The following is a 224,479-nucleotide window of genomic DNA, read 5'->3' on the forward strand; positions in this document are numbered from 1 at the left end:
TCCCAACCGTTACCCGAAGGGCAACTACCTCCTGACGTTCGACCCGCTCGACGGCTCGTCGAACATCGACGTCAACGTGTCGATCGGCACGATCTTCTCGGTGCTGCGCTGCCCGGACGGGGTTGAGCCGACCGAACAGGCGTTCCTGCAACCGGGTTCCGCGCAGGTCGCGGCAGGCTATGCGGTGTACGGTCCCCAAACCGTGCTCGTGCTGACGACCGGCAACGGCGTGAACTGCTTCACGCTCGATCGCGAACTGGGGTCATGGGTGCTCACGCAGAGCGACATGAAGATCCCGACCGAAACCCGCGAATACGCGATCAACGCTTCGAACTCGCGCCACTGGTACGAGCCGGTGCAGGAGTACGTGAACGAGCTGAATCAGGGCAAGGACGGGCCGCGCAAGGAAGACTTCAACATGCGCTGGATCGCGTCGATGGTCGCCGACGTGCACCGTATCCTGACTCGCGGCGGCATCTTCATGTACCCCGCCGACAAGCGCACACCGGACCGGCCGGGCAAGCTGCGCCTGATGTACGAAGCGAATCCGATGGCGTTCATCGTCGAACAGGCGGGCGGCGCTGCGACGAATGGCGAGCAACGCATTCTCGATGTCGTGCCGCAAAGCCTTCACGAACGCATTCCGGTGTTCCTCGGTTCGAAGGATGAAGTCGACCGCGTGACCCGCTACCATCTCGAAAAGAAAGTTTAATCTGGGGTATTGCCAAAGTCAGAAAAGAGTCTCTATAATCTCGTTTCTCTGATGCCGGAATAGCTCAGACGGTAGAGCAGCGCATTCGTAATGCGAAGGTCGGGGGTTCGATTCCTCTTTCCGGCACCATCAAGATTCAGGCAGTATTAAAACCCGCTTCATCTCAGTGATGACGCGGGTTTTTCGTTTTTGCGCGTGCGTTTCGGCCTACTCAAACGTTTAGATTTCGCCCGCATTCGGGGAGAGCACGATGCCTCACGACTGCAATCACTGCGATCACGAAGGCACGTTGCGTCGCGGGAAATATCGACAGCTCCTTTGGATCGCCGTCGCGCTGAACGTCGCAATGTTCGTAATCGAAGTCGGAGCGAGCCTGACGAGCAACTCCGTTTCCCTCCTCGCCGACTCGATCGACTTCCTCGGCGATTCCGCGAACTACGGCTTAAGCCTCTTCGTTCTGGGAATGAGCGTCACGGTGCGCGCCAAAGCGTCGCTTGTCAAAGCGCTTTCGATGCTGCTATTCGGCCTCGGCGTACTAAGCGCCGCGGTGTGGCATGCCGCCACGGACGCGCACCCGGAAGCGTCGACGATGGGTGTCGTCGGGACGCTCGCGCTCGTCGTCAACTGCGCGGTGGCGCTTATGCTGTTCGCGCATCGCGAGGGGGATAGCAACATGCGCAGCGTCTGGCTTTGCACGCGCAACGATGCGCTCGGGAACATCGCGGTCCTGCTGGCCGCGTTGGGCGTCTTCGGTACAGGCGCGGCTTGGCCCGATCTGGCAGTCGCTGGGATTATGGCTGCGCTGGCAGTTACGTCTGCGTTTCACGTGTTTCGCCAGGCACGCGGCGAGATTCGCGCAAACCACGACGTCCGCGAAACCGCTCCTTCCGAATAGTGTCGCTTTCGGGCCACACGCCTCGCACGCCGCAAACTTCACGCCCAGTGAAAGAAAAGAGCCTGCAGGCTGTCGGCCTCGCAGGCTTTGTCATCTGCGGGCCCGCGTCCCGCTTGGTGCGGCCGTACGAAAGCCCGATTAATCGTCCGAGCGAAACGCAATCGACGCAAATTCTGCTGATTACACCGACAATCGGGAATTACTGCCAAATGTGCGCTTCCACACAACTGACTAATTATTCCTCTTCAGGCGTTATTACGTCAACGCTGGTTTCCCGCTATCGTTATATGTATGGAGTGAACGTTAAAGTGATATTGCAATGCGTCATCGGAGGCCCACGGGCCGGGCCTCTGCGGGCGATTTCCGGGCATGACGAGCAGAAACAATTGCTGCAGAGCGGTCGAAATCGGGTAAATCGACACAAAAAATTTAAGTGACGATTTAACGAACGACCATGCCCGTTTTGGATTACGTGTTGAATTATTCGGAAGAGTCTCAAGTAAAAATGAAACGCTCCGATATAGCATCAAGAAGTTTCCGCAGCACACTCGGCGAAAGGCGGCGGGCCTGAGTCGAGTCTTATAGAGCACCGCAACTTGCATGGGACCACGTGTAGGCGCTGAAGCGCCAACTCTGGTCGACAAAGGAGAGAAATGATGGACGCCAAGCCGACGAAAATTCCGACGCCCGACATGGTTCGCAGCCCGGATCCGGAGCCGGTCGGGGTCGAGTTCCTGGCCGCCGAACTGCCCGAGCACGTTCGCGCGTTCTTCGACGAACAGCGCAACATGCGCGACTCGAAGTAAACGCCGGCCGACGGGATCGACCGGGATTGTCGTGTACTCGACGCATCGTGCGGATGACGCGCGCGCGGACGTCGCGACCAAGTCATGGCTCACGCCAGGCGTTCTCACGCTCGTGGCCCGCGAGCGCCCGCCTGGCGATCGAACACAGGCTCCGCTGAACCAGTGAGTTATGCTGGGGTTTTCGTCCGCCCAGCGCTCCGCATGCGTCCATCGTTTTTCACATTCCTCTCTCGCGGGCGTCGCGCCTGTGTTCTTGCTGCCCTCTCCGCATCGCTTTTAGCATCGACGCCCGTCGCGCATGCTGAAGGCGACGACGCACCGCTCACCAGTCTTGTCGCGTTGACGTCGCAGCGGCTCGCGCTTGCCGAGCCGGTCGCGCGCTGGAAGTGGGCGCATCACGAACCAATCACCGATGAACCGCGTGAAGCCGCGTTGCTCGCGAGCGTCGAGAAAAAGGCGGAGGCCGCGGGCGTCGATCCGGCGTTCGCGCGGCGCTTTTTCCGCGACCAGATCGAGGCAAGCAAAGAGGTGCAGAACGCGCTTTTCGCCAACTGGCACGCCGCGCGGCCGCCGGAGGGATCGCCGCCCGACCTCGCCGCCGATACGCGTCCGAAGCTCGATCGATTGACGCAGTCACTGATTGCAGCGCTCGCGCGCGTCGAACCGTCGCGTCACGCCGACGACTGCCCGCTGCGGCTCGCCGACAGCGTCGCGCGCTGGAAACATCTCACGCGCTACGACGCGGCGATGAACGCGCCGCTCTCGCGCGCGCTGTCGCATGTGTGCGCGGCGGGCGGCGTCGGCGCGGTCGGCTAAAGGGCCTGCTTCAAACGACGGCGGCCATTACATTTAGCGGCACGAACGCGAGTCCGCGCGCGAGCCGTTCGCCAAGAATCCGATACGTCGACAGTTCGAACGCCGCGCCCGTCGCCTGCGTGCGCAACGCCGCCGCTTCGGTCAGCGTCGCGGCCGTGCCGAAGTACTGCCACTCGTCGACGACATGCCACGCGTGCAAACCCGTCGCCGGATCGCGCTCGTCGATCGCGATCGCGCCCGTGTACGGCCACGCGGCACCGCGCGCATCGTCGCGGCGCGCGCGAATCACGCGATTGTGCGGCGGACGCAGCCGCGCGACCCGCTGCGCCTCGGCGAGCAACGCACCGATCTCGCCGCCTGTCGCCGTCCATTCGACGCGCCGCACGAGCGCCGCCAGCCGCAAATCCTTCGCGGAACGCTTGCCGCCCGTCAAATGCGAGCGCACCCGCTGGCGCAGCCGCACGCTTCGGCCGACGAACAGCGGCGCATCTTCCTCGCCGTAGAACACATAGATGCCGCAGCCGGCCGGAATCCGCTCGATCGTGTCCTCGTCGATGTCGCCTGCGAGGCGAAAACGCCGCGTGATCCGGTCGATGTGCGCACACAAATCGTCCGACGGATGCGCCTGATGCAAGTGCTGCCAAAACTGCCAGAGCAGATCGGCGTCAGCGAGCGCGCGGTGACGCGCGGACGGCACGAGCGCATGCCGCTCGACGAGCGCGTCTAGCCCGTGCCGCGTCTGCGCCGGATAAATCGCGCGCGACAGTTGCACGGTGCACAGCACGTCGGGCTGAAACTTGAGTCCGAGCCGCTTGAACTCGCCCCGCAGAAAGCCGTGGTCGAAATGCGCGTTATGCGCAATGAAAAGGCGCCCGTGCATGCGCTCGAAGAGGCTCGCCGCGAGCTCGTCGAACGTGGGGGCTTCGCGCACCATCGAATCGGTGATGCCAGTCAGGTTCTGGATGAACGACGGAATCGGTTTCTGCGGATTGACAAGCGAACTCCACTGCGTCACGCCGAAAGGACCCGCCTCGACGATACCGATTTCAGTGATGCGATCGATACCGAGCGAGCCCCCGGTCGTCTCGAGATCGACGAAGACGACCGGAACGGCGGGAAATGCGTTGATGGAAAGCGGTGGAGGCGTGTGCATCGTATAAGTAAAAGCGGTGAGGACACGCGAGTTCGCGCGCGTGCATTTCACGCCATTTTATCTCATGCGGATGAGGCAGGCGGACCGGTGCCTTCGCTGCGCATAAAGGGCAGATTCGGCCTAAAAAAGCGCCTCGCATTTACCCGAATAGTCGGTGAATTTTTTATAAGCGCGTGTGTTTAAAATCCGATCGGATGATCAGCGAAGCGCGAGCATTGCCATTCTCGCTTACCCTAAATAATAAAACCCCTTGCGACTGCAAGGGGTTTTATTGAAGCGGAGTGACAAGAATCAGAGCGCGCGAATGTTTGCTGCCTGCTTGCCCTTCGGACCGGCCTTCGTCTCGAAGGACACGCGCTGGTTTTCCTTCAGCGACTTGAAGCCGTCGGCACGGATCTCGGAGAAGTGCGCGAACAGGTCCTCACCGCCGGAGTCAGACGTGATGAAGCCAAAGCCTTTAGCATCGTTGAACCATTTGACGATACCCGTTTCCATATACCTGATTCCCTCGGAAGTTTTGATAAAAGCAGGGCGAACCCTATAAACACCGTGCGAGCTATTTAAAACACGGAATCGCTTTTATATAAGGAGGCGGAGAAAGCGTCAAGAAAATTTTTAAAGCGAAGCCTCCGATTTAAACAACAAGCGCCAAACGTATCGCACCAGCGCTATAACATAAGCGCATGAAACATAAGCGCACGACGTTACCGAAATAATCGAAAGAACTTCTTACTTCAAATGTAACAAAACTTATCTAATCGTAAGTGTTTACGCGTCTTGTTCGATCCCATCGTGTTCCCCAATATGGGAGTGGCAATTTGCAGACGATATGGAGGGCCTGTTTTGATGACCGAACTCAAGCGCGCAGTTCAATGGTTCAAGTCGTGGGTGTCGGAGCCGGAAGCCGCAGCCGATTCAGATACGACTTCCTCGCTCGACTTCGATCCTGCGTGGCACGGCGATCACTGGCAAAACCTGCTTTCCTCGCCGATGGATGCCCGCCACTACGTCATGGAAGACTGGCAACTCCCGATTCAGCACGCGTTCGCCACCGAGTCCGCCGACGAGACGGCCGAGAAGAAAGCAGCCTGAGCGTCGAATCAGCAGGCAAAAAAAAGCGCGACCGTAAAGTCGCGCTGACAAAGTTTGGAGATCTTTTCCGTCAACGAAAAAGTCTGCTTTTGAAGGCAGAAACATCAGTATAGCTGCGGAGCGGGAAAATATTACTCGTACATTTCGCAATCATTTATTGCACGATTCTCAATAATCCAACATTCGGATTTGTCCCGTTGCGCGCGCCTTTTTGATATGTAGTGAATGCGCAACGCCGCATGGTTGACACCGCCTCGCCAACCCGTTTGATTTGCCTCGAAGTCTTATCCAGTAAGGCTTTCAGCGATCATTTCCATCATTGCCGATCAAAGAATAGGTTATTGCTGAAAACGGAATGCCTGTGCTGTAACACCGTCTTTACACTTCCTGAGGTCCGGAAACAAATGTGTTCGAGGTTGAACATATTGCTCGCCTGACAGCGCCTCTCGCAGCGCGTCGGAGAGAAGGTTTCCTTCAAGCCTGGGTTTACAGACCCATTCTGCTCTCGGAGTTACAAAGATGAAAAAGACTCTCATGGTCGCCGCCCTCACGGGCGTATTTGCTACCGCCGCTCAAGCGCAAAGCAGCGTCACGCTGTATGGCCTGATCGACGCGGGCATCACGTATACCAATAATCAGCAGGGCCACAGCAACTTCAAGGCGACGAGCGGTTCGGTCAACGGCAGCCGTTGGGGCTTGCGCGGCGCGGAAGATCTCGGCGGCGGCCTGAAGGCAATCTTCACGTTGGAAAACGGCTTCAACATCATGAACGGTCAGAACGGCCAGGGTGGTCGTGAATTCGGCCGCCAGGCATTCGTCGGTCTGTCGAGCGAGCAGTACGGCGCCGTGACCCTCGGCCGTCAGTACGATTCCGTCGTCGACTATCTCGGCCCGCTGGCGCTGACCGGCACGCAATACGGCGGCACGCAGTTCGCCCACCCGTTCGACAACGACAACCTCGACAACTCGTTCCGCGTGAACAACTCGGTCAAGTACACGAGCGCGAACTATGCAGGCTTCAAGTTCGGCGGCATGTACGGCTTCTCGAACCAGGCCGACGGCTTCTCGAACAACCGCGCTTACAGCGTCGGCGCATCGTATAACTACGGTCCGTTGAACGTCGCTGCGGCGTACATGCAACTGAACAACGGCGACGCGACGGTTTCGGGCAACGCGCTCGGCGCAGTGAGCGGCGACAACCCGCTGGCAGCCGGCCGTCAACGCACGTTCGGCGGCGGTCTGAGCTACGCGTTCGGCCCGGCCGTGGTTGGCTTCGTGTTCACGCAAACGATGCTCGACGACGCGCTCGGCGTCACGGCAGCGGGCACGGGCGGCAGCGCGATTCCGTTCAGCGACGGTCACGCACGCTTCTCGAACTACGAAATCAATGGCCGTTACAACCTGACGCCGGCTCTGAGCCTGGCAGGCGCGTACACGTACACCGACAGCCGTATCGATGGCGTGAAGCCGAAGTTCCACCAAGTGAGCGTGCAAACAGCCTACGCGCTGTCGAAGCGCACGGACGTGTATCTGCAAGGCGAATACCAGCACGTTTCGGACACGGAAGGCACGGGCCTCGGCGCGACGATCACGGGTGTTGGCGTGTCGTCGACGGAAAACCAGGTTTCGGCAACGATCGGTGTACGTCACCGCTTCTAAGCTGGACTGGCAGTACAGATATGAAAAAAGGCGCCGCTCGGCGCCTTTTTTTGTGCCTCTCAGGGCTCACGCCGACTTTGGATACCGCACGTCGACGATATCGATTTGCTGAATTCCCACCGGCGTGTGCAGCGCGACGGTATCGCCGATCTTCGCCTTCAGGAGCGCCCGCGCGATCGGCGAGATCCAGCTCACATAGCCCTGATCGAGATCAACCTCGTCCACTCCGACGACCCGCACCGTATGCACTTCGCCGTCGTCGCCGGCGTAATCGACGGTCGCGCCGAAGAACACCTGATCGACATTCTCCTGCTTACTGCTATCGACGACTTCCGCCAGATCGAGCCGCTTCGTGAGAAAACGAATGCGCCGGTCAATTTCGCGCAGACGCCGCTTCCCGTAAATGTAGTCCCCATTCTCCGAGCGATCCCCGTTCGACGCCGCCCACGACAGCAGCCTCACGATCTCAGGCCGCTCGACATCGAGCAGATGCAGCAATTCGTCACGCAGCCGCAGATGCCCTGCCGGCGTGATGTAGTTCTTGGTGCCGGCAGGCATGTCCGGCTGCGCGATGTCGAGATCGTCGTCGCTCTCTTCGGATTCTTTGACAAATGCTTTATTCATGGTGCCAACCGCTCGAAAAAATCCGTGGAAACGCGAAAACGCCTATGTACAAGGTATCACGAAGGTGGACGAAAACGCTGAAAACCGCCTTCCAGCCCTTCCTTTTTCAGATAGCTTTGTCTATAATCTCGCTTCTGCGTGCGGCTGTAGCTCAGTTGGATAGAGTACTTGGCTACGAACCAAGGGGTCGTGGGTTCGAATCCTGCCAGCCGCACCATCTTTTCAGGCGTCTTTCCTTCGAGAAGGATGCTTAATCAGCAAAATGCGTTTAACCATAAGCGCAGTTCAGTAATAAGTCAGTACCGGTTTTGCGTGCGGCTGTAGCTCAGTTGGATAGAGTACTTGGCTACGAACCAAGGGGTCGTGGGTTCGAATCCTGCCAGCCGCACCATCTTTTCAGGCGTCTTTCCTTCGAGAAGGATGCTTAATCAGCAAAATGCGTTTAACCATAAGCGCAGTTCAGTAATAAGTCAGTACCGGTTTTGCGTGCGGCTGTAGCTCAGTTGGATAGAGTACTTGGCTACGAACCAAGGGGTCGTGGGTTCGAATCCTGCCAGCCGCGCCACCTTTTAAAGGGCCTTCCATTCGGAAGGCCCTTTTTGTTCGTGCGCAGCGTTCATTATTGCCGCGGCGCCGATCCGATATCGCCAATCCGACCATCCGGCGCCGGCACATCCTCCACCGATGCAACCGCGCTCGGCTCGCCGATTGCCTCGGCCCGGTCGCCGAGCAGCGTCTGCGGACGTCGCAGAAATTCGTCGTCGACAGTCTCGCCGAATGCATGGCGCACGAACGCGCGCAGCAACGCGATCCGCAGCGACGCGCCCCGCCCTTCCACCGACTCCCCATGCTTGCCGAACGTCGCGACGCAAACCACTTCGCCGCGCCCGTGATCGCTCATTTCGAGCCGGCAAGCGCGCTCCAGAACAACCGACGCCGCTTCCCACGAAGTCGATGGCAGGAAGCGCCCGTCCCACGGCTTGCCGCGATCGTTGCCGCGGATGGAGAGCGTCTCCCCGCTGTCGGTGAAATGAATTTCCCGGATAAATTCATGCAAGCCGCGCGCGACCCAGTAATCGAGTGCGGTGCCTTCGAGATCGGATGTTTGCATTGTCGTGCCTGGTTGTACGTCGAATTGAACGAGTACGGGCACGCAGGTTACGTTCCAGCGCCGGCGCGCCAAAAACATCGAAACGCGGCGCTAGTAGTCAGCGCGCTCGCGATCGATACGCATGCCGCCGTCCTGGTTGCGATGATGCGGCTCGTCGCTCGGACGTTCGCGCGAGATGCGCATCACGTCCGGATTGGTCCGCACGCGCCGCATCACGTTCGCGAGGTGCACGCGGTCGCTCACCTGAATCACGAAGCGCAACAGCGTGGCTTCCTGCGACGGATCTTCGTCCATCGCGATGTGGACGATGTTCGCATCCGCCGACGTGATGTCCGCGGCGACGCGCGCGAACACGCCCTTCCTGTTCTTCACGAGCACCTTGACGGCGACGTCGAAGAGACGTCCCGGCTGCGGCGCCCACGCGACGTCGATCCAGCGCCCCGGATCGCGCCGATGGATACGCTGCGCGACACGGCAGTCGGTGGTGTGAATCGCCATGCCGAGGCCAATGCCGATGTAGCCCATGATGTCGTCGCCGGGGATCGGGCGGCAGCACGCCGACAACTGCACCGACATGCCTTCCGTGCCCGTGATGACGACGGGCGGCGCCGTGTTCGTCGTAAAGCTTTCGCGCGGGGAATCGTCGTCGTCGCGGCCGTTCATCAACACTTCGATGCGTTTCGCCATCACCGCCGCGACACGCCGGCCGAGGCCGATGTCCGCGAAAATTTCCTGGCGAGACTTGTTGCCGGTCCACTGCACGAGCTTTTCCCACGCTTCCGGCGTGACTTCGGCGAGTGACAGGCCATAGGCCTTGAGACTCTGATCGACGAGCCGCTCGCCCAGTTGCACTGACTCGTTGAGGCGCATCGTCTTCAGATAGTGCCGAATGGCCGAGCGCGCCTTGCCTGTACGCACGAAGCCGAGCCACGCGGGATTCGGCTTCGAATACGGCGCGGTGATCACCTCGACGATGTCGCCGCTCTTCAGCTCGGTGCGCAGCGGCAGCAATTCGTTGTTGATCTTCACGGCGACGCACTGGTTGCCGAGGTCGCTGTGGATCGAATATGCGAAGTCGAGCGCCGTGGCCCCGCGCGGCAGCGGCATGATCTTCGACTTCGGCGTGAAGACGTAGACGGCGTCCGGGAACAGGTCGATCTTGACGTGTTCGAGGAATTCGCTGGAATCGCCCGCTTCGCTCTGGATGTCGAGCAGCGACTTGAGCCACTGATGCGCGCGCTTTTGCACGTCGTTGAGATCCGCACCGCCGTTCTTGTAGAGCCAGTGCGCCGCGACGCCCGCTTCGGCGATCTCGTGCATCTTGCGCGTGCGGATCTGGAACTCGATCGGTGCGCCGAACGGGCCGACGAGCGTGGTGTGCAACGACTGATAGCCGTTCACCTTCGGAATCGCGATGTAATCCTTGAACTTGCCCGGCACCGGCTTGTAGAGCGCATGCAGCGCGCCGATGCACGTATAGCACTCGAGCGCGCTCTCGACCACCACGCGGAACCCGTACACATCGAGCACCTGCGAGAACGACAACTGCTTGTCGCGCATCTTCTTGTAGATGCTGTAGATGGTCTTTTCGCGGCCGGTGACTTCGGCGCCGATCTTCGCATCACAGATCGTGCGCTGGACCGCTTCGAGAATCTTCCCAACCACTTCCCGCCGATTCCCGCGCGCCGCCTTCACCGCTTTTTCGAGCGTGGCGTAGCGATTTGGATTGAAGTTCGCGAAGCTCAGGTCCTGCAGTTCGCGATACGTGTTGTTCAGGCCAAGCCGGTGCGCGATAGGCGCGTAAATATCAATGGTTTCACGCGCCACACGCCGCCGCTTCTCCGACGGCACCGCGCCGAGCGTGCGCATGTTGTGCAGCCGGTCGGCGAGCTTGACGAGGATCACGCGCACATCACGCGCCATCGCGAGCAGCATTTTCCGGAAGTTTTCCGCCTGCGCTTCCTCGCGATTGCGGAACTCCATCTTGTCCAGCTTCGACAACCCGTCGACCAGTTCCGCGACCTTCGCGCCGAATCGCTCCGCGATTTCGGTCTTGGTTACGCCCTGGTCTTCAATCACGTCGTGCAGGAGCGCCGCCATGATCGACTGCGCGTCGAGCTTCCAGCCCGCGCAGATTTCCGCGACCGCGACCGGATGCGTGATGTACGGCTCGCCGCTCTGCCGATACTGGCCGAGATGCGCTTCGTCGCTGAAATGGAAAGCCGCCTTCACTTCCTTGATCTCTTCCGGCGTGAGATAGGAGGCAAGCTCGTTCGTCAGCTTCGAGATCGAAACGACGTCGTGGCGGCGCGGCTTTTCGGGAGTGGCGGTTGGCCCGAACAGATGGCGAAACGACTGTTCGAGGACTGCGTCGATGTACTTGCGGGCGGGAAGCGACTGATTCGAATCCTGATCCTGCTCGTTGGCTGAATCAGAATTCAAATCGGAATTCGAATCGTGGTCGGCGTCGGAATCCACGTCGATGGAGACGGGCACTGGTGTGTGACTCATGTTCGCCTCCGTGGTGGGTGACGTAGCCGACGTCGATGGTTGAGGTGCGACCGACGCTAAAAACGGTGCGCGTTAGACCGGCACCTTCTTCAGCATCTCCACGCCGACCTGGCCGGCCGCGATTTCGCGCAGCGCAACGACCGTCGGCTTGTCACGGCTTTCGATCTTCGGCGTGTGGCCTTGTGCGAGCTGACGCGCGCGATACGTTGCCGCGAGCGCGAGCTCGAAGCGATTCGGGATCATTTTCAGACAGTCTTCGACGGTGATGCGAGCCATGTTTGTTTCCTTGGAATATGTTCTTTATTCTACCTTATGTGACCGGAACGCCCTGATCACGAAGCATGCGGCGTGTGAATCCCCAACTCCACGAAAAGCTGCGTGTGGCGGGCGTATTGCGAACCGAAGCGCAGACGCGTCGCCTTGACGAGACACTGCAACTCGGCAAGCGCCCGCTCAAAGTTCTCGTTGATGACGACATACTCCGCTTCCGGCGCGTGCGACATCTCGCTGCCGGCCGCGAGCAGGCGCCGCACGATCACGTTTTGCGGGTCCTGGCCGCGCTTTTTCAGTCGGTCTTCGAGCGCATCGAGCGACGGCGGCAGAATGAAGATCTCCACCGCGTTCCTGAACTGCTTCTTGACCTGCTGCGCGCCCTGCCAGTCGATTTCGAGCAGCACGTCGTGGCCGCTCTTCATCTGCTCCTCGATCCACACGCGAGAAGTCGCGTAGTAGTTGCCGTGCACTTCCGCGCTTTCGAGGAATTCGCCCTTCGCGTGCCGCTCCATGAACTCGTCGACGGAGACGAAGTGGTACTGCACGCCGTTCTGGTCCTTCGGACGCGGCTCGCGCGTCGTGTACGACACCGACAGCCGGATCGCCTGGTCCTGCGCGAGCAGCGCGTTGACGAGCGTCGACTTGCCCGCGCCCGACGGCGCGACGACCATGAACAAATTGCCCGGATAGATGCCGGTGTAGGTGCTGAGATGCGAGGTGCGCGACGTGGTGGTCATTGAAGCGTTACTCCAGGTTCTGTACTTGCTCGCGCATCTGCTCGATGAGGAGCTTCAACGTCATCGATGAATCCGCGAGTTCCTTCGCCGCCGCCTTCGAGCCGAGCGTGTTCGCCTCGCGGTTCAGCTCCTGCATCATGAAGTCGAGCCGCTTGCCGACCTTGCCGCCCTTTTGCAGCACGTGGCGCGTCTCGTTCAGGTGCGCGGTGAGCCGCTGCAGTTCTTCCGCGATATCGATGCGAATGCCGTAGATCGTCACTTCCTGGCGGATGCGTTCCGCGATTTCCTCACGCGGAAGACTCGTCGACGTGCCTTCCGGCGCCGCGATGCCGAGCGCATCCTGCAAGCGTTCGACGATCTTCTGCTGATGCTTCGCGATCAGTTCCGGCACGAGCGGCGTCACGCGCGCGACGATCGCTTCCATCTCCGTCACGTTGTTGATCAGCACCGCCGCGAGCGCCGCGCCCTCGCGTGCGCGCACGTCGATGAGATCGGCGATCGCCTGCTTGCCGCACGCGAGCACCGCTTCGCGCAGCGCTTCCGGCGACACACCGCCCTCCGCCAGCACGCCCGGCCAGCGCAGGATTTCGCCAGTGCGCATGCGTTCGGCGTCGGGGAAAATTTCCAGCACCGAGCGCTCGAGCGCCGCGAGTTGCGAAAGCGTGTCGCGATTGAGCGCGCCCGCGCTCGCCGCCTGTTCCGCGCGATTCAGGTTGATACGGATATCGACCTTGCCGCGCGAGAGCTTCGTCATCAACATTTCGCGCAATTGCGGTTCGCACACGCGCACGTCTTCGGGCATGCGGAAGTTCAGGTCGAGAAAGCGAGAATTCACCGTGCGCAATTCCACCGATACTCCGACGCCCGAGCCGTTGGCGCCCGCGCCACCGGCGGCGACTTCGCGCGTCGCGCTCGCATAGCCTGTCATGCTGTAGATCATCGTACGTCTCGCGATATGGCCTTCAGAAAGAAGGCCGGTTTGCTACGAGCGCCCGGCTCGAGGTTGGTGCTGTCAGAGGCACGCGAGGATGGCCGGGCGGGGAAGCGAACATTATCCCATTTTTACCGTCATCGCCCGTCAAACGGCCTTGCGTACCGGTGCGCTCGCGGGCCTCGCCGGACGTGCATCTCGAATAAAGATAAAATCACGGGTTACGCGCTGCTTCCTTTTTCCCTCCTTTTTCTCCGCCATCCATGACCGACTCCGTCCTGCTCGACCCCGCCTCCTTCGTCCGCCCGAGCGGCCGTCGCGCGAACCAGTTGCGCGACGTGCGCATCACGCGCCATTACACGAAACACGCGGAAGGCTCGGTGCTCGTCGAATTCGGCGACACCAAGGTGATCTGCACCGCGAGCATCGCCGAGCGCGTGCCGGAATTCCTGCGCGGCCGCGACCAGGGCTGGCTCACGGCGGAATACGGCATGCTGCCGCGCGCGACGCACACGCGCAGCGACCGCGAGGCTGCGCGCGGCAAGCAGACCGGCCGCACGCAGGAAATCCAGCGGCTGATCGGCCGGGCGCTGCGCTCGGTGTTCGACCTGAACAAGCTGGGCGCGCGCACGTTGCACATCGATTGCGACGTGATCCAGGCCGACGGCGGCACGCGCACCGCGAGCATCACCGGCGCGTTCGTCGCGGCGCACGATGCCGTCTCGAAGCTGATCGCGGCGGGCAAGATCACCGAATCGCCGGTCAACGATTTCGTCGCGGCGATTTCGGTCGGCGTGTACGAAGGTGAGCCGGTGCTCGATCTCGACTACGACGAAGACTCGCAGTGCGACACCGACATGAACGTCGTGATGACGGGCGCGGGCGGTTTCGTCGAGGTGCAGGGAACGGCCGAGGGCGTGCCCTTCTCGCGCGCCGAAATGAATACGCTGCTGGATCTCGCGCAAAGCGGCATCGAAGCGCTGATCGCGAAGCAGAAAGCCGCGCTGGAGCTTAAAGGTGTCTGAAGCAAATGAATTGAAGCGCGTCGTGCTTGCGTCGAACAACGCGGGCAAGCTGCGCGAATTCGCGTCGCTGCTGAGCGCGGCGGGGATCGAACTGATCGCGCAGGGCACTTTGAATGTGCCGGAAGCGGAGGAGCCGCACGCGACGTTCGTCGAGAACGCGCTTGAAAAGGCGCGGCACGCATCGAAACTGACGGGCCTGCCCGCGCTCGCCGACGATTCTGGCCTTTGCGTGCATGCATTGCGCGGCGCGCCGGGCGTGTATTCGGCGCGCTTCGCGCAACTCGCTGGGGGCGAAAAGAGCGATGCGGCGAACAACGCGCGCCTTGTCGGCGAGCTGCGCGATACGCCGGACCGACGCGCGTACTACTTCTGCGTGCTCGTGCTCGTGCGTCACGCCGACGACCCCGAACCGCTGATCGCCGAAGGCCGCTGGCATGGCGAAGTCATCGACGAAGCGCGCGGTGCGAACGGCTTCGGCTACGATCCGCACTTCTTCCTGCCGTCGCTGAACGCGACCGCCGCCGAGCTCGATCCCGCGCGCAAGAACGCGAGCAGTCATCGCGCGATCGCGCTTCGCGAACTGCTCGCGCGCCTGAAGGAACTGGCGTGAGCACCGGTCCGCAAACTATCAATGTCGTGAAGGCGTTCACGTCGCCGGGGAGCATCCGGCTGACCTCGCTGCCGCCGCTCTCGCTCTACGTCCACTTTCCGTGGTGCGTGCGCAAGTGCCCGTATTGCGATTTCAACTCGCACGAGTGGAAAGGCGAGTCGTTCCCCGAAGACCGCTATCTCGACGCCCTGCGCGCCGATCTCGAAAGCGCGCTGCCGCTCGTCTGGGGACGGCAGGTGCATACGATTTTCATCGGCGGGGGCACGCCCAGTTTGCTGTCGGCGAAAGGGCTGGACCGGCTGCTGTCGGATGCCCGCGCCCTCCTCCCGCTCGACGCCGACGCCGAAATCACGCTCGAAGCCAATCCCGGCACGTTCGAAGCCGCGAAATTCGCGCAGTTTCGCGCGAGCGGCGTGAACCGGCTGTCGGTGGGCATTCAGAGCTTCAACGCGGAGCATCTGAAGGCGCTCGGCCGCATTCACGATTCGACGCAGGCGCATAAAGCCGTCGAAATCGCCGCGCGTCATTTCGACAACTTCAATCTCGACCTGATGTTCGCGCTGCCGCAGCAGTCGCTCGACGAATGCCGCCGCGATATCGAGACGGCGATCGGCTTCGCGCCGCCGCATCTGTCGCTGTATCACCTGACGCTGGAGCCGAACACGCTCTTCGCGAAATTCCCGCCGCAAGTCCCCGACGACGACGCCTCCGCCGACATGCAGGAGTGGATTCACGAGCGCACGCGCGAGGCGGGTTACGAGCGCTACGAAGTGTCGGCGTATGCGAAGCCGCATCGGCAGAGCCGGCACAACCTGAACTACTGGCGCTTCGGCGACTATCTCGGCATCGGCGCGGGTGCGCATACGAAGCTGTCGTTTCCGCAGAAAATCGTGCGGCAGGCGCGCTACAAGCATCCCGCGACGTACATGGACGAAGCGCTCGGCGGCAATCCGATCCAGGAAGAGCGCGAAGTCGGGCCGCGTGATTTGCCGTTCGAATTCATGCTGAACACGCTGCGGCTGGTCGAGGGCTTTCCGGTGCATGCGTTCATCGAGCGCACGGGACTCGCGATGTCGACGATCGAACCCGCGCTCGTCGAAGCCGAGCGGCGCGGCCTCATCACGCGCGATTTCGAGCGCATCGCGCCTACGGAGTTGGGTCAGCGCTTCCTGAACGACCTCCAGGAACTCTTCCTGAAGGACCCCGTCAATTGAGCGCCCCGAGCACGCTGCCTGGCTCGGTCATGCGTCATCGTCCGTTCGCGCTCTTCTGGAGCGCGCGGGTGATGTCGTCGGTTGCGTTCCAGATGATGTCGGTCGCCATCGGCTGGCAGATTTATTCGATCACGCACAGCGCGTTCGCGCTCGGTCTGGTCGGCCTCGCGCAGTTCCTGCCGATGTTCGTGCTGACGCTCGTCGTCGGCCACGTCGCCGATCGCTACGACCGGCGCACGATTGCGTTCGTCTGTCAGATGATCGAGGGCGTCGCGGCGCTCGTGCTGTGCGTCGGCGCGTGGCACGGGTGGCAGAGCGCGAGCCTCATCTACGCGATCGCGATGATCACGGGCGCGGCGCGCGCGTTCGAATCGCCGTCGATGGCGGCCCTCCTGCCAAACCTGATTCCGCGTACGCAGTTGCAGCACGCGACCGCGTGGTCGACGTCCGCGAACCAGACCGCGCAGATTCTCGGGCCGGCTTTCGGCGGCTTGTTGTACGGGATCGGCGCGTTGAGCGTGTATGGCGTGGTGGCGTGCGCGTTTCTCTCGGCGGGCGTGCTGGTGGCATCGATTCGCATCGATGAAGCCGTGCGGATGCGCGCGCCGCTGTCGTTCGAGGCGCTGTTTTCGGGTATCGCGTTCATTCGTCGCAAGCCCGTGATCCTCGGCGCGCTGTCGCTCGATCTCTTCGCGGTGCTGCTCGGCGGCGCGACCGCGCTCTTGCCGGTGTTCGCGCACGACATCCTGCACACCGGACCGTGGGGGCTCGGTGTGCTGCGCGCGGCGCCCGCGGCCGGGGCGCTCGCCGGATCGATCTGGCTCGCGCACTTTCCGCTGCGCCAGCGCGCGGGGACGGCGCTGTTCGCGGGGGTGATCGCTTTCGGGCTCGCGACGATCGTATTCGGGTTGTCGACGAATATCTATTTGTCGCTGGTGTCGCTCGCGGCGCTGGGGGCGTCGGATGTGATCAGCGTCGTCGTGCGGATGTCGCTCGTGCAGTTGCAGACGCCCGATGAGATGCGCGGACGCGTCGGCGCGATCAACTCGCTTTTCATTGGAACGTCGAACCAGTTGGGCGAGTTCGAATCGGGGATGACGGCGGGGTTGTTCGGCGCGGTGCCAGCGGTGCTGATCGGCGGATTGGGGACGATCGCGGTTGCGCTTCTGTGGATGCGGCTGTTTCCCGCGCTCCGCGCGACGCGCTCGCTGGAAGGCTGAGGCGACCGCTCGGCGCGTAAGTTGCGCTACAATACGCGCCTTCTGGAGGTGTGGCCGAGCGGTTTAAGGCACCGGTCTTGAAAACCGGCGAAGGAGTGATCCTTCCGTGAGTTCGAATCTCACCGCCTCCGCCAGAATTCCCTATCGGTGGAGTTCACCCGCCGCCGAATCTCCCTCCTTCCTTCTTTAGCTTCCGAAGTAGCGTCTCTGGAAGTGTTTCTCTCCCACGCTTGGAACGCTTCAAATCGGCGTCGGTGAGTTCACGCACTTCGTCGTCTTCGTTTGTCAGGGGCTGGCTCGTTGTATACGCTTTAAATTTCAAGCGACGATCCTTTCGTGTATACAAAACACGCGCCGCCGATAACGGCAACGACAAAAAACCACCCCCAAGCGAACGCCCGCGCCACATCCAACTCAAACGCGTTCGCCCACAAAAACACAAGGAGCCACGCCCATGAGAATCGCTGCCGCCATCGCTTTCGGGATATTCACGATGACCGCCCTCTCCGCCCACGCAGACGAGTCCTCGGGCAGCCAATGGCGCTTCACCGAGACCTCGCTCTTCGAACTGATCCAGAACGGCTATTCGATCGTCGCCGTCACACGCGACGCGCCGCGTGCCGGGTCATCGTCGGCGGAGGATACGTTTTTTCTGCAAAAGACCAACAGCGTCTATAAATGCTTCGAAAATCACGCTGTCGATGCCAGCGCGAAACGGCCTTCCGCCCCCGTCGAGTGCTACGAGTTGACCAAGCCCGGCGTGACGACGAAGTAAAAACATCCCGCGCGCATTGACCGCCGCACGGGATGTCGTCAAGCCCAAAGCAAAACATCAGTTATCGTCAGATCGCACCGGCGGCCGTTCATGCGGCGCGGGCTCGGCCTTGTCGGCATCCGGTTTCGACGGAGCGCCTTGCGGCGAAGCCGACGGCGGCGGCCTGTCAGCAGGCGTTGGCTTCACCGGCTCGGCGTTGGTAGAAGCAGTAGACATCGCAGTCTCCCGATGACGGGGCACATTCCCCATCGTCAACTTAGCACCAATCGCATCAACCTACATCCGGCTCCCCTTCGCCATCCTTCTTCCCCGGATTGTCATTCGGCCCTTGCTTGCGCGCATCGTCGTCGCGTTCAGGAAGCTTGCTCTTTTCGTTGTCGCTATGCTCGGCCGGTTGCGCATCGCTCGCCTGGTTCGTATCGCTCATCGCTGTCTCCTCCTGTGTTGGGATGACGAAAGCGCCAGCAATGCGCGGTCCCGCTCGCACGCATGGTGCCCCGCGACGCTTTTGACTACCATGAAGTCATAACAGCCAGCAGCACATCGGGGGCCGCCATGACCGCATCCTTGCAAAAGCACGCGAAGCGCCTGTGCGTCGCGCTGATCGCAATCGCCCTATCAGCCTGCACGATCACGCCGCCGCCGAAGTCCGTCGAGAGCCGCCCGCCCGCGGCCGTGAGCAGCGCGACGCTCGATCAGTACAAGACGCGAGTCGCGCAGCGCATCTTCGAGCGCAATCCGTCCCTCGTCCTGAAGGGCACGCCGCAGGCGATGCTCCGCTCGTTCGTGGTGGTGTCGTTCACCGTCGATCGCGGCGGGCGCGTGGTCGAATCGTCCGTGTACCGCACCAACGGCGACGACGAAGCCGAAGCCACCGCGCTTGCCTCGCTGCGCCGCGCGTCGCCGTTGCCGGAGCCGCCCGCCCGGCTTTTGAACGGCAGCGGCCGGCTCGAACTCTTCGAAGGCTGGATGTTCAACGACAACGGCCAGTTCCAGTTGCAGACATCGCACTCGCCGCAAGCGACGACCATCGATTAGCCGTCTGGCAGGTTGCTCCGCGCGACGCACGGTCGTTATAATTTTCGCCACCCCAGCCGGTCCTGCCCGGCACGGCGCAACGCTTGCCCGTCGACCCGCGCGAGGAAGCGTTCCGCACGCAGCGCCGCGCATCACAACACGCCGAGGCGCCCGCCGATCCTCTGAGAGACGCCCATACCAGCAACAAAGACAACGGAGACTCCATGTCCTCAGCATCGCTTTCCGCCGACGCGCCCAACGACGGAAAAAACAGCGCCTCGCGCGTGATTTTCGCGAGCTTCATCGGCACCGCCATCGAGTTCTACGATTTCTACGTGTACGCCACCGCGGCGGCGCTCGTCATCGGGCCGGTGTTCTTCCCGCACGGCTCGCCGGCAGCGCAGGCGCTCTCGGCGTTCGTCACGTTCGGCATCGCGTTCATCGCGCGGCCGATCGGCTCGTTCATCTTCGGGCACTTCGGCGATCGCATCGGCCGCAAATCGACGCTCGTCGCGTCGCTGCTCGTGATGGGCGTCTCGACGACGCTGATCGGCTTCGTCCCCGGCTACGATTCGATCGGCAGCCTGGCGCCCGTGCTGCTCTGCATACTGCGCTTCGGGCAAGGCATCGGTCTCGGCGGCGAATGGGGCGGCGCGGCACTCCTCGCGACGGAATACGCGCCGCCCGGCAAGCGCGGCTGGTTCGGCATGTTCCCGCAACTCGGGCCGTCGATCGGTTTCCTGGCGTCGAACGGCCTGTTCTTCGGCCTCGCGCTCTCGCTCTCCGACGAACAGTTCCGCAGCTGGGGCTGGCGCGTACCGTTTCTCGTAAGCGCGGTGCTCGTCGCGCTCGGGCTCTACGTGCGCCTGAAAATCGCGGAGACGCCGGCGTTTCGCGCGGCCATCGAGCGGCACGAGCGCGTGCGCGTGCCCATCGCGACGCTCCTCGGCCAATACCTCGCGCCGACCCTCCTCGGCGCGCTGGCGATGGTCGTCTGCTATACGCTCTTTTACATTTCGACGGTATTTTCGCTGTCTTACGGCGTGTCGACGCTGCATTTCTCGCGCGAGAAATTCCTTGGTCTCTTGTGTTTCGCGGTGATCTTCATGGCGATCGCGACACCGATCTCCGCGCGCGCCAGCGACCGCTTCGGGCGCCGGCCCGTGCTGATCGTCGGCTGCATCGCGGCGATCCTGTCCGGCTTTACGATGGCGCCGCTTCTCGGCAGCGGCAACACCTATGCCGTCGCGCTCTTCCTGACGCTCGAACTGTTCCTGATGGGCGTGACGTTCGCCCCGATGGGCGCGCTCCTGCCCGAACTCTTCCCGACGAGCGTGCGCTACACCGGCGCGGGCGTCGCGTACAACCTGGGCGGGATTCTGGGGGCGTCGGTGGCGCCGTACATCGCGCAACTGCTCGCGAATCGCGGCGGACTCGCGTGGGTGGGCGGCTATGTGTCGGTGGCGGCGGCGGTGAGTCTCGTCGGCGTGCTGTGCATGCGCGAGACGCGCGATATCAGGTTGAGCTGACGCGTTTTATCGCTCGCGGCGGTTCGTTGCGTGCGCGGGCACCGGCTGCCCCTTGACGGCCGGCACGCGCCGCACGTTTTTCCAATCACGCCAGAAGCGCGCGAGCAGGAGCAGGAAGCCGATCGCAAGCGCGTCGGCGGCGAGTCCCGCGAGCCACGCGAAGTGACCCGACGGAAGCACGCGCAACGTGGTATCGAGCACGATCGATACCGCCGTGCCCGCGATGAAGCACACGAGCCCTTGTGTGCCGATCGTCACGACGCCCGGCAAGCTGCGCGCGAGCGCGCCGATCCAGCCGGCATGTACGGCCCGCGCGAACACCCAGGCCACGGCGCCGAAACTCACGATGCGCAGCGTCGCCAGGTTCTGCTTCATGTATCCCGGCGGCGGCGCGATCTCGATGAAAAGCTTCGCGAACGCGAACCCCAGCACGACGCCGACCGCGATGCGCGTCAGCCAGCGCGCGGTGGCGCTCGCGTGGAACTCGGCGCTGATCGGCTGGGTGCGCGCAAGGACGCCGCTCATGAACATCAACTGCCAGGCGAACGGATTAAACGACCAGCCTTCGTCGTAAGCGGAGGGCAAAAGCGGCCCGAGTTGCGATGCGAAGAGCCAGATGAAAAGGCTGCAGAACAGCACGAGCACCGGCCTTTTCGCGGCAAGCGGTACGACGAGCGGCACGGAGAGCGCGAAAAAAGCGTACATCGGCAGCACCGCCGACAGATACGGCTGGTGGCGCAAGGTCGCAATGCCGGCGATGAGCGGCAGCGGGCCGTCGAGGAAGGCGGGCCATTCGGTGAAATTGACGAGCGGCGTATCCAGGCGCAGCAGCATCAGCGTCGCGCCCGCGAGGAGCATCAGCGCGGCGGTAAAGAGGTACGCGCGGTAGATTTCCAGACTGCGCTTGAAAAAGCGCCAGCGCGCCGCCGACTGACCACGCCGCGCTTCGACCGCGGTAAAAGCCGCCGCCGATGCATAACCACCGAGAAACACGAAGACTTCCGCAGAATCGCAGAACGCGTATTTATGCAGGGTGAAGTTTGAAAGGACGCTTCCCGATATGTGATCGACGGCAATAATGAGCAGGACAATACCTCGAAAGAAATCGACTTCGAGTGAGCGCCCGGTCAATGTCGTCATCGGTGAAAGCTCCGCGTCCGAAACTCAAACGCTCAAAAGGAGCGTCGAGCGTATTCGGGTTTGTACGAAGCTACGGGAAAAGATTCCCCAATTCAAGATTTATTTGATCCACCAGAATTCGTCCACCCTCAGTATGGCGTGAAAATGGCTTTTTTGTCCGGTTCGGGTCTGGCGGGGCGCTGCATATACTGAAGTTAATCAGAAGGTTAATGCAGTAGAATCCCCATGCCGATTCATTTTCAAAGCTCGCATCTGGTAGCGGTCATTGCCATCGGCCTTCTCACGGCGCTGCCGCTTACCGTACGCCTTCGACCGCAGAGTTGGCGGGGCGTTCTTTTCAAGGCGCTGGTCGCCAATATCGGCGCATTCGCGGCGGTTATCGCTTTCGAAATTCTGACAGAGTAAATTAATCCAGCCGACGCTCTGATTCGATTTGCTTTCACACGCGCAGAAAATTCCGGAAACGCGCGTCACATTAATTTTTTCAGGAATTTAATACCGCTCCATCTATCCCCGGTGGAAGCGTTCCAAAGAAAGCGTTGCGCCTGTTCTTTGATAGACCGATTATGCGGATCGGCCTCGATATAATCGACGCTTTGCCGGAAATCCGCATGCTTCGCGTCCTGCGCTCTCTCCCGATCATCACCGCGCGCCGCGCACGAAGCCTCTGGCGCCGTTACGGCATCTTCTGGCTGGGCGCGATCGTGGTCGGCCTCGTCGCTGTGTTTTACGCGCGGCTCATCGACTGGGGCTACGGCGTCTTCCAGACCGCGCAACATGAGCACGCGTGGCTGCCACTCCTAGTCACGCCGGCCGTCGCCGCGGTGTCCGTCTGGCTCACGCGGACGTTCTTTCGCGGCGCCGAGGGCAGCGGCATCCCGCAGGTGATCGCGGTGCTCGACGGCCCGACGTCCGCCTCCGGCGCGCGTCTCCTTACGCTGCGCATTCTCGCGGGCAAGATCGCCGTGTCGTTCCTCGCGATCCTCGGCGGCTTCACGATCGGACGCGAAGGCCCGACCGTGCAGATCGGCGCCGCACTCATGTTCAACCTGCGCCGCCTCTATCCGCGTTCGAACGCACTCATCGAACGGCAACTCGTGCTCGCGGGCGCGGCGGCGGGGTTGTCGGCGGCTTTCAATACGCCGCTCGCCGGCATCGTGTTCGCGATCGAGGAACTTACGCGCAGCTTCGAAGTGCGCACGAGCGGCGTGCTGATTACGGGGATCATCCTCGCGGGGATCGTCGCGCTCGGGCTGAACGGCAACTACACGTACTTCGGCACAATCGATATCGGCCAGCCCTTTCCCGACATGCTTGCGCTTGCCGTCGTGCTGACGGCGGTCGTGACCGGCATCGCCGGCGGCGTGTTCTGCTGGCTGCTGCTCAACACGTCGAAATGGATTCCCGCGCCGCTCAGGGCGCTCCACGCGTCGCGGCCGGTCGCGTTCGCCGCGCTGTGCGGACTGGTGATCGCGGTGGTTGGCATCGTGTCGGGCGGGACGACTTTCGGCAGCGGTTACGCCGAAGCGCGCGGCCTGCTGGAGGGTCGCGAGCAGCTTTCGCAGTTCTATCCGCTCCTGAAGATGATCTCGATGATCGGCTCGTATCTGCCGGGCATTCCGGGCGGGATTTTCGCGCCGTCGCTGTCGATCGGTGCGGGCTTCGGCAACGTGTTGCACATGGTCTTCGGCCACATGCAGCTATCGATGCTGATCGCGCTCGCGATGGTCGGCTATCTCGCGGCAGTCACGCAGTCGCCGATCACGGCCTTCGTCATCGTGATGGAGATGATCAACGGCCACGCGCTCGTGATCTCGCTGATGGCGACCGCGCTGATCGCGAGCCGCGTGTCGCGCTTTTTCGCGCCGCCGCTGTACGAGGCGCTGTCCGGGCGCTATAAGGGGCACAAGCCCGCGCCTCGGCCGGAAACGCCGGAAGCCGAAGAGAAAGACAAAGCGCCCCAGCATTAAATCGGACGATTCCACTTCGACTCACGCAAACGTTCCCGCAGAAAAACAAAAAGCCAGGACCACCCGATCCCGGCTTTTCCTTTCCCGGCACGCGCTATCCCGGCACGTGCGCGGCATTCACGTTTTTACGCCTGCGGAATTTCGATCTTCACTTCCAGCACTTCGAGGTCGTCCTGACGCTCGAGACTCACGCGGATGTCATCGTTGGAAATCTTCACGTACTTGGAAATCACGGCAACGAGTTCTCGTTGCAACGCCGGCAGATAATCGGCGGCAGCTTTGCCGCCCGCGCGTTCGTGCGCAATGATCAACTGCAAGCGTTCCTTCGCAACCGAAGCGGACTTCTTTTTCTCGCCCAGCAAAAACGAAAGAATCGACATTGCGTCCCCTTACTTGGTGCCGAAGATGCGTTGCAGCAGGCCTGGCTTCTGATAATCGGTGAAACGCAGCGCTTTTTCCTCGCCAAGGAATCGCGACACGATGTCCTTGTACGATTCGGCGACGTCAGTACCATCGAGGTGCACGGCGGGCAGACCCTGGTTCGACGCATGCAGCACAGCTTCCGATTCCGGAACCACGCCGATGAGTTCGATCCGAAGGATTTCCTGAATATCGCTGAGCGAGAGCATTTCGCCTTCGCTCACACGCTTCGGGTTGTAGCGCGTGATCAGCAGATGTTCCTTGATAGGCTCCTTGCCCTCGATCGCGCGCTTCGTCTTCGACGACAGAATGCCGAGAATGCGGTCCGAATCCCGCACCGACGACACTTCCGGATTCGTCACGATCAACGCTTCGTCGGCGAAGTGCATCGCGAGCAGCGCGCCCGACTCGATGCCGGCCGGCGAATCGCACACGATGTATTCGAAGTCCATCGCGATCAGATCGTTGATCACCTTTTCCACGCCTTCCATCGTCAGCGCGTCCTTGTCACGGGTTTGGGACGCCGGCAGGATGAAAAGGTTCTCGCATTTCTTGTCCTTGATGAGCGCCTGGTTCAGATTCGCTTCACCCTGGATCACGTTGATGAGGTCGTACACCACGCGGCGTTCGCAGCCCATGATGAGGTCGAGGTTGCGCAGACCGACGTCGAAGTCGATCACGGCCGTCTTGTGGCCGCGCAATGCGAGCGCCGTTGCGAAGCTCGCGCTGGTGGTCGTCTTGCCGACGCCGCCCTTCCCCGAAGTCACCACAATGATTTTTGCCATACAAGGTACCTTGTGTTCGTCAATAAGTCCGACTGCCGTTTGCCCATGCGCGCCGTTCGGTCAGGCGCCACGCACTAGGTGAGCCGCAGCGGTTCGATCATCAGTTTTTCTTCATCGAGCCAGATCTGCACCGACTTGCCCAGGACATCGGCGGGCAAGGGGTTTTCGGTCGTCCGGTAGATTCCCGCGATCGAAATCAGTTCCGGCTCGAGACAGGTGCAGAAAATTCGCGCGTCGTTATTGCCGTGCACGCCCGCGAGCGCGCGCCCGCGCAACGGCGCATAGATATGAATGTTGCCTTCCGCGATCAATTCCGCGCCGTAGGACACGAGCCCGAGCACGATCAGATCGCCCTTCGCGTACACCTGCTGGCCGGAACGCAACGGCCGGTCGATGATGGTCGCGGGCATGGGCAACGCTGGCGGCGGCGTCTTCGCCACCGCAGCCTCAATCACGGCCGCGGCTTCGGTGTTCGCGCTCGCGGCGCCTTCAGACGGCTTCGGTGCACCGCGCCGGTCGCGTGCTTCGAGCAGCGGCAATCCGCCCGACGACGCCCATTGCGTAGCCCACGTCTGCGCGGGCGACGCGACGACGCCGATCGGCCGCATGCGCACGCTCGCGAGCAACTGCGCGAGTTCGTCGAGCGGCACGCGGTCGGTGGCAGACGTCTCGGCGAGACGGCGCACGTCGATCGCGACGACGTCGTTGGCGAAAAACTCGGGAGTCGCTTCGAAGCGCCGCGTGAGTTCGGTGCGCAGCGCGTCAAGGTCGGTAGTCTTGACGACGAAAAGAAGCGTGTCGACGGAGCCGCTGCGCAGTTCGAAAAAGGGCGTTTTGTTGAGCGACATAGGAACAGCCAAAAATTTTGCGTATTTTACAGGCGTGCGCGCGCTCGGCCATCTTTTTTAAGACCGGTTTGCGTGCGACGTGTGCGTGATGAAGGACCGCGAGGACCACCGCGCGAAGAACGACATCGGCGCGGCGAAAAGCGAGGACAGGTAGGACGATTCACGCCGTGCCCGGCGTGTCTTGCTCTTCCGTGTGAACGTGGCGCACGAGCAGCGTTTCCCAGACTTCCGCGTGCAAGGGCATCGCGCGGCGATCGCCCGTCGGACCGAAACCGAGTCGCTCGTAGAAGCGCATCGCGGTACGGTTTTCATCGGCGATCCATGCATACACTTCCGACGATCCTTGCGCCGCGAGCCACTCCGTCGCCGCGTTCACGAGCAGTTCGCCGCCACGCAGATGCCGGACGGCCGGCGCGACCCACAGCGCATGCACGAACGCACGGCCGCGCGCCGCTTCATCGACGAACGCGCCGACGAGACCCGCCGGATGGCCTTCGGTGTAGAGCAGAAACGTGGCAGTGGTCGCGGAGTTCGCGTGGTGGTTGGCGGTATCGCCGAAACTGGATTCGGCGACGAGCAGCGCGTCCTCGAGCGTTTCGTCGAAGGCGTACGGCGCCTCGCGCAGGGACGCCGTGCGGAGCTCGCGGAGGACGGCCCCCTGATGCGCGGCGATGCGGCGAACGGTCAGTGAAGGACTCATGCGGGCGATTATCTCTCTGGCTCTTGCTGGCTATCTCTTTATAGCTTCAACCGAACGGGCGATTGAGTCAATTTTTTCTTGCAATCAACACTTGCGATGGTCGCGAGCGCTTTGTTACGGCGCGGCATGGACGCCGGTGCCGTCGGGCCAGGGCGTGAGCAACTCGAAGCCGTCTTCGGTGACGGCGACCATGTGCTCCCATTGCGCCGAGAGCGAGCGGTCCTTCGTGGTGACGGTCCAGCCGTCGCGCGATTGCTGGGTGGCCGCGCGCCCCGCGTTCACCATCGGCTCGATCGTAAAGACGAGGCCCGGTTTCAGGCGCAGCCCCGCGCCACGCTGACCGTAGTGCAGCACTTGCGGGTCTTCGTGATACACGCGGCCGATGCCGTGGCCGCAATACTCGCGCACGATCGAAAACCCCTCGCGATGCGCGACCGTCTGAATCGCCTGGCCGACGTCGCCGAGTGTCGCGCCCGGCCGCACTTCGCGGATGCCCGCGACCATCGCTTCATAAGTGGTGTCGCAGAGGCGCTGCGCTTCCAGGCTCGGCTTCCCGGCGTAATACATGCGGCTCGTGTCGCCGAAATAGCCGTCCTTGATGATCGCGACGTCGATGTTGATGATGTCGCCGTCCTTCAGTTCCTTCGGCCCCGGGATGCCGTGGCACACGACGTGATTCACCGACGTGCAGACCGTCTTCGGGAACCCCATGTAGCCGACGTTCGCCGGGATGGCTTTCAGTTCATCGACGATGAAGCGGTTGCAGATCGAATCGAGTTCGTCGGTGGTCACGCCCGGACGAACATGCTCGCCGATCATCGCGAGGACCTCGGCGGCCATGCGGCCTGAGATGCGCAGTTTTTCGATGTCGGCGGGCGTCTTGAGAGTAATGGCCATTGAGTGGAGCGGATGAAGTCGGGACGCGGTCGCGCTCTTGGGAGCGGCGGCGTGGTGAGCGGATTTGTCGGCGATGATAGCATCGCCGGGCTGAGAGCCTGGACGGGTCGGTCTTGTGTTGTGCCGGCGTTTACGGTTTATTGGGGCTCTTTTCCTTGACCGAAGGCCTATGTCTCTACGTCGTTTTGCTGTTGTTTCTCTCGTCGTGCTTGCCGCCTGCAGTTCAACGAGCGGCCCGGAATTGCGCGCCTCGAAACCCGTGATTCACGTTTCGTCGGCGCGGACCGCGTCGGATATTTCCAGTTGCCTCGAACGCATGCTGCTCTCTGTGCAGACGATCCGCGATAGCGGTTCCACGGAACTCGTCGTGGGGCCGAATGCGTGGCTCGTCACGCTGACGCCGTCGGGTTATGGGTCGATCGTGAAGGTGCAGAAGTCGCCCGGCGAGTACGGCGGATTGCCGGAGCCGGAACTGCGTTTCGATATCGCGCGATGCACGACTTGAGGTGATTGCGCCGCGCATAAGCAAAAACCCCGCAGATCTTTCGATCTGCGGGGTTTTAAATTCTGGCGGAAAGGGTGAGATTCGAACTCACGGTACCCCTAAAGGTACACTGGATTTCGAGTCCAGCGCATTCGACCACTCTGCCACCTTTCCGTTTAAACCAAACCGTTTCCGGCCTTCGCCAGCGGGTCGTTGCTCAGCGAAGTTCAAGATTATAACGAAGCTGTTTTGGCTTTCCAAGTCCCTTTTCGCATCTTTCCCGAAAAAATTTACGCGGCCTTCGAGGTTTCGAGACGCTCCACGCCGCCCATGTACGGACGCAGCACCGCCGGCACCGTGACCGATCCATCCGCGTTCTGGAAGTTCTCCAGCACGGCGACGAGCGTGCGCCCGACCGCCAGCCCCGAACCATTCAGCGTATGCACGAACTCGGGCTTGCCCTGCGCATTGCGAAAGCGCGCCTGCATCCGGCGCGCCTGAAACGCCTCGGTGTTCGAGCAACTCGAAATCTCGCGGTACGTGTTCTGCGCGGGCAGCCACACTTCGAGGTCGAACGTCTTCGATGCCGAAAAGCCCATGTCGCCCGTGCAGAGCGTGATCACGCGATAAGGCAGCTCCAGCTTCTGCAGGATCGCTTCCGCGTGGCCGACCATCTCGTCGAGCGTCTCGTACGACGTCTCGGGCGACACGATCTGCACCATCTCGACCTTGTCGAACTGATGCTGGCGGATCAGCCCGCGCGTGTCGCGGCCGTACGATCCCGCCTCCGAGCGGAAGCACGGCGAATGCGCCGTGAGCTTCAACGGCAGCGCGTTCGCATCGAGGATGCCGTCGCGCACAGTGTTCGTCAGCGAAATCTCGGACGTCGAAATCAGGTACTGCGTGACGGTGTTTTCCTCGCCGCCCTTCTCGACGCGGAACATGTCGTCGGCGAATTTGGGCAACTGGCCCGTGCCGTACAGAATCTCGGGATTCACGATGTACGGCGTGTACGTCTCGGTGTAGCCGTGCTGCTCGGTATGCGTGTCGATCATGAACTGCGCGAGCGCGCGATGCAGCCGCGCGATCTGTCCGCGCAGGAGCGTGAAGCGCGCGCCCGAGAGCTTCGCGCCTGTCTCGAAATCGAGCCCGAGCGGCGCGCCGACATCGACGTGATCCTTCACTTCGAAATCGAACGTGCGCGGCGCACCCCAGCGACGCACTTCGACGTTCTGCGTCTCGTCGTCGCCGACGGGCACGCTCTCGTGGGGCAAATTCGGCACGCCGAGCATCATGTCCTGGAGACGCTTCTGGATGTCATCGAGCTGGGCTGCGGACGCCTTCATGGTGTCGCCGATCCCGCCGACTTCCGCCATCAGCGCCGCCGTGTCCTCGCCGCGCCCCTTCATCGCGCCGATCTGCTTCGACAGGCTGTTGCGGCGCGCCTGAAGTTCTTCGGTGCGCGTCTGGATCTCGCGGCGCTCGGCTTCGAGCGACGCGAACCCGGCGACGTCGAGGGTGTAGCCGCGGGCGGCGAGACGCTTCGCGACGCCGTCCAGGTCTTTGCGCAGGAGTTGGATGTCGAGCATGGCGGGGGTTGCTTTTCGAGTAATCGGAACCGGCGATTTTAGCGCACGGGCGCGGCGGGCCGACGCAATTGGCCAGCCATTTCCGCGAAATTGGTCATCCGGATTGGCGAAACGGCACGTCGTTCCGGCGGCGTCGGGTTCGGTCGCGCTGGCAAAAAAAAGACTTCTCACGGTTCGATGCCACTTCGACGCTGCGGCGACCGCACAGCACGCCGAATCCTGACGAGGGTTGAAAAATCCCCTATTTCTTATTCTCCCGCCGCCATTGCGCGTCGAGGTCAGCCAACCGCGCCATCTTGTCCCCAATCTTGCCCTCAAGTCCGCGCGGCGTCGGCTCGTACCAGTGCGGATCGCGCATACCGTCCGGCAGATACGTCTCACCGGCCGCGTACGCGTCGGGCTCGTCGTGCGCGTAGCGATACTCGTGGCCGTAGCCGAGTTCCTTCATCAGCTTGGTCGGCGCGTTGCGCAGATGCACCGGCACCCCGCGCGACTGGTCCTTCCCGACGAACCGCCGCGCCTCGTTATACGCTTTGTAACCCGCATTCGATTTCGGCGCGACAGCCAGATAAATCAGCGCCTGCGCGAGCGCCAGTTCGCCCTCGGGCGTGCCGAGCCGCTCGTAGGTCTCGGCGGCATCGAGCGCGATGCGCCCGGCGCGCGGATCGGCGAGGCCGATGTCCTCCCACGCCATGCGCACGATACGCCGCGCGAGGTAGCGCGGGTCCGCGCCGCCGTCGAGCATGCGGCAGAACCAGTAAAGCGTCGCGTCGGGATTGCTGCCACGCACCGACTTGTGCAGCGCGCTGATCTGATCGTAGAACGCGTCGCCGCCCTTGTCGAAGCGGCGCAGGTTCTCGGCGAGCGCGCTGCCGAGGAGCGCGCCGTCGATCTCCGTCGTCTTCTTCTGCGCCGCCGCCCGCGCGACGATTTCCAGGTTATTCAGGAGCTTGCGGCCGTCGCCGTCGGCGGAACCGATCAGCGCGTCGCGGGCTTCGTCGCTGAACGTGAGGCCGCCGAGCTCCTGCTGCGCGCGATCGAGCAATTCCTTCAGCTCGTCGGCATCGAGGCTTTTCAGCACGTACACCGCCGCCCGCGACAGCAGCGCGCTGTTCACCTCGAACGACGGATTCTCGGTCGTCGCGCCGACGAACACGAACAGCCCCGACTCGACGTGCGGCAAGAACGCATCCTGCTGGCTCTTGTTGAAGCGGTGCACCTCGTCGACGAAAACGAGCGTCTGGTGCCCGTTCGCGCGATGGATCTGCGCGGTTTCGACGGCCTCGCGAATATCCTTCACGCCCGAGAGCACCGCCGAGAGCGAGATGAACTGGGCGTCGAAGGCATCGGCCATGAGACGCGCGAGCGTCGTCTTGCCGACGCCCGGCGGGCCCCAGAGGATCATCGAATGCGGCTCGCCCGACTCGAACGCGACGCGCAGCGGCTTGCTCGGCCCGAGCAGGTGCTTCTGGCCGATCACATCGTCGATGGTGCGGGGACGCAGGCGCTCGGCGAGCGGAACGGTGCCACGGTTTTCTTCGAACATGGGGTTTTGTGACGCAGGTTGGGCAAAGGCGGCGATAATCTTTCGCTTTTCTGAGACAGGCTCGGCTGACCGGTCAGGACGGGTCATTATGACAGCCGATGCGCACGCACGAAGCGCGCCGCGCCGGACACACAAAGATAGGGACGAAACCCCATGGGACAAGAGAAGGGACATTTCGACGAATCCGCCGCATCGGCCTACGCCCCGCTCACGCCCGTGCCGCTTGCGCGCCGCGCCTTCGTCACGACCGATGCCTTCGCCCTCTGGTTCTCGCTCGGCATCGGCTTGCTGGTCGCGCAGGCGGGCGCGCTGCTCGTGCCGGGACTCTCGCTGCCGCACGCGCTGACGGCGATCGCGATCGGCACGGCGGTCGGCGTCGTGCTGCTCGCGCTCGCGGGCGTGATCGGCACGGACACGGGGCTCGCGGCGATGTCGTCGCTGCGGCCGACGCTCGGCGTGCGCGGCGCGTCGGTGCCGGCGGTGCTGAACGCGGTGCAACTCGTCGGCTGGGGCTCGTTCGAGATCATCGTGATGCGCGATTCCGCCGATGCGCTCGCCAAACAGTCGTTCAATCTCTCGATGCCGCTCATCTGGACGCTCGTGTTCGGCGTCCTCGCGACGCTGCTCGCCGTGACCGGGCCGCTCTCCTTCGTGAGGCGGTTCTTGCGCACGTGGGGCATCTGGCTGCTGCTCGGCGGCGCCGGGTGGCTCACGTGGAACCTGCTCGCGAAGCACGATCTCGCCGCGCTGATGAACCGCCCCGGCACGGGCGAGATGGCGTTCGGCGCGGGCATCGACCTGGTCGTCGCGATGCCGCTTTCGTGGCTGCCGCTGATCGCCGATTACACGCGTTTCGGCCGCAGCGCGGGCGGCACGTTTCGCGGCACGCTCCTGGGCTACGGCATCGCGAATCTGTGGTTTTATGCGCTCGGCGCGATCTACGGGCTCGCGGCGGGCGGCGGCGATGCCTTGCTGACCGTCGCGTTCGCCCAGGCGGGCGGCGGCGTCGCGCTACTACTGATCCTCATCGACGAAATCGACAACGCCTTCGCCGATATCCACTCGGCGGCCGTATCGACGGGCACGTTCTGGGCGCGGGCAAGCGTGCCGGTGCTGTCGGCGGCGTTCGGCGCGTTGTGCACGCTGGTCGCACTGGTCGTCGAGATGGGGAAATATCAGAACTTTCTGCTTCTGATCGGCTCGGTGTTCGCGCCGCTCTTCGGCGTCGTGCTGGCGGATCATTTCATCGTGCGCAAACGGCGTATCGATGTTGCCGCCATCGGCGATGTTGGCGGCCGGTATGGCTTCTCGGGCGGCTGGCACGTGAGCGCGTTCGTCGCGTGGGCGGTTGGCATCGCGGCGTATCACGCGATCAATCAGTGGCTGCCGAACCTCGGCGCGACGCTGCCGGCGTTGGCGATCGGCGCGCTGGTCTATCTCGGATTGATTTCGGCGCGCGGGCGTGCCTATGCGTGAGCCATGAATGCAGAGGGCCGCTGCGCAGCGACCCTCCGCGTTTCGGCCAGAACTAACGGCCGCCCGAATTACTTGGCTGCGCGATATTCCACGCCCGGCAACACGCACAGCAGTTCGAACGCCAGATTGGCAGCGAGGAGCGCCGTCGTGCCGAACGGGTCGTAGGGCGGCGCGACCTCAACCAGATCCGCGCCGACGATATTGAGCCCGCGCGCCCCGCGGATGATCTCCAGCGCCTGCGGCACGGTCAGCCCGGCGATCTCCGGCGTGCCCGTTCCGGGCGCGAACGCCGGATCGATGCCGTCGATATCGAACGTGATGTACACCGGCCCGTCGCCCATCTGCTCGCGCACTTCCGCCATCAAGGGCGCGAGCGACTTGTTCCAGCATTCCTCCGTCTGCACGACGCGAAAACCCTGCTCACGGCACCAGTCGAAATCGCCCGCTTCGTAGCCCGTGCCGCGCAGGCCGATCTGCACGACGCGCTTGCAATCCAGCAGGCCCTCTTCCACCGCGCGTCGAAACGGCGTGCCGTGCGCGATCTTCTCGCCGAACATGGTGTCGTTGACGTCGGCGTGGGCGTCGATGTGAATCAGCCCGACCTTGCCGTGCTTTTTCGCGATGGCGCGCAGGATCGGCAGCGCGATCGTGTGGTCGCCGCCGAGCGTCAGCGGCTTGCAGCCGTGCGCGAGAATCTCGTCGTACGCGCGCTCGATGCGGTCGATTGAATCCAGCAGGTTGTACGGATTGATCGCGACATCGCCGATATCGGCGACGCGCAGCGAATCGAACGGCGCGGCGCGCGTCGCCATGTTGTACGGGCGCAGCAGCACCGATTCGCTGCGCACCTGACGCGGCCCGAAGCGCGCGCCGGTGCGGTTCGACGTGCCGAGGTCGAACGGCACGCCGACGAAGCACGCATCCAGCCCCGCCGCTGACTGAACGTGCGGCAGGCGCATCATCGTCGTGATGCCGCCGCAGCGCGGCATCTGGTTGCCGGAGAGCGGCTGCGGGCGTTCGCTGCGGTGATCGGGCGCGGTGAAATGCGAGTCGAAGTGCTCGGCAGGGGCAAAAAGCGACGATGTATTCATGGCGTTCGATGATTTCCGGTGAGAGGGTCTATCGGATGATCCTTAATTTATAGGCGCTCTGGCGGGACGTTAAAATGGCGCCAAAATTAACTTCACATCGATATTTATCGATGTAAGGACGCCGCCGATGTTCACGCACCTCTCCGATCTCGACTTGCGGTTGATCCGCGTCTTCCTCGCAATCGTCGATGCGGGCGGGATTTCGTCCGCGCAGGCGACGCTCAACGTCGGCCAGTCGACCATCAGCACGCAGCTCGCGACGCTCGAAACGCGTTTGGGCTATCGCCTGTGCGAACGTGGTCGCAGCGGTTTCGCGCTGACTTCGCGCGGCGAGCAGTTCGTGGAAGCGTGCCGGACGCTGCTCGCCGCCGTCGATACCTTCGACATGACCGCGCGCAACGTCGGCAAGAAACTGGTGGGCACGCTCGCGATGGGGATCATCGGCCACACGCCGGTGAGCGCGAGCGCGCGGATCAGCGAGGCGATCGCGCAATTTCGTGAACGCGATGAATCGGTGCGGTTTTCGGTGCTGGTGCGCTCGCCGGGGGAACTGGAGGAATTGCTGCTGGCGGGGCGGATTCAGGTCGCGATCGGCTACTTCTGGCATCGCGTGCCGTCGCTGGAATACACGCAGATCTACGCCGAGGACCAGTTCGCGTATTGCGCGCGGCGCCATCCGCTCTTCACTGAGGCCGGCGACATCGACCCCGAACGCGCCGCCGATTTCGCATGGGCGTGGCGCAGCTACCCGCTACCCGAAGCCGATGCGGTCGCGCCGCGCAACATCAACGCGGTTGCTGACAATATGGAAGCCGTCGCGATGCTCGTGCTGTCGGGGCACCACTTGGGCTACCTGCCGGAGCACTTTGCCGCGCCGTACGTGAGGGAGGGACTGCTTGCGCCGCTGAACGCGGAGAAGATGCGCTACCGCGTCGCGTTCGAGATGGTCACGCGCGCGCGGCAGTTGAGGACGGACATCGTGGAGGCGTTCATCGAGGATATGAACGCCGCGCACGCCGTTTAGATCAGCCGTTGATCACGTCCGCGCCCTTCGGCACGGTGAACTTGAAGGTATCGCTCTTGACCGGCGGATTTTTCTGGATGTTGGAGAACGTGAGCAGCGTCACGTTGCCGAAGACGTCGTGCAGTTCCATCGCCTGGAGATTGCCGTCCTTGAAGCCGATGCCAACGCTTTCGAACTGCGTGTCCTTCGCTTTCGGCGTGAGTTCGAGCCAGTCGATGCCGCCCTTCACGCCCGCATCACGCAACGTGAAGTTCTTGTCGAGATCGTTGCTGCCGAAGAGGATCGCCGCCGGACTCGCGCCGAGCGCGCCGCCGAGCGAGCGGATCGTGACCTGGTTCAGGTCCTTGTCGTAGACGTAGAGCTTGTCGCCGTCCGCCTGGAGGACCTGCGAATACGGCTTCTCGTAAGACCAGATGAACTTGCCGGGCCGCGCGAACATGAACGTGCCGCTCGACGTGCCGCCGCCGCGGGGAGCCGCCGTCTGGCTCGCAGCGCCCGCCTTGCCCGGCGCCTTCACTTCCTGCTGCACGAACGTGCCGCGCGCCGCGTGGACCTGCGAGACGAACGCCTTCAACTGCTCGGTGCCGCTCGCGAAAGCCTGCGACGCCAGCAACATCGACGCGCCGGCCACGACTGCTCCGAGCGTGCGTGTGAACCACTTTTGCTGCATATATCTGTTCTCCAAGGGTGAAGCCTATTCAGCGTCGCCGCGCGCGGGTGTGAGGATTTCGCGATTGCCGTTGGACGACATCGCCGATACGAGCCCCGAGTTCTCCATTTGCTCAAGGAGCCGCGCGGCACGGTTATAACCAATCCGCAGATGCCGCTGCACGAGCGAAATCGACGCGCGCCGGTTCTTGATCACGACTTCCACAGCCTGATCGTATAGAGGGTCGGACTCACCATCGGCCCCGCCGGTTCCCGCGGCGCCCGCCGAGCCTTCGTCGCCGTCGCCGGCGAGGCCGCCTTCGAGGATGCCCTCGATATAGTTCGGCTCGCCCTGCTCCTTCAATTTGTCGACCACGCGATGCACTTCCTCGTCCGACACGAACGCGCCGTGCACGCGCACCGGCAGGCCGGAGCCCGGCGGCAGATAGAGCATGTCGCCCATGCCGAGCAGCGATTCCGCGCCCTGCTGATCGAGAATCGTGCGCGAATCGATCTTTGACGACACCTGGAACGCCATGCGCGTCGGCACGTTCGCCTTGATAAGGCCGGTGATCACGTCGACCGACGGCCGCTGCGTCGCGAGAATCAGGTGGATGCCGGCCGCGCGCGCCTTTTGCGCGATCCGCGCGATCAGTTCTTCGACCTTCTTGCCGACGACCATCATCAGGTCGGCGAGTTCGTCGATCACCACGACGATGTTCGGCAGGCGCGTGAGCGGTTCCGGCTCGTCCGGCGTCAGGCTGAACGGATTCGGAATCTTCTCATCGCGCTTCGTGGCTTCGTCGATCTTGTTGTTGAAGCCGCCGAGATTGCGCACGCCCATCTTGCTCATCAGCTTGTAGCGGCGCTCCATCTCCGCGACGGCCCAGTTCAGCGCGTGGCCAGCCTGCCGCATGTCGGTGACGACCGGGCACAGCAGATGGGGAATGCCTTCGTAGACGCTCATTTCGAGCATCTTCGGATCGATCAGGATCATGCGGACCTGGTCGGCGCTCGCCTTGTAGAGCAGCGACAGGATCATCGCGTTGATGCCGACCGACTTGCCCGAACCGGTCGTGCCCGCGACGAGCAAGTGCGGCATCTTCGCGAGATCGGCGCAGACGGGCTTGCCGCCGATGTCCTTGCCGAGGCCCATCGTGAGCGGCGAGGCAGCATCGGCGTAGACCTCGGAGCCGAGGATTTCCGAGAGCTTGACCGTCTGGCGGCGCTGATTCGGCAATTCGAGCGCCATGAAATTCTTGCCCGGAATCGTCTCCACGACGCGAATCGACACGAGCGACAGCGAACGCGCGAGATCCTTCGCGAGCCCGACGATCTGGCTGCCCTTCACGCCTGTCGCCGGCTCGATTTCGTAACGCGTGACCACCGGCCCCGGATACGCCGCGACCACGCTCACCTCGACACCGAAATCCTTCAGCTTCTTTTCGATCAGGCGCGACGTGTATTCGAGCGTATCGGCAGAAATGGTTTCCTTCACTTCGGGCGCGGCGTCCAGCAGCGCGAGTGGCGGCAGCGTGGAATCGCCCGGCAGGTCCTTGAAGAGCGGCACCTGCTTTTCGCGCTCGACGCGCTCGGATTTCGGCGGGCTCGCGAGCGGCGGCACGATCACGACCGGCTCGTGGTCCTCGATCTTCACGCGGCCGCGCACGACCTTGCCTTCGCGCGTCGATGCCGCTTCCTCGCCGAGCTTGCGGTCGCGCCCCGCTTCGCGGCGCAGGCGCGCGCCGGTGATCGCGGACATGATGCCGTCGCCGACTTTCTCGCACACCGAGAGCCACGAGAAGCGGAAATAGAGCGACAAGCCGATCGCGAGCGCGATCAACATGAAGAGCGTGGCGCCGGTAAAGCCGAACGCATGCGACATGTGCCGCGCGATCGCCTCGCCGACGACCCCGCCCGGCGCGCGCGGCAACTGCACGTTGAGCGACCACATGCGCAGCGCCTCGATGCCGTCGCTCGCGGCGAGCACGAGCACGAACGCGAAGGCTTCCGCGAGCCAGGTGCGGTCTTTCGCGTCGGTTTCGACGGGTGCTTCGGTCAGCGTGATCCGCCGGTAGTTCGCGACGATGCGCCGCGCAAGCGGCACGATCAGCCAGTACGAGGACAGACCGAACAGCAGCAGAACGATGTCGGAAGTCCAGGCGCCGACGCGGCCGGCCCAGTTGCCGATGTGATCGACGGTGGCGGCGTGCGTCCAGCTCGGATCGCGCCGGCTGTAGCTCACGAGCGCCATCAGAAGGAAAAGACCGAGCGCGACCTGGAGAATCCAGCGAATTTCGGTGAAAAGGCGCGACATGCGGTGCGGCAACGCCTGCGCGCTCGCAGAATAGGGTGCTTTTGCCATTGATCCGTGAGGCTTCTTTCACGGCCGCGCATCAATAGGAGCGGGCCGAATGTATCGGTCGCTCATTGTAAACGCTGCACTGCGGTGAACGGACAAAAACGGCCGCTCGTTTCAACCTGTAACACCGTCAAGCCTCGCAGGCGACGCTATAGGCGCGATTGAAATTTTTACCCGGTGCGCTTTTCGCAGGGCCTTTATAATCCCAACATTGCATCCAACTAGGATTCGTCCGGGTCAGCGGCCTCGTCGACTGGTGCTCAAACAGCGCGCAAGTCGCCCGTCATCGCCCGGCGCCGAAGTTGCGATTCGCCTTCGATAACACCATTAACAATGGAATTGCTCTCATGTCATCGCCCAAACACGCCAAAGTGCTGATTCTCGGTTCCGGTCCCGCTGGCTACTCCGCCGCGGTCTACGCGGCGCGCGCCAACCTGTCGCCGCTGCTCATCACCGGCCTGGCGCAGGGCGGCCAGTTGATGACCACCACCGACGTCGAGAACTGGCCCGGCGATCCGATGGGCGTGCAAGGCCCCGAACTCATGCAGCGCCTGCAGGAGCACGCCGAACGCTTCAACACCGAGATCGTCTTCGACCATATCCATACGGCGAAGCTCAACGAGCGGCCGTTCCGCCTGATCGGCGATTCGGGTGAATACACCTGCGATTCGCTCATCATCGCGACGGGCGCGTCGGCGCAGTATCTCGGCGTGCCGTCGGAAGAACTCTTCATGGGCAAGGGCGTGTCCGCCTGCGCGACCTGCGACGGCTTCTTCTACAAGAACGGCGACGTCGCCGTGATCGGCGGCGGGAATACGGCTGTCGAGGAAGCGATCTATCTCGCGGGCATCGCGAAGAAGGTGACGGTCGTGCATCGCCGCGACAAATTCCGCGCCGAGCCGATCCTGATCGACCGTCTGCTCGCGAAGGAGAAGGAAGGCACCGTCGAGATCAAGTGGAACCATGTCCTCGACGAAGTCCAGGGCGACGCGACCGGCGTGACCTCGCTGCGCATCAAGAGCACGGAAACCGGCGCCACCACCGACGTGCCGCTGCAAGGCGTGTTCGTCGCGATCGGGCACAAGCCGAACACCGATCTCTTCGCCAACCAGCTCGAGATGAAAAACGGCTACATCATCACGAAGGGCGGCGCGAGCGGCGACGCCACCTCGACGAGCATCCCCGGCGTATTCGCTGCCGGCGACGTGCAGGATCACGTCTACCGTCAGGCAATCACGAGCGCGGGCACGGGCTGTATGGCCGCGCTGGATGCGCAGCGCTATCTCGAAACCATCGACGAAACGCCGACGCCGCATTCAATGAGCCACGAAAAGGATCGCTGATAACGTGGATGGCGCGGTGCATCTGTAAAATGATGTCGCCGCGTTGCCGGGAAGGCGGCGCGGGCAATGTCACACGCCAGCGCCATTTCCATTCCGGATGGTTAAGAAAGGGCCGCGTGGCCCTTTTTTCATCGCGACGCGTCTTGACTAGCTGAACTACCGCGTGCCGACGCCCACCACCTAGCGCGATGCCCAAGAACCAGCCCCATCCGAACGAACCGAGGCATCCACGCGACCCCGTCGCGCGGACCGCCCGTCCGGTCCAGGCCGAGCCGCCGAAACCGAAAGACTTGGCCGAAGCCGTCAAGCGAGACGGCCTCGCGGGCCTCGGCGGCCTGCGCAGCGCGCTGAAAGCCGGCGCTGCGAAACGCGAGATCGAGCGCGTGGCCGCGGAGCGGGCAGAACGCGAAGCCGTCGCCGATGCCGACGTGTTCCGCCGCTCCATCGGCGAAATCGAGCCGCTCAAAACGCCGCCGCGCACGACCGTCACGCGCGTCCCGCCGCCGCCTTTGCCGCTGCAAACCCGGCGCGACGAGGAAGCGGTCCTCCAGGAAGCGCTCTCCGACGAATACGATCCTGAAAGCCTGCTCGACATCGACGAAACGCTCTCCTATTGCCGCACGGGCGTGAGCCAGGAAGTCGTGCGGAAATTGCGGCGCGGCGCGTGGATCGTGCAGGCGCAGCTCGATTTGCATGGCATGCGCCGCGAAGAAGCGCGCGACGCGTTGGCGGAATTCATCCGCGAATCAGTGAAGCGCGGGCTGCGGTGTCTGCGCGTGATTCACGGCAAGGGGCTCGGATCGATCGGCAAGGAGCCGGTGCTGAAGGGCAAGGTTCGCGCGTGGCTCGTGCAGAAGGAAGAAGTGATCGCGTTCTGCCAGGCGCGGCCGCACGACGGCGGCGCAGGCGCCGTGCTCGTGCTTCTCCAGCCGGGCGGGACGCCGCGCCATCACGGCCATCCGCAGGATCAGGGCACGGCCAGCAAAACCAGCTCGAAGGACCCGCGCAGTGCACCCTAGACTGACGCTCGCGATCTCCATCATGGAGGCGCTCGCGCTTTTTTCGTACGCCATCTCGGGTCTGATCGAAGCAAGAAAGCGCCGGCTCGACGCCGTCGGCGCGTTCATGGTCGCGCTCGCCACGGCGTTCGGCGGTGGCACCGTGCGCGACGTGCTGCTCTCGCGCCGGCCGTTCTACTGGGTCGAGCATCAGGACTACGTGCTCGTCATTTTCGCGATGGCGATCTTCGCGCCGATGCTGCTCAAAATGACGAGCCGCCTCTTCGACGAGCGCCTGCTCCTGATCGCCGACGCGATCGGCCTGGGGCTTTTCAGCATTTCGGGGACGTCCATCGCCCTGGACGCGCAAATGCCCGCGTTCACCGCCGTCATGATGGGCGTGGTGACGGGCGTGTTCGGCGGCGTGATGCGCGACGTGCTGTGCAACGAGATTCCGCTGATTTTGCGCGACTCGCGGCCCTATGCGGTGTGCGCGTTCGCGGGCTGCTGGCTTTACTTGCTGCTCGACCGGATGGAAATCGACACAATCTACGCCGTGCTGCTGTCGACGGCGTTCATCCTCATCGCGCGACTCGTCACGTTCAAGTTCGACATCCGGCTGCCGCACTAGCGCCAGTGCCAACGCCGTAAAGGCTTGCGGGACAGTGATTTGCTACAATCAGCGAGTTCCCAAACAGACCAACCCCCGCGTTTTCACCGCAGACTGACCATGAATATCGAGCAAGCGCGTTTCAACATGATCGAGCAACAGATTCGTCCCTGGGATGTGCTGGACCAGGACGTCCTGAACCTGCTGACGATCGTCAAGCGTGAGAACTTCGTGCCCGCCGTGTATCGCAATATCGCGTTCGCCGACCTCGAAATTCCGCTGCCGGGCGGCGAGCGCATGCTGTCGCCGAGGGTCGAGGCGCGCGTGTTGCAGGAACTCGCGCTTACGAAACACGAAACCGTGCTCGAAATCGGCGCCGGCTCGGGTTACATGGCGGCGTTGCTCGCGGCGCGCGCCCGCAGCGTGACAACCGTCGAGATCGCGCCGGAACTCGCCGCGTTTGCGGAGCAGAATCTCGCGGCGAACGGTGTGTCGAACGCGCACGTCGTCACCGGCGACGGCTCGCTCGGCTGGCCGGGCGGCGCACCTTACGACGTGATCTGCGTGTCGGGCGGCCTGCCGATCATGCCGCAGGAATTCCTCGAGCAACTGAAGATCGGCGGCCGGATCGCGGCGTTTGTCGGCGACGCGCCGGTCATGAAGGCGCAAATCATCACGCGCGTCGACGAAAAGCAGTTCCGCGTCTCCGATATTTTCGAGACGGTCGTCGCTCCGCTGAAGAACGCCGTGCAGCCGCCGCGCTTCAAGTTCTGATCATGCAGAACCTGTCCGCATCCGACCTCGCTGCCTGGCTCGCCGACTCGTCGCGTCCCGCGCCCGTTCTGCTCGACGTGCGCGAGCCGTGGGAAATCGAGACAGCGAAAATGGCGAACATCGTCGCCATCCCGATGCGCGACATTCCCGCGCGCAGCGAGGAACTTGACGACGAAGCGCCGATCGTCTGCATCTGCCATCACGGCGCGCGCAGTGCGCAGGTGGCGATGTTTCTGGAATCGCGCGGATTCACGCAGATGTTCAATTTGTATGGCGGCATCGACGCGTGGTCGCGTCAGGTGGATTCGAGCGTTCCGACTTATTGAGTTTTCGAAGGGCACAAAAAAGCCGCATGGGTCGTCGACGACCCATGCGGCTTTTTGCTTCCGGCTGAAGATCAAACCACGTTCATCGCCAGCGCGCTCTCCCGATAATGCTTGCTCGCCTTCTCGGTATCGCCGAGTTGCTCGTGCAGACGCGCAAGCGCGCGATGCGTGCGAATCTTGAGCGGTTCGTTATCCGCGAGCTTGAGTGCAGACTCCAGAAACGCCTGCGCCTTACCCCACAGTTGTTGATGCAGGCACAGGCGCCCGAGCGTGAACAGCAGGTCGGCGTCCTCGGTGCGCTCCCTCTGCCAAGCCTCCGCCCGCTGGATGAGCGGCAGCGCGTCGCCGGAGACGCAATCAGGATAACGGCGCAACAGCCGCGCGTCCCAATTGTGCGCGAGCGCGTCCTCAACGATCTTGCGCGCCTGATCCCGCCGGTCCAGCGCGATCAGCAGTTCGGCTGCGAGATCGGCGAGACGCGGCGACTGGCGCTCCGCTGGCGACAGCGACTGCCACAACTCCAGCAGCGCGTCCGGATTGTGCCGGCGATCACGCAACAGATTCTCCGCCGCGACCTGCCGCAGACGCACCGCGACCGCCGGATGCAGCGCCTCGCGTTTTTCCAGCGTCTTGACGAGCTTCAGCACCTCGCCCCAGTTCTTCAACTGCTGCTGCGCGCGCAACGCGATCTGCTGCGCGTGCAGGCGCCGTCCGCCCTGCGCCTGCATTTCGGTCAGCGCGATCAACGCGCCGTCCGCGTCGCGGCCATCGGCGCGCATGTCGGCGGTCGCCATCAGGCGTGCGTCCTGCCACTCGGCGCCCGTAACCTGCCCGAGCCACTCGTCGCGGCGCGCGTACTCGTGCATCCGGTGCGCGGCATTCGCGCCGACGAGCCCGGCCGCGCCCTTGTTTTCATCGACGGAAAGCGCGTCGCGCGCCGCTTTCTCCGCCTTCGAGAAACGCCCGGCGTACAGATGGCCGATCGCGTCGCGCAACGACGCATTTGCCTTCTTCACCTTGCTGCGCGCGCGATACGCGGCGACGCGCTGCGGCATCTTCCAGACCGTGCGGATCGCGCGGATCAACGCGTACAGCACGATGAACAGCACGACGAGCGCGACGACGAAAAGGTTCAGCGACACGTCCACACGATACGGCGGCACGACGAGCAGCACCTGCCCGCCGTCGAACCCGCCGACCGTAGCGACCACGACCGCGACCGCGAACAGCAGCGCCAGCCAGATGAGTCCACGAATCGTCATCATCCGCCTCGCTTGAACTGGTGGACCGCCGCGAGGCTCGCGTTCAGGTTCGGCACGGCGACCGCTACCGACGCCTGATCGACCTGCTTCACGAGTTCACGCACCGTCTGCACCTTCTTCGACGATGTATCGAAATAGCGCCCGAGCGCGGCTTCGGCGGCGCGCAAGTCGGATTTCAGCGTCGGCTCGCTGCGCGAGAGCAGCGAAAGCCGCGCCGACAACAGCCGCAGCTTCACGTTCTCGCGCACGAAATAGCCTTGATCGGGCGAGGCGAGCATCGCGTCGGCGTTGTCGATGCGGCGTACCGACACGAGGCTCGACAACTGCTGCCCGATGCCGCTCGTGACCTGCTGCCACAACACCTTCCAGCGCGGCTGGCCCGTGGCCGCCGCAATCGACGCGCTGTCCGCGGGCGCGGCCGCACGGGCGGCGGCGCGCTCGATCGGCGCTTCGCCGGACAGCGGTAACTGGTCGATCTGGTCGATGGCGGTATCGAGCTTGATCGCGAGGCCGGTGAGATCGGTAGTCGGCGTGGACTTGAGCTTGTCGATGTCCTGCGCGACGGCCTTGCGGATCGCGACGACCTGCGGGCCGGTCGTGGCGGCGAGGCGCGTGTCGGCGCTTTGCAGCGCGTAGAGCGCGAGCTGGACGTTGCCCGTCAATTGCAATTGCTGGCTCGCGCTCGACAGGATCTGCTCGACTTCGGCGAGCATCCAGTCGTCGCGATTGCTCGCGAGATCCTGGTATTGCTGCTGCAACGCCTGACTATGCGTCTCGGCGTCAGTGAGCTTGCCCTGCAACTGGATGATCTGCGTGTTGAGCGCGCCGGTGGAACTTGCGGCCTGATCGGCTTTCGCGCGCAGGTCGGCGGCTTCCGCGTCGGCGGCCTGCAGGCGCTGCGTGACCTGCTGGTCCGCGCGATCGACCTTGCGGTTGAGCAGGAACGCGCCGCCGCCCGCCGCCACGGCGAGGATCACGATCACGAGCCATAACAGTACCGTGCTCGCGCCGCCGCGCTTCGGTTGCGCCTCGTAGGGCGTGAACGGCGTGTTCGGCGGCAAGGGCGGAGTCACGGTCGGCTGAGGTGAAGCTTTCTTGGAATCGTTCGAATCAGTCATGCGTGATTGAGCCGGTTGGTGGGCCGGCGCTGCGGCCGGTTTGGAATCCGTCGGCGCGGATTCCGCATGGGGTGTCGTCGTTGTGTCGATTGTGCGTTGCGTCGCCCCGAGCGTCGTTTTGATTGCGTCGGCGATGCGCTCGTCGCCGGCGCCGGACACCGTAATCCTATCAAAACCCGCTTGCCGCGCGGCTTCGGCGATGCGCGGATGCGGCGTGACGAGCGGCGCGCGCTTCAGTTGCGCGGTTTCGTCGCGGCTCAGGTGCTCGCGTGCGAGTTCGTCGAGGTTGCGCACGCCTTCGGAACTCGTCAACAGCCACGCGTGAGACTGGTCCGGCGCGCTGGCGAGGAGCGCGTGGATGCGCTCCCACTTCTGCATCGACGGTTCCGGGACGATGCGCCGGTAAGCCGCCACCTTCTCGACGATGGCGCCCGCTTCAGTCAGCCGCTCGGCGAGCCATTCGCGGCCGCCGTCGCCGCGCACGATCAACACGCGCTTACCCTCCAGGCCGTTCACGCCGAATTGCGCCTCGATCGCGGCGTAGAGCGCCTCGGAATCGAAGCGCGGCTCGGCGTGATCCGCCGCCGGGCTGATCACGCGATGCGCCGGCGCGGCGACGCCCTGCCGCGCGAGCGCCGCGACGCTGCCCGGCCCGACCACGCCGACGGGCACCTCCGCCGGCCACGCCGCGCCGAACTTGCCGAACGCGTAATCGACCGCATTCGGCGACACGAACACGACGAGCGCGTATTTGTTCGGGCCGTACAGCTCGTCGAGGGCGGCGCGCAGCGGGGCGTCGTCGTCGACGGGGGCGATGTCGATCAGGGGAAATTCGAGGGTGTCGAAACCGGCTGCGTCGAGAAGCGCCAGCAAGCCAGCGGACTGGCCGATCGGCCGGGTGACGACGATGGTTACGCGGCGCGCGCTCGACATCAGGCGGCGGGCGCGGCGGCGGGCGGCACGCGGGCGCCGCTTGCCGTGGACAGCGCGCGCACGATGTCCATCGCGCCTTGCGCTTCGAGATCGGCGGAGACGCGGCGGCCGAGATCCAGCGCGCCTTCGACGTCGGGCGCCGCCGCCGTGCCTTCGGCCGTCAGCACGCGCTGGCCGTCCGGCGTGGCAACGCAACCGCGCAGGCGCAGCGTGCCGTCTTGCCACGTGGCGTATGCGGCGAGCGGCACTTCGCAGCTTCCGCCGAGCGCGCGCGACACCATGCGCTCCGCTTCGACCGCCGCCGCCGTTTCAGCGTGATGCAGTGGCGTGAGCCACGCGGCGAGATCGGCGCGATCCGCGCGAATTTCGATGCCGAGCGCGCCCTGCCCCGCCGCGGGCAGGCTTTCCTCTGCCTCCAGCAGCGCCCGGATGCGCGCTTCCAGCCCGAGCCGCTTCAAACCGGCCGCAGCCAGAATGATCGCCGCGTAGTCGCCGCGATCGAGCTTGCCGAGACGTGTATCGAGATTGCCGCGCAACGGCCGCACGTCGAGATGCGGGAAATGCATGCGCAACATCGCTTCGCGCCGCAGGCTCGACGTCCCGACGACGCTGCCGTGAGGCAATTCCGCCAGCGACGCGAACTGCGACGACACGAACGCATCGCGCGGATCTTCACGTTCGAGGATCGTGCTGAGCGCGAAGCCTTCGGGCAATTCCATCGGCACGTCTTTCAGCGAATGCACGGCGAGATCCGCACGGCCGTCCGCAAGCGCGGCTTCCAGTTCCTTTACAAACAAGCCCTTGCCGCCGACTTTAGACAGCGTGCGATCGAGAATCTGATCGCCGCGCGTCGTCATTCCGAGGATTTTTACGTCGCAAGATGGATATAATTTGTGCAGCGCACACCGCACGTGCTCGGCTTGCCACATTGCTAGCCGGCTTTCCCTCGAAGCGATGACAAGGCTCGTGGGGGGTGTCGTGGAATGCGTCTCGGAATTCATTGATGCTCGATCGAATGACGGGATGGATAACAAACAATGGTAGCACGCACGCCAGGGTCCATTTACAGACGGACAACCCGCGAAAGCCTTGTGTGAGGCCTCGGAGCGGGCGTCGTGGAAGGAGACGAGGGGCCATGAGAGCCTCTGGGAAGTCATCTCCCTTGCACGCCGGACAGACGACGGCGAAAGCGCTTGCGTCACTCCCTCTGTAAATGGGCCTTGGCTTCCAAGAGGAACCCATCGTGACGTCTTCCGGATCGGCGCGCCGCGCGCGCCGCAATGCTGCTTTGCCCGCCACATCGCCCGACGCTTCAAGTCAGGCACCTTCGTCGTCCCCTGTCATTTCACGTGCCGCGACCATTTCCAAGGCGTCGAAAACGGCGTCCGCGGTCAAGGCCAAGCCGGTCAAGGCCACGGTGAACGGCATCGACACACCTTCCCCGGAAACAGCGAAGCGCGGCTCGAACCGCGCCCGCGAGGACAAGGACCGCCCGCTTTTCGAGGACATCCGCTTCCTCGGCCGCCTGCTCGGCGAAGTGCTGCGCGAACAGGAAGGCGACGCCGTGTACGACGTCGTCGAGGCGATTCGTCAGACGGCCGTCAAGTTCCGTCGCGAGGACGATCGCGAGGCATCGCAGACGCTCGAAAAACGCCTGCGCCAGTTGACGCCCGAACAAACCGTGAGCGTCGTACGAGCGTTCAGCTATTTTTCGCATCTCGCGAACATCGCCGAGGACCGGCATCACAACCGGCGCCGCCGCATCCACGCGCTCGCCGGTTCCGCCCCGCAAGCCGGCACGATCGCCTACGCCATCGAGCAGATGAAGTCGAAGGGGAAGGACGCGCAAACGAAGTCGCTCTTGCAGAAATTCTTCGACGACGCGCTGATCGTCCCCGTCCTCACCGCGCATCCGACCGAAGTCCAGCGCAAGAGCATTCTCGACGCGCAGCACGACATCGCGCGCCTGCTCGCCGAGCGCGACCAGGAACTGACCGCCCGCGAGCGCGCGCACAACGAATCGCTGCTGCGCGCACGTGTGACGTCGCTCTGGCAGACGCGCATGCTGCGCGACTCGCGCCTGACCGTTTCCGATGAAATCGAGAACGCGCTCTCCTACTACCGCGCGACCTTCCTCGCCGAAATCCCCGCGCTCTACGCCGACATCGAAAACGCGCTCGCCGAGCACGGCGTACCCGCTCGCCTGTCGCCGTTCCTGCAGATGGGAAGCTGGATCGGCGGCGATCGCGACGGCAATCCGAACGTCACCGGCCCGACGCTCGAAACCGCCATCACGCGCCAGGCGACGGTCATCTTCGAACACTATCTGGAGCAGGTGCACAAGCTCGGCGCGGAGTTGTCGGTGTCGAACCTGCTCGCCGGATCGAGCGATGCACTCAAGGCGCTCGCCGATGCATCGCCCGACCAGTCGCCGCATCGCACCGACGAGCCGTACCGGCGCGCGCTGATCGGCATGTATACGCGCCTCGCGGCAAGTGCCCGCGTGCGGCTCGGCGAAGGCGTCGTGTCGGTGCGCAGCGCCGGGCGCGGCGCGGCGCCGGTCCGCGCGACGCCGTATGCCGATGCCGCCGAATTCGCGCGCGATCTGCACGTGCTGATCGATTCGCTCGGACAGCATCACGGCGCGTCGCTCGCGACGCAGTGTCTCGCGCCGCTCGCGCGTGCGGCCGAAGTGTTCGGCTTTCATCTGGCGAGCATCGACCTGCGGCAAAGCTCGGACATCCACGAGGCGGTGATCGCGGAACTGTTCGCGCGCGCGGGCGTGGAGGCGGATTACGCCGCGCTTTCCGAGGAAGACAAGCGCGCGCTCCTGCTCAAGGAACTCGCGCAGCCGCGACCGCTGCGTCTGCCCTACGCGGATTACTCCGACCTCGCGAAAAGCGAACTCGGCGTACTGGAAATGGCGCGCGTGACGCGCGAGAAGTTCGGCGAGCGCGCCGTGCGCAACTACATCATCTCGCACACGGAAACCGTCAGCGACCTGCTGGAAGTGATGCTGCTGCAAAAGGAAACCGGCGTGCTTCAAGGCCGTCTCGGCAACGACGACGATCCCGCGCGCGACGGCCTGATGGTAATTCCGCTTTTCGAGACGATCGCCGACTTGCGCAACGCGCCCGTCATCATGGGCGAATTGTTCGCGCTGCCGGGCGTCGATGCGCTCGTCGAGAACCAGGGCGGCGAGCAGGAGGTGATGCTCGGCTATTCGGACAGCAACAAGGACGGCGGCTTTCTCACGTCGAACTGGGAGCTGTATCGCGCGGAACTGGCGCTCGTCTCGCTGTTCAAGGAACGCGGCACGACGTTGCGCCTGTTCCACGGACGAGGCGGCACGGTCGGACGCGGGGGCGGCCCGACTTATCAGGCGATTCTGTCGCAACCGCCCGGCACCGTCGACGGCCAGATTCGCCTGACCGAGCAGGGCGAAGTGATCGCGAGCAAGTTCGGCAATCCGGAAATCGGTCGGCGAAATCTGGAGACGGTCGTTGCGGCGACGCTCGAAGCATCGCTCTTGCCGCACGAAAACGCGCCGGCGCAACTGCCGCTCTTCGAATCGACGATGCAGACGCTGTCGGACGCCGCGATGGCGTCGTATCGCGCGCTCGTCTACGAGACGCCGGGCTTCACCGACTACTTTTTCTCATCGACGCCGATCGCGGAAATCGCCGAGCTGAACATCGGCAGCCGGCCGGCTTCGCGCAAGCTTCAGGACCCCAAGCAGCGCAAGATCGAGGATTTGCGCGCGATTCCCTGGGGCTTTTCATGGGGTCAATGCCGTTTGCTGCTGACCGGTTGGTACGGATTCGGAAGCGCAGTGTCGAATTATCTGGATAGTGCGGAAACCGACGCCGAGCGCGCAAAACGCCTCGCCACGCTGAAAAAGATGCACAAGACGTGGCCGTTCTTCGCGAACCTGCTGTCGAACATGGATATGGTGCTCGCGAAGACGGATCTTGCGGTGGCGTCGCGTTACGCGCAGCTCGTCGCGGATAAAAAGCTCCGCAAGCACGTGTTCGAGCGAATCGTCGGCGAATGGGAGCGCACGTCGAACGTGCTCGCGGAAATCACGGGCAAGAGCGAACGTCTCTGCGACAACCCGCTCCTCGCGCGGTCGATCAAGAACCGCTTCCCGTATCTCGATCCGCTGAATCACTTGCAGGTCGAGCTGCTGAAGCGCCACCGGGCGGGCGATCAGAACGTGCGCCTGCGCCGGGGGATTCACCTCACGATCAACGGCATTGCGGCGGGGTTGCGCAATACCGGCTGATCGATGACGGCGGCCGCTTGTTCGCTGAAGCGGCCGCCGCTTTCACTACTTCGCCTCGATCATCAACGCATCCAGCTCGAACGAGCCGTCTTCCTGCACGGCGAAATACTGCCGCACTTCGTCCGGCGCGTTTTTCCACATTGATTTGATCGCGATCACGCGCTCCGGCGGCGTGCGCATGCGCGCGACCCACGCGTCGAATTCGAGCGGCAAACGCCAGCGGCTGCGCACCTCTGCCCGAAAACCGGCGCCTTCGAAAAGCGCGATCCATTCGTCAGCGCGGTAGTCGCGGATATGCGAGGCATCGCGCAGCAACTCGATCGCCTGGATGTGCGTGTCGAGGAGCGGATGATCGGCGCCCGCGATATCGACGAACAGCACGCGCCCGCCTGGCTTCAGCACTCGTTTCACTTCCTTCAGCGCCGCCGGCACGCCGTGCCAGTGATGCGCGCTCATCCGCGACAGGACCCAGTCGAACGAGGCATCGTCGAACGGCAGTTTTTCCGCCGGGCCTTGCTGCGTATGGATGTTCGAGAGGCCGCGCTCGGCGGCGGCGCCCGCGACGGTCGCGAGCATCGGCTCGGCGATGTCGTAAGCCACCACCGACTGCGCGTGCGGCGCCACCGCGAAACTGACGTGACCGGCGCCGCAGCCCAGATCAAGGACGGAAGCGCCCGGCGTCGCGGCGACTTTGCGCGCGAGGGTCTGCAGGTCGGCGCCCGTCGCGTGGACGGCGCTCGTCAAGTACGCGGCGGCGGTCGTGCCGAACGCGTCGGCGACCTGGTCATGGTGTTTCATCGGTTGCTCCGTGCTGAGTTGTGGGGACCTGAGCCGCTACAATAGAGCCCGCCCTGTACCAGTACAAGTGAAGTGATTATTCTGGTATCTACACTACCTGTCCTGCTTTCCTTATGCGTTTGCCGTCCAAAGAAACATCCGGGAGCGCCCCGCCCCCGCTCGATGCGACACCCGCGCGCGCCCTCGGCGATTTCATCCGCGCGCATCGCGAGCGGCTTTCGCCGATGGCCGTCGGGCTGCCGCCAGGTCCGCGCCGCCGCACGCCGGGCTTGCGGCGTGAGGAAGTCGCGCAGTTGTGCGGTGTCAGCCCGACCTGGTACACGTGGATCGAGCAAGGGCGGCCGGTATCCGCTTCCGCCGATGCACTCGCGCGGATCGCCGTTGCCTTGCAGCTTTCTCGCGCCGAGCGGGCGTATCTGTTCGAACTTGCCGCACAGCGCGATCCCGCCGAGCCGGACCCCGCCGCGCAAGACGCGCCCGCCGCATTGCTGCAAACCGTCGCGCTGATTGACGCGCCGGCTTACGTACTCGACCGGCAGTGGAACGCGTTGCGCTGGAATGCGCAGGCGGCAAGCCTGTTCGTCGGCTGGCTGGATGGCGAGCACGACCGCAACCTGCTGACCTACATGTTTACGATGCCGCAGGCGGTGCAGTTGGTCGTCGACTGGGAGACGCGAGCGCGGCGGCTCGTCGCAGAGTTTCGCGCGGATTCGATCCGCCATCTGAACGACGCGCCGACGCGCGCTTTGATCGATGGTTTAACGTCGGCGAGCGATGCGTTTGCGAGGTTCTGGGCTTCGCAGGATGTGGGCGAACGCGAAGGCGGAGAACGCGCGTTCAATCATCCGGTACATGGACGGCTTGTCTTCGATCAAATCACTTTTAAGCCCGCGCATCGGGAAGATTTGAAGCTCGTGATTTTGGTGGGTCAGAGTTGAACCGCTTCTAATCCTCACTATCCAGTTCGGCGGAATAACGCTTTTATATCGCGCCAGCCTGAATCGAGAACGGTGAGAAGAGCGCTGGCCTGTTGAATATCATCGGTTTTCCCGAGCGCGGCGTTAGTTGGCTTTATTGTAATAAGTATGAGCTACCCGTTGGAAACGCGCATAAATTGCAATTTCCACATAAAAAAGCGGGCACAAAAAGAAAGCCCGGCCGTCCGGCCGGGCCAAAACCGTCCTCACTGAATGCGCCAGTGAGAACGGGGACACCCGATAGCGCGCCACTCCGCGCTCCAGTTCTATTTCCCCGCCCGGTCTCCCGCTCTTGTTCCCGCAGTGATACCTAGCCGCTAACCGCACTTACGCAGCACCGGACCGATCGGATGCACACACATCGATATCAAATCCGCTGCGATCGATCCCGATTACTTGGGTAAGATTGGTTTTCGCCACCTTTCAGAATCGTCTCAAGCAACCGGCCCATGTCGACAGCCCTTCCTCGCGATCCGAACGCCGAAATCCTCGCGCAACTCCTCGAGCGCGTCGCGAGCGAAGACGCCGCCGCGTTACGCTCGCTCTACGATCTGACTTCTTCGAAACTGTTCGGCCTCGCGCTTCGTATATTGGTGAAGCGCGAGTGGGCCGAGGAGGTCCTGCAGGACGCGTTCGTCAACATCTGGCGCTATGCCGGCGACTATCGGGCGGGACTTTCCGCGCCGATGACCTGGATGGCGTCAATCGTGCGAAACCGGGCACTCGACTACCTGCGGCGGCAAAAAGCCCACGGCGCGAGCGCGGAGACGCAATGGAGCGAAGCGTTGGACGACATCCTGCCCGGCAACGAGGCCGATCCGTCGGAACAGACGCTGATGAGCCAGGAAGCACGGCATCTCAGAATCTGCATGGAGCAACTCGAGGCGAGCCAGCGTCAGGCGGTCGCGCTCGCGTATCTGCGTGACCAGAGCCACAGCGAAGTGGCCGACGTCATGAAGGTTCCGCTCGGCACGGTGAAATCGTGGATCCGGCGCGGTCTCGAAAAGCTCAGAACCTGTCTGGGAGGTCTGTGATGGATCTCCACCGGCACGCAGGTCTCGTCGATCAGCTCGCCGCCGAGTACACGCTCGGCGTAATGCGCGGCCGTTCGCGGCGGCGCTTCGAAACCATCGCGCAGGGCGATCCGGCGATCCGCGTCGCGATCGAAACGTGGCGCGGGCGCGTCGAGGCGATCGGCGAGCTGGCGCCGCAGGAAGCGCCGCCGCCATCGGTCTGGCAAGCGATCGAGCGCCGGCTGAATCTCGGCGGCGCGCGGCGCGAAGCGGTCTCGGTGCGGCCCGCGTCCCGGTGGTTCGAGAACCTGTCGTTCTGGCGCGGCTGGTCGATCGCGGCGACGGCGGTAGCCGCGCTCGCGCTCGTCATCGCACTGCGGCAGCTCACACCGACGCCCGTGCCTGCGCCGCAAGTCGTGCAGGAACCGCACGTCGGCTACGTCGCCGCGCTCGCCGACAAGGACGCGCATCCGGCGATCCTCGTCACCTGGGACGACCGGACGTCGGAAGTGACCGTGCGCCGTCTGTCCGGCGCCTCGGACCCGACCGACAAATCGATGCAGCTCTGGGGCTTGCCGAAGGAAGGCCATCCGGTATCACTCGGCGTGCTGCCGGCCGGTGGGACGGCGCGCTTCAAGGCGGCGTCGGTCAACGCGTTCCCGGCGCTCGCGGTATCGGTGGAACCGCTCGGCGGGTCGCCGAATCCGGACGGGCCTACCGGACCGGTCGTCTATACCGGCAAGGTGATTCCGGGCGCCTGATCCCGTCGACGACGAAGCGCGCCTGGGCCGGCGCGCTTCGTCGTTTCAGAAAGCTCCGATGTTAAAATCGCGGACTCGCCGGCTTCGCGCCGCCCGCTGTCGCTCATTGCCCAAATCCACATCACCATGACGTCCCAACTGCACAAAAAAGGCGAAGCCTGGTCGGCTCGCTTCTCCGAGCCGATGTCGGAGCTCGTCAAACGCTATACGTCGTCGGTGTTTTTCGACAAACGGCTCGCGCTCGTCGACATTGAAGGGTCGCTCGCGCATGCGTCGATGCTGGCCGCGCAGAAGATCATCGGCGCCGACGATCTGGACGCTATCCAGCGCGGCATGACGCAGATTCGCGGCGAAATCGAGCGCGGCGAGTTCGAGTGGAAGCTCGACCTGGAAGACGTCCACCTGAACATCGAGGCGCGCCTGACGGCGCTGATCGGCGATGCCGGCAAGCGCCTGCACACCGGCCGCTCGCGCAACGATCAGGTCGCGACCGATATCCGCCTGTGGCTGCGCGGTGAAATCGACCGGATCGGCGTTTTGCTGAAGGATTTGCGCCTCGCGCTGATCGACCTTGCTGACCAGCACGCCGGCACGATCATGCCCGGCTTCACGCACTTGCAGGTCGCGCAGCCGGTGACGTTCGGGCATCACCTGCTGGCGTACGTCGAGATGTTTTCGCGCGACAGTGAGCGCATGGTCGACCTGCGCCGTCGCGTGAACCGCCTGCCGCTCGGCGCGGCGGCGCTCGCTGGCACGAGCTATCCGATCGATCGTCACGCGGTGGCGAAGACGCTCGGCTTCGAGGGCATCTGCGCGAATTCGCTCGATGCGGTGTCGGATCGCGATTTCGCGATCGAATTCACGGCGGCGGCGGCGCTCGTGATGACGCACGTGTCGCGCTTCTCGGAGGAACTCGTGCTGTGGATGAGCCCGCGCGTCGGTTTCATCGATCTCGCGGACCGGTTCTGCACCGGCTCGTCGATCATGCCGCAGAAGAAGAATCCGGACGTGCCGGAACTCGCGCGCGGCAAGACGGGGCGCGTGAACGGGCATCTGATGGCGCTCCTCACGCTGATGAAGGGTCAGCCGCTCGCGTACAACAAGGACAATCAGGAAGACAAGGAGCCGCTGTTCGACACCGTCGACACGGTCGCGGACACGCTGCGCATTTTTGCGGAAATGGCGGCGGGCATCTCGGTGAAGCCGGACGCGATGCGCGCAGCGGCGTTGCAGGGTTTTTCGACGGCTACCGATCTCGCGGATTATCTGGTGAAGCGCGGCCTGCCGTTCCGCGACGCGCACGAGGCGGTGGCGCACGCGGTGCGGATTTGCGTGGATCGCGAGTGCGATCTGGCCGATTTGTCGCTCGACGAGATGCGCGCGGAGTTGCCGAAGGTTGCGCATCTGCTCGGTGAGGACGTGTTCGAGTATCTGACGCTGGAAGGGTCGGTCGCGAGCCGCAATCATGCGGGCGGAACCGCGCCGGAGCAGGTCCGGGCGGCGGTGACGGCGGCGCGCGCGGCGCTTTGACACCCCGCGCGGCTGATCGATGGCACACGCGGATCAGCCAGTAAAAAGCTGTCCGGGATCGCATCCCGGACAGCTTTTTTTACATCATCGTTCGATCAACGGCATCAGATGCCCGCGAGGCCCTGCAGGCTCACGTGTGTCTCCGTATTGGCCGCCTGTTCTCCGACCTTCACGAGTGAGCCGTCCGGCTGGATGGCGTAGGAGACGATCTTGTCGGCGCCGAAATAATCCTGGTAGAGGAATTTGCCGTCCGCGCTGATCCACGCGTCTGCGGCAAGCGACGTCTTGGAAGCCCCGCTGACATGCGGCGGTTCCTCTGCTGCCGTCGCGTTCACAAGCGTGGCGCGGCCGTCCGCGTCGAGCGAAAATAGCGAAACCGCGCCGCTGCCGTCGCCGGTGTAGACGAAGCGGTTGTCCGGCGTGACGACGAGCCAGCAGGGCGCGCCCTGGCCGGTCGACGCGATCGGGCCGCTCACGCCTTCGAGCTTGCCGTCTCTGAGCATGTAGGTGCTGAGCGAACTGCTCACCGCTTCTGCTGTCACGTAGACAGCCCCAAGCTTGCCATTGCCGAAGCGACCGCCGAACGGTCCCATTCCGAGCGTGGTGGTCGACGTCGGCTTGCCGAGCGTACCGTCCGCGTGAATCGGGAACGTCATGATCGTGCTGCCCGGCTTGCGCGGGTTGACGGCGTCGAGGAAGCCGTTCACGACCACCGAACGGTGATCGGGGCTGACTTCAACTTGCGTGAGGAGCGCATCACCCGGCAGCGTGGCGTAATCGCCGAGCTTCGTGAGCGAGCCGTTCAAGCCGACCTTGTAGGCGCCCAGTTGCTTCTCGCCTTCCTGATGCGTGACGTACAGGATGTCGTCGTTCAGCGAGAGGCTCGTCGGACGGATGCCGTCCGTCGGGTTCGACTTGAGCAGGCGCAACTCGCCCGTTTTGCGATCGATATTGAAAATGGAGACGGTGTTGTCGCCCGCGTTCGCGACGAAAAGCCGTTTCTCGTCCGGACTGACGATAACGCTGCGATTGCTCGACAGCGCATCGGCGACGACGCCGTTGTGCTGGAAGTAGTTGACGCCGTTGGTGCCCTTGCCGCCCGTCGCGATCCGGCCGCGCGGTGCGAGCGTGCCGTCGGGGTTGCGGTCGAACTGGAGCACGGAGTTGTTGGTCTCGTTCGTTTGCGCATAGAGCTGTTTGACCGACGCGGCAGACGTCGAATCGCCGTCGCCGCCGCCGCACGCGGACAGCAAAGCGGCGCAGGCACTCGCGATCGCCAGGTTCTTCAGTTTCATCATTATTTTGACCTCTTGTAGTTGGACACGATTAAAAGCCGGTATGAACCGGCAGCCGCTAGCAACACGGCTGAGTGCTTAGTCATGTCTCAAAAAATTTTGTTGTGCATACAGACAAAAAGTGATGAATAATAAGACTGTATGAGATTTTTCTCGCTAAATTGGCGATTCCATAACGAATCAGGAGAAGATTCGCGAAGCAAGTCGTGCGGGAGGCTTTTCCGAGCGCTTTTCGACGAAAAAAAAAGCCTCGGGCATGACACCCGAGGCTTCTCGATGATCGGCACAGCCCGGGCCCTGCCCGGACTGTCTTGTAACGACGACTCAGATGCCGTCGAGCCCCTGCAGGCTCACATGCGAAGCTGTATTGGCCGCCTGCTCGCCAATTTTCACGAGCTTGCCGTCCGGCTGGATGGCGTAGGCCACGATCTTGTCGGCGCCGAGGTAATCCTGATACAGGAACTTGCCGTCCGGACTGATCCAGGCATCGGCGGCGAGGGCACTCGCCACGCCCGCTGGCGGCGCTTCGGTGGCCGCCACCGGCGTAACGAGCGTCGCGCGTCCTTCGGAGTCGAGCGCATAGAGCGACACCGTGCCCGCGCCGTTGCCCGTGTACACGAAGCGGTTGTCTGGCGTGATGACGAGCCAGCACGGTTCCGTCTGGCCGACCGCGATCACCGGGCCGCTTTTCGCCACGAGCGCGCCGTTGTCGAGCGTGTAGGTGCTGAGCGAACCGCTCACCGCTTCTGCCGTGACGTACGCGTTCGAGAGCTTGCCGTGCGCGAACCGGCCGCCGAGCGTGCCCGCGCCCGACGACTGCACCGTCGACGGAACGCCGAGCGTGCCGTCGCTCCTGATCGGGAAGGTGGTCAACGTCTTGCCGGGCGCGCGCGTCGCGAGTTCGCTCAGGAATTCGTTCACGACGAGCGACTTGCCGCCGGCACTCACTTCGACCTGCGTCAGGACCGCATCTGGATGCGACAGCGTGTAGAAGCCGATTTTGGTGAGCGCGCCGTCGACTCCGATTTTGTACGCGCCCACCGTGCCGCCTTGCTGGTGCGAAACGTACAGGACGTCGTTGTTGACGGCGACGCTCGTCGGCAGCGTGCCGCCCGTCGGGCTGGCTTTCAGCAGGCGCGGGGTGCCCGTCGCCGCATCGATCTGGAACACCGAAACCGTGTTGTCGCCCGCGTTCGCGACGAAAAGGCGCTTGCCGGAAACCACGACGCTGCGATTGCTCGACAGCGAATCCGGCCCAGTCACGCCCTTGTTTACGTGATCGACGCCGTTGGTGCCCTTGCCGCCCGTCGCGATGCGCGCGCGCGGCGCGAAGGTGCCGTCGGCGTTGCGTTCGAACTGCAGTACGGCGTTGTCCGTCTCGTTGCTCTGCGCGTAGAGCGGATGCGCGACTGCGGCGGGCGAATCGTCGCTTCCGCTACAGGCGGACAGCAGCGCCGCGCACGCGACCACGATCGCCAGATTTTTCGGTTTCATCATTTTCGTCACCTTTTTTTGTAGTTGAGAATGCTCAAGCCGACGGCTGTGCCGCGTGTGCCGTCATCGGCTTGGATGCGTCCCAAAAATGCTCGTTAGTGAGCGCTACAAAATGTGATGAAAGTGATAGGCGGAATCCCGGAATGTCTCGGGCCTGCGACGATGTTTCTTAACGAATCGCGTCTCGCCCGACGATCAACGGGCGCGCTACGCCATGCCCCGCTGCCGCGGCGCGGAATTTCGGGATAATCGACGGATTGCTTCGTCCGGCTGCCGCCATGATCATCCGCCCTCAGCTTCACTGGTTCCGCCTGCTGTTCGTCTGGCGCGGCTCCGTGCTGCCGCAGTTGTTGCCCCGGCTCGTGCTGATCCTCGCGCTGTCGATAGCGGCGATCTTCATGCACGACCACATGCGCAGCTATCCTCTCGGGCTGGGCACGCCGCCGTTCGCCTTGATCGGGATCGCGCTCGCGGTGTTTCTCGGCTTTCGCAACAACGCAAGCTACGAGCGCTGGTGGGAGGGCCGCCGGCTGTGGGGCACGCTTGCGATCACCGCGCGTTCCCTGGCGCGCCAGGCGCTGACACTACCCCGGGAACGCGACGCCGCCGGCACGCGCCAGTTCGTCGCCGCGCTCGGCGGCTTCGCTCACGCCTTGCGCCATCAGTTGCGCGGCACCGACGCCTGCGACGAACTCGCCCCACGTCTTCCGCCCGACCTTCACGCGCGCGCACGCGACGCGCAATTCCGCCCCGCGACAATCCTTCTTTGGCTCGGCGAATGGGTCGCGGAGCGCTCGCGCGAGGGTTCGATCGACGGTTACGCCGTGCTCGCCTTCGAGCACAATCTGAACGCGCTGTCCGAGGTGATCGGCGGCTGCGAGCGGCTCGCGACGACGCCGCTGCCGTTCTCCTATTCGGTGATGATTCACCGTACGGTTTATCTGTTTTGCGCGCTGCTGCCGTTTGGGCTGGTGGATGGCGCGGGGTTGCTGACACCGCTCTTTTCCTTGCTGCTCGCCTACGCGTTCATGGCGCTGGAAGCGATCGCGGCGCAGATCGAGGACCCGTTCGGCGTCGAAGAAAACGATCTCGCGCTGAATACGATGTGCGAGACGCTGGAAATCGCGCTGCACGATATGGTCGCGGATGCGGCGTTCGTGCGGCCGCCGGTCAAGCCTTCGCAGGCGCCGGGGCATGTGCTGGATTGAAAAAAACGGCCCCGCGGGGCCGTTGTCGTCTTGAACGAAGCGGGAAAAATCAATTCCGAACGCAATCCACAAAATACTCGATGCGCCCGTTGATCATCTCCCCGACGAGTCCGTGGATATCCGTATGGAATCCCGGGAAGCGCTCATTGAACTCCCGCGCGAACCGCAGATAATCCACGATCGTCCGATTGAAACGCTCTCCCGGAATCAGCAGCGGAATGCCCGGCGGATACGGCGTCAGCAAGATACTCGTGACGCGCCCTTCGAGTTCATCGATAGGCACCCGGTCGATCTCCCGGTGCGCCAGCTTCGCGAACGCCTCCGACGGCTTCATCGCCGGCTCCATGCTCGACAGATACATCTCCGTCGTCAGTCGGGCGATGTTATTCGCGCGATAGACGCTGTGAATCTGCTCGCACAAGTCACGCAGCCCGATCCGCTCATAAGACGGATGCTGCGCAATGAACTCCGGCAGCACGCGCCACAGCGGCTGATTGTTGTCGTAATCGTCCTTGAATTGCTGGAGTTCGGTGACCATCGAGTTCCAGCGGCCCTTCGTGATGCCGATCGTAAACATGATGAAGAACGAGTAAAGCCCCGTCTTCTCCACGATGATCCCGTGCTCCGCCAGATACTTCGTCACGATCGCGGCCGGGATGCCTGTCTCGCCGAACTCACCGTCCACGTCGAGCCCCGGCGTGATGATCGTCGCCTTGATCGGGTCGAGCATGTTGAAGCCTTCCGCGAGCGGCCCGAAGCCGTGCCAGCGGTCGTTCGGCTTCAGAATCCACTCCTCGCGGTCGCCGATGCCCTCTTCCGCCAGCGCCTCCGGTCCCCAGACCTTGAAGAACCAGTCGTCGCCGTATTCGGCATCGACCTTGCGCATCGCGCGCCGGAAATCGAGCGCTTCCGCGATCGATTCTTCCACCAGCGCCGTGCCGCCCGGCGGCTCCATCATCGCGGCAGCCACATCGCACGACGCGATGATCGCGTACTGCGGGCTCGTCGACGTATGCATCAGGTACGCCTCGTTGAAACGATGGCGGTCGAACGTGCTGTTCTCGCTGTCCTGCACGAGAATCTGCGACGCCTGCGAGATGCCCGCGAGCAGCTTGTGCGTCGAGTGCGTCGCGAACACGAGCGCGCCGGTGCGCGGCCGCCCCGCGCCGATCGCATGCATGTCCTGATAGAACGAGTGGAACTCGGCGTGCGGCAGCCACGCTTCGTCGAAATGCAACGTGTCGAGCAGGTCGCCGAGCAGGTCCTTGATCATCTCGACGTTGTAGACCACGCCGTCATAGGTGCTCTGCGTGATCGTCAGAATGCGCGGCTTGACCTTCGGATTCTTCGCAAGCGCCTCGCGCGCGAACGGATTCGCCTCGATCTTCTTGCGAATGTTCTCAGGCTTGAACTCGTCGCGCGGAATCGGGCCGATGAGGCCGAAGTGATTGCGCGTCGGCGTGAGGAACACGGGGATCGCGCCCGTCATCGTGATCGCGTGCAGGATCGACTTGTGGCAGTTGCGGTCGACCAGCACGATGTCGCCCGGCGCCACGGTCGCGTGCCAGACGATCTTGTTCGACGTCGACGTCCCGTTCGTCACGAAAAACAGGTGATCCGCGCTGAAAATGCGCGCCGCGTTGCGCTCCGATGCCGCGACCGGCCCGGTGTGATCGAGCAACTGGCCGAGTTCATCGACGGCGTTGCAGACGTCCGCGCGCAGCATGTTCTCGCCGAAAAACTGGTGAAACATCTGCCCGAGCGGATTCTTCAGGAACGCGACGCCGCCCGAATGCCCCGGGCAGTGCCACGAATACGAGCCTTCCTCGGCGTATTGCACGAGTTCCTTGAAGAACGGCGGCGCGAGCGAATCGAGATAAACCTTCGCCTCGCGGATGATGTGGCGCGCGACGAACTCCGGCGTGTCCTCGAACATGTGGATGAACCCGTGCAGTTCGCGCAGGATGTCGTTCGGCAAGTGACGCGAGGTGCGCGTCTCGCCGTAGAGGAAAATCGGGATGTCGGCATTGCGGCGCCGCACGGCTGTGACAAAAGCGCGCAGCGCGACGATCGCGGCCGCGAGTTCCGGCGTGTCACCCTCGGCAACCACGACGTTCTCGGCGTAAGGCAGCAGTTCGTCGTCGTCGATCGACAGGATGAAGCACGACGCGCGGCTCGACTGCTGCGCGAACGACGTCAGGTCGCCGTAGCTCGTCAGGCCGAGCACTTCGGCGCCCTCGCGCTCGATCGCCTCGGCGAGCGCGCGGATTCCGGAACCCGAGATGTTCTCGGAGCGAAAGTCTTCGTCGATGATGACGACGGGAAAACGAAACTTCATTGGGCGATTCTCCAAATGGAACGACCGCTGGCCGGGCTTTCTACGCCCGTTTCCAGCGGTCTTTCATCAACCGGTGCCGGTTGCATTGCTGTTTCAGCGCGTTCGATGCGTCAGGTCTTCGGCAGCGTCACGCCGTGCTGCCCCTGATACTTGCCGCCGCGATCCGCGTACGACGTCTCGCAGATCTCGTCGCTTTCGAAGAACAACACCTGCGCCACGCCTTCGTTCGCGTAGATCTTGGCAGGCAAAGGTGTCGTATTCGAGAATTCGAGCGTCACGTAGCCTTCCCATTCCGGCTCGAACGGCGTCACGTTCACGATGATGCCGCAGCGCGCATACGTCGATTTGCCGAGACACACGGTCAGACACGAGCGCGGGATGCGGAAATATTCGACCGTGCGGGCAAGCGCGAACGAATTCGGCGGAATGATGCAGACGTCGCCCTTGAAGTCGACGAACGATTTCTCGTCGAAATTCTTCGGGTCGACGATCGTCGAATTGATGTTCGTGAAAATCTTGAATTCGTCGGCGACGCGGATGTCGTAGCCGTAGCTCGACGTGCCGTACGACACGATCTTGCGGCCATCCTCGGTCACGCGCACCTGATCGCGCACGAACGGGTCGATCATCTTGTGCTCTTCGGCCATGCGCCGAATCCACTTATCGGACTTGATGCTCATAGGGACTCATTTGGGTCGACGCCCTTGGGTGAACGGCTCGGGCCGTGCTTGAATCGGGCATGGCCGGGAACCGGGAGGCGCCAGCCAAACGAAAGGGCGTATTTTACTTGAATGATGTGACGGCTCGCGTCTCGCCAATGAGCCGCCGAAGCAATGCCGAATGCTACTGCCGGATCACGCCGCACGCGAGCGCGGGGCCGGCGCTGTGCGGCGCCATCGCGTAGGGGTCGGAGGCGTCGCGATGAAGCAGGATCGCACGGGAGAGGACCGAGCGCACGCCGTCGAGCGACACGTCCGGCGCGACGATGAAACCGGTCGCCGTGCCGTTCGCGTCGGCGCGGATGTTGGCGAGATCGCCTTCGACGCGCGAACTCGACTTCTTGCGATCCCCGGCCGTCGCGAAGACCGGGCCGGCGTCCGGCTGATTGATCACGATGCAGTCGCCGCGCTCGTGCACCTGCAGCGCGTGTTCGCTGTTCGGCGGCATGCCCGAGATGCTGTAAGAAACCTGCACGCCATCCGAGCGTTCGATGAGCGTGACGCTGCCGCGCGTCGCGTTGCCGGGCGTGGGCAGGAGCGTGGCGTCGGCGCGCTTTTCGTGGTTCTGGAAGATGATGCCGCAGCCGCTCATGAGGAGCGTGGCGGCGGCCATCGCGATCAGGGTGGACAGCGTCCGCCCGTCGAATCTGTGTCTCATGCGATCCTCTTGGCGGCCGCGCACGCCCCATGCATGCGCGCTGCCGCACCAATCGAAGGCGACATGATACCGCGAGCCGCGCCACACAAGGCTCCCGCTGGAGGGACGCTTCAGGTGTTCTGCACGACGATGCTCGGGAACTTCGAAGTCATGTCGCGCTGGCGTTCCGCGATGCCGATCGCGACCTTGCGCGCAATCGCGCGATAGGTCTCCGCGATGCGGCTTTCCGGGTCCGATACGACCGTCGGAGCGCCGGAATCGGTGCGTTCGCGGATCGCGATGTCGAGCGGCAACTGCCCGAGGATCTCGACGCCGTATTCCTTCGCCATGCGCTCGCCGCCGCCCGCACCGAAGATATGCTCTTCGTGGCCGCAATTCGAGCAGATGTGCGTGCTCATGTTCTCGACGATGCCGAGAATCGGAATGCCGACCTTCTCGAACATCTTGAGGCCCTTCTTCGCGTCGAGCAGCGCGATGTCCTGCGGCGTCGTGACGATCACAGCGCCCGTCACCGGCACTTTCTGCGAGAGCGTCAACTGGATGTCGCCCGTGCCCGGCGGCATGTCGACGACGAGGTAATCGAGGTCCCGCCAGTTGGTCTGCCGCAGCAGTTGTTCCAGGGCGGACGTGACCATCGGGCCGCGCCAGATCATCGGGTTGTCCTGCTCGATCAGAAAGCCGATCGAATTGGCCTGGATGCCGTGGCCCGTCAGCGGGTTCATCGACTGGTTGTCGGGCGATTCCGGGCGGCCGGTGATGCCGAGCATCATCGGCAATGACGGGCCGTAGATGTCGGCGTCGAGCATGCCGACCGACGCGCCTTCCGCCGCGAGCGCGAGCGCGAGATTCGCGGCCGTCGTGCTCTTGCCGACGCCGCCCTTGCCCGATGCCACCGCAATGATGTTCTTCACGTTCGGCAGCAGTTTCACGCCGCGCTGGACCGCATGCGCGACCACCTGCGACGACACCGCCACCTCAACTTGTTCGACGCCCGCGACCTGCCGCAGCGCGTCGGCCACGAGCGCGCGGACGGTTTCGAACTGCGACTTCGCCGGGTAGCCGAGCACGACGCCCACGCTGACTTTCGCGCCGTCGATCACGACGTTTCTGAAGCTTTTGGCATCCGCGAACTTGCGATTGGTATTCGGATCGATCAAGGTAGCGAGTGCGGTGTCGATCCGGGCGCGGTCAATACTCATCGAAACTCCAGGGAACGGTGGTTGCTTGGCGCGATGCGGCCGCGCGCGACAACGTGAGAAATTGAAAGGAATTGTTAAGTGCGGTTGCGCAGGTCACGCTCGCATTGCACTATCCGTCGCGGCAGGTTTCAGGGACGTATCGCCTGGTCCCGCGCGGGCGACCAACCTCATTGTAGTGTCTGCAGCGCGGGACCGCCGGAAGACCCTTTGCGCATCACTCGAAGGCTCGGCCGGACCGATTGTTGATTACAGGAGAAATTGAAAATGAACGCAAAATTGTTGACCCGTCTGTCCGTTTTCGCCGTGGCAGGCGCGCTCGTCGCGGGTTGCGCCTCGCAGCAAGGCACCGACACGGCGGTCGGCACGGGCGTCGGCGCGGCGACGGGCGCGGGCCTCGGCGCGATCTTCGGCGGCGGCAAGGGCGCGGCGATCGGCGCGGGCGTCGGCGCGGCGGTGGGCGGCATCACGGGTTACAACTGGGGTGCCATCAAGGGCAAGCTGTCGAGTTCGACGGCTGGCACGGGCACGCAGGTCACCGAGCAGCAGGACGGCTCGCTCAAGGTCAACATCCCGAATTCGATCTCGTTCGACACGAACAGCTACGCGATCAAGCCGACCTTCGCGCCGGTGCTGAACGAAGTGTCGTCGACGCTGACGCAGCATCCGGAACTGGTGGCATCGGTCGTCGGCCATACGGACAACACCGGCCAGCCGGCTTACAACCAGACGCTGTCGCAGAACCGCGCGCAGAGCGTGGCGACGTATCTGGCGGGTCATGGCGTGGCGGCGCAGCGTCTGTCGGCGCAGGGCATGGGCCAGAACCAGCCGATCGCGGACAACGCGACCGAAGCGGGCCGCGCGCAGAATCGTCGCGTGGAAATCTACCTGCGCGCGACGGCGCAGCCGGGTCAAATTCAGTAAGCGCTTGATCTGACAGGAGAAACGACGGGCGACCAGGGCACCGCGCGGGCCGGGTTCATCGGATTGAAAAAAATTTGAAACTTGGCCGCGCGCCGATTGTCTGTCTTTATGGTGGGTGGCTGGCGATGCCGCCACCGACCATTCTCCTCTTGTCGTTGTTGCTCCGGGGCCGATTAAGCCCCGGTTTTTTTTGGGGCGGTCGGTCTTATCAGACTTCCCTTTTTGCCCCCGCCCCGCCCTCCCCGTCCAAACCCCCACCCCTGCTAGAATCGAGATTCCGTTTTTCACGCAATCACGCAACTCAACCCGCAGGCCCGCGCTTCCATGTCAGCACCGATCTCCGCCACCGCATCCGCCGCGGCCCCGGCTCAAGCCGGCCGTCGCCAGATTCTCGTCACGTCCGCGCTTCCCTATGCGAACGGCCAGATTCACATCGGCCACATGGTCGAATACATCCAGACGGACATCTGGGTGCGGGCGCTGCGAATGCACGGTCACGAGGTCTACTACGTCGGCGCCGACGATACTCACGGCACGCCGGTCATGCTGCGCGCCGAGAAGGAAGGCATCACGCCGAAAGCGCTGATCGACCGCGTCTGGACGGAACACAAGCGCGATTTCGACAGCTTCGGCATCTCCTTCGACAACTACTATTCGACCGATGCCGAGGAAAACCGCATCCTCTGCGAGAAGATCTACGGCTCGCTGAAGGAAGCCGGCTTCATCGACGCGCGCGACATCGAGCAGGCCTACGACCCCGTCAAGGAGATGTTCCTGCCGGACCGCTTCATCAAGGGCGAGTGCCCGAAGTGCGGCGCGAAGGACCAGTACGGCGACAACTGCGAAGTCTGCGGCTCGACCTACCTGCCGACGGAACTCATCAACCCGTACTCGGTGGTCTCGGGCGCCACGCCGATCAAGAAGACCTCGACGCATTACTTCTTCCGCCTCTCCGATCCGCGCTGCGAAGACTTCCTGCGCACGTGGGTGAGCGGCCTCGCGCAGCCGGAAGCGACCAACAAGATGCGCGAATGGCTCGGCGACAAGGGCGACGCGAAACTCGCAGACTGGGACATTTCGCGCGACGCGCCGTACTTCGGCTTCGAGATTCCGGGCGCGCCGGGCAAGTATTTCTACGTCTGGGTGGATGCGCCGGTCGGCTATTACGCGAGCTTCAAGAAGCTGGCCGACGAGCGCGGCATCGATTTCGACGCCTGGGTCGCCCCCGATTCGAAAGCCGAGCAGTATCACTTCATCGGCAAGGACATCCTGTACTTCCACACGCTTTTCTGGCCCGCGATGCTGCAGTTCTCCGGCCATCGCACGCCGACGAACGTGTTCGCGCACGGCTTTCTGACGGTCGATGGCGCGAAGATGTCGAAGTCGCGCGGCACGTTCATCACGGCGCAGAGCGTGATCGATACGGGCATCAACCCGGAGTGGCTGCGCTACTACTTCGCGGCGAAGCTGAACAACACGATGGAAGACATCGACCTCAACCTCGAGGACTTCCAGGCGCGCGTGAACAGCGATCTCGTCGGCAAGTACGTAAATATCGCGAGCCGCGCGGCGGGCTTCCTGATCAAGCGTTTCGACGGCCGCGTGCAGGACAGCGCGATGCATCATCCGCTCGTCACGCAGTTGCGCACGGCGATGCCGAATCTCGCGGCGCTCTTTGAATCGCGCGAATACGGCCGGGCGCTGCGCACGACGATGGAACTCGCCGACGCCGTCAATCATTACGTTGACGCCGCCAAGCCGTGGGATCAGGCGAAAGACCCGGCGAATTCCGTCGCGCTGCATGAGACGTGCAGCGTGAGTCTGGAGGCGTTTCGTCTCTTGTCGCTGGCGTTGAAGCCGGTGCTGCCGAAGCTGATCGAGTCGGTCGAGGCGTTCCTCGGCATCGCGCCGCTCGTCTGGGCCGATGCCGCGAAGCCGCTGAGTTCCGAGCAGCCTATCAACGCGTACAAGCACCTGACCACGCGCGTCGATCCGCTGCAAATCCAGGCGTTGCTCGCCGCGAACCGCGAGTCGCTGCAGCCGGGGCAGGAAGGCGCGGCGGCGGCTTCATCGGCTGCACAGGCGACGAAGAAAGCAAAGTCAAAAGAACCGGAAGCCGAAGGCGTCATTGCCATCGACGATTTCGCGAAAATCGACCTGCGGATCGCGAAGATCGTCGATTGCAAGGCGGTCGAAGGGTCGGACAAGCTGCTGCAACTGACGCTCGACGTCGGCGAGGACAACACGCGCAATGTGTTCTCCGGGATCAAGGCCGCGTATCAGCCGCAGGATCTGATCGGCAAGCTGACCGTGATGGTCGCGAACCTTGCGCCGCGCAAGATGAAGTTCGGGTTGTCGGAGGGGATGGTGCTGGCGGCTTCGGCGGCGGATGAGAAGGCCGAGCCGGGGCTTTATATCCTCGAACCACACAGCGGCGCGAAGCCGGGGATGCGGGTGAAGTAATACCTGCGCATCGCGCAAAAACGAAGGGCACGCCTAAGAAACGCGTGCCCTTTTTTATTCCGGCGGCGCAACGCCCCTCAAGGCCCACCCCTCCGCGCCCAGGAATCAAACCGCCGCGTATAAGACAAATCCAGCCCCTGGAACGTCCCGCCATACGCCGTCACCGACCAGAATCGCGACAGTGCCAGCGTCGCCTTCACCGCGTTGCTCGCCGACTGCAAGCCCTGCTCATAGCCGATCACGAGCCGCTCGTTGATCGCCTTCGAAATCATCACGACTTGCGGATCGGTCAGCCCGACCTCGCTCGTGCCGATCGAGAACTCGTCGAGCCCGAAAGTCTGCGCGATCCGCTTGCCGCTCGCGCTGCCGAGCAAGGCGAGCGCGTTGGTCATCGCGCTTTGCTGGCCGATGTTGTTGCCCTGGTCGGTGCCGTGCCCGAACAGCAGCCACGACAGCTTTTCGTTATCCGGCACGTTCGGCTCGGACACGAGCTTCGCGGTCGGCGACTGCACCGTCCCCGTCACCTGCACGCCCGCCTCGATTTCCTGATTGCGCCGCATCGCGAGGATATTGATACCGGGATTCGCCACCGGCCCGTTGAACGTGAAGAAACCATTCTCGATATTGAGCTTCCGCCCGAACGCCGTGTACGTGGAGCCCGGCGTCACACGGACGTTGCCGATCGCCCGCAGCGGCATGTTCGGCGCGCTCATCGCGGTGATCGTGCCCGCGAGGCCGAGGTCCGCGCCCGCGCCGCGAAAGCGGAATTTCTGCCCCAGGTCGATGTCGATATTGGCGCGCGGCGCAAACGTCACCGGCCGGTCGCTGGCCGCGACCACCTTCTGGTCGCGGCCCTCGCCCTTCACGGTGCCGTCGGGCCGCACGATCACGACGTCGTCGCCGAGGCTCGGCGCAGACTTTTCCGGCAAGTCAAAGAGCGCATGATCGACCTTGAACTTGCCATCGATCTTCATGCCGCCCAGCACGCCGCCGTTCGCAATGCTCGCGCTGCCCGACAACGAAAGCTGCCGGTCCGGCGACGCAAACAGCTCCAGCTTGTCGGCGATGACACTCGCCGTCAGGTCCGGCTCGTTCTGGTCGAGCCGCACCTTGCCGGTCGCGCGCAGCGTGCCGCTCGCGCCGTGGAACTCGACCTGCTGCAAATCGACGAGATTCTCGGAAAGCGCGATACGAATCACGCCGTCCTTCAACTGCACGCCCTGCCCGACGAGCGTCGCCGACAGTTCATCGCCCGTCAGCATGCCGGACAGGTTCGGTTTCGCGACGATGCCCGCGATCGTCAGCTTGAGCGCCATGCGACCGCCCAGCAGATAGCTCGGGCCGAGGAGACCGCCCGTGGTGCGCAACTGCGGAATGTTCGCGTCGATCGCGCCGGTGAGCGGCGATTCGTCGGCGACCGTGAGGAGGCCGTCGCGCACGACGAGCGGCGTGTGCACGTTCGCGTCGATCGTGCCGATGCGGTTCGCCTGCGCGTGGAACGTCGCGTTCAGGCGATTGCCGTTGGTGAAATCGGCGCGCGCGGAAATATCGGAGATACCGAGCGCCGCCACGCCGCGCGCCGCGTCGATCGAGACGTCGCCGCTGCGGCGCTTGATCTCGGCGTAGCCGGTCGCGGTCGTGCCGAGCGTGAAGTTCCAGTCGCCGTCGAAGACGAGGTCGGTTTTGACCGGCGGCTCGGCGCCCGTCAGTTCCTGCCGGATTTCGAAAAGCCGCAGCACGGAAAGATTGCGCAGCGTGCCAGCCGACTGGATGCGCCCGCCTTCGAGCGCGAACGACTTGAGCTCCAGCACGGCGCCTTCCGCTGACAGCCGCGTCGCGCCGAGCACGACGCGGTTCGGCGCGTAACTCACCGACAGCGGCGACTCCATATTCACCGACGGCGTGCCCTTGTTGGAGAGCCGCGTGATCGTGCCGTCCCAGTGCGGGCCGTCGCGGGCGTCGGTAAGCTTGCCGTTCGCCGCGAGCGTCAGGTTGACCGCCTCGCCGCGCACCTTGCCAGTGGCGCTGGCGTCAAGCGTGTGGCGCGCGCGTGTGCCGGTGAGGTTGGCGTCGAGTGTCGCGAGTTCGACGCCTTCGGTGCTCAAATCGCGCGCCTTCGTCGTGAAGACGAGTGCGCCGTTCGCGCCATCGCGCAGTTCCGCGCGGCCTTCCGCGTGGCCGAGGCGGTTCGCGCCGAACACGACGCCATCGGCCTGATAGTTCGCGGCGACGTTCGGATGCGCGAACGAGCCGGTCAGGTCGCCGTCGGCCTTGACGATCCCAGCAAGGCCGAAGCCGAGCCTTTCCAGCGCGGGTGCATCGACGCGAAACCGCAGCCGGTCGCTGGGCGCGCCGAAGCTGCCGTTCAGGTCGACGTCGTTGCCCGCCACCGATAGATGCGCCTTGCTCGGCAAAATCCGCGTGCCCGCGACTTGCACGGTGCCTTCGCCGGTGAGCGGCAGATTGTCGTAGACACTTTCGCCGAGCTTGAACTGCGCCTTCGTGGTCAGAGTAGGCGCGAGCACACCGTTCGCGGCGAGCGTGCCGTTCACGCGCGCTTCGATCACGCGCGCGGGCGGCGCCTTTTTCCCTTTGCCACCCTTCACCGGCGCGGCGGCTTTCGGCGGCACGAGCAGCAGCGGATTGAACTCGACGAGCTTCGCCTTCACGTCGTAGCTCGAATTGACGTCCTTCTTCAGCGCGCCGCTCAGTTCGATGCGGCCCTTGCCTACCGAGAGCTTCACGCCTTCGAACGCCGTCTGCTTGGCGTCGAGCTTGACCTTGCCCTGCGCGCGGATCGCGGCTTTCGGGTCGTTCAGGTCGAGCGTGATCGTCTGCGTATCGCCGGCGAGCGTGACGCCGATCGGTCCCCCGAACTGCGTCGGCAGGAGGCTCGACTGGATCGCGTGCAGATCGAGTTTCGCGACTTTAAGGTCGAACTGGCCGCGATTGCCCTTGAGCGACCCGCCACCCGTCACGGTTGCGTCCTTGACGAGCCGCACGTTCAGGTCGCTGATGGTTTGCGCCGACGCGTCCAGACGCACGTTCGCGCGGGCGTCGATGAGCGGGAGGAGCTGCTGGTCGATGGAACCCGGCTTTGCGTTCACGATCGACACCGGCCCGGTCACGACGAACGCGCCCGGCTCGGCCGGCTCGGCGGGCTTCACTTCGGCACGCACCGCGAGATCCGCGAACGGCGCGCTCGGGCTGAACGCCTGCGGATTGACGTGATCGACGGTGACGAGCGCGCTTTTCAGCGGCACGTCGCCGAACGGAAGCGCCTCGACGTGCGCGCGGCCGTTCAGCTTCATGCCGCTCGCCTGCACGTCGGCGACGAGGTTTTCCAGCGATCCCGTCAAATGCGCGCCGACCTGCACCGCCTCGCCGCTTACCTTGCCTAAGTACGTCGCGTCGCCCGTCAGCGGGAACGGCCGCGCGCCGCCATCCATATTCACCGATGCCGTCACCGCGCCGAACGGCGTGTCGAGACGCTGGACGCTCGCTTCGTGATGCCGGCCGTCGCTGTGTCCGTTGAACAGCAGGCGCGAGAGTTCGGTCGTCGTCGTGCCCTGGTGCAGGCGCAGCTTCGCGACACTCACGTCGCGGATCGCGAGCTGGATGGGCAGGCGCAGGTCCTTCGGCAGCTCCGTCTTCGTGGTGTCCTTCGGCGAGGGCGCGATCCGCGCGTCGATCGTCCCGAAATGCAGATAGTCGATCGTGAAGCGCCACGGCTCGCGCGTGAGCTCCCAGCGGCCGGAAACGCTGTCGACGGCGATATCGGTGCCTTTGCCGTCGAGGCTCTTCCAGTGGACATTGCGCAGGCGCACCCCGGTAGCGACCGCGCCGCCGTCGAGCGTGCCGGTGAGACGGCCGCCGAGCAGCGACGTCGCCGCCTGCCAGACGTAGTGCGTGCCGCGCTCGCTCATCAGCGCGTAAAAGATCAGCCCGACGCCGAGTGCAAGACACAGCACGAGCGCGAGCACGATCCCGCCGAGCCATTTCGCGAACCGCCGCCAGCCGCCGCGACGGCGCGGAGGCTTGTCGTCAGGCGCGCCGCGCTCGCCGTCGTGGGCGGCGGGTTCGTCTGCGTTCGCGGGGACTGTCGGTTCGGTCATGCGTCGTGGGTCGTCAAAAAAGCCGCGTAAAAATCCGTGTAAATAATCAGAAAGCGATGCCGAGCGTCAGATACGGCTTGATGCTCTTGTTCTTGAAGCCATAGGCCAGATCGACATTGACCGGCCCGACGGGACTGCGCCAGCGCACGCCCAAACCCGCGCCCGGCTGGAATACGCGCTCGCCCCAGGTATCTGTGGCAGTGCCGATGTCGAAGAACGCCGCGCCGCCCCAGTCGTGCGTGAACCAGTGCTGATACTCGGAACTGCCGGTGACGAGGTACTTGGTCGGCAGAATCGACCCGTCGACGTCATTACCGATGCTCTGATAACTGTAGCCGCGCACCGAATTCGCGCCGCCCGCGCGGAACAGCAGCGATGCCGGAATTCCGTTGGTCGGGCCACTCGTGAACACGCCGCCGAACTCCGCTCGGAACACGAACAGGTCACTTTTTGTGATCGGCAGGTATTGCAGCAGGTTCGTGTAGAACCGGATGAACGTCTGCTCGGTCGCGACGCCCTTGACCGCGAAACCGGCCTCGGCGCGGATCAGGTTGCCGCTGCGCGGAAAGAGCGGATCGTCGACGTTGCGGCGAATCCATTGCCACGCGGGCACGAGCGCACGCGCATTCGACGGGTTCGGCGCGTTTTGCGTCAGGCGATCGTCGTAGAAGATCAGGGAGTACGTGGTGTCGATGTTCTGCGTCGAGCGCGAGCGCTGCACGCCGACGCGCGCACTGTAGATGCGCGTGTCCGACACGTTGGTGTTCGTGTACGACGCCAGCACGCTGTTGACCCAGCCGCGCGCGCCCGGCGGCATCGCGAGCGTCACCTGGCCGTATTGCTGGGTCTGGTCGAGGCGCCCGGAGATCGTGAACGGATACGCCTTGCCGAAGGTATCGAGATAGCTGTACGAACCCTGGATGTGCGGGCCGGTGTCCGTCGCGTAGCCGACGCCGTAGCGCACCGCGTTGTACGGATATTCGCTGACCTTCAGGTGAATCGGCGTGTTGTCGGGCTTGGCGACGTCGTTATCGGCGTCGATCGCGACGCTCGCGTAGTACGGCGTGTTCTGCAACTGGCGCTGTAATTCATTGACGCGCGCGATGTCGTAGATGTCGCCGGGGTGGATCGGATTCACGTTGTGGATGATCTCTTCCGGGTAGCGCCGCACGCCGCTTACGTCGAGATCGCCGAAGGTGAAGGTCGGGCCGCTGTCGAACGTCACCGACAAATCCGCGATGTGCGTGCGCGGATTCACCCGCGCCTGCGAGCGCGCGATTTTCGCGCCGAGGTAGCGGCGCGCCTGAAGCGCCTTCAACGCGGCGTTCTTGGCGTCGTTCCAGGCGTCCTGCGAGAACGGATCGCCCTCTTTCACCGAAAACGCGAAGCGCGCGGCGTTTTCCTGCTTGCGATCCTCGGTCGTCACGGCGCCCTTGAAAATGAGCGAAACCGACGCGACGGTAGTCTGCGGCCCCGGATCGACGCTCACGGTGACGGTTTTCTTGCCGTCGGTAACCGAGACGTCGGTCCGCACGACCGGCGTGAAATAGCCGTCGGTCGCGACGAGATCGCGCACTTCCTGCGGCGCGGCGGTCACGAGGAACTCGAATTGTTCTTCACTGACATCGTCGCGCTTCGCAAAACGCGCTAAATCGAGATGGTCCTTCAGCAGGGAACGCACGCTGCGCGGAGCGTCGATATCGACGGTGTACTTGGCGAGCGCCGGACGCGCGGAAGCCAGCAGCAGGAATGCCGCGCCCACGAGCGCGATTCGTCGGGCGAGCGGCGCGCGCGTCAAGCGTAAAGAGTCGAACAGGCGCCCCGCCAAACGTGACCTCCGGCATTGGAATTGTTGTTGAAGATGGTTCGATCCGCGGCATCGCGCTGCCCGCCGGCTCTCGACCGAGGCGGTTCGCGCCGCTTCGTCACACACTTCGATCCGGCACGAAAACCGCGCAGGCGCTATTTCACCACATCGATACGGCCCGCCGTCTCAAAATGGACGGCGAAGAGCGTGCCTCGGGGCGATCCGAAAACATCGGTGGAAAACCGGCTGCCCGCCTTGGACGGCTCGTGGCGCCTCGGGTTCCGGCTTTCTCACGCGCGCGGCGCACGAGCGCGCTTTTCCGAAGACTCCGATAGGCCGTTCGGCCAATCCGCGGAACAAGGCCGCCGATATCGAACCGCGCGCAGTCGCTTGCGGTAAAATTGCAACGAAAATGCGGCGGCAACGGCTGCCCGCAACGAGACGAAAGCTCCCTGATCCCAACGGACTCAACACCGGAAGTCGAATCATGTACCAGTCGGACATCACCCAGTTCATCAATCAGTTGAAAGCGCAGAAGCCGTCGCTGGAAGAAGAACAGCGCCGCGGCCGCGCGCTCCTGTGGGACAAGCAGCCGATCGACCTCGACGAACGCGCGAAGCAAAAAACCTCGCGCGTCGACCAGACGCCTTACGTCTACTACCAGAACTTCTGAGCGTGAGCGCCGCCCGCGAGGCGCTGCCGGCAACGGAAGCGCCTCCCCAGGACGCGAAGGAACGCCGCGCCGCCGCGCTCGCCACGCCAGCGACCGATTCGACGCCCGACACCATCGACGGCGTCGCTTTCGCGCATCTGTACGGCGAACCGCTCTGGAAGCTGCCGACGGATCTCTATATTCCGCCGGACGCGCTCGAAGTCTTCCTGGAGGCGTTCGAAGGGCCGCTCGACCTCCTGCTGTACCTGATTCGCAAGCAGAATTTCAACGTCCTCGACATTCCGATGGCGGACGTCACGAAGCAGTATCTCGGCTACGTCGACCAGATTCGCGAATCGAACCTGGAGCTCGCCGCCGAATATCTGCTGATGGCCGCGATGCTGATCGAGATCAAGTCGCGCATGCTGCTGCCGGTGAAGAAAGCCGATACCGGCGAGGAAGCAGAAGACCCGCGCGCCGAACTCGTGCGGCGTCTGCTCGAATATGAGCAGATGAAACTCGCCGCGCTGAGGCTCGACCAATTGCCGCAGCTCGGGCGCGACTTCCTGCGCGCGGAGGTCTACATCGAGCAATCGCCGACGCAGCGGTTTCCCGACGTCGACGTGATCGACCTGCGCGCCGCCTGGGCCGACGTCATCAAGCGCGCGAAGCTCGTGCAGCATCACAAGATTTCGCGCGAGGAACTCTCGGTGCGCGAGCATATGAGCGTGATCCTGCGGCGCTTGCAGAACGCGCGCTTCATGGAATTCTGCGAGCTCTTCGACACCGCGCGCGGCGTGCCGGTCGTCATCGTGAATTTCATCGCGATGCTCGAATTGTCGAGGGAATCGCTGATCGAGATCACCCAGGCCGAACCGTATGCGCCCATCTACGTGAGACTCGCGTATTCGCCCGCTTGAGGCGAGAATCCTTTTTTTCGCACCTTGGCCTCGGAGCAGCGTGATCAAGGCTGCCCGCCTAAAGAGCCAACTCTGGCCGACAGGAGACACCCGCTCGATGAAAGTCATCAGCTCGATCCATGAACTGCGCGACCAGTTGCGCGGACAAAACCGCACCGCCTTCGTGCCGACGATGGGCAACCTCCACGAAGGCCATCTCTCGCTGATGCGGCTTGCGCGCCAGCACGGCGATCCGGTCGTCGCGAGCATTTTCGTGAACCGGCTGCAGTTCGGCCCGAACGAAGATTTCGATAAATATCCGCGCACGCTGCAGGACGACATCGAAAAGCTGCAGAAGGAAAACGTCTACGTGCTCTTTGCGCCGACGGAGCAGGATCTGTATCCGCAGCCGCAGCAATATCGCGTGCATCCGCCGCACGATCTCGGCGACATCCTCGAAGGCGAGTTCCGGCCGGGGTTCTTCCAGGGCGTGTGCACGGTCGTGATGAAGCTGATGTCGTGCGTGCAGCCGCGCGTCGCCGTGTTCGGCAAGAAGGATTACCAGCAGTTGATGATCGTGCGGCAGATGTGTCACCAGTTCGCGCTGCCGACCGAGGTGATCGCCGCTGAAACCGTGCGCGACACCGACGGCCTCGCGCTCAGCTCGCGCAACCGCTTTCTCGCGGCCGCCGAGCGCGCCGAGGCGCCGGTGCTCGCCGCGACGCTCAATCGCGTGCGCGACGCGGTGCTCGCCGGCAACCGCGATTTCGCGGCGGTCGAGAAGCAGGCGATGGATGCGCTTGCCGAGCGCGGCTGGAATCCCGATTACATCGCCGTGCGCAAGCGCGTGGACCTGCTCCCGCCCGGCACCGCCGATACCGACGCGCCGCTCGTCGTGCTCGCCGCGGCCAAGCTCGGCACGACCCGCCTCATTGACAACCTCGAAATCTGAGCGAAGAGAGAACGAATACATGCAGCGAACCATGCTGAAATCGAAAATCCACCGCGCGACGGTCACGCATTGCGAATTGCATTACGAAGGCTCGTGCGCGATCGATGAAAACCTGCTCGAAGCGGCGAATCTCGTCGAAAACGAGCAAATCGACATCTGGAACGTGAACAACGGCGAGCGCCTGACGACCTATGCGATCAAGGGCGAGCGCGGCAGCGGAATGATTTCGCTCAACGGATCGGCGGCGCGCCGGGCGCAACTAGGCGATCTGGTGATCATCGCGGCCTTCGCGCAGGTGGACGAGGCGGAATTGAAGGCGGGCTGGAAGCCGGACCTCGTGTTCGTCGATGAGAAGAACCGCATCAAGGGCAGCCGGGATCACGTGCCGACGCAGAACTGGACGTGATTTGAGTCAGCACGAGGCGGGCCGCGCGGCCCGCTTTTGCATTTCGGGCTACTTCCCCGCCCACGCCACGATCGGCTGCCACTGCTCCAGATCCTTCTCCACGCGGCTTTTCGCAACGTCCCACACGGTGAGCCCATGCGCCGCAAGCTGCACGTAATTTTGCGTGTCGCGTAAAAATCCGAGCACCGGCAATTCAAGCCCTTCGACGAACCGATGTAGCTGCTCCGCCGAGCGCGTGCGCGCATCCACGCGCATTCCGACTACGCCGATTTCGATCGCGCCCTTCCTCACCGCCTTTTCCTTCGACAGTTTCTGCAGGAAATCCTGCGTCGCGAGGATGTCGAACATCGACGGCTGCAACGGCACGATCACCTTGTCGGCCAGGTCCAGCGCCAGCGCGAGCCGGTTGCCGTGAACCCCGGCGGGCGTATCGACGACGGCTTTCTCCAGACCTTTCGGCGGTTTCGAAGGCGTATCGACGTCGATCGACCACTCTTCGATCTTCGGCAGAGTGTCCGGCCGCAGCGTCAGCCACGCGTGGGAGGAGCGCTGCTTGTCGAGGTCCGCGAGCGCGACCCATTCGCCGTTCGCCGCGAAATAACCCGCCAGATTGGTCGCGAGCGTGCTTTTGCCGACGCCGCCCTTCGGATTCGCCACCACGATCACCGTCATAGAGTTTCCCGGAATGTTTTGCCGGACAGCCGGAAACGTCAAAATCCCGCTGGCCGGTTCGTTGTTTTGGAACCTGCAATGTTCGAGCCGTTGATATTATCGGCAAAACCGGCCTGCCGGATATCTTGCAAACAGCCAACGTTCCCCCGCCCATGACGACACTTCGCCCCGCCATTACCCTCGATTTCCTGCGCAATCGCCAGCGCGGCCGGCTGCCGGAACTGCTCGGCGTCGAGCTGATCTCGCTCGAAAGCGGCACGCTCACCGGCGGATTGCCGATCCGGCCCGAGTTGCTCGCGCCCAATGGCTTCCTGCACGCGGCGAGCGTGATCGGCCTGGCGGACACGTGCTGCGGCTATGCGTGCATCGCGCATCTACCCGAAGGCGCGAAGAATTTCACGACCGTCGAGCTAAAGAGCAATCACGTCGGGACGGCGCGGGAAGGCCGGATCATCGCGAAAGCGACGGCCGTGCACCTCGGGCGCAGCACGCAGGTGTGGGACGCGCTCGTGACGAACGACGATGGAAAAACGGTCGCGCTTTTTCGCTGCACGCAGATGATCTTGTACTAACCGAACGCCTTGCCGATCGCGTCCAGATCAAGCGATTCGGCGAGTGTATCGGCGAGGCGGTCCAGCGACGCCTCCCGCAGCGCCGGGTAATCGAGCGCCTCGGCCGTCCCGACGCCCGCCCATTCGAGTAGCGCCGCGCAGGCTTCCGGCGTATCGAAGATGCCGTGCAGATAGGTCGCGGCAATTTGACCATCGTCCGAGATGGCGCCGTCCGGGCGACCATTGTCGAGATGCACAGCGGGCCGCGCCAAAGCCCCGCCGCTCGTGCGCCCCATGTGTATTTCGTAGCCCCGGACCGGCGCAGCGCCGCCGAGCGTCAGCCGTCCGGTGACGTTTTCCAGCAGCTTGTGCGGCGTGAGCGTCGTGGATAAATCGAGCAGCCCGAGCCCTTTCGCCCGCCCCGGCGGGCCTTCGAAGCCATCCGGATCGTCGATTTCGCGCCCCAGCATCTGCATCCCGCCGCAGATGCCCAGCACCTTCCCGCCATAGCGCAGATGCCGTTCGATCGCGCGATCCCAGCCGTTTTCGCGCAGCCAAGCCAGATCGCGCGGCACGCTTTTCGAGCCCGGGAGCACGATCAGGTCGGCGGGCGGCGGCGCGATGCCGGCCCGCACGTACTCGAAATCGACCTGTGGATGCGCGCGCAACGCATCGAAATCCGTGTGATTGCTGATGCGCGGCAGCGCCGGGACGATCACCTTCAGCGCATCGCGCGCGCCGCGCGTGTGCGGCGTGCTCGGCAGCATGTCCTCGGCATCGAGCGTCAGGCCGTGCAGATACGGCACGACGCCGAGCACGGGCTTGCCCGTCTGTGCCTCCAGCCAGTCGAGGCCGGGTTTCAACAAGCCGATATCGCCGCGAAACCGGTTGATGACAAAGCCGCGAATCCGCGCCCGCTCGCTCTCCGACAAACACGCGAGCGTGCCGAGCAGATGCGCGAACACGCCGCCGCGATCGATATCGGCGACGAGCACCACCGGGCAATCGACACGCTCGGCAAACCCCATGTTCGCGATGTCGCGATCGCGCAGATTGATTTCGGCGGGGCTGCCCGCCCCCTCGACGATGATCGCGTCAAACCCTGCCTGAAGGCGCGCGTAGGACGCGAGCACGGCATCGAACGCGATCGTCTTGTACTCGTGATACGCCCGCGCATCGAGGTTCGCGTGCGCGTGGCCGTGGATGATGACTTGCGCGCCGCGATCGCTCGTCGGCTTGAGGAGCACGGGATTGAAGTCGATCCGAGCATCGACGCCGGCCGCGATTGCCTGCAGCGCCTGCGCCCGGCCGATCTCGCCGCCATCGACCGTCACCGCGCTGTTGAGCGCCATGTTCTGCGGCTTGAACGGCGCGACCCGCACGCCGCCGCGCCGCGCGAGGCGGCACAGGCCGGCGACGAGCGTGCTCTTGCCGGCATCGGATGTGGTGCCCTGGATCATCAGCGTGCCGCGCGGTGCGAAATGCATGGTGTCGTCGGTTTCTTGGAGGGCCCGCTATCTTAGCCCGCCGTTACAATATTGCGATGACCTCTGCTCCAGTGCGTGACCTTACCTTCATCCTCGGCGGCGCGCGTTCGGGCAAGAGCGCTTATGCCGAGCGGCTCGCCGCCGAAAGCGGCTTGCCCGTCACATACGTGGCGACCGCGCGCATCGGCGACGCGGAATTCGAGGCGCGCGTCGCGCATCATCGCGAGCGGCGCCCCGCGCATTGGAAGCTCCTCGAAGCGCCGCTCGATCTCGCGGGCGCATTGCGCTCGGCGGCGCGCGAAGGACAGTGCGTGCTGATCGACTGCCTGACGCTCTGGCTTGCGAACCTCCTCTGCCCGCCCGATGCCGCCGAGCCGCACGCCTTCCCCCAGCAAGCCTTCGATTCCTTCGATTCAGCGTTGAAAGAAGCGCCCGGCAAAATCATCGTCGTGAGCAACGAAATCGGGCTGGGCGTCGTGCCGCTCGGCTCGGTGACCCGCCGCTACGTCGACGAACTCGGCCGCCTGAATCAGCGCGTCGCCGCCGCGAGCACGCGCGCGACGCTGATGGTCGCGGGCCTGCCGCTCGCGCTCAAGGGCTGAGCGCCCATGCTCCTCCTCTCCTTCTACACGACGGCGATGCTGGCAATCGCGGGCGTGATCGTCGACCGGCTGATCGGCGAGCCGGGCACGCGTCATCCGCTCGTCGCGTTCGGGCGGCTTGCCACGCGTCTCGAAGCGCGCATGAACACCGGCTTTCGCGCGCGTCCAGCGGGCATTCTCGCGTGGTTCGCCGCGGTCGTGCCGCCGGTCGCGATCGCCTGGCTGCTCGTGAGCGTGCTGCCGTTCGCGCTCGCGTGCGCCGTGCACGCGGCGCTCCTGTGGTTCGCGCTCGGCGGTAAGAGCCTGCGCGAGCACATCGCGCCGATCGCGCGTGCGCTCGGCTTCGGCGACCTCGCCGCCGCGCGCACGCTGACCGCGCGCATCGTCTCGCGCGAAACCGCCGATGCCGACGAAGCCGCGCTCTCGCGAGCGGCTGTCGAATCGGCGCTGGAGAACGGCAACGATGCGATCTTCGGCGCGCTATTCTGGTTCGCGGTCGCGGGCGGGCCGGGCGCGCTGGCGTTTCGCTTGGCGAACACGCTCGATGCGATGTGGGGCTACCGCACGCCGCGCTATCTGCGCTTCGGCTGGGCGGCCGCCCGTTTCGACGACGTCCTGAACTTCGTCCCTGCGCGCCTGACGGCGGCGAGCTACGCGCTTCTCGGCGACACGCGCACGGCGTGGCACTGCTGGCGCACGCAGGCGCCCTCGTGGGATAGCCCGAACGCGGGGCCGGTGATGGCGTCGGGCGCGGGCAGCCTCAACGTGCTGATCGGCGGCCCGGCGGTCTACAACGGCACGCTGGAATCGCGTCCGGTGCTCGGCTACGGCATGACCGCGACGCCGCAGCACATCGTGGCGGCGTTGCGGCTCGTCGAGCGGACGACGTTTCTCTGGCTCGCGCTGTTTCTCTTTCTGGCTTTCATCAGTTTGGGCGCTCATGGCTGACACCTCAGACCCGATCCCGATCCGTCACGGCGGCAATCTGCGCGAAGCCGCGCGCCGCTATTCGATCCCTCTCGACGACTGGCTCGACCTTTCGACCGGGATCAATCCGCGCGGCTATCCGGTGCCGCCGGTGCCGCCGGACGCATGGCGCCGCCTGCCCGAAGACGACGACGGTTTGGCCGATGCCGCCGCGCGTTACTACGGTGCGACGGCCGCGCTGCCCGTCGCGGGAAGCCAGGCGGCGATTCGCGCGCTGCCGGCGCTGTTGCGGCCGGGCGTGGCGGGCGTCGCGCCGTTGACCTACGGCGAATACGCGCCCGCGTTCGAACGCGCGGGCCATCGCGTGAGGCCGCTAGATATTCGCGCGGGCGAATTGCCCGTCGAGTTCGATCACGTCATCGTCGCGAATCCGAACAATCCGACGACCGAGCCCATCGAACGCGATGTGCTTTTGCGCTGGCATCGGCAGCTTGCGGAGCGCGGGGGCACGCTGATCGTCGACGAAGCCTTCGCCGATGCCGCTGATCCTGGCGCTTCGCTCGCAAGCGAAGCGCCTTGCGAGGGACTCGTCGTGCTGCGCTCGGTCGGCAAGTTCTTCGGGCTGGCAGGGATTCGCGTCGGGTTCGTGCTGGCCGCCGAGCCGCTGCGTCGCGCGCTGAACGACAGGCTCGGCGCGTGGACGGTAAGTGGCCCGGCGCGGCATGCCGTGCGGGCCGCGTTCGGCGATATCGCCTGGCAAGACGCGATGCGCGCGCAACTCGCGACGGATAGCGCGCGCCTCGCCGCGCTGATCGCGAGCCACGGTTTTGATCCGAAGTCAGCGCCGCTCTTCGTCTGGGTCGAGACGCACGACGCCGCGTTTCTGCAAGACGCATTGGCGACGCGCGGCATCTGGACGCGTCTCTTCGATCACGGCGATATGACGCCGAGCCTGCGTCTGGGCCTGCCCGGATCGGAAGGCGACTGGGCGCGTCTTTCACGCGCGTTCGCGGAGATTCGCGCATGACGTTGCGGCGCTTCATGACGTCGGCAGCGTTATTCATCGCGATGCAGGCGCACGCTGCGCTCACCGTCACCGACGACACCGGCGCCACCGTCACGCTCGATGCAGCCGCCCAACGCGTCGTCAGCCTCGCGCCGCACGTCACCGAACTGCTGTTCGCGGCGGGCGGCGGCGCGCGCATCGTCGGCGCGGTGACGTACAGCGACTACCCGCGCGAGGCGCGATCGATACCGCGCGTCGGCGACAACAAGGCGCTCGATCTCGAACGCATCGTCGCGCTGAAGCCGGACCTGATCGTCGTGTGGCGGCATGGCAATGCGGCGCGTCAGATCGACCGGCTGCGCGAGTTGCACGTGCCGCTCTATTTCAGCGAGCCGCAGCACATCGACGATATCCCTGCAACGATCGGCAAGCTCGGCGTGCTGCTCGGCACGTCGAACATCGCCGCCGATGCATCGAATGCATTCCGCCGCGACATCGCTTCGCTGCGCACGCGCTATGCGGCACGGCCAGCGGTCGGCGTGTTCTATCAGGTCTGGGACGACCCGCTGATGACGCTCAACGGCGCGCATGTCTTCAGCGAAGTGATCGAGTTGTGCGGCGGACGCAACGTGTTCGCGGACCTGAAGCCACTCGTCCCGACGATCTCCACCGAAGCCGTGCTCTCCGCAAACCCCGAAGCGATCGTCACCGCGACGCCGGGCGCGACGCAATCGGATCATCCGTTGCCGGCGCTCGCTCGCTGGAAGCAGTGGCCTTCGATGACGGCGGTCGCGCGCAACAACCTGTTCGGCATCGACGGCGATCTGATCAACCGGCCGACGCCGCGTCTCGCCATCGGCGCGGCGCGTCTGTGCGAAGACCTCGAAGCGGCGCGCGAACGTCGGCCGAAATGATCAAGCGTTCCAGCGCACGAGGAGCCACTCGTCGCGCGCGCGTCTGAGATACACGATCGCGCCGTAATCGAGCGGCCATTGCAACACGCTTGCCTGCTGCGCATTCAGCAAACGCGCGGTGAGCACGCGGATCACGCCCGCATGCGTGACAGCGTGAACGGGCGCCTCGCTGCGAGCGCACGTATCGTCAAACCACTCCATCACGCGCATGCTGAACTGCGCGAGACTCTCGCCGCCATGCGCGCGAGCGTGTTCGAGATCGTCGGCCCATGCATCGAGCAACGCGCGATCGATGCTGTCCCACGCGCGGTTCTCCCAGGCGCCGAAGTCGATTTCCTTCAGGCGTTCGTCGGTGTGCGTTTCGCCCAGCGCTCGCGCAATCAAAACGCATCGCCGCAGTGAGCTCGCATGCCAAACGCCCAAGCATGGCGGCACGTTCAACGCGCGCATTCGCTCCGAGAGCACGCGCGCCGATGCTTCGGCATCGTCTGCGAGCGGAACGTCGGCTTGGCCGTAGCAAATACCCGCATCGATCGCGACGGCCGGATGGCGGATCAGGACGAGATCCATGCAAGCCCCGTCAGATAGATCGTCACTTCGAAAAGCTGTTGTGCGAAGCCGAGACAATCGCCGGTATAGCCGCCGATGCGTCGCACGAAGTATCGGCCGATCGCGAAACGCATCACGATCAGCACGGCGATCGATAAGCAACCGAGCCGCCAGTCGGGCCAGAAGAGCCACGGCAATCCGCATATCACCGCAAGCCCGAATGCCGCCACGCTCATGCGCTGCGCAACCGGTTTTGCCTTGCCCTCGTCGCGCACGTAGTCGAGCGTAAGCAGATAGCTGATCGCGAACGTGCGGCTCGCGGCATGCGCGGCGATCATGAGCCACACGGCGCGCATCGGTGGAAGAAAGGCGAGCGCCTGCCACTTCAAAGCCAAAACGACCATAAGCGCAAGCGCGCCGAACGCGCCGATGCGCGAATCGTGCATGATGCGCAGCGCATCGTCGCGAGTGTAGGCGCCGCCGAATGCGTCGAAACAATCGGCGAGGCCGTCTTCGTGAAAGGCGCCGGTGAGCAGCAGCGTCGCGGCCATCGACAGCAGCACGGCGACGCTCGCGGGAAACACGCGCAAAGCAACGAGATAAACAAGCGCCCCGACCCCGCCGACCATCAGCCCGACGAGCGGAAAATAGCGCGCCGCCGCGTTCAGGTAATGCCGCTCGAAGCCGACCCAGCGCGGCACCGGCACACGCGTAAAGTAGCCGAGCGCGGTGAAGAAGTAGCGCAGTTCGTCGAGTGGCCGAAGCATCGCGTCACGCGTCCTTGTTCGATACGCCCGCCGATTCGAAGCTCGCCATTTCATCGACGAACGCGACCGCCGCGCGCAACAGCGGCAACGCGAGCGCGGCGCCTGTGCCTTCGCCGAGACGCAGGTCGAGTTGCAGGAGCGGCTTGGCATCGAAGTAGCCGAGCATGCGCGCGTGCCCCGTTTCGTTCGATGCATGCGCGAACACGCAGTAATCGAGAACGTCAGGCGCGATCGCATGCGCGACGATGAGCGCGGAAGTCGCAATGAAACCATCGACCAGGATCGTCATGCTCGCGTGCGCGGCGGCGAGATACGCGCCCGCGATCATCGCGATTTCGAAGCCACCGAACGTGGCGAGCGTATCGACGGGATCGGCGCCCGGCGGGTGACGGTCGAGCGCGGCTGCCAGCACATCGCGCTTGTGGCTCACGCCTTCGTTCGACAATCCCGTGCCCCGTCCGACACACACGTCGACCGGCAAGCCGCACAGCCGGCTCATCAGGCACGCCGCCGCCGAGGTGTTCGCGATCCCCATCTCGCCGAAGCCGATCACGTTCGTTCCAAGCGCCGCGTGATGACGCACGCGCGCGGCACCGCGTTCGATAGCTTCTAACGCTTCGTCGCGCGTCATCGCCGGTTCGTGCGCAAAGTTGCGTGTGCCACCGCGCCGGATCGCGATGTCGATCAAGCCCTCGGATGCGGGCAGCGCTGTCGCGACACCCGCATCGACCACTTCCAGCGTCATGCCGACCGAGCGCGACAGCGCATTGATCGCAGCGCCGCCCGCCACGAAATTCGCGACCATCTGCGCGGTCACTTCCTGCGGATACGAACTCACACCTTCCGCCGCGATGCCGTGATCGCCCGCGAAGACGATCATCGCGGGGCGTTCGATGCGCGGCTTTGTCGTCCGCTGGATCAGGCCGATCTGCAGCGCGAGCGATTCGAGCCGGCCGAGGCTGCCGGGCGGCTTCGTCTTCGTATCGATAATGTGCTGAAACTCGCGTTCGAACGAGCGGTCGAGCGGTTGCGGTAGATCGCGGATGAGTGGCATTGATTCGTCCATTGGGGATCAAAGGTCCGGCGCGCGCATCACGGGCACGAGGGCCTCGTGATCGCCTTCGCGGATCAAGGTGAGCGGATAGCCAAACGCGGCGCTCGCACGTTTCGCGCTCAGCACGTCGCGCGCGGGGCCAGCGTGCGCGCGGCCGGCGCCGTCGAGCAGCAAAGCGTGCGTGGCGAAGCGGCGCGCGAGATTCAGGTCGTGGCACGAGAAGATCACGGTGCGCACGTCCGGCCGATCGCGCGTCCAGCGGGTCAGCACTTGCAGGCACTCGATCTGGTGATGCAGGTCGAGATGCGAAAGCGGTTCGTCGAGGAAGAGGAGCGGCGCGTCCTGACAGAGCGTCGCGGCGAGCGCGACGCGTTGCCGCTCGCCGCCCGAGAGCGACAGCACATCGCGCGTCGCGAACGACGCAAGCCCGAGCACGTCGAGCGCCGCCTGCGCCGCGCGACGATCGGCATCGTTTTCCCAGCCCCAGCCAGTGAGATGCGGGAAGCGGTTGAGCATCACGATATCGAGGACGGTGGCGTTGAACGCGTCGTGCGCGCTTTGCGGCATCACCGCGCGGCGCCGCGCGAGATCGGCGGCGCGCCAGCTATTCAACCCGATGCCATCGAGCGAAACCGTCCCCGCCGCTGGCTTCGACAAACCGCCAAGCGCCGCGATCAGTGTCGTCTTGCCCGCGCCGTTCGGCCCCGCGATGCACCACACTTCGCCGGGCGCGAAACTCTGCGTGAGCGCGGCGATCAGCGTGCGGCTCGCGGCGCGCAAGGTGAGGCCGTCGGCGCGAAGGGTCATCGCGGCCTCCGCAGCAGCATCCACAGGAACACCGGCACACCGATCAGCGCCGTCATCACGCCGACCGGCAATTGCGCCGGCGCGATCGACGTGCGCGCGATCAGATCGGCGCCCATCACCGCGACACCGCCCGTGAGCGCCGCTGCCGGCAGCAGCATGCGCTGGTCGTTGCCGAACGCGAGCCGCAGCACGTGCGGCACGACGAGCCCGACGAAGCCAATCGTGCCAGCCGTCGTCACGGCAGCCGCCGCCGCGAGCGACGCCACGAGATAGATGCGCAACCGCAAGCGCACGACCGGCACGCCGAGCGCCTGCGCGGCCGCATCGCCGCGCAGCATGACGTTGAGTTGCGGCGCCACCGGCACGATCGACACGAGCACGACGGCCAGCGCGATCAGCGCGGTCCACGGCGCCGCGACGCCGTTTAGATCGCCCGTCAGCCAGAAGACCATGCCGCGCAGCCGGTTCTCCGGCGCGACCGCGAGCATCAGCGTGATCAGCGCGCCCCAGCCCGCCGCGATCACCGCGCCCGTCAGTAAAAGACGCGGCGACGCGTCCTGCGGCTCGCCATGCCAGAGTTCGCGGCGCGCGAGGCCGAGCACGAGCAGGATCGAAAGGAACGCGCCGGCGAAAGCGGCGGCATCGACGCTCCACCACGGCAGCGAAGCGAGCATCGCGGCGAGCGCGAACGTCGCCGCGCCGCCGGACACGCCGAGCACGTAAGGCTCGGCGAGCGGATTACGCAAGAGCACTTGCAGCAGCGCGCCGCCCATCGCGAGCAGCGCGCCCGACGCGAAGCCCGCGAGCGCGCGCGGCAGGCGCAGGCTGAGCACGATTTCATCGATCACATCGGGGGACGAAGCGCGCGCATGCAGCAACGCATCGATCACGCGCGACGGCGAGACCGCGATGCTGCCAAGCGCAAGCGACGCCACGAACACGACGAGCGCCGCCACGGCGAGCGCCGTCCAGATCGCGGCGGCGCGGCTCACGTTCATGCCGCGCGCGAGCGTCCGTTCAAGGCTCAAAGCTGCCGCCAGCCGAGCGTGATGTAGGCACCGCGACGCGGCGTGTTGTACGAATAGGCGAGTTCATAGTCCTTGTCGAACAGGTTGTCGATGCGCGCATCCACGTACCATGACTTCGTGATCTCGTAACGCGCCGACAGGTTCACGACGCCATAGCCCGCCAGCGTCGACTCGTAATCGTTGCGCGCGCCGCTGACGATCCACTCGCCGCCGACACGCCATGCGCCGATCGACCGGTGCGCCGTGAACGACGCGAACCGGCGCGCGCGCCGCGTCAGTTCCTCGTGATTCGTTTCGTCGAGCGGATTCTGGAACGTGAAGCTCGCGCGGACGTCCGTTGCGCCGACGTGCCCCGCCCACGATCCCTCGATGCCCTGAATCTTCGCGCGCCCCACGTTCTGCGCGATGTAAAAGCCGCTGCCGTCGCCCACGTAATCGATCAGGTTCGTATAGCGCGTCTGAAATGCCGTCAGGCGCAGCACGCCGATCTTCCCCGATGCGTACTGCAACGCCGCTTCGACCGAATGGCTGCGCTCGGGCTGGATCGACGGATTGCCGCTGAACGGATAGTACAGATCGTCGAAGCTCGGCGCGCGGAACGACGCGGCGTAACTTGCGGTCACCTTCCAGTGCTGATCGAAGTTGTAGCCGTAGCCGAGATAGTAGCTGTTCGCGCCGCCGAAATCGGAGTACTGGTCGCGCCGCACGTTCGCCTGGAACTGGCTCGCGCCGATGCGGCCCACGTAGCCCGCGAACACCGAATTGACGTGGCGATCGGGCGCGGCGAGTTCGTCGGAATCGAGCGACTGGTCGACGTGTTCGTAGCCGAACAGCAGCTTGTGATCGCGCGCAAGCCGAAAGTCGTTCTGCCACACGTATTGGCGATTCTCCGAATCGAAGCGGCTCGTCGCGACGCCGTTCTGGTCGATCGCCGCGCGGTCCTGTCCCTGCGCCAGCGTGAAGTGCGTGGTCCAGCGATCGGTCAGCTTGCCGTTCGCGAACACCGACGCCGAGCGCACACGATCGTGCGATTCGTTCAGGTCGGTCGGCACGCCGTATGCATCGTCGAAACTGTTGATGCCGTTCGACTGCAAGAATCGTACGCCGCCGTCCCACTTGTCCGTGAACGCGTGGCGCAGCGTCGCCGCGACGCTTTCGTTGAGATAGCCGTTCGCGTTCGGATTGGCGTTCGGCGCGATGGCCGGATCGATCGACGAGAAGCCGTCGGTCTTTTCGCGCGAGACGGTCACGCTGAATGTCGTGCGCCCCTCCTGGTCGAGCGCGCCGCTCGCGCCGAGTTGCTGCCGCTGCGAGTGATAGCTGCCGTATTCGGCCTCGAAGTTGAAGCGCGGCGGATGACTGCCGCCTTCCTTCGTAAAAATTTGCACGACGCCGCCGATCGCCCCCGATCCATACAGCGCGGATACGTTGCCGTTCACGACTTCGATGTGGTCGATTTCATCGAGCATGAGTTGCGAAAGCTGCGCCGCGCCGAGCCCCGCCGACTCGACCCGCACGCCGTCGATCAACACGAGCGATTGCGCCGACGACGCGCCGCGTATGAATAGCCCCGACGACGCGCCCGGCCCGCCGTTGCGCGTGATCTGCACGCCAGGCGCGAGCGCGACGAGGCCGGCCGCATCGGACGAATTCGTGTCGGCGATGTCCTGCGCGTCGAAAAGCGTGGTTTGTGCGATGGAATCGGCGAGCGGCTCGGGCGCGCGCGTCGCGGTGACGACGATGGGCTGCAAAGCCTGCTCGGCTTGAGCAAGCGCCGCAAACGGCAGCGCGCCGCCGACGACGAGCATCGGCCGGACCACGCGGACGAGGGGATGAAACATGTGTGAAGCGTTTCCTGTCGATGGCGAGCGCGACCCGCTCCCCGCAGGCTTCATGCGCAAACGGTGCTGCCTCGTGCGAAGCACGAGCGCGGCACGTGACCATTGGCCGGTATCCGGGCTGGCGACATCATCGGCCCGCCTTCCCGCGCGAAAACGCGCAGTGGCATCGACACATTTGTTCGCGCGCCGCTTTTCAGGTGACGAAAAAAGCGTCACGCGTGAACGAGGGCAACCGACCAAACGCATCCGGGACGACTTGCAACTTGCGTGGCTGTCGCTTACCGTTGCGGGGGCAGCACAGGTTGGCTCGTCCTCGACGGACTTTGCTCCCTGTTTCCCGTTTGACTGCGTCCGCATGAATGCGGGCGCGAGCACCAAAAGTGCGGCAAGTGTAGGAGCGGCACCGGAGGGCGTCAAGAAAGCGGAACGACTGCGCTCATGCATGTCAAAGGTTTGCGCGCGCATCAACGCGTATGAATACGCGACGACGCGCGACGAAAACGCCCCGCTCTTTCCCCACACGAATTGCGCGGCAAGCGCGTTTTACGCGCAAGAACGCGTGCTGTTACGTCTCGAAACGAGACATTTATCGGAAGCCCGGTTGAACCGCGCTAAAATGCGAGGTCTTTAGAGGACGCAGCACATGCTCAACGAACTCGAATCACTTTCACAGAACATCGGCCGGCTGATCAAGATCAGCGAACGCCATCATCAAGCGCGCCGCACGCTCGAAGAGCAACTCGAACAGTTGCGTGCCGACTATGCCGTCGCGCAAAGCGAACTCGCGCAAGTGCGCGATGAGCGCGATTCCCTGCAGGCGGAACGCGACGGCCTCTCGGCAAAAATCGACGACGCCCAGGTGCGCCTGAACGCCATCCTCGAAAAATTGCCGCGCGCGAAAGCCGCGCCCGAGCCGGACAATCAACTGGATCTTCTTGGCCCCGATTCGCCGCCGCACTCATCGTCCGATGCAGAACACGAACCTGCGCATGCAGGCGAGATGCATGGTGAGCACAGCCACGGAGAAAAAGCATGACGACCAAGCAGATCGAAGTATCCATTCTCGGGCAGCCATACCGTCTCGCCTGCTCGGCGGAAACCGAAGACGCGCTGCGCGAAGCCGTGGCCCGCGTCGATGCCGAGATGTCAAAAGTGCGCACTGCAAGCAACGTGCGCGGCACGGATCGCATCGCGGTGATGGCGGCTCTTTCGCTGGCGTCGGAATTGCTTAAGCTGCAAAACAGCGTGCGTCACGGCGAATCGTTCCCCGCGGAAGAAATCCGCCACACGATGCACCAGATGAACGAGCAGCTCGGCGCCGTGATTGCGCAATACGAAGCACAGTAAGCTCTTGAAATAAGCAGCAAAGTAAAGCGCAAGTTCGCTTTGTGCGGTGGCCGTCCTTAATTCGAGAAAGATTAAAAGTCGTTGCTGCATCCAGCTAACGATTGGTGTAGAGTTAGTACTCCCTGCCTGGTTCGCCAAGGTCATATATTCCTTGAACCAATGCCATTGTGCACGGTTGCGGAAATTTGTAGCACGGGCGCGCGCGTCACTCTGTCTGATGTACCCGAAGTGCTGCCTACTGCGACCAATCTTGAACCCAGGTTCAGGATGCCGGCCTAGCGGCTGAGGCGGGGACCTTATACAACGGCATCGGTTTTTCCGATGCCGTTTTTCTTTGCTCTCAACCTTCTCTCCCGATCATGCGCTACTGGCTCATGAAGTCCGAACCGGACGAAGCAAGCATCGATCATCTCGCGCATGCGGCGAAAAAAACGCTGCCGTGGACCGGCGTGCGCAACTATCAGGCGCGCAACTTCATGCGCGATGGAATGCAGGTCGGCGACGGCGTGCTCTTCTACCATTCAAGCTGTCCGCAGCCGGGCATCGCGGGTATCGCGAAGGTGTCGTCGACTTCGTATCCCGATCCCACGCAGTTCGATCCCAAGAGCCCCTACTACGATCCGAAGTCGACGCAGGAAACGCCGCGCTGGCTGCTCGTCGACGTGAAGTTCGTGAAGAAGACGCCGCTCGTGCCGCTCGCCACACTGCGCGAGCACGAAGAACTCGCCGGCATGAGGGTGCTCGCGAAGGGCAACCGGCTCTCGATCACGCCGGTTACCGAAGCGGAATGGCGCTTCATCACCGAGCATCTCGTCTAGGCGCACAGGGAACTTCACGCACGCGCGCGCCGCCTAAGCGGCGTCGCGAATCGCGCGATTCATGCCCCGGAGTTTCACGATGATCAAAAAGAACACTGCGTTCGCACTCGCAGCCGCCGCCATTTCGAGCGCGGCGCTCACGATGTCCGCGAACGTCGCCGCGCAAACCGTCGTCACGCAGCCGCAGCCTTCAGGCGTGCTCTCGCTCGCAGCGCAAGCGAGCGCCGAAGTGCCGCAGGACACCGTCGACATCACGCTTTTTTACGAGCAGCAAGCCCCGGACGCGTCGTCGCTCACGGCCACGCTCAACCAGCGTGCGGACGCCGCGCTGCGCATGGCGAAGGGCGTCGACGGCGTCACCGCGCGCAGCGGCTCGTTCACCGTCTATCCGTCGACGGATCGCGACGGCCGCATCTCCGCGTGGCGCGGCCGCACGGAAGTCGTGCTCGAATCGCACGACTTCGAAGCGGCATCGAAGCTCGCGGGCAAGATGAGTTCGTCGATGCAGGTCGGCAACGTCGCGTTCTCGCTGTCGCCGCTAGCGCAACGCGCGGCTGCGCAAAAGCTCTCGTCGCAGGCGATCGACTCGTTCCGCCAGCAGGCGCAGGCATCGACGCAGGCGTTCGGCTACAGCAGCTACACGATCCGCGAAGTAAGCGTCAATCATGATGGCGGCTCGCAACCGCGTCCCGTGATGATGATGCAGGCGCGCGCCATGAGCGCCGACGCGAAGATGGCCGCGCCGATGGCGTTCGAAGCAGGGACCTCGACCGTGACGGTCAATGTTTCGGGATCGGTGCAGATGGGGCGTTGAACGTAACGCCCTCACCATGAGAAACGCCTCGCTGGCTAAAACCAGCGAGGCGTTTTTTCTTGAAACCATCAAGCCGCGTTCGCCGGCTTCGATGGCAGGCGCTTGTCGCGCCGGTACGCCCAGATCATGATCCCGATGCCGACGACGATCATCGGCACCGAAAGCCATTGGCCCATCGAGAGGCCGAAGGTCAGCAAGCCGAGATAATCATCCGGTTCACGCGCGAATTCCACGGTGAAGCGCGCGAGTCCATAGCCGATCAGGAAGAGCGCCGAGCCCGCGCCCACCGGACGCGGCTTGCGCGTGAACGTCCACAGCAGGATGAACAGCACGAAGCCTTCGAGCGCGATCTCGTACAACTGCGACGGATGGCGCGGCAGCATGTGATAGCGCGCGAAAATCTCCGTGAGATGCCATTGCATATCGGCCTGCGAGTGCTTGGCGAGCCAGATCGCATCATCGTTCGCGGCGCCAGGGAACAGCATCGCCCACGGTGCGTTCGGATCAGTCACGCGGCCCCACAGTTCGCCGTTGATGAAGTTGCCGAGCCGCCCCGCCGCGAGCCCGAGCGGCACCATCGGCGCGACGAAATCGGTCACTTGCAGCCAGGTGCGCTTGCGCTGAAACGCGAACAGGATCATCGCGAGCGTCACGCCGATGAACCCGCCGTGAAACGACATGCCGCCTTCCCACACCTTGAAGATGTCGAACGGATGCGCGAGATACCAGCTCGCCTTGTAGAAGATCACATAGCCGAGCCGGCCTCCCAGGATCGTGCCGAGCACGCCGTAAAACAGCATGTCGTCAATGTCGCGCGCGGTCCAGCCTTGCGCCGCGACGTGCGGCAAACGCAGCCGCAACCGGCCGACGACGACCGCCGACACGAACGCCACCAGATACATGAGGCCGTACCAGCGCACGGCGAGCGGCCCTAAGTGAATCGCGACGGGATCGAAATTGGGATGAATGAGCATCGTAGGTTGTAGTAGCGGTTCGAGATGCGCGAACTATAAAGCGTCAACTTTTAAGCGCGAACCAGGTAGCAGGCACCGTGGCGCCGTGGGCGCGCACGATGTCGATGAAACCGGCGAGCACGGGACTCACTTCCGCCGCGCGCCAGACGAGCCCCGTCTCGACGAACGGTCCTTCGACGCTGAGCGGACGATACACCACTCCCGTGCGACGCAGATTCCTGAGCGACTGCGGCACGAGCGCGACGCCCATGCCGGCGGACACGAGGCTCACGATGGTTTGCATCTGGATCGCCTCCTGCCCGATGCGCGGCGTGAGTCCTGCCGCGCCGTAGCAACCCATAATGATGTCATAGAAACCGGGCGCGAGCCGTCTCGGGAAGACGACAAGCGGCGCCGGGGCCAGTTCCTGCAGACTCACCGGCGTATCGGCCCATTCCTCGGCGCCCTGCCCGAGTTGCGTCGCAAGATCGGCGGGCAGCGCGGCGACGAGCGGTTCGCGCGCGATCGGCAGGTAGGACAGCGCCGCCGCGTGCCGCGGCGGCAGCGGCGGAATGACGAGGCCCGCGTCGATGCGGCCCGCGACGAGTTCCTCGATCTGCACGTCGCTCGTCGCTTCCGTCAGCTGGAGCCGCACGCCGGGATAACGCGCGCCGAAATCGCGCAAAAGGGAGGGCAAAAGCCCGTAATCCGCCGTCGATACGAACGCCAGCGACAGCACACCCGCCTCGCCCCGCGCGAGCGATTGCGCGAGCGGACGCAGCGCGTCGGCGTCTGCGAGCAGGCGGCGCACTTCCGGCAGCAGGTCCGCGCCGACCGGCGTAAGCTCGACCGAGCGCTTCGTTCTTGCAAAAAGCGCGACGCCGAGCGCGTCCTCCAGCGCGCGGATCGCCTGCGAGAGCGGCGGCTGCGTCATCGCGAGGCGAGCGGCCGCACGGCCGAAGTGCATTTCCTCCGCGACGGTCACAAAATAGCGCAACAGGCGCAGTTCGACGGGCGGATTTCGCTGATCCATTGATATCTTCCGCGACCTAATAAACCCTGAATAATATATTGGACAGACACTTGCCGACGCTGCATTCTTCCGGCACTAAACGAAAAAATCCTCAAGGAGCCCCCAAATGGCCTACAACCGCCGCTCGAAAAACATCACCCAGGGCGTGGCGCGCTCGCCCAATCGCTCGATGTACTACGCCCTTGGCTACAAGGAAGAAGACTTCGACAAGCCGATGATCGGCATCGCAAACGGCCACTCGACGATCACGCCGTGCAACTCCGGCCTGCAGCGTCTCGCCGATGCCGCGATCGAATCGATCCGCAAATCGGACGCGAATCCGCAGATTTTCGGCACGCCGACCATCTCCGACGGCATGTCGATGGGCACCGAAGGCATGAAGTACTCGCTCGTCTCGCGCGAAGTGATCGCCGACTGTATCGAAACGGCCGTGCAGGGCCAGTGGATGGACGGCGTCGTCGTGATCGGCGGCTGCGACAAGAACATGCCGGGCGGCATGATCGGCCTGGCGCGCATGAACGTGCCGGGCATCTACGTGTACGGCGGCACGATCCGTCCGGGCAACTGGAAGGGCAAGGATCTGACCATCGTGTCGTCGTTCGAGGCGGTCGGCGAGTTCACGGCCGGACGCATGTCGGAGGAAGACTTCAAGGGCATCGAGAAGAACGCGTGCCCGTCGAGCGGTTCGTGCGGCGGCATGTACACCGCCAACACGATGAGCTCGTCGTTCGAGGCGCTCGGCATGTCGCTGATGTATTCGTCGACGATGGCGAACCCCGATCAGGAAAAGGTCGATTCCGCCGCCGAATCGGCGCGCGTGCTGGTCGAAGCGGTCAAGAAAGACCTCAAACCGCGCGACATCATCACGAAGAAGTCGATCGAAAACGCCGTCGCGCTGATCATGGCGACGGGCGGCTCGACCAATGCCGTGCTGCACTATCTGGCGATCGCGCACGCGGCGGAAGTGGAATGGACCATCGACGACTTCGAGCGCATGAGGAAGAAAGTGCCGGTTATCTGCGACCTGAAGCCGTCGGGCCAGTACGTCGCGACCGATTTGCACAAGGCCGGCGGCATTCCGCAAGTGCTGCGCATCCTGCTCGACGCGGGGATGTTGCACGGCGACTGCATCACGATCACGGGCCGCACGATCGCTGAAGAACTGAAGGATGTGCCGGGCAAGCCGCGCGCCGACCAAAAGGTGATCTACCCGGTCGATAAGGCGCTCTACGACGAAGGCCACCTCGCGATCCTGAAGGGCAACCTCGCGCCGGATGGCGCGGTCGCGAAAATCACGGGGCTGAAGAACCCGGTCATCACGGGCCCGGCGCGCGTGTTCGAAGACGAGCAAAGCGCGATGGAAGCGATCCTCGCCGACAAGATCAAGGCCGGCGACGTCGTCGTGCTGCGCTATCTCGGACCGCAAGGCGGGCCGGGCATGCCGGAAATGCTGGCGCCGACGTCGGCGATCATCGGCAAGGGGCTCGGCGAATCGGTCGGCCTCATCACGGACGGCCGCTTCTCCGGCGGCACGTGGGGCATGGTGGTCGGGCACGTCGCGCCGGAAGCGTTTGTCGGCGGGACGATCGGGCTCGTGCGCGAAGGCGATTCGATCACCATCGACGCGCACAAGCTGCTGCTCGAACTGAACGTCGATGCCGCGGAAATCGAGCGCCGTCGTGGCGAGTGGAAAAAGCCGGCGCCGCGTTACACGCGCGGCGTGCTGTCGAAATATGCGGCACTTGCGCTGCCCGCGAACAAGGGCGCTGTGACGGGCTGAATCTCTTCGGCTGACCGCAAATGAAGAAGGGGCGCACGACTCAAATCGTGCGCCCCTTTTTTTTGCGTGTTCAGCTCTTCTTGCGCCGCACCAATTCTTCCTCGACCGCCTCTCGCACCCAGTCCGTCAGTTCGCTTTCCAGCGCCAGCGCGACTTCGCGCGTGATCTGATTGACGAGCCACGTCGAATGTTCGCGCAACGCGTCGCGGCAACGCGATTCGATCAGTTCGCGTCCGTCGCCCGAAAGAAAGCTCGTGAAGCGTCCATGCAGGCGTTCGGCGAGGAATTCGGCATCGTATTCGTCGACGGCTACAATCGCGGGCGCGTCCTGCCCCGGCGTGCGTGCGTACTCCGGCTTGCCCGGCACGACGACTTCGGTGAGAACGGGGATCGAGGTATCGAAAGCATCTGACGTATTGGACACAACTCACTCCGTCTCTATAAATATCCGGCCGATGATAGCGCGCTGAATCCGAGCGCTATGTTCGGTCACGCGCCCTGCTTGTAATTGTTCAGCGCATAGCCGCGATCGCGATAAAAGCGATACCGCTCGCGCCCCGCGACGAGTTCCTGCTCCTCGTTGCCGACCACTTCCAGCAGCCGCTCGAAACGCGCGAACTGCGGCGGCACGGTCATACTGAGATTGACGAGAATGCGGTGATGCGGCACGTCGTCGAGATTCGCGGCAAGCACGACGGGCGTCTCGGCCGCGAGCGGGCTGCCCGCCATGCAGTGCGGCACGAAATCGAGCGGCGAGAAGGTCCATAACTGCTCGTCGAACGCGGCGAGCCGCGCGGGCTCGGCAAGCACGACGATCGGCTCGCCGCTCAGGTACGCCTTGCGCACGAGGCGGCACGCATACGCAATCGAATCGCCGACGTTCGAATGGAAATCGATGCGCGTCATGCGTGCGCCTTTTGCACGATCCGCCCCGAAGGAAAACGCGCCGTCATTGGCCCGCGCGGTCGATCAGGAATTGCGTGAGCAGCGGCACCGGACGGCCGGTCGCGCCCTTCGCCGCCCCGCTCTTCCACGCCGTGCCCGCGATGTCCAGGTGCGCCCACGGATAGTTCTGCGTGAAGCGCGACAGGAAGCACGCCGCCGTCACGCTGCCTGCCGGACGGCCGCCGATATTGGCAATATCCGCGAAATTGGACTTGAGCTGATCCTGATACTCGTCGTCGAGCGGCAAGCGCCAGGCCGGATCGACCGCTTCGCGCGATGCATCGAGCAATTCCCCCGCGAGCGCGTCGTCCTTCGAGAAAAGGCCCGTGTTGTGATGGCCGAGCGCGATGATGCACGCGCCCGTGAGCGTCGCGATATCGACGACCGCCGCCGGCTTGAAGCGCTCCGCATACGTGAGCGCGTCGCACAGGATGAGGCGGCCTTCGGCGTCGGTATTGAGCACTTCGATCGTCGTGCCGGACATCGCCGTGATGACGTCACCGGGTTTCAGCGCGTTACCGGCCGGCATGTTCTCGCAAGTCGGCACGATGCCGACGACGTTGAGCTTCAGCCCCATTTCCGCGACCGCGCGCAGCGTGCCGAACACCGAGGCCGCGCCGCACATGTCGTACTTCATCTCGTCCATCGCTTCGCCGGGCTTGATGGAGATGCCGCCCGAATCGAACGTGATGCCCTTGCCGACGAGCACGACGGGCGCGCCCGCGTTCTTGCCCGATCCCGCGCCCTGATATTGCATGACGATGAACGCGGGCGGCTCGATCGATCCCTTCGCGACCGCGAGGAACGAGCCCATGCCGAGCGCTTCGATCTGCTTTTGTCCAAGCACTTCCACCTTCAGCTTCCAGTCGCGGCCGAGCTTCTTCGCGGTCTGACCGAGATACGTCGGCGTGCAGACGTTCGGCGGCAGGTTGCCGAGATCGCGCGTGAGGTCCATGCCGTTCGCGAGCGCTGCCGCCTGCTTCGCGGCGAGCTTCGCGGCTTTCTCATCCGCCGGGTCGATGCTGAACACGATCTTTTTCAGCGCGCGCGTGCCGTTCTCCGGCTTGCTCTTCATCTGCGTGAACTTGTAGGTCAGTTCGCGCAGCGCGAGGATCGCGGCGCGCACGGCCCAGTCGCCGCTGCGCTCGAGCACCGGCAGTTGCGCGAGCGTAAACGACACCTGCGCGATCTTCGTGCCAAGGATCGCGCGCCATGCGGCACGCACCGCTTCGCCGTAGGCTTTCTGATTGAAGGCATCCTGCTTGCCGAGCCCGACCAGCAAGAGACGCGATGCGCCGATGCCGGTCACTTCCTGCAGAAAGAGCGTCGTGCCTGCGCGGCCGCTCATGTCGCCGGCCTTCACGACGCGCGTGACGAGGCCCTTGGTGACCAGATCCATTTCGAGTGCGGCGCCTGTCAGGGTCTGCGCTTCGAACACGCCGACCACCACGACATCGGCCTTCCCGGTGAGGAAACCATTTGCTGCGCCTTTGCTCCAATCACAGGCTTTTATGCTAAAGTCCATCGCGCTTATCCTCGGATAAAATCTGGGCTGAAGGATGAAAGCCGCAATTATCCGCTATTTTTTCCGCGGCGGTCACAGGCGGGAGTCTCCGGGAATGTCACCATCGCCCGTCGTCTGTCAGAGCATGCCATTCGCCTAATGCATCGCCGCCGGCCATCGCGCTTGTCACCCGCTATCACTCAATGATCTTCGAACGCTCCCTACAGCGCGAACTCGCGTATACGGCCGGCGCCGTATTCATGGTGCTGCTCACGATCATGCTGACGACGATGATGATCCGCATCGTCGGCTTCGCGGCATCGGGCCAGGTCGACCCGCGCGACGTCGTGGTGCTGATCGGGCTCACCGTCATCGGCTATCTCGCGGTCATGCTGATCGTGACGCTCTTCGTGTCGATCCTCTTCGTGCTCACGCGCTGGTATCGCGACTCGGAGATGGTCGTGTGGCTCGCGTCCGGCGTGAGTCAGACGCGCCTCATCAAACCCGTCGCCGTATTCTCCACTCCGATCATTCTGCTGATCGTTTTCTTCGCGTTCGTCGGCTGGCCGTGGTCGAATCAGCAGAGCAAGCTCATCAAGGCGCGCTTCCAGCAACGCGACGAAGTTTCGCTCCTCGCGCCGGGGCAGTTCCGCGAATCGCCGGCGAGCCATCGCGTGTTCTTCATCGAGAAGATGTCGCCGGATCAGGGGCATGTGGAGAACGTGTTCGTGACGAGCACCGAAGGCGGCAAGGTGAATGTGATCGTCTCGAAGAACGGCCACACCGAGACGCGCAACGACGGCGACCGCTTCATCGTGCTGGAAAACGGCCGACGTTATGACGGCGAGCCCGGTCAGCCGAACTTCCGCATCATGGAGTTCGAGCGCTATGGTGTGAAGATACAGAGCCACCAGGTGGTCAACACGCCGACCACGACCGGCATCTACACGCCCGACCTGCTCGCCAATCCGACCAAGGACAACCTCGCCGAATTCGCGTGGCGCGCGGGTCTGCCGCTCATCGCGATCAACCTGATGCTGCTCGCCATCCCGCTCTCCTACCAGAACCCCCGCCGCAGTCGCACGATCAATCTCGTGATGGCCGTGCTGATTTACCTGACGTATTCGAATTTGCTGAACGTGGTCCAGTCGTGGATCGAGCAAGGGAAGATGTCCTTTGGTGTCGGCATCATCGGGCTGCACGTGCTCGTGTCCGCGCTGGTCGGCTTCATCTTCTGGCTGCGCGTGCGCAACCGGCCGCTCTTCAGGCTGCCGTCCTTCCGCTCGAAGGAGGCCTGATCCGATGCGCATCTACGAAAGGTACTTCGCGCGTCAGATCTATCTCGCGTTCATCTTTATCCTGTTCGCGTTCTCGGGTCTGTTCTTCTTCTTCGACCTGATCAACGAACTGAACACGGTCGGACACGGCAACTACAAGTTCGGGCTCGCCGTGCTGCGCGTCGCATTGCAGACGCCGTCGCGCTTCTACGAAATCATTCCGGTCGCGGCGCTCATCAGCGCGATCTACGTATTCGCGCAGATGGCGGCCGCCTCCGAGTTCACGATCTTCCGCGTGTCCGGGCTCTCGACGGGCAGCGCGTTGCGATCGCTCCTGAAGATCGGCGTGCCACTCGTGTTCATCACGTACATCATCGGCGAAGTGGTCGGGCCGTACTCGGATCAGTTGAGCGAGCGCGTCAGGCTGGAGGCGCTGGGTTCATCGGTATCGACGAATTTTCAGTCGGGCGTGTGGGTGAAGGACACGCTGACCGCGCGCGACAACGGCGAGCAGGTCACGCGCTTCGTGAACGTCGGCCAGTTGAACCCCGATACGACCATCGCGAACGTGCGCATCTACGAGTTCGATTCAAAGTTTCGCCTGCAAAACGTGCGCATCGCGAAGTCGGGCGTGTACGCGCCGCCGGGGCACTGGAAGCTCACCGGCGTCACCGATACGCAACTGATCGACGCCGCGCCCCAGGCCGTCAATCCCGGCGATGCGCTGAACCCCGTGTATCGCGCGCAGCAAACGACGCTGCCCGAGTACTCGCTGCGCTCCGAACTGACGCCGCAGATTCTGTCGGTGCTGCTGGTGTCGCCGGACCGGATGTCGATGTTCAACCTCTTTCGCTACATCCAGCATCTGACCGAGAATCACCAGGACACGCAGCGCTATCAGATCGCGTTCTGGCGCAAGATTCTGTATCCGTTCGCGGTATTCGTGATGCTGGTTCTGTCGCTGCCGTTTGCGTATCTGCACACGCGTGCGGGCGTCGTCGGCGTGAAGGTTTTCGGCGGCATCATGATCGGCATGAGCTTTCAGCTGTTCAATACGCTCTTCTCGCACATCGGCACGCTGAACACGTGGCCCGCGCCGGTCACGGCGGCGGTTCCTGCGCTTGCGTATCTGATCGTCGGGCTGATTGGCTTGAGATGGGTCGATCGGCATTGAACTGGAGCCACGCATGAGCAAGCACGGCATCATCCTGTTCGGTCACGGGGCGCGCGATCCGCGCTGGGCGGAGCCGTTTGAACGGCTCGCAACGAAGCTGCGCGCGACGCGCAGCGATCCGGTTTCGCTCGCGTTTCTCGAACTGATGATGCCCGATCTGCCGACGGCGGTCGCCGCGCTCGCCCTCGATGGTTGCGATACGGTCACCGTCGTGCCAGTGTTCTTCGGCCAGGGCGGACATGTGCGGCGCGATCTTCCGCTGGTCATCGATCAATGTCGTTCAGCGCATCCTTATCTGACGATTCATTGCGCGACGGCGGTTGGCGAGGATGACGGCGTGCTGGATGCGGTTGCTGATTACTGCGTCAGGCAGGTGGGTTCGTAGAAGCCGCACCAAGAAAAAACGCACCGTCTCCGGTGCGTTTTTTTGTGTCTGTCGTTGCGCTATCAAGCCGCGATCTGCAGCACCTTCGAAACAGCAGCAGACGCAGATGCCCGCTCCGCAAACGCCTCGCCAATCATCAGCAAGCTCGGCTGCGACGCATCGAGCCAATCCTGCGCTTCACCCCGCGCCATGCGATCGAGTGTGAGTGTCAGCGTGCGTTCGCGCGGCGTGCTGCATGCCTCGACGATCGCGACCGGCGTCGATCCCGCGCGGCCCGCGTCGATCAATTGCCGCGCGATGTCCGGCGCGCTGTCACGGCCCATGTAGAACACGAGCGAATCGGCGCTGGCCTGCTCGCGGATCTCGTCGCTGTCGGGCGCGCGACTGTGCGTCGCGAGCGCGACACTGCGCGACACGCCACGCAACGTCAGCGAACGCTTCAGCGTCGCCGCACTCGCCAGCGCCGCCGTGATCCCGGGCACCACTTCGTACTCGATCCCCGCTGCTTCCAGAGCGCGCATCTCTTCGTCGGCGCGGCCGAACAGCATCGGATCGCCGCCCTTCAGACGCACGACGACCTCATGCTCCCGCGCCGCATCGACGATCTGCTTGTTGATGAAATGCTGCGCCGTCGAGCGCTGGCCGCACCGCTTGCCGACCGCGATCCGGCGCGCGTCCGGCGCGTAGTCGAGCATCGCCGGTTCAATCAGCGCGTCGTGCAGCACGACGTCGGCGCGGCTCAAGAGTTTCGCGCCGCGCACCGTGATGAGGTCCGCGGCACCCGGCCCCGCGCCGATCAGATAGACCTTGCCCATTGCACTCACCTTCGGACCATCAAGCCGAGAACGAGCGGATCATGCCGGCCGCGACCGTATGATGCGTCGCTTCGTCGATCAGCACGAACGCGCCGGTGCCCTGGTGCGTGTCGTAAGCATCGGCGACGAGCGGCTTTTGCAGCGTCAGCGACACGCGGCCGATGTCGTTCATCGCGAGATCGTGGCGATCGATTGCGTGCGAAAGCGTATGCACGTCGAGCACTTCCTTGATCGCACCGATGCGCGCGAACACGGTGTTCGTCGTCTGCTTCAACAAGTACTTGCGTTGCGGCGAGAGCGGCTCTTCGTCGAACCAGCAGAGGTCCGCTTCGATCTTCTTCGCGGGCTCGACCTTCGACGCGCGCGGCACGAACGTATCGCCGCGCGAGACATCGATGTCTTCCGCGAGACGGATCGTCACCGTCTGGCCGGCGAACGCGCGATCCACCTGCGCGACCCCGCCCGGCACCGGCGCGATGATCTCGGCGACCGTCGCTTCGCGGTTCGCGGGCAGCACGGTTACGAAATCGCCGATGCGCACTTCGCCCGCTTCCACGCGGCCCATGTAGCCGCGGAAGTCGTCGGCCTGGCTGCCGTCCTGGCGCGCGACCCACTGCACCGGAAAGCGCAGCGCCTGATCGGTCGGCTGTGTGACGGGCAGCGCTTCGAGCAGGTCGAGCAGCGGCTCGCCCGCGTACCACGGCATGCGCTCGCTTGCGGTCACGATGTTGTCGCCCTTCAACGCCGACACCGGCACGAAACGCACATTCGCGATCCCAAGCTGACGCGCGAGTTCGACGTACGCGTCGCGGATTTCGTTAAAACGCGCTTCGCTGTATTCGACGAGGTCCATCTTGTTGATCGCGACGATCACATGCTGCAGGTCCAGCAGCTTGACGATCGCGCTGTGGCGCTTGGTCTGCGGCAACAATTGCGCGACGCCATCGACGAACGTGACGCGCGTCGCATCGACCAGAATGATCGCGGCGTGCGCGGTCGATGCGCCCGTCACCATGTTGCGCGTGTACTGCTCGTGGCCCGGCGTGTCGGCGATGATGAACTTGCGCTTCGCGGTCGCGAAATAGCGGTACGCGACATCGATCGTGATGCCCTGCTCGCGCTCGGCTTCGAGTCCGTCCGTCAACAGCGACAGATCAATTTCGTCGCCGACGGTACGCTTGTTCTTCGCACGCGAGAGCGCCGAGAGCTGATCCGACAGCACAGCCTTGCTGTCGTAAAGCAGGCGGCCGATCAGCGTGCTTTTGCCGTCGTCGACGCTGCCCGCCGTGATGAATCGCAACACGCCGAGGTCTTCCGCTTGATAAATACTCATGATCCGTTTTCCTTTGGCGTGATGCTTAGAAATAGCCTTGCTTCTTGCGCTGTTCCATCGCGGCTTCCGACGCCTGGTCGTCCATCCGCGTGGCGCCGCGCTCCGTGATTTCCGTCACGGCGGTTTCGGCGATGATCTTCTCGACATCGTCCGCATCGCTCGATACCGGGCACGTGCAGCTGATGTCGCCGACCGTGCGAAAGCGCACTTGCGCGACTTCGGCGGTTTCGCCGTCGCGCACGGGCGTGAGCGGCGTGACCGGCACGAGCAGGCCGTTGCGACGCACGATCTCGCGCTCATGCGCGTAGTAGATCGACGGCAGGTCGAGCTTTTCGCGCGCGATGTATTGCCACACGTCGAGTTCAGTCCAGTTCGAGATCGGGAACACGCGCAGATGTTCGCCCGCATGCAGTCGCGCGTTGTAGATGCTCCACAATTCCGGGCGCTGCGCCTTCGGGTCCCACTGGCCGAATTCGTCGCGGAACGAGAAGATGCGTTCTTTGGCGCGCGCCTTCTCTTCGTCGCGACGCGCGCCGCCGATCATCGCGGTATAGCCGTATTGCTCGATGGTTTCGAGCAGCGTCACGGCTTGCGCGGCATTGCGCGAATCCGTCTCGCGGCGCAGGCGCACCGTGCCTTTTTTGATCGAATCCTCGACGTGGCCGACCACGAGTTCCGCGCCGATTTCCTGCGCGCGACGATCGCGGAAGTCGATCACTTCGTCGAAGTTGTGGCCCGTGTCGATATGTACGAGCGGGAACGGCAGTTGCGTCTTGCGACCGCCGCCGAGACCGAACGCCTTGAGCGCCAGATGAAGGACGACGACCGAATCCTTGCCGCCCGAGAACAGGAGCGCCGGCTTGCTGCATTCGGCGACGAGTTCGCGCAGGATGTGAATCGACTCGGCTTCGAGCCAGTCGAGGTGGTCCATCCGCGTCGCCGTGTTGGCGATCGGGGCGGTGACGGTTGAGTCGAGCGTGGTGCTCATATTCGTCGATCCTTTTCTTTGCATCACTTTCAGCTTGTGGCGAAGGCGCTGCGTTTCAATGACAGAGGTTTCTTGCTTATCGCGACGGCGCGTCGTTCGCGCGCCTTGTCGTCAGATCGCCGAACTGGGTGCTTCCTCAGCGACGATCTTGATATTCGTGACGTGCAGGCCGCATTCCTTCGTATCGCGCGATTCCCACCACCAGCGTCCGGCGCGGCTGTCCTCGCCGGGACGAATCGCGCGCGTGCACGGTTCGCAGCCGATGCTCGGATAACCGCGCGCATGCAGCGGATTCACGGGAACATCGAAGGCTTTCAGGTAGTCCCACACTTCTGCTTCGGTCCAGTCCGCGAGCGGATTGAACTTCGCGATATTGCGCGGCGCGTCGTGCTCTTCTTCATGCAGCTCGACACGCGTCACCGATTGCTCGCGGCGCTGGCCGGTCACCCACGCGCTCACGTCCTTCAACGCGCGGTTGAGCGGCTCGACCTTGCGAATCCCGCAGCAGTCCTTGCGCAGCTCGACGCTTTCGTAGAACGCGTTCAAACCGTGATCGCGCACATACGCTTCGACCGCTTCCGGCTGCGGATGAAACTGCTCGATGTCATAGCCGTAGCGTTCCTTCACGCGGTCGTACATGCCCACCGTCTCAGCGTGCAGGCGCCCCGTGTTCAGCGAGAAGATGCCGATCTTCACGCCGCGCGAAAGAATGGCATGCGTGAGCAGCATGTCTTCGGCGGCGAGGCTGCTGGCTAGCTTGACGCTCTCGTGGCGCGCTGCAATCGAATCGAGCAGCGCGTCGAGGCGTTCAACCTTGGCTTGCAGTTCAGGTGTCATCGAGCGGCTCCCGCAGCGCGTGCGGCGCGGCGACGGAACAGCGGTTCAAGATTGTCGGTCGCGCCCTGATAGCGTTCGGTGAATTCGTCGAAGGCTTTCAGTGCGTCGTTGATGTCCTTGTCTTCGCGTACGGCGAAGGCGTCGAAGCCGCAGCGCGCGTGGAACAGCAACTGGTCGCGCAGCACGTCGCCGATCGCGCGCAGTTCGCCCGCCCACTGATAGCGCTCGCGGAGCAAGCGGCCGATGGAGAAGCCGCGGCCATCCCGGAACACCGGGAAGTCGACGGCGATCAGCGCGATCTTGTCGAAATCCGCGACGACGTCCGCGGGTTCGTCGTCAGGCGCAAGCCACACGCCCAGTTCGTCCTTCGAACGCGACGCCACCAAAGCGTCCTTTTGCTCTTTCCACAGCGAAAAGGGCACGATTACCCGGCCGGCGGGCAACGCATCGACTGCGGGCAGTGCGCCGTCTTCGGCGGCACGCACGACGGACCAGTCGTCATTGACCACGGCGCGGTTCTTGATAATCAAAGCCATCTGCAATTTCCTCGATTGGGTCGTGTGATCAAGCGTGCGCCTGGCGCGACGCGTACACGCGATCCTTGAACGGCGCCATGCCGATGCGGTTGAACGTCTCGATGAAGTGCTCGCCGTCCATGCGGTTCTCGACGAACGTGTCGATCACCTGCGTCACGACTTCGGGCATTTCTTCCGCCGAGAACGACGGGCCGATCACCTTGCCCAGATGCGCGCCGGTCGCGCCCGAGCTTTGCTCGCCGCCGAGCGTCACCTGATACCACTCGGAGCCGTCCTTATCCACACCCAGCACGCCGATGTTGCCGATGTGGTGATGTCCGCACGCGTTGATGCAGCCGGAGATATTGAGCGTCAGGTCGCCGAGGTCGTGCACGAAGTCGAGATCGTTGAAGCGCGCCTGAATGGCGAGCGCGATCGGGATCGACTTCGCGTTCGCGAGCGAGCAGAAATCGCCGCCTGGACACGCAATGATGTCGGTCAGCAAGCCGATGTTCGACGTCGCGAAACCGACCGCCTTCGCGCGTTCCCACACGGCGTACAGATCGCGCTTCTTCACGTTCGCGAGAATCAGGTTCTGCTCGTGCGACACGCGGATTTCGCCGAAGGAGAATTCGTCGGCGAGATCGGCGACGTCGTCCATCTGCTTGTCGGTGGCGTCGCCGGGGGCGATGTTCGTCGGCTTGAGCGACAGCGTCACCGACGCGTACCCCGACACCTTGTGCGGACGCACGTTGCGCTCGACCCAGCGCGCGAACGGCTTGCTGTCGATCAGATGCTTTTCATACGAGGCGTCGGTATCCGGCAGCTTGTCGTAGGCGGGCGGCACGAAGTATTGCGAGACACGGTCGATTTCTTCCTGCGTGAGCGTCGACGGGCCGTCCTTCAGGTGCAGCCATTCTTCCTCGACCTGCTTCGCGAATTTCTCGGGCGAGAGCGCCTTCACGAGAATCTTGATGCGCGCCTTGTACATATTGTCGCGGCGGCCGTAGCGGTTGTAGACGCGCAGCACGGCTTCGCAGTAGGTCAGCAAGTGCTGCCATGGCAGGTCTTCCTTGATGACAGCGCCGACGATCGGCGTGCGACCGAGCCCGCCGCCCGCGAGAATGCTCGCGACGACTTCACCGTTCGCGTCCTTCTTCAGATAGACGCCGAGATCGTGCACTTGCGTGGCCGCGCGGTCTTCGAGCGAGCCGCACACGGCGATCTTGAACTTGCGCGGCAGCCACGCAAATTCGGGGTGAAACGTCGACCACTGGCGCAGCACTTCAGCCCAAGGACGCGGATCGACGATTTCGTCGGGGGCGACGCCCGCGAACTGATCGGCGGTGATGTTGCGGATGCAATTGCCCGAGGTCTGAATGCCGTGCATCTGGACCGCTGCGAGCTTTCTCAGGATCTCCGGCGTTTCCTCGAGCTCGATCCAGTTGAACTGGATGTTCGTGCGCGTCGAGAAGTGGCCGTAGCCGCGGTCGTGCTCGCGCGCGATCGTCGCCAGGACGCGCATCTGGTCGCTGCGCAGGTTGCCGTACGGAATCGCGATGCGATGCATGTACGCGTGGCGCTGCATATAGAGACCGTTCTGCAGGCGCAGCGGACGGAATTCCTCTTCGCTCAACTCGCCCGACAGCCGGCGGCGGACCTGGTCGCTGTATTGAGCGACGCGTTCGTCGACGATGGTCTGGTCGATCTGATCGTATTGGTACATTCGGGGACCCCAAGTTTTTGTCTCGCGCGACGCGTGCACACGCCGCACCTCGATTCCCATTGAGTCAAAAGCGGGGAGCGTCGTTCAGACCAAACGCTCATTTGCTAATGACAAATACAGATATGGAAATTGGAAAAATTGGACAAATCGTAATAAACTTTCTTTATATAGCAAACGACTGAAAAATTACTTTGATATGCGACTGGGTTATAAATGAACCTGCATCAGTTCCGCTTCGTCCGCGAGGCCGTGCGCCAGAACTTCAACCTCACCGAGGCGGCGAAGGCGCTTTTTACGTCGCAGCCGGGCGTTTCCAAGGCGATCATCGAGCTGGAGGACGAGCTGGGCGTCGAAATCTTCACGCGCCACGGCAAGCGCGTGCGCTCGCTCACCGAGCCGGGGCGGATCATCCTCGCCTCGGTGGAAAAAATACTGCAGGAAGTGGAGACGCTCAAACGCGTCGGTAAAGATTACGCTGCGCAGGATCAGGGCAGGCTTGTAATTGCCGCGACGCATACGCAGGCGCGCTACTCGCTGCCCGCCGCCATCGCGGAGTTCAAGAAACGCTACCCGAAGGTGCATCTGTCGATTCTGCAGGGCAGCCCGACGCAGGTCGCCGAAATGGTGATCCACGATCAGGCGGACATCGCCATCGCCACGGAAGCGATCGCCAACTATAAGGAACTCGTCTCGCTGCCGTGCTTTCAGTGGCAACACCTCGCCGTGATGCTGCCGGATCACCCGTTGCTCGAACGCAAGCTCCTGACGCTCGACGATATCGTCCAGTACCCGCTGATCACCTACGACGCCGCGTTCGCCGGCCGCTCGAAGATCAACCAGGCGTTCGCGCTACGCAACCTGGCCCCGGATATCGTGCTCGAAGCGATCGACGCCGATGTCATCAAGACATACGTCGAACTGGGGCTGGGCGTCGGGATCATGGCCGATATCGCGTTCAATCCCGAGCGCGACAAACACCTGCGCGCGATGCCCGTCGGCCATCTGTTCGGGACCAACGTGACGCGGCTCGCCCTCAAGCAAGGCGCGTATCTGCGCAGTTACGTGTATACGCTCGTCGAGCTGCTCTCGCCGTCGATGAACCGCAAGCTGATCGAGCAGGCGCTTTCCGGGGAACACGAAAGCTACGAGCTGTGAGCTTGCCCCCAAACGTCGTCTTCGCCGGTTTTGGCCGGTAAAAATAACGAATTCAACCCTTCCGCCACGGAGACCCGCCAATGAAGTTGCTTCACCGATTCGCCGTTTTGAGTGCTTTGGCCATTGCCAGCGCGGCGGCACAGGCCCAGTTGAAGGTCGGCATCGATCTGTCGAGCACGGGGCCGGCCGCCGCCATCGGCATCACGAGCAAGAACGCGATGCTGATGTGGCCGAAAACCATCGCCGGACTCGACGCCGAATATCTGATCCTCGACGATGGCTCCGACCCCGGCGCCGCCGTGCGCAACATCCGCAAGCTGATCACCGAGGACAAGGCAGACGTGATCGTTGGGCCGAACATCACGCCGGCCGCGCTGGCGGCGCTCGATCCGGTCGCCGAATACGAGACGCCGATGATCACGCTGATCGGCTCGGCGTCGGTCGTGGAGCCGCAGGAAGGCAAGAAGGTGTGGGCGTTCAAGATGGCGCAGACCGACCGCGCGATGGCCGACGTCATGACGCGCTACATGGCGAATCACGGCGTAAAGACGGTGGGTTTCATCGGTTTCGCCGATAGCTACGGCGATAGCTGGTTCAACGAGTTCTCGAAATTCGCCGACTTGCGGCATATCAGGATAGTCGCGGCGGAACGCTTCAACCGGACCGATGCGAGCGTCACCGGCCAGATTCTCAAACTGATGGCCGCGAAGCCGGACGCGGTGCTGATCGCCGGCGCCGGAACGCCGACGGTGCTGCCGCAGCGTACGCTCGTCGAGCGCGGGTACAAGGGCGCGATCTACCAGACGCACGGCATCGCGACGCCGGAATTCATCAAGCTGGGCAGCAAGGACGTCGAAGGGACGCTGTTCCCGACGCAGCCGGTAGTCGTCGCGCGGACGCTGCCCGCCGATCATCCTTCAAAGAAGGCGGCGCTTGCGTTCGTGAATGCGTACGAGGGGAAGTACGGGCCGGGCTCGGTTACGCAGTTCGCAGGCGATGCGGCGGGCGTCTACCCGCGTCTCACCGACGCTGTCACGCGTGCGCTCAAGGCCGGTCAGCCGGGGACAAAGGCGTTTCGCGTCGCGCTGCGCTCGGAGCTGGAGCACGCGCACGAGCTGGTCGTACCGAACGGCGTGGTCAACACGAGCGCGACCGATCACGTCGGACTGGATCAGCGCGCGAGTGTGATGGGCGTGATCAGGAACGGGCAGTTCACGTATCTGAGCCAGTAAGCGCGGTGCATCGCGGGACCGCGGCGCCCTTGCCTCCGTCCCGAATTTCCGACATAATCGCTGACTTGCCGACTGTCGTGCCTTTGAACGGAGCGCCGGTCTCGCAAGTCTTCGAAGGTCAGTAAGTGCGGTTGCCCAGGTGGTGAAATTGGTAGACGCAGGGGACTCAAAATCCCCCGCCGCAAGGCGTGCCGGTTCGATTCCGGCCCTGGGCACCAACTCTCTCGCGTCGCTTCAGACGCTCGCTGTAAAAATCCCCTCTCGCTTTTAGCTTTTCCCTCATACGAATCCACGCATTCCGGCGCTGGTCTTAAGAATGTTTCGCTGCCAGAATCGTTGCACTCGCCGCTGCGAATGCGATCGCTGACATCGCACAGCGAAACAACGACAATGGGCCGCGCAACGAGCCTTTGTTGACTTTTTTGCTGCTCCACACGCCGATTGTTCGGCTTACTGAGTTATTCTGCGGCGAGAATCGTTGCGCCCGGACGCCGTTCGTCCGGGCCGGACTCCACCGGGTACGGCATGATTCGTTCCAAATACTCTCTGCAGCTCGATTCCGTGATCTGCGCGCGATGCGGCGCAACGTCGAGAAGCGAGGACGATACCTGCCCCTTCTGCGGCGCTGATCGCGAAGGCGCGATCTTCACGTCCGATCGTCAGACACTCATCGAGGAACTGCCGCGCGCTGGCTGGCTCGTGACGATGGTGCGCAAGAACAGCCTCGTGTATCCGAGCCTGCGTGAGCAGGAGCAAGGCGCGCCCGAGCCGGTTGTCGAGCGGCGGCGCGTACCTGTGCGCACGATTGCGATGGGCGGCATCGTCGTGGTGGGGCTGGGCCTCGGGTTGATGCTGCATTCCAATGTGCGCACGCCGGCGCGACCGCCTGCGTTGACCGCGGCGCAGAGTGCGGGCGGATCGATTGCGCCGGCGGGGCAAGCGCCTGGCGCAGTCGCTGACGGGCGCGGGACGCCGCCGGGTGCTCTGATTGGCTCGCTGCCTGCGGCGAAATCGGCTGGCGCGGCGGCGTCGGGTCAAGTGGCGGCGAGCGAGGCGAACACGCAGGCGTCCCGTAGTGCGGTGGTTCAGGCACAACCGTCGACGAGTGTCGCGATGAATTCGCCGTCGGTCGTCGCTAAAGCTGCGACGTCGAGCGCGGCTTCCGCGCGCACCGCATCTGCTGCACCGACAAACCCGGCCGCTCCGGCGCGCACAGCCTCGGCGGACATCGCGCGGCAGTCCGCCCCATCAGCGAGCCTCAGCGCGCCCGCTCACACCACTTCCGCGGAAACCGCGCAGCAGCTTGCCACCCCGGCCGACTCTACCGCTTCAGCGCGCACTGCGCCTGCAGACGCGGTGCAGCAGTCCGGCACCCCGGCAAGCCCCACCGCTCCGACTCGCACCGCTTCCGCAGACGGCGTGCAGCAGCCCGCTCCCACGGCAAGCCTGACCGCCCCGGCGCGCACAGCCTCGGCGGACGTCGTTCAGCAGCCCGCGCTCGAGGCAAACCCCGCCGCCCCACCACGAACCGCCACCAGCACCCAGCGCCCCGCCGTCCCGACCCGCACGGCCTCCGACATCCGCCGCTCGCTCGCGTCCCGCGATCTCGCGGGTGCCCGCCGGCAACTTCAGACCGTCCCCGCGAGCCAGCAAGACAGCGCGGAAATCCAGCGCCTGGCCGATCGTCTGACGCGTCTCGAAGCCCAGCGCGATGCCGCGATACAACGCGCGCGGAATTGCGCGGCGTCGAAGGCATCGACGTGTGTGGTCCGGAACGCGAATCGCGCGCTCTCCATCGACGCGCGTAGTCCGCAGGCGCTGGCGCTGCTGCGGCACGCGTCCTCGCAGCCGAAGACCGCTCCGTCCGCGCCGCCGCCAAAAACGTACGTTGCGGCGGGTTCGCCGCCGAAGGCCATCGAGCGCCCACAAACCGACGATACTCAGCACAAGCAGTCCAAGTTCACCTTGTTCGGCTGGGGCGTCCCGACGGTATCGAAAGGTCGCGGCGAGGCTCATTGAGCGCGCCGCCGCGCGTCCGCGCGAGGACGCCAGTACCGAAGTTTCAGCAGTTCATGAATGTGCGCGGCCGCTGACCAGCGGAAAGGATTGCACGACCAAACGACGTGAAACGACCTGCGATCCCGCCGACTTCCACCGCGACATTCCACCTTTCAACCACCTTCCCACCGGAATAACCCCCCACGCGCAAACGTTTAGAGATGACGTAACCACTGCGGGCGCGGATGCGCCGGAGGTCGTCATCATGAAATCAGGAGCGCTGCGCGGAATTACCTTGGCCGTCGTGTTGACCGCACTAGCGGCACTGAGCCTCGCCTCGTGCGGCGGCTCGGACCATCCGATGGCCACGCAATTCAAATCGACAATCCTCGTCTCCGACGGCGCCGTCGCCGCGCCGCACACCGACGCGAATCTAAAAAATGCCTGGGGCGTCGCGTTCAACCCGAAGGGCTTCGTGTGGGTCGCCAACAACGCCACGCAGACGGCCACGCTCTACGACGGCAACGGCGTCGTGCAGTCGCTGGTGGTGAGCATTCCGGCGACGGCATCCGGCCCCGCCAGTCCGACCGGCATCGTCTTCAACGGCAGCACAACGGATTTCATCGCCTCGAAAGGAGGCAAATCGGGCGCTGCGGCGTTCATCTTCGCGGGCGAAGGCGGCTCGATCACGGCATGGTCGCCGAGCGTCGACCTGACCCACGCGATCACCGTCTCCGATTCCAGCGCGTCCGGCGCCGTCTACAAAGGTCTCGCGATCGGCAGCGCGAACGGCGCCGCCCGCCTCTACGCGACCGACTTCCACAACCGCCGCATCGACGTTTTCGACAACGCGTTCAACAAGATCGCGCTCCCGAACGCCTTCCAGGACCCGCAGATCCCGGCGAACTTCGCGCCGTTCGGCATCCAGGCGATCGGCCCGAAGCTCTATGTGACCTACGCGCAACAGGACAGCGACGCCCATGACGACGTCGCGGGCCCCGGCCTCGGTTTCGTCGACGTCTTCGATACGAGCGGCAACCTGCTGATGCGCCTCGAACATGCGATGCAGCTCAACGCGCCGTGGGGCGTCTCGCAGGCGCCGGGCAACTTCGGCACGCTTTCCAACGATATCCTCGTCGGCAATTTCGGCGACGGCACGATCAACGCGTTCGATCCGTCGAGCGGCCAGTTCGTCGGCACGCTGCAGAATTCGAGCGGCGCGGCATTCGTGCAGCCCGGCCTGTGGGGCATCGCGTTCGGCAACGATCTCAATGCGCAGCCGTCGAACACGCTGTTCTTCGCCGCTGGTCCGAACGACGAAAAGGACGGCGTGTACGGGCGCATCGACATGCAGTGACGCCGCTTTGCCTGGGCGCGCGGTCCGAGTAGCCGGAGCGCATCGCCGTGTGGCACGCCGCCCGCATGGCCGGGCGGCGCGTTTCTTCGCCGGATCGACGCATTGTTAAAATGCGCGCCTCACTTCCGGCGATTCCGATGGATCTCGAACGCATTCTCTTTTCTCAAGGTTTCGGGTCGCGCCGCCAGTGCCGCGCGATCATCGCCGACGGCCGCGTGCGGATCGGCGGCGAAATCCTGACCGATCCCGCCACCGACTTCCCCACACTTTCACCGCTCGATTTCGAAGTCGATGGGGAGCGCTGGCGGTATCGCGAGAAGGCATATCTCGCGCTGAACAAGCCTGCGGGCTACGAGTGCTCGCGCGATCCGCAGCATCATTTAAGTGTGTTTCACCTGCTGCCGCCGCAATTGACGACGCGCGGCGTGCAGTGCGTCGGCCGGCTCGATCAGGACACGACCGGCCTTCTGCTCCTGTCCGATGACGGCGCGTTCGTCCATGCGTTCACGTCGCCGAAAAGGAAGGTGCCGAAGGTCTATCTCGCGACGACGCGTCATCCGATCGACGACGCGCAGCTCGCCGCCCTGCGCGACGGCGTGTTGCTGCACGGCGAATCGAAACCGAGCGCGGCGCTCGCGGCGCATCAGCGCGACGAGCGTCTGCTGGAACTGACCGTGCTCGAAGGCAAATACCACCAGGTGAAGCGAATGGTCGCGGCGGCGGGCAATCGGGTGGAGAAGCTGCATCGCGCGCGCATCGGCGGATTCGAGCTGCCTGCGACGCTCGCCGAAGGCCAATGGTGCTGGCTTGACGAGGCGGAACTCGCGGCCCTGCGGCGGGAATAAGTGTTGCTTTTGGTGCGTAACCAGACGGTTCTCGCCATTAACGAATAGAACGATCATGCAAATCGGTGAAAGCACCTACCGCCGGGCGTTGCAGCGCAGCATGCCTTATTGAAAGGTCACACTTATACTCGAATCACGGGTACTGAAAACGAACTATCAAAAAAGCTGGAGGGCATCATGGTCTCCCATTTGACCGTCGCGCTCGTGGCGTTCGTCGCGCTGAGTGCGGTATTGATCGGGGCGTTGGCTTTCACGATGCACAGGCGTCACAAGTACGAGCCGAATCTCATCGGCGCGCTGATTGGCGCTTTGCTGTGCTTCGTGCTGCTCGAAACGATTCCGGCGCTGATCTAGCGGCGCAGGAAATCGTCGACGGTGGAATAGCGCAAGTCGTAACCGAGTTCGCGCTTGAGCCGCGTATTGGTGAGGCGCCGCGATTCGCGCATGAACGACAGCGTAATCGGTTCGAGAACCCGTTGGGCTTCTTCCCGCGTGATGCGAGGCACGCGCGGCATGCCTTTCGCGTCGGCGACGCGGTCGAAGTAATCTCCCATGGGCAGATCGGTATCGTCCGATGCGTTGAGCGCGCGTTGCGGTTTCGCGCGCGCGAGTGAGCGCACGAGGATGGCGGCGAGATCGTCGGCGTGGATGTGGTTCGTAAAGACGTCTTCGTCGGCGACGAGCGCTGGCATGCCCCTTTCGATGCGCGCAATCGGCAGGCGATTGCCCGCGTAGATGCCCGGAATCCGCACGATCGATATACGCCAGCCACCGCGCACGGCCGCGCGCCGCAGTTGCGATTCGGCCGAAACCCGCCGCTTCGCGCGCGCGTTCCCGGGACGCACGGGCCGCGTCTCGTCGATAAGCGCACCGCCGCAGTCCCCGTAGACGCCCGTCGTGCTCGCGTAGACGAGGCGGATACGCGTGGTCGGGAAAGGTGCGTCGGGTACAATGGACGGAGTTTTGCGGACCTTTCGCGGCTCTTTCGCATTCGCGCGAAACCAGGCTCGCCATGCACGAAACGGCGCTGTTGCACTCGCCGTGCCGCGCGCGACGCTGCGCCTCCGCGTGGACAATGCAGCGATCAGCGCCTGCGTGCGGCGGTCGATGTTGCCGTCCTTTTGCGGCGGCGCGAGGTGCAGCACGGTCGTCGATATCCCGGCGAGGCGCGCGAGGCTGGCGCGGTCGTCGAGATCGCCGCAGATCGGCGTCGTGCCCGCCGCGCGCAGTTCGGCGACCCGTTCGCGATGGCTTGTGAGCGCGATGACGCGGGGCGCCGCGGCGCGCGTCTTGAAGAGCGGCACGGCGCGCAGCCCGACATCGCCGCAGCCGACGATCAACACGCGCGCGCGGCGCAGGATTCGAGTGGCAATCATGTCGTGCATTGTAGCCGCGGCATGCCGCCTGTCATGAAGCAGGATTGAACACCCTCCAACTCATAACGATCTATGGCTTTCAACGTAACGCTCCGGCAAAGCGGCCGGCAGTTTCAAGTGGAACCCGACGAAGCGGTGCTCATCGCCGCCCTCCGCCAGGGCATCGGCCTGCCGTACGGCTGCAAGAACGGCGCGTGTGGTTCGTGCAAGGGCACCATCGTGAGCGGCGAGGTCGAACAGGCGCCGCACTCGTCGTCGGCGTTGTCGAACGATGAAAAGACGCGCGGCATGGCGCTTTTCTGCTGCGCGACCGCGCAAACCGACCTCGAAATCGACGTGCGCGAAGTCGCGGGCGTCGGCGACGTGCAGGTGAAGAAGCTGCCCTGCCGCGTCAACGCGCTCGAACGCAAGGCCGCCGACGTCGTCGAGCTCAAATTGCAGTTGCCCGCCAACGAGCGGCTGCAATACCTCGCCGGCCAGTACATCGAGTTCATCCTGAAGGACGGCAAGCGCCGCAGCTATTCGATGGCAAGCCCGCCGCATCACGAAGGCCCGCTCGAACTGCACATCCGTCACATGCCCGGCGGCACGTTCACCGATCACGTCTTCGGCGCGATGAAAGAGCGCGACATTCTTCGCTTCGAAGGCCCGCTCGGCACGTTCTTCCTGCGCGACGACTCCGAGAAGCCGATCGTGCTGCTCGCGTCCGGCACGGGCTTCGCGCCGATCAAGGCGATCATCGAACACGCGGTGTTCAATAACCTGAACCGCCCGATGACGCTCTACTGGGGTGGCCGTCGCAAGCAGGACTTGTACATGATGGATCTCGCCGAGCAATGGGCGAAGGACGTGCCGAACTTCAAGTTCGTGCCGGTCCTCTCCGAACCCGACGCCACCGATGGCTGGACCGGCCGCACGGGCTTCGTTCATCGGGCTGTCATCGAAGATCTGCCAGACTTGAGCGCGTACCAGGTGTACGCGTGCGGCGCGCCGGTGATGGTGGAATCGGCGCAACGCGACTTTACGAGTCATCACCGGCTACCGGAAGACGAGTTCTACGCGGATTCGTTCACTAGCGCCGCCGATCTCGCGCATCCGGTCTGATCACCTTAACGCGCGGACAGAAAATCCGCGCGTTAAGGTTTACACGCTCAAACGTCGTATCGTATCCTTCGCGAATGATCGAAATCCAGACCAGCCTCCGACGTCGCCGCTCGCCGCTTCCCTAGGGATGCCGCTGGCTCGTCACGGATTCGCGCTCATGTTCTGTTCGATGCGCACGAAATGAAGCCACGGGACCCCGTGGCTTTTGTTTTTTCCGACGCCGCTTTTTTCAACCATCGTTGTCGCTCTCGTGGAGCCCGCTGTCATGAATTTCAATGAGTACCCCGTCGAATCGCTGATGTTCATCACGAACCGCCCTGAAATCGTGTTCACGCACGGCAAAGGCTCATGGCTCTACGACAACACCGGCAAGCGCTATCTGGACTTCATCCAGGGCTGGGCCGTGAACTCGCTCGGCCACTGCAACGACGGCATGATCGAGGCGATGGACAGGCAGGCGCGCACGCTCATCAACCCGTCGCCGGCGTTCTACAACGCGCCGATGGCGCAGCTAGCCGGTTTGCTCACGCAGCACAGTGTCTTCGACAAGGTGTTCTTCGCGAACAGCGGCGCCGAAGCGAACGAAGGCGCGATCAAGCTCTCGCGCAAGTGGGGCAAGAAGTTCAAGGGCGGCGCGTACGAGATCATCACGTTCGATCACAGCTTCCACGGCCGCACGCTCGCGACCATGTCGGCGAGCGGCAAGGCCGGCTGGGACACGATCTACGCGCCGCAGGTGCCGGGCTTCCCGAAGGCCGAGTTGAACGACATCGCGTCGGTCGAGCGGCTGATCACGGATAAGACCGTTGGCGTAATGCTCGAGCCGATCCAGGGCGAAGGCGGTGTGATTCCCGCGACGCGCGAATTCATGCAGCAACTGCGCGCGCTGACGAAAAAGCACAACCTGCTCTTGATTGTCGATGAAGTGCAAAGCGGTTGTGGCCGCGCGGGCACGCTGTTCGCGTACGAACTGTCGGGCGTCGAGCCGGACATCATGACGCTCGGCAAGGGCATCGGCGGCGGCGTGCCGCTGGCGGCGCTGCTGGCGAAGGCCGAAATCGCGTGCTTCGAGCCGGGCGATCAGGGCGGCACCTACAACGGCAATCCGCTGATGACGGCGGTAGGCTATTCGGTGATCTCGCAAATGACGGCGCCCGGTTTTCTCGAAGGCGTGCGCGAGCGCGGCGAGTATCTGAAGTCGCACCTGCTTCAGCTTTCGGAAGAACGCGGCTTCAAGGGCGAGCGCGGCGAGGGCCTCTTGCGCGCGCTGCTGCTCGATTCGGACAACGGCGCGCAGATCGTCGAGAAAGCGCGTCTGATGGGGCCCGACGGCCTGCTGCTGAACGCGGCGCGTCCGAACCTCCTGCGCTTCATGCCCGCGCTGAATGTGACGAAGGACGAAATCGACCAGATGATGGCGATGCTGCGCACCGTGCTGGATTCGCTGTGAGAATCCGCGTTTTCGACGCACGCGACGCCGATGCGGTGATCGCGCTCTGGCGACGCGTGTTCCCCGAATACGCCGATCCCGCGAAGCCGCAGCGCGATCCGCGCGTGTCGATCGCGAACAAGCTCGCGACGCAACCGGAGCTGTTTTTCGTGGGCGTTGTCGATGGGCGCGTGATCGGCACGATCATGGCGGGCTACGACGGACATCGCGGATGGCTGTATTCGCTGGCCGTCGATGAAACCGCGCGCGGTAACGGCTACGGGCGCGCGCTGGTCCAGCATGCGGAAAGCGAGCTGGCGAAGCGCGGCTGTCCGAAGGTGAATCTGCAGATTCTCGCCAGCAAAGCCGACGTGCAGGCGTTCTACGCCAAACTCGGCTATCACGCCGATGAAGTCGTGAGCTTCGGCAAGCGGCTTCAGTCGGCGCCGGCGTCGGCGTCGGCGTAAAAAAACCGCATGCGTTTCGAGCGCATGCGGTTCTTCGTTCGATGCAGCCTGTCGCGAATCACTCGCCCAGGTAAGCCGCCCGCACCTTCGGATCGTCGAGCATCGTCTTCGCGTCGCCCGTCATCGTGACGAGACCCGAATCCATCACATAGCCGCGATTCGCCGCCTGCAACGCGAGCCGCGCGTTCTGCTCCACGAGCAACACCGTCAGCCCTTCGCTCGAAATCTCGCGCACCACTTCGAAGATCTTTTCGACCATGATCGGCGAGAGACCCATCGACGGCTCATCGAGCAGCAGCAGTTTCGGACGCGACAACAGCGCCCGCGCCATCGCCAGCATCTGCTGTTCGCCGCCCGAAAGCGTCCCCGCATACTGCGACGCGCGTTCCTTCAGCCGCGGAAAGAAGCCGAACATGCGGTCGGTGTCTTTCTGGATCTGATCGGCATCGTTGCGCAGGTACGCGCCCATCTGCATGTTTTCCAGAATCGACATCCGCGCGAAGATGCCGCGCCCTTCCGGCACCATCGCGAGACCGCGCTTGAGCAGCTCATGCGTCGGCACGCCCTTGATCGACTGGCCCATGTATTCGATGTCACCCGCCGAATACGGCTTGAGTCCCGTAATGGCCTTCATCGTCGTGGTCTTGCCCGCGCCGTTCGCGCCGATCAGCGTGACGAGTTCGCCCTGCCCGACCTCCAGATCGACACCCTTGACCGCCTGAATCCCGCCGTAATTGACCTGCAGGCCCTTGATTTTCAACATCGCGTTAGTCGTCGCCATCAGTGGACCCCTGCTCCCAGATATGCCTCGATCACCTTCGGGTCCTTCTGCACGTCCTGCGGCAGACCCTCGGCGATCACCTTGCCGTAATCGAGCACCGTCATCCGGTTGCACAATCCCATCACCAGTTTCACGTCGTGTTCGATCAGCAGAATCGTCTTGCCGTCGGCGCGGATCTTGTCGAGCAGGCGCGTGAGTTCCACTTTTTCCGTCGCGTTCATGCCGGCGGCGGGTTCATCGAGTGCGAGCAGCTTCGGATCGGTCGCCAATGCACGCGCGATTTCCAGACGCCGCTGGTGCCCGTACGACAGATTGCGCGACGTGTAATCCGCGTATTGCAGCACGCCCACGTATTCGAGCAGCTCAAGCGCGCGTTCCTTGATCTCGCGCTCTTCACGCCGTTCGGCCGGCGTCTGGAACACCGCGCCGATCAGGCCGTGTTTCGTGCGCACGTGGCGCCCGACCATCACGTTTTCCAGCGCCGTCATGCCGCCGAAGAGACGAATGTTCTGGAACGTGCGCGCAATGCCCGCCTGCGCCACCTGATAGACGGCAGTCGGCGTGTACGCCACGCCGTCGAGCTTGAAGACGCCCGAATCCGGCGTGTAGAGGCCCGTGATCACGTTGAAGAACGTCGTCTTGCCGGCGCCGTTCGGGCCGATCAGGCCGTAAATCTCGCCCGCCTTGATTTCGAGACGCACGTCGGAAAGCGCCTGCAAGCCGCCGAAGCGCTTGTTGACGCCCTGCACGGACAATCGAGTTTGTTGTTCGCTCATGTCTGGTTCCCCCGCTTTAAGCGCGCACCGGCTTCTTGCCAGCGCGCTTCGCGATCTTCGCGATCTTGTCTTCGTGTTTTGCGGCGGGCCACAGGCCTTCCGAGCGATACAGCATGATCAGCACCATCGCCAGGCCGTACAGCAACTGACGGATGACTTCCGTATCGACGATCTGATGACCAAAGATGGCGTTTTGCAGCGGGCCCATCGTCGAGCGCAGGAATTCGGGGAACACGGCAAGCAACACCGCGCCGAGAATCACGCCGGGGATGTGGCCCATGCCGCCGAGCACCACGCAGGCCAGCACGACGATCGATTCCCAGAACGTGAACGATTCCGGCGACACGAAGCCCTGGAACGCGCCGAACATCGCGCCCGACAAGCCGCCGAACGACGCGCCCATCGCGAACGCGAGCAGCTTGACGTTACGGGTGTTGATGCCCATCGCCTTGGCGGCGATTTCGTCTTCGCGGATCGCGGCCCATGCGCGGCCGATACGCGAGTGCTGCAGGCGCGTACAGACCCAGATCACGAACAGCGCGCACAGCACGAACAGGTAGTAATACATGTACACGGACGGGAACTTCAGTCCGAAGAACTCGTGCGTCTGCGAGAGGTTGAAGCCGGCGACGGTCACCGGATCGATGCCGGTAATGCCCTTCGGACCGTTCGTGATGTTGATCGGACGATCGAGGTTGTTCATGAAGATCCGGACGATTTCCCCGAAACCCAAGGTCACGATCGCGAGGTAGTCGCCGCGCAGACGCAGCGTCGGTGCGCCGAGCAGCACGCCGAAGGTCGCCGCGAGCGCCATCGCGCAGGGCACGATCAGGAGGAACGGGACGTGCAATCCGCCGGGCGCGAGGTGCGCGATCCATTCGAACTGATTGGTCAACTGCGGCGACGACAGCAACGCCGCCACATAAGCGCCGACCGCGTAGAACGCGATATAGCCCAGGTCCAGCAGGCCGGCGAAGCCGACCACCACGTTTAGCCCCAGCGCCAGCATCACGTAGAGCATCGCGAAGTCGAGCACGCGGACCCAGTAATTGCCGCCGGCCGCGCCGATCACCATCGGCGCCATGATCACGAGCGCGGCGACCAGAATCGTGATCGCGTAGCTTTTCGCGCCTTTTTTCTCGGGGATGAGCGTCGTCGACGGCTCAATCGGTTGAATCGATGTCATTTTTTTACGCTCCCTGTTATGCGCGGTCAGCCACACGTTCGCCGAGCAAGCCGGACGGACGGAACACAAGCACGATGATCAGCACGACAAACGCGAACACGTCCTGGTAGTTACTGCCGAAGACGCCGCCCGTCAGGTTGCCGATGTAACCCGCGCCCAACTGTTCGATGAGGCCGAGCAGCACGCCGCCGACCATTGCGCCGCCCAAGTTGCCGATCCCGCCCAGCACCGCCGCCGTGAATGCCTTCAAACCAGGGATAAAGCCCATGTAGAAGTGCGCGTTGCCGTATTCGGAGGCGATCATGACGCCGGCGAGTGCCGCGAGCGCCGAGCCGATCATGAAGGTCGCGGAAATCACGAAGTTCGGGTTCACGCCCATCAGCGAAGCGACGCCGGGGTTTTCAGCGATCGCGCGCATCGCGCGGCCGAGGCGCGTCTTGTGCACGAGCAGCAGGAGCCCGCCCATCACGAGGAACGCCACGACGATGATCACGATTTCGGTCATCGAGATCACGGCGCCCGGACGATCGGCGGTTGCGGTGATCACGTTGATCGGATCGGTCGGGAGGAGCTGCGGGAACGGCAGCGGATTGCGGCCCCAGATCATCATCGCGAGCGTCTGGAGGAGAATCGACACGCCGATCGCGGTGATCAGCGGGGCGAGACGCGGTGCCTTGCGGAGCGGCCGGTAAGCCACGCGTTCGATCGTGTAGCCGACGAGCGCGCAGACCACGGCAGCAACCGCCAGCGCGATGACCAGCATGATCGGCCCGGGCAAGCCGGGAAAGTGATTCGTCATGACGCCGATGGCGGACAGCGCCACCATTGCGCCGACCATCAGCACGTCGCCGTGCGCGAAGTTGATGATGCCCAGAATGCCGTACACCATCGTATAACCCAGTGCGATGATGGCGTAGACGCTGCCAAGCACCAGACCGTTCAAGATCTGCTGGATGAAAATATCCATTTAAAGCTCCTTAGCCCGTGCGACCAGATACCGCTTTATCACCGGCCGATAAACCGGTGTGAAGCGAAATCGAGAACGGCACCGCGCGTACGTGTGAAAAAACCGGTAAGGGTCAATCGTCCCGACCCGCGCCCGCTGCCGGATCTGGCTGCGGACACCTGTCGGACGGATACGGAAACGGCGCCACCGGGTAGCTGGCGCCGTCAGGCTGCAAACGCCCTGCCATCACTGCTTCACGACATCCAGGACGTTTTTCTTGCCATCCTTGAAGTCATAAAGCGTGATCGTGCCTCCCTTCAAATCGCCTTTGTCGTCGAATGCGATATGTCCCGTCAGACCGTTAAAATCGGTCGACGCGATCGCAGCGAGCACCTTGGGCGCGTCGATGGAATTGGCGCGTTTCATTGCGTCGACGATCACGTACATTGCGTCATACGTGAACGGCGCGTAAATCTGCACCGGCGTGTGAAAGCGGGCTTCGTATTTCTGGGAGAAGTCCGCTCCCTTGTCCATCTTCGAAAGCGCGAGACCCGCTTCCGAACAGACGAGGTTTTGCACGGCATCACCCGCGAGCGCCGCGACCTTGTCGGTGCACACCCCGTCACCGGCAAGAATCTTTGCCTTGATGCCAGCCGCCGCCGCTTCCTTGATGAAGGGGCCGCCGGTCACATCCATCCCGCCGTACATCACGACGTCGGGCTGGGATCGTTTTATTTTTGTCAGGATCGCCTTGTAGTCGCGCGTCTTTTCGCTGGTCGCCTCGCGCGAGAGCACCTTGATGCCGCTCGTTTGCGCCGTCTTCGAAAATTCGTCAGCCAGGCCGCGGCCGTAGGCGGAGGTATCGTCGACGATCACGACTTTCTTCGCGTGCAGCGTCTTCGCGGCGTAGTCGGCGAGCACCGGCCCCTGCAGCGCATCCGTTGCGACGACGCGGAACGTCGTCTTGAAACCCTGCTTCGTGTACTGCGGGTTGGTGGTCGAGGGCGAGATCTGCGCCACGTTGGCGTCGCTGTAGATCTTCGCTGCCGGGATCGACACACCCGAATTCATATGACCGATGACGGCGACCACCTTGTCGTCGATCAGGCGCTGCGCGGCTTCCGTGCCGGTGCGCGGATCGGCGGCGTCGTCCTGGGCGTCGAGTACGAGCTTGATCGGATGCCCGTCGATCGTGAGGCCCTGCGCGCTGATTTCCTCGAGCGCGAGGCGGGCGCCGTTCTCGTTGTCCTTGCCGAGATGCGCCTGCAAGCCGGTCAGCGGCGCGACATGGCCGATCTTCACGACCGTCGCCGCTTCGCTCGCCGGCGGTGGCGGTGCAGCGGCGGCGGGCGCCGACGCGGAACTCGCGGCCGATGCCCCTGTGCTCGCCTCGCCATCGCTTTTCTTGCTGCATGCGGTGCTCATCGCAACCGCAGCCGCGATGGTCACGGCGTAAGCAAACTTGACTCGCATTAAGTAGGTCTCCTGCGCCTTGGAAAGCTGATGTTTCAGGCCCTTCCGGCCTGGAACGCGCGCATTGTAACGCTAATTATGAGACGGGCAATATTGTTATGTGACAGGGGTTTTCCTGCATTGCAACCGTTATTTTTGACCGATTTTCGCGCTCAGGCGCAACCAGGTTGCGATCTAGGTTTGTGCAGCAGTTGCACCAAAAATGTAAGTGTCTCGCCGGCCCAGGTTTGTAAGGTTCGCGTCGGTCGTGATTGGTAAGGGAAATCCCTGCATTGCCGTCGCTGCAAAGCGCGCACCATTTGAGTGCGATTATTTTTTGGATTTAAAGTTCTTTCAAACAAAGTACGTTATTTTTGACGCATACAAGATACTGGATGTGCGCAAAAAAGCGCCCCGAAGGACGCTTCTAATTTCACCGTATCACTGCGGCAGAGCCAATCCGCGTGGCAAGGGAAACGAAATCGTCTCCTCGATGCCGTCGAGCGGCCGCACATTGCGCACGCCGAGTTCACGCAGCCGCGCGATGACCGCCTGCGCCAGCACCTCGGGCGCCGACGCACCCGCCGTCACGCCGATCCGCTTCTTGCCTTCGACCCACTTCGGGTCGATCTGCGTCGGCGAATCGACCATATAGGCGGGGATGCCGCGCTTCTCGGCCACTTCGCGCAGACGGCTCGAATTCGAACTGTTCGGGCTGCCGACCACGATCACCACGTCGCACTGCGGTGCGAGAAACTTCACCGCGTCCTGGCGATTCTGCGTCGCGTAGCAGATGTCCTGCTTCTTCGGCTCTTTCACGAGCGGGTATTTCGTCTTGAGCGCATCGATGATGGCCGATGCGTCGTCCACCGACAGCGTCGTCTGCGTCACGTACGCGATGCGCTCGGGGTTCGGCAACGCGAGCGCCATGACGTCGTCGATATCCTCGACGAGGTGCATGCCTTCGCCCGCCTGCCCCATCGTGCCTTCGACTTCCGGATGCCCCTTGTGCCCGATCATCACGATGTCGAAGCCTTCCTGGCGCATCTTCGCGACTTCCATGTGAACCTTGGTCACGAGCGGACAGGTGGCGTCGAACACGCGCAGGCCGCGCGTTTCGGCCTCGCCGCGCACCGCCTTCGAGACGCCGTGCGCGCTGAAGATCAGCGTGCTGCCGGCCGGAACGTCGGCGAGATCCTCGATGAAAATCGCGCCCTTCTTGCGCAGGTCCTCGACGACATAGGCGTTGTGCACGATTTCGTGACGCACGTAGATGGGCGCGCCGAACAGTTTGATGGCGCGCTCGACGATCTCGATCGCGCGATCGACGCCCGCGCAGAAGCCGCGCGGCTGCGCGAGCAGTATTTCGACATCGGTGAGGGTGTCAGCAAGGCTCATGGCTACAGAATTCCGATGATTTTCACTTCGAACGCCAGCGCCTGGCCGGCGAGCGGGTGGTTGAAGTCGAACAGCGCCGACGTTTCGCCGACTTCCTTCAGCACGCCCGCATAGCGGCCGCCGCCGGGCGCGTTGAATTCGACGAGATCGCCCGGAGAAAAATCCTCACCGATCATGCTGTTTTCGCGCAGCGTCGCGAGCGACACGCGCTGGATCAGCTCCGGATTACGGGGACCGAACGCCTGCTCGGGCGTTAGCTGAAAGGTCGAATGGTGGCCGACCTTGAGCCCGAGCAGAATCTCTTCGAGCGGCGGCGCCAGTTGACCGGCGCCCAGCAGGAGCGTTGCGGGCTTGTCGGTGAAGGTATTGACGATGTCAGCACCATCGGCAAGTGCGAGCCGGTAATGAAGTGTGACGTGCGAACCGGGTTTCACCTCGGAGATATCGATGATGCTCATGTGTATTGGACGTAGCCGGTCAGTCGGAGACAGGACGCGCGCGGAAGACGCCGCGAAGACCGGGCGAAGCAGCGCGCCAAACCTCTATTGTAAAACACAGTTGCAAGGGGACGCCGCGCGTCGGTTCGTCGCGAGTATGCGCCCGTACTATATAGAGAGCGGGGGGTGGGTCGCCGGCGGGGCGCGACAACGGGGGCAGGCATGAACGCAAATCTCCGGCTGGTCGCGGGTGGTGGCCCGGCGCGCGTATTGCCTATCCGCGATTGGGCGGAGAGCGAGCGGCCGCGTGAACGGTTGCTCGAAACGGGCGCCACTTCTCTTTCCGATGCCGAATTGTTCGCGCTCTTCCTGCAGTCGGGCATCCCCGGCTGGACTGCGGTCGATCTCGCGCGCGAACTGCTGGCGCATTTCGGCAGCCTGCGCAGCGTCCTTGACGCGTCCGCCAAGCAGTTGTGCGCGCTGCGCGGCATTGGACCGGCGCGGGCGGCGCAGTTGCTCGCGGTGTCTGAACTGTGCCGGCGGGCACTCGCCGAAAAAGCACGCGACCGCGCTTTGCTTGATACACCAGGCGCCGTCGAGGATTATTTGAAGTTGCTGATAGGCACGCGGCCCTATGAGGTGTTCGTCAGCCTCTATCTCGACGCGAGGCATAAGTTGCTGCACGTTGAGGAATCGGCGCGCGGTTCGATCACACGCGTCGCGGTGTATCCGCGGGAGATCGTGCGACGGGCGCTGTCGCTGAATGCGGTGGGGCTGGTCGTCGCGCATAATCATCCGTCGGGTGGGGTCGCGCCGAGCGCCAGTGACCGGTATCTCACGCGCACGCTGCAAGACGCGCTCACGCTGATCGATGTGCGGCTGCTCGACCATATGGTAGTGGCATCGAACGAAATCTTCTCCTTCGCCCGGAACGGTTGGCTCTGAACCGTGCACGCGCGGTTTCTGTCTCATATCCCGCTTCGCTACAATGGGAACGAAACCAAAAAGGCTTGATATTGCAGACTTTTTGCTGCTAGAATCGCGGTTTGCTTCTTTCAACCAACCTGTTCCGAGCGCGGAATGTTAGTGTGGTTCTCAGCGGTTAAGTCTCAAACCGGGGTCCACAAGGCGTTCGAACTCAGAATTTCAGCGTATTAGGAGTGCTCTCATGGCACGCGTATGCCAAGTAACTGGGAAGGCGCCGATGAGCGGCAACAACGTTTCCCACGCGAACAACCGCACCAAGCGTCGTTTCCTGCCGAACCTGCAGAACCGTCGTTTCTTCGTTGAAAGCGAAAACCGCTGGGTCCGTCTGCGCGTGTCGAACGCCGGTCTGCGCCTGATCGACAAAAACGGTATCGACTCCGTGCTCGCAGACCTGCGCGCACGCGGCGAAGTCTAAGGAGCACGGAAATGGCCAAGGGCGCACGCGACAAGATCAAGCTGGAATCGACCGCAGGTACGGGTCACTTCTATACCACGACAAAGAACAAGCGCAACATGCCGGAAAAGATGGCGATCAAGAAGTTCGATCCCGTCGTCCGCAAGCACGTCGAGTATAAAGAAACCAAGATCAAGTAATCTGGTTTCAGAGCCTGACAAGACAACAAAAAGCCCCGCATTCGCGGGGCTTTTTGTTTTTGCGCGCCGGATGAGCACTCGGCCGACTGTCGGTCTTCGTCATTGCCCGGTATCCTTGCTGGCTATATCTTCGGCGCGTGTCACACGATCGACATATTCGGCGCTCGAAGACGGCACATGGACTATCGACGGAGAAGCGGCAGCATGAATTTCGACGTAGCAATCGTAGGCAGCGGCCTGGCGGGCCTGAGCGTGGCACTGAATCTCGCGCGCACGCGCCGCGTCGCGATCATCGCGAAGCGCACCGTCAGCGACGGCGCGAGCGACTGGGCGCAAGGCGGCATCGCGGCCGTGCTCGATTCCGCCGACAGCATCGACAACCACGTCGACGACACGCTCGTCGCCGGCGGCGGACTCTGCGACGAAGCGGCCACGCGATTCATCGTCGAGAACGGGCGCACGGCGATCGAGTGGCTGATCGAGGAAGGCGTGCCGTTTACGAAGGACGTGTCCGCCGAACTCGGCTTTCACCTGACGCGCGAAGGCGGTCACAGCCATCGCCGGATCATCCACGCGGCCGACGCCACCGGACACGCCGTCGTGAGCACGCTCAACGAACGCGTGCGCAATCATCCGAACATCACCGTGCTGGAAGATCACTACGCGATCGACCTGATTACGTCCGAGCGGCTCGGCCTGCCCGGGCATCGCTGTCACGGCCTTTACGCGCTCGATCTCGCGAACGGCCGCACGGTGACGATCGAAGCGCCGCACACCGTGCTCGCCACGGGCGGCGCGGGCAAGGTCTACCTCTACACGACAAATCCCGACACCGCGACCGGCGACGGCATCGCGATGGCGTGGCGCGCTGGCTGCCGCGTGTCGAACATGGAGTTCATCCAGTTTCACCCGACCTGCCTCTTTCACCCGTACGCCAAATCTTTCCTGATCTCCGAGGCGGTGCGTGGCGAAGGCGGCATCCTGCGTCTGCCCGACGGTACGCGCTTCATGCCTGCCCACGACGAGCGGGCCGAACTGGCGCCGCGCGATATCGTCGCGAGGGCGATCGACTTCGAGATCAAGAAACGCGGCATCGATTGCGTCTATCTCGATATCAGCCATCAGCCGCGCGCGTTTCTCGAAGAGCACTTCCCGACGATCCTCGCGCGTTGCCGCGAGTTTGGCATCGATATCGCGAAGCAGCCGATTCCGGTCGTGCCGGCGGCGCACTATACGTGCGGCGGCATCGTGACGGATCTCGCGGGGCGGACGGACCGCGTCGGTCTGTATGCGGTCGGCGAGACGTCGTGCACCGGGCTGCACGGCGCGAACCGGCTGGCGAGCAATTCGCTGCTCGAATGTCTGGTGGTCGGCCGGGCGGCGGCGCACGCGATCGAAGCGCAGGGTTTTTCGGCGGCCGGCCACGCGCCCTTGCCCGATTGGGACGAAAGCCGCGTCTCCGATCCGGACGAAGAAGTCGTCGTCGCGCACAACTGGGACGAACTGCGGCGGCTGATGTGGAATTACGTCGGCATCGTGCGGACTGACAAGCGCCTCGCCCGCGCGCAACACCGGATCGCGATGCTGCGCGAGGAGATCCACGAGTACTACGCGAATTTCAAGGTGAGCCGCGATCTGCTGGAACTGCGCAATCTGGTCGACGTGGCGTCGCTGATCGTGGAAAGCGCGTGTTCGCGGCGCGAAAGCCGCGGGCTGCACTTTAGCCGCGACTGGCCCGACACGCTGCCGAAGGCGCTCGCGACGGTGCTCACGCCGCCGGTATCCCGGCGGCGCAAGGTTTAGATCAGGCGCATCGAGTAGTCGGTGGCGCGCACGTCTTTCGTGAGCGCACCGATCGAGATCCGGTCGACGCCCGTTTCCGCGATCGTCCGGACCGTCTCGAAATTGACGCCGCCGGACACTTCCAGCACCGCCCTTCCGCCCGTGATCTTCACGGCGGCGCGCATCGCGTCGAAATCGAAATTGTCGAGCAGGATCGATTCCGCACGATGCGCGAGCGCCGACTCCAGTTGCTCAAGCGTTTCCACTTCGATCTGAATCGGCACGCCCGCGTTCAGCGCGAGCGCCGCGTCCATCGCCGCGCCGACGCCGCCCGCCGCCGCGATGTGGTTTTCCTTGATCAGGATGCCATCGTAGAGCGCGAGCCGCTGGTTTGCCCCACCGCCCACGCGCACCGCGTACTTCTGCGCGAGCCGCAGCCCCGGCAGCGTCTTGCGCGTATCGAGAATGCGCGCTCGCGTGCCTTCGATTGCATCGACGAAGCGGCGCGTCGCGGTCGCGACGCCCGAGAGCAATTGCAGGAAGTTCAGGCCGTTGCGCTCGGCCGTCAAGAGTGCGCGCGCCGGGCCGCGCAGCAGCACGACGGGCGAGTTTGCCGCCATCCGGTCGCCTTCGCGATACTGCCACTGCACGTCGATCGATGGATCGACGCGTCGCATCACCTCGTTGAACCACGGCACGCCGCACAGCACCGCTTCGTCGCGCACCGTGATGCGCGCCGTGCGATCGGCGTCGGCGGGAACGAGGCGGCCGGTCTGGTCGCCGCTACCGATGTCTTCGGCGAGCGCGTCCGCGACATTGCGGGCCAGCGCCGCATCGAAAGCGTCGCCGTATTGCGCACGGATCTCCGCGAAGAGCGGCGACACGAAATCGTTCGAAGCCACACCCATCATGCCGCTCCCACGTTCGAGAACAGCGCGCCGTCCTTCGCCAGATCACCGCTCGCCTGCACGCGCTTCTTGTGACGCGCGGCGAAATCGAGCATCCGGTCGATCGGCAGCCGCGCGCGCGCGCTGATCGCCGGGTCGACGAAAATCTCGTTGTGGCCGCGCTCCAGCACTTCGGCCAGATTCTCCAGGCCGTTCATCGCCATCCACGGACAATGCGCGCAGCTCTTGCAGCTCGCGCTGTTGCCGGCAGTCGGCGCTTCGATGAACGTCTTGCCCGGCGCCGCGAGCCGCATCTTGTGCAAAATCCCGAGGTCGGTCGCGACGATGAAACGCTGCGCGTCGAGACGCACGGCGGCGTCGATCAACTGCGTCGTCGAACCGACCACGTCCGCGAGCGCCACCACCGCTTCCGGCGATTCCGGATGAACGAGGATCTTCGCGTCCGGATACTCGGCGCGCAGCAGGTCGAGTTCGATGCCCTTGAATTCGTCGTGGACGAGACACGAGCCCTGCCACAGCAGCATGTCGGCGCCAGTTTTCTTCTGAATATAGCCGCCCAGATGCCGATCGGGCGCCCACAAGATTTTTTCGCCGCGCGCATGGAGATCGGCAACGATCTCGAGCCCGATCGATGACGTCACCATCCAGTCCGCGCGCGCCTTCACGGCCGCACTGGTGTTCGCGTACACGACTACCGTGCGATCGGGATGCGCGTCGCAAAACGCGGAGAATTCGTCGGCGGGACAGCCGAGGTCGAGCGAACAGGTGGCGTCGAGATCCGGCATCAGCACGCGCTTTTCGGGGCTGAGGATTTTCGCGGTCTCGCCCATGAAACGCACGCCCGCGACGACCAGCGTCCGCGCTTCGTGATCGCGCCCGAAGCGCGCCATTTCCAACGAATCGGCCACGCAGCCGCCGGTTTCGTCGGCGAGTTCCTGCAATTCGGCATCGACATAATAGTGCGCGACGAGCACCGCCTTCTCGCGTTTGAGCAAATCGCGAATCCGCGCCTTCAGTTCGCGCTTGCGCTCCGCCGATGGCGCATCCGGCACTCGTGCCCACGCTTCGCCCACTCCGCACGTCAAGCCATGCGGCCGATCGTATTCGACGCTCTTGATGCTCGCTTCCATGCTGTCCTCTGTCTCCTGCCGTTCCCGCAGCAAATCCGCCGCCCAAAAACAAAAACCCCGCCAGAGCGGGGTCTTGTGACGTCATCAAATTTTAACGGATATCTATCCGCTCGGTCAGGCGTAGCGACGCAGGCGCAACGCGAATTCCTGCAGCGACTTGATGCCGCTCTGCTCCGCGCGGTGACACCAATCCTGCAATTGCGCGAGCAGTTGTTCGCGCGATGCGTTGGAACGGTCCCACATCGCCGACAGATCCTTGCGCAGTTCGATATAGGTGCGCAACTTCTGGTTGTCGGAGAAGATTTGCGGCAACTGCTGGCGCTGCGGCTCGTTCAAACCGTCTTCGTCCTTGTGAAACCACTTGCGCGCGCCGTGCATCAGTTGGTACTTCTCACGCGCACCGGCTTCCTTCAGCTTCGACAGTTCCTGGCGATACGCCAGCTTCACCGCCTTCGCGTACCGCGCCATCACTTCGTAGCGGTTCGCGAGCACGGCCTGAAGCGTGTCTTCGTCGAGCACCGGCTTGCTGGCCGAGAGACGCGGCATCGGTGCGAGTTTCTTCACCTTCGCCAGCTTGAACGCCGACATGATGCGGATGTACATCCAGCCGATATCGAACTCGTACCACTTGTTCGACAGCTTCGCCGACGTCGCGAACGTGTGATGATTGTTGTGCAGTTCTTCACCGCCGATGATGATGCCGAGCGGGAAGATGTTCGTGCTTGCATCCGACGAATTGAAATTGCGATAACCCCACCAGTGCGCGAGACCGTTCACGACACCTGCGGCCCAGAACGGAATCCAGATCATCTGCACGGCCCACACCGACAGCCCGACGATGCCGAACAGCGCGACGTCGATGACCATCATGATGCTGATGCCGAGGATCGGATAACGCGTGTAGATGTTGCGTTCGATCCAGTCGTTCGGCGTGCCGTGGCTGAACTTGCGCATCGTTTCTTCGTTCTTCGCTTCCGAACGATAGAGTTCCGCGCCTTCGAGCAGCACCTTCCAGATGCCGCGCGTCTGCGGGCTATGCGGGTCTTCTTCGGTTTCGCACTTCGCGTGGTGCTTGCGATGGATCGCGGCCCACTGGCCGGTCAGCATGCCCGTGGTCATCCACAACCAGAAGCGGAAGAAGTGACTGGCGATCGGATGCAGCTCCAGGGCGCGGTGCGCCTGGCAGCGATGCAGATAGACCGTGACACCAATGATCGTGATGTGGGTCATCACGAGTGTGAACAGCAAGATCTGCCACCAGGAAAAGTCGAGCAATCCGTTGGCGAGAAATTCAAGCGAGGAGTTCAGCAAGGCAATTTCCTGTTGAGGCGGAAAAAATGGCCGGTCGAAAAGTACACTCGACCCGTGTTGGGCGCATGAAAGGTATGCGCACGAGTTCGATTGCATTCTACTTCAAGCGTTCCAAGTCTTTGTGCCAAAGGGAGAATTTTTTGATACGGGGCAAATATAAGAAGATCTGACGCCTTCAGATTCGCGGGTTATCCGTAAGGTTGGACAGATTATTGAGATTGGTCCGGCGATTGCCGATTCGATGTGTCGGACGGCGCTGACGATGCGGGCGGAATTACCGAATTCGTCGCTCCGTCGATAATTCTTATCTCGCGTTGCGCGAACGGAATTTCAATGCCGTACTCGCAAAATAGCCGCCAGATGTTCCGGTTTACCTGCGACTTGACACCGCCCGTACCTTTCGCTGCATCCTCGATCCAGAAGCTCAATTCCAGATTGACGCCGTCGGCGCCGAAACTGGCGAGCAGCGCGGCGGGCGCCGGGTCCTGCAGTACGCGTTCAACGCCTTTCGTGGCCTCGGCAAGCTGCGTGAGCGCGCGTTCCAGATCGGAGCGATAACTCACCTGCACAGCGAGCTTCGCGTTGCCGCGCGTCAGGTACGACGAATGGTTCTGCACAACATCGGTGATGAGTTTTTCGTTCGGAATCAGCGTCTCGATGCCGTCGAGCCCGCGCACCACGGTATAGCGCGTGCGGATCTGCGTGACCGTGCCCTGAAAATTCGCGACGTTGATCATGTCCCCGAGACGCAGCGAGCGGTCGAGCAGAATGATGAAACCCGACACGTAGTTGCTCGCGATCTTCTGCAAACCGAAGCCGAGCCCCACACCCAGCGCGCCACCGAACACGCCGAGCACGGTGACGTCGATACCGACGATCGACAGGCTGATCAAAATCGCCGCCAGGATCATCAGCGCCCGGCCGAGGCGCGCGAGCACGATCTTGACATTGGCGTCGAGCGAGCGCGAGCGCATCAGGCGATCTTCGAGCGACGCACCCGCCCACATCGCCACGATCAGCGTAATGCACACCCACAGCACGCCCGTCGCGAGCGACAGCAACGTCAAATGCGCGTTCGCGACGCTGAAACGCACGCTCGCCATCCAGTTCACGACGTCCTGCTGGATGCCCATCACCGTCAGGAGCATCGCGACCCAGACGAGCGTCGTCACCACTTTTTCGAACAGGAAGAGGAGCGCGTGCGCCTCGCCGCCGCGGCTGAACACGCGGCGCGCGACGTAGAACATCGTGTAGATGACGGTGATGCCAAGGAGCGGCACGAGCGCGAGTTGCAAGAGCGCGGTGTGCATGAACCGCGACATCACAAACTGCGCGATCGACACGAACACCGTGCCGAGCAACGGAAAAAGCGCCTTGTTGAGACTTTCGGCGCCGAAACGCAGCGCTTCGAAGCGCGACTGGCGGCGCTCTTCGAGCCGCCGTCGCAGGACGCGTGCAAGCCACCACGCGACGGCAAGCAGGCCGAGCAGCACGAGCGCCTGCCAGATCACCGCAGGCTCGCCAAAATCACGGACAAGCCCGCCGAGCATGTGGGAAAAGTAGCGATCCTGCATGCCGGCGGCGCCCCCGTTCACTCCGTCGACGTCGACGTGTCTTCTTCAGGCGCTTCGGGCTCAGGCGACGCCTTCGCTGCCCCAGGCACGCGTTCGAGCACAGCGGCGAAGAAGCCGTCGGTACCGTGCTTGTGGGGCCAGAGCGTCAAATAATCGCCGGTATCGAGATCAATGCGCTGTTCGGCCAGCACCTCGCGCGCCGGGACGAGCTTGAAATTTGGATGCGTCGCGAGGAACTGCGTCACGACGCCCTCGTTTTCCGCTTCCAGCATCGAGCAGGTCGCGTACACGAGTCGCCCGCCGACCTTCACCAGCCGCGCAGCGCTCGAAAGAATCGCGAGCTGCTTCGGCGTCAGTTCCGCCACCGAATCCGGTGACTGGCGCCACTTCAGGTCCGGATTACGGCGCAGCGTGCCAAGGCCGGAGCACGGCGCATCGACGAGCACGCGGTCGATCTTGCCCGCGAGCCGCTTGATCTTGGCGTCGTGTTCGCTGTCGATCAACACCGGATTCACGTTCGACAAGCCGCTCCGAGCCAGACGCGGCTTGAGTTTCGCGAGACGCCGGTCGGAGACGTCGAACGCGTAGAGACGGCCCGTGGAGCGCATCATCGCGCCGAGCGCAAGCGTCTTGCCGCCCGCGCCCGCGCAAAAATCGACGATCATCTCGCCGCGCTTGGGCGCCATCAGCGAGCACAAAAGCTGGCTGCCTTCGTCCTGCACTTCGATCCAGCCGTCCTGGAACGCGGGCAGCTTCGCAAGCGCCGGTTTCCCGTCGACCCGCACGCCGTAAGGCGCGAACGGCATTTCACCCGCTTCGATGCCGGCTTCGGCCAGCGCCTTGATGACCGCGTCGCGCGTCGCCTTGATCGGATTCGCGCGCAAATCGAGCGGCGCCGGGTAGTTCAGCGCGGCGGCGAGCTTCGCGAGTTCCTCGGCGTCGAAGCGCTTGGCCATCGCGTCGTAGATCCACTGCGGCAGGTTCGTGCGCACGCGTACCGGCAGGCTCGCTGGATCGATCTTCGAAACCTGCGAGAGCCACTGGTATTCGTCGGCGGAAACGAACGGCTTCACCGCCGACAATCCCGCCGTCTGCATCAGCCCGAGCAGCGCGAGACGCCGCGCCTGATTGCCGCTGCCGCTCTCGGCGAGATGCGAAAACTCCATCTTCCGGCGCAGAACCGCGAATACCGCCTCCGCGATGACGCCTCGCTCGTTGTGTCCGAGCTTCGGATGCGCACGGAAAAAACGGCTGGTGGCAGCGTCGGCGGGGCCGGAAAAGCGCAGCACATCGGCGAGCAATGTTTCAGTTTGTCCAATCAGAAATCCGTGCAGCCTCATACGCCCTCCCCGGCAATGTCGGCAAAGAGCCATTGCGGCTCCGGTGGCGTGAGCACGACGCGCTCGCCGTCGATGGCGAGACGCCCTTCGACGAACCAGCGCACCGCGCGTGGGTAAATGATGTGTTCGACGGCCAGAACGCGCGTGGCGAGCGCGGCGGCATCGTCGCCGGCGATCACCGGCACCGCGCCTTGCGCTACGATCGGGCCGTGATCGAGCGTCGGTGTGACGAAATGCACGCTCGCGCCGTGGACGCGCACGCCGGCGTCGAGCGCCTGCTGATGCGTCTTCAGGCCCGGAAAGCACGGCAAAAGCGACGGATGCACGTTCAGCATGCGCCCGGTGTAATGGTGAACGAAATCATCGGTCAGCACGCGCATGAAGCCCGCGAGCACGACGAGATCGGGCGCGTGGGCGTCGATGGCGGCGGCGAGCGCGGCGTCGAATGCGGCGCGCTCGGCGAAATCACGATGATCGACCACGGCGGTCGCGATGCCGTTCGCCGCGGCAAAGCCGAGCCCGGCGGCATCCGGCCGGTTCGATACGACGGCGCGGACCTCGGCCGGCCAGCCTTCGCGCTTGCACGCGCGGACGACAGCCTCCATGTTGGAGCCGCGTCCGGAAATCAGAATGACGATTTTTTTCATCCGCGGATTTTATCATTCGACGGTGCGAAAACCGTGCCAAAACGGCGGGCGGGCGCCGTGCATCCGTGTGAGCGTTTATAATCGAACGCTTTGCTGGATCAGCCGAAGCTCGTGTCCTAAGCAGCACCCAACCACCGACCATCCGCTATCGTGAGAGTCTTTCGCGGCTTACCCAATGCCGAGAGCCGGGCGCCCTGCGCACTGACCATCGGCAACTTCGACGGTGTCCACCGCGGCCACCAGGCGCTGCTCGCGCACGTGCGGGCCGCCGCCGACGCGCGCGGCCTGCCGGTCTGCGTGATGACCTTCGAGCCGCATCCCCGCGAATTCTTCAATCCGGCTGGCGCGCCGCCGCGCATCGCCATGTTGCGCGACAAGCTGGAAGCGCTGCGCACGAACGGTGTCGATCGCGTGGTGGTCGAGCATTTCAATCACACGTTCGCGGGTCAGTCGCCGGATACGTTCGTCGAGAACATCATCGTGAACGGGCTGCACGCGCGCTGGGTCATGATCGGCGACGATTTCCGCTACGGCGCCAGGCGCGCGGGCGATTTCGGGTCGCTGAAGGCCGCGGGCGAGAAATACGGCTTCGAAGTCGAGCAGATGGCGACCGTCGCGCATCCGAACGGCGCGCGCATTTCGTCGTCGTCGGTGCGGGCATCGCTCGTGGCAGGCGATCTCGACGCCGCCCGCGTCGCGCTGGGGCGGCCGTACGTGATCAGCGGGCACGTCGTGCATGGCGCGAAGCTCGGCCGCGATCTCGGCTTCCCCACGCTCAACCTGCCGATCGCCCACAAGCGGCCGGCGCTCGCGGGCATCTTCGTCGTGCGCGTGCACGGGCTCGGGCCGGAACCGCTGCCTGCGGTCGCGAGCCTGGGGTTGCGCCCGACCGTCGACGATTCGGGCCGCGTGCTGCTCGAAGTCTTCGTGCTCGACTGGCACGGCGACGCCTACGGCAAGCTCGTGCGCGTCGAATTCCTGAAGAAACTGCGTGACGAGGAAAAGTACATCGACCTCGAAACGCTGACGGCCGCGATCGCGCGCGACGTCGCCCAGGCGCGCGACTACTTCGCGGCGGGCGGCGTGCGGATCGATTCCGAAAGCGGCCGCACTCACAACAGCGCCAGCGGCTTCGCCACCTCGGCGACCGATCGAATTAGGTGAGCGCGCGGCGCTTCGTCCTTGCGCGCCGCCCGCTGCCTCGTCTGCCGATCCACGGCGCGCCTCGCCGATAGAACGCGAGGCGCCGCCTCACAGCATTCACACTGAGTCATCCATGAGCGACAAGAAAGCCTCTTCAAAGCCTGACGCGAAGCCGCAGTCGAAATACCCGGTCAACCTGCTCGACACGCCGTTCCCGATGCGCGGCGACCTGCCCAAGCGCGAGCCCGCGTGGGTCAGGGAATGGCAGGACAAGAAGATCTACGAGAAGATCCGCGCCGCGAGCCAGGGCCGCGAGAAGTTCATCCTGCACGACGGCCCGCCCTATGCGAACGGCGACATCCACCTCGGCCACGCGGTCAACAAGATCCTGAAGGACATGATCGTCAAGGCGCGCAACCTCGCGGGCTTCGACGCCGTCTACGTGCCGGGCTGGGACTGCCACGGCATGCCGATCGAAATCCAGATCGAAAAGCAGTTCGGCAAGTCGCTGCCGGCCGCCGAAGTGATGCAGAAGGCGCGCGCCTATGCCACCGAGCAGATCGAGAAGCAAAAGGCCGGCTTCCGGCGCCTCGGCGTGCTCGGCGACTGGGACAACCCGTACAAGACGATGAACTTCACGAACGAAGCCGGTGAAATCCGCGCGCTCGGGAAGATTCTGGAGAAGGGCTATGTGTTCCGCGGCCTGAAACCGGTGAACTGGTGTTTCGACTGCGGCTCGGCATTGGCTGAAGCCGAAGTCGAATACAAGGACAAGACCGATCCGACCATCGACGTGATGTTCGCCTTCGCCGAGCCGGAGAAGACCGCGCAGGCCTTCGGCCTCGTCGAGCTGCCGAAGGCGGAGGGCGGTATCGTCATCTGGACGACGACGCCGTGGACCATTCCCGCGAACCAGGCGTTGAACGTCAATCCGGAGATCGTCTACAGCCTCGTCGATACACCGCGCGGCCTGCTGATCCTCGCCGAAGAGCGCGTCGAAGAGTGCCTGAAGAACTACGGCCTCACCGGCACGACCGTCGCGACCGCCAAGGGCGACAAGCTCGCGAACCTGCGTTTCCACCATCCGCTCGCCTCCGCCCATCCGGGCTATAAGCGCACGGCGCCCGTCTACCTCGGCGAGTACGTGACGACCGAAACCGGCACGGGCATCGTGCATTCGTCGCCGGCGTATGGCGTCGAGGACTTCGTGTCGTGCAAGGAGCACGGCTTGGCCGACTCCGACATCATCAACCCCGTGATGGGCGATGGCCGCTACGTCGAATCGCTGCCGCTCTTCGGCGGGCTGTCGATCTGGAAGGCGAATCCGCAGATCGTCGAGGCGCTCGAAGGCGCGAAGTCGCTGTTGAAGTCGGAGAAATACACGCACAGCTACATGCACTGCTGGCGCCACAAGACGCCGATCATCTACCGCGCGACGTCGCAGTGGTTCGCCGGCATGGACGTGAAGCCGAACGACTCCGCAAAGACCCTGCGCGAGACCGCGCTGGAAGGCATCGAGGCGACAGCGTTCTATCCGTCGTGGGGCAAGCAGCGCCTGTACAGCATGATCGCGAACCGTCCCGACTGGACGCTCTCCCGCCAGCGCCAGTGGGGCGTGCCGATGGCGTTCTTCGTGCACAAGGAAACGGGCGACCTGCATCCGCGCACGCTGGAATTGCTGGAAGAAGTGGCGAAGCGCGTTGAAGTGAGCGGTATCGAGGCATGGCAGACGCTCGATCCGAGCGATCTGATCGGTGAAGACGCCAACATGTACGAGAAGAACCGCGACACGCTCGACGTCTGGTTCGACTCCGGCACGACGCACTGGCACGTGCTGCGCGGCTCGCACAAGGATTCGCTGCAATTCCCGGCTGATCTCTATCTGGAAGGCTCGGACCAGCATCGCGGCTGGTTCCATTCATCGCTTTTGACCGCGTCGATGCTCGACGGCCGCCCGCCCTACAACGCGCTCCTGACGCACGGCTTCACCGTCGATGGCGAAGGCCGCAAGATGTCGAAGTCGCTCGGCAACGGCGTCGATCCGCATGAGGTATCGAACCGGCTAGGCGCGGAAATCATCCGCTTGTGGATCGCATCGACCGATTATTCCGGCGAGCTCGCGATCTCCGAGGAAATCCTGAAGCGCGTGACGGAGACGTATCGGCGTATCCGCAATACGCTGCGCTTTTTGCTAGCGAACCTGTCGGACTTCGATTTCGAGAAGGACGCGCTGCCGGTCGAAGACTGGCTCGAACTCGACCGCTACGCAATCGCGCTCGCGCAGAACCTGCAGGACGACGTCCTCGCGCATTACGAGAAGTACGAGTTCCATCCGGTCGTCTCGAAGCTCGCCACGTTCTGCTCGGAAGACCTGGGCGGCTTCTATCTCGACGTGCTGAAGGACCGTCTCTACACGACGAAGCCCGATTCGCGCGAACGCCGCGCCGCGCAGACCGCGCTGTATCACATCGCGCACGGCCTGCTGCGGCTGATCGCGCCGTATCTGTCGTTCACGGCGGAAGAGGCGTACAAGGTGCTGAAGCCCGGTCAGGATACGATCTTCACCGAGGTCTATCACGCGTATCCGAAGGTGCCGAACGCGGGCGATTTGCTCGACAAGTGGACGCTCGTGCGCTCCGCGCGCGGCGACGTGACGAAAGCGCTGGAAGAAGCGCGCACGGCGAACGCTATCGGTTCGTCGCTGCAGGCTGAAGTCGAAGTGCGCGCGAGCGGCGCGCGCTACGACGCGCTGGCGAGCCTCGGCGCGGACCTGAAGTTCGTGCTGATCACATCGGCGGCGGCGCTCGTGAAGGTCGAGAGCGAAGTGGACGAAAGCGTCGAAGTCGCGGCATCGAAATATCTGAAGTGCGAGCGCTGCTGGCACTACGTCGCGGACGTCGGCGCGAACGCCGAGCATCCGGGCCTGTGCGGGCGCTGCTTCTCCAACCTCTTCGGCTCCGGCGAAACGCGGGGCGCAGCATAATGGCAAGAACGATGGTGAAACAAAGCAGTGGTTCCCTCGCGCCGTGGCTCGGCATCGCAGCGATAGTCATTCTCTTCGATCAGTTGACGAAGATCGCCGTCGCGCGCGTGTTCGCCTACGGCGAGCCGCACGCGCTCACGCCGTTCTTCAACCTGCTGCTCGTCTATAACCGAGGCGCCGCGTTCAGTTTCCTCGCGGCGGCCGGCGGCTGGCAGCGCTGGGCGTTCACGGCGCTCGGCGTCGCTGCGGCAATCGTGATCATTTATTTGCTCAAGAAGCACGCCGCGCAGCGCATGTTCTGCACGGCGCTCGCGCTCATCATGGGCGGCGCGATCGGCAACGTGATCGACCGGCTCGCGTACGGTCACGTGATCGACTTCCTCGATTTTCACGTCAATACGTGGCACTGGCCGGCGTTCAATCTCGCCGACAGCGCGATCTTCGTCGGCGCCGCGCTACTCGTGTTCGACGAATTGCGGCGCGTGCGCGGATCGAAATAACGCGGTTGCCAAGGCGCAAATAAGGCACGCCGCGCTCGCGGGGAAACGAACAAGCGGAGGCAAGTTGGACACGGCAGAACTCGCAGGAAAACACCTCGTACTCGGCCTGACGGGCGGCATCGCCTGCTACAAGATCGCCGAGCTGACGCGCCTGCTCACCAAGGCGGGCGCGACCGTCCAGATCGTGATGACCGACGCGGCTACGCAGTTCATCACGCCCGTGACGATGCAGGCGCTTTCCGGGCGCCCCGTCTACACGTCGCAGTGGGACGCGCGCATAGCAAATAACATGCCGCACATCGATCTCTCGCGTGAGGCGGATGCGATCGTGATCGCGCCCGCTTCCACCGATTTCCTCGCCAAGCTCGCGCACGGCAGGTGCGACGATCTGCTCTCGACGCTGTGCATCGCGCGCGATTGTCCGCTGCTCGTCGTGCCCGCGATGAACCGCCAGATGTGGCAGAACTCGGCGACGCAGCGCAACGTCGCGCAACTGCGCGGCGACGGCGTCGAGGTGCTCGGGCCGGATTCCGGCGCTCAGGCATGCGGCGAAGTCGGCGACGGGCGGATGCTGGAGCCGTCGGCCACTTTTGAGGCGATCTGCGCGTTCTTCCAGCCGAAGATCCTGCGCGGACGGCGCGTGCTGATTACCGCTGGCCCGACGTTCGAACCGCTCGATCCGGTGCGCGGGATCACGAACCGGTCGTCGGGGAAGATGGGCTTCTCGCTCGCGCGCGCGGCCGCTCAAGCCGGCGGCGACGTGCATCTGATCGCGGGGCCCGTCGCGCTGGAGACGCCGTGGGGCGTCTATCGCGAGGACGTACAGACCGCGCGGCAAATGTACGACGCCGTCATGCACGCGACACCCGACACCGATATTTTCATCGCGGTGGCCGCCGTCGCGGACTGGCGCGTCGATCACGTGAGCGAACACAAGATCAAGAAGACGGCCGGCCAGCCGCTGCCTTCGTTCAATTTCGTCGAGAATCCGGACATCCTCGCCTCCGTCGCGAAGTTGCCGAATCCGCCGTACTGCGTCGGCTTCGCGGCGGAAAGCGGCGATCTCGACGTGCACGGCGAAGACAAGCGCGTGCGCAAGAACGTGCCGCTTCTGATCGGCAACCTCGGCCCGCTGACGTTTGGCCGCGACGACAACGAAGTCGTGCTGTTCGAGGCGTCGGGCAAGACGCGTCTGCCGCGCGCGGACAAGAAGCTGCTCGCGCGCACGCTGATCGGCGAGATCGCCAAACGCGCGCCGCGTGTCGGCGGCGATTCCTTGCTGTCGTAGCGACGGCGCCATGACGAAGCTCTCCGTCCTCGATCAGACGCCGGTCATCCACGGCCACACCACCGCCGACGCCATCGCGGCCACGCTCGAACTCGCCCAACTCGCCGACGATCTCGGCTTTACCCGCTACTGGTGCGCCGAGCACCACGGCTTGCGCGGCGTGTCGAATCCTTGTCCCGAAGTCATGCTCGCGCGCATCGGCAGTCTGACGAAGCGCATCCGCATCGGCTCGGGCGGCGTCATGCTGCCGTACTACAGCCCGTTCAAGGTTGCCGAGCAATTCCTGATGCTCGAAGCGCTGTTTCCGAACCGCGTCGATCTGGGCGTCGGACGCGCGCCCGGAGGCGATATGCGCACGGCGCAAGCCGTCGCGGCGGGCGATTACAACCGTGGCGACATCTTCCCTCAGCAGGTCGCCGATCTCGTCGGCCTGTTCAACGGCGCGCTGCCCGACGATCACATCGCGAACGGTGTGCTGCTGCAACCGCAGATCGCGACGCGGCCCGAACTGTGGATGCTCGGCTCCAGCGACTTCGGCGGATTGCTGGCGGCGCAGCTTGGCATCCGCTTCGCGTTCGCACATTTCATCAACGCGCAGTACGGGCATCGCGTGGCCGAAGCGTATCGCGAGCGGTTCACGGCGGGTAATGAAGCACAGCCGTATCTGGCTGCCGCCGTCTTCGTCATCTGCGCCGATACCGACGACGAAGCCGCAGCGCTAGAAAAAGCCGTCGATTTGCGCCGCGTGCAAATGGCATACGGCCTGAACATGCCGATTCCGTCGATCGAACAGGGCGCCGCGCAGCATTACGGCGAGCGCGAACTGAACGTGATCGCGCGCGAGAAGAATCGCAGCATCATCGGCACGCCGGAACGCGTGACCGCCGAACTCCACGCGCTGCAAGAGCGTTTCGACGCCAACGAACTGATCGTGCTGACCGTCGCGGGCAGCTATCGTGCGCGCCTGCGCTCCTATCAACTTTTGGCCGACGCCTTCGAGCTCGGCCGCTCCGACTGAACTCATGAAACTCGACGTCAAGATTCTCGATGCGCGCATGCGCGACTTCATGCCCGCCTACGCCACGACCGGCAGCGCGGGCCTCGACCTGCGCGCGTGCATCGACGAGCCGCTCGTCATCGCGCCCGGCGAGACAAAGCTCGTGCCCACCGGTCTAGCGATCCACCTCGGCGATCCGGGCTACGCCGCGCTGATCCTGCCGCGCTCGGGACTGGGGCACAAGCACGGCGTGGTGCTGGGCAACCTCGTCGGGCTGATCGATTCGGATTATCAAGGCCAGTTGATGATCTCGACGTGGAATCGCGGCGACATCGCGTTCACGCTGAATCCGATGGAGCGTCTTGCGCAGATGGTCATCGTGCCGGTGGTGCAGGCGCAGCTCAACATCGTCGATGATTTCGACGCGAGTGAGCGTGGCGAGGGCGGGTTCGGCAGCACCGGCAAGCACTGAGATTGATCAGACGCGGCACGCCGCCGCATACATCCGTATCACCTGCCGCACGCGATCCTGCGCGATCGCGTGCGGATCATCGGCGGCGAGTGCGCCGTTTCTGACCGCCCAGTACTGATCCGGCAAGTACTGGCTTAGTAAATTCTCCGGAATCCGCACCGCCGACAGATTGTCGAGCAGCCTCTCTGCCGCCGCGCCGATTGCATCATCGGTCCAGTAGTAGCGCACGCGATCGCTGTAGCTGTAGGTGCGCAACACGCGCTGCTGCTGCGCGTCGCCGTGGTAATACTTCTCCCAATAGCCGGGCTTCTCGAGCATCACGCGCTCCACCACTGCACGCAAATTCGAGCGCCGCGATTCGTCGATGAGTTGCGATTCGATGTCGGCGAGTGCGAAGAGCGCCTCGCGCAACGCGAACGTCACGCCCGGGCCGACTTTCAGGATGCGAAAGCCATCGCGGACCAGCGCGCGGAGCGCTTCGGGCGTTTGATAATCCGTCGAATGCGCTTCGAACACCATGCCCGGCAGGTCGTCGAGCGCGCTTTTCAGGTACGTTGCACGTTCCGGCCGATAGTCGATCACCTTCGTATGATCGAACTCGACGCCCGGCTGCACCACGAGCGCGATCACGCGCGGCCAGGCGTGATCGAGACCGGACGCGCGCCACGCATCGCGGTGCACCCGCGCCGTTTCCAAAGCCGCTTCGCGCGAAGTCGGTTCGACGATTTCCAGTTCTTCCGCCGCGCCGCCCGGCACCGGCACTTCGGTGCCGATCACGTAGACAGGCGCGACGCGCAATCCCTCGCGCCTTACCGCCGCCTCCGCGACCGCGCACAATCGCGCCGCGCGCGACGCGACGATTGCATCCGACAGTCGCTCGGGATCGTCCGCGCAGGGCATGCTCGTGTCGAGGTGGATCTTCGTGAAGCCCGCCGAGGCGTACGCATCGATCAACGCATCGGCGCGCTGCATTGCCTCGGCTGCTGGCAGATGCCTCCATGCGTTCGGCCCGAGGTGATCGCCACCGAGAATCAGATGCTGCCGCGCGAACCCGACGCGATCCGCAATCCCCCACACGAACGTGACGAAATCCTTCGGCTTCATGCCGGTATAGCCGCCGTACTGATCGACCTGATTCGATGTCGATTCGATCAGGAGCGGCGTCTGATCGGCCAATGCCTGCCGCATCGCGGCCTCCAGAACCCACGGATGCGCCGAACAGATCGAATAGAGGCCGGCAAGCCGCTCGGCCGCCGGGTGCCCGTTGCTCAAACGCGCGACGATATCGCTCATTGCGTCGCTCCGTTTGCACGCAGGAACGCGTCGAGTTGGGCGAATGTCGCTGTGCCTTCCATCGGGCCCTTCGCGCCGACCGCCAGCGCCCCGCTCGCACACGCGTAGCGCAGCGCGGCACCGGCGTCCATGCGCTGCGCGCGGCACGCGACGTAAGTCGCGCCGAAGCAATCACCCGCGCCGGTCGGATCGATTTCTTCGACTTCGAACGCCGCATGGTGTTGCTCACCGTCGGCGTCGTAGAAACTGCAGCCTTGAGCGCCGCGCTTCACGACCACCTCCTTCACGCCGCGTCGCAACAGCTCGTCGATGGCTCCGCGCTCCGTCGTTGCGCTCGCGAGCAGCGTGACTTCGTGGCCGCTCGGCAGGAACACGTCGGTGTAGTCGAGGATGAAATCGAGCGCGTCGCGCATCTCCGGAATCCGCAGCATTTCCTTGCGGATGTTCGGATCGAAGCTGACCGTGCCGTCGTTCGCCTTCACCGTTTCGATCGCCTTCTTCATCGCCTCGATGATCCGGAACGAGAACAGCGACGAGCCCATCACGTGGAAATTACCGCAGCCGGCGAGCTGGTCGGCGCGCACGTTTGCGCTCGACAACTGTGCCGACGCGCTGTTCGTGATGTTGTAGATGAAGTCGCGATCGCCATCCTCGCGATAGGTGACGAACGCGCTGCCGGTCGTCGCGTCTTTCAGCACGGCGATGCCGGAGACATCGACGCCATCACCGCGCAGGCGCTCGATGTTGAGCGCGCCGAAGTCGTCGTCGCCGACGCAGCCGATCAGCGCGCACTGGCTGCCGAGTTTCGCGACCTGATCGATGAAGATCGCGGGCGCGCCGCTCGCGTACGGGCCGATCAGCGTGCCGGGGCGGCGAAAGCTCTGGCCGCGCCCGGTCGCCATGATTTCGACGAGGATTTCACCCATCGCGACGATGGAGCCAGGTTTGCGTTCGAGGTTGGACATGGTTTGCTTGAGGTTAGGAGCGGGATTCAGACTTCGGACGGAATTCGACGACGCCCTCTTCCCGCCGATGCATATGCAATCCGGCGTGCTGAAACGCGTCGACGAGGGCCGGTTCGATCGCGTCGTCGATGACGATTCCGTCGAGCTCAGACAGGCGGCAGACGGCTTCACCTTCGCCGATCTCCGGCCGGTACGACAACGCGACGCGACATTTCGACGCCTTCAGCGCCGCGCGGAATACCGGCGCGAGCCGCGCGTCGGCGCAGACGAGATTGCCGTCTCGACCGATGCCGCTCGCTTCGATCAACGCGATGTCAAGCGGGCGCGCCCCGACCGAACGCTCGGCGTCGGGGCCGGTGAGGATCGTGGAGTCGCCTTCGAGTGCGCCGCCCGTCAGCCGCAGCTCGCAATTCACGAAGCGTTGCGCGGTCGCGACCATCGCCAGATCGTGGAGCGTGAGCGCTAGATTCGAGCGGTCGGCGAGCAGCGGCAGCAGCTTGTGCGTCACGACGCCCGCGCCGATGAAAAGCGACGCGTGATCGTCGATGAAGTCCGCGGCCGCGCGCGCGATCGCCATGTCGATGGATTTGCGCTCGGCGTCGGGCGCGGTGACGGCGCCGCGTGCGCTGTCGGCCGAAGCAGCGGGTTGCTGCGCGAGATAGCGTGCCTTGCCGAACGAGCGCACCAGATAGCGCTGCGCTTCGAGATAGCTGAGATCGGAGCGGATCGTGACGCTCGAAACGTCGAACGCCTGGCTCAGTTCATCGACGGACACCTCGCCGCGCTTCCTGACGAGCTCGACGATTTGCAGCCGGCGATGCAGCGAATTCTTGTTGGCAAGCATTGGGATAATGCGACGTCCGCTCTTTCGTTACGAAAGAGTTTAGTTTCGAATCGAAAGTAACGTAAAGCGATTTTTGCGATTTGGGCGCTGGCGTTTACCCGCAGCATGAAACGCACAGACGAAAAAAAGCGGCACGGGGAGACCGTGCCGCTTTCTTCTATAAGGCTCCTACATCACTCGACTTCAACCGCCTCCGGATTCGGATTACGCGGCACCGGATTTTCATCGAACGTCAGTTGCACCTTGTCGTTCTCGTCCACGTCGACCGTCACGCGACCACCGGACAGCAGCTTGCCGAACAACAATTCGTCGGCAAGCGCCCGGCGGATCGTGTCCTGGATCAGACGCTGCATCGGCCGCGCGCCCATCAGCGGGTCGAAACCGTGCTTCGCCAGGTGCTTGCGCAGCGCGTCGGTGAAGAGCGCATCGACCTTCTTCTCATGCAACTGGTCTTCCAGTTGCATCAGGAACTTGTCGACCACGCGCATGATGATTTCTTCATCGAGCGAACGGAAGCTGATGATCTGATCCAGACGGTTCCGGAACTCCGGCGTGAACATCCGCTTGATATCGGCCATTTCGTCGCCGGTTTCGCGGCGGTTCGTGAAGCCAATCACCGACTTGCCCATCGCCTCGGCGCCCGCGTTCGTCGTCATGATGATGATGACGTTGCGGAAATCTGCCTTGCGACCGTTGTTGTCGGTCAGCGTGCCGTGGTCCATCACCTGCAACAGCACGTTGTAGATGTCCGGATGCGCCTTTTCGATTTCGTCAAGCAACAGCACGCAATGCGGCTTCTTCGTGACGGCTTCGGTCAGCAAACCACCCTGATCGAACCCGACATAGCCCGGCGGCGCGCCGATCAGCCGGCTCACCGCGTGACGTTCCATGTACTCGGACATGTCGAAGCGCAGCAATTCGATGCCGAGCGTGAACGCAAGCTGCTTCGCGACTTCGGTCTTGCCGACGCCGGTCGGACCCGAGAAGAGGAACGCGCCGATCGGCTTGTCCAGCTTGCCGAGGCCTGCGCGCGCCATCTTGATCGATGCCGACAGCGCATCGATGGCCGGGTCCTGCCCGAACACGACGCTCTTCAGGTCGCGATCGAGCGTCTGAAGCTTGCTGCGATCATCCTGCGAGACGCTTTGCGGCGGCACGCGCGCGATCTTCGAGATGATCTCTTCGATCTCGTTCTTGCCGATGGTCTTCTTCTGCTTCGACTTCGGCAGGATGCGTTGGGCCGCGCCCGCTTCGTCGATCACGTCGATCGCCTTGTCCGGCAGATGACGGTCGGTGATGAAGCGCGCCGACAACTCAGCCGCCGCCGACAGCGCACCCGACGAATACTTCACGCCGTGGTGCTCTTCGAAACGCGACTTCAATCCGCGCAGGATCGCCACCGTCTGCTCGACGGTCGGCTCGGTCACGTCGACCTTCTGGAAACGGCGCGACAAGGCCGCGTCCTTTTCGAAGATGCCGCGATATTCCGTGAACGTGGTCGCACCGATGCACTTCAACTGCCCCGACGACAACGCCGGCTTCAGCAGGTTCGATGCATCGAGCGTTCCGCCCGAAGCCGCGCCCGCGCCGATCAGCGTATGAATTTCGTCGATGAACAGAATGGCGTGCGGACGCTCCTTCAGTTCCTTCAGCACCGTCTTCAGACGCTGCTCGAAATCGCCGCGATACTTCGTGCCCGCGAGCAACGCGCCCATGTCGAGCGAATAGACCTGCGCGTCGGCAAGAATGTCCGGCACTTCGCCGCGCGTGATGCGCCAGGCGAGCCCTTCGGCGATCGCGGTCTTGCCCACGCCGGCCTCACCGACGAGCAGCGGATTGTTCTTGCGCCGGCGGCACAGCACCTGCACCACACGCTCGACTTCAGACTCGCGACCGATCAGCGGATCGATCTTGCCGTCCTTCGCCAACTGGTTCAGGTTCTGCGTGAACTGCGCGAGCGGCGTTTCCTTCTGCGCGGCGGCTTCGTCCGTTTCCGGATTGGCCTCGCTGCTTGCCTTCGCCGCGTCGCCGCTGTTCGTCTTCGCGATGCCGTGCGAAATGAAATTCACGACGTCGAGCCGCGTCACACCCTGCTGCTGCAGGTAGTAGACGGCGTGCGAATCCTTCTCGCCGAAGATCGCGACGAGCACGTTCGCGCCGGTCACTTCCTTCTTGCCATTCGACGTCGACTGCACGTGCATGATCGCGCGCTGAATCACACGCTGGAAACCAAGCGTCGGCTGAGTATCGACGTCGTCCGTGCCGGGCACGGTCGGCGTGTTGTCATGAATGAAATTGCGCAGGTTCTGACGCAAATCTTCGATGTTTGCTGCGCATGCGCGCAACACTTCAGCCGCGGTCGGGTTGTCCAACAAGGCCAGTAAAAGATGCTCGACCGTAATGAACTCGTGCCGCGCCTGACGTGCTTCCATAAACGCCATGTGCAGACTGACTTCCAGTTCCTGGGCAATCATGCTTCCTCCATCACACACTGCAGCGGGTGCCCCGCCTGCCGTGCATGGCTAACGACTTGCTCAACTTTGGTCGACGCGATGTCCCGCGTGTAGACCCCACAAACTCCCCTGCCCTCGCGATGAACCTTCAGCATGATTTGCGTCGCAGTCTCACGATCCTTGTTGAAGTACTCCTGCACCACCATCACGACGAATTCCATCGGCGTGAAGTCGTCATTCAGCAGCACCACCTTGTACATGGCCGGCTTCTTCAGCTTTTGTTCCTGCCGCTCCAGTACAGTGCCGTCCTGCTTGTTGGGATTGATCGCCATACACCCATTCTAAACAACTCGGACAGGCCCGCAATGCTGCCGAAAAACGCCGACCGTCCGGTCGGAAAACTGCACCAACGACGCGCGCAGCCAGAGCCTGTCATGCCTGAATTCCGCCGCTGCCCGCCTGAGCCACGGCCCGCTTGAACTTCCGTGAATCCAGTATCGCACAGCTACAAAAAAACTGACCGGAGGCTCCCCCGCGGCGCGTTGCCGGTACTGCTTGCCGGTACTCCTCATGTGAGACGATTATGCGACTTTTCAAGATGACTTGCTTGGGGCGCAGCACACACGCAAAGCAGGAATAACCCTACGAATGTGGTCTTTACAACGTGCTTAACGGCCATCTCAAAATTTTCTTGACACGTGATTTAAGAGATTCAACAATCAAACTGGCACTTTTTTCCGAAGACCAATCAGGCGAAAGAAATGCCGAGGTGAGCTTGTGAGGAGGGCACGGTTCACACACAGAGTGGCCGATGATCTTTTCGAGCGTGCTCGTGGTAGCGACGAGAGTTAGAGGGGAAGTAATGTCAACTGGTACGGTCAAATGGTTCAACGACGCGAAAGGCTACGGATTCATCACGCCCGATGAAGGCGGCGAGGATCTGTTCGCACATTTCTCGGCGATACAAATGAACGGTTTCAAGACACTCAAGGAAGGCCAGAAGGTCAGCTTTGAGATCGTCCAGGGACCGAAGGGCAAACAGGCTTCGAACATCCAGGACGCAGCCTGACCGTTCGATCGCACTTTTTGCCTCTGGGACCCGGCTTCGTGCCGGGTTTTTTGTGCTCGTCTTTCGATAACGTTTAGACCACCTGGATGCCTTCGAGGATATTCCAGCCGTCGTTACCTTTGATTCTCTTGAGGTAATACGAGTAATTCACCGTACACGCCGACAACCCCGAAAGCACGAATCCCAGGATTTGCGATATATCACGGCCTGTCATCGAATAAATGAACAGTTCGATAAGAAACAACACGATCGCGCAGGCGAACAAGGTCAGTGCCTTGCGCCACATCCCGAGATAGAGAAAATAGAACGGTCCGACAAAGAACCCCAGGAAGCTGAAAACGATCGTGATTCGTTTCAAGAACGGTCGCGTTTTGATCGCGGCCTTGAATCCGGCGGAATCTGGCGCGCCGTGGGCCTCGAAGAATTCGAAGCGCTCGCGCCACTTGGGCTTCAGTTCCATCGATTCGATTAAAGGTGACGCCACGAAGTGATGCTCCTTTGTCAACGCAAGTGAAAAACCCCGGCAGCGCAATAACGCCAACCGGGGTTTCCTGAAACCAGAAATCAACCGCGCCTACATATTCTCGATCATCACCTGGCCGAATCCCGAGCACGAGACCTGCGTCGCCCCTTCCATCAGACGCGCGAAGTCGTACGTCACGCGCTTCTGCAGAATCGAAGTCTCCATTGACCTGATGATCGCATCGGCGGCTTCGGTCCAGCCCAAATGGCGCAGCATCATCTCCGCCGACAAAATCTCCGAGCCCGGATTCACATAGTCCTTGCCCGCGTACTTCGGCGCCGTGCCGTGCGTCGCTTCGAACATCGCGACCGAATCCGACATGTTCGCGCCCGGCGCGATGCCGATACCGCCCACCTGAGCCGCCAAAGCATCCGACACGTAGTCGCCGTTGAGATTCAGCGTTGCGATCACGTCGTATTCGGCGGGACGCAGCAGGATCTGTTGCAGGAACGCGTCAGCGATCACGTCCTTCACGACGATATCGCCGCCCGACTTCGGGTTCTTGATCTTCATCCACGGGCCGCCGTCGATCAGTTCCGCCGCGAATTCGCTTTGCGCCAGTTCATAACCGTAGTCACGGAACGCGCCTTCGGTGAACTTCATGATGTTGCCCTTGTGCACGAGCGTGACCGAGCGGCGATCGTTATCGAGCGCGTACTGGATCGCCTTGCGCACAAGCCGCTGCGTGCCTTCCTTCGAAACCGGCTTGATACCGATTCCCGAGGTCTCCGGGAAGCGGATCTTTTTCACGCCCATCTCTTCCTGAAGGAACTTGATGACCTTCTTCGCCTCTTCCGACTGCGCCGGCCATTCGATGCCGGCGTAGATGTCCTCGGAATTCTCGCGGAAGATGATCATGTCGATCTTCTCCGGCTCGCGCACCGGCGAAGGCACGCCCTTGAAGTACTGCACCGGCCGCAGGCACACGTAAAGATCGAGTTGCTGGCGCAGCGCCACGTTCAGCGAGCGGATACCGCCGCCGACCGGCGTCGTGAGCGGGCCCTTGATCGACACGACGTATTCCTTCAACACGTCGAGCGTTTCGTCGGGGAGCCACACGTCCGGGCCGTAAACCTTCGTCGCCTTCTCGCCCGCGAAAATCTCCATCCAGTGGATCTTCTTCTTGCCCGCATACGCCTTCTCGACCGCCGCGTCGACCACCTTGATCATCACCGGCGTAATGTCGAAACCGGTGCCGTCGCCTTCGATGTACGGGATGATCGGCTGATCGGACACGTTGAGGGAGTAATCCGCGTTCACGGTGATCTTGTCACCGCCCGTCGGAACCTTGATGTGCTGATACGGCATGGTCGACTCCATAGAAGGCTGGGCTGGTTGAAGGCTAGCTGAGCTGATTGCGGCATGCGCCCGGACTGTCGGCGACGCACGCATGGTGGCCAGAACTTCATTCTAGCCCACCGCGCCGGGCGTTTTACGGCTGCCTGAGCTACTCGCCGCAGGTCTCCGCCCGCTCTCATGTCTTATATAAGACATAGGACTTGTCGTTCCGGATTATGCATTAATATCCCGCCATGCGCCATCCGGCAGTTTCCGCATAAACCACGCGGGCCCAGCGCTGGCGCGCTCTCTCAACGTTCATCCGGTTTCCCATGCCGCTCATCGCCCTGAATAAGCCGTTCGGCACGATCTGTCAGTTTTCACCGCACGAGACGCGCGCGTCGCTCGGCGACTGGGTGAAGACGCCGGGCGTGTATCCCGCCGGCCGGCTCGATGCGGACAGCGAAGGCCTGCTCCTCCTCACCGACGACGGCGCCTTGCAGACACGTATCGCCGAACCGCGTCACAAGCTCGTCAAGCGATATTGGGCGCAGGTCGAGGGCGCGCCCGACGAGGCGGTGTTGAAGCGCCTCGCGAAAGGCATCGATCTGGGCGACTACATCACACGCCCTTGCCGCGCGAATTTCGTCGAGCCGCCGGCGACGCTCTGGCCGCGTACGCCGCCGATCCGCTATCGCGCCGCGATCCCGACGACGTGGATCGAACTCGCGATTACCGAAGGCAAGAATCGCCAGGTGCGGCGCATGACGGCCGCCGTCGGTTTTCCGACGTTGCGGCTCGTGCGCGCGGGCATCGGCGCCCTCGATGTTTTCGCGCTCGGACTCGCGCCCGGCGAATCGATGGAACTGCCGCCGCGCGCGCCTTGGGATGGCATCGGATAATTTCGGCTTGCTTAAACAAATTGTCACCGAGACACGTTAGGCCACCACCGTTTCAGCTTTTTTTGAGCCCGATTAAATATCGACGAAGATTTTCGTCAACCGAGTCCCGACACCCCGCGTTAGTGGTCGCAGATGCCTTGCAAAGCTATCCGGCATTAGCGAATGACCCACATCGATAACCTGCTTTTCACAGGCTGTTTGTAAGGTTTTAGCGCTCGCGGCAGTATCGATCTATTTGTCGATACCGTTGTCAACCGAAAGGTGGATGGCTCGTTTACCGACATGACTCCAATAACCGGGTCGTTGGTTAATTTACTCAAGCTAAAGGATTCACAAGATGAACAAACTGATCGCTGCTCTCGTCGCCGGCCTGTTCGCAACGGCTGCTTTCGCTCAAGCTTCGGACGCTACGGCTCCGGCAGCAGCACCGGCAGCAGCCGCTTCGACGGCTCACAAGACGACGCACAAGAAGAAGACTTCGCACAAGAAGTCGTCGCACAAGAAGGCAGCATCGGCAGAAGCAGCACCGGCAGCCGCTACGGGCGCATCGCAGTAAGTTTGATGTAAAGGCAGTAAAGCGAAGTCAAAAACAGCAGTACTGCCGTTCCAACGGCTTAGAAAGGCAGATGGCCACACGGCAATCTGCCTTTTTTCTTTTTGCGCGGGCATCGCGTAACATGCGCGAGTCTTTTTTGGCTTTTCCTGTTAAACCAAGATTTCAGCAAGGAGTTTCGCCGTGCGTCTTGTGCTGCGCTCGTTTCACCCCTTCCGTCCTTTCGATTTCTTTCGCGCAATCAGAATGCTGGCGATCGCGCTCGTGCTGCCGCTCGCCGCGTTGTCGGCGGTTCATGCGCAGCAGCTTCCGCCGGGCGCGAAGCAGCCGACCGATTTCCCCCGCGCGAAACTCACCGCGGGCATGTTCGTGATCGACGCGGCCGTCGCTGCGAGCGACGCCGATCGAGAGCAGGGACTCATGTACCGTTCGAAGCTTGCGCCGAACGAAGGCATGCTCTTCGTGTTCAACGAGAACGCCGTGCATTGCTTCTGGATGAAGAACACGCTGATCCCGCTGTCGATCGCGTTCATTCGCGCGGACGGCACGATCACCGATATCGACGAAATGCAGGCCGAAACGACAGACAACCACTGCCCGCGCAACAACGGCGTGTATGCGCTCGAAATGAGCAAGGGCTGGTTCGCATCGAAAGGCATCAAGCCGGGGACGAAGATTCAGGGCCTGCCGCAACCGCAATAAAGCCGCAACAACGCGTGGCGCGTCACGCGTCACGATGAAACCGGCCGTCCACGCGACGCGCCGGTTTTTTTTCGTCCGCGCGGCGCAGGAACCGAGGCCCGGCGCGGGCTGGCAAGATTCCTGCAAAGACCCTGTCGAAGCGCTATCCTAATAAACCAGCGAGACGCTGTCCGGCGGTTATCCCAGCCGCGCGCGCCCAAGCGGCTCAACCCCGCGCGGCGCCGCTTTGCGGGACTGCCGCCATCCGCTCGACCCATCCACAGGAGGTTCAAGTGCCCCGCAAGACTCCCATCGAGCGCTACCGGAACATCGGCATCAGCGCTCACATCGATGCCGGCAAGACCACCACCACCGAACGCATTCTTTTCTACACCGGTGTGAACCACAAGATCGGCGAGGTTCACAACGGGGCGGCCACGATGGACTGGATGGAGCAGGAGCAGGAGCGCGGCATCACCATTACGTCGGCTGCTACGACCGCCTTCTGGAAAGGCATGGCCGGCAATTATCCGGAACACCGGATCAACATCATCGACACGCCCGGACACGTCGACTTCACCATCGAAGTCGAGCGCTCGATGCGCGTGCTCGACGGCGCCTGCATGGTCTACGACTCGGTCGGCGGCGTGCAGCCGCAGTCGGAAACCGTCTGGCGTCAGGCGAACAAGTACAAGGTGCCGCGCATCGCGTTCGTCAACAAGATGGACCGCGTCGGCGCTGATTTCTTCCGTGTGCAACGCCAGATCGGCGACCGGCTGAAGGGCGTCGCCGTGCCGCTGCAGATTCCGGTCGGCGCGGAAGATCACTTCCAGGGCGTCATCGACCTCGTGAAGATGAAGGCGATCATCTGGGACGAAGCAAGCCAGGGCGTGCTCTTCGAGTACCAGGAGATTCCGGCGAACCTGCTCGCGACCGCGCAGGAATGGCGCGACAAGATGATCGAGGCGGCCGCCGAAGCGAACGAGGCTTATCTCGAGAAGTATCTCGGCGGCGAAGAGCTGAGCGAGGAAGAGATCAAGAGCGGCATCCGCCAGCGCACGATCGCGAACGAGATCGTGCCGATGCTATGCGGCAGCGCGTTCAAGAACAAGGGCGTGCAGGCGATGCTCGACGCCGTGATCGACTATCTGCCCTCCCCGGTGGACATTCCCGCCATCCTCGGTCACGACGAATACGACAAGGAAGCGGAACGCCATCCGACCGACGACGAGCCGTTCTCCGCGCTCGCGTTCAAGATCATGACGGACCCGTTCGTCGGCCAGTTGATCTTCTTCCGCGTGTATTCGGGCGTCGTGAATTCGGGCGATTCCGTCTACAACGCCATCAAGGAAAAGAAGGAACGCCTCGGGCGGATTCTTCAGATGCACGCGAACGAGCGCAAGGAAATCAAGGAAGTCTACGCAGGCGACATTGCCGCGGCCGTCGGCCTGAAGGAAGCGACCACCGGTGACACGCTGTGCGACCCGAACCACGTCATCATCCTCGAACGGATGATCTTCCCCGAACCGGTGATCTCGCAGGCCGTCGAGCCGAAAACGAAGGCCGACCAGGAAAAGATGGGCATCGCGCTCAACCGGCTCGCGCAGGAAGACCCGTCGTTCCGCGTGCAGACCGACGAGGAATCCGGCCAGACGATCATCTCCGGCATGGGCGAACTGCACCTCGAAATTCTCGTCGACCGGATGAAGCGCGAGTTCAGCGTCGAGGCGACTGTCGGCAAGCCGCAGGTCGCGTATCGCGAGACGATCCGCATTCCGGTGGAAGACGTCGAGGGCAAGTTCGTCAAGCAGTCGGGCGGACGCGGGCAGTACGGTCACGTCGTGATCAAGATGGAGCCGCAAAAGCCCGGCGGCGGCTATGAATTCGTCGATGCGATCAAGGGCGGCGTCGTGCCGCGCGAGTACATTCCGGCGGTCGACAAGGGTATTCAGGAGACGCTGAAGTCGGGCGTGCTCGCGGGCTATCCGGTGGTCGATGTGAAGGTGACGCTGACTTTCGGCTCGTACCACGACGTCGATTCGAACGAAAACGCGTTCCGCATGGCCGGATCGATGGCATTCAAGGACGGCATGCGGAAGGCAAAACCCGTGCTGCTCGAACCGATGATGGCCGTCGAAGTGGAAACGCCCGAGGAATTCATGGGCAACGTGATGGGCGATTTGTCGGGGCGGCGCGGCATCGTGCAGGGCATGGAGGACATCGCGGGCGGCGGCGGCAAGCTGGTGCGCGCCGAGGTTCCGCTCGCCGAGATGTTCGGCTATTCGACGACGCTGCGTTCGCTGTCGCAGGGCCGCGCGACCTACACGATGGAGTTCAAGCATTACGCAGAAACGCCAAACAATGTGGCAGATGCGATTGTGAATTCGAAGTCGAAGTAAACTCTGTCGACCAGAGTTGGCGCTTTAGCGCTTACTCTGGTCCCATGCAAGGCTGTCGATCCAGAGTTAGCGCTTTAGCGCTTACTCTGGTCCCATGCAAGGCTGTCGATCCAGAGTTAGTGCTTTAGCGCTTACTCTGGTCCCATGCATAGCACCTGCTGTAACCCGTCCGTTGTATGCCCGTGCTTCACGTGTGGCCGCAACGGACTTTTTTTATCCGCGCGGCTTCTTTCGACGGAGAAAAAATCATGAGCGACGAACAGCGAACCGACTGGCGCGAACACGGCGTCAAGGTCATCAAGGGCGACCAGCTCGACACCAACACGCCGCAGACGCCCGGCATGAACCGCGCGGCGGCGATCAACGCGGCGCGCGTCGGCGCGCAGAAGATCTGGGCCGGCACCGTCACGATCCATCCGAACGCGAAAACCGGCGCGCATCATCACGGTGCACTGGAAAGCGTGATCTACGTCGTGCGCGGACAAGCGCGCATGCGCTGGGGCGAGCATCTGGAGTTCACCGCCGAGGCCGGTCCGGGCGATTTCATCTTCGTGCCGCCGTACGTGCCGCATCAGGAGATCAACGCGCGCACCGACGAGCCGCTCGAATGCGTGCTCGTGCGCAGCGACAACGAAGCCGTCGTGGTGAACCTGAATATCGATGCGGTGGAAGAGCCCGAAGCGGTCTACTGGGTCGATCCGATCCACAAGCATCCGCACGATCATTGAGGCGGCGCGTTGCTTGCTACTTCAGCGCGACGCCCTGAAGCGCGTGGCTCGGCTAAACTGGCCGCAACGCCGCTCGCAACAAATACAACATACGGAACGGAACGCCCCCTGATGAAGACATCGACCGACCACGATCACGCCTTCGACCGCGCCCTGGACGATTCACGCTCGGGCGCCGGCGATCTCGGCAATCACGCCATCGACGAATTCAAGGCCGGCCGCCTCACGCGCCGCGAGCTGCTGCGCCACGCGAGCGTGCTCGGCTTCGTGCTGGCCGTCGGCGGCGTCGGCGGTCTGATCGGCATGCCGCGCAACGCTCGCGCGCAGGTCGCGGGCAAGCCGGGCGGCACGATCCGCGTCGCGCACCTGACGCCGGTGGGCGCGGTCGATCCGCTCACCGTCACCGATGCCGCCGGTCTCGCGCTCATCAACCAGACCGGCGAATTCCTGATCGACGACGACGGCGAGAAACTCACGCTGCGTCCGGCGCTGGCGCTCTCGTGGAAGTCGAACGACAAGGGCGACGTGTGGACCTTCAAGCTGCGCGACAACGTCAAGTTCCACGACGGCCAGAAGATGACCGCGAAGGACGTCGCCGCAACTTTCAACCGTCTCGCCGACCCCGGCAGCGGATCGGCGGCGCTTTCGGTGCTGAAGGGCGTGCTGTCGAAGAATTCGGCGAAGGCGACCGACGACCTCACCGTCGAGTTCCATCTCGATGCACCGAACGGCAACTTCCCGTTCTATGTTTCCTCCGACAATTTCAACGCGGTGATCCTGCCCGCGAACTTCTCGGGAACGTATGAGAAATCGTTCATGGGAACAGGGCCGTTCAAGTTCGAGAAGTACACGCCGAAGGTGGGCGCGTCGTTTGTGCGCAACCCCGACTACTGGGGCGAGAAGGCGCTGCCCGAACGCGTGACCTTCGCGTTCTACGCGGACCAGCAGGCGCAATTGCTCGCGCTGCAAGGCCGTCAGGCTGACGTCATGGGCGACTTCACCGTGCAGGGCGGCGTGAGCGTGCTGAACAACGCACAGTTCAAGGTGCTCGGCGTGAAATCGAGCGCGCACCGGCAGATGCACATGCGCAACGACAACGCGCAGTTCAAGGACAAGCGCGTACGCCAGGCGCTCGCGCTCGCGATCGATCGCGAGATCATCGTGAAGGGCCTCTTTCGCGGCCGAGCGCAGCTCGGTAACGACAGCCCGTTCGCGCCGGTGTTTCCGTCGAGCGATCTGTCGGTGCCTCAGCGCAAGGTCGATATCGCGAAGGCGAAGCAGTTGCTCGCGCAGGCGGGTGTGCCGAACGGCTTCGACGTCACGCTCACGACCGAAAAGTACATGGAGATACCCGATCTCGCGGTCGTGATCCAGAACGCGGCGAAGGCGATCGGCGTGCGCATCACGCTAAAGGTGGAGAGCCAGGAGCTGTATTACGGCACGGGCACGTTCGGCAAGTCGGACTGGCTGGATTCGCCGCTCGGCATCACCGACTACGGTCATCGCGGCGTGCCGAACGTGTTCCTCAACGCGCCGCTTACGAGCGGTGGCACGTGGAACGCGGCGCACTTCAAGAATCCGCAGTACGACAAGCTCGTCGCGGATTTCGTCGCCGCGCTCGACGTCGCGTCGCAAAAGAAGCTCTCCGCGCAAATCCAGAACCTGCTGCTCGACGAGACCCCGGTCGTGATTCCGTATTTCTACGACTATCTGGTCGTAACAAGGGCGAACGTCGCGGGCGTGCGCTTCAACGCAAACTCGCAGCTTTATCTCGATCGCGCGACGATCAGTGGCTGATCGTTCATGAACACGGCGACGACAGGAGCGCTCACCCCCTCACGAGGAAGCGGCAGCGCGTGGCGCATCGCGCGCTTTACCGGCACGCGGCTCGTGCTCGCGCTCATCACGCTGTGGCTCCTGTCGGTGATCGTGTTCGCGGGCGGGCAGTTGCTGCCGGGCGACGTCGGCCGCGCGATCCTCGGGCCGCTCGCCGATGCCCGCGCCGTCGCGGCGCTCAATCATCAGCTCGGCGTCGACCGGCCGCTTCTCACGCAATACACCGCGTGGATCGGCCACTTCCTGCGCGGCGACATGGGCCAGTCGTATGCGTACCGATCGCCGGTCGCGCCGTTCATCGTCGATGCGCTCGCCAATTCGGCGAAGCTCGGCGCGCTCGCGTTCATCGTCGTGGTGCCGCTCGGGATCGCGGGCGGCGTGTATTCGGCGCTGCACGCGGGACGCTGGATCGATCGCGTGATCAGCATCACCGGCCTTTCGGCGACGGTCGTGCCGGAATTCGTTTCGTCGATCGTGCTGATTCTCGTGTTCGGCGTGTGGCTGCAATGGCTGCCGATCGAAGCGACCTTTCCGCCCGACGCGAACGTCTTCGTGCAACTGAAGCATCTCGTCCTGCCCGTGCTGCCGCTCGTGCTCGTGTTCTTCGGCTATATCGCGCGGATGGCGCGCGCCGGGACCGTCGAAGCGCTCGACGCCGATTACACCCGCACCGCGATCCTGAAAGGCCTGCCGCGCCGCACGGTGATCTGGCGGCACGTCCTGCGCAATGCATTGCTGCCGACCGTCACCGTCGCTGCTACGCAGCTCGGCTACATGATCGGCGGACTGGTCGTCGTGGAGACGCTCTTTCACTATCAGGGCATCGGCTCGCTGATCTACAACGCCGCGAAGGCGAAGGACTTCCCGATGCTCGAAGCCGGCGTGCTGACGGTCGGCGTGATCTATACCGCGGCGAACCTGATCGCCGATGCGCTCTATGTCGTGCTCAATCCGCGGCTGCGCGTGAGGGAATCGCAATGAGCACCGCGCCCTCGCCCGCTGTGAGAGCGCCGCGTTTCGAACGTTCGACGGCGCTGCTGCGATCGCCGACCTTCGTCATCGGCGCGCTGATTCTGCTCTTCTGGGTCGCGTGCGCGCTCATCGGGCAGCACGTCGTGCCGCAAGACCCGTACGCCTCCGATCCGCTCAACTCGCTCACGCCGCCCGATGCCACGCACTGGTTCGGCACCGACCAGCTCGGCCGCGACGTGTTCGCGCGCGTGATCGTCGGCGCGCGCGACATCCTGACGATCGCCCCGCTCGCGACGCTGCTCGGCACGCTCGCGGGCACGGCGATCGGCCTCGTCGTCGGCTACTTCGGCGGCTGGGTCGACAACGTGATCGGCCGCGTGATCGATGCGCTCCTCGCGCTGCCGCTCGTGATCGTCGCGCTGCTCGCGCTCGCGGCGGTCGGCGCGAGCAACGCGACGGTGATCATCGTGATCGGTCTCACCTTCGCGCCGATCACCGCGCGCACGGTACGCTCGGCGGTTTTCGCGGAACGCAACCTCGACTACGTGCTCGCGGCGCAACTGCGCGGCGAAAACGCGATCTACATCATGTTCGCCGAGGTCCTGCCGAACGTGCTGCAGCCGATCATCGTCGAGGCGACCGTGCGGCTCGGCTACGCGATCTTCGCGGTGGCGACGCTCTCGTTCCTCGGCTTCGGCATCCAGCCGCCCTCGGCCGACTGGGGCCTTGCGCTCTCCGAGTGCTACACGCTGATGGCGGGCGGCGCGTGGTGGACCGTTGTGTTCGATGCGCTCGCGATCGCCTCGCTCGTCGTCGGCGTCAATCTCGTGGCGGATGCAATTCAGGGAGTGCTCGACCGATGAACGGACCTCCGCCGTCGGCGTTTCCGGCATTCGCCGTCCCGAAGCGCGATCGCGCCGATGCGCTGACGATCGTCGGCCTGACGGTCGCCTACCGGATGCGGGGACGCGAGCGCGACGTGCTGCAGGACATCACGCTGCGCGTGCGGCGCGGCGAGGCCTACGGGCTCGTCGGCGAGTCGGGCTGCGGAAAATCGACTGCCGCGCTCGCCGTGCTGCGCTACCTGCCACGCAACGGGCGCGTGAAGGCGGGCAAGATTTCGATCGGCGGGCGCGACGTCGCTTCGCTGCACGCCGACGCCTTGCGCGACATGCGCGCCAATGCGGTGTCGATGGTGTATCAGGACCCGGGGCGCGCGCTCAATCCGTCGCTGACCATCGCGCGGCAGGTGTCGGAAGCGTTTGAGGCGTCGGGGGCATCGGCGGATGATGCGCTCGCGCGCACGGTCGATATCCTGCGGCGCGTGCGGATCGCGTCGCCCGAGCGCGTGATGGAGAGCTATCCGCATCAGCTCTCGGGCGGGATGCAGCAGCGCGTCGTGATCGCGATGGCGCTCGCGTGCAATCCCGAACTCCTGATCCTCGACGAGCCGACGACCGGGCTCGATGCCACCGTCGAAGCCGAAGTGCTCGATCTGATCGCGCAGTTGCGCGCGGAACTCGGCACGGCGGTGCTGTTCATCAGCCACAACCTCGCGGTGATCGGGCGGATGTGCGATCGCGTCGGCGTGCTGTATGCAGGCAAGCTCGTGGAAGAGGGCGTGACGCGCGACGTGTTCGCGCGGCCGCGCCATCCGTACACGGTCGGTCTGTTGCGCTGCCTGCCGACGAGCGGTCGCAGCAAGGACATGGGACGCCTCGACACGATTCCCGGCTCGCTGCCGCTGCCGGGCACGGTGACGCAGGGCTGCATCTACGCGGAGCGCTGCAAGCTCGCCGACGCGCGCTGCCTGCGCGACGCGCCGCCGCCGTATCGCGTGGCGTCTGCGAACGGCGACCAGATGGCGCGCTGCCACTATCACGAGCGCGCGATCGAACTGCCGCGCGCGACGCCCGAAGCCGCGTCCGATCCCGTCGATCTATCGCTGGCGCCGGTGGCGCTCAAGGCGCGTAACGTATCGAAGACGTTTCGCGTCGGCAACGAACTCGTGCGCGCGGTCCACGACGTATCGCTCGATCTCGCGCAGGGCGAGACGCTCGGGCTAGTCGGCGAATCGGGCAGCGGCAAGACGACGCTCGCGAAGCTCATGCTCGGCCTGCTCTCTCCCGACGAAGGCGCGACGCTCGAACTCGACGGCGCGGCGCTGCCCGCGCGCGTCACGCGTCGTAACGACGAACAGGTGAAGTCGCTGCAGATCGTGTTCCAGAACCCCGATTCCGCGCTCAATCGTGCGCATTCGGTGCGGCGGCTGATCGCGCGGTCGCTCTCGAAGCTCGCTTCGCTGCGCGGCGCGGCTAAGGAGGAGCGCCTGCAATCGCTGACGGAATCCGTGCGGCTGCCCGAGCGCTATCTGAGCGCGCGCACGCGCCAGCTGTCCGGCGGACTGAAGCAGCGCGTCGCGATCGCGCGTGCGTTCGCGGGCGATCCGCGCGTCGTCGTCTGCGATGAACCAACGTCCGCGCTCGACGTCTCCGTGCAGGCCGCGATCCTCAACCTGCTCGCCGATCTCCAGCGCGAGCGCGGCGTGAGTTACGTGTTCATCTCGCACGATCTGCACGTGGTGCGCTATCTGTCGGATCGAATCGCGGTGCTGTATCTCGGGCGGATCATGGAGATCGGCCGCGCCGCCGATGTCTTCGGCGGGCCGCAGCATCCTTATACGGAGGCGCTGCTGTCGTCGGTGCCGTCGCTCGATGGCAGTGCAGGCGCGCATGGCGGGCGCATCCGCCTGTCCGGCGAATTGCCGAGCGCGGCGAATCCGCCTTCGGGATGCGTGTTCAATACGCGCTGTCCGCGCAAGCTGGGCGCGATCTGCGAGGAGCAGGAGCCGCCTTATGCCGATGCAGGCGGCGCGCACCGGATTCGCTGTCACATTCCCATTGAAGAGTTGCGCTCGCTTCAGTCGCAGGAAAGCTGACGGAACCAAAGGCCACGCGATCCCTCTCACTCGGACACCGTTCGATATGAGGGATAAAACATGAAGCGACACGCTTCGATTGCGCTGGCTTTTTCGACACTCGGCCTGGCTACAGCCGCCTACGCGCAGCAAACGCCCATCGATCCGAGCTTTTCCGCGTATTCGCTCGCCCAGCAGTGCTCGCAGAAATCCGACAACGCCGCGCAGGGCCAGTGCGTAGGCGCGGTGCGCGGTATCGTGCGCGGCTATCAGTACGGCGTGCTGTTCCTCGGCCAGCGCTCGTCGCTTCCCGCCAACGAGACGCAACGCGTGTCGCTGTGTCTGAACGACGTGAAAGTTTCGTCGATCGTCGACGAATTCCTCACCGACGCCAGGCAGGTCAAGGACGACGACTTGAAGCGCACGCCCGCCGAAGTCGCCGTGCTCGGCTCCGTGCATTCGCATCACGCGTGCATGTAACGGCACGTCACTGCACTTCAGGCGCCACGGTATTGCCCGCCGCCGCGCCCGGCACGCTGACCGATATCGCCGCCGGTTCCTCCGCGTGCCGCGCGGCGAGGCGTGCGCAGTCGCCCATCGGCAGGCGCTTCACGACGATCCACGCCACCACCATCGCCATCAGCCCGAAAATCGCGCTGCCCGCCGCCTGTCCGATGAGCACGCCAATCGGACCGTGCTTGATGCCGACCGCCACGAACGGCACGGTGCCGAGCGTCGTGCGTCCCCAGTTGAAGAGCGTCGAGAGAAGCGGCCGGTCGAGGTTGTTGAACGTCGCGTTGGCGACGAAGAGACAACCGACGAACGCATAGCTCGCGACCAGCCACGAGCAGAACACCGAGATGATCTCGGCCGTGACGCCCCGCGCCGAGAACGCGCGGATCAACCCGTGCTGCGAGAGCGCGAGCACGATCCACGCGAGCGCGACGGTCGCAAGCACGAAGCCCAGGCTGTTGCGGATCGTCTCGCGGATGCGGTCCGCGCGCCCCGCTCCCAGGTTCTGCGCGACGATCGGCCCGACCGCGCCCGTTAGCGCATAGATCAGCGCGAAGGCGACGGGCGTGATGCGGTCGATGGTTGCCTGCCCCGCGATCGCGGCCGGCCCGAAGCGCGCCATGGCGTGCGTGACGTACGCAGCCGCGACGGGCGTCGCGAGGTTGGTGAGGACCGCCGGCAACGCGATCTTCAGCACAGGCTTCACGTCGTCCCACGTGCGCTGCGGCTGAAAGCGCGCGATCAGGTGATTCACGCGGCTCACGCCGTACAGCCCGACGAGCGTGAGCACAATCCGTGCGATCACGTTCGAGATCGCCGCACCGGTCAGGCCGAGGTGAAAGCCGAAGATCAGGATTGGATCGAGGATCGCGGTGACGATCGCGGCGGAGAGCGTGACCGTCATCGCGCGGCGTGCATCGCCGATCGAGCGCATCAGCGCCGCCGTGCACATGCCGATCGCGAGCAGCGGCAAGGTCGGCGCGGTGATGGTGAGAAAGAGGCGCGTGAGTTCGCGTGTTTCGCCGGTGGCGCCGAGCGCGTCGAGAATGTGTTCGAGCAGCAGCAGCGTGATCGCGGTCAGCACGACCGTAACGAGCACGATGAACGCGAGGCTGGCGGTCGCGACCTGCCGCGCCTTCGCGCGCTCTCCGGCGCCGAGCAGGCGCGCGACCGTCGCGCTCACGCCGATCGTCATGCCGATCGAGATCGCGACGTGAAAGAAGTTGACCGTGCCCGCGAAGCCGACCGCCGCAGCGACCGATGTGTCGCCGAGCATCGACACGTAGAAGAGATTCGCGAGATCGACGGCGAACACCGCCATCAGGCCGATCGCGCCGGTGCCGGCCATGACGATCACGTGACGCATCGTCGAACCAGTGACGAAGCGGGCTGCGGCGGGATTCGTGCGTGCGTTCATTCGGATACCTTCACCTTCGATGCAAGGCCTCAGCGCGGCCTCTTTGGAAAGCATCATGGCATGAACGGCCGTGCGATGACGCATGGCCGAAGCGCGAACCCTCCGCAATTACCCGCACGACATTGCTAATCGATTACGCTTAAACCCCGCTCGGTCACCCGTTTGTCTTAGAATCGCCGCTTGGTCCCTCTTGCGTCCGCTTTATGAACTCGACATCGGAAGACCGCTGGCGCGACTTGCGCCCGGACCCGGACAGTGACACCCCGCTCTATCTGCAACTCGCCCGCAAGCTCGCCAATGCGATCCATGACAATCGCTGGAACGCAGGCGAAGCGCTGCCGTCGGAGCGCGTGCTGTCGGAAGCGCTGGGGGTATCGCGGATCACGTCGCGAAAGGCTATCGCGCTGCTCGTCGAACAAGGCCTGATCCGCCGCACGCAAGGCGCTGGCAGCTTCATCACGCCGCGCTACGAAGACCCGCTCTCGCGGCTCTCCAGCTTCAGCGAGATGCTGCGGCGGCGCGGCTTCACGCCTAGCTCGAAATGGATCTCGCGCGTGATCGAGCCCGCCAATCGCGATGAAGTGATCCAGCTCGGGCTCTCGCCGGCGGCGGCCGTCACGCGGCTGCGTCGGCTGCGGCTCGCGGACGGCATCGTGATGGCCGTCGAGAATTCGACCTTCCCCGCGTCGCTGATCCCCGATCCGCAAGCGGTCGGCGATTCGCTCTACAGCTTTCTCGATCAGCGCGGCTTGTCGATCGTGCGCGCGTTGCAGCATTTTCGTGCGGTGAACGCGAGCGAGGAAATCGCGCAGCAAATGGGCATCGCGCCGCACGATGCGCTTCTGCTGATTACGCGCGTCGGCTATACCGCCGATCAACGCGCGATCGAACTCACCGATACCTACTGCCGCAACGACTACTACGATTTCGTCGCGGAACTGCGCAAGTAAGCGCGCCTGCCCGTTCTACCAACGCGCTTCGTCGCTGCCGATCGGCACCGGCGGCAGCGACCAATGCGGCGGCGTCACCGACATGCGCTCCGCCGGCTGCGTGCAGGTGAGCCTGCCGAAGGGTGAATCCATCGTCTGCAAGGCGTCGCGCACGTCGTCCAAAGACGGATCGGCTGCGGCCTGTCCGTCGTCGAGCGTTCCCATCGATTGCAGCCAGCGGCCCGTCTGCGCGAGCGACACCCGCACGTGCCAGCTTCCGCCTTCCTTCGCGCGCCGATTGAGCGCCACCATCGCGCCGAACGCGGCCAGATAGCCGGTCGCGTGATCGAGCGCCTGGCACGGCAGATGACGCGGGTTCGTCTGGCCGGCCGCGCGCGCCTCCGTCCACGCGATGCCGCTCGCCGACTGCACGAGGCTGTCGAAGCCGCGTCGCGTCGACCACGGTCCTTCGTGCCCATACGCCGACACCGTCGCGTAGACGATGCCGGGCTTCGCGCGCGCGGCGTCCTCCGGCCCGAAACCGCGCGCCGCCAGCGATTGCGGCCGATACGATTGCACGAAGACATCGGCGTCCTTCAACAGCGTCTGTAACGATTCGTGGCCGTCCGGTTGGCGCAGATCGAGCGTCGCGGAGCGCTTGCCGCGCCCGTTGTCGATCACGAGCGGTGCGATATTCGGCAAATGCGGACCGTTGATCAGGAGCACGTCGGCGCCGTGCTGCGCGAGCGTGCGCCCCGCGACCGGCCCCGCGATGACGCGCGACAGATCAAGCACGCGCACGCCGGAAAGCGGCCGCTCGGGCTGAGTTCCGCCGCCTCCGCCAATCGGCGTCGCAGGCGCATCGCCGATGCGGATGATTTCGAAAAGCGGCAGCCGCGCGAGCGCCTGAGCTTGCGGCAGCGCAGCCCATTCGTCGGGCGAGCGGATCAGCGCGGCGCACAGCCCCGCGTCGCCGAGCGCCTGATCGAGCGCGGCGCCGTCCCAGCCGCGAATCGCCTGCGTGACGGCCGCATGATCGTTCGCGCATCCCAGCACCCGCACGATGCCCGCGCGATGATGTGCGAAGTTCGCGTGAAGCTGAATCCAGCGGCCGTCGCGCGTCTCGTAGAAGCCCGTGACCGGATCGCGCGGGTCGGGCGCCGGGCCATCGTCGACCCGCAGATACCGCTCGCTGCGAAACGCGACGCACGCGCGCCGCGCATCGGCATCGATTTGCTGCGCGTGGCCGGTGCGCTCGCGAAAGCACTCCGCGGCGGCGAGCGCCTGCGCGGCGATCACGCCGTTTGCAAGCGCGGCCACCCGATACACCGACGGCAACTGCGGATCGTCACCTGTAATCGAAACGTCGGAAAGCGCGGCTGGATCGCACTGCGCCGCCTGCCAAAGCTCTTCTAGCGGAGTCATCGAAAGCCCCTGCGTGGATGCGAACCGCCAGTCTACGAGCGGCACGAAGCGTGGATCAACCGTAAAATCATCGCGCTCCGCTCAACGAACGCGCCCATGCCCGACACCCTCCGCTCGACCGTTGCCCCCACGCCGTCCGACCGGTCGCTCACGATCATGCTGTGGCTCGTCGCGACGGGCTTCTTCATGCAGACGCTAGACTCGACTATCGTCAACACCGCGCTCCCCGCGATGGCGAAAAGCCTGGGCGAAGCGCCGCTGCGCATGCAGGGCGTCGTGATCGCGTACTCGCTCACGATGGCGATGATGATCCCCGTCTCCGGCTGGCTCGCAGACCGGCTCGGCACGAAGCGCGTGTTTTTCAGCGCGATCCTCGTGTTCGCGGTCGGATCGCTGCTCTGCGCCAACGCGCAATCGCTCACGCAACTGGTGACGTATCGCGTCGTGCAGGGCGTCGGCGGCGCGATGCTGCTGCCGGTCGGGCGGCTCGCCGTGCTGCGCGTCTTTCCGGCCGAGCGCTATCTTTCCGCGCTCGCCTTCGTCGCGATTCCAGGTCTGATCGGCCCGCTGATCGGCCCGACGCTCGGCGGCTGGCTCGTGCAGATCGCGTCATGGCACTGGATCTTCCTGATCAACGTGCCGGTGGGCATCGCCGGCTGCATCGCGACGCACCTCTACATGCCCGACAGCCGCAACCCCGCGACGCCGCGCTTCGATCTCGCGGGCTATCTGCTGCTCGCGGTCGGCATGGTCGCGCTGACGATTTCCCTCGACGGCCTCGCCGACCTCGGCCTGCAGCACGCAATCGTGCTCGTGCTGCTGATCCTCTCGTTCGGCTGCTTCGTCGCGTACGGACTGCACGCAACGCGCGCCGCCAATCCGCTCTTCCCGCTCGATCTCTTCAAGATCCACACGTTCAGCGTCGGCCTGCTCGGCAACCTCTTTGCGCGCATCGGCAGCGGCGCGATGCCGTATCTGATTCCGCTACTGCTGCAGGTGAGCCTCGGCTACACGGCGTTCCAGGCGGGGATGATGATGCTGCCCGTCGCGGCGGCGGGGATGCTGTGCAAGCGGCTCGTCACGCGCCTCATCGAGCGCCACGGCTACCGGCGGGTGCTCGTGGTGAACACGGTGCTCGTCGGGCTGATGATGGCGAGCTTCGGGCTCGTGAGTCCGGGCGAACCGCTGTGGCTGCGGCTCGTGCAACTGGCGATCTTCGGCGGCGTCAACTCGATGCAGTTCACCGCGATGAACACGCTCACGCTGAAGGACCTCGGCACCGGCGGCGCGAGCAGCGGCAACAGCCTGTTTTCGCTGGTGCAGATGCTGTCGATGAGCCTCGGCGTGACAGTCGCGGGCGCGATTCTCGCGACGTTCACCGGCCTCCTCCCGCGCGTCACCGAGACGAATTCGCTGCCTGCCTTCCACGCGACGTTTCTCTGCGTCGGCGTGATTACCGCGGCTACGGCGTGGATCTTCGGACAGCTCGCGCCGGAAATCCGCGCGATCCCGAAAAGGAAGGCGGACCCGTCGGAATCGAACTAGGCGCTCGCCATGCGAATGCCGCCAGCCGGCCGATTCCGCCGTCCGGTCGTGCGTCGCGCACTCGAACGGTGCGTGCGGCACCGCTTGGCGGCGCGCTTCGCGGGCCGCGAAGCACTGCCTTGCACGCGCGAGCCAATGAACACACGAATATGAGCCAACGTCTTGAAAATGCTGAAAACGCGCATGGATCTTGCTCGGACGTTCGGGCGCCTATCCTGTAAACTCAAGAGCTACGTCAATCCGCCAACGCCCCGACACCATGAGCATGGTTGAACTCGACCCTCCCCGCTTCCAGCCGCCGCGCCCGATCGCCGGCGACGATGGCTCGCGGCGCACCGTCCTGTACGGCGAATACACCGTGTTCAGCGTGTTCCAGCCGGTGTTCTCGGTGTCGCACCGGCGTGCGATCGGCTATCACGCGTCCCTGCGCGCCCGCGACGACACCGGCCGCCACGTACCGTCGCCCGAGGTGTTCACGCAGGCAGCGCGCCGCGGCGACTTGCTGGAACTCGGGCGGCTCGCGGAATCGCTGCATCTGGGCAACTTCTTCGCGTTCGACAGCAACGACGAGTGGCTCTTCCTGAGCCTGCACCCCGCCGCGTTGATGGACACGAGCTACGGCGACGCGCTCCTCGCCGCGCTCAAGGAACTGGGATTGCCGCCGCAGCGCGTGGTGCTCGAAGTGCCCGAGCAGGCGGGCGGCGAAACGACGCGCTTCGCCGAAATCATCGATTCGCTGCGCAAGTCGGGCTTTTTGATCTCGCTCGACGGCTTCGGCGTCAAGCATTCGAACATTGACCGCGTGTGGCATCTGCGGCCGGATATCGTGACGCTCGACCGCTGCATCCTGCAGCAGGCAAGCGAGCACAAGCATATCGAGCGTGTGCTGCCGGGGCTCGTGTCGCTGCTGCACGAATCGGGGCAGCTCGTGCTGATGGGCGGTCTCACGACCGAGCGCGACGCGCTGATCGCGCTCGAATGCAACGTCGATTTCGTGCAGGGCGCGTATTTCGCGGGACCGAGCGTGGATGCCGTCAAGCCGCAGGCCGCCGCGCACGTGATGGATGCGCTGTCGGCGGCGTCGCGCGAACGGGTCGCGGCGCGCGAGCGTGCACAGGCGGCGCGGCTCGCGCCTTATGTCAGCGGGCTGGAGAACGCGGCGTCGCGGCTGATCGAAGGCGAATCGCTCGAAGCGGCGACGCGCGACCTGCTGCAATTGCTCGATACAGCGCGCTGCTTTTTGCTGGATCACGCGGGGCGGCAGATCGGCGACAACGTCGTGCCGATCGTGCGGACCTCGCAGCGCGCGAAGCGCTTTAGTCCGCTGCTGCATTCGGAAGGCGCGAGCTGGGAGCGTCGGCCGTACTTCATCGAGGCGCTGCGCGCGCCGGGACGCGTGCATTTGACGGCGCCGTATCTGTCGATCAACGAGGCGCATCTTTGCGTGACGGCGTCGATCGCCGCAGAGACGCCGCGCGGGTTGCAGGTGCTGTGCGTCGATATCAACTGGGATGCGGCGATTCGGCGGCGGTGATTTTGGGGCGCGCCCTTCGGTTTGCGTCCGCTTGCGCCTTCCCGCTCTTGAAGTTCGCGACCGGCAGATTTTCCGCCGTCAGCGTGAACGTAGCCTCCTGTAGTCGCGGCGGCGTCAATGTTCATGCGCTGAATTTTTCCACTTGACCCTCTCGGCTCCGCCCCTCGCCGAGCACGTTCCAAATTCCCTCCGCAGCACAATCCTCCTACAGATCAGCACGATCGTCATAACGTGCTGCGATCGATTCCTCTTACGCTTGGCTGAGTTCGCGGCGGCTTCATCGATAGCCGGCCGCGTCACACTGCCCGCGTGTCGACGTCATTCACAGCGCGCGATTCGCTCGCGGCAAGACCACAAAGCACGGTCCTGTCCAACCCGCCCGATCTGGAGTCGCAAAAATATGTCATCTCTCGATACCCTCCTTGGCTCACCCGTTCGCTGGAACCACGCCGCACTCGACGCCGACACGAGAACCTTCCTCGACGATCTGCAGGCGAACATCCTCAAGGGCCACGGCCGGCATCACAGCGCGCACGTCTTCATGAGCTTCCAGGGACTCGCGCCCGACCAGGTTGCCGAACTCGTCCGCGCGCTCGGGATGGCCTGCACGAGCGCCCACGAACAACTGCGCGGCAACAAGCGCCTGCCACCGTTCCTCGACGGCGGCCCGGTCCGCTGCCTCTTCCTGAGCGCGAGCGGCTACAAGGCGCTCGGTCCGAACGTCGAGATTCCGCCCGGCGAGGCGTTCCGCGCGGGCATGGCCGCGCGCGGCGCCGATCTCGGCGATCCCGACCGCGCCAAATGGGATGCGCACGGCTGGTCGTACACGCCGCCCGACGCGATGTTCCTGGTAGCGAACGCGGACCCGCAATCCGTCGATGCCGATGCCGACGCAGTCAAGGCTTGGCTCACGCTCACCGGCGTGACGGTGCTCGCCGTCGAGCGCGGCTTGCAGCAGACGCGCAACTTCCGGCCGGGCGTAGCGGAAGGCGTCGAGCATTTCGGTTACGTCGATGGCCGCAGCCAGCCGCTTTTCCTGCAGGAAGACATCGACGAGGAAGCGGTTTCGCCGGGAGGCTGGGACTTCCGCTTCAAGCCGTCGCAATTTCTGGTCGCCGATCCGAACGGCGGCAGTCCGCTCTCGGCGGGCAGCTATTTCGTGTTCCGCAAGCTGGAGCAGAACGTGCGCGGCTTCAATGCGGCGGAAGAGTCGCTCGGGCGCAAGCTCTTCGGGATCACGGCCGAACGCGACGCGCTCACCGACCAAGAGCAGGCGAAGCTCGACCGCGCGGGCGCGATGGTCGTCGGCCGATTCGAAGACGGGACGCCGCTCGTCCTGTCGGACCGCGAGGCGGGCCTCGCGCCGCCGAACAACTTCGACTATTCCGCCGATGCGGACGCGTCGAAATGTCCGTTCCATGCGCATATCCGCAAGGTGAATCCGCGCGGGGACATCGAACGCATCATCGGCGGCACCGATCCCGAGCCGGGCCGCCGCCCGATCATGGCGCGACGCGGCATCACGTACGGCGCGCTGCGGCCGCACAACGCGGATTTGAGCGAATTCGCCGATGCCGGGCACGAGCCAGAAAAGGACGTCGGGCTGTTGTTCATGGCGTATATGGCGAGTATCGAAGGCCAGTTCGAGTTCACGCAGAAGTCGTGGGCGAACAATGCGTCGTTCGTCGCGAATATCAATCCGGCGAAGACGCTGCCTTCAGCGGGGATCGATCCGATCGTGGGGCAATCGGCGGATGCGGCGGTGCATGAGCATACGTGGCTCGATGGGCACACACCGGGGGCGGTTGCTCAGAAGATCAGCTTCGAGCAGTTCGTGACGATGAAGGGCGGGGAGTATTTCTTCGCGCCGTCGCTGACGTTTTTGCGGGGGGTGGGGTTGTAGGGCGTTATCGCAGACACAACGTCAGCGCCTAAAAACCAAAAAGCCCTCACGCGGAGGGCTTTCGTACTTCCGGCAGATACCCGAGCGCTTAAGCCCCGAAATTCGTCCCGGCAAATTCCCAGTTTACGATATTCCAGTAAGCATCCACGAACTTCGGACGCGCATTGCGATAGTCGATGTAGTAAGCATGTTCCCACACGTCGATCGTCAGGAGCGCCTTCGAATCCGTCGTGAGCGGCGTCGCGGCGTTGCTCGTCGACACGATGTCGAGCGCGCCATCAGCCTTCTTCACGAGCCATGCCCAGCCCGAGCCGAACGTGCCGATCGCGACCTTCGCAAACTCTTCCTTGAACTTGTCGTACGAGCCCCACTTGGCGTTGATCGCATCGCCGAGTGCACCCGACGGAGCACCGCCGCCGTTCGGCGAGAGGCTGTTCCAGAAAAACGTGTGATTCCAGATCTGAGCCGCGTTGTTGAACACGCCGCCCGACGCTTTCTTGACGATCTCTTCGAGCGACAGGTTCTCGAACTCGGTGCCCGGAATCAGCTTGTTCAGGTTCGTCACATAGGTCTGGTGATGCTTGCCATAGTGGTACTCGAGCGTTTCTTCCGACATGTGCGGAGCCAGCGCGTTCTTGTCGAACGGGAGCGGCGGGAGCGTATGTTCCATTTTGCGTACTTCCTTCTATGTGGATTGTGGGGATCTGAGGAGTGAGGCAGTGGAGCAATGGATTGTAGGCGAGTTGGGATAACCCCGCAAACCGCATGCCCTTTATGAGCAGGATCGCTTTCAGGACCTTTCGCGCGGCGTAAAAAATGCTCGGCTGCCTCGATTTTCAGGCGTCAAAAATACGCGCCTTTCGTGCTTTTTACGCGCTTATGCGTGATTCAAAACTCGTCGGTGAGACGCGGCTGGACGTCGGCGAGCAGCACGTCCGCCGTGCCCTCCGCTAGATGCACCGTCAGCGGCCGCTTCGGCCTCAGCGCGCCCGGCGTGCGCACCGCGCGGCCGGTTTGCGCATCGATCAACGCCGCGTAGCCGCGTTCCAGTGTGCGCCGCGGACTCAGCACCTGCAAGCGCGCCGCCAGTTCCGAAACACGCGCCGACGCGCGCTCGTGCCGCCTCGCCTGCGATGCCTGCAAGCGCTGCGCCACGCGCATCAGATGCTCACGCTCGGCGTTGAGATCGGGGCGCCAGCGCTGCCAGCGCAACTGCACGAGCGCGAAGCGTCCGCGCGCATCGCGCACCGGACGCGCGCCTGCGGACGCGAGCCGCGTCGCGAGTTGCCGCAGATGCGTGCGCTGCCTCTGGAGCCGCTCGGCCGGGCTCACGAGCCGGCGCGCGAGCCAGTCGAGTTGCTGCGCGCGACGCTCCATCATGCGGCCGAAGCCGCGCGCGAGCGTCGCGTGACGGTGATCCAGATCGCGCAGCAGCATCACGCGTTGCGGACTCACGAGTTCGGCGGCGGCCGTTGGCGTCGGCGCACGGACGTCGGCGGCGAAATCGGCGATCGTGAAATCGGTTTCGTGGCCGACGCCGCTCACCACCGGCACCGCGCTCTCCGCGATCGCGCGCGCGAGCACTTCTTCGTTGAACGCCCAGAGATCCTCGATCGAGCCGCCGCCCCGGCACACGATCAGCACATCGACTTCGCGCCGCGCGCTCGCCGCCTCGACCATCGCGGCGAGCTTCGCGCTCACGCCCGCGCCCTGCACCGGCGCGGGATAGACGATGACCGGAATATGCGGCGCGCGTCGGCACAGCGTGGTCAGCACGTCGCGGAATGCGGCGGCCTGCAGCGACGTGACGATGCCAATCGCACGCGGATGCGCGGGCAGCGCGCGCTTCCTCTCGGCGGCGAAGAGCCCTTCGCTTTCGAGTTGCGCCTTCAGACGCAGGAACGCTTCGAAGAGCCGCCCTTGCCCCGTGCGGCGCACGGCCTCGACGTTCAGTTGCAATTCGCCGCGCGGCTCGTACATCGTGACCAGCGCGCGGACTTCGATCTTGTCGCCTTCGCGCGGCGTGAATTCGGCATATTGCGCACGGCCGCGGAACATGACGCAGCGCATCTGCGCCTGCGCGTCCTTGATCGAAAAGTACCAGTGGCCGCTCGCGGCGCGCGTGAAATTCGAGACTTCACCCGACACCCACACGAGCGGAAACGACCGTTCGAGCACGGAACCGATCGCGCGATTGAGCGCGGAAACGGGGATGACGGCATCGCCGGCTTGCTGGGACAAGGGATCGGAATTCATGGGAACGTGGATTTGAACAGACCGGACGGACGATACGCCATTCGGCCAAGCGCCGCCAAAAGTTGGGCGAAATGTAGCAAGTGTCCACACAGAAGGACTTACCGAAAGGCGCGGCGGAGCGCGTTCGGAAGCCCTTGCGATGGTTTCAAGTAATTGATTTTGAATGACAAATTTTATGGAATCGTTCGCAACGCCGAAAGAACGCTTTTCCGATGCGGTTTCTGGCCGTTTCGTCAGCAAGTTCTTCACAGAGTTATCCACAGGCTGTGGACGGCATGCGCGCCGTGTCGGCGACTGGCGCCCGTGACGCTCGCGCGCTAGAGTGCCGGGTTCATGACCACCGCTTCAGGAGATCCCCCGCCGATGCAGAACCCGTCGTGCTTCGTCCTCGCTTCTGGCGAAAAGTCGGTCCATGTCTGACTTCAAGCCGCCGATCGAAAACTTCTTCGCGCGCGAATGGCGCACGCGCGGCTGGGTCGCGTGGGCGCTCACGCCGTTCGCATTCATCTTCGGCGCCGTCGCGGCGACGCGCCGCGCGCTCTTCGAACTCGGCTGGATCAAGCGGGTGGACGTGGGCGTGCCGGTCGTGATCGTCGGCAACGTGACGGTCGGCGGGACCGGCAAGACGCCGACCGTGATCGCGCTCGTCGAGGCGTTGCGGGCGGCGGGGTTCCAGCCCGGCGTGGTGTCGCGCGGCTACGGCGCGAAAGTCGAGCAGGCGACGAGCGTCACGCCGACGAGCTCGCCCGCCAAGGTCGGCGACGAGCCACTCCTCATCGCGCGCCGCACGCACGCGCCGGTGTTCGTGTGCCCCGACCGCGTGGCCGCTGCTCAAGCGCTGCTGAAAGCGAACCCGTCGGTCGACGTGATCGTGAGCGACGACGGCCTTCAGCACTACCGCCTCGCGCGCGCGTTCGAGCTTGTCGTCTTCGACGACCGTCTCGGCGGCAACAACTTCCTGCTGCCGGCGGGTCCGTTGCGCGAGCCGATGTCGCGCCACCGCGATGCCACGCTCATCAACAGCCCTTACGAGCGCACGCTGCCGCCGTGGCCGAACACATTCCCGCTCGACCTCCAGTCCGGCGACGCCTGGCTCCTCGACGATCCCACCATGCGCCGGCCGCTCGCGCAGTTCGCGGGCGAGCGCGTCGTGGCCGCGGCGGGCATCGGATCGCCCGAGCGTTTCTTCGCGACGCTGCGTGCGGCGGGCATCACGCCGGCGACGCGCGCGTTCCCCGATCACTACTCGTATCAGGACAATCCGTTCGCCGGAATCGACGCCGATTCGATCCTGATCACCGAGAAGGATGCAGTAAAATTCGGGGCCTGGCGTGACGCACGGATCTGGGTCGTTCCGGTCGAAGCCGTGCTGAAGCCCCGCCTCATCGCTCTAGTTGTGGAGAAACTCCGTGGACGCACGCCTGCTTGAAATCCTCGTCTGCCCGATCTGCAAGGGCCCGCTCACTTACGATCGCGCGGCGCAGGAGCTCATCTGCAGCGCGGACAAGCTCGCGTACCCGATCCGCGACGGCATCCCCGTGATGCTCGCCGAGGAAGCGCGGCAGACCGTCGAAGGCACGCCCGTCGAGCCGATCAAGCCCGCCGGCGGCAACTGAGATTTATCCGCGATGACCGCCGCCCCGTCCTTCGTTGCCGTCATTCCGGCGCGCCTTGCGTCCACGCGCCTGCCGAACAAGCCGCTCGCCGACATCGGCGGCAAGCCGATGGTCGTGCGCGTGGCCGAGCGCGCGCGGCTCTCGGGCGCGCAGCAGGTTCTGATCGCGACCGATTCACCGCGCGTCGTGGACGTGGCGAACGAGCACGGCGTCGAAGTGCTGTTGACGCGGGCAGACCACCCCACCGGCACCGACCGCCTCGCCGAAGTCGCGACGCATTTCGGCTGGAGCGACGACACCATCGTCGTCAACGTTCAGGGCGACGAGCCGCTCATCGATCCGCAACTCGTGCGCGATGTCGCGACGCATCTCGCGTCGCATCCGTCGTGCGCGATCGCAACCGCGGCGCACCCGATCCACGATCCCGCCGACGTCTTCAGTCCGAACGTCGTGAAGGTCGTGCTCGATGCACAAAGCGTCGCGCTCTACTTCTCGCGCGCGCCGATTCCGTGGTCGCGCGATGCGTGGCAGCCGCACTGGCCCGATGTCGGCGCGCTCTCGACGCTGCCCGCCGTGCCGCCGAACGTGCTGCGCCACATCGGCCTCTATGCGTATCGGGCAAAATTCCTGCGCGTCTACCCAACGCTCGCGCAGGCGCCGATCGAGGAAGCCGAAGCGCTCGAACAACTGCGCGCGATGTGGCATGGCGAGCGCATCGCGGTGCTCGTCACGAACGACGCGCCGCCGCCGGGCGTCGACACCCCCGCCGATCTCGCGCGCGTCCAGGCGCTTTTCAGCAGCGGAAACTGAGCCAGCGAGCGCTTTGCGGTGAGCGCAAAAGAGTGCTTCAAACGCGCAATTCCGCGCCTTCACGCAACTCGTGTAAACCCCCGCTCTCGCCCGGATAACGGGCATCACAGCCGTTTTTTAGCGGCCGCGATTATGACGAGCCGTGGCATAATCAAGCGATTAGCGCGAGCCATCCGGTCAGCGCCACGCTCAACTTTGCGCCGCTGTCGACTGGTGCCGCGCCGTCTCTCCGACCGGCTGCGCCCATGTTCCCGACGCCGCACGAGCGTGCATCGCCGGATGCTACTTAAGCCTCGCGGCGCAGGTTTCAAATCGATTCGGAGATATCACCATGCGGTTGATCCTGTTGGGCGCGCCCGGCGCGGGCAAGGGCACCCAGGCAAATTTCATCAAGGAAAAGTTCGGCATTCCGCAGATCTCGACGGGCGACATGCTGCGCGCCGCCGTCAAGGCCGGCTCGCCGCTCGGCGTCGAAGCAAAGCGCTTCATGGACGCCGGCGAACTCGTTCCGGACACGCTCATCATCAATCTCGTGAAGGAACGCCTGCAGCAGCCGGACTGCGCGAACGGCTATCTGTTCGACGGTTTCCCGCGCACGCTGCCGCAAGCCGAAGCGATGAAGGACGCGGGCGTCGCGATCGACTACGTGCTCGAAATCGATGTTCCGTTCGACGAAATCATCCTGCGAATGAGCGGCCGTCGCGTGCATGCGGCATCGGGTCGCACGTATCACGTCAAGTTCAATCCGCCGAAGAGCGACATGCTCGACGACATTACCGGCGAACCGCTGATCCAGCGCGACGACGACAAGGAAGAGACCGTGAAGAAGCGGCTCGACGTGTACGTCGCGCAGACGAAGCCGCTCATCGAGTACTACAACACGTGGGCGCAACACGGCGACGCGAGCGGGCTGAAGGCGCCGGCGTATCGCAAGATTTCGGGCCTCGGCACCGTCGACGATATCCGCGCGCGCGTGTTCGAAGCGTTGAAGTAAACGCGCTCGCTGCCTTCTCGAAACCCGCTCACCCGTGAGCGGGTTTTTTCGTTAACGGCGCAGCGGCTACAATCGACCGGCTAAAAAACACAGACACAAGGAGTGAGACATGGAGATTCAAGGCAACGTTTTTCTGATCACCGGCGGCGCGTCGGGACTCGGCGCGGCGACCGCGCGGCTCGTGACCGAACACGGCGGCAAGGCCGTCCTCGCCGACATGAACGAAGCGGCAGGCGAGGCGCTCGCGAAGGAACTCGGCGGCGTCTTCGTCAAATGCGACGTGAGCCAGGAAGGCGACGGCCAGCGCGCCGTCGAAGCCGCAACGCAACTCGGCACGCTGCGCGGACTCGTAAACTGCGCGGGGGTCGCGCCGGCATCGAAAACGGTCGGGCGCGACGGCCCGCACCCGCTTGACCTGTTCGCGAAGACCGTCGCGGTCAACCTCATCGGCACGTTCAACATGATCCGGCTCGCGGCGACGGCAATGTCGAAGAACGAGCCGAACGCGATCGGCGAACGCGGCGTGATCGTAAGCACGGCATCGGTCGCGGCGTTCGACGGGCAGGTCGGCCAGGCGGCCTATGCGGCATCGAAGAGCGGCGTCGCGGGCATGACGCTGCCGATCGCGCGCGACCTCTCACGCAACGCGATCCGCGTGATGACGATCGCGCCCGGCATCTTCGAGACGCCGATGCTGCTCGGCATGCCGCAGGACGTGCAGGACGCGCTCGGCGCGATGGTGCCGTTTCCGCCGCGCCTCGGGAAGCCGGCGGAGTTCGCGATGCTCGTCAAGCAGATCTTCGATAACCCGATGCTCAACGGCGAAGTGATTCGTCTCGATGGCGCGATCCGGATGCAGCCGAAGTAACGCGTTTCCGAGACGCTTAAAGAAAAAACGGCGGCTTTTTTACGAGGCCGCCGTTGTTCAATCGCCGTTGTGCTGGGTTCGCTGCCGCAACTCGTGCAGTTCGGTTTCGACGACCGTCGCGTCTTCCGCGTCGGGTCGATCGTCGAGATATCGCTGCAAATCCTCCAGCGCCGGCCGCAGGTAATCGAGCCGCGCATACGCAAAACCACGATCGCGCACTTCTTCGATACTCTCCGGCAGCAAGATGACGAGCCGCTGCTGCACCGCCAGCAGCCGCTGCCAGCGTTCCGTCTGCAAATAGACGCTCTTCAGGTTGCGCAGCATCCGCGCGACGATTTCCCGCCGCGTCGCCGGCTGCAGCAGCATGCGCAGCGCGCTCCCGAGCGATTCGCCGACGCGCTGCACGTACGGCTCCAGCATCTCCACCATCTGCGATTCGGACAGCGAGTGGCCGGTGGTCGGATCGAGCATCACGTCGCCGTCGGGCGTCGTCACGCGCAGCAGGAAATGTCCCGGAAACGACACGCCGCGTACCGGAATTCCGAGTTGCTCCGCCATCTCCAGATACACGACCGCCAGCGAAATCGGAATTCCGCGTCGGCGCTTCAGCACGATGTTGATGTGACTGTTGTCGGGATCGTAATAGTCGTTGAGGTTGCTCGTGAAGCCGAGCTCGCGGAAAAAATAGCGATTGAGCACGCCGACTTTCTGCTTGATGTCGGCGTCGTCGGGCATGCGGCGGCGCACGCGCACGACGAGTTCATCGACCTCGGCCAGCACGCCCTGCATGTCGAGATCGGGATAGGCGTCCTGCGCGAGCGACAAAGCCGATTCAGTGAGCGGAAAACTCTCGTCTTCCGCCACGAGCGAGCTGAAATAGTCGAGGATGCGCGTTGTCGTCATCAAAGCGTTCGCCTTCGGAAATACGCGTATTTGAAGCCCATCGCGGAGAGCATACCGAAATATAGCGCGGCAAACAGGACGAGGCTCGCTCCGAGCAGCGCAATTCGTTCAAGCGGCGCGGCGCGCATGCCGATCCAGTCGAAATTCGCGGACACCCAACGCATCACGCCCGCGAGCACGAGACACGCGCCCAGCAACTGCGCGAAAAAGCGCGTCCATCCGGCGGACGGCTGGTAGATCCCGCGCTTTCGCAAGCCGATGAAAAGCAGCATCGCGTTGGCGAGCGCGCCGAGCCCGATCGACAGCGTCAGGCCTGCGTGCGAGAAGATCGGCACGAAGATGTAATTGCTGACCTGCGTCATGATCAGCACGCCAATCGCGATCTTCACCGGCGTCTTGATGTCCTGCTTCGCGTAGAAGCCGGGCGCGAGAATCTTGATCAGGATCAAGCCGACCAGCCCGATGCCATACGCCGAAAGCGCACGCGACACCATCACGACGGAATTCGCATCGAATTTGCCGTAGTGGAATAGCGTCGCGGTAAGCGGCTGGGCGAAGAAAAACAGCGCGACGGCGCTCGGCGCGGCCAGCAGGAAGGTGATGCGCAGGCCCCAGTCGAGGAGCGCCGAGTACTCGACGGGATTGGCATCGACGTGCGCTTTCGAGAGGCTCGGCAGCAAAATCGTACCGAGCGCCGCACCGAGGAGCGCGGTCGGGAATTCCATCAGGCGGTCGGCGTAGTTGATCCACGAGACGGCACCCTGCCCGATCTGCGACGCGATATTCGTATTGATGATGAGGCTCAATTGCCCGACCGAGACGGCGAACGTCGCCGGCACCATCTTCGCGAGCACGCGCTTCACGCCCGGATGCCGCAGCGCGCGAAAGAAATTCAGCCCGATGCGCGGGATCATGTCGATTTTCTTCAACCCCGGCAGCTGCACGAGAAACTGCAGCAACCCGCCGACGATCACCGCGTACGCCAGCGCGAACACCGGCACTTTCAGGTGCGGCGCGACGAACACGGCCGCCGCGATGAACGCCACGTTCAGCAGTACCGGCGCAAATGCCGGCAGCGAAAACTGCTTGTACGTATTGAGCACGCCGGACGCGAGCGTCGTCAGCGAGATGAAAATGATGTACGGAAACATGATCCGCGTCATCGATACCGCGAGGACGTAGGCCTGTCCGTCGTGCTTCAGGCCGGACGCGACCGCGAACACGACCCACGACGCCCCCGCCACGCCCGCCATCGACAGCACGGCGAGGCCCCAGGCAAGCACGGTCGACATCGCGTCGACGAGGGCCTTGGTCGGATCGTGGCCTTCGCTGTTCTTGAACTCGGCGAGGATCGGGACGAAGGCTTGCGCGAACGCGCCTTCGGCCGACAACCGCCGCAGCAGATTCGGAATTCGGAAGGCGACGTAGAATGCGTCGGTGTATTGGCTGGCGCCGAAGGCTCGGGCAATCAGCGTTTCGCGGACCAGGCCGGTCACGCGCGACAGCAGCGTGAAGCCGCTGACCGTCAAGAGGGCGCGGAATAGATTCATGGGGCGCTTATTATACGGGCGGCGCTCGGACCATTCCGATTGGCGGGATACAAAGGCGCCTTTGGGTCTGCTCCTGGTTTGCCTGTAGGGAAGCATCCGCTCAATCCAAACTTGTCACATCTCGTATTTCATTGCTATAATTGCCGGTTTCGAAGCTCCGCAAAGGCAGCTTCACGTCTTTTTTCGACGATTTTTGTGCTCGCGGGCAATCGTTCCCGTGAGTTCTGATCAAATGCAGCGCGTAGGAAACCCTCGTCTGGCCTGCGGCCAGAGCAGTAGCGGGAGGGCTGAACACTCGCTGAAACAAGTAAACAGCAGGAACAGGATAAGGAACCGTCATGGCAAATACCGCACAAGCTCGCAAGCGCGCCCGTCAGGCCGCCAAAGCCAACTCACACAACTCGGCACTGCGCTCGAAGTTCCGCACCGCCATCAAGGCAGTTCGCAAGGCAATCGATGCCGGCGACCAAGCCAAGGCTGCTGAACTGTACAAGACGTCGGTCAAGACGATCGACATCATCGCCGACAAGAAAATCGTTCACAAGAACAAGGCCGCTCGTCACAAGAGCCGCCTGGCTGCAGCCATCAAGGGTCTGCAGGCTCCCGCCGCAGCTCAGTAATTCCGGCTCGCTGCCGGCTGGATCGGCCGCCTTCGCAGGCGGCATCGGCATCCGGTCGGCTGCTGCTTCCTGTTTCCGCTGCTGCAGCACACAAAAAAGCCCGCTTTCGCGGGCTTTTTTGCTGTCTGACGCATTCGTTTCCGTCGATCTCAGCCCTGCTTCGTCTGCGTGCCGTGATGCGCCGGCAATTCGCACGCCTCGGTGACCAGCAGGTCGTTGTCCTTCGCGAAGTTCAGGACGAAATCGAAAGCCATCGGCTCGATATCGCGCAGACGTGAGTCGAGGATTACGGTCTTCACGTCGCCCAGCAGCGTCGGACGCACGTACACGGAATATTGCAGGCGGGCATTCGGCCCCCTCGCTCCCGGACCGAACGCCGACATCACGCCGCAAAGACGCTCGCACCAGTCGCTTGGCCGAAAAGTCTTTCCGTTCTTGGTGACGCCTTGAATGAAATACTCGGTTGGGGTCGCTTCGGCCATGTAGGAATACCTGTTTGACGGCCGGCTGAGGCGCCGGCGTACGCGCATGCGTGACGCGTGAGCCGCATCGGCTGAACGGCGTCGAATACGGCTTTCGCGGTGTTGAATCGTGCTCTGACTTCCCGGCCGGCTTCAGGATTCGACCGTGACGATCGATCGTGAAACCTGCGTGTCACACGCGATTTTCGCGCGGCCAATTGCGCCTGCGAACGCGCGTTGAAAGCGGCCAGATGTTGCGGATCTGTCAAAAAAACCATCGGGATTATACCGTAGCGCCCCCTCTCCCGCAGTGCACACAAAATGCTGGATGCTCATCCGGAGCGCCGCTCGGCCGCGCCCGCTGGCCGTTTAGCCAACTCGTCAAACGTTGCGAAATCCTTTATGCTCAAAAGTGATACCACCAACGACGGCGGCGCCGTCCGGCTCATTTCGGGCCGGGTCGAAGCCGCCGTATGCGTTTCATGACCGCCAAAAAAATTCGCCACTATCTGCAGTTCAAGGATTTTTCGCTCGACGATTACGACTACGTGCTCGAACGCGCGCGCATCCTGAAGCGCAAGTTCAAGAACTACGAGACGTATCACCCGCTGCACGACCGCACGCTCGCGATGATCTTCGAAAAGAATTCGACGCGCACGCGTCTTTCGTTCGAAGCCGGCATCTTCCAGCTCGGCGGCCACGCGGTGTTTCTCAGCACGCGCGACACGCAGCTCGGACGCGGCGAGCCGATCGAGGACGCCGCGCAAGTCGTCTCGCGCATGGTCGACATCATCATGATCCGCACGTTCGGCCAGGAGATCATCGAGCGTTTCGCCGAGAATTCGCGCGTGCCGGTCATTAACGGTCTGACGAACGAATATCACCCGTGTCAGGTGCTCGCCGACATCTTCACGTTCTACGAGCATCGCGGGCCGATTCAAGGAAAGACCGTCGCGTGGGTTGGCGACGCGAACAACATGCTCTACACGTGGATCGAGGCGGCGCAGATCCTCGGATTCAAGCTGCGTCTGTCCACGCCGCCGGGCTACAAGCTCGATCGCGCGCTGGTCTCGGCGGATAGCGCGCCGTTCTACGAAGAGTTCGACGATCCGAACGAAGCGTGCGCCGGTGCCGATCTCGTCACCACGGACGTCTGGACCAGCATGGGCTTCGAAGCCGAGAACGAGGCGCGCAAGAAGGCGTTCGCCGACTGGTGCGTCGACGCAGAGATGATGGCGCGCGCCAACGCCGACGCGCTCTTCATGCACTGCCTGCCCGCGCATCGCGGCGAGGAAGTGAGCGCGGAAGTGATCGACGGACCGCAGAGCGTCGTCTGGGACGAGGCGGAGAACCGTCTGCACGTCCAGAAAGCGCTGATGGAATATCTGCTGCTCGGCAAGCTCAACCACTGAGCGAGCGCACGAGCGTTCACCCGCCGCGTCATCCCGAAAATCCGGAAACGCGGCGTTTTGATGTCAAAATAGGGGTTTCCCGCGCGTTTGCGATGCCGGCGCGCCCTGTCTACAGCCACACGAGTTCACCATGAGCGATATCAAGAAAGTCGTGCTCGCCTATTCGGGCGGCCTCGACACCTCCGTCATCCTGAAATGGTTGCAGGACAACTACGACGCCGAAGTCATCACGTTCACGGCCGACATCGGCCAGGGCGAGGAACTCGAGCCGGCGCGCAAGAAGGCGCTGCAACTCGGCATCAAGCAGGAGAACATCTTCATCGAAGACCTACGTGAAGAGTTCGTCCGCGATTTCGTGTTCCCGATGTTCCGCGCGAACACGATCTACGAAGGCGAGTATCTGCTGGGCACGTCGATCGCGCGTCCGCTGATCGCGAAGCGCCAGATCGAGATCGCGCGCGCGAGCGGCGCCGAAGCCGTGTCGCACGGCGCCACCGGCAAGGGCAACGACCAGGTGCGCTTCGAGCTCGGTTATTACGGGCTGGAGCCGGGCATCAAGGTGATCGCGCCTTGGCGCGAATGGGACCTGCTGTCGCGTGAAAAGCTGCTCGCCTATGCCGAAAAGGCCGGCATTCCGATCGAAATGAAGCACAAGCAGGGCGGCGCGCCGTATTCGATGGACGCGAACCTGCTGCATATTTCGTTTGAAGGCCGTCACCTTGAAGATCCGAAAGCGGAAGCGGAAGCTGACATGTGGCGCTGGACCGTGGCGCCGGAAGACGCGCCGGACCAGCCGGAATATCTCGATATCGAATTCGAACGCGGCGATCCGGTTGCGCTGAACGGCAAGCGGCTGTCGGCGGCGGACATGCTGACGGAGCTGAACCGGCTCGGCGGCAAGCACGGCATCGGGAGGCTGGATCTCGTTGAAAACCGCTACGTCGGCATGAAATCGCGCGGCTGTTATGAAACGCCGGGCGGAACGATCATGCTGAAGGCGCATCGCGGGATCGAGTCAATCACGCTCGACCGCGAAGTCGCGCACCTGAAGGACGACCTGATGCCGCGCTACGCGTCGCTGATCTATAACGGCTACTGGTGGAGCCCGGAGCGCCGCGCGCTGCAGGTTCTGATCGATCACACGCAGGAGAAAGTCAACGGCTGGACGCGCGTGAAGCTGTACAAGGGCAGCGTGTCGGTGGTGGCGCGCGATTCGAAGGAAACGCTGTTCGACAAGAACATTGCTACTTTTGATGATGACGGCGGTGCGTACAACCAGGCCGATGCCGGCGGATTCATCAAGCTCAATGCGCTGCGGATGCGGATTGCAGAAAATGCGCGTCGCAAGCGGGGTGGCTGATTTGTAGGTGCTTGTGCGAAAAACCCGCCGAATCGGCGGGTTTTTTGTTGGTTGGACGTGAGCGTCTTTAAAGACAAACCGGCTCCGCCTCCAACTCGACACCGAAACGCTCGAACACGTCGCGCCGAATCGCATCCGCGAGTTCGAGCACTTGCGCGCCTGTCGCGCCGCCTCGATTCACGAGCACGAGCGCCTGACGATCGTGCACCGCCGCGCCGCCGATCGCGCGCCCTTTCCAGCCGCAGCGGTCGATCAGCCAGCCCGCCGCCAGCTTGGCCGATCCATCCGGCTGCCGATACGATGCGACTTCAGGCTCGCGCGCCCTCAGCGCGTCGAAGGCTTCAGCGCTCACCACCGGATTCTTGAAGAAACTTCCCGCGTTGCCAAGCACTTTCCAGTCCGGCAGCTTCGCGCGGCGCACGGCGATGACCGCATCGAAGATCGCCTGCGCGTCGTGCTTGCCCGAATTTTCGAGCGCGCGTGCGACGTCGGCGTAATCGGCGCGCGGCATCCACGCTTTCGGCAGTCGGAACACCACCGACGTGATCAGAAACCGCCCGCGCCCTGCCCGCTTGAAAAAGCTGTCGCGGTAGCCGAAAGCGCACGCCTCGCGATCGAACTCGTGCGCCTCGCCCGTCGCCAGTTCGATCGCTCGCAGGCGCTCGAAGCGCTCTCCCATTTCGAGGCCGTACGCGCCGATATTCTGGATCGGCGCCGCGCCGACCGTGCCGGGGATCAGCGCGAGGTTTTCGAGTCCCGGCATGCCAGCGGCCAGCGTCCACGCGACGAAGTCATGCCAGTTCTCGCCCGCGCCCGCTTCGACGAAACAGGCGTCGTCGTCTTGCGCGATCAGCCGTTTGCCGAGCATCCCGACCAGTAACGCGACGCCGTCGAAATCGCGCGTCAGCACGACGTTGCTGCCACCGCCGAGCACCAGTTGCGGCAGCTTCGCGATGCGCGCATCGCCCGCGAGCGCCGCCACCTGCGCTTCGCTTTCGAGCGTCATTGCGAAGCGCGCGCGCACGTCGAAGCCGAACGTGTTGTGCGCGCGAAGCGGGTAGTCGGCGATAAGGGGCTGGGACATGAATAACCGCGTGGGGAAAAGAGGCGTCCTTGGGAAAATCGGGACGGCGTCGGTAGAATGATGACCGGTCCGTAATTATAGCGAGAGCGCACCTGCGGCCCGCGCCTCGCCTCAACGAAGGGGAATACAGATGCCATCGTTTGACGTCGTCAGCGAAGCAAACATGATCGAGGTAAAGAACGCGCTCGAGCAGTCGAACAAGGAAATTGCCACGCGCTTCGACTTCAAGGGTTCCGACGCGCGCGTCGAGCAAAAGGAACGCGAACTGACGCTCTACGCCGACGACGATTTCAAGCTCGGCCAGGTCAAGGACGTGCTGCTCTCGAAGCTCGCCAAGCGCAACGTGGACGTGCGTTTTCTGGAATACGGCAAGATCGAGAAGATCGGCGGCGACAAGCTCAAGCAGGTCGTCACGATCAAGAAAGGCGTGACAGGCGATCTGGCGAAGAAAATCGTCAAGCTCGTGAAGGACAGCAAGATCAAGGTCCAGGCGAGCATTCAGGGCGACGCGGTACGCGTGGCGGGCACCAAGCGCGACGACCTGCAAAGCACCATCGCGATGCTCAGAAAGGATGTCACCGACACGCCGCTCGACTTCAACAATTTCCGCGATTGACGCGCCGGCCCTAAAAGCATCAAGCCGCCCTCGGGCGGCTTGAATCATTCCGCAGCCTGAGCCGCGCGTTTCTTCTCGCCGATCCGGCTTTCCTGCCCGTTCAGCAGCTTCGAAATATTCCCGCGATGCCGCCAGATCAAAAGCGCGCTCATCGCGGCGACCGCGATCGAAATTCGGCTCGGCCCAAACAAGAAAACTTGGAAGAAAGGTGCGAAAACCGCCGCCACGAGCGCCGCGAGCGACGAATAGCGGAAAAAGAACGCGATAATGAGCCACGTAAGCAGCGTGGCGAGCCCGAGCACCGGATGGATCGCGAGCAGCACGCCGGCCGCGGTCGCGACGCCCTTGCCGCCCTGGAACCGGAAGAAGACCGGATACAGATGGCCGAGAAACACGGCGATCGCGGCAAGCGCGATCGCCGTGCCGTCGAGCCCGAAGCGCGCGCCGAAATGCACGACGAACCACACCGGCAGCCAGCCCTTGAACGCGTCGCCGAGGAGCGTCAGGACGGCCGCGAGCTTGTTGCCGGTGCGCAGGACGTTGGTCGCGCCGGGGTTGCCCGAGCCGTACGAGCGAGGATCGGCGAGGCCCATCGCGTGGCTCACGACGACCGCAAACGAAATCGAGCCGATCAGGTAAGCAACAACGGCAACGATCAGATTGTTCATGGATTCAGCTCAGTCATTCAACGGTTCGAAAGTGGCGCGCATTTTAATCGACGCTCGCGCACTGCACGGGTTTCGCGTGCAGCAGTTCGGTCAGCACCGATGGCCTGATGCTGACCAGATAGCCGCGACGCCCGCCGTTCAGGTAGATCGTATCGAGATCGAGAATGCTCGATTCGACGTACACCGGCATCGCCTTCTTCGTGCCGAACGGCGACGTGCCACCGACCAGAAACCCCGAATGCCGGTTCGCCACCTCCGGCTTGCACGGCTCGATGCGCTTCGCGCCCGTCTGCCGCGCGAGATTTTTCGTCGAGACGGTGCGGTCGCCGTGCATCAGCACGATCAGCGGTTTCGCGTGCTCGTCTTCCATGACGAGCGTCTTGATCACGCGATGTTCGTCGACACCAAGCTGGCGCGCCGATTCCTCGGTGCCGCCATGTTCGACGTACTCATACGGATGCTCGCCGAATTCGATCTTGTTGCGCCGCAGGAACTGCGTCGCGGGCGTTTCGGACACGTGTTTGGCCTTGGACATGTGCGCATTGTAGCGGCGCCGATCCGCGCTCACCATCGGCCGAACGGTCTATTGCGGGCGTCGCCGCGAGCGTGGCACGATCGTTCGCAGACGAGTTCGAGAAGCGATTCACCCGCGCGGATGATGCTGCTGGTGCAAGGTGCGCAGGCGTTCGCGCGCAACGTGCGTGTAAATCTGCGTCGTGGAGATATCAGAGTGGCCGAGCAGCATCTGCACGACGCGCAAATCCGCACCGTGGTTGAGCAAGTGCGTGGCGAACGCGTGCCGCAACGTGTGCGGCGAGAGCGGCGCGGTCACGCCGCCGACGAGCGCGTGCCGCTTGATGATGTTCCAGAACTGCTGGCGTGTCATGCCCTCGCCGCGCGCGGTGACGAAGAGCGCATCGGCGGCGCGGGCGCCGAGCAGCGCCGGCCGCGACTCGCGCAGATACCGCTCGATCCAGCCGTGCGCCGTCTGCCCGAACGGCACGAGGCGCTCCTTCGAACCCTTGCCCATCACGCGGAGGACGCCGTCGTTCAGGCTGATCTCGACCGTCTTCAGCGTGACGAGTTCAGTCACGCGCAGGCCGCTCGCGTACATCAGCTCGAGCATCGTGCGGTCGCGCAGGCCGAGCGCCGTCTCGACGTCGGGCGCGTGCAGCAACGCTTCGACTTGCGCTTCGTTGAGCGTCTTGGGAAAGCGCGGCGGCTGTTTCGCGGAACGCAGCTTCAGCGTGGGATCTGCGATCGCGCGATGCTCGCGGATCGCCCAGCCGTAGTAGCGGCGGAAGACCGACAGACGCCGGTTCGCCGAAGTCGCCTTGTCGCCGCGACGCGCGGCCAAGTAGGCGTTCAGGTCGGCTTCGGTGACGGTATCGATCGTGCCGCCGCGCGTCTTCGCGAGCCAGTCGGCGAAGAGCGTGAGGTCGCGGCGGTACGCTTCGAGCGTGTTCGCAGCTAGGCCGTGTTCGAGCCACAGCGCGTCGCAAAAATGGTCGATCGACGTGTTGCTCGCGATGAATTCGGGTGCCTGGGGCGGTTCAGTGAGGTCGGTGAGTTCGGTGCTCATGCTCATGCTCGTGCGATCAGTACGCCTTCATGCGCCAGAAGCCAGCGCTTGACGTCGGTGAAAAAATTGTCGCCGGCGTGATGCGCGAATCCGCCGAGGCCGCTCGCCGCCACCACGCGATGACACGGCACCACGATCGGCAGCGGATTCGACCCGCACGCCTGCCCGACCGCGCGCGGCACGCTGCCGATCGACTGCGCGAGCTGCCCATAGGTCCAGACGTCGCCTGGCGGGATGCTGCTGATCGCGCGCCACACGCGGCGCTGGAACGCCGTGCCGCGCGAGGCGAGCGGCAAGTCGAAATGCATCGAAGGATCGTCGAAATAGCGGTGGATCTGCTCGGCGGCGGCCTGCGCGAGCGGCGTGTCCGGCTCGACGCAATGCGCCGACAGCGGCAAATAGACGATTTCGCGCACGGTCGAACCGTCGGTCCGGATGCCGACCTTGCCGAACGGCGCATCGATTATCGCGTTGAATGTCATCGCATCATTCTCCGGGAGTTTCACCGTAGCGGAGCGCCCATTCGACATGTTCGCGCACGACCGGCGACGGATCATCGGCGCGCGCCTGAAGCGCATCGATGATCCGCGCGCGCTCGTCGTCCCCGATTTCGGCGCGGAGCGCGTTGCCCATCGCCACCGCGATATTGCGCAACCACCGCTCGTGACCGATGCGCCGGATCGCGCTGCCCTGCATCCTGACATCGAAGTCGTCCGCGTTCCAGCGGAACAACTCGACGAGCGACGCGCGGTCGAGCCCATGCCGCACGTCGAAGTCGGCGACCGGCGCGGCCTGCGCGAACTTGTTCCACGGACACACGAGCTGACAGTCATCGCAGCCGTACACGCGGTTGCCGATCAGCGGCCGCAAGTCCTCGGGAATGCTGCCTTTCAGCTCGATCGTCAGGTACGAGATGCAGCGCCGCGCATCCACCCGATACGGCCCGACGATGGCGCCGGTCGGGCACGCCGCGATGCAGCGCGTGCACTGGCCGCAGTGGGCGCCGTCGTGTTCCGGAGCGTTCTGCGCGTTCGTCACGGCATCGGGCGGCAGCGGAATATCGACGTAGATCTCGCCGAGGAAGAAAAGCGACCCGGCATCGCGTTGCAACAGCAGCGTGTGCTTGCCGCGCCAGCCGACGCCCGCTTTCTGCGCCAGCGCGACTTCGAGCACCGGCGCCGAATCCGTAAAAGCGCGATAGCCGAAGCCGCCGATCTCGCCTTCGATCCGCTCCGCGAGTTGCTGCAGCCGGTTGCGCATGACCTTGTGATAGTCGCGTCCGCGCGCATAGATCGAGACCACCGCGGCCGTCGGATCGGCGAGTCGCGACCACTCGATCGCGCGCCAGTCGTTGCGCTGACCGTCGGCTGTCATGACGCTTTCGTCGCCTGTGAGACCAAGTGTAGAAGCCGGCAAGTAGGCAATGCGGGCCGTGATGACGCGTCGCGTGCCGGCCACAAGCTCGGCCGGCCTCGCGCGTTTCATGCCATGTTTCGCCATATAATCCATTTCGCCGTGATAGCCTGCTTCGAGCCATGAAGCCAGGCCTTCTTCGGCATCCGTCAGGTCGGCGTCGCTGATGCCGACTGCACCGAACCCCAGCTCGCGCCCCCACGTCTTGATGCGTTGCGCGAGTTCCGCCAGCGCGGCTTCATCGTGGATATCGAAGGCGCGCGAGTCAGCGGCGGCGTTCCCGGACGCGGTCGTGACTTCCATGGAGTGTTCCGGCAATCGGTTCATCACGACATTTTACGAGCAATGCCCGCAGCCCAAGCACGATCGACGCCTACCCTTCCCGCCGCTCAGCTCGAACGCCGCTTCGAACTGCCGGACGAAGACGCGACGCTCGCCTTCGGACAACGCTTCGCGCAGGCACTCGACTCGTTGCGAGCGAAATCCGAAGCATCGCAATCCATTCATAACGAACGTTTCACCGGCCTGCAGGTCCAGTTGATCGGCGACCTCGGCGCGGGGAAGACCACGCTCGTGCGCGCGACGCTACGCGCGCTCGGTCATGAAGGACGCGTGCGCAGCCCGACCTACACGCTCGTCGAGCCTTATTCGCTCGACACGAAGTCCGGGCCGCTCGATGTCTATCACTTCGATCTCTACCGCTTCGCCGATCCCGCGGAGTGGGCCGACGCCGGCTTTCGCGAGTATTTCGATCGCGGCGCGGTGTGTCTCGTCGAATGGCCGCAGCAGGCGGGCGGCCTGCTTGGTGTGCCCGATCTCGAGTTCGCGCTGGAAATCGAGGGAGAAGGCCGCGTTCTGATTGCGCGGGCGTTTAGCGATACAGGAAAGACATGTCTCGAAAGATGTTGATCAAGCCGTTCCATTCGATCGAATCGACGGCGACCGCCTCGCACAACTGGCGCCGCCGGCAAGTGCTGCGCGCGGGCGTCTCGACGATCGCGCTCGCGCTCGTCGCCCCGCGTCTCGCGCACGCGAGTTCCGTGCTCGGCGTGCGCGTCTGGCCCGCGCGCGACTACACGCGCGTGACGATCGAATCCGATCAGCCGCTGCAGAACAACCAGCAATTGCTGCAAGGGCCGGACCGGCTCGTCGTCGACCTGAACGGGATCGATCTCGATCAGGAGCTGAGGGATCTCGTCTCGAAGATCACGCCGAACGATCCGCAGATCCAGGCCGTGCGCATCGGGCAGTATCAACCGCACGTCGTGCGCATGGTGTTCGACCTGAAAGGCTCCGTGAAGCCGCAGGTGTTCACGCTGACGCCGATCGGCAGCTACAAGTACCGGCTCGTGTTCGACCTGTATCCGGCCGTCGCTCCCGATCCGCTGATGGAACTGCTCGCGCAATCCGAGCGCAAGCAGGAAGCCTTCGACAAGACCAACCCGAATCCGAACCCGCCGCCCGCTACCCTGAGCGGCCCGACGACGGCGCCCAAGCCGCTCGCGCAGGACAACTCCGACGATTTTTTCCAGAAGTACGCGGACAGCGCCGATCTGCCGCGCGCGCCGGTCGCGTCCATCCCGCCGATACCGTCGCCCGCGCCGCGGCCGACGGTGAAACCGGCCGTGCCGCTCGCGCCGCCGCTCGCGAAAAAAGAGGACGACGACGACAACTACGCGTTCTCCGCGCCCAAGTCGAACAGCAAGCCGGGCACGACGCGCCTGCTCACCGTCGCGATCGATCCGGGCCACGGCGGCGAAGACCCCGGCGCGATCGGCGGCAACGGCACGTACGAGAAGCACATCGCGCTCGATATCGCGAAGAAACTGCGCGCGAAGATCGACGCCCAGCCGAACATGCGCGCGATGATGACCCGCGACGCCGACTTCTTCGTCCCGCTCAACGTGCGCGTGCAAAAGGCGCGGCGCGTCGGCGCGGACCTCTTCGTCTCGATCCACGCCGACGCGTTCACCACGCCCGACGCGCGCGGCTCGTCGGTGTTCGCGCTGTCGGACCACGGCGCGTCGAGCGCGGCCGCGCGCTGGCTCGCGAACAAGGAAAACGAGTCGGACTCGATCGGCGGGATCAACGTGCGCACGCAGGACGTCAGCGTGAACCGCGCGCTTTTCGACATGTCGACGACCGCGCAGATCCGCGATTCGATGCGCTACGGCAATTTCGTGCTGAACGAGATCGGCGGGATCAACAAGCTGCACAAGGGATCGGTGGAACAGGCGGGATTCGCCGTGCTGAAGGCGCCCGACATTCCGTCGATCCTCGTCGAGACCGCGTTCATCAGCAACCCGGACGAGGAATCGCGCCTGAACGACGACGCCTATCGCGACAAGATGGCGAACGCGATCATGAAGGGCATCAAGCGCTATTTCGCGGCGAACCCGCCGCTGGCGAAGAACCGGATGACGTGAAGCTGAAGCGTTCTAGCGCGCCGCCGCCAGCCGCTCGACGATCCATCCGCCGAATACGTTCACGGCAAGTCCAGCCATCACGAGCGCGGCGCCGGCAATCTGCATCGGCGTGAGCGCCTCGCCGAGCAATAGCGCCGCCGACGCCAGCCCAATGATCGGCACCAGCAGCGAAAACGGCGCCACCTGGTTCGCCGGGTAGCGCGCCAGCAACTTGCCCCACAGGCTGTAGCCGATCAGCGTCGCGACGAACGCCAGATAGGCGATCGCGAAAATCGAGAGCATCGGGATCGAGCGCAGGCTCGATTCGATCTTCTCCGGACCCTCGAAAATCCACGACAGCGCGAAGAACGGCAGCGGCGGAATCAGGCTCCCCCACACCACGAGCGACACCAGATCGACCTTGCCCATACGCTTGGTCACCACATTGCCGAGCGCCCACATCGAGGCGGCGACGAGCGTGAACATGAAGCCGGCGAAGGTCATCGCGTGGCCGCCCTGCATGCCGATCAGTGCGAGTCCGCACGCGGCGATCACAAGTCCGGCGAGGTTCGACGCGCGAATGCGTTCGTGCAGCAGGATCGCGGCGAAGATCATCGTGAAGAACGCCTGCGCCTGCAGGACGAGCGACGCCAGCCCGGCGGGCATCCCGACATACATCGCATAAAAGAGAAAAGCGAACTGGCCGAGCGAAATCGACAGGCCGTAGGCCAACAGCCAGAAGAGCGGCACATTCGGGCGCTTGACGAAGAACACCGCCGGGATCGCGGCGAGGGTGAAGCGCAGCGCGCCGAGGAGCATCGGCGGAACACCGTGCAGACCGACCTTGATCACGACGAAATTCACGCCCCAGGCGAGAATCACAACTAAAGCAAGCAGCAAATCCCTCGGCGACATCGCCAGCTCCGTTTCTTAGGCCTTTTCGGAAACGGCAGTTTAACGGAGGTCTTTGCAGCCGGCTTGTCTGAAACTGCGCCGACGCCCGCTCAAAGCGGACGTCCGCGCGGACCTTTCTTACTTACTCTGGCCGTTCTCCGTCCCGGCGGCGCCGCCAGCGGTAGTCTGATCAGGCGTCTTCTTGCCCGTCGACGACGTATGGCTGCTCGTGTGGTGCTTCTTCGACTTGTGCTTCGAGGTCATGCCAGTAGCCGAGTCGTCCTGCGACGGGCCGGCGGTCGGCGCGGCCGTCGCGTTCGACGAGTTGCCCGACGAGGTCTGCGCCATCGCGCCGGTAGCTGCGAAAAGGCCAGCGGTCAAAGCGATCAAAAGCGTGCTCTTGCTCATTTTGAAACTCCTTTCAAATTGCTCATTGATGCTGCAAGCGGTAGAGAAACAGCTCAAATCGAACACCGCGCGACCCACCGCGCGGGAAAGCGTGAACGGCGCGGACGCTGCGCCCTGCGGAACCGCCCAGTAGAATCGATCATTCCAGGACTCGAACGCGGCGGACCCCATGTCTTCGACCATCAACGTGCTTTTGAAGCCTCATCAACACGACGTCGGCGGTCTCACGGTGCGGCGCGTGCTGCCGGCGCTTGCCGTGCGGACCGTCGGTCCGTTCATCTTTTTCGACCACATCGGACCCGCAACGCTCGTGCCCGGCGCGGGTCTCGACGTGCGTCCGCATCCGCATATCGGCTTGGCAACCGTTACCTATCTCTTCGACGGCGCGATCATGCATCGTGACAGCGTAGGCTCCGTGCAGAAAATCGTCCCCGGCGACGTCAACTGGATGACCGCAGGCCGCGGCATCGTCCATTCGGAACGCACGCCCGACGAGGAGCGCGCGTCCGGCCAGTCGATGCACGGCGTCCAGACGTGGGTCGCGCTGCCCGTCGCCGACGAGGAGGTCGAGCCGTCGTTCGAGCATCATCCGGGCGCGACGCTGCCGCAGATCGAACGCGACGGCGTCACGCTGCGCGTGATCGCCGGCAGCGCGTTCGGCGAGACGGCGCCGACCACCACGTTCTGCGCGACGCTCTACGTCGCCGCCCATTTCGGCGCCGACGCGGAAATCACGCTCGACACCGAGCACGAAGAGCGCGGCGTGTATCTCGTCGAAGGCGACCTGACGATCGACGGCGTGCCGCTTCCCGGCCAGCAGATGGCGGTGCTGACGCCGGGCGTCGCGGCGACGCTCGCGAGCGCGAACGGCGCGATCGCGATGCTGCTCGGCGGCGCGGCGCTCGACGGGAAACGCTTCATAGAATGGAATTTCGTGTCGAGCTCGCGCGAGAAGATCGAAGCGGCGAAGCTCGCGTGGAGTGAGCAGCGCATGGGCCATGTGCCCGGCGAAACCGAATTCATCCCGCTGCCGCCACCGCGCCGCGAGGACAAGGCGCCGGAGGCGTAGCCCGGGCGCGAGGACGTGAATATTGAGAAACGCGTGACACGCCCCCACATAGGCGTGAATCAATGCGCCAAGGATCAAGGAGAACATCATGGATACGACCATCGCCACCTTCGAGAACGACGTCATCAACGCATCGATGCTCGCGCCGGTACTCGTCGATTTCTGGGCCCCGTGGTGCGGCCCGTGCAAGACGCTCGGCCCGATGCTTGAGCGGCTGGAGGCCGAAGCCGCTGGCAAGTGGAAACTCGTGAAGGTAAATGTCGATGAAAATCAGGAACTTGCGCAGCACTTTCAGGTGCGCAGCATTCCGCATGTGATCGCGTTCGCGGACGGCCAGGCCGTCGATCAGTTCATCGGCGTGCTGCCGGAAGGCCAGTTGCGCGAGTTCCTCGACAAGCTCGTCCCCGACGGCGCGGACGCCGAGCGCCGCGCCGCGCATGCCGCGTGGGAAGCGGGCAACAAGGACGAGGCGATCGATCTGCTCAAGACCGCGCTCGCGATCGACCCCGGTTTCGACGAAGCGCGGCTCGACCTGATCGGCTGGCTCCTGGCGGAACAGCGCATCGACGAGGCGCGCGAGGAAGACAAGCTGCTGTCGCCGAAGACGACGCAGGGCATCGACGCGCGCTACAACGCGCTGAAAACCGAGCTCGACGCCGCCGATGCCGCCGCCGACCTCCCTCCCGCCGACGCGCTGATCGACGCGGTCAACCAGAATCCCGACGATCTCGAAGCGCGTTTCGCGCTGGCGAACCGGCTGATCGCCGGGCGCGACTACGCGGGCGCGCTGGAGCATCTGCTGGCGATCGTCGTGCGCGACCGCAGCTTCATGGACGACGTCGGGCGCAAAACGATGCTGTCGGTTTTCGAACTGGCCGCGCATCAGCCAGAAGTGGTTTCGCAATGGCGGCGTAAATTGAGTGCGGCGATGAATTAACAGACGCCTTTCAAATCAATTATTCGATGCTTTTAAAATTGAAAACGGCCGGCCTTTAAAAAGCCGGCCGTTTTTTTGGAAGCGATTTCTTTAAGCTTTTTTCGCCAGATCGCGTAAAACGTACGCGACCGCGGCAAATCCGAAAGACGCCGTCACACAGACACTCGATCCAAAACCCGCGCAGTTCAATCCGACCGGTCCCGCGTAGCCCGGCGCCGTCTCCAGATGCTCGGCGTCCTCGCTGATATCGCACGCCGGCGCTTCCGGATAGATCAGCGGCTCGTCGGAATACACGGCGCTCACCTTGAACTTCGACTTCGGCCCGCGCGGAAAGCCGTGCAGCTTGCGCAACTGGCCGCGCACTTTCGAGAGCAGCGGGTCCTGGATCGTCTGCGCGAGATCGTCGATGCGGATGCGCGTCGGGTCGAGCTGACCGCCCGCGCCGCCAACCGTGATCAGCGGCTGGCGCCGCTCCACGCACCACGCGATCAGCGCGGTCTTGGTGCGCACGCTGTCGATCGCGTCGATCACGTAATCGAAGCCGCCGCCAAGGACCGCATCGAAGTTCGCCGGCTCCACGAAATCCTCCACCTGACGCACGTCGCACGCCGGGTCGATCAGCCGGATGCGCTCGGCCATCGCGTCGACTTTGGCCTTTCCGTAGTTGCCGTCGAGGGCGTGGATCTGCCGGTTCGTGTTGCTTTCCGCGATGTTGTCGAGGTCGATCAGCGTGATCGCGCCGACCGCGCTGCGCGCCAGCGCCTCGGCCGCCCACGAGCCCACGCCGCCGATGCCGATCACCGCGACGTGCGCACGTTCGAACGCGGCGAGCGCGGGTGCGCCATATAGCCGCGCGATGCCGCCGAAGCGCCGCGCACGATCGGCTTCCGTGTCGGCGTGTCGAGCAGACTCGGGCGATGCGGAGTTAAGATTGGAATCAGATGTGGCGGTCATAGTGCTCGAAGATAGAGGCGCTTTCCTGAGACAAACTTAAGCGAACGATGCTCAATGACAACGATAGCGAGCATTGTCTGCAGGATTTCATTGGATTGCGTATTCTGCCTTATCGATCGATTATCGTTCGATGCGCGGGCGGTCATGAAACCGTGACCCTGATCAAAAGCACGAACGGCTGCCCTTGGATATACTGGTGCGACTGCAGCGTTTGCTTAAAAAATGACGACTCTCGCCGATCTTCGTAAGAGTTATACCCTCGGCTCGCTCGACGTAGCCGATGTCGATTCGAATCCGGTTCGCCAGTTCGAAACGTGGTTCGCGCAGGCGCTCGATGCGAAGCTGCCCGAACCGAATGCCATGACACTCGCCACTGTCGATACGCGCGGCCGCCCTTCGGCACGCATCGTCCTGATCAAGGGCGCCGACGAGCGCGGGTTCGTCTTCTTCACCAATTACGAAAGCCGCAAGGGTCGCGAACTCGCCGACAATCCTGCTGCGAGCCTGCTGTTCCACTGGATCGAACTCGAACGCCAGGTGCGCATCGAGGGCTCCGTCGTCAAGACGAGCGCCGCAGAGAGCGACGCGTACTACGTGTCGCGGCCGCTCGGATCGCGCATCGGCGCCTGGGCGTCGGAGCAGAGTCAGGTGCTTGAAAGCCGCGCGGCGCTCGAAGCCCGCGAGCGCGAACTGATCGCGCAATACGGCGACAACCCACCGCGCCCCCCGCACTGGGGCGGCTACCGGCTCGTCCCCGTCACCATCGAATTCTGGCAAGGCCGTCCTTCACGGTTGCACGACCGTATCGTGTACACACGCGAACGCGCGGGCGGCGAATGGAGCATCGTCCGGCTCGCGCCTTGACGACGCTTCGCCCCGCGTAGAACGCGCGGACCATGAAGTGGCATGCGCGCGCCGGCCTCGGGCGGCCGGAGCGCGCGTGTCCCGTTGACCACATGGAGCGTGTGAAAGCAGCACCGCAGGACGAACATGAAATGCGAGCCTTCCCTTAATTTCATCTAAGCGCGGAGAAACAAGCATGTTCTGGGAGAAGAAGCTGACGCAGTGGGTGCAGGACGTTCGGGACCAGGCGAACCTTCCGGCGCGTCTTGTGCTGTGGGACGGCCAGCAGCACGACTTCGGAATTTTCGCCGCGCCGCAGGTCACGCTGCACGTGAGAAGCGCGACCGCGCTGCCCTATCTGCTGGAACCCAGTCTCGACAACCTCGGTGAGGCCTACATCAAGGGCAAGATCGACATCGAAGGCAAGCTGTCGGACATCATCAACATCGGTTATTCGCTCGCCAAGAGCACCGTCACCAACGCGAGCAAGCTCGCCCGCGTGCGACGCTACTTCCAGCACTCGAAGGCGTCGGACAGGAAGGCGATCCAGTATCACTACGACGTGTCCAACGAGTTCTACGAGTTGTGGCTCGACCGGAACATGCTCTATTCATGCGCGTATTTCGAAAACGGCGACGAAGACCTCGACACCGCGCAGCTCAAGAAAATCGACCACATTCTCACGAAGATCCATTTGCAGCCGGGCCAGCGCCTGCTCGATATCGGCTGCGGCTGGGGCGCGCTCGTGATCCGCGCGGCGCAGAAGTTCGGTGCGAAGTGCGTTGGCGTGACACTCTCGCAGAACCAGTTCGATCTCGCGACCCGGCGTGTGAAGGAGGCCGGGCTCGAAGGCCAGGTAGAGATCCGCCTGCAGGATTATCGCGATGTCGATGGCACGTTCGACCGCATCACGAGCGTCGGCATGTTCGAGCACGTCGGGCGCAAGAATCTGCCGGTGTACTTCGGCAAGATCCGCGATCTGCTGACCGACGACGGCATCGCGATGAACCACGGCATCACGTCCACCGATGCGGACAGCGGCGAGACCGCTTACGGCGCCGGCGAATTCATCGATCGCTATGTGTTTCCGGATGGCGAACTGCCGCACATCGGTCTTGCACTCGAATCGCTGCAGCGCGGCGGGCTGGAAGCGGTCGACGTCGAGAGCTTGCGGCGGCACTACGCACGCACGCTCGGCTGCTGGGCGGAGCGTTTCGAGGCGAACGCGGGGGAGGCGAAGCAACTCGTCGACGATGAAAAATTCCGCATCTGGCGGGTGTATCTCGCGGGCTGCGCGTATGCGTTCGAGAACGACGACGTGTCGATCTACCAGATCGTGTGCCGCAAGGCGGGACGCAGCGCGCAGACGCTGCCGTGGTCGCGCCGTTACATGTACGAGAAGGCGCTCTGAACGCGACGGTTCCAGGGCTTTTCCCCGACGATGACGACTTGTTCGGCGCATCGGGAGCGCCAGCACGAAAAAACCCGCGCGGCGTGCTGCCCGCGCCCGTCGCGCCCGAACTCGCCGCCCTCGCGCAACGCCTGCCCGCTGCCGTGCATCTCGGGACATCGACGTGGTCATTTCCGGGGTGGCGCGGCATCGTCTACGGCGACGATTATCCGAACGCCAAACTCTCCCGCGACGGCCTGAACGCCTACGGCGCGCATCCGCTGTTGCGCAGCGTCTCGATCGACCGCTCGTTCTACGCGCCGCTCCCGCTCGCCGACTACGCGCGCTACGCGGCACAAGTACCCGCCGATTTCCGTTTCATCGTGAAGGCGCCTGCCGCCGTGACCGATGCCGTCGTGCGCGGCGAGCGAGGCGTCCCAGCCGGCGACAATCCTGCGTTCCTGAACGCACAGATCGCCATCGACGAATTCGTGCGGCCATGCATCGACGGACTGGGCGCGAAGGCCGGCGCGCTCGTATTCCAGTTCTCGCCGCTGCCGGACGCGCTGATCGTCGAGCCGGCACTGTTCGTCGACCGGCTCGCGGAATTCCTGCGCGCGCTGCCGCCGCTCGAAGGCGAAACCTGCTATGCGGTCGAATTGCGCGACGCCGTGATGCTCACGCCGCGCTTCATCCGCGCGCTGCGTGACGCGAAAGTGCGCTACTGCATCGGCGTGCACGCACGGATGCCGGCGATCGAACGGCAGGCGAAGGCGCTCGCGCTCCTCGACGAAGACGGCCTCGGACCGCTGATCATGCGCTGGAGCCTGCACAGCGGCTTCAAGTACGAGCAGGCGAAGGCGAAGTACGAGCCCTTCGACAAACTCGTCGACGAAGATCCCGACACGCGGCAAGCGCTGGCCGAACTGGCCGCGCGCTACGTGTTCGCGGGTCAGCCGGTGGTGGTCGCGGTGAACAACAAGGCGGAAGGCTCGGCGCCGCTCACCTGCTTCGAACTCGCGCGCGAGATCGCGGCGTCATGCGAGCGGCGGTGAAAACCGCGCCGTTTTCGTTGCATCGACTCGGGCGAGAGTGAACTTTATTGAGACGATTCCGCTAGAATCGAAAGAATTCGCCCATTTTTAAATGACTTCAGCACAGTCCTTCCGACTCATGCGCGACGCGCGGCCGGTCCGGTAGCACACGACACACTCGCCCGATGAAACGCGCCAAATCCCCGAATTTCGATCCTGCCGCCTTTCGCGGCGCGTTGAGCCAGTTCGCCACCGGCGTAACCGTCATCACGACGCGCGCGGCGTCCGGCCAGTTGATCGGCATCACTGCCAGTTCCTTCAATTCGGTCTCGCTCGATCCGCCGCTCGTCTTGTGGAGCCTCGCGACCAAATCGGCGTCCATGCCGGTGTTTCAGGCGAACAGCCACTACGTGGTGAACGTGCTGGCGGCGTCGCAGATCGACTTGTGCAAGCGCTTCGCGACGGTCAAGGGCGACCGCTTCGCCGGCGTTTCGCACGCAGCGGGCGACACCGGCATGCCCGTGCTCGACGGCGCCCTCGCGTGGTTCGAATGCCACAACCGCAGCCGCTATCAGGAAGGCGACCACGTGATTTTCGTCGGCGAGGTGGAGCGCTGCGGCGTGCACGAGGACGCCGCCAACATCGCGCCGCTTGTGTTTCACTCGGGCGCGTTCCACACGCTGCGATCGGTCGAATAACTACGGACGCGGCTGTTCGATCAACGCAACGGGCACGCCGCCTTCGTCCTTCATCGTTTGCAGGACGATATTCGAGCGGATGTCGATCACGCCCGGCGCCTTGTACAGCTTGCTCAGGATGAAATCCGAATAGTGCTTGAGGTTGTGCGCGAGCACGCGCAGCACGTAATGCGTGTCGCCCGTCACCACGAACGCGCTCACCACCTCCGGCCACTCCCGCACCGCGGACGCGAACGTCTCGTGCCAGTTTTCCTGGTCGTTGCGCATCGACACGTGGACGAACGCCTCCAGTTCGATGCCAAGCCGCTCGCGATCCAGACACGCGCGATAGCTCGCGATCACTCCCTCTTCTTCCAGCAGCCGCATCCGCCGCAGACACGCGGACGGCGAGAGCGAGATGCGCTCCGCCAGATCCAGGTTGCTGATCCTTCCGTCTTCCTGCAGCACAGACAAAATACGGCAATCCGTTGCATCGAGCGTGAACCCAGTCATTTTTTAGTCTCCCTGGCCCGTTTCATCGAATTATGTTCTAAGACGGGCGGTTTTGGGTGGTTATTTCGCAAGCACTTTTCAGGGCATGGCGACTATGATTTGACGCATACCCACACTTTCCGCCAAGCCCCGCCGATGACACCTCTCTGGGACATTTCCCCTCCGATTCGCCCCGAAACGCCGGTCTGGCCCGGCGACACGCCGGTCGACATCGAGCGCGTGTGGCGCATGGAAGCGGGTTCGCCCGTGAACGTCGCGCGGCTGACGCTCTCGCCGCACACCGGCGCGCACGCCGACGCCCCGCTGCACTACGACGCCGACGGCGCGCCGATCGGCGAAGTCGCGCTCGACACCTATATCGGCCGATGCCGCGTGATTCACTGCATCGGCACGAAGCCGGTCGTGACGCCCGAGCAAATCGCCGATTTTCTCGCCGACGCCCCGCCGCGCGTGCTCCTGCGCACCTATGCGCAGGCGCCGCTCGACGCCTGGGACCCGGATTTTTGCGCCGTCGCGCCGGAAACCGTCGATTTGCTGGCGGCAAGCGGCGTGCGGCTAATCGGCATCGATACGCCGTCGCTCGATCCGCAGGAATCGAAGACCATGGCCGCGCACCGCCGCATCCGCGCGCATCGGATGGCGATTCTCGAAGGCCTCGTGCTCGATGCGATCGCCCCAGGCGAATACGAACTGATCGCGCTGCCGCTGAAATTCGCCACGCTCGACGCGAGCCCCGTGCGCGCGGTCCTGCGTCCGCTTTCCTGATTTTCTATAGTGCAATCAACCGGATATCAAGATGAACCATCGTGACGATGCAGCGGCGCTCGACCGCGACGACCCGCTTCGCGCCCTGCGCGACCAGTTCGCGCTCGGCCGCGACGTAATCTACCTCGACGGCAACTCGCTCGGTGTGCCGCCGAAAGCCGCCGCCGCGCGCGCCGCCGCCGTGATCGCCGACGAATGGGGCGACGGCCTGATCCGAAGCTGGAACACGGCCGGCTGGTTCGCGCTGCCCAAGCGCCTCGGCAACAAGCTCGCGCCGCTGATCGGTGCGGGCGCGGACGAAGTCGTGGTCACCGATACGATTTCGAGCAACCTCTTCAAGCTGCTGTCGGCGGCGTTGCGGCTCGCCAACGAACGCGACCCGAAACGCCGCGTAATCGTCTCCGAGCGCTCGAATTTCCCGACCGACCTCTACATCGCGCAAGGTTTGATCGAGCAACTGGACCGCGGCTACGAGTTGCGCCTCGTCGACGATCCCGCCGAACTCGCCACCGCGATCGACGAAAACACCGCGCTCGCGATGATCACGCACGTCAACTACCGCACCGGCTACATGCACGACATGGCGGCCGTCACGCAACTGATCCACCGCGCGGGTGCGCTCGCCGTGTGGGACCTGGCGCACTCGGCGGGCGCGGTGCCGGTCGACCTGAACGGCGTCGGAGCAGATTACGCGGTCGGATGCACGTACAAATATCTGAACGGCGGGCCGGGTTCGCCCGCGTTCGTCTGGGTGCCGAAGCGCCATCAGAACGCGTTTTCGCAGCCGCTTTCGGGCTGGTGGGGCCACAAGAAGCCTTTCGAGATGAGCCCGTCGTACCGTCCGGACGACGGCATCGGACGATTCCTGTGCGGCACGCAGCCGGTGATTTCGATGGCGCTCGTCGAATGCGGGCTCGACGTCTTCCTGCAAACCGACATGGCGACGCTGCGGCGCAAGTCGCTCGCTCTGAGCGATCTGTTCATCAAGCTCGTGGAAGAACGCTGTGGCAAGTTTCCGCTCACGCTCGTCACGCCGCGCGAGCACGGCCAGCGCGGCTCGCAGGCGAGTTTCGAGCATCCGGACGGCTATGAGGTCATGCAGGCGCTGATCGCGCGCGGCGTGATCGGCGACTATCGCGAGCCGCGCGTGCTGCGGTTCGGCTTCACGCCGCTCTACACGCGATACGTCGATGTCTGGGACGCGGTCGAAGTCCTGCGCGACGTGCTCGAAACCGAGGCGTGGCGCGCGCCCGAATTCGCCGAACGCGGCGCCGTGACCTGAGAGGTATCGAAAAATGACACAAATTTCTTCTGGCTGCCCGATGGGGTATGGCGCTTCCGTGCAGCCTGCGTCGAAAGAGGAAGGCTGGCACGACGCCAAGCTCGATTTCTCCGACGCGATGAGTTACGGCGATTACCTGTCGCTCGATTCGATTTTGTCGGCGCAGCATCCGCTCTCGCCCGATCACAACGAGATGCTGTTCATCGTGCAACATCAGACGAGCGAGCTCTGGATGAAGCTCGCGCTGTACGAATTGCGCGCGGCGCTCACCGCGGTTCAGCGCGACGAGTTGCCGCCGGCGTTCAAGATGCTCGCGCGCGTGTCGCGGATTTTCGAGCAGCTCGTGCAGGCGTGGAGCGTCCTCTCGACGATGACGCCCTCCGAATACACGGCGATGCGGCCGTATCTGGGGGCATCGTCGGGGTTTCAATCGCATCAGTATCGGCAGATCGAGTTTTTGCTCGGGAACAAGAACGAGCAGATGCTGAAGCCTTATGCGCATCGGGCGGCGGTGCTGGCCGAGGTGCAGGCGACTCTGGAAGCGCCTTCGTTTTATGACGAAGTGATTCGCTTATTGGCGCGACGCGGCTTTCCGATCGCGCCGGAGCGCCTGAACCGCGATTTCACCCAGCCGACGACGCATGACGCTTCGGTTGAAGCGGCCTGGCTGAAGGTTTATCAGGAGCCTTCGCAGCATTGGGAGCTTTATGAGATGGCGGAGGAGCTGGTCGATCTGGAGGATGCGTTTCGGCAATGGCGCTTCCGGCATGTAACGACGGTTGAACGGATCATCGGCTTCAAGCAAGGCACAGGCGGGACGAACGGCGCGCCGTATCTGCGGAAGATGCTGGATGTCGTGCTGTTTCCGGAGTTGTGGCACGTGAGGACGGTGTTGTAACGGGCGACGTTCAACTACCGACGACGTCGCAGGCGTTCGCGGACGAGATCTCTCGGGTGTACGCGAACAAGCATCCCGAGGTCGAACTCGTGCCGATCCATGCGTCGGCCCAGGTCACGCAAATGGTTACGCGGGCAACTGCGATGCATGAGTTCGTGCGTTCGCCTTACGCCAGCCGCCCCGCCAACGCCCGCAACTTCGGCCCGATAACCTCACGAAAATAACCCTCCCCCATCGACGACGCCGGCCCGCTGCTGCTGAGCACGAGCCATCGTCCGTTGCGGACATCTCGAAACGGTGCGGCGATCGCGTTGACGTCGTCGTGCCAGTCGCGAAACGAATAGCAGCAGCCGTCGCGGGCGAAATCCTCGACGGCTTGCTCCGCCGTCTTCACCAGCGCCGGCCCATCGGCACCGGCCGCGTCGCTTAGTTCCTCCAGCAACGCCGCACGCGTCGCCGGCTCCTGCACCGCGAGATACGCGCGGCCCATCGAACTCGTCAGCATCGACAGACGCGAACCGGGCGCGAGGCCGAGCGTCAGCGCCGTCTCGCTGCGGATCGTTTCGAGATAGATCATGTCCATTCCGTCGCGGCATCCGAGCGACACCGCCGCCCCGATCTCGCGCGCCAGCTCGCGCATATGCGGCCGCGCGAGTTCCAATGTATCGGCGCCCGCGAGCAGTGCGAATCCTAGCGACAGCACGCCCGTATCGAGCGCGTATTTGCCGGCGGCTTCATCGAAACGAAGATAGCCGAGCGTCGTGAGGGTATAGGCGAGCCGGTTGACCGTCGCCTTCGGCAGGCCGGTGCGCTCGGCGAAGTCGCGGTTGCCGAGCAGGACCTCGCCCGGCCGGAACGCCCGCAGCATATCCAGCCCACGCGCCAACGCGACGACGAACTTGCGCTCGTCGATCGCATCGTGCGGCGGCAGATTGCGGTTGGAAGCCTTTAACATCAAATGCTACACTCCATCGTGATTTGCAAAACATTGTTCCGCATAGCGGAACCAGAGTCAAGGAGAACGCACATGGCCGACGCCGCCCGCTTCAACTGGGAAGACCCCTTGTTGCTCGATCATCAGTTGAGCGACGAAGAACGCATGATCCGCGACGCCGCGCGCGCCTACGCGCAGGACAAGCTCCAGCCGCGCGTGACGGCGGCGTTCCGCGAAGAGAAAACCGATCCGGCGATTTTTCGCGAAATGGGCGAACTCGGCCTGCTCGGCCCGACCATCCCCGAGCAATACGGCGGCCCCGGCCTGAACTACGTGAGTTACGGCCTGATCGCGCGCGAAGTGGAACGCGTGGATTCGGGGTACCGGTCGATGATGTCGGTGCAGTCGTCGCTAGTGATGGTGCCGATCAACGCGTTCGGCACCGACGCGCAAAAGGAAAAATATCTGCCGAAGCTCGCGACGGGCGAATGGATCGGCTGCTTCGGCCTCACCGAACCGAACGCCGGCTCCGACCCGGCCAGCATGACGACGCGCGCGAAAAAGGTGAACGGCGGCTACTCGCTGTCGGGATCGAAGATGTGGATCTCGAACTCGCCGATCGCCGATGTATTCGTCGTCTGGGCGAAGCTCGAGGAAGACGGCCGCGACGAGATCCGCGGCTTCGTTCTCGAAAAAGGCTGGAAGGGCCTGTCGGCGCCGGCGATTCACGGCAAGGTCGGTTTGCGCGCGTCGATCACCGGCGAAATCGTGATGGACGAAGTCTTCGTGCCCGAGGAAAACCTGTTTCCGGAAGTGCGCGGCCTCAAAGGCCCGTTCACGTGCCTGAATTCGGCGCGCTACGGCATCGCGTGGGGTGCGCTCGGCGCGGCCGAGGCATGCTGGCACACGGCGCGTCAATACACGCTCGACCGCAAGCAATTCGGCCGGCCGCTCGCCGCCAACCAGTTGATTCAAAAGAAACTCGCCGACATGCAGACCGAAATTACACTCGGCCTGCAAGGCGTGCTGCGCCTTGGCCGCATGAAGGACGAAGGCACGGCCGCCGTCGAAATCACGTCGATCATGAAGCGCAATTCGTGCGGCAAGGCGCTCGACATTGCCCGCCTCGCGCGCGACATGCTCGGCGGCAACGGTATCTCCGATGAATTCGGCGTCGCGCGCCATCTCGTGAATCTGGAAGTCGTGAACACGTACGAAGGCACGCACGATATCCACGCGCTGATCCTCGGGCGCGCGCAGACGGGTATTCAAGCGTTCTTTTGACGATCAGCGCGCGCTTCCGTAAAGGCCAACGTGAATCTTTGCGTTGGCCTTTTTTATTAAACACCGCCTTAAGGTTTGTAATTTTAAGACGCTCGCGGAAACTTTTGCGGGCCAGATCGTCTCCATTCATGGACATGCGTTTGACACGGCGGTGCGCCAGGCCTCGAAGCGCCAGGAACAAAACCTGCGTACCGTGGTTTTAATGAACCCGGAGGGTGCTCGTCAGCGACCGCATCTTTGGTTACGATTCCCGTAGCCTCACCCCGATTGGAGTCATCAATGTCAGAAATCAATAAGGAGCGATTCATGTCGGATATCAAAACCGTTCTCTCCGATGCAGAAGACCTGCTGAAGCAGGCTGCCAGCGCGACCGGCGAGCGTGCGTCCGAACTGCGCGAGACCGCTCTGACGAAGTTGAAGCAAGCCAAGGAAAAGGCAGCGGACGCGCAGGTCGTGGTCGTCGAACGAGGCAAGAAGGCCGCACGTGCTACCGACGACTACGTGCACGAGCATCCGTGGGCGTCGATCGGCATCGCGGCGGGCGTGGGCGTCGTGATCGGCTTGCTGATCAATCGCCGCTGAAGCTGATGCAGCGGGCATGGCCTGTCGATTGCTCAGGTTCTTGCCAACGATAGCGGCCGCCCAGTGCCTTTGGCACGCAGCGGCCCTTTCATCCGCGCCGGCCGGTCCGCTTCTGGACCGGCCGGCCCCACTCAGCGCCACCCAACGCGCCTCGCGCCCACGCCATGACGACTGAAAGGCCATCGCAGCAATCGTCCCCCGGACCTTTGCGCCGCATTCTGAGTTCCACATTCGCCATCTTCGAGACGCGCCTCGAGCTGCTCGGCATCGAGTTGCAGGAGGAAAAGGAGCGCCTGATCGGCGTGCTGTTCCTGGGTCTCGCGGCAATGATGCTCACCATGATGGCCCTGATCACCCTGACGGTCCTGATCGCCATCTTCTTCTGGGACACCTATCGTTGGCAGTCGCTCGCGGGCATCACGCTTGCCTACGTACTCGTTGCCGCGTTCTGCGGATTAAAGGCACGCAACGGCCTGCGCGACGCTCCGAACATGTTTGACGAGACCCTTTCCGAATTCCGCAAGGATCGGGATACGTTCCGCTGAAGCCGTCATTCACGACACCGCCGACATTCAACGAGCCCGCACCGACATGAGCCAATCCGACGACACCTTCAAGGCACAAAAGCGCGCCCAGGCTCACAAACTGAGCACGCCGCACATGCGCGCCCTGCGCAAGGAATTGCTGATCGCGCGCGCGGACGTCGAGCGCATGGAGATCGCCCAAGCCACGACCGACCTGCGCTATTCGGTCACACATTTCAGTTTTCTGAAGATGCTTCTTCCCGGGCGCAGGACCGGCGGCTTCGGCAAAGGCCGCGCGGCAAGCAGCGGCGGTGGTATTTTTTCGCTGCTGACCGGGCTTCTCTCGGGCGGCAATCTCGGCAGCTTCACCACGTTGTTGCGGCAATATCCGATCATCGGATCGGTCGCTTCGCTGATTCTCACCAAGCCTGTCCGGACTAAAATCCTGCGCGGCGCCAAGCCCGCGCTCAAGTGGGGTGGCCTCGGGCTCGTCGTCTGGGAAGGCTTTCGCGTCTGGCAGCAGATGAAGACCACGTCCACCGAAACCTCGACCGATGCCGTCGATCCCACTGTGTTCTGAGCTTTTCATCGGCTGCTCCAGCAATTGATCGCCTGTTGCGGCGTGAGTTGTGCCGACGTGCGATTCGAGCGCGCGCCGGTTGCGTCGATGACGAAGACGCCGCATGCGTCGTCCTGCATCGGACCGGGCGCGAGCGGCGCCCCTTCGATCGCATAGCCGCCGTTGGTCGACGATTCCGCCAACAGCTTCAACCGATACACTGCCTCACCGTTCGCCGGCGCCTGATCGAACCCCGCCGGTAAAGACGGCGCTTCGGTGCTGGCCGCCGTCTGCACGACCCGAGCCGTTTCGACGAACTGCGCCGCGCGATACAGCGCCGTCGCCGCCTCCACGCGATGCGCTTTCGCGACATGCGTCCGGTACGCCGGAATCGCGAACGTAGCGATGATCGCGGCCACGCCGAGCGCGATCATCAATTCGAGCAGCGTAAAGCCTCGCTGTGCCTGAGCCATTTTCGAATGTCCTTAAAAGGGCTTTGCGACGACGCGCCGCCACCGGCGCGTGACGCCGCTCTCCGCGATTTCAATTTGCAACTGCAGCCACGCCTCGGAATCTTTAGTCGATCCGAAACCTCGCGCGGTCAGCAAATAAGAAGGGCCTTTGCCCGGCCGTGACCACGCTTCGATCAGGCATTGCGGCGTTCGAGCGGCGTGAGGCCACGTTGCGAACGGCGCAATCGCCAAGGCGCTCGCGCCCTCAAACGATGCCTTCAGCCGCCATCGAACCGGCTCACCAGCCGGCCCGTTCTGTGCCAACTCCGGCGAATCGATGACGATCCGGCTGCATCTCGCGAGCGCGCTGTCCGCGCCGTGAAACGCCTGGATGCGATCGCGCAGGCTCGCGGCAGCGCGCGTCGCGACGATCGACGATTCGAGCCACGCGCCGGCCGTGACCAGCATCATCGATGAGAGGAGCAGCACGATCGGCAGGACCGTGCCGCGTGAACCTGCACGCCGCCTCATGCTTGTCCCCCGTTTCTTATCGCGACGCGCCGCCAGAAAACCTGGCGCGTGCGGGCGTCCGGGGCGAACACGATCGAGCCGTCGCAATCGACGTAATTTCGTTTTGCCGCACCGGGAACATCTCCGCGCACCACTACGCAGACGTCGGCCGCGATTACGCTGGACCAGCGCTCGCGCGGGACGGCGGCGGCATCGACGGAACTCGACGCGTCCTTCAGCCACCAGCCGATGCGCAGCCGCTCGATCCCTTCGACGACCGGTTGCGCCTGCTTGCCCGCGCCTTCGCAATACAGCTCCGGTTCGCCGGTCGAAGTGCTCGCCTTCGCGTAGAAGCGGTTGGTGACAGTCGCAGCCGCAGCTTGTCCAAGACAATCGGTCGGCGCGCTGGACAAGGTCGGCCACGTCGAAATGCCGTCGGCGGCGTAGCGGATCGAGACGCCATCCGAACGGCTTGCGAGCGATTCGCAGGCGGGCGCGTCGTCAGTTCCGTATGCGCGGCCCTGCGAGCAGCCGAAGAGCGCCGCTCCGGCATCGGCGCCGAGCGGCGCGAACGCGGCCATCTGCAACTGCTGGCCGATGAGATCCAGCGCGGCGGTCGCGGCGTCGTGCATGCGCGCGGCATCGGCGGCGCGCTCGTGCGACGCGCGCTGTCCGCGATACAGCGAAAGCGCCGCGACCACGACGAGGAGCCCGAGCGCCATCGATATCGTGAGTTCGAGCAGCGTGTGGCCGCGCGTTTTGAGTTGGAGTCTGGTCATCGCGCGAAACTCAACACGACACATGCTTTTTTTATCTGCGGCTCGGCGCAAGTACCGTCGGCATGCCAGCTGACCACGGCGACGCGCACACCATCCGCCTGATCGAGCACGGCGACATCGCCCTGCGGCAGCATCGACGCCGCCCGCGCACGCCACTGCGCGAGCACCGCCCCGCGATCCGCATCACGCTGGATGGCCTCGGCTACGGAATCGGCGATCAACGCGGCACGCTCACCCGCGAGCACATTGCGCTCGCTGCGCGCAAGCCACGTCTGCACGGCGATCAGCCCGAGCGCGGTAATGGCGGTCAGCGACAGCGCGATCATCACTTCGATCAGCGAATCGCCCCGCTGCTTTCCGGGCACGCCGCTCATGCCACCGCTCCGCACGCGCCGGGCGTCATGCGCGCACGTCCGCCGGCTGCGAGCCGGATGCAGCGGTTCGCGTTTGTCGTCGCCAGCTTGCCTTTGCGCGCGCTGAAGTCGAAGCTGCGAAAGCCGCCGATCACCTGCCCCGAAGGCGGCGTGAACGACAGATCGGTCGTCGCGCCCGCGATCGCAATCGATGGCGACGCGGCCTGCGCACGCAGCAGCGTCGGCGCTCCGTCGCGTTCGACAAAAAGCGCCCAGCCGCACGACCAGTCCGCCGCGCCGCCGTCGCAGGTCTTGCCCGGCGTGAGACAGCGGCGCGCCGCGTCGATACGGCAAAGCGTCACGCGCGCGCCGCGCTTGACCGCTTCGGAGCGCGCGAGAGAAAGCGTCGAAACCAGCGCGCGGGCGCGGGCATCGACCTGGTCGCGCAGATGCCACGCGACGAAAGAAGGCGTCGCGAACGTCGCGATGATCGCCATGACGGCAAGCACGACGGACAGTTCAACGAGCGTAAAACCGGGTGATTTGCGGCGAGGCGTCATCTGCATCCCTCATCGATCGAGTGAAAACAGCGCTCAATCTAGAGAGAAAATCTGGCCGCCGCCATCGGCCGAACGGCCGACTACCGGACGTGCAAGAACCTCGACAGACTGCTCGTCGACGCTCTTAACGCACGGAGAAAATGAAATGCTGAAACGCTCAGCGCTTGCGGGAAGTCGATTTCTTTGGCGCGGCGCGCCGGAATTCATCGAGCACGTCTTCGAATTCGGAGACGTCTTCGAAACGCTTGTAGACGGACGCGAAACGCACGTAGGCGATCGTGTCGAGCTGGCGCAACTCGTTCATCACGAGTTCGCCCAGACGGTCGCTGCGAACTTCGCGTTCGCCGCTGCCGAGCAACTGATATTCGATCCGGGCGACCGCGGCGTCGATCGCGTCTGCAGCAACCGGGCGCTTTCTCAGCGCCAGTTGCATGCTCGCGACAATCTTGCCGCGGTCGAATTCGGTCCGGCTGCCGTCCTTCTTCACCACCGACGGCAACGCCAGCTCGACCCGCTCGTACGTCGTGAAACGCTTGTCGCAGGACGGACAGCGCCGCCGCCGGCGAATCGCCGCGCCGTCTTCGGACACGCGCGAATCGACCACTTGCGTGTCGTCGTGACGGCAGAAGGGGCAGCGCATCGCGGCTTAGCCGTAAACCGGGAACTGCTTCGTCAGCTCCGCGACCTTCGCGCGAACTTGTTCGAGGTTCGCCTGGTCTTCCGGGTTGTCGAGGACATCGGCGATCAAATTGCCGACGATCTCCGCTTCCTTCACGCCGAAGCCGCGCGTCGTCATGGCAGGCGAGCCGAGGCGCACGCCACTCGTCACGAACGGCTTTTCCGGATCGTTCGGGATCGCGTTCTTGTTGACCGTGATGTGCGCGGCGCCGAGCGCGGCTTCCGCCGCCTTGCCGGTGATCTTCTTCGCGCGCAGGTCGACGAGCATCACGTGGCTTTCCGTGCGGCCCGACACGATGCGCAGACCGCGCTTGACGAGCGTTTCGGCCAGCACGCGCGCGTTCTCGACGACGCGCTGCTGGTATTCCTTGAACTCCGGCGACAGCGCTTCCTTGAACGCGACGGCCTTCGCGGCGATCACGTGCATGAGCGGCCCACCCTGGATGCCCGGGAAAATCGCGGAGTTGATCTGCTTCTCGAACTCGGCTTTCATCAGGATCACGCCGCCGCGCGGGCCGCGCAGGCTCTTGTGCGTCGTGGTCGTGACGAAGTCCGCGTGCGGCACGGGATTCGGGTAGACGCCCGCCGCGATGAGGCCCGCGTAGTGCGCCATGTCGACCATGAAATACGCGCCGACGCTCTTCGCGATTTCCGCGAGACGCGCGAAATCGATCTTCAGCGAGAACGCCGACGCGCCCGCCACGATCAGCTTCGGCTTGTGTTCCTTGGCGAGTTCTTCGGTCTTGCCGTAGTCGATGTCTTCGGCCGCGTTCAGGCCATAGCTCACGACCTTGAACCACTTGCCCGACATGTTCACGGGCGAGCCGTGCGTCAGGTGGCCGCCTTCGGCGAGGCTCATGCCCATGATGGTGTCGCCGGGCTTGAGCATCGCGAAGAACACGCCCTGATTCGCCTGCGAGCCGGAATTCGGCTGCACGTTCGCGGCTTCGGCGCCGAAGAGTTCCTTCACGCGGTCGATCGCGAGCTGCTCGACGATGTCGACGTATTCGCAGCCGCCGTAATAGCGCTTGCCGGGGTAGCCTTCCGCGTACTTGTTTGTGAGTTGCGAGCCTTGCGCGGCCATGACGGCCGGGCTCGTGTAGTTTTCCGACGCGATCAGTTCGATGTGATCTTCCTGGCGGCGGTTTTCCTGTTCGATCGCCTTGAAGATTTCAGGATCGACGCTGGCAATGGTGCTTCTGGCTTTGTCAAACATACGTTTTCCGTAAGGTCTAGTCAGGTTGACCGGATCGCGCGTGCGCGGGCAGGGCTGCGGCACATGGCGCAAGATGCTGGAAGTGTCCTGGCGCGGCGGGAGGAAGACTCCATTCACGCAGATGACGCAGACAGGACAGCCACCGGCAGCGCAGCGACGGCGCGCGGATCTCAGCTGCCCAGGCGAACGGCAAAACGACACTCCGCGCTTCCCGGTGGGTCGTTCCACCTTGAATCCGAAGATTCTATCGCCAGTCACGCGGAGTTTGAGCGTTGTAGTGTAATGGGCTGTCCTGGAATAGGCAACCGCGCGCAAGGCCCCGGCCCGTATGGCTCAGGCGGCAGCGATCATTCCTTTGTAGCACGATCGTTCGTTCCCGATGAAACCTGCGCCCATGCTTTGCCTTCGACTTGCCGCGCCGCACCAATCGAAGTACGCTTTGCGCCGTCGCCGAGGGCGCCCGTGCGCCGCGCCGACGTCGTTTCCCTCCCTCAAAACCGGAATCCGCTCATGATCGTATTCGTCACTGGCGCGTCGGCCGGCTTCGGCGCCGCCATCGCCCGCACTTTCGTGAAAGGCGGCCATCGCGTGGTCGCGACTGCGCGGCGCAAGGATCGCTTGCTTGCGCTCTCGAAGGAACTCGGCGATGCGCTCCTGCCGATCGAACTCGATGTTCGCGACGACGCCGCCATCGCCAGCGCGCTCGCCTCGCTGCCCGAAGCGTTCTCGCAGATCGACGTCCTCGTCAACAATGCGGGCCTCGCGCTCGGACTCGAGCCCGCGCAGCGCGCGAATCTCGACGACTGGAAGAAGATGATCGACACGAACTGCACGGGCCTCGTCGCGGTCACGCACGCCGTGCTGCCGGGCATGGTCGAGCGCAATCGCGGCCACGTTTTCAATATCGGCTCGGTCGCGGGCACGTATCCGTACGCGGGCGGGAACGTGTACGGCGCGAGCAAGGCGTTCGTGCGCCAGTTCAGCCTGAACCTGCGCTCGGACCTGGCGGGCACGGCGCTGCGCGTCACCGACATCGAGCCGGGCCTGTGCGGAGGCACCGAATTCTCGAACGTGCGCTTCAAGGGCGACGACGAGAAAGCGGCCGGCGTCTACAAGGACCTGCAGCCGCTCACGGCCGAAGACATCGCCGATTCGATCTACTGGGTTGCGACGCGCCCCGCGCACGTCAACATCAACGCAATCGAGCTGATGCCGATCGCGCAGACGTTCGCACCGTTGCAAATTCATCGCGGCTGACTGCCTGATTTGGCGTCACTTGCGTGGCTTCCGGTAAAATGCGCGGATGAATATGTCTAGCAGCGGGCCTCAGCGAGCGACTGAGCAGGCGACTGAACGCGCGAACGGCCCGCAGATTTTCGACTGGCCAATTCGCGTGTACTACGAGGACACCGACGCCGGCGGCATCGTCTTCTACGCGAACTACCTGAAGTTCTTCGAGCGAGCGCGCACCGAATGGCTGCGCGCGTGCGGCATCGACCAGCAAAAGCTGATCGAGTCGGATGGCGTCGTGTTCGTGGTGAAGCGCACGGCGGTCGATTATTCGGCGCCCGCGCGGCTCGACGACGTCGTGCGCGTCGCGAGCCGGATCGAGCGGCTCGGCCGGGCGTCGGTGGATTTTCACCAGGAAGCGTGGCGCGACGGCGTTCTGCTCGCTGCCGGCGACATCCGTGTGGCATCAGTCGATCATGCGTCCTTCCGGCCCACAGGCATTCCGAAAGCGGTGCTCGAGGGATTGAAGCGCGGACCGGCCGTGAGTCGCGCATGAAAATGCCACCGCAGCTCTATGAGCGCAGTCAGAAACAATGAACTCGTCGTGACCTGAACAACACCAAGCCTGCGGTGCAGGGCAAGCAACATCGAGCATGAGCCGGCGGAAGCCTGGACTTTCAACAGCGTCACGAAAGCCTGACACACTTCTGACCGGACGCCCCTTCCGGGACGTAACAGCGGACCTTTATGAACAACACACAAGACCTGTCGATCGTTTCTCTCGTAATCCACGCGAGCCTGCTTGCGCAGGCCGTGATGGCGCTGCTGCTGATACTGTCGCTGCTATCGTGGACTTTCATCTTCCGCAAGTGGTTCGCCATCCGGCGCGCCCGAGCGCAGACCGAGCGCTTCGAGCGCGATTTCTGGTCGGGCGGCGACCTTCAGGCGCTGTATCAGAGCGCCGCCAACAACCGTCATACGATCGGCGCGCTGGAGCGCATCTTCGAATCGGGCATGCGCGAATTCCTGAAGGGCAAGGAACGCCGCATCACCGATCCGGGCGCGATCCTCGACGGCTCCCGCCGCGCGATGCGCGCCGCCTTCCAGCGTGAGATGGACGTGCTCGAGGCAAATCTCGCGTTTCTCGCGTCGGTGGGGTCGGTGAGTCCGTATATCGGTCTCTTCGGCACGGTCTGGGGGATCATGAATTCGTTCCGCGGTCTCGCGAACGTGCAGCAGGCCACGCTCGCGAACGTGGCACCGGGGATCGCGGAAGCGCTCGTCGCGACCGCGATCGGCCTGTTCGCCGCGATTCCGGCGGTGGTCGCTTACAACCGCTACGCCCACGATATCGACCGCCTGGCGATCCGCTTCGAGACGTTCATCGAAGAGTTCTCGAACATCTTGCAGCGCCAGGCGCACTAAGGAGCACGCGATGGCCGGAGGCCCCTCCCGTTCCAGCATGCGCGGCAGTTCACGCCGCGCGATGTCCGACATCAACGTCGTGCCGTATATCGACGTGATGCTCGTGCTGCTCGTCATCTTCATGGTGACGGCACCGCTCGTTTCACCGTCCATCATCAACCTGCCGACGGTCGGCAACGCGCAGCCGCAGGAGCAGACGCCGCCGCTCGTCGTCAACATCAAGGCCGACGGCAGCATGAACGTCCGGTACAAGGAAGACGGCGGCGCGGCGCAGCAGCAGAACATGACCAAGGACCAGCTCAACACGTTCGTGCTGAACCGGCAGGAGTCACATCCTGACCAGCCCGTCGTGATCGCCGCCGACAAAACGGTGAAGTACGAAGTCGTCATGAACGTGATGTCCGACATGAAGGCGCGCGGCGTCAAACGCGTCGGATTGCTAGTCAAATCGCAATGACCACCCGGCAGACCCGCGCCCGACCCGTACGACCGCCGCGCGAGCGCGGCACGTGGAAAGCGTTCGCGCTCGCCGCGCTGATGCATTTGCTGCTTGGCTGGCTGCTGTATCACGGTATCAACTGGCAGAACAACACGCCGGCCGGTTCCGAAGCGGAACTGTGGACCGAGATTCCGGACCTGTCGACGCCGACGCCCCGCCCCACTCCGCCGCCGCCCGTGCCTGTCAAGGTGCAGCCCGCGCCGCCGCCCGCGAAGGACGAAGAAGCCGACATCGCGTTGCAGGAAAAGAAGCGCAAGCAGCAGGAAGCCGCGGCGCGCGAGGCGCAGCTCGCGGAGCAGCGTCGCCAGCAGCAACAGGAACAGCAGGAAGCCGAAGCGAAACGGCAGCAACAGCTCGCCGCGCAGCAGGCGGCGGCGGTCGCGGCGCAGAAGACCGCGCAGGAAAAGCAGAAGCAGGTCGAGAAGCAGAAGCAGCTTGATCAGCAGAAGCTCGATCAGCAGAAACAGCAGCAACTGAAGGCGCAGCAGCAGAAAGACGCTGAAAAGGCCGAGCAGGTAAAGGAACAGAAGGAACAGCAACAGAAGGACGCCAAGGAAAAGGCTGACGCACAAGCGAAAGCCAAGGCAGATGCCGACGCGAAAGCGAAGGAGAAAGCCAAAGCCGATGCTGCGGCGAAAGCCAAGCTCGATGGTGAACGACGCGCGCGCCTCGCGCAGTTGCAGGGGCAGGCGGGCGGTGGGTCGAGTGACAGCGGTGAAGGGCTTGCGAAGAGTGGCACTGGGCGTGGCGCGGGCGGGAATGCGACGTCGCCGGGCTATGCGGAGAAGGTGCAGCGGCTCGTGCGGCCAAAAATCGTGTGGAGCGGTGAAACGAGCGGTCTCGAGACAGTGGTGTCGGTGCGTTGCGCGCCGACGGGAACACTGCTTGATGCCCGCGTTTCGCGTTCGAGCGGCAACGAGCAATGGGACCAAGCGGCTTTGCGCGCGGTACAGCGCTCCGATCCGATGCCGGTCGATATCAACGGTCAGGCGCCGGCGTCCTTTACGATCACGCTTCGTCCAGCCGGGAGCTGATGGCCGATTTGTACGAGTGGGAACGAATCGTGCAATCGGCGGTCTGTTCTGCAGTTTCGACTAGTTTAAAAATCGCTTTTGGGAACGTATACAGCATGAGTTTGATGACAAAGCTTGGCCTGAGGACGCTGATCGCGTCTTGCCTGATCGCCGCCGGCACCGCGCATGCGGAGCTGAACGTGCTCGTGACCGGCGTCGGCTCGACGCAGTTTCCGATCGCGACCGCCAACTTCGCCAACGAGGCAAATTCGCCGCAGCAGGTGAGCGCCATCGTGCGTCAGGATCTGGCGCGCAGCGGCAAGTTCACCAACATCGAAGCGGGCGCCACGCCGGTCGCCGAAACGGATTCCGTCGATCTCGGAAGCTGGAAGGCGAAAGGCGCCGACGCCTTCGTCTCCGGCAGCGTGACGCGGCTCGCCAACGGCCAGTACGAAGTGCGCTTTCGCCTGTACGACACGGTCAAGCAGCAAAGCCTCGGCGGCCTCTCCCTCGTCAGCCCCGAGAGCGGCCTGCGCATGAGCGCGCATAAGGTCGCCGACTACATCTACGCCAAGCTGCTCGGCGGCCGCGGCGTATTCGCGACACGTCTGTCGTACGTCATCCAGACGGGCGGCAAGTACCAGTTGCAGATTTCCGATTCGGACGGCCAGGACGCGCGCATCGCGCTCAACAGCCCCGAACCGATCATCTCGCCCGCCTGGTCGCCGGACGGCACGAAGGTCGCGTACGTCTCGTTCGAGAAGAAGAAGCCGGTCGTCTACATCCACGATCTGCCGACGGGCAAGCGCATCGTCGTGTCGAACCAGAAAGGCAACAACAGCGCGCCGGCGTGGTCGCCGGACGGCCGCAAGCTCGCGGTCGCGCTGTCGCGCACGGGCAACACGCAGGTTTTCGAAGTCAATGCGGATGGCAGCGGACTGCGCCGCCTGACGCAAGGCAGCTCGATCGACACCGAGCCCGCCTACTCTCCTGATGGCAACTCGATCTACTTCACGAGCGATCGCGGAGGCCAGCCGCAGATCTACAAGATGTCCGCGAACGGCGAGAGCGCCGGCGCGGCACAGCGCGTCACTTTCACGGGCAACTACAATACAAGCCCGCGCGTGAGCCCGGACGGCAAGCAACTCGCGTACATTTCGCGTACCGGCGGCGGCTTCAAGCTGTACGTGCAGGACCTCGGGTCCGGCTCGGCAACAGGCCTCACCGACACGACGCACGACGAATCGCCCAGCTTCGCGGCGAATGGTCAGTACATCCTCTACGCCACCCAGGTGAACGGGCGTGGCGTGTTGGCTGCCGTTTCGACCGACGGTCGGACGCGGCAAGTCTTGTCCGTGCAGGGCGGCATCGTACGCGAGCCGTCCTGGGGTCCGTTCATGCAATAACCTCATGCATTTAGTTGCGCAATAACACAAGGAGAGTAACCATGATGTCGAAAATTCGTGTCGGCTTTGCAATTGCGATGGTCGGTGCGCTCGCCGCCTGTCATTCGGGCGTGAAGCTCGATGAAGGCGCGAACAAGGGTGCCGGCGGCGCCACGCAGCCGAACCCGAACGATGTGACCACCGTCAACGTCGATCCGCTGAACGATCCGAACAGCCCGCTCGCCAAGCGCAGCATCTACTTTGACTTCGACAGCTACGCCGTGCGTGACGACTACCAGCCGCTCGTGCAGCAGCACTCGCAGTACCTGAAGGGCCATCCGGAGCGGCGCGTGCTGATCCAGGGCAACACCGACGAACGTGGCACGAGCGAGTACAACCTCGCGCTCGGCCAGAAGCGTGCTGAAGCCGTGCGTCGCGCGATGTCGCTGATGGGCGTTGCCGATACGCAGATGGAAGCCGTGAGCCTCGGCAAGGAAAAGCCGACGGCGACGGGTCATGACGAAGCGTCGTGGGCCCAGAACCGCCGCGCCGACCTCGTTTATCAACAGTAACGTAACCAGTCACGGGTGAGTCGCCCTATGTTGTATCGCTTTCCCTCGCTGCGCGTTGCCGCAGCCGCTTGTGTGTTCGCGAGTGCAGCCGCTTCGGCGCTCGTCGTTTCGCCCGCGCACGCGGGCGTCTTCGACGACAACGAAGCGCGCAAGGCCGTGCTCGACCTGCGCACGAAAACGGACAGTCTGTCGAGCCAGTTGTCCGCAGCACAGCGCACCATCCTCGATCAGTCGAATCGTATCGACCAGTTGAACCAGCAGGTTGCGACGCTGCGAGGCCAGAACGAGGACATGTCCAACCAGCTCGCTACCGTGCAGAAGCAGCAGAAGGACTACTACACCGACCTCGATGCCCGGATGAAGAAGTTCGAGCCGCAGCAGCAGACGGTCGATGGCATGCAGGGCACCGTGCAACCGGGTGAGACGGAAGCGTTCAACGCGGCGTCGACGCAATTCCGCAACGGCGACTTCAAGAACGCCGCTGCGTCGTTCAAGACGTTCGTGTCGAAGTTTCCGCAGAGTCCGTATCAGCCGACCGCGCAGTACTGGCTCGGCAACGCGCTGTACGCGGAGCGCGATTACAAAGGGTCGACGGCCATCTGGCAGAATCTGGTGAAGGCTTATCCCACGCATCCGCGGGCGCCTGAAGCGCTGCTCGCAATCGCGAACAACCAGATCGAACAAGGCCAGAAAGCCGCTGCGAAGAAGACGCTGGAACAGATCATCTCGCAGTACAGCGGCACTGAAACCGCGCAGACGGCACAGAGCAGGATGTCGCAGGTGAAGTAAGGCGAGCTTCTCTTTGAACTCGCGCCTCTCGCTGAAAGAAAGGCCTGCAGCTTCGCCGCTGCAGGCCTTTTCTTATGGACATTCGCCGTGCGCCGAGGCCCGTCCCGGTTGACAGACGGCCGCACGCGTGACTATAATTTCGGCTCTTTGGGTCGTTAGCTCAGCTGGTAGAGCAGCGGACTTTTAATCCGTTGGTCACAGGTTCGAATCCCGTACGGCCTACCAAAGATTAGATGTGGGGAATCAAGGGCTTGCAATTGCAAGCCCTTTTCCTTTTGTGCGGGCGGTTTTGTCATGGATCACGTGAAGAGGTCGCGCTTCCGAACCGCGCACGAGGCCGCCAACCAGCGATGAAATCAGTGGCGAAGTTCGCCCGGTCCTTTCCCTGTCCATCGTTTCAATGCACGGCGAAAGTTCGCGGCGTCGCTGAAGCCCAAAAGCATGGCGATGTCGTCCGTGCTCATCTTCGTGGTCTTCAAATACTCCGTCGCCAGAGAGCAACGCACGTCATCCGCGATGGCAACGAACGACGTTCCTTCGGCCTCGAGGCGTCGTCGAAGCGTGCGGCTTGTCATCTTCAGCGCGTCCGCGACCACTTCCATACTCGGAAATTCACCGGGTTTGCGCATCAGAACCTGATAGACCTCGCCTGACGCCCCGAATGAAGTCTTGGCCTGGCCGATCAGCCGGTCGCATGTCTCCTGAAGCAAAGCGGCCGAGTGTCGGTGTGCCAGTTGCGGCTTCTGTTCAAGTATGGCGCTGTCGTAAGCTAGTTCACATTGCTCCTGGTCGAACTCACAGGGGCAACCAAGATACTCGGGATAAATATCAGCATGCGCCGGCGCGGGGTATGCGAAGGAAGCCTTAATAGGCGGGCAACTTCGACCGGCGACATCCTGAAGGTGCGTGACGTGCTGAGTAAATTGCTGTTCGATCAAAAATTCCTGCAATTCGCGCGACGGACTCGAAACGAACGCATCGGGAAAAGTCCAAACACCCTTGTCGGGATACTCGGTCCATTCGATCGTGAGTGTGGGTGTCGCGAGCCGATGGTACTTCACGCCCAGCCTGAAATAGTCGCGAAGCGACAGACATGACATCAGCGCATAGCCGTACATCCCGTATGCGGACAGATGAAGCCGCGAGCCCGTCTTGAACGGGGTCGCGGGGTCATGCGAAAGCATGATGGCGTTTTTGCAAACGGCCGCGTATTGACGCACCGAAGTGAGCACTGACGCGTCGTCGATCTGTGCGACGTCGACGCCTGTCCCCTTCAGGCTCTCCTCCGGAGATATGCCCTGTTCTGCGAGAACTTCAACCAACGCTGCAATTTTGTACGGCGCGTAAATCCGCTCGTTCAACAACGGGAATTTGGACGACACGACGTCTCCTGAAAATGTCCTCTTCCGACCTTCAACTGTCCGAAAATGACCTTACGCACGAAATCCTATCCCACTAATATCCGTATCACAAGAGGCTGGCCCTGCACGCGGTGACCGGTCTCGTAAAAGATATCGGAGACAAGCATGAGCCAATTTCTCGTCAATTCTTTTCGCGCTCGCAGCGTGCGGGCCGTAGTAAAAGGCGACGTCGCTTTGCCCATCCTTTCGTCAGAACACGCGCTTTCATCATCGCTGCTTTCGCGGTATCGCCGCATAACCGGCAACTAAAGCGATACGGAAAGCGCATCGGTCATTCGAGACCGACTCGCACCGGTTCGCGCGCTTTTATCAAAGTCGTAATCACAGAGATTCGCCGTCGGATGGCAGTCGTAAGAGGGAGTTATCAAATGAGCAACATCAATCGTAGAGTCATCATCTCTTGCGCCGTGACAGGCTCGGCGCATGTGCCGTCGATGTCCGAATATCTGCCGTTCACACCGGCGGACATCAAATCGCAAGCAATCGAAGCCGCTGAAGCCGGCGCTGCGATTCTTCATCTGCACGCGAGAAACCCTGAGGATGGGCGCCCGACGCCAAGTCCCGAAATCTACAGAGAGTTCGTTCCTGCCATCGCGAACGAGACCGACGCGATCATCAACATCACGACGGGCGGCAGTACTCGCATGACGCTCGATGAACGACTCGCCTACCCTCGTCTCGCAAAGCCCGAGATGTGTTCATTGAACATGGGTTCGATGAATTTTTCCCTTCACCCGATAGGGGCCAAGATCGCGTCGTGGCGGTATGACTGGGAGAAGGATTATGTCGAAGGCATGGAAGACATGATTTTCCGAAACACCTTCAAGGACATCAAGAACATCCTCACGGAGTTTCGGGACTATGGCACCAAGTTCGAGTTCGAGTGCTACGACGTCGGACACCTCTATAACCTCGCGTATTTCATCGACCAGGGTCTGCTCAAGCCGCCGTTCTTCATTCAGTCGGTATTCGGGATACTCGGCGGTCTTGGAGCGGACCCGGAAAATATGTCGGTCATGCGTTCGACGGCCGACAGGTTGTTCGGTCGAGAGAACTATCACTTTTCCGTCCTCGGTGCGGGTCGGCATCAGATGTCTCTGGTGACCATGGGCGCAATCATGGGCGGCAACGTGCGTGTCGGACTGGAGGACAGCGTTTATATATCGAAGGGCGTGAAATCGCAGAGCAATGCCGAGCAAGTCCGCAAGATTCGGCGAATTCTCGAGGAGCTTTCTTTCGAAATCGCCTCCCCGGCTGAAGCCCGCGCCATGCTCGGATTGAAGGGAGCCGACAACACTTCTCTTTGACAGACTCGTTCACGTTACCGATCCGAATAGCCCCTGCAGCCGGCAGCATCCAGAAGCCACAGGCAAACCCTTGGTTGGAGACAACATGCTTACCATTTCCACTGCCCACCACCTGGAAGAGACGCACAGACTTGCGACGCGCAAGGCACTGTTGAGGCTCGTCCCGCTGATGTGCCTGATTTATTTCCTGTCGTTCATCGACCGCACCAACGTCTCGCTGGCGAAAGCTCAATTGGCGGTAGACCTCGGCATCAGCGCAGCGTCTTACGGACTCGGCGCAGGAATCTTCTTCATCGGCTATGCATTGCTCGAAGTGCCCAGCAATCTGGCAGCCCATCGCTTCGGGCCCCGCACCTGGATAGCGCGGATCGCTGTCACGTGGGGAATATTGTCGACTGCCATGATGTTCGTGAAGGGAGAATGGTCGTTCTACGTTCTTCGATTGCTTCTGGGCATCTCCGAAGCCGGGTTGTTTCCGGCGCTGATGTACATGGTGACGCTCTGGTTCGCGCCGAAGGATCGCGCCGTCGCTGTCGGCTGGATTTACACGGCGCCTGCAATCGCGCTCATCGTTGGCAACCCGCTTGGTGCAGGCCTCATGCGACTCGACGGCCTGAGCGGACTCCACGGGTGGCAGTGGATGTTTCTGCTGGAAGGACTTCCCACCGTAGTGGTCGGTGTCATTCTGTATTTCATCCTTCCCGAACGTCCGGGCAACGCCAAATGGTTGTCGCCGCAGGAAGCCAAGGCGCTGGAAACGCAGGCCGTCATCGATACGCACGGCCACGCCGACCTGTCCTCCGCGAACTGGATTGCCGCGCTCAAACGACCGACTACCATTCTCATCAGCCTGATTTACTTCGCAAACCAGGTCGCGTTCGTGGGACTTTATTTCTTCACGCCGTCGATCATTCAACAGATGCAAGTCAATTCGCCGATGCTCGTCGGCTTCCTGTCGAGCAGCGTGGGTATCGGCTTCCTGGCGGGCGTGCTGACGCTTCCGCGGATACACCGGCGTTTCACCAATGACTGCCTCTATCTCGGCGTTCTGACGATCGGTCTGGTTGCATGTTCCTGTGCGTTCGTCTCCACGAGCAATCATGCGATTCAGGTTGCCTTGCTGGTCGTGACCGGGTTCTTCGCTGGCGGTGTCCTGCCGTCGTACTGGGGTATCGCGATGAAAAGACTGCAAGGCGTGCAGGCAGCGGCGGGGCTGGCTTTCATCAACACCATCGGGCTGCTGGGCGGCTTCGTGGGTCCTTACCTTTTCGGGTTAGCGGAAACCATGTCCGGCCGAAGCGATGCGGGCTTCAAGATCATCGTCGCGGCCGCGGTGCTGGGCCTGCTCCTCGTGCCGTTGCTCGCCAAGGCGATTCGCGCGGAAGAGCGGCCGGCTACTGCTGACGGGCTCGAAGCCACCTGAACTTGACAGTGAGCGATAGCGCCGAGGACCCGCGCGCTTCGCTTCTGCCCACCCCATCGCCTATTGCCATTGACAGAGAATCATCCATGAATACCCTGGACCTTTTGAAACCCAGACCTGGTTTGCGCGTCCTTGTATCGGGCGCCGGCGCAGGCATTGGCGCGGCGATAGCCGATGCTTTCCTTCAAGCGGACGCGAAGGTCTACGTCTGCGACGTCGACCCTTCCGCCATCGAGAAAGCAAAAGCACGGATGCCCGCGCTCAACGCAGGAGTCGCTGACGTATCGAATCGCGAACAGGTCGACAGCATCATCGACGATGCTCGTGCGAAGCTCGGGGGACTCGACATCCTCGTGAACAACGCAGGGATAGCCGGACCCACGGGCGGAGTGGATGCGATCGACCCCGACCAGTGGGAACGCACGATTTCCACCAACCTCAACAGTCAATACTATTTTCTGCGCAAGGCGGTCCCTCTGCTGAAGGAGACGTCGGACTGTCCGGCCATCATCGCCATGTCGTCCGTCGCTGGCCGGCTTGGCTACGCTTTCCGCACGCCGTATGCAGCGACGAAGTGGGCGATTGTCGGCCTGGTCAAGTCGCTCGCTATCGAACTGGGTCCCAGCAACATCCGTGTGAATGCCATATTGCCCGGCGTCGTGGCGGGCGAACGAATGGACCGCGTGATTTCGGCTCGGGCGGAATCGCTCGGCTTGACCTACGAAGCAATGCGGGAAGAGTATCTGCAGAAAATATCGCTGCACCGGATGGTGACCGTTGACGATATCGCTGCAATGGCCCTCTTTCTGGCATCGCCGGCAGGACGGAACATCTCGGGACAGGCCATCAGCGTGGACGGGAACGTGGAGTATCTGTGAGATCGTGAAGAACGAAGCGTCCCTGAAGAGCGACGCTCAAGCAGGAAACAAACAGCGTCTACGGAGATAATCCGCCGCGTTCGCCCTGTCCACCGAATCAATGGCGGACATGCAGGTCTTTCGCCTTGCTCGACCGTTGCGCAAATGCCGCGTAATCGAGTTAGTGAGACTCGTATCGTCCCCGCTTTCTCGATTGCGCTTCCACCCCTTGGAAGCGCCGTAGCCATCGACCCACCCACTTCCCCATAAGGGAACGTCCCTCTTCCCCAATCGCCATCACGGCCGTCGGTGCCAACCACGATTATTAAACCGTACGCGCCCGCCCGCACCAGCCGACACGCAAAGGACCCGCCATGCCGTGCTCGTCATCGACCAAACGATTCACCGCCCTCGCGATCCTGCTGGCGGGTCTCGTCGGCATCGGATCGGCGTTCGCCGTCTATCACCACAACCGAGGCCCCGCGCCGCTGACGCTCGGCGACGGCAGGACCGGTCCCGCCGACATGGTCTGGATCGCCGGTGGCGATTTCGTCATGGGCAGCGATCATCGCGACGCGTCGCCCAACGAAGGCCCCGCGCATCGCGTACGCCTTAACGGGTACTGGATCGATCGATACGACGTGACTAACGCCGAATTCTCACGCTTCGTCGCCGCAACCGGCTACATCACGACCGCCGAGCGCAAACCCACGTGGGAAGAGCTCAAAGTACAGGCGCCGCCCGGCACGCCCGCACCCGACGACAGCCTTCTCGTCCCCGGCGCGCTCGTCTTCTCCGGCACCGACCAGCCGGTCCGGCTCGACGACTACACCCGCTGGTGGAAATACGTTCCCGGCGCGAACTGGCGGCACCCGGAGGGTCCGGGCAGCAACATCGCCGGCCGGGAGCGGCATCCGGTCGTCCAGGTGTCGTACGAGGACGCGCACGCCTACGCGAAGTGGGCGCGCAAACGCCTTCCGACCGAAGCCGAATGGGAATACGCCGCGCGCGGCGGTCTGGAACAGGCCGATTTCGCGTGGGGCGCCGAATTCGCGCCCGGCGGACGCAAGATGGCGAACACCTGGGACGACGCCGCACGGCCCTTTCCCGTCGCCGCCAGGTCGAACGAAAAGGTGCAGGTCGGCACGTCGGCGGTCGGACGGTATGCGCCGAACGGCTACGGCCTCTACGACATGGCCGGCAACGTCTGGCAGTGGGTCGGCGACTGGTATCGCTCGGACGCGTTCCGGATCGAAGCGGCTGCGTCGAAAGTCCCGATGAACCCAGCCGGCCCGCAAGACAGCTTCGACCCCGAACTCGGTCCCACTGCTCATGCGCCGCTACGCGTGACGCACGGCGGCTCGTTCCTGTGCAGCGACTCGTATTGCACGAGCTATCGCACGAGTGCCCGGCGCGGCACCGATCCGATGAACGGCATGTCGCATCTCGGATTCCGGCTGGCGATGGATCAGTCCGCATGGGAAGCGCGAGCGCAAAGCGCGTCGACAGCGGCCGACTAGCACGCGAGCGCGAGCAAGAACGCGAGCATGAACACGAGCAAAGCCACCGTGAAAGCGC

218 protein-coding genes, 8 tRNA genes, 1 other RNA gene and 2 riboswitches (1 of these 229 cut by a window edge) are annotated in these 224,479 nt (G+C 63.7%); of the genes, 127 read left to right on the top strand and 100 right to left on the bottom strand.

What is annotated here, in order from left to right; genetic code table 11:
- The 5 genes from AWB65_RS00260 to AWB65_RS00275 form a co-directional block, all read left to right on the top strand.
- Positions 1-712 carry the 3' portion of a class 1 fructose-bisphosphatase gene (locus AWB65_RS00260; protein WP_087665251.1) on the top strand. It extends 305 nt beyond the left edge of the window, so 712 of the gene's 1,017 nt are visible here — the last part of the coding sequence; its start codon lies beyond the left edge, outside the window; its stop codon occupies positions 710-712.
- A gap of 53 nt (positions 713-765) precedes the next feature.
- Positions 766-841 (top strand) — tRNA-Thr (locus AWB65_RS00265).
- 121 nt (positions 842-962) lie between these two features.
- Positions 963-1,607, top strand: coding sequence for a cation efflux transmembrane domain-containing protein (locus AWB65_RS00270; protein WP_087665252.1), 645 nt, complete (start codon positions 963-965; stop codon positions 1,605-1,607).
- 656 nt (positions 1,608-2,263) lie between these two features.
- Positions 2,264-2,413 carry a hypothetical protein gene (locus AWB65_RS36590; RefSeq protein WP_181505491.1) on the top strand — a complete coding sequence of 50 codons (150 nt, stop codon included), beginning with the start codon at positions 2,264-2,266 and terminating at the stop codon, positions 2,411-2,413.
- A gap of 201 nt (positions 2,414-2,614) precedes the next feature.
- A complete protein-coding gene (locus tag AWB65_RS00275) occupies positions 2,615-3,229 on the top strand; it encodes a chorismate mutase (RefSeq protein WP_087665253.1) in 615 nt (204 codons plus the stop codon).
- A 10-nt stretch (positions 3,230-3,239) separates the two neighbouring features.
- Here AWB65_RS00275 and AWB65_RS00280 read toward each other — a convergent pair whose 3' ends face one another.
- Positions 3,240-4,382, bottom strand: a complete 1,143-nt coding sequence (locus tag AWB65_RS00280; protein ID WP_087665668.1) for an exonuclease domain-containing protein — start codon at positions 4,380-4,382, stop codon at positions 3,240-3,242.
- A gap of 291 nt (positions 4,383-4,673) precedes the next feature.
- Positions 4,674-4,877, bottom strand: a complete 204-nt coding sequence (locus AWB65_RS00285) for a cold-shock protein (protein ID WP_087655165.1) — start codon at positions 4,875-4,877, stop codon at positions 4,674-4,676.
- 351 nt (positions 4,878-5,228) lie between these two features.
- On the opposite strand from AWB65_RS00285, the gene AWB65_RS00290 reads away from it, so the two are divergent.
- Both AWB65_RS00290 and AWB65_RS00295 read left to right on the top strand, forming a co-directional pair.
- The gene (locus AWB65_RS00290) at positions 5,229-5,474 is read left to right on the top strand and encodes a hypothetical protein (protein ID WP_087665254.1); all 246 of its coding nucleotides are present in this window, start codon (positions 5,229-5,231) and stop codon (positions 5,472-5,474) included.
- A 519-nt stretch (positions 5,475-5,993) separates the two neighbouring features.
- Positions 5,994-7,133, top strand: coding sequence for a porin (locus AWB65_RS00295; RefSeq protein ID WP_087655166.1), 1,140 nt, complete (start codon positions 5,994-5,996; stop codon positions 7,131-7,133).
- 66 nt (positions 7,134-7,199) lie between these two features.
- On the opposite strand, the gene greB is transcribed toward AWB65_RS00295, so the two are convergent.
- Positions 7,200-7,757: a transcription elongation factor GreB gene (gene greB, locus AWB65_RS00300; protein ID WP_087665255.1), complete on the bottom strand. Its 558-nt coding sequence runs from the start codon at positions 7,755-7,757 to the stop codon at positions 7,200-7,202.
- Positions 7,758-7,897: 140 nt separating this feature from the next.
- On the opposite strand from greB, the gene AWB65_RS00305 reads away from it, so the two are divergent.
- The 3 genes from AWB65_RS00305 to AWB65_RS00315 all read left to right on the top strand — a co-directional run bounded on the left by AWB65_RS00305 (position 7,898) and on the right by AWB65_RS00315 (position 8,322).
- Positions 7,898-7,974 (top strand) — tRNA-Arg (locus AWB65_RS00305).
- Positions 7,975-8,071: 97 nt separating this feature from the next.
- Positions 8,072-8,148 (top strand) — tRNA-Arg (locus tag AWB65_RS00310).
- A gap of 97 nt (positions 8,149-8,245) precedes the next feature.
- A tRNA-Arg gene (locus AWB65_RS00315) sits at positions 8,246-8,322 on the top strand.
- A gap of 54 nt (positions 8,323-8,376) precedes the next feature.
- Here AWB65_RS00315 and AWB65_RS00320 read toward each other — a convergent pair.
- The 5 genes from AWB65_RS00320 to AWB65_RS00340 form a co-directional block, all read right to left on the bottom strand.
- Entirely contained in the window at positions 8,377-8,868 is a 492-nt protein-coding gene (locus AWB65_RS00320) for a phage protein NinX family protein (protein ID WP_087665669.1), read from the bottom strand.
- A 90-nt stretch (positions 8,869-8,958) separates the two neighbouring features.
- The gene (locus tag AWB65_RS00325) at positions 8,959-11,379 is read right to left on the bottom strand and encodes a RelA/SpoT family protein (protein ID WP_087665256.1); all 2,421 of its coding nucleotides are present in this window, start codon (positions 11,377-11,379) and stop codon (positions 8,959-8,961) included.
- 72 nt (positions 11,380-11,451) lie between these two features.
- Positions 11,452-11,655 (bottom strand): DNA-directed RNA polymerase subunit omega, encoded by a 204-nt coding sequence (gene rpoZ, locus AWB65_RS00330; protein WP_031359151.1) that lies wholly within the window; start codon positions 11,653-11,655, stop codon positions 11,452-11,454.
- Between the two features lie 56 nt (positions 11,656-11,711).
- On the bottom strand, positions 11,712-12,389 hold the full coding sequence (gene gmk, locus AWB65_RS00335) for a guanylate kinase (RefSeq protein ID WP_087665257.1): 678 nt from the start codon (positions 12,387-12,389) through the stop codon (positions 11,712-11,714).
- Positions 12,390-12,396: 7 nt separating this feature from the next.
- On the bottom strand, positions 12,397-13,329 hold the full coding sequence (locus AWB65_RS00340) for a YicC/YloC family endoribonuclease (RefSeq protein WP_087665258.1): 933 nt from the start codon (positions 13,327-13,329) through the stop codon (positions 12,397-12,399).
- A 254-nt stretch (positions 13,330-13,583) separates the two neighbouring features.
- On the opposite strand from AWB65_RS00340, the gene rph reads away from it, so the two are divergent.
- The 6 genes from rph (at position 13,584) to AWB65_RS00370 (ending at position 18,164) form a co-directional block, all read left to right on the top strand.
- The gene (rph, locus tag AWB65_RS00345) at positions 13,584-14,345 is read left to right on the top strand and encodes a ribonuclease PH (protein WP_087665259.1); all 762 of its coding nucleotides are present in this window, start codon (positions 13,584-13,586) and stop codon (positions 14,343-14,345) included.
- Positions 14,338-14,955, top strand: a complete 618-nt coding sequence (gene rdgB, locus AWB65_RS00350; protein WP_087665260.1) for an RdgB/HAM1 family non-canonical purine NTP pyrophosphatase — start codon at positions 14,338-14,340, stop codon at positions 14,953-14,955. Before rph ends, rdgB begins: the two co-directional genes overlap by 8 nt.
- The gene (hemW, locus tag AWB65_RS00355; RefSeq protein WP_087665261.1) at positions 14,952-16,169 is read left to right on the top strand and encodes a radical SAM family heme chaperone HemW; all 1,218 of its coding nucleotides are present in this window, start codon (positions 14,952-14,954) and stop codon (positions 16,167-16,169) included. Before rdgB ends, hemW begins: the two co-directional genes overlap by 4 nt.
- 29 nt (positions 16,170-16,198) lie before the next feature.
- Positions 16,199-17,389, top strand: a complete 1,191-nt coding sequence (locus AWB65_RS00360) for an MFS transporter (RefSeq protein WP_200821648.1) — start codon at positions 16,199-16,201, stop codon at positions 17,387-17,389.
- Between the two features lie 44 nt (positions 17,390-17,433).
- Positions 17,434-17,523: transfer RNA gene (locus AWB65_RS00365), tRNA-Ser, on the top strand.
- 320 nt (positions 17,524-17,843) lie between these two features.
- Entirely contained in the window at positions 17,844-18,164 is a 321-nt protein-coding gene (locus AWB65_RS00370) for a hypothetical protein (RefSeq protein WP_087665263.1), read from the top strand.
- A gap of 57 nt (positions 18,165-18,221) precedes the next feature.
- On the opposite strand, the gene AWB65_RS36225 is transcribed toward AWB65_RS00370, so the two are convergent.
- Together AWB65_RS36225 and AWB65_RS36595 are read right to left on the bottom strand one after the other, a co-directional pair.
- Positions 18,222-18,380 carry a hypothetical protein gene (locus tag AWB65_RS36225; protein WP_159907478.1) on the bottom strand — a complete coding sequence of 53 codons (159 nt, stop codon included), beginning with the start codon at positions 18,378-18,380 and terminating at the stop codon, positions 18,222-18,224.
- 55 nt (positions 18,381-18,435) lie between these two features.
- A complete protein-coding gene (locus tag AWB65_RS36595) occupies positions 18,436-18,591 on the bottom strand; it encodes a hypothetical protein (protein ID WP_181505493.1) in 156 nt (51 codons plus the stop codon).
- 128 nt (positions 18,592-18,719) lie between these two features.
- Here AWB65_RS36595 and AWB65_RS00375 point away from each other — a divergent pair, with 128 nt between their 5' ends.
- Complete coding sequence (locus AWB65_RS00375; protein WP_087665264.1) at positions 18,720-19,202, top strand: TonB family protein; 483 nt, start codon at positions 18,720-18,722, stop codon at positions 19,200-19,202.
- Between the two features lie 203 nt (positions 19,203-19,405).
- Positions 19,406-20,710, top strand: a complete 1,305-nt coding sequence (locus tag AWB65_RS00380) for an MFS transporter (protein ID WP_087665265.1) — start codon at positions 19,406-19,408, stop codon at positions 20,708-20,710.
- A 6-nt stretch (positions 20,711-20,716) separates the two neighbouring features.
- Here the strand turns inward: AWB65_RS00380 and AWB65_RS00385 are convergent, their stop codons facing one another.
- On the bottom strand, positions 20,717-21,850 hold the full coding sequence (locus AWB65_RS00385; RefSeq protein ID WP_087665266.1) for an OpgC domain-containing protein: 1,134 nt from the start codon (positions 21,848-21,850) through the stop codon (positions 20,717-20,719).
- Between the two features lie 225 nt (positions 21,851-22,075).
- Here AWB65_RS00385 and AWB65_RS00390 point away from each other — a divergent pair, with 225 nt between their 5' ends.
- Entirely contained in the window at positions 22,076-22,255 is a 180-nt protein-coding gene (locus AWB65_RS00390; RefSeq protein ID WP_087665267.1) for a hypothetical protein, read from the top strand.
- A 206-nt stretch (positions 22,256-22,461) separates the two neighbouring features.
- Positions 22,462-23,820 carry a chloride channel protein gene (locus tag AWB65_RS00395; RefSeq protein WP_087665670.1) on the top strand — a complete coding sequence of 453 codons (1,359 nt, stop codon included), beginning with the start codon at positions 22,462-22,464 and terminating at the stop codon, positions 23,818-23,820.
- Between the two features lie 125 nt (positions 23,821-23,945).
- Here AWB65_RS00395 and minE read toward each other — a convergent pair whose 3' ends face one another.
- From minE to map, 5 genes are all read right to left on the bottom strand, one after another.
- Positions 23,946-24,200, bottom strand: coding sequence for a cell division topological specificity factor MinE (minE, locus tag AWB65_RS00400; protein WP_035926261.1), 255 nt, complete (start codon positions 24,198-24,200; stop codon positions 23,946-23,948).
- A gap of 9 nt (positions 24,201-24,209) precedes the next feature.
- Positions 24,210-25,025 carry a septum site-determining protein MinD gene (gene minD / locus AWB65_RS00405; protein ID WP_087655182.1) on the bottom strand — a complete coding sequence of 272 codons (816 nt, stop codon included), beginning with the start codon at positions 25,023-25,025 and terminating at the stop codon, positions 24,210-24,212.
- A 74-nt stretch (positions 25,026-25,099) separates the two neighbouring features.
- Complete coding sequence (gene minC, locus AWB65_RS00410) at positions 25,100-25,873, bottom strand: septum site-determining protein MinC (protein ID WP_087665268.1); 774 nt, start codon at positions 25,871-25,873, stop codon at positions 25,100-25,102.
- 160 nt (positions 25,874-26,033) lie between these two features.
- Complete coding sequence (locus AWB65_RS00415) at positions 26,034-26,573, bottom strand: GNAT family N-acetyltransferase (RefSeq protein WP_087655184.1); 540 nt, start codon at positions 26,571-26,573, stop codon at positions 26,034-26,036.
- A 114-nt stretch (positions 26,574-26,687) separates the two neighbouring features.
- Positions 26,688-27,470, bottom strand: a complete 783-nt coding sequence (map, locus tag AWB65_RS00420) for a type I methionyl aminopeptidase (protein WP_087665269.1) — start codon at positions 27,468-27,470, stop codon at positions 26,688-26,690.
- 169 nt (positions 27,471-27,639) lie between these two features.
- Between map and AWB65_RS00425 the strand changes: the two genes are divergently transcribed.
- On the top strand, positions 27,640-27,975 hold the full coding sequence (locus AWB65_RS00425) for a hypothetical protein (protein WP_087665270.1): 336 nt from the start codon (positions 27,640-27,642) through the stop codon (positions 27,973-27,975).
- Positions 27,976-28,038: 63 nt separating this feature from the next.
- On the opposite strand, the gene AWB65_RS00430 is transcribed toward AWB65_RS00425, so the two are convergent.
- The 3 genes from AWB65_RS00430 to AWB65_RS00440 all read right to left on the bottom strand — a co-directional run bounded on the left by AWB65_RS00430 (position 28,039) and on the right by AWB65_RS00440 (position 31,089).
- Positions 28,039-28,128, bottom strand: a tRNA-Ser gene (locus AWB65_RS00430).
- A 116-nt stretch (positions 28,129-28,244) separates the two neighbouring features.
- The gene (gene serS, locus AWB65_RS00435; RefSeq protein ID WP_087665271.1) at positions 28,245-29,543 is read right to left on the bottom strand and encodes a serine--tRNA ligase; all 1,299 of its coding nucleotides are present in this window, start codon (positions 29,541-29,543) and stop codon (positions 28,245-28,247) included.
- Between the two features lie 241 nt (positions 29,544-29,784).
- Positions 29,785-31,089: a replication-associated recombination protein A gene (locus AWB65_RS00440; RefSeq protein WP_087665272.1), complete on the bottom strand. Its 1,305-nt coding sequence runs from the start codon at positions 31,087-31,089 to the stop codon at positions 29,785-29,787.
- A gap of 153 nt (positions 31,090-31,242) precedes the next feature.
- Between AWB65_RS00440 and cytX the strand changes: the two genes are divergently transcribed.
- Positions 31,243-32,565, top strand: coding sequence for a putative hydroxymethylpyrimidine transporter CytX (cytX, locus tag AWB65_RS00445; protein ID WP_087665273.1), 1,323 nt, complete (start codon positions 31,243-31,245; stop codon positions 32,563-32,565).
- Positions 32,566-32,633: 68 nt separating this feature from the next.
- Here cytX and speB read toward each other — a convergent pair whose 3' ends face one another.
- Positions 32,634-33,656 carry an agmatinase gene (gene speB / locus AWB65_RS00450; RefSeq protein WP_087655190.1) on the bottom strand — a complete coding sequence of 341 codons (1,023 nt, stop codon included), beginning with the start codon at positions 33,654-33,656 and terminating at the stop codon, positions 32,634-32,636.
- Positions 33,657-33,783: 127 nt separating this feature from the next.
- On the opposite strand from speB, the gene AWB65_RS00455 reads away from it, so the two are divergent.
- Complete coding sequence (locus AWB65_RS00455; RefSeq protein ID WP_087665274.1) at positions 33,784-34,680, top strand: LysR family transcriptional regulator; 897 nt, start codon at positions 33,784-33,786, stop codon at positions 34,678-34,680.
- Between the two features lies 1 nt (position 34,681).
- Here AWB65_RS00455 and lolA read toward each other — a convergent pair whose 3' ends face one another.
- Both lolA and AWB65_RS00465 read right to left on the bottom strand, forming a co-directional pair.
- Positions 34,682-35,350 carry an outer membrane lipoprotein chaperone LolA gene (gene lolA / locus AWB65_RS00460; protein WP_087665275.1) on the bottom strand — a complete coding sequence of 223 codons (669 nt, stop codon included), beginning with the start codon at positions 35,348-35,350 and terminating at the stop codon, positions 34,682-34,684.
- A gap of 24 nt (positions 35,351-35,374) precedes the next feature.
- The gene (locus AWB65_RS00465) at positions 35,375-37,693 is read right to left on the bottom strand and encodes a DNA translocase FtsK (protein ID WP_087665276.1); all 2,319 of its coding nucleotides are present in this window, start codon (positions 37,691-37,693) and stop codon (positions 35,375-35,377) included.
- Between the two features lie 344 nt (positions 37,694-38,037).
- Here AWB65_RS00465 and trxB point away from each other — a divergent pair, with 344 nt between their 5' ends.
- From trxB to AWB65_RS00490, 5 genes are all read left to right on the top strand, one after another.
- A complete protein-coding gene (gene trxB, locus AWB65_RS00470) occupies positions 38,038-39,033 on the top strand; it encodes a thioredoxin-disulfide reductase (protein ID WP_087655194.1) in 996 nt (331 codons plus the stop codon).
- Positions 39,034-39,221: 188 nt separating this feature from the next.
- Positions 39,222-40,052 carry a Smr/MutS family protein gene (locus AWB65_RS00475; protein ID WP_087665277.1) on the top strand — a complete coding sequence of 277 codons (831 nt, stop codon included), beginning with the start codon at positions 39,222-39,224 and terminating at the stop codon, positions 40,050-40,052.
- A gap of 22 nt (positions 40,053-40,074) precedes the next feature.
- Entirely contained in the window at positions 40,075-40,662 is a 588-nt protein-coding gene (locus tag AWB65_RS00480; protein ID WP_181505517.1) for a trimeric intracellular cation channel family protein, read from the top strand.
- A 99-nt stretch (positions 40,663-40,761) separates the two neighbouring features.
- Positions 40,762-41,415 carry a protein-L-isoaspartate O-methyltransferase family protein gene (locus tag AWB65_RS00485; RefSeq protein WP_087665279.1) on the top strand — a complete coding sequence of 218 codons (654 nt, stop codon included), beginning with the start codon at positions 40,762-40,764 and terminating at the stop codon, positions 41,413-41,415.
- Between the two features lie 2 nt (positions 41,416-41,417).
- Positions 41,418-41,741, top strand: a complete 324-nt coding sequence (locus tag AWB65_RS00490) for a rhodanese-like domain-containing protein (protein ID WP_087665280.1) — start codon at positions 41,418-41,420, stop codon at positions 41,739-41,741.
- Between the two features lie 71 nt (positions 41,742-41,812).
- Here AWB65_RS00490 and AWB65_RS00495 read toward each other — a convergent pair whose 3' ends face one another.
- The 3 genes from AWB65_RS00495 to hemC are packed head-to-tail and all read right to left on the bottom strand — an operon-like array spanning position 41,813 to position 46,055.
- Entirely contained in the window at positions 41,813-43,003 is a 1,191-nt protein-coding gene (locus tag AWB65_RS00495) for a heme biosynthesis protein HemY (RefSeq protein ID WP_200821649.1), read from the bottom strand.
- Complete coding sequence (hemDX, locus tag AWB65_RS00500) at positions 43,003-45,054, bottom strand: fused uroporphyrinogen-III synthase HemD/membrane protein HemX (protein WP_087665282.1); 2,052 nt, start codon at positions 45,052-45,054, stop codon at positions 43,003-43,005. The genes AWB65_RS00495 and hemDX overlap by 1 nt, the downstream gene beginning before the upstream one ends.
- A complete protein-coding gene (hemC, locus tag AWB65_RS00505) occupies positions 45,054-46,055 on the bottom strand; it encodes a hydroxymethylbilane synthase (RefSeq protein ID WP_087665283.1) in 1,002 nt (333 codons plus the stop codon). Before hemC ends, hemDX begins: the two co-directional genes overlap by 1 nt.
- A 242-nt stretch (positions 46,056-46,297) precedes the next feature.
- Here hemC and ppc point away from each other — a divergent pair, with 242 nt between their 5' ends.
- Positions 46,298-49,339, top strand: coding sequence for a phosphoenolpyruvate carboxylase (ppc, locus tag AWB65_RS00510; protein WP_087665671.1), 3,042 nt, complete (start codon positions 46,298-46,300; stop codon positions 49,337-49,339).
- 45 nt (positions 49,340-49,384) lie between these two features.
- Here ppc and AWB65_RS00515 read toward each other — a convergent pair whose 3' ends face one another.
- A complete protein-coding gene (locus tag AWB65_RS00515; protein ID WP_087665284.1) occupies positions 49,385-50,137 on the bottom strand; it encodes a class I SAM-dependent methyltransferase in 753 nt (250 codons plus the stop codon).
- A 113-nt stretch (positions 50,138-50,250) separates the two neighbouring features.
- On the opposite strand from AWB65_RS00515, the gene AWB65_RS00520 reads away from it, so the two are divergent.
- The 4 genes from AWB65_RS00520 (at position 50,251) to argH (ending at position 54,418) form a co-directional block, all read left to right on the top strand.
- The gene (locus AWB65_RS00520; RefSeq protein WP_087665285.1) at positions 50,251-51,075 is read left to right on the top strand and encodes a helix-turn-helix transcriptional regulator; all 825 of its coding nucleotides are present in this window, start codon (positions 50,251-50,253) and stop codon (positions 51,073-51,075) included.
- A gap of 488 nt (positions 51,076-51,563) precedes the next feature.
- On the top strand, positions 51,564-52,148 hold the full coding sequence (locus AWB65_RS00525) for a sigma-70 family RNA polymerase sigma factor (RefSeq protein ID WP_087665286.1): 585 nt from the start codon (positions 51,564-51,566) through the stop codon (positions 52,146-52,148).
- Positions 52,148-52,888, top strand: coding sequence for an anti-sigma factor (locus tag AWB65_RS00530; protein WP_087665287.1), 741 nt, complete (start codon positions 52,148-52,150; stop codon positions 52,886-52,888). The genes AWB65_RS00525 and AWB65_RS00530 overlap by 1 nt, the downstream gene beginning before the upstream one ends.
- Positions 52,889-53,014: 126 nt before the next feature.
- A complete protein-coding gene (gene argH / locus AWB65_RS00535; protein WP_087665288.1) occupies positions 53,015-54,418 on the top strand; it encodes an argininosuccinate lyase in 1,404 nt (467 codons plus the stop codon).
- 104 nt (positions 54,419-54,522) lie between these two features.
- Here the strand turns inward: argH and AWB65_RS00540 are convergent, their stop codons facing one another.
- On the bottom strand, positions 54,523-55,716 hold the full coding sequence (locus AWB65_RS00540; protein WP_235007463.1) for a lactonase family protein: 1,194 nt from the start codon (positions 55,714-55,716) through the stop codon (positions 54,523-54,525).
- A gap of 321 nt (positions 55,717-56,037) precedes the next feature.
- Positions 56,038-57,210: a beta-propeller fold lactonase family protein gene (locus tag AWB65_RS00545; protein WP_235007464.1), complete on the bottom strand. Its 1,173-nt coding sequence runs from the start codon at positions 57,208-57,210 to the stop codon at positions 56,038-56,040.
- Positions 57,211-57,485: 275 nt separating this feature from the next.
- Between AWB65_RS00545 and AWB65_RS00550 the strand changes: the two genes are divergently transcribed.
- Positions 57,486-58,415: a bestrophin family protein gene (locus AWB65_RS00550; RefSeq protein ID WP_087665289.1), complete on the top strand. Its 930-nt coding sequence runs from the start codon at positions 57,486-57,488 to the stop codon at positions 58,413-58,415.
- 49 nt (positions 58,416-58,464) lie between these two features.
- Here AWB65_RS00550 and AWB65_RS00555 read toward each other — a convergent pair whose 3' ends face one another.
- The 4 genes from AWB65_RS00555 to apbC form a co-directional block, all read right to left on the bottom strand.
- Positions 58,465-60,753 carry an arginine/lysine/ornithine decarboxylase gene (locus tag AWB65_RS00555; RefSeq protein ID WP_087665290.1) on the bottom strand — a complete coding sequence of 763 codons (2,289 nt, stop codon included), beginning with the start codon at positions 60,751-60,753 and terminating at the stop codon, positions 58,465-58,467.
- Between the two features lie 110 nt (positions 60,754-60,863).
- Positions 60,864-61,433 (bottom strand): dCTP deaminase, encoded by a 570-nt coding sequence (dcd, locus tag AWB65_RS00560; RefSeq protein WP_087665291.1) that lies wholly within the window; start codon positions 61,431-61,433, stop codon positions 60,864-60,866.
- A 163-nt stretch (positions 61,434-61,596) separates the two neighbouring features.
- Entirely contained in the window at positions 61,597-62,130 is a 534-nt protein-coding gene (locus AWB65_RS00565) for a superoxide dismutase family protein (RefSeq protein ID WP_087665674.1), read from the bottom strand.
- Positions 62,131-62,240: 110 nt separating this feature from the next.
- Positions 62,241-63,329: an iron-sulfur cluster carrier protein ApbC gene (apbC, locus tag AWB65_RS00570; protein WP_087665292.1), complete on the bottom strand. Its 1,089-nt coding sequence runs from the start codon at positions 63,327-63,329 to the stop codon at positions 62,241-62,243.
- 264 nt (positions 63,330-63,593) lie between these two features.
- Between apbC and AWB65_RS00575 the strand changes: the two genes are divergently transcribed.
- Together AWB65_RS00575 and metG are read left to right on the top strand one after the other, a co-directional pair.
- Entirely contained in the window at positions 63,594-64,250 is a 657-nt protein-coding gene (locus AWB65_RS00575; RefSeq protein WP_087665293.1) for a YiaD family glycine zipper/OmpA-like lipoprotein, read from the top strand.
- Between the two features lie 324 nt (positions 64,251-64,574).
- On the top strand, positions 64,575-66,713 hold the full coding sequence (metG, locus tag AWB65_RS00580) for a methionine--tRNA ligase (protein WP_087665294.1): 2,139 nt from the start codon (positions 64,575-64,577) through the stop codon (positions 66,711-66,713).
- A 77-nt stretch (positions 66,714-66,790) separates the two neighbouring features.
- On the opposite strand, the gene AWB65_RS00585 is transcribed toward metG, so the two are convergent.
- Both AWB65_RS00585 and AWB65_RS00590 read right to left on the bottom strand, forming a co-directional pair.
- Positions 66,791-70,828: a translocation/assembly module TamB domain-containing protein gene (locus AWB65_RS00585; RefSeq protein ID WP_087665295.1), complete on the bottom strand. Its 4,038-nt coding sequence runs from the start codon at positions 70,826-70,828 to the stop codon at positions 66,791-66,793.
- Between the two features lie 46 nt (positions 70,829-70,874).
- A complete protein-coding gene (locus tag AWB65_RS00590; protein WP_087665296.1) occupies positions 70,875-72,656 on the bottom strand; it encodes an autotransporter assembly complex protein TamA in 1,782 nt (593 codons plus the stop codon).
- A 463-nt stretch (positions 72,657-73,119) separates the two neighbouring features.
- Here AWB65_RS00590 and AWB65_RS00595 point away from each other — a divergent pair, with 463 nt between their 5' ends.
- The 4 genes from AWB65_RS00595 (at position 73,120) to panD (ending at position 75,544) form a co-directional block, all read left to right on the top strand.
- Complete coding sequence (locus tag AWB65_RS00595; RefSeq protein ID WP_181505519.1) at positions 73,120-73,308, top strand: DUF3460 family protein; 189 nt, start codon at positions 73,120-73,122, stop codon at positions 73,306-73,308.
- Positions 73,309-73,310: 2 nt separating this feature from the next.
- Positions 73,311-74,207 carry a segregation and condensation protein A gene (locus AWB65_RS00600; protein ID WP_087665297.1) on the top strand — a complete coding sequence of 299 codons (897 nt, stop codon included), beginning with the start codon at positions 73,311-73,313 and terminating at the stop codon, positions 74,205-74,207.
- Positions 74,208-74,304: 97 nt separating this feature from the next.
- Positions 74,305-75,138 (top strand): pantoate--beta-alanine ligase, encoded by an 834-nt coding sequence (gene panC, locus AWB65_RS00605; protein ID WP_087665298.1) that lies wholly within the window; start codon positions 74,305-74,307, stop codon positions 75,136-75,138.
- 19 nt (positions 75,139-75,157) lie between these two features.
- A complete protein-coding gene (gene panD, locus AWB65_RS00610) occupies positions 75,158-75,544 on the top strand; it encodes an aspartate 1-decarboxylase (RefSeq protein ID WP_087655239.1) in 387 nt (128 codons plus the stop codon).
- A 48-nt stretch (positions 75,545-75,592) separates the two neighbouring features.
- Here the strand turns inward: panD and AWB65_RS00615 are convergent, their stop codons facing one another.
- The gene (locus tag AWB65_RS00615) at positions 75,593-76,216 is read right to left on the bottom strand and encodes a ParA family protein (protein WP_087665299.1); all 624 of its coding nucleotides are present in this window, start codon (positions 76,214-76,216) and stop codon (positions 75,593-75,595) included.
- A 152-nt stretch (positions 76,217-76,368) separates the two neighbouring features.
- Between AWB65_RS00615 and AWB65_RS00620 the strand changes: the two genes are divergently transcribed.
- On the top strand, positions 76,369-76,788 hold the full coding sequence (locus AWB65_RS00620) for a PaaI family thioesterase (protein ID WP_087665300.1): 420 nt from the start codon (positions 76,369-76,371) through the stop codon (positions 76,786-76,788).
- Here AWB65_RS00620 and AWB65_RS00625 read toward each other — a convergent pair.
- Positions 76,785-78,254 carry a cobyric acid synthase gene (locus tag AWB65_RS00625; RefSeq protein WP_087665301.1) on the bottom strand — a complete coding sequence of 490 codons (1,470 nt, stop codon included), beginning with the start codon at positions 78,252-78,254 and terminating at the stop codon, positions 76,785-76,787. The two genes, AWB65_RS00620 and AWB65_RS00625, sit on opposite strands and share 4 nt — an antisense overlap.
- A gap of 56 nt (positions 78,255-78,310) precedes the next feature.
- Here AWB65_RS00625 and cobU point away from each other — a divergent pair, with 56 nt between their 5' ends.
- Genes cobU through AWB65_RS00645 form a run of 4 tightly spaced genes read left to right on the top strand, consistent with a single transcriptional unit; the run spans position 78,311 to position 81,703 of the window.
- A complete protein-coding gene (cobU, locus tag AWB65_RS00630; protein WP_087665302.1) occupies positions 78,311-78,856 on the top strand; it encodes a bifunctional adenosylcobinamide kinase/adenosylcobinamide-phosphate guanylyltransferase in 546 nt (181 codons plus the stop codon).
- A 6-nt stretch (positions 78,857-78,862) separates the two neighbouring features.
- Positions 78,863-79,804, top strand: coding sequence for an adenosylcobinamide-phosphate synthase CbiB (gene cbiB / locus AWB65_RS00635; protein ID WP_087665303.1), 942 nt, complete (start codon positions 78,863-78,865; stop codon positions 79,802-79,804).
- The gene (cobD, locus tag AWB65_RS00640) at positions 79,797-80,810 is read left to right on the top strand and encodes a threonine-phosphate decarboxylase CobD (RefSeq protein WP_087665304.1); all 1,014 of its coding nucleotides are present in this window, start codon (positions 79,797-79,799) and stop codon (positions 80,808-80,810) included. The genes cbiB and cobD overlap by 8 nt, the downstream gene beginning before the upstream one ends.
- The gene (locus tag AWB65_RS00645) at positions 80,807-81,703 is read left to right on the top strand and encodes a cobalamin-binding protein (RefSeq protein WP_087665305.1); all 897 of its coding nucleotides are present in this window, start codon (positions 80,807-80,809) and stop codon (positions 81,701-81,703) included. The genes cobD and AWB65_RS00645 overlap by 4 nt, the downstream gene beginning before the upstream one ends.
- Here AWB65_RS00645 and cobC read toward each other — a convergent pair whose 3' ends face one another.
- The 6 genes from cobC to AWB65_RS00675 are packed head-to-tail and all read right to left on the bottom strand — an operon-like array spanning position 81,704 to position 87,716.
- Complete coding sequence (gene cobC, locus AWB65_RS00650) at positions 81,704-82,273, bottom strand: alpha-ribazole phosphatase family protein (RefSeq protein WP_087665306.1); 570 nt, start codon at positions 82,271-82,273, stop codon at positions 81,704-81,706.
- Positions 82,258-83,019, bottom strand: coding sequence for an adenosylcobinamide-GDP ribazoletransferase (locus AWB65_RS00655; RefSeq protein ID WP_087665307.1), 762 nt, complete (start codon positions 83,017-83,019; stop codon positions 82,258-82,260). Before AWB65_RS00655 ends, cobC begins: the two co-directional genes overlap by 16 nt.
- Positions 83,020-83,023: 4 nt before the next feature.
- Complete coding sequence (cobT, locus tag AWB65_RS00660) at positions 83,024-84,073, bottom strand: nicotinate-nucleotide--dimethylbenzimidazole phosphoribosyltransferase (protein WP_087665308.1); 1,050 nt, start codon at positions 84,071-84,073, stop codon at positions 83,024-83,026.
- An 18-nt stretch (positions 84,074-84,091) separates the two neighbouring features.
- Entirely contained in the window at positions 84,092-84,880 is a 789-nt protein-coding gene (locus AWB65_RS00665) for an ABC transporter ATP-binding protein (protein ID WP_087665309.1), read from the bottom strand.
- The gene (locus AWB65_RS00670) at positions 84,877-85,878 is read right to left on the bottom strand and encodes a FecCD family ABC transporter permease (protein ID WP_087665675.1); all 1,002 of its coding nucleotides are present in this window, start codon (positions 85,876-85,878) and stop codon (positions 84,877-84,879) included. Before AWB65_RS00670 ends, AWB65_RS00665 begins: the two co-directional genes overlap by 4 nt.
- A gap of 26 nt (positions 85,879-85,904) precedes the next feature.
- A complete protein-coding gene (locus AWB65_RS00675) occupies positions 85,905-87,716 on the bottom strand; it encodes a TonB-dependent receptor domain-containing protein (protein ID WP_235007472.1) in 1,812 nt (603 codons plus the stop codon).
- 120 nt (positions 87,717-87,836) lie between these two features.
- Positions 87,837-88,143: riboswitch (cobalamin riboswitch) on the bottom strand.
- A gap of 249 nt (positions 88,144-88,392) precedes the next feature.
- On the opposite strand from AWB65_RS00675, the gene AWB65_RS00685 reads away from it, so the two are divergent.
- From AWB65_RS00685 to AWB65_RS00705, 5 genes are all read left to right on the top strand, one after another.
- Positions 88,393-88,785 (top strand): ATPase, encoded by a 393-nt coding sequence (locus tag AWB65_RS00685; protein WP_087665312.1) that lies wholly within the window; start codon positions 88,393-88,395, stop codon positions 88,783-88,785.
- Complete coding sequence (locus AWB65_RS00690) at positions 88,782-89,096, top strand: cell division protein ZapA (RefSeq protein WP_087665313.1); 315 nt, start codon at positions 88,782-88,784, stop codon at positions 89,094-89,096. Before AWB65_RS00685 ends, AWB65_RS00690 begins: the two co-directional genes overlap by 4 nt.
- Before the next feature lie 116 nt (positions 89,097-89,212).
- Positions 89,213-89,394, top strand: a non-coding RNA gene (gene ssrS / locus AWB65_RS00695) — 6S RNA.
- A gap of 61 nt (positions 89,395-89,455) precedes the next feature.
- Positions 89,456-89,914 (top strand): EVE domain-containing protein, encoded by a 459-nt coding sequence (locus AWB65_RS00700; protein ID WP_087665314.1) that lies wholly within the window; start codon positions 89,456-89,458, stop codon positions 89,912-89,914.
- A 79-nt stretch (positions 89,915-89,993) separates the two neighbouring features.
- Positions 89,994-90,728: an SIMPL domain-containing protein gene (locus tag AWB65_RS00705; RefSeq protein WP_087665315.1), complete on the top strand. Its 735-nt coding sequence runs from the start codon at positions 89,994-89,996 to the stop codon at positions 90,726-90,728.
- A gap of 68 nt (positions 90,729-90,796) precedes the next feature.
- Here the strand turns inward: AWB65_RS00705 and lgt are convergent, their stop codons facing one another.
- Positions 90,797-91,702 carry a prolipoprotein diacylglyceryl transferase gene (gene lgt, locus AWB65_RS00710; protein WP_087665316.1) on the bottom strand — a complete coding sequence of 302 codons (906 nt, stop codon included), beginning with the start codon at positions 91,700-91,702 and terminating at the stop codon, positions 90,797-90,799.
- Between the two features lie 43 nt (positions 91,703-91,745).
- Entirely contained in the window at positions 91,746-92,714 is a 969-nt protein-coding gene (locus AWB65_RS00715) for a LysR family transcriptional regulator (protein ID WP_087665317.1), read from the bottom strand.
- Between the two features lie 106 nt (positions 92,715-92,820).
- Between AWB65_RS00715 and ilvD the strand changes: the two genes are divergently transcribed.
- The gene (gene ilvD / locus AWB65_RS00720) at positions 92,821-94,494 is read left to right on the top strand and encodes a dihydroxy-acid dehydratase (RefSeq protein WP_087665318.1); all 1,674 of its coding nucleotides are present in this window, start codon (positions 92,821-92,823) and stop codon (positions 94,492-94,494) included.
- 70 nt (positions 94,495-94,564) lie between these two features.
- On the opposite strand, the gene AWB65_RS00725 is transcribed toward ilvD, so the two are convergent.
- The 3 genes from AWB65_RS00725 to AWB65_RS00735 all read right to left on the bottom strand — a co-directional run bounded on the left by AWB65_RS00725 (position 94,565) and on the right by AWB65_RS00735 (position 96,964).
- Positions 94,565-94,918 carry a DUF2486 family protein gene (locus AWB65_RS00725; RefSeq protein WP_087665319.1) on the bottom strand — a complete coding sequence of 118 codons (354 nt, stop codon included), beginning with the start codon at positions 94,916-94,918 and terminating at the stop codon, positions 94,565-94,567.
- 65 nt (positions 94,919-94,983) lie between these two features.
- Positions 94,984-95,400 (bottom strand): DNA polymerase III subunit chi, encoded by a 417-nt coding sequence (locus AWB65_RS00730; protein WP_087665320.1) that lies wholly within the window; start codon positions 95,398-95,400, stop codon positions 94,984-94,986.
- Between the two features lie 43 nt (positions 95,401-95,443).
- On the bottom strand, positions 95,444-96,964 hold the full coding sequence (locus tag AWB65_RS00735; protein WP_087665321.1) for a leucyl aminopeptidase: 1,521 nt from the start codon (positions 96,962-96,964) through the stop codon (positions 95,444-95,446).
- A 182-nt stretch (positions 96,965-97,146) separates the two neighbouring features.
- On the opposite strand from AWB65_RS00735, the gene lptF reads away from it, so the two are divergent.
- Genes lptF through AWB65_RS00750 form a run of 3 tightly spaced genes read left to right on the top strand, consistent with a single transcriptional unit; the run spans position 97,147 to position 99,779 of the window.
- On the top strand, positions 97,147-98,241 hold the full coding sequence (gene lptF / locus AWB65_RS00740; RefSeq protein ID WP_087665322.1) for an LPS export ABC transporter permease LptF: 1,095 nt from the start codon (positions 97,147-97,149) through the stop codon (positions 98,239-98,241).
- A gap of 4 nt (positions 98,242-98,245) precedes the next feature.
- Complete coding sequence (gene lptG / locus AWB65_RS00745) at positions 98,246-99,394, top strand: LPS export ABC transporter permease LptG (protein ID WP_087665323.1); 1,149 nt, start codon at positions 98,246-98,248, stop codon at positions 99,392-99,394.
- A gap of 13 nt (positions 99,395-99,407) precedes the next feature.
- Positions 99,408-99,779 carry a sirohydrochlorin chelatase gene (locus tag AWB65_RS00750; RefSeq protein WP_087665324.1) on the top strand — a complete coding sequence of 124 codons (372 nt, stop codon included), beginning with the start codon at positions 99,408-99,410 and terminating at the stop codon, positions 99,777-99,779.
- 62 nt (positions 99,780-99,841) lie between these two features.
- Here AWB65_RS00750 and cobA read toward each other — a convergent pair whose 3' ends face one another.
- From cobA to AWB65_RS00780, 6 genes are all read right to left on the bottom strand, one after another.
- Complete coding sequence (cobA, locus tag AWB65_RS00755; RefSeq protein ID WP_087665325.1) at positions 99,842-100,594, bottom strand: uroporphyrinogen-III C-methyltransferase; 753 nt, start codon at positions 100,592-100,594, stop codon at positions 99,842-99,844.
- 19 nt (positions 100,595-100,613) lie between these two features.
- On the bottom strand, positions 100,614-101,927 hold the full coding sequence (locus tag AWB65_RS00760) for a sulfate adenylyltransferase subunit 1 (RefSeq protein WP_087665326.1): 1,314 nt from the start codon (positions 101,925-101,927) through the stop codon (positions 100,614-100,616).
- 25 nt (positions 101,928-101,952) lie between these two features.
- Entirely contained in the window at positions 101,953-102,915 is a 963-nt protein-coding gene (cysD, locus tag AWB65_RS00765) for a sulfate adenylyltransferase subunit CysD (protein WP_087665327.1), read from the bottom strand.
- Positions 102,916-103,026: 111 nt separating this feature from the next.
- Positions 103,027-103,752 carry a phosphoadenylyl-sulfate reductase gene (locus AWB65_RS00770; protein WP_087665328.1) on the bottom strand — a complete coding sequence of 242 codons (726 nt, stop codon included), beginning with the start codon at positions 103,750-103,752 and terminating at the stop codon, positions 103,027-103,029.
- On the bottom strand, positions 103,749-104,288 hold the full coding sequence (locus AWB65_RS00775; RefSeq protein WP_087665329.1) for a DUF934 domain-containing protein: 540 nt from the start codon (positions 104,286-104,288) through the stop codon (positions 103,749-103,751). Before AWB65_RS00775 ends, AWB65_RS00770 begins: the two co-directional genes overlap by 4 nt.
- A 28-nt stretch (positions 104,289-104,316) precedes the next feature.
- Positions 104,317-105,993 carry a nitrite/sulfite reductase gene (locus AWB65_RS00780; RefSeq protein WP_087665330.1) on the bottom strand — a complete coding sequence of 559 codons (1,677 nt, stop codon included), beginning with the start codon at positions 105,991-105,993 and terminating at the stop codon, positions 104,317-104,319.
- 213 nt (positions 105,994-106,206) lie between these two features.
- On the opposite strand from AWB65_RS00780, the gene AWB65_RS00785 reads away from it, so the two are divergent.
- The 7 genes from AWB65_RS00785 (at position 106,207) to AWB65_RS36600 (ending at position 112,934) form a co-directional block, all read left to right on the top strand.
- Entirely contained in the window at positions 106,207-107,148 is a 942-nt protein-coding gene (locus AWB65_RS00785) for a CysB family HTH-type transcriptional regulator (RefSeq protein ID WP_087655270.1), read from the top strand.
- 80 nt (positions 107,149-107,228) lie between these two features.
- A complete protein-coding gene (locus AWB65_RS00790; protein WP_087665331.1) occupies positions 107,229-108,380 on the top strand; it encodes an ABC transporter substrate-binding protein in 1,152 nt (383 codons plus the stop codon).
- Between the two features lie 133 nt (positions 108,381-108,513).
- A tRNA-Leu gene (locus AWB65_RS00795) sits at positions 108,514-108,598 on the top strand.
- A 307-nt stretch (positions 108,599-108,905) separates the two neighbouring features.
- Positions 108,906-110,399: a hypothetical protein gene (locus AWB65_RS00800; protein WP_087665332.1), complete on the top strand. Its 1,494-nt coding sequence runs from the start codon at positions 108,906-108,908 to the stop codon at positions 110,397-110,399.
- A 244-nt stretch (positions 110,400-110,643) separates the two neighbouring features.
- On the top strand, positions 110,644-111,735 hold the full coding sequence (locus AWB65_RS00805) for a TIGR03118 family protein (RefSeq protein ID WP_087665333.1): 1,092 nt from the start codon (positions 110,644-110,646) through the stop codon (positions 111,733-111,735).
- A gap of 137 nt (positions 111,736-111,872) precedes the next feature.
- On the top strand, positions 111,873-112,580 hold the full coding sequence (locus AWB65_RS00810; RefSeq protein WP_087665334.1) for a pseudouridine synthase: 708 nt from the start codon (positions 111,873-111,875) through the stop codon (positions 112,578-112,580).
- A 177-nt stretch (positions 112,581-112,757) separates the two neighbouring features.
- Positions 112,758-112,934, top strand: coding sequence for a hypothetical protein (locus AWB65_RS36600; protein ID WP_200821642.1), 177 nt, complete (start codon positions 112,758-112,760; stop codon positions 112,932-112,934).
- On the opposite strand, the gene AWB65_RS00815 is transcribed toward AWB65_RS36600, so the two are convergent.
- Entirely contained in the window at positions 112,931-113,956 is a 1,026-nt protein-coding gene (locus AWB65_RS00815; protein ID WP_087665676.1) for an NAD-dependent epimerase/dehydratase family protein, read from the bottom strand. The genes AWB65_RS36600 and AWB65_RS00815 overlap by 4 nt on opposite strands.
- A 72-nt stretch (positions 113,957-114,028) precedes the next feature.
- Between AWB65_RS00815 and AWB65_RS00820 the strand changes: the two genes are divergently transcribed.
- The 3 genes from AWB65_RS00820 (at position 114,029) to AWB65_RS00830 (ending at position 116,956) form a co-directional block, all read left to right on the top strand.
- Positions 114,029-115,060, top strand: coding sequence for a CDP-6-deoxy-delta-3,4-glucoseen reductase (locus AWB65_RS00820; protein ID WP_087665335.1), 1,032 nt, complete (start codon positions 114,029-114,031; stop codon positions 115,058-115,060).
- 265 nt (positions 115,061-115,325) lie between these two features.
- Positions 115,326-116,510 (top strand): acetylornithine transaminase, encoded by a 1,185-nt coding sequence (locus AWB65_RS00825; protein WP_087655274.1) that lies wholly within the window; start codon positions 115,326-115,328, stop codon positions 116,508-116,510.
- On the top strand, positions 116,507-116,956 hold the full coding sequence (locus tag AWB65_RS00830) for a GNAT family acetyltransferase (protein WP_087665336.1): 450 nt from the start codon (positions 116,507-116,509) through the stop codon (positions 116,954-116,956). Before AWB65_RS00825 ends, AWB65_RS00830 begins: the two co-directional genes overlap by 4 nt.
- A 58-nt stretch (positions 116,957-117,014) precedes the next feature.
- Here AWB65_RS00830 and AWB65_RS00835 read toward each other — a convergent pair whose 3' ends face one another.
- From AWB65_RS00835 to AWB65_RS00865, 7 genes are all read right to left on the bottom strand, one after another.
- On the bottom strand, positions 117,015-117,737 hold the full coding sequence (locus tag AWB65_RS00835; protein ID WP_181505497.1) for an ABC transporter ATP-binding protein: 723 nt from the start codon (positions 117,735-117,737) through the stop codon (positions 117,015-117,017).
- On the bottom strand, positions 117,737-118,513 hold the full coding sequence (locus AWB65_RS00840) for an ABC transporter ATP-binding protein (protein ID WP_087655276.1): 777 nt from the start codon (positions 118,511-118,513) through the stop codon (positions 117,737-117,739). The genes AWB65_RS00835 and AWB65_RS00840 overlap by 1 nt, the downstream gene beginning before the upstream one ends.
- Before the next feature lie 16 nt (positions 118,514-118,529).
- Positions 118,530-119,699: an ABC transporter permease subunit gene (locus AWB65_RS00845; protein ID WP_087665337.1), complete on the bottom strand. Its 1,170-nt coding sequence runs from the start codon at positions 119,697-119,699 to the stop codon at positions 118,530-118,532.
- 16 nt (positions 119,700-119,715) lie between these two features.
- Positions 119,716-120,666 (bottom strand): branched-chain amino acid ABC transporter permease, encoded by a 951-nt coding sequence (locus AWB65_RS00850; protein WP_087665338.1) that lies wholly within the window; start codon positions 120,664-120,666, stop codon positions 119,716-119,718.
- A gap of 225 nt (positions 120,667-120,891) precedes the next feature.
- Positions 120,892-122,118: a branched-chain amino acid ABC transporter substrate-binding protein gene (locus AWB65_RS00855; RefSeq protein ID WP_087665339.1), complete on the bottom strand. Its 1,227-nt coding sequence runs from the start codon at positions 122,116-122,118 to the stop codon at positions 120,892-120,894.
- 420 nt (positions 122,119-122,538) lie between these two features.
- Positions 122,539-123,495 carry a 4-hydroxy-3-methylbut-2-enyl diphosphate reductase gene (gene ispH / locus AWB65_RS00860; RefSeq protein WP_087665340.1) on the bottom strand — a complete coding sequence of 319 codons (957 nt, stop codon included), beginning with the start codon at positions 123,493-123,495 and terminating at the stop codon, positions 122,539-122,541.
- Between the two features lie 2 nt (positions 123,496-123,497).
- Positions 123,498-123,953, bottom strand: a complete 456-nt coding sequence (locus tag AWB65_RS00865) for an FKBP-type peptidyl-prolyl cis-trans isomerase (protein ID WP_062635140.1) — start codon at positions 123,951-123,953, stop codon at positions 123,498-123,500.
- Between the two features lie 201 nt (positions 123,954-124,154).
- Between AWB65_RS00865 and radC the strand changes: the two genes are divergently transcribed.
- The 4 genes from radC to nadB all read left to right on the top strand — a co-directional run bounded on the left by radC (position 124,155) and on the right by nadB (position 127,316).
- Positions 124,155-124,877 carry a RadC family protein gene (radC, locus tag AWB65_RS00870; RefSeq protein ID WP_087665341.1) on the top strand — a complete coding sequence of 241 codons (723 nt, stop codon included), beginning with the start codon at positions 124,155-124,157 and terminating at the stop codon, positions 124,875-124,877.
- Between the two features lie 223 nt (positions 124,878-125,100).
- Positions 125,101-125,334: a 50S ribosomal protein L28 gene (gene rpmB / locus AWB65_RS00875; RefSeq protein ID WP_087647953.1), complete on the top strand. Its 234-nt coding sequence runs from the start codon at positions 125,101-125,103 to the stop codon at positions 125,332-125,334.
- Between the two features lie 11 nt (positions 125,335-125,345).
- Entirely contained in the window at positions 125,346-125,513 is a 168-nt protein-coding gene (gene rpmG, locus AWB65_RS00880) for a 50S ribosomal protein L33 (protein WP_006478046.1), read from the top strand.
- A gap of 204 nt (positions 125,514-125,717) precedes the next feature.
- Positions 125,718-127,316, top strand: coding sequence for an L-aspartate oxidase (nadB, locus tag AWB65_RS00885; RefSeq protein WP_087665342.1), 1,599 nt, complete (start codon positions 125,718-125,720; stop codon positions 127,314-127,316).
- On the opposite strand, the gene nadC is transcribed toward nadB, so the two are convergent.
- From nadC to purN, 6 genes are all read right to left on the bottom strand, one after another.
- Entirely contained in the window at positions 127,313-128,206 is an 894-nt protein-coding gene (gene nadC, locus AWB65_RS00890) for a carboxylating nicotinate-nucleotide diphosphorylase (RefSeq protein ID WP_087665343.1), read from the bottom strand. The genes nadB and nadC overlap by 4 nt on opposite strands.
- Entirely contained in the window at positions 128,203-129,333 is a 1,131-nt protein-coding gene (gene nadA, locus AWB65_RS00895) for a quinolinate synthase NadA (RefSeq protein ID WP_087665344.1), read from the bottom strand. The genes nadC and nadA overlap by 4 nt, the downstream gene beginning before the upstream one ends.
- 114 nt (positions 129,334-129,447) lie before the next feature.
- Positions 129,448-130,644, bottom strand: a complete 1,197-nt coding sequence (locus AWB65_RS00900; protein WP_087665345.1) for a DesA family fatty acid desaturase — start codon at positions 130,642-130,644, stop codon at positions 129,448-129,450.
- Between the two features lie 209 nt (positions 130,645-130,853).
- Entirely contained in the window at positions 130,854-132,218 is a 1,365-nt protein-coding gene (locus AWB65_RS00905) for a mechanosensitive ion channel family protein (RefSeq protein WP_087665346.1), read from the bottom strand.
- Between the two features lie 17 nt (positions 132,219-132,235).
- Positions 132,236-133,558: an RsmB/NOP family class I SAM-dependent RNA methyltransferase gene (locus AWB65_RS00910; RefSeq protein ID WP_087665347.1), complete on the bottom strand. Its 1,323-nt coding sequence runs from the start codon at positions 133,556-133,558 to the stop codon at positions 132,236-132,238.
- Positions 133,555-134,205, bottom strand: a complete 651-nt coding sequence (purN, locus tag AWB65_RS00915; RefSeq protein WP_087665348.1) for a phosphoribosylglycinamide formyltransferase — start codon at positions 134,203-134,205, stop codon at positions 133,555-133,557. Before purN ends, AWB65_RS00910 begins: the two co-directional genes overlap by 4 nt.
- Positions 134,206-134,355: 150 nt before the next feature.
- Here purN and AWB65_RS00920 point away from each other — a divergent pair, with 150 nt between their 5' ends.
- The 6 genes from AWB65_RS00920 (at position 134,356) to dut (ending at position 141,588) form a co-directional block, all read left to right on the top strand.
- Positions 134,356-135,369, top strand: a complete 1,014-nt coding sequence (locus AWB65_RS00920; RefSeq protein WP_087665349.1) for a bifunctional riboflavin kinase/FAD synthetase — start codon at positions 134,356-134,358, stop codon at positions 135,367-135,369.
- Between the two features lie 112 nt (positions 135,370-135,481).
- On the top strand, positions 135,482-138,331 hold the full coding sequence (gene ileS / locus AWB65_RS00925; RefSeq protein ID WP_087665350.1) for an isoleucine--tRNA ligase: 2,850 nt from the start codon (positions 135,482-135,484) through the stop codon (positions 138,329-138,331).
- A complete protein-coding gene (lspA, locus tag AWB65_RS00930) occupies positions 138,331-138,831 on the top strand; it encodes a signal peptidase II (protein WP_087665351.1) in 501 nt (166 codons plus the stop codon). Before ileS ends, lspA begins: the two co-directional genes overlap by 1 nt.
- Before the next feature lie 64 nt (positions 138,832-138,895).
- Entirely contained in the window at positions 138,896-140,119 is a 1,224-nt protein-coding gene (gene coaBC, locus AWB65_RS00935; protein WP_087665352.1) for a bifunctional phosphopantothenoylcysteine decarboxylase/phosphopantothenate--cysteine ligase CoaBC, read from the top strand.
- Between the two features lie 10 nt (positions 140,120-140,129).
- Complete coding sequence (locus AWB65_RS00940) at positions 140,130-141,137, top strand: LLM class flavin-dependent oxidoreductase (RefSeq protein WP_087665353.1); 1,008 nt, start codon at positions 140,130-140,132, stop codon at positions 141,135-141,137.
- A 4-nt stretch (positions 141,138-141,141) separates the two neighbouring features.
- Positions 141,142-141,588 carry a dUTP diphosphatase gene (gene dut, locus AWB65_RS00945; protein ID WP_087665354.1) on the top strand — a complete coding sequence of 149 codons (447 nt, stop codon included), beginning with the start codon at positions 141,142-141,144 and terminating at the stop codon, positions 141,586-141,588.
- A gap of 6 nt (positions 141,589-141,594) precedes the next feature.
- Here dut and AWB65_RS00950 read toward each other — a convergent pair whose 3' ends face one another.
- The 5 genes from AWB65_RS00950 to clpS all read right to left on the bottom strand — a co-directional run bounded on the left by AWB65_RS00950 (position 141,595) and on the right by clpS (position 147,475).
- Positions 141,595-142,881, bottom strand: a complete 1,287-nt coding sequence (locus AWB65_RS00950) for a D-tagatose-bisphosphate aldolase, class II, non-catalytic subunit (RefSeq protein WP_087665355.1) — start codon at positions 142,879-142,881, stop codon at positions 141,595-141,597.
- The gene (locus AWB65_RS00955; RefSeq protein ID WP_087665356.1) at positions 142,878-143,846 is read right to left on the bottom strand and encodes a tagatose kinase; all 969 of its coding nucleotides are present in this window, start codon (positions 143,844-143,846) and stop codon (positions 142,878-142,880) included. The genes AWB65_RS00950 and AWB65_RS00955 overlap by 4 nt, the downstream gene beginning before the upstream one ends.
- Before the next feature lie 13 nt (positions 143,847-143,859).
- Positions 143,860-144,690: a DeoR/GlpR family DNA-binding transcription regulator gene (locus tag AWB65_RS00960; RefSeq protein WP_087665357.1), complete on the bottom strand. Its 831-nt coding sequence runs from the start codon at positions 144,688-144,690 to the stop codon at positions 143,860-143,862.
- A gap of 173 nt (positions 144,691-144,863) precedes the next feature.
- Positions 144,864-147,164: an ATP-dependent Clp protease ATP-binding subunit ClpA gene (gene clpA, locus AWB65_RS00965; RefSeq protein WP_087658087.1), complete on the bottom strand. Its 2,301-nt coding sequence runs from the start codon at positions 147,162-147,164 to the stop codon at positions 144,864-144,866.
- Positions 147,161-147,475 carry an ATP-dependent Clp protease adapter ClpS gene (gene clpS, locus AWB65_RS00970; RefSeq protein WP_014190611.1) on the bottom strand — a complete coding sequence of 105 codons (315 nt, stop codon included), beginning with the start codon at positions 147,473-147,475 and terminating at the stop codon, positions 147,161-147,163. Before clpS ends, clpA begins: the two co-directional genes overlap by 4 nt.
- Positions 147,476-148,005: 530 nt before the next feature.
- Between clpS and cspD the strand changes: the two genes are divergently transcribed.
- Positions 148,006-148,212 (top strand): cold shock domain-containing protein CspD, encoded by a 207-nt coding sequence (gene cspD, locus AWB65_RS00975; RefSeq protein ID WP_008351201.1) that lies wholly within the window; start codon positions 148,006-148,008, stop codon positions 148,210-148,212.
- A gap of 73 nt (positions 148,213-148,285) precedes the next feature.
- Here cspD and AWB65_RS00980 read toward each other — a convergent pair whose 3' ends face one another.
- The gene (locus AWB65_RS00980) at positions 148,286-148,753 is read right to left on the bottom strand and encodes a DUF2628 domain-containing protein (RefSeq protein ID WP_125474056.1); all 468 of its coding nucleotides are present in this window, start codon (positions 148,751-148,753) and stop codon (positions 148,286-148,288) included.
- 33 nt (positions 148,754-148,786) lie between these two features.
- Positions 148,787-150,043, bottom strand: coding sequence for an NADP-dependent isocitrate dehydrogenase (icd, locus tag AWB65_RS00985; RefSeq protein WP_087665359.1), 1,257 nt, complete (start codon positions 150,041-150,043; stop codon positions 148,787-148,789).
- Positions 150,044-150,345: 302 nt separating this feature from the next.
- Between icd and AWB65_RS00990 the strand changes: the two genes are divergently transcribed.
- The 10 genes from AWB65_RS00990 to AWB65_RS01035 all read left to right on the top strand — a co-directional run bounded on the left by AWB65_RS00990 (position 150,346) and on the right by AWB65_RS01035 (position 161,481).
- Positions 150,346-150,915: a pseudouridine synthase gene (locus tag AWB65_RS00990; RefSeq protein ID WP_087665360.1), complete on the top strand. Its 570-nt coding sequence runs from the start codon at positions 150,346-150,348 to the stop codon at positions 150,913-150,915.
- Between the two features lie 337 nt (positions 150,916-151,252).
- Complete coding sequence (locus AWB65_RS00995; RefSeq protein WP_087665361.1) at positions 151,253-151,471, top strand: hypothetical protein; 219 nt, start codon at positions 151,253-151,255, stop codon at positions 151,469-151,471.
- 243 nt (positions 151,472-151,714) lie between these two features.
- Complete coding sequence (locus AWB65_RS01000) at positions 151,715-152,170, top strand: DUF192 domain-containing protein (protein ID WP_087665678.1); 456 nt, start codon at positions 151,715-151,717, stop codon at positions 152,168-152,170.
- 272 nt (positions 152,171-152,442) lie between these two features.
- Positions 152,443-154,548, top strand: coding sequence for an elongation factor G (gene fusA, locus AWB65_RS01005; RefSeq protein ID WP_087665362.1), 2,106 nt, complete (start codon positions 152,443-152,445; stop codon positions 154,546-154,548).
- Positions 154,549-154,796: 248 nt separating this feature from the next.
- Positions 154,797-155,276, top strand: a complete 480-nt coding sequence (locus AWB65_RS01010) for a cupin domain-containing protein (RefSeq protein WP_087665363.1) — start codon at positions 154,797-154,799, stop codon at positions 155,274-155,276.
- A gap of 111 nt (positions 155,277-155,387) precedes the next feature.
- Positions 155,388-157,073 carry an ABC transporter substrate-binding protein gene (locus AWB65_RS01015; RefSeq protein WP_087665364.1) on the top strand — a complete coding sequence of 562 codons (1,686 nt, stop codon included), beginning with the start codon at positions 155,388-155,390 and terminating at the stop codon, positions 157,071-157,073.
- Between the two features lie 6 nt (positions 157,074-157,079).
- The gene (locus AWB65_RS01020; protein ID WP_087665365.1) at positions 157,080-158,093 is read left to right on the top strand and encodes an ABC transporter permease; all 1,014 of its coding nucleotides are present in this window, start codon (positions 157,080-157,082) and stop codon (positions 158,091-158,093) included.
- Positions 158,090-158,947 (top strand): ABC transporter permease, encoded by an 858-nt coding sequence (locus AWB65_RS01025; RefSeq protein ID WP_087665366.1) that lies wholly within the window; start codon positions 158,090-158,092, stop codon positions 158,945-158,947. Before AWB65_RS01020 ends, AWB65_RS01025 begins: the two co-directional genes overlap by 4 nt.
- A complete protein-coding gene (locus tag AWB65_RS01030; RefSeq protein WP_087665367.1) occupies positions 158,944-161,022 on the top strand; it encodes an ABC transporter ATP-binding protein in 2,079 nt (692 codons plus the stop codon). Before AWB65_RS01025 ends, AWB65_RS01030 begins: the two co-directional genes overlap by 4 nt.
- 60 nt (positions 161,023-161,082) lie before the next feature.
- Positions 161,083-161,481: a hypothetical protein gene (locus AWB65_RS01035; RefSeq protein ID WP_087665368.1), complete on the top strand. Its 399-nt coding sequence runs from the start codon at positions 161,083-161,085 to the stop codon at positions 161,479-161,481.
- 7 nt (positions 161,482-161,488) lie between these two features.
- Here AWB65_RS01035 and AWB65_RS01040 read toward each other — a convergent pair whose 3' ends face one another.
- A complete protein-coding gene (locus AWB65_RS01040) occupies positions 161,489-162,931 on the bottom strand; it encodes an MATE family efflux transporter (RefSeq protein WP_087665369.1) in 1,443 nt (480 codons plus the stop codon).
- A gap of 203 nt (positions 162,932-163,134) precedes the next feature.
- On the opposite strand from AWB65_RS01040, the gene AWB65_RS01045 reads away from it, so the two are divergent.
- Complete coding sequence (locus AWB65_RS01045) at positions 163,135-163,881, top strand: GntR family transcriptional regulator (protein WP_087658100.1); 747 nt, start codon at positions 163,135-163,137, stop codon at positions 163,879-163,881.
- A gap of 15 nt (positions 163,882-163,896) precedes the next feature.
- Here AWB65_RS01045 and AWB65_RS01050 read toward each other — a convergent pair whose 3' ends face one another.
- Positions 163,897-165,285 (bottom strand): CoA transferase, encoded by a 1,389-nt coding sequence (locus tag AWB65_RS01050; RefSeq protein ID WP_087665370.1) that lies wholly within the window; start codon positions 165,283-165,285, stop codon positions 163,897-163,899.
- 156 nt (positions 165,286-165,441) lie between these two features.
- Here AWB65_RS01050 and mdtD point away from each other — a divergent pair, with 156 nt between their 5' ends.
- The 3 genes from mdtD to AWB65_RS01070 all read left to right on the top strand — a co-directional run bounded on the left by mdtD (position 165,442) and on the right by AWB65_RS01070 (position 170,267).
- On the top strand, positions 165,442-166,830 hold the full coding sequence (gene mdtD, locus AWB65_RS01055; RefSeq protein WP_235007473.1) for a multidrug transporter subunit MdtD: 1,389 nt from the start codon (positions 165,442-165,444) through the stop codon (positions 166,828-166,830).
- A gap of 259 nt (positions 166,831-167,089) precedes the next feature.
- Positions 167,090-168,364, top strand: a complete 1,275-nt coding sequence (locus AWB65_RS01065; RefSeq protein ID WP_087665373.1) for an EAL domain-containing protein — start codon at positions 167,090-167,092, stop codon at positions 168,362-168,364.
- A gap of 400 nt (positions 168,365-168,764) precedes the next feature.
- Complete coding sequence (locus tag AWB65_RS01070; RefSeq protein WP_125474057.1) at positions 168,765-170,267, top strand: Dyp-type peroxidase; 1,503 nt, start codon at positions 168,765-168,767, stop codon at positions 170,265-170,267.
- A gap of 88 nt (positions 170,268-170,355) precedes the next feature.
- On the opposite strand, the gene sodB is transcribed toward AWB65_RS01070, so the two are convergent.
- Entirely contained in the window at positions 170,356-170,937 is a 582-nt protein-coding gene (gene sodB, locus AWB65_RS01075) for a superoxide dismutase [Fe] (RefSeq protein WP_087665374.1), read from the bottom strand.
- A 218-nt stretch (positions 170,938-171,155) separates the two neighbouring features.
- Positions 171,156-172,523, bottom strand: a complete 1,368-nt coding sequence (gene xseA, locus AWB65_RS01080) for an exodeoxyribonuclease VII large subunit (RefSeq protein ID WP_087665375.1) — start codon at positions 172,521-172,523, stop codon at positions 171,156-171,158.
- 412 nt (positions 172,524-172,935) lie between these two features.
- Between xseA and lpxK the strand changes: the two genes are divergently transcribed.
- From lpxK to AWB65_RS01105, 5 genes are all read left to right on the top strand, one after another.
- Positions 172,936-173,952 carry a tetraacyldisaccharide 4'-kinase gene (gene lpxK / locus AWB65_RS01085; RefSeq protein WP_087665376.1) on the top strand — a complete coding sequence of 339 codons (1,017 nt, stop codon included), beginning with the start codon at positions 172,936-172,938 and terminating at the stop codon, positions 173,950-173,952.
- The gene (locus tag AWB65_RS01090) at positions 173,933-174,139 is read left to right on the top strand and encodes a Trm112 family protein (RefSeq protein ID WP_087665377.1); all 207 of its coding nucleotides are present in this window, start codon (positions 173,933-173,935) and stop codon (positions 174,137-174,139) included. Before lpxK ends, AWB65_RS01090 begins: the two co-directional genes overlap by 20 nt.
- A gap of 12 nt (positions 174,140-174,151) precedes the next feature.
- The gene (gene kdsB / locus AWB65_RS01095) at positions 174,152-174,949 is read left to right on the top strand and encodes a 3-deoxy-manno-octulosonate cytidylyltransferase (RefSeq protein WP_087665378.1); all 798 of its coding nucleotides are present in this window, start codon (positions 174,152-174,154) and stop codon (positions 174,947-174,949) included.
- Between the two features lie 331 nt (positions 174,950-175,280).
- Positions 175,281-175,943, top strand: a complete 663-nt coding sequence (gene adk, locus AWB65_RS01100) for an adenylate kinase (RefSeq protein WP_087665379.1) — start codon at positions 175,281-175,283, stop codon at positions 175,941-175,943.
- 109 nt (positions 175,944-176,052) lie between these two features.
- Positions 176,053-176,811, top strand: coding sequence for a 3-hydroxyacyl-CoA dehydrogenase (locus AWB65_RS01105; protein WP_087665380.1), 759 nt, complete (start codon positions 176,053-176,055; stop codon positions 176,809-176,811).
- A gap of 57 nt (positions 176,812-176,868) precedes the next feature.
- On the opposite strand, the gene AWB65_RS01110 is transcribed toward AWB65_RS01105, so the two are convergent.
- Together AWB65_RS01110 and murJ are read right to left on the bottom strand one after the other, a co-directional pair.
- Entirely contained in the window at positions 176,869-177,714 is an 846-nt protein-coding gene (locus AWB65_RS01110; RefSeq protein WP_087658111.1) for a SirB1 family protein, read from the bottom strand.
- Complete coding sequence (gene murJ, locus AWB65_RS01115; protein WP_087665381.1) at positions 177,714-179,264, bottom strand: murein biosynthesis integral membrane protein MurJ; 1,551 nt, start codon at positions 179,262-179,264, stop codon at positions 177,714-177,716. The genes AWB65_RS01110 and murJ overlap by 1 nt, the downstream gene beginning before the upstream one ends.
- Before the next feature lie 338 nt (positions 179,265-179,602).
- Here murJ and rpsT point away from each other — a divergent pair, with 338 nt between their 5' ends.
- Entirely contained in the window at positions 179,603-179,884 is a 282-nt protein-coding gene (gene rpsT, locus AWB65_RS01120) for a 30S ribosomal protein S20 (RefSeq protein WP_087658113.1), read from the top strand.
- Positions 179,885-180,033: 149 nt separating this feature from the next.
- Here rpsT and AWB65_RS01125 read toward each other — a convergent pair whose 3' ends face one another.
- Entirely contained in the window at positions 180,034-180,366 is a 333-nt protein-coding gene (locus AWB65_RS01125) for a DUF3579 domain-containing protein (protein ID WP_087658114.1), read from the bottom strand.
- 461 nt (positions 180,367-180,827) lie between these two features.
- Between AWB65_RS01125 and argF the strand changes: the two genes are divergently transcribed.
- Both argF and AWB65_RS01135 read left to right on the top strand, forming a co-directional pair.
- Positions 180,828-181,757, top strand: a complete 930-nt coding sequence (argF, locus tag AWB65_RS01130; RefSeq protein WP_087665680.1) for an ornithine carbamoyltransferase — start codon at positions 180,828-180,830, stop codon at positions 181,755-181,757.
- Positions 181,758-181,887: 130 nt separating this feature from the next.
- Positions 181,888-183,117, top strand: coding sequence for an argininosuccinate synthase (locus AWB65_RS01135; protein WP_087665382.1), 1,230 nt, complete (start codon positions 181,888-181,890; stop codon positions 183,115-183,117).
- Positions 183,118-183,184: 67 nt separating this feature from the next.
- Here the strand turns inward: AWB65_RS01135 and murB are convergent, their stop codons facing one another.
- On the bottom strand, positions 183,185-184,201 hold the full coding sequence (murB, locus tag AWB65_RS01140; protein WP_087665383.1) for a UDP-N-acetylmuramate dehydrogenase: 1,017 nt from the start codon (positions 184,199-184,201) through the stop codon (positions 183,185-183,187).
- A 130-nt stretch (positions 184,202-184,331) separates the two neighbouring features.
- Between murB and AWB65_RS01145 the strand changes: the two genes are divergently transcribed.
- On the top strand, positions 184,332-184,817 hold the full coding sequence (locus AWB65_RS01145; protein WP_087658118.1) for a YajQ family cyclic di-GMP-binding protein: 486 nt from the start codon (positions 184,332-184,334) through the stop codon (positions 184,815-184,817).
- A 44-nt stretch (positions 184,818-184,861) separates the two neighbouring features.
- Here the strand turns inward: AWB65_RS01145 and plsY are convergent, their stop codons facing one another.
- The 5 genes from plsY to queG form a co-directional block, all read right to left on the bottom strand.
- Entirely contained in the window at positions 184,862-185,485 is a 624-nt protein-coding gene (gene plsY / locus AWB65_RS01150; RefSeq protein ID WP_087665384.1) for a glycerol-3-phosphate 1-O-acyltransferase PlsY, read from the bottom strand.
- A 43-nt stretch (positions 185,486-185,528) separates the two neighbouring features.
- Positions 185,529-186,020 carry a Cys-tRNA(Pro) deacylase gene (gene ybaK / locus AWB65_RS01155; protein WP_087665681.1) on the bottom strand — a complete coding sequence of 164 codons (492 nt, stop codon included), beginning with the start codon at positions 186,018-186,020 and terminating at the stop codon, positions 185,529-185,531.
- Positions 186,021-186,128: 108 nt separating this feature from the next.
- The gene (gene xerD, locus AWB65_RS01160) at positions 186,129-187,067 is read right to left on the bottom strand and encodes a site-specific tyrosine recombinase XerD (protein ID WP_087665385.1); all 939 of its coding nucleotides are present in this window, start codon (positions 187,065-187,067) and stop codon (positions 186,129-186,131) included.
- A 2-nt stretch (positions 187,068-187,069) separates the two neighbouring features.
- Entirely contained in the window at positions 187,070-187,549 is a 480-nt protein-coding gene (locus AWB65_RS01165; protein WP_087665386.1) for a methylated-DNA--[protein]-cysteine S-methyltransferase, read from the bottom strand.
- A 4-nt stretch (positions 187,550-187,553) separates the two neighbouring features.
- Positions 187,554-188,807, bottom strand: a complete 1,254-nt coding sequence (gene queG / locus AWB65_RS01170; protein ID WP_087665387.1) for a tRNA epoxyqueuosine(34) reductase QueG — start codon at positions 188,805-188,807, stop codon at positions 187,554-187,556.
- Between the two features lie 18 nt (positions 188,808-188,825).
- Between queG and tsaE the strand changes: the two genes are divergently transcribed.
- Positions 188,826-189,389 (top strand): tRNA (adenosine(37)-N6)-threonylcarbamoyltransferase complex ATPase subunit type 1 TsaE, encoded by a 564-nt coding sequence (tsaE, locus tag AWB65_RS01175; RefSeq protein ID WP_087665388.1) that lies wholly within the window; start codon positions 188,826-188,828, stop codon positions 189,387-189,389.
- Positions 189,371-190,906 (top strand): N-acetylmuramoyl-L-alanine amidase, encoded by a 1,536-nt coding sequence (locus AWB65_RS01180; RefSeq protein WP_087665389.1) that lies wholly within the window; start codon positions 189,371-189,373, stop codon positions 190,904-190,906. The genes tsaE and AWB65_RS01180 overlap by 19 nt, the downstream gene beginning before the upstream one ends.
- Before the next feature lie 12 nt (positions 190,907-190,918).
- Here AWB65_RS01180 and AWB65_RS01185 read toward each other — a convergent pair whose 3' ends face one another.
- Positions 190,919-191,800 (bottom strand): EamA family transporter, encoded by an 882-nt coding sequence (locus AWB65_RS01185; RefSeq protein ID WP_087665390.1) that lies wholly within the window; start codon positions 191,798-191,800, stop codon positions 190,919-190,921.
- A gap of 117 nt (positions 191,801-191,917) precedes the next feature.
- Entirely contained in the window at positions 191,918-192,187 is a 270-nt protein-coding gene (locus tag AWB65_RS01190; protein ID WP_087665682.1) for a hypothetical protein, read from the bottom strand.
- Between the two features lie 169 nt (positions 192,188-192,356).
- Here AWB65_RS01190 and AWB65_RS01195 point away from each other — a divergent pair, with 169 nt between their 5' ends.
- Both AWB65_RS01195 and trxA read left to right on the top strand, forming a co-directional pair.
- Complete coding sequence (locus AWB65_RS01195; RefSeq protein ID WP_087665391.1) at positions 192,357-193,256, top strand: pirin family protein; 900 nt, start codon at positions 192,357-192,359, stop codon at positions 193,254-193,256.
- An 88-nt stretch (positions 193,257-193,344) separates the two neighbouring features.
- Positions 193,345-194,193 (top strand): thioredoxin, encoded by an 849-nt coding sequence (gene trxA, locus AWB65_RS01200; protein WP_087665392.1) that lies wholly within the window; start codon positions 193,345-193,347, stop codon positions 194,191-194,193.
- A gap of 90 nt (positions 194,194-194,283) precedes the next feature.
- Here the strand turns inward: trxA and tcdA are convergent, their stop codons facing one another.
- Entirely contained in the window at positions 194,284-195,147 is an 864-nt protein-coding gene (gene tcdA, locus AWB65_RS01205) for a tRNA cyclic N6-threonylcarbamoyladenosine(37) synthase TcdA (protein WP_087665393.1), read from the bottom strand.
- A 222-nt stretch (positions 195,148-195,369) separates the two neighbouring features.
- On the opposite strand from tcdA, the gene pdxH reads away from it, so the two are divergent.
- The 4 genes from pdxH to AWB65_RS01225 all read left to right on the top strand — a co-directional run bounded on the left by pdxH (position 195,370) and on the right by AWB65_RS01225 (position 199,112).
- Complete coding sequence (gene pdxH / locus AWB65_RS01210; protein ID WP_087665394.1) at positions 195,370-196,011, top strand: pyridoxamine 5'-phosphate oxidase; 642 nt, start codon at positions 195,370-195,372, stop codon at positions 196,009-196,011.
- Positions 196,012-196,186: 175 nt separating this feature from the next.
- The gene (locus AWB65_RS01215; RefSeq protein ID WP_087665395.1) at positions 196,187-197,401 is read left to right on the top strand and encodes a class I SAM-dependent methyltransferase; all 1,215 of its coding nucleotides are present in this window, start codon (positions 196,187-196,189) and stop codon (positions 197,399-197,401) included.
- A 38-nt stretch (positions 197,402-197,439) separates the two neighbouring features.
- The gene (locus AWB65_RS01220) at positions 197,440-198,435 is read left to right on the top strand and encodes a DUF72 domain-containing protein (RefSeq protein WP_235007466.1); all 996 of its coding nucleotides are present in this window, start codon (positions 197,440-197,442) and stop codon (positions 198,433-198,435) included.
- Between the two features lie 164 nt (positions 198,436-198,599).
- Positions 198,600-199,112: a flavin reductase family protein gene (locus tag AWB65_RS01225; protein WP_087665397.1), complete on the top strand. Its 513-nt coding sequence runs from the start codon at positions 198,600-198,602 to the stop codon at positions 199,110-199,112.
- Here AWB65_RS01225 and AWB65_RS01230 read toward each other — a convergent pair whose 3' ends face one another.
- Complete coding sequence (locus tag AWB65_RS01230; protein WP_087658133.1) at positions 199,113-199,604, bottom strand: Lrp/AsnC family transcriptional regulator; 492 nt, start codon at positions 199,602-199,604, stop codon at positions 199,113-199,115.
- 135 nt (positions 199,605-199,739) lie between these two features.
- Here AWB65_RS01230 and kynB point away from each other — a divergent pair, with 135 nt between their 5' ends.
- The 3 genes from kynB to kynA are packed head-to-tail and all read left to right on the top strand — an operon-like array spanning position 199,740 to position 202,549.
- Positions 199,740-200,369 carry an arylformamidase gene (gene kynB / locus AWB65_RS01235; RefSeq protein WP_087665398.1) on the top strand — a complete coding sequence of 210 codons (630 nt, stop codon included), beginning with the start codon at positions 199,740-199,742 and terminating at the stop codon, positions 200,367-200,369.
- 31 nt (positions 200,370-200,400) lie between these two features.
- Complete coding sequence (kynU, locus tag AWB65_RS01240) at positions 200,401-201,651, top strand: kynureninase (protein ID WP_087665399.1); 1,251 nt, start codon at positions 200,401-200,403, stop codon at positions 201,649-201,651.
- 13 nt (positions 201,652-201,664) lie between these two features.
- Positions 201,665-202,549, top strand: coding sequence for a tryptophan 2,3-dioxygenase (kynA, locus tag AWB65_RS01245; RefSeq protein WP_087665400.1), 885 nt, complete (start codon positions 201,665-201,667; stop codon positions 202,547-202,549).
- A gap of 166 nt (positions 202,550-202,715) precedes the next feature.
- Here the strand turns inward: kynA and AWB65_RS01250 are convergent, their stop codons facing one another.
- Complete coding sequence (locus AWB65_RS01250; protein WP_087665401.1) at positions 202,716-203,504, bottom strand: IclR family transcriptional regulator; 789 nt, start codon at positions 203,502-203,504, stop codon at positions 202,716-202,718.
- 72 nt (positions 203,505-203,576) lie between these two features.
- Here AWB65_RS01250 and AWB65_RS01255 point away from each other — a divergent pair, with 72 nt between their 5' ends.
- From AWB65_RS01255 to AWB65_RS01270, 4 genes are all read left to right on the top strand, one after another.
- Entirely contained in the window at positions 203,577-204,767 is a 1,191-nt protein-coding gene (locus tag AWB65_RS01255) for an acyl-CoA dehydrogenase (RefSeq protein ID WP_087665402.1), read from the top strand.
- A 279-nt stretch (positions 204,768-205,046) separates the two neighbouring features.
- Positions 205,047-205,349 (top strand): ElaB/YgaM/YqjD family protein, encoded by a 303-nt coding sequence (locus tag AWB65_RS01260; protein ID WP_087658139.1) that lies wholly within the window; start codon positions 205,047-205,049, stop codon positions 205,347-205,349.
- Between the two features lie 164 nt (positions 205,350-205,513).
- Positions 205,514-205,894 (top strand): phage holin family protein, encoded by a 381-nt coding sequence (locus AWB65_RS01265; protein WP_087665403.1) that lies wholly within the window; start codon positions 205,514-205,516, stop codon positions 205,892-205,894.
- 46 nt (positions 205,895-205,940) lie between these two features.
- Positions 205,941-206,453 carry a DUF3318 domain-containing protein gene (locus AWB65_RS01270; protein ID WP_087665404.1) on the top strand — a complete coding sequence of 171 codons (513 nt, stop codon included), beginning with the start codon at positions 205,941-205,943 and terminating at the stop codon, positions 206,451-206,453.
- A 5-nt stretch (positions 206,454-206,458) separates the two neighbouring features.
- Here AWB65_RS01270 and AWB65_RS01275 read toward each other — a convergent pair whose 3' ends face one another.
- From AWB65_RS01275 to glyA, 7 genes are all read right to left on the bottom strand, one after another.
- Complete coding sequence (locus AWB65_RS01275) at positions 206,459-206,905, bottom strand: type IV pilin protein (protein ID WP_087665405.1); 447 nt, start codon at positions 206,903-206,905, stop codon at positions 206,459-206,461.
- A gap of 12 nt (positions 206,906-206,917) precedes the next feature.
- A complete protein-coding gene (locus tag AWB65_RS01280; RefSeq protein WP_087665406.1) occupies positions 206,918-207,415 on the bottom strand; it encodes a pilus assembly PilX family protein in 498 nt (165 codons plus the stop codon).
- Positions 207,412-208,173, bottom strand: a complete 762-nt coding sequence (locus AWB65_RS01285; RefSeq protein WP_087665407.1) for a PilW family protein — start codon at positions 208,171-208,173, stop codon at positions 207,412-207,414. Before AWB65_RS01285 ends, AWB65_RS01280 begins: the two co-directional genes overlap by 4 nt.
- The gene (locus AWB65_RS01290) at positions 208,170-208,547 is read right to left on the bottom strand and encodes a type IV pilus modification PilV family protein (protein WP_235007467.1); all 378 of its coding nucleotides are present in this window, start codon (positions 208,545-208,547) and stop codon (positions 208,170-208,172) included. The genes AWB65_RS01285 and AWB65_RS01290 overlap by 4 nt, the downstream gene beginning before the upstream one ends.
- The gene (locus tag AWB65_RS01295; protein WP_087665408.1) at positions 208,544-209,092 is read right to left on the bottom strand and encodes a GspH/FimT family pseudopilin; all 549 of its coding nucleotides are present in this window, start codon (positions 209,090-209,092) and stop codon (positions 208,544-208,546) included. The genes AWB65_RS01290 and AWB65_RS01295 overlap by 4 nt, the downstream gene beginning before the upstream one ends.
- Before the next feature lie 151 nt (positions 209,093-209,243).
- Complete coding sequence (nrdR, locus tag AWB65_RS01300; RefSeq protein ID WP_087665409.1) at positions 209,244-209,726, bottom strand: transcriptional regulator NrdR; 483 nt, start codon at positions 209,724-209,726, stop codon at positions 209,244-209,246.
- 6 nt (positions 209,727-209,732) lie between these two features.
- Positions 209,733-210,980 carry a serine hydroxymethyltransferase gene (gene glyA, locus AWB65_RS01305; protein WP_087665410.1) on the bottom strand — a complete coding sequence of 416 codons (1,248 nt, stop codon included), beginning with the start codon at positions 210,978-210,980 and terminating at the stop codon, positions 209,733-209,735.
- 169 nt (positions 210,981-211,149) lie between these two features.
- Positions 211,150-211,248: riboswitch (ZMP/ZTP riboswitch) on the bottom strand.
- A 242-nt stretch (positions 211,249-211,490) separates the two neighbouring features.
- Between glyA and ydfG the strand changes: the two genes are divergently transcribed.
- The 9 genes from ydfG to AWB65_RS01350 all read left to right on the top strand — a co-directional run bounded on the left by ydfG (position 211,491) and on the right by AWB65_RS01350 (position 218,118).
- A complete protein-coding gene (gene ydfG / locus AWB65_RS01310) occupies positions 211,491-212,237 on the top strand; it encodes a bifunctional NADP-dependent 3-hydroxy acid dehydrogenase/3-hydroxypropionate dehydrogenase YdfG (RefSeq protein ID WP_087665411.1) in 747 nt (248 codons plus the stop codon).
- Positions 212,238-212,289: 52 nt separating this feature from the next.
- Positions 212,290-212,766 carry a tol-pal system-associated acyl-CoA thioesterase gene (gene ybgC / locus AWB65_RS01315; protein WP_087665684.1) on the top strand — a complete coding sequence of 159 codons (477 nt, stop codon included), beginning with the start codon at positions 212,290-212,292 and terminating at the stop codon, positions 212,764-212,766.
- Positions 212,767-212,957: 191 nt separating this feature from the next.
- Positions 212,958-213,635 (top strand): protein TolQ, encoded by a 678-nt coding sequence (gene tolQ / locus AWB65_RS01320; protein ID WP_062632685.1) that lies wholly within the window; start codon positions 212,958-212,960, stop codon positions 213,633-213,635.
- 10 nt (positions 213,636-213,645) lie between these two features.
- Entirely contained in the window at positions 213,646-214,092 is a 447-nt protein-coding gene (gene tolR / locus AWB65_RS01325; RefSeq protein WP_087665412.1) for a protein TolR, read from the top strand.
- A complete protein-coding gene (gene tolA, locus AWB65_RS01330) occupies positions 214,089-215,168 on the top strand; it encodes a cell envelope integrity protein TolA (protein WP_087665413.1) in 1,080 nt (359 codons plus the stop codon). Before tolR ends, tolA begins: the two co-directional genes overlap by 4 nt.
- A 95-nt stretch (positions 215,169-215,263) precedes the next feature.
- Positions 215,264-216,553 carry a Tol-Pal system beta propeller repeat protein TolB gene (tolB, locus tag AWB65_RS01335; RefSeq protein ID WP_087665414.1) on the top strand — a complete coding sequence of 430 codons (1,290 nt, stop codon included), beginning with the start codon at positions 215,264-215,266 and terminating at the stop codon, positions 216,551-216,553.
- Between the two features lie 41 nt (positions 216,554-216,594).
- Positions 216,595-217,104, top strand: coding sequence for a peptidoglycan-associated lipoprotein Pal (pal, locus tag AWB65_RS01340; RefSeq protein ID WP_087665415.1), 510 nt, complete (start codon positions 216,595-216,597; stop codon positions 217,102-217,104).
- Positions 217,105-217,131: 27 nt separating this feature from the next.
- Positions 217,132-217,893, top strand: a complete 762-nt coding sequence (gene ybgF, locus AWB65_RS01345) for a tol-pal system protein YbgF (RefSeq protein ID WP_087665416.1) — start codon at positions 217,132-217,134, stop codon at positions 217,891-217,893.
- Between the two features lie 149 nt (positions 217,894-218,042).
- Positions 218,043-218,118 (top strand) — tRNA-Lys (locus AWB65_RS01350).
- A 131-nt stretch (positions 218,119-218,249) separates the two neighbouring features.
- Here the strand turns inward: AWB65_RS01350 and AWB65_RS01355 are convergent.
- On the bottom strand, positions 218,250-219,275 hold the full coding sequence (locus AWB65_RS01355) for an AraC family transcriptional regulator (protein ID WP_087665417.1): 1,026 nt from the start codon (positions 219,273-219,275) through the stop codon (positions 218,250-218,252).
- 144 nt (positions 219,276-219,419) lie between these two features.
- Here AWB65_RS01355 and AWB65_RS36805 point away from each other — a divergent pair, with 144 nt between their 5' ends.
- The 5 genes from AWB65_RS36805 (at position 219,420) to AWB65_RS01375 (ending at position 224,421) form a co-directional block, all read left to right on the top strand.
- A complete protein-coding gene (locus AWB65_RS36805; protein WP_235007468.1) occupies positions 219,420-219,563 on the top strand; it encodes a hypothetical protein in 144 nt (47 codons plus the stop codon).
- A 119-nt stretch (positions 219,564-219,682) separates the two neighbouring features.
- Positions 219,683-220,621, top strand: a complete 939-nt coding sequence (gene kce, locus AWB65_RS01360) for a 3,5-dioxohexanoate:acetyl-CoA acetone transferase (RefSeq protein ID WP_087665418.1) — start codon at positions 219,683-219,685, stop codon at positions 220,619-220,621.
- A gap of 85 nt (positions 220,622-220,706) precedes the next feature.
- On the top strand, positions 220,707-222,044 hold the full coding sequence (locus AWB65_RS01365; protein ID WP_087665419.1) for an MFS transporter: 1,338 nt from the start codon (positions 220,707-220,709) through the stop codon (positions 222,042-222,044).
- Positions 222,045-222,130: 86 nt separating this feature from the next.
- Positions 222,131-222,922 carry an SDR family oxidoreductase gene (locus AWB65_RS01370; RefSeq protein ID WP_087665420.1) on the top strand — a complete coding sequence of 264 codons (792 nt, stop codon included), beginning with the start codon at positions 222,131-222,133 and terminating at the stop codon, positions 222,920-222,922.
- Between the two features lie 353 nt (positions 222,923-223,275).
- Positions 223,276-224,421, top strand: a complete 1,146-nt coding sequence (locus tag AWB65_RS01375) for a formylglycine-generating enzyme family protein (protein ID WP_087665421.1) — start codon at positions 223,276-223,278, stop codon at positions 224,419-224,421.
- Positions 224,422-224,479: the final 58 nt, after the last annotated feature.

This window comes from Caballeronia humi, assembly GCF_001544475.1.
Lineage (GTDB): Bacteria > Pseudomonadota > Gammaproteobacteria > Burkholderiales > Burkholderiaceae > Caballeronia > Caballeronia humi.

Excerpts from the sequence above, each read along its gene's own strand:
- AWB65_RS00270 (WP_087665252.1), top strand. The coding sequence starts at position 963 with ATGCCTCACGACTGCAATCACTGCGATCACGAAGGCACGTTGCGTCGC.
- AWB65_RS36590 (WP_181505491.1), top strand. The coding sequence starts at position 2,264 with ATGGACGCCAAGCCGACGAAAATTCCGACGCCCGACATGGTTCGCAGC.
- AWB65_RS00275 (WP_087665253.1), top strand. The coding sequence starts at position 2,615 with ATGCGTCCATCGTTTTTCACATTCCTCTCTCGCGGGCGTCGCGCCTGT.
- AWB65_RS00280 (WP_087665668.1), bottom strand. The coding sequence starts at position 4,382 with ATGCACACGCCTCCACCGCTTTCCATCAACGCATTTCCCGCCGTTCCG.
- AWB65_RS00285 (WP_087655165.1), bottom strand. The coding sequence starts at position 4,877 with ATGGAAACGGGTATCGTCAAATGGTTCAACGATGCTAAAGGCTTTGGC.
- AWB65_RS00290 (WP_087665254.1), top strand. The coding sequence starts at position 5,229 with ATGACCGAACTCAAGCGCGCAGTTCAATGGTTCAAGTCGTGGGTGTCG.
- AWB65_RS00295 (WP_087655166.1), top strand. The coding sequence starts at position 5,994 with ATGAAAAAGACTCTCATGGTCGCCGCCCTCACGGGCGTATTTGCTACC.
- greB (WP_087665255.1), bottom strand. The coding sequence starts at position 7,757 with ATGAATAAAGCATTTGTCAAAGAATCCGAAGAGAGCGACGACGATCTC.
- AWB65_RS00320 (WP_087665669.1), bottom strand. The coding sequence starts at position 8,868 with ATGCAAACATCCGATCTCGAAGGCACCGCACTCGATTACTGGGTCGCG.
- AWB65_RS00325 (WP_087665256.1), bottom strand. The coding sequence starts at position 11,379 with ATGAGTCACACACCAGTGCCCGTCTCCATCGACGTGGATTCCGACGCC.
- rpoZ (WP_031359151.1), bottom strand. The coding sequence starts at position 11,655 with ATGGCTCGCATCACCGTCGAAGACTGTCTGAAAATGATCCCGAATCGC.
- gmk (WP_087665257.1), bottom strand. The coding sequence starts at position 12,389 with ATGACCACCACGTCGCGCACCTCGCATCTCAGCACCTACACCGGCATC.
- AWB65_RS00340 (WP_087665258.1), bottom strand. The coding sequence starts at position 13,329 with ATGATCTACAGCATGACAGGCTATGCGAGCGCGACGCGCGAAGTCGCC.
- rph (WP_087665259.1), top strand. The coding sequence starts at position 13,584 with ATGACCGACTCCGTCCTGCTCGACCCCGCCTCCTTCGTCCGCCCGAGC.
- AWB65_RS00360 (WP_200821648.1), top strand. The coding sequence starts at position 16,199 with ATGCGTCATCGTCCGTTCGCGCTCTTCTGGAGCGCGCGGGTGATGTCG.
- AWB65_RS00370 (WP_087665263.1), top strand. The coding sequence starts at position 17,844 with ATGAGAATCGCTGCCGCCATCGCTTTCGGGATATTCACGATGACCGCC.
- AWB65_RS36225 (WP_159907478.1), bottom strand. The coding sequence starts at position 18,380 with ATGTCTACTGCTTCTACCAACGCCGAGCCGGTGAAGCCAACGCCTGCT.
- AWB65_RS36595 (WP_181505493.1), bottom strand. The coding sequence starts at position 18,591 with ATGAGCGATACGAACCAGGCGAGCGATGCGCAACCGGCCGAGCATAGC.
- AWB65_RS00375 (WP_087665264.1), top strand. The coding sequence starts at position 18,720 with ATGACCGCATCCTTGCAAAAGCACGCGAAGCGCCTGTGCGTCGCGCTG.
- AWB65_RS00380 (WP_087665265.1), top strand. The coding sequence starts at position 19,406 with ATGTCCTCAGCATCGCTTTCCGCCGACGCGCCCAACGACGGAAAAAAC.
- AWB65_RS00385 (WP_087665266.1), bottom strand. The coding sequence starts at position 21,850 with ATGACGACATTGACCGGGCGCTCACTCGAAGTCGATTTCTTTCGAGGT.
- AWB65_RS00390 (WP_087665267.1), top strand. The coding sequence starts at position 22,076 with ATGCCGATTCATTTTCAAAGCTCGCATCTGGTAGCGGTCATTGCCATC.
- AWB65_RS00395 (WP_087665670.1), top strand. The coding sequence starts at position 22,462 with ATGCTTCGCGTCCTGCGCTCTCTCCCGATCATCACCGCGCGCCGCGCA.
- minE (WP_035926261.1), bottom strand. The coding sequence starts at position 24,200 with ATGTCGATTCTTTCGTTTTTGCTGGGCGAGAAAAAGAAGTCCGCTTCG.
- minD (WP_087655182.1), bottom strand. The coding sequence starts at position 25,025 with ATGGCAAAAATCATTGTGGTGACTTCGGGGAAGGGCGGCGTCGGCAAG.
- minC (WP_087665268.1), bottom strand. The coding sequence starts at position 25,873 with ATGTCGCTCAACAAAACGCCCTTTTTCGAACTGCGCAGCGGCTCCGTC.
- AWB65_RS00415 (WP_087655184.1), bottom strand. The coding sequence starts at position 26,573 with ATGAGTCCTTCACTGACCGTTCGCCGCATCGCCGCGCATCAGGGGGCC.
- map (WP_087665269.1), bottom strand. The coding sequence starts at position 27,470 with ATGGCCATTACTCTCAAGACGCCCGCCGACATCGAAAAACTGCGCATC.
- AWB65_RS00425 (WP_087665270.1), top strand. The coding sequence starts at position 27,640 with ATGTCTCTACGTCGTTTTGCTGTTGTTTCTCTCGTCGTGCTTGCCGCC.
- serS (WP_087665271.1), bottom strand. The coding sequence starts at position 29,543 with ATGCTCGACATCCAACTCCTGCGCAAAGACCTGGACGGCGTCGCGAAG.
- AWB65_RS00440 (WP_087665272.1), bottom strand. The coding sequence starts at position 31,089 with ATGTTCGAAGAAAACCGTGGCACCGTTCCGCTCGCCGAGCGCCTGCGT.
- cytX (WP_087665273.1), top strand. The coding sequence starts at position 31,243 with ATGGGACAAGAGAAGGGACATTTCGACGAATCCGCCGCATCGGCCTAC.
- speB (WP_087655190.1), bottom strand. The coding sequence starts at position 33,656 with ATGAATACATCGTCGCTTTTTGCCCCTGCCGAGCACTTCGACTCGCAT.
- AWB65_RS00455 (WP_087665274.1), top strand. The coding sequence starts at position 33,784 with ATGTTCACGCACCTCTCCGATCTCGACTTGCGGTTGATCCGCGTCTTC.
- lolA (WP_087665275.1), bottom strand. The coding sequence starts at position 35,350 with ATGCAGCAAAAGTGGTTCACACGCACGCTCGGAGCAGTCGTGGCCGGC.
- AWB65_RS00465 (WP_087665276.1), bottom strand. The coding sequence starts at position 37,693 with ATGGCAAAAGCACCCTATTCTGCGAGCGCGCAGGCGTTGCCGCACCGC.
- trxB (WP_087655194.1), top strand. The coding sequence starts at position 38,038 with ATGTCATCGCCCAAACACGCCAAAGTGCTGATTCTCGGTTCCGGTCCC.
- AWB65_RS00475 (WP_087665277.1), top strand. The coding sequence starts at position 39,222 with ATGCCCAAGAACCAGCCCCATCCGAACGAACCGAGGCATCCACGCGAC.
- AWB65_RS00480 (WP_181505517.1), top strand. The coding sequence starts at position 40,075 with ATGGAGGCGCTCGCGCTTTTTTCGTACGCCATCTCGGGTCTGATCGAA.
- AWB65_RS00485 (WP_087665279.1), top strand. The coding sequence starts at position 40,762 with ATGAATATCGAGCAAGCGCGTTTCAACATGATCGAGCAACAGATTCGT.
- AWB65_RS00490 (WP_087665280.1), top strand. The coding sequence starts at position 41,418 with ATGCAGAACCTGTCCGCATCCGACCTCGCTGCCTGGCTCGCCGACTCG.
- AWB65_RS00495 (WP_200821649.1), bottom strand. The coding sequence starts at position 43,003 with ATGACGATTCGTGGACTCATCTGGCTGGCGCTGCTGTTCGCGGTCGCG.
- hemDX (WP_087665282.1), bottom strand. The coding sequence starts at position 45,054 with ATGTCGAGCGCGCGCCGCGTAACCATCGTCGTCACCCGGCCGATCGGC.
- hemC (WP_087665283.1), bottom strand. The coding sequence starts at position 46,055 with ATGAATTCCGAGACGCATTCCACGACACCCCCCACGAGCCTTGTCATC.
- AWB65_RS00515 (WP_087665284.1), bottom strand. The coding sequence starts at position 50,137 with ATGAAACACCATGACCAGGTCGCCGACGCGTTCGGCACGACCGCCGCC.
- AWB65_RS00520 (WP_087665285.1), top strand. The coding sequence starts at position 50,251 with ATGCGTTTGCCGTCCAAAGAAACATCCGGGAGCGCCCCGCCCCCGCTC.
- AWB65_RS00525 (WP_087665286.1), top strand. The coding sequence starts at position 51,564 with ATGTCGACAGCCCTTCCTCGCGATCCGAACGCCGAAATCCTCGCGCAA.
- AWB65_RS00530 (WP_087665287.1), top strand. The coding sequence starts at position 52,148 with ATGGATCTCCACCGGCACGCAGGTCTCGTCGATCAGCTCGCCGCCGAG.
- argH (WP_087665288.1), top strand. The coding sequence starts at position 53,015 with ATGACGTCCCAACTGCACAAAAAAGGCGAAGCCTGGTCGGCTCGCTTC.
- AWB65_RS00540 (WP_235007463.1), bottom strand. The coding sequence starts at position 55,716 with ATGATGAAACTGAAGAACCTGGCGATCGCGAGTGCCTGCGCCGCTTTG.
- AWB65_RS00545 (WP_235007464.1), bottom strand. The coding sequence starts at position 57,210 with ATGATGAAACCGAAAAATCTGGCGATCGTGGTCGCGTGCGCGGCGCTG.
- AWB65_RS00550 (WP_087665289.1), top strand. The coding sequence starts at position 57,486 with ATGATCATCCGCCCTCAGCTTCACTGGTTCCGCCTGCTGTTCGTCTGG.
- AWB65_RS00555 (WP_087665290.1), bottom strand. The coding sequence starts at position 60,753 with ATGAAGTTTCGTTTTCCCGTCGTCATCATCGACGAAGACTTTCGCTCC.
- dcd (WP_087665291.1), bottom strand. The coding sequence starts at position 61,433 with ATGAGCATCAAGTCCGATAAGTGGATTCGGCGCATGGCCGAAGAGCAC.
- AWB65_RS00565 (WP_087665674.1), bottom strand. The coding sequence starts at position 62,130 with ATGAGACACAGATTCGACGGGCGGACGCTGTCCACCCTGATCGCGATG.
- apbC (WP_087665292.1), bottom strand. The coding sequence starts at position 63,329 with ATGAGTATTGACCGCGCCCGGATCGACACCGCACTCGCTACCTTGATC.
- AWB65_RS00575 (WP_087665293.1), top strand. The coding sequence starts at position 63,594 with ATGAACGCAAAATTGTTGACCCGTCTGTCCGTTTTCGCCGTGGCAGGC.
- metG (WP_087665294.1), top strand. The coding sequence starts at position 64,575 with ATGTCAGCACCGATCTCCGCCACCGCATCCGCCGCGGCCCCGGCTCAA.
- AWB65_RS00585 (WP_087665295.1), bottom strand. The coding sequence starts at position 70,828 with ATGACCGAACCGACAGTCCCCGCGAACGCAGACGAACCCGCCGCCCAC.
- panC (WP_087665298.1), top strand. The coding sequence starts at position 74,305 with ATGAAAGTCATCAGCTCGATCCATGAACTGCGCGACCAGTTGCGCGGA.
- panD (WP_087655239.1), top strand. The coding sequence starts at position 75,158 with ATGCAGCGAACCATGCTGAAATCGAAAATCCACCGCGCGACGGTCACG.
- AWB65_RS00615 (WP_087665299.1), bottom strand. The coding sequence starts at position 76,216 with ATGACGGTGATCGTGGTGGCGAATCCGAAGGGCGGCGTCGGCAAAAGC.
- AWB65_RS00620 (WP_087665300.1), top strand. The coding sequence starts at position 76,369 with ATGACGACACTTCGCCCCGCCATTACCCTCGATTTCCTGCGCAATCGC.
- AWB65_RS00625 (WP_087665301.1), bottom strand. The coding sequence starts at position 78,254 with ATGCATTTCGCACCGCGCGGCACGCTGATGATCCAGGGCACCACATCC.
- cobU (WP_087665302.1), top strand. The coding sequence starts at position 78,311 with ATGACCTCTGCTCCAGTGCGTGACCTTACCTTCATCCTCGGCGGCGCG.
- cbiB (WP_087665303.1), top strand. The coding sequence starts at position 78,863 with ATGCTCCTCCTCTCCTTCTACACGACGGCGATGCTGGCAATCGCGGGC.
- cobD (WP_087665304.1), top strand. The coding sequence starts at position 79,797 with ATGGCTGACACCTCAGACCCGATCCCGATCCGTCACGGCGGCAATCTG.
- AWB65_RS00645 (WP_087665305.1), top strand. The coding sequence starts at position 80,807 with ATGACGTTGCGGCGCTTCATGACGTCGGCAGCGTTATTCATCGCGATG.
- cobC (WP_087665306.1), bottom strand. The coding sequence starts at position 82,273 with ATGGATCTCGTCCTGATCCGCCATCCGGCCGTCGCGATCGATGCGGGT.
- AWB65_RS00655 (WP_087665307.1), bottom strand. The coding sequence starts at position 83,019 with ATGCTTCGGCCACTCGACGAACTGCGCTACTTCTTCACCGCGCTCGGC.
- cobT (WP_087665308.1), bottom strand. The coding sequence starts at position 84,073 with ATGCCACTCATCCGCGATCTACCGCAACCGCTCGACCGCTCGTTCGAA.
- AWB65_RS00665 (WP_087665309.1), bottom strand. The coding sequence starts at position 84,880 with ATGACCCTTCGCGCCGACGGCCTCACCTTGCGCGCCGCGAGCCGCACG.
- AWB65_RS00670 (WP_087665675.1), bottom strand. The coding sequence starts at position 85,878 with ATGAACGTGAGCCGCGCCGCCGCGATCTGGACGGCGCTCGCCGTGGCG.
- AWB65_RS00675 (WP_235007472.1), bottom strand. The coding sequence starts at position 87,716 with ATGCTCGTCGTCGGCGGCGCGCTGCCGTTTGCGGCGCTTGCTCAAGCC.
- AWB65_RS00685 (WP_087665312.1), top strand. The coding sequence starts at position 88,393 with ATGCTCAACGAACTCGAATCACTTTCACAGAACATCGGCCGGCTGATC.
- AWB65_RS00690 (WP_087665313.1), top strand. The coding sequence starts at position 88,782 with ATGACGACCAAGCAGATCGAAGTATCCATTCTCGGGCAGCCATACCGT.
- AWB65_RS00700 (WP_087665314.1), top strand. The coding sequence starts at position 89,456 with ATGCGCTACTGGCTCATGAAGTCCGAACCGGACGAAGCAAGCATCGAT.
- AWB65_RS00705 (WP_087665315.1), top strand. The coding sequence starts at position 89,994 with ATGATCAAAAAGAACACTGCGTTCGCACTCGCAGCCGCCGCCATTTCG.
- lgt (WP_087665316.1), bottom strand. The coding sequence starts at position 91,702 with ATGCTCATTCATCCCAATTTCGATCCCGTCGCGATTCACTTAGGGCCG.
- AWB65_RS00715 (WP_087665317.1), bottom strand. The coding sequence starts at position 92,714 with ATGGATCAGCGAAATCCGCCCGTCGAACTGCGCCTGTTGCGCTATTTT.
- ilvD (WP_087665318.1), top strand. The coding sequence starts at position 92,821 with ATGGCCTACAACCGCCGCTCGAAAAACATCACCCAGGGCGTGGCGCGC.
- AWB65_RS00730 (WP_087665320.1), bottom strand. The coding sequence starts at position 95,400 with ATGACGCGCATCGATTTCCATTCGAACGTCGGCGATTCGATTGCGTAT.
- AWB65_RS00735 (WP_087665321.1), bottom strand. The coding sequence starts at position 96,964 with ATGGACTTTAGCATAAAAGCCTGTGATTGGAGCAAAGGCGCAGCAAAT.
- lptF (WP_087665322.1), top strand. The coding sequence starts at position 97,147 with ATGATCTTCGAACGCTCCCTACAGCGCGAACTCGCGTATACGGCCGGC.
- lptG (WP_087665323.1), top strand. The coding sequence starts at position 98,246 with ATGCGCATCTACGAAAGGTACTTCGCGCGTCAGATCTATCTCGCGTTC.
- AWB65_RS00750 (WP_087665324.1), top strand. The coding sequence starts at position 99,408 with ATGAGCAAGCACGGCATCATCCTGTTCGGTCACGGGGCGCGCGATCCG.
- cobA (WP_087665325.1), bottom strand. The coding sequence starts at position 100,594 with ATGGGCAAGGTCTATCTGATCGGCGCGGGGCCGGGTGCCGCGGACCTC.
- AWB65_RS00760 (WP_087665326.1), bottom strand. The coding sequence starts at position 101,927 with ATGAGTATTTATCAAGCGGAAGACCTCGGCGTGTTGCGATTCATCACG.
- cysD (WP_087665327.1), bottom strand. The coding sequence starts at position 102,915 with ATGAGCACCACGCTCGACTCAACCGTCACCGCCCCGATCGCCAACACG.
- AWB65_RS00770 (WP_087665328.1), bottom strand. The coding sequence starts at position 103,752 with ATGACACCTGAACTGCAAGCCAAGGTTGAACGCCTCGACGCGCTGCTC.
- AWB65_RS00775 (WP_087665329.1), bottom strand. The coding sequence starts at position 104,288 with ATGGCTTTGATTATCAAGAACCGCGCCGTGGTCAATGACGACTGGTCC.
- AWB65_RS00780 (WP_087665330.1), bottom strand. The coding sequence starts at position 105,993 with ATGTACCAATACGATCAGATCGACCAGACCATCGTCGACGAACGCGTC.
- AWB65_RS00785 (WP_087655270.1), top strand. The coding sequence starts at position 106,207 with ATGAACCTGCATCAGTTCCGCTTCGTCCGCGAGGCCGTGCGCCAGAAC.
- AWB65_RS00790 (WP_087665331.1), top strand. The coding sequence starts at position 107,229 with ATGAAGTTGCTTCACCGATTCGCCGTTTTGAGTGCTTTGGCCATTGCC.
- AWB65_RS00800 (WP_087665332.1), top strand. The coding sequence starts at position 108,906 with ATGATTCGTTCCAAATACTCTCTGCAGCTCGATTCCGTGATCTGCGCG.
- AWB65_RS00805 (WP_087665333.1), top strand. The coding sequence starts at position 110,644 with ATGAAATCAGGAGCGCTGCGCGGAATTACCTTGGCCGTCGTGTTGACC.
- AWB65_RS00810 (WP_087665334.1), top strand. The coding sequence starts at position 111,873 with ATGGATCTCGAACGCATTCTCTTTTCTCAAGGTTTCGGGTCGCGCCGC.
- AWB65_RS36600 (WP_200821642.1), top strand. The coding sequence starts at position 112,758 with ATGGTCTCCCATTTGACCGTCGCGCTCGTGGCGTTCGTCGCGCTGAGT.
- AWB65_RS00815 (WP_087665676.1), bottom strand. The coding sequence starts at position 113,956 with ATGATTGCCACTCGAATCCTGCGCCGCGCGCGCGTGTTGATCGTCGGC.
- AWB65_RS00820 (WP_087665335.1), top strand. The coding sequence starts at position 114,029 with ATGGCTTTCAACGTAACGCTCCGGCAAAGCGGCCGGCAGTTTCAAGTG.
- AWB65_RS00825 (WP_087655274.1), top strand. The coding sequence starts at position 115,326 with ATGAATTTCAATGAGTACCCCGTCGAATCGCTGATGTTCATCACGAAC.
- AWB65_RS00835 (WP_181505497.1), bottom strand. The coding sequence starts at position 117,737 with ATGGCGACGACTAACGCGATGTTGAAAATCAAGGGCCTGCAGGTCAAT.
- AWB65_RS00840 (WP_087655276.1), bottom strand. The coding sequence starts at position 118,513 with ATGAGCGAACAACAAACTCGATTGTCCGTGCAGGGCGTCAACAAGCGC.
- AWB65_RS00845 (WP_087665337.1), bottom strand. The coding sequence starts at position 119,699 with ATGACATCGATTCAACCGATTGAGCCGTCGACGACGCTCATCCCCGAG.
- AWB65_RS00850 (WP_087665338.1), bottom strand. The coding sequence starts at position 120,666 with ATGGATATTTTCATCCAGCAGATCTTGAACGGTCTGGTGCTTGGCAGC.
- AWB65_RS00855 (WP_087665339.1), bottom strand. The coding sequence starts at position 122,118 with ATGCGAGTCAAGTTTGCTTACGCCGTGACCATCGCGGCTGCGGTTGCG.
- ispH (WP_087665340.1), bottom strand. The coding sequence starts at position 123,495 with ATGAGCCTTGCTGACACCCTCACCGATGTCGAAATACTGCTCGCGCAG.
- AWB65_RS00865 (WP_062635140.1), bottom strand. The coding sequence starts at position 123,953 with ATGAGCATCATCGATATCTCCGAGGTGAAACCCGGTTCGCACGTCACA.
- radC (WP_087665341.1), top strand. The coding sequence starts at position 124,155 with ATGAACGCAAATCTCCGGCTGGTCGCGGGTGGTGGCCCGGCGCGCGTA.
- rpmB (WP_087647953.1), top strand. The coding sequence starts at position 125,101 with ATGGCACGCGTATGCCAAGTAACTGGGAAGGCGCCGATGAGCGGCAAC.
- rpmG (WP_006478046.1), top strand. The coding sequence starts at position 125,346 with ATGGCCAAGGGCGCACGCGACAAGATCAAGCTGGAATCGACCGCAGGT.
- nadB (WP_087665342.1), top strand. The coding sequence starts at position 125,718 with ATGAATTTCGACGTAGCAATCGTAGGCAGCGGCCTGGCGGGCCTGAGC.
- nadC (WP_087665343.1), bottom strand. The coding sequence starts at position 128,206 with ATGATGGGTGTGGCTTCGAACGATTTCGTGTCGCCGCTCTTCGCGGAG.
- nadA (WP_087665344.1), bottom strand. The coding sequence starts at position 129,333 with ATGGAAGCGAGCATCAAGAGCGTCGAATACGATCGGCCGCATGGCTTG.
- AWB65_RS00905 (WP_087665346.1), bottom strand. The coding sequence starts at position 132,218 with ATGCAGGATCGCTACTTTTCCCACATGCTCGGCGGGCTTGTCCGTGAT.
- AWB65_RS00910 (WP_087665347.1), bottom strand. The coding sequence starts at position 133,558 with ATGAGGCTGCACGGATTTCTGATTGGACAAACTGAAACATTGCTCGCC.
- purN (WP_087665348.1), bottom strand. The coding sequence starts at position 134,205 with ATGAAAAAAATCGTCATTCTGATTTCCGGACGCGGCTCCAACATGGAG.
- ileS (WP_087665350.1), top strand. The coding sequence starts at position 135,482 with ATGAGCGACAAGAAAGCCTCTTCAAAGCCTGACGCGAAGCCGCAGTCG.
- lspA (WP_087665351.1), top strand. The coding sequence starts at position 138,331 with ATGGCAAGAACGATGGTGAAACAAAGCAGTGGTTCCCTCGCGCCGTGG.
- AWB65_RS00940 (WP_087665353.1), top strand. The coding sequence starts at position 140,130 with ATGACGAAGCTCTCCGTCCTCGATCAGACGCCGGTCATCCACGGCCAC.
- dut (WP_087665354.1), top strand. The coding sequence starts at position 141,142 with ATGAAACTCGACGTCAAGATTCTCGATGCGCGCATGCGCGACTTCATG.
- AWB65_RS00950 (WP_087665355.1), bottom strand. The coding sequence starts at position 142,881 with ATGAGCGATATCGTCGCGCGTTTGAGCAACGGGCACCCGGCGGCCGAG.
- AWB65_RS00955 (WP_087665356.1), bottom strand. The coding sequence starts at position 143,846 with ATGTCCAACCTCGAACGCAAACCTGGCTCCATCGTCGCGATGGGTGAA.
- AWB65_RS00960 (WP_087665357.1), bottom strand. The coding sequence starts at position 144,690 with ATGCTTGCCAACAAGAATTCGCTGCATCGCCGGCTGCAAATCGTCGAG.
- clpA (WP_087658087.1), bottom strand. The coding sequence starts at position 147,164 with ATGATTGCCCAGGAACTGGAAGTCAGTCTGCACATGGCGTTTATGGAA.
- clpS (WP_014190611.1), bottom strand. The coding sequence starts at position 147,475 with ATGGCGATCAATCCCAACAAGCAGGACGGCACTGTACTGGAGCGGCAG.
- cspD (WP_008351201.1), top strand. The coding sequence starts at position 148,006 with ATGTCAACTGGTACGGTCAAATGGTTCAACGACGCGAAAGGCTACGGA.
- icd (WP_087665359.1), bottom strand. The coding sequence starts at position 150,043 with ATGCCGTATCAGCACATCAAGGTTCCGACGGGCGGTGACAAGATCACC.
- AWB65_RS00990 (WP_087665360.1), top strand. The coding sequence starts at position 150,346 with ATGCCGCTCATCGCCCTGAATAAGCCGTTCGGCACGATCTGTCAGTTT.
- AWB65_RS00995 (WP_087665361.1), top strand. The coding sequence starts at position 151,253 with ATGAACAAACTGATCGCTGCTCTCGTCGCCGGCCTGTTCGCAACGGCT.
- AWB65_RS01000 (WP_087665678.1), top strand. The coding sequence starts at position 151,715 with ATGCTGGCGATCGCGCTCGTGCTGCCGCTCGCCGCGTTGTCGGCGGTT.
- AWB65_RS01010 (WP_087665363.1), top strand. The coding sequence starts at position 154,797 with ATGAGCGACGAACAGCGAACCGACTGGCGCGAACACGGCGTCAAGGTC.
- AWB65_RS01015 (WP_087665364.1), top strand. The coding sequence starts at position 155,388 with ATGAAGACATCGACCGACCACGATCACGCCTTCGACCGCGCCCTGGAC.
- AWB65_RS01020 (WP_087665365.1), top strand. The coding sequence starts at position 157,080 with ATGAACACGGCGACGACAGGAGCGCTCACCCCCTCACGAGGAAGCGGC.
- AWB65_RS01025 (WP_087665366.1), top strand. The coding sequence starts at position 158,090 with ATGAGCACCGCGCCCTCGCCCGCTGTGAGAGCGCCGCGTTTCGAACGT.
- AWB65_RS01030 (WP_087665367.1), top strand. The coding sequence starts at position 158,944 with ATGAACGGACCTCCGCCGTCGGCGTTTCCGGCATTCGCCGTCCCGAAG.
- AWB65_RS01035 (WP_087665368.1), top strand. The coding sequence starts at position 161,083 with ATGAAGCGACACGCTTCGATTGCGCTGGCTTTTTCGACACTCGGCCTG.
- AWB65_RS01040 (WP_087665369.1), bottom strand. The coding sequence starts at position 162,931 with ATGAACGCACGCACGAATCCCGCCGCAGCCCGCTTCGTCACTGGTTCG.
- AWB65_RS01045 (WP_087658100.1), top strand. The coding sequence starts at position 163,135 with ATGAACTCGACATCGGAAGACCGCTGGCGCGACTTGCGCCCGGACCCG.
- AWB65_RS01050 (WP_087665370.1), bottom strand. The coding sequence starts at position 165,285 with ATGACTCCGCTAGAAGAGCTTTGGCAGGCGGCGCAGTGCGATCCAGCC.
- mdtD (WP_235007473.1), top strand. The coding sequence starts at position 165,442 with ATGCTGTGGCTCGTCGCGACGGGCTTCTTCATGCAGACGCTAGACTCG.
- AWB65_RS01065 (WP_087665373.1), top strand. The coding sequence starts at position 167,090 with ATGAGCATGGTTGAACTCGACCCTCCCCGCTTCCAGCCGCCGCGCCCG.
- AWB65_RS01070 (WP_125474057.1), top strand. The coding sequence starts at position 168,765 with ATGTCATCTCTCGATACCCTCCTTGGCTCACCCGTTCGCTGGAACCAC.
- sodB (WP_087665374.1), bottom strand. The coding sequence starts at position 170,937 with ATGGAACATACGCTCCCGCCGCTCCCGTTCGACAAGAACGCGCTGGCT.
- xseA (WP_087665375.1), bottom strand. The coding sequence starts at position 172,523 with ATGAATTCCGATCCCTTGTCCCAGCAAGCCGGCGATGCCGTCATCCCC.
- lpxK (WP_087665376.1), top strand. The coding sequence starts at position 172,936 with ATGTCTGACTTCAAGCCGCCGATCGAAAACTTCTTCGCGCGCGAATGG.
- kdsB (WP_087665378.1), top strand. The coding sequence starts at position 174,152 with ATGACCGCCGCCCCGTCCTTCGTTGCCGTCATTCCGGCGCGCCTTGCG.
- adk (WP_087665379.1), top strand. The coding sequence starts at position 175,281 with ATGCGGTTGATCCTGTTGGGCGCGCCCGGCGCGGGCAAGGGCACCCAG.
- AWB65_RS01105 (WP_087665380.1), top strand. The coding sequence starts at position 176,053 with ATGGAGATTCAAGGCAACGTTTTTCTGATCACCGGCGGCGCGTCGGGA.
- AWB65_RS01110 (WP_087658111.1), bottom strand. The coding sequence starts at position 177,714 with ATGACGACAACGCGCATCCTCGACTATTTCAGCTCGCTCGTGGCGGAA.
- murJ (WP_087665381.1), bottom strand. The coding sequence starts at position 179,264 with ATGAATCTATTCCGCGCCCTCTTGACGGTCAGCGGCTTCACGCTGCTG.
- rpsT (WP_087658113.1), top strand. The coding sequence starts at position 179,603 with ATGGCAAATACCGCACAAGCTCGCAAGCGCGCCCGTCAGGCCGCCAAA.
- AWB65_RS01125 (WP_087658114.1), bottom strand. The coding sequence starts at position 180,366 with ATGGCCGAAGCGACCCCAACCGAGTATTTCATTCAAGGCGTCACCAAG.
- argF (WP_087665680.1), top strand. The coding sequence starts at position 180,828 with ATGACCGCCAAAAAAATTCGCCACTATCTGCAGTTCAAGGATTTTTCG.
- AWB65_RS01135 (WP_087665382.1), top strand. The coding sequence starts at position 181,888 with ATGAGCGATATCAAGAAAGTCGTGCTCGCCTATTCGGGCGGCCTCGAC.
- murB (WP_087665383.1), bottom strand. The coding sequence starts at position 184,201 with ATGTCCCAGCCCCTTATCGCCGACTACCCGCTTCGCGCGCACAACACG.
- AWB65_RS01145 (WP_087658118.1), top strand. The coding sequence starts at position 184,332 with ATGCCATCGTTTGACGTCGTCAGCGAAGCAAACATGATCGAGGTAAAG.
- plsY (WP_087665384.1), bottom strand. The coding sequence starts at position 185,485 with ATGAACAATCTGATCGTTGCCGTTGTTGCTTACCTGATCGGCTCGATT.
- ybaK (WP_087665681.1), bottom strand. The coding sequence starts at position 186,020 with ATGTCCAAGGCCAAACACGTGTCCGAAACGCCCGCGACGCAGTTCCTG.
- xerD (WP_087665385.1), bottom strand. The coding sequence starts at position 187,067 with ATGAGCACCGAACTCACCGACCTCACTGAACCGCCCCAGGCACCCGAA.
- AWB65_RS01165 (WP_087665386.1), bottom strand. The coding sequence starts at position 187,549 with ATGACATTCAACGCGATAATCGATGCGCCGTTCGGCAAGGTCGGCATC.
- queG (WP_087665387.1), bottom strand. The coding sequence starts at position 188,807 with ATGAACCGATTGCCGGAACACTCCATGGAAGTCACGACCGCGTCCGGG.
- tsaE (WP_087665388.1), top strand. The coding sequence starts at position 188,826 with ATGCCCGCAGCCCAAGCACGATCGACGCCTACCCTTCCCGCCGCTCAG.
- AWB65_RS01180 (WP_087665389.1), top strand. The coding sequence starts at position 189,371 with ATGTCTCGAAAGATGTTGATCAAGCCGTTCCATTCGATCGAATCGACG.
- AWB65_RS01185 (WP_087665390.1), bottom strand. The coding sequence starts at position 191,800 with ATGTCGCCGAGGGATTTGCTGCTTGCTTTAGTTGTGATTCTCGCCTGG.
- AWB65_RS01190 (WP_087665682.1), bottom strand. The coding sequence starts at position 192,187 with ATGAGCAAGAGCACGCTTTTGATCGCTTTGACCGCTGGCCTTTTCGCA.
- AWB65_RS01195 (WP_087665391.1), top strand. The coding sequence starts at position 192,357 with ATGTCTTCGACCATCAACGTGCTTTTGAAGCCTCATCAACACGACGTC.
- trxA (WP_087665392.1), top strand. The coding sequence starts at position 193,345 with ATGGATACGACCATCGCCACCTTCGAGAACGACGTCATCAACGCATCG.
- tcdA (WP_087665393.1), bottom strand. The coding sequence starts at position 195,147 with ATGACCGCCACATCTGATTCCAATCTTAACTCCGCATCGCCCGAGTCT.
- pdxH (WP_087665394.1), top strand. The coding sequence starts at position 195,370 with ATGACGACTCTCGCCGATCTTCGTAAGAGTTATACCCTCGGCTCGCTC.
- AWB65_RS01215 (WP_087665395.1), top strand. The coding sequence starts at position 196,187 with ATGTTCTGGGAGAAGAAGCTGACGCAGTGGGTGCAGGACGTTCGGGAC.
- AWB65_RS01225 (WP_087665397.1), top strand. The coding sequence starts at position 198,600 with ATGAAACGCGCCAAATCCCCGAATTTCGATCCTGCCGCCTTTCGCGGC.
- AWB65_RS01230 (WP_087658133.1), bottom strand. The coding sequence starts at position 199,604 with ATGACTGGGTTCACGCTCGATGCAACGGATTGCCGTATTTTGTCTGTG.
- kynB (WP_087665398.1), top strand. The coding sequence starts at position 199,740 with ATGACACCTCTCTGGGACATTTCCCCTCCGATTCGCCCCGAAACGCCG.
- kynU (WP_087665399.1), top strand. The coding sequence starts at position 200,401 with ATGAACCATCGTGACGATGCAGCGGCGCTCGACCGCGACGACCCGCTT.
- kynA (WP_087665400.1), top strand. The coding sequence starts at position 201,665 with ATGACACAAATTTCTTCTGGCTGCCCGATGGGGTATGGCGCTTCCGTG.
- AWB65_RS01250 (WP_087665401.1), bottom strand. The coding sequence starts at position 203,504 with ATGTTAAAGGCTTCCAACCGCAATCTGCCGCCGCACGATGCGATCGAC.
- AWB65_RS01255 (WP_087665402.1), top strand. The coding sequence starts at position 203,577 with ATGGCCGACGCCGCCCGCTTCAACTGGGAAGACCCCTTGTTGCTCGAT.
- AWB65_RS01260 (WP_087658139.1), top strand. The coding sequence starts at position 205,047 with ATGTCAGAAATCAATAAGGAGCGATTCATGTCGGATATCAAAACCGTT.
- AWB65_RS01265 (WP_087665403.1), top strand. The coding sequence starts at position 205,514 with ATGACGACTGAAAGGCCATCGCAGCAATCGTCCCCCGGACCTTTGCGC.
- AWB65_RS01270 (WP_087665404.1), top strand. The coding sequence starts at position 205,941 with ATGAGCCAATCCGACGACACCTTCAAGGCACAAAAGCGCGCCCAGGCT.
- AWB65_RS01275 (WP_087665405.1), bottom strand. The coding sequence starts at position 206,905 with ATGGCTCAGGCACAGCGAGGCTTTACGCTGCTCGAATTGATGATCGCG.
- AWB65_RS01280 (WP_087665406.1), bottom strand. The coding sequence starts at position 207,415 with ATGAGGCGGCGTGCAGGTTCACGCGGCACGGTCCTGCCGATCGTGCTG.
- AWB65_RS01285 (WP_087665407.1), bottom strand. The coding sequence starts at position 208,173 with ATGACCAGACTCCAACTCAAAACGCGCGGCCACACGCTGCTCGAACTC.
- AWB65_RS01290 (WP_235007467.1), bottom strand. The coding sequence starts at position 208,547 with ATGAGCGGCGTGCCCGGAAAGCAGCGGGGCGATTCGCTGATCGAAGTG.
- AWB65_RS01295 (WP_087665408.1), bottom strand. The coding sequence starts at position 209,092 with ATGCAGATGACGCCTCGCCGCAAATCACCCGGTTTTACGCTCGTTGAA.
- nrdR (WP_087665409.1), bottom strand. The coding sequence starts at position 209,726 with ATGCGCTGCCCCTTCTGCCGTCACGACGACACGCAAGTGGTCGATTCG.
- glyA (WP_087665410.1), bottom strand. The coding sequence starts at position 210,980 with ATGTTTGACAAAGCCAGAAGCACCATTGCCAGCGTCGATCCTGAAATC.
- ydfG (WP_087665411.1), top strand. The coding sequence starts at position 211,491 with ATGATCGTATTCGTCACTGGCGCGTCGGCCGGCTTCGGCGCCGCCATC.
- ybgC (WP_087665684.1), top strand. The coding sequence starts at position 212,290 with ATGTCTAGCAGCGGGCCTCAGCGAGCGACTGAGCAGGCGACTGAACGC.
- tolQ (WP_062632685.1), top strand. The coding sequence starts at position 212,958 with ATGAACAACACACAAGACCTGTCGATCGTTTCTCTCGTAATCCACGCG.
- tolR (WP_087665412.1), top strand. The coding sequence starts at position 213,646 with ATGGCCGGAGGCCCCTCCCGTTCCAGCATGCGCGGCAGTTCACGCCGC.
- tolA (WP_087665413.1), top strand. The coding sequence starts at position 214,089 with ATGACCACCCGGCAGACCCGCGCCCGACCCGTACGACCGCCGCGCGAG.
- tolB (WP_087665414.1), top strand. The coding sequence starts at position 215,264 with ATGAGTTTGATGACAAAGCTTGGCCTGAGGACGCTGATCGCGTCTTGC.
- pal (WP_087665415.1), top strand. The coding sequence starts at position 216,595 with ATGATGTCGAAAATTCGTGTCGGCTTTGCAATTGCGATGGTCGGTGCG.
- ybgF (WP_087665416.1), top strand. The coding sequence starts at position 217,132 with ATGTTGTATCGCTTTCCCTCGCTGCGCGTTGCCGCAGCCGCTTGTGTG.
- AWB65_RS36805 (WP_235007468.1), top strand. The coding sequence starts at position 219,420 with ATGAGCCAATTTCTCGTCAATTCTTTTCGCGCTCGCAGCGTGCGGGCC.
- kce (WP_087665418.1), top strand. The coding sequence starts at position 219,683 with ATGAGCAACATCAATCGTAGAGTCATCATCTCTTGCGCCGTGACAGGC.
- AWB65_RS01365 (WP_087665419.1), top strand. The coding sequence starts at position 220,707 with ATGCTTACCATTTCCACTGCCCACCACCTGGAAGAGACGCACAGACTT.
- AWB65_RS01370 (WP_087665420.1), top strand. The coding sequence starts at position 222,131 with ATGAATACCCTGGACCTTTTGAAACCCAGACCTGGTTTGCGCGTCCTT.
- AWB65_RS01375 (WP_087665421.1), top strand. The coding sequence starts at position 223,276 with ATGCCGTGCTCGTCATCGACCAAACGATTCACCGCCCTCGCGATCCTG.